205 protein-coding genes, 1 tRNA gene, 2 pseudogenes and 2 CRISPR repeat arrays (1 of these 210 cut by a window edge) are annotated in these 230686 nt (G+C 61.7%); of the genes and pseudogenes, 97 read left to right on the top strand and 111 right to left on the bottom strand.

The window, feature by feature from the left end; all coding sequences use genetic code 11:
* Both ACSSVC_RS09070 and ACSSVC_RS09065 read right to left on the bottom strand, forming a co-directional pair.
* On the bottom strand, positions 1-983 hold the 5' portion of the coding sequence (locus ACSSVC_RS09070; protein ID WP_346633524.1) for an amino acid ABC transporter permease. 199 nt of this gene lie to the left of the window's left edge; only the first 983 of its 1182 coding nucleotides appear in the window; it begins with the start codon at positions 981-983; its stop codon lies off the left edge, out of view.
* A gap of 65 nt (positions 984-1048) precedes the next feature.
* Positions 1049-2077 (bottom strand): amino acid ABC transporter substrate-binding protein, encoded by a 1029-nt coding sequence (locus ACSSVC_RS09065; protein ID WP_041116089.1) that lies wholly within the window; start codon positions 2075-2077, stop codon positions 1049-1051.
* Positions 2078-2552: 475 nt separating this feature from the next.
* On the opposite strand from ACSSVC_RS09065, the gene ACSSVC_RS09060 reads away from it, so the two are divergent.
* From ACSSVC_RS09060 to ACSSVC_RS09040, 5 genes are all read left to right on the top strand, one after another.
* Positions 2553-3209: an alpha/beta hydrolase gene (locus ACSSVC_RS09060; RefSeq protein WP_346633525.1), complete on the top strand. Its 657-nt coding sequence runs from the start codon at positions 2553-2555 to the stop codon at positions 3207-3209.
* Between the two features lie 97 nt (positions 3210-3306).
* A complete protein-coding gene (gene rhlB / locus ACSSVC_RS09055; RefSeq protein ID WP_346633526.1) occupies positions 3307-4803 on the top strand; it encodes an ATP-dependent RNA helicase RhlB in 1497 nt (498 codons plus the stop codon).
* 140 nt (positions 4804-4943) lie between these two features.
* Positions 4944-5897, top strand: a complete 954-nt coding sequence (locus tag ACSSVC_RS09050; protein WP_492612201.1) for an ornithine cyclodeaminase family protein — start codon at positions 4944-4946, stop codon at positions 5895-5897.
* 34 nt (positions 5898-5931) lie between these two features.
* Positions 5932-7059: an NAD(P)/FAD-dependent oxidoreductase gene (locus tag ACSSVC_RS09045; RefSeq protein ID WP_346633528.1), complete on the top strand. Its 1128-nt coding sequence runs from the start codon at positions 5932-5934 to the stop codon at positions 7057-7059.
* A 90-nt stretch (positions 7060-7149) separates the two neighbouring features.
* Positions 7150-7779, top strand: coding sequence for a helix-turn-helix transcriptional regulator (locus ACSSVC_RS09040; protein ID WP_346633529.1), 630 nt, complete (start codon positions 7150-7152; stop codon positions 7777-7779).
* A 94-nt stretch (positions 7780-7873) separates the two neighbouring features.
* On the opposite strand, the gene ACSSVC_RS09035 is transcribed toward ACSSVC_RS09040, so the two are convergent.
* The 4 genes from ACSSVC_RS09035 to moaC form a co-directional block, all read right to left on the bottom strand.
* Complete coding sequence (locus ACSSVC_RS09035; RefSeq protein ID WP_492612200.1) at positions 7874-8650, bottom strand: ABC transporter substrate-binding protein; 777 nt, start codon at positions 8648-8650, stop codon at positions 7874-7876.
* A gap of 218 nt (positions 8651-8868) precedes the next feature.
* A complete protein-coding gene (moaE, locus tag ACSSVC_RS09030; RefSeq protein WP_492612199.1) occupies positions 8869-9321 on the bottom strand; it encodes a molybdopterin synthase catalytic subunit MoaE in 453 nt (150 codons plus the stop codon).
* Position 9322: 1 nt separating this feature from the next.
* Entirely contained in the window at positions 9323-9565 is a 243-nt protein-coding gene (locus ACSSVC_RS09025; RefSeq protein ID WP_346633532.1) for a MoaD/ThiS family protein, read from the bottom strand.
* Positions 9562-10035, bottom strand: a complete 474-nt coding sequence (gene moaC / locus ACSSVC_RS09020; protein ID WP_346633533.1) for a cyclic pyranopterin monophosphate synthase MoaC — start codon at positions 10033-10035, stop codon at positions 9562-9564. The genes ACSSVC_RS09025 and moaC overlap by 4 nt, the downstream gene beginning before the upstream one ends.
* Before the next feature lie 190 nt (positions 10036-10225).
* On the opposite strand from moaC, the gene ACSSVC_RS09015 reads away from it, so the two are divergent.
* Positions 10226-10672 (top strand): DMT family transporter, encoded by a 447-nt coding sequence (locus ACSSVC_RS09015; protein WP_346633534.1) that lies wholly within the window; start codon positions 10226-10228, stop codon positions 10670-10672.
* 9 nt (positions 10673-10681) lie between these two features.
* On the opposite strand, the gene ACSSVC_RS09010 is transcribed toward ACSSVC_RS09015, so the two are convergent.
* From ACSSVC_RS09010 to ACSSVC_RS09000, 3 genes are all read right to left on the bottom strand, one after another.
* Complete coding sequence (locus ACSSVC_RS09010) at positions 10682-11599, bottom strand: LysR family transcriptional regulator (RefSeq protein WP_346633535.1); 918 nt, start codon at positions 11597-11599, stop codon at positions 10682-10684.
* A 116-nt stretch (positions 11600-11715) separates the two neighbouring features.
* Positions 11716-13110: a PhoH family protein gene (locus ACSSVC_RS09005; protein WP_060837639.1), complete on the bottom strand. Its 1395-nt coding sequence runs from the start codon at positions 13108-13110 to the stop codon at positions 11716-11718.
* Positions 13111-13456: 346 nt separating this feature from the next.
* A complete protein-coding gene (locus ACSSVC_RS09000; protein WP_346633536.1) occupies positions 13457-14581 on the bottom strand; it encodes a polysaccharide deacetylase family protein in 1125 nt (374 codons plus the stop codon).
* A gap of 210 nt (positions 14582-14791) precedes the next feature.
* Here ACSSVC_RS09000 and yaaA point away from each other — a divergent pair, with 210 nt between their 5' ends.
* The 13 genes from yaaA to ACSSVC_RS08935 all read left to right on the top strand — a co-directional run bounded on the left by yaaA (position 14792) and on the right by ACSSVC_RS08935 (position 33014).
* The gene (gene yaaA, locus ACSSVC_RS08995; RefSeq protein ID WP_346633537.1) at positions 14792-15571 is read left to right on the top strand and encodes a peroxide stress protein YaaA; all 780 of its coding nucleotides are present in this window, start codon (positions 14792-14794) and stop codon (positions 15569-15571) included.
* A gap of 813 nt (positions 15572-16384) precedes the next feature.
* The gene (locus ACSSVC_RS08990) at positions 16385-17701 is read left to right on the top strand and encodes a nucleotide sugar dehydrogenase (RefSeq protein ID WP_346633538.1); all 1317 of its coding nucleotides are present in this window, start codon (positions 16385-16387) and stop codon (positions 17699-17701) included.
* Between the two features lie 142 nt (positions 17702-17843).
* Positions 17844-19325 (top strand): mannuronan synthase, encoded by a 1482-nt coding sequence (gene alg8 / locus ACSSVC_RS08985; RefSeq protein WP_404938279.1) that lies wholly within the window; start codon positions 17844-17846, stop codon positions 19323-19325.
* A gap of 35 nt (positions 19326-19360) precedes the next feature.
* A complete protein-coding gene (locus ACSSVC_RS08980) occupies positions 19361-20530 on the top strand; it encodes a PilZ domain-containing protein (RefSeq protein WP_346633539.1) in 1170 nt (389 codons plus the stop codon).
* 9 nt (positions 20531-20539) lie between these two features.
* Positions 20540-21982, top strand: a complete 1443-nt coding sequence (gene algK, locus ACSSVC_RS08975; protein WP_446439020.1) for an alginate biosynthesis TPR repeat lipoprotein AlgK — start codon at positions 20540-20542, stop codon at positions 21980-21982.
* Complete coding sequence (locus ACSSVC_RS08970) at positions 21979-23496, top strand: alginate export family protein (protein WP_492612198.1); 1518 nt, start codon at positions 21979-21981, stop codon at positions 23494-23496. The genes algK and ACSSVC_RS08970 overlap by 4 nt, the downstream gene beginning before the upstream one ends.
* A gap of 26 nt (positions 23497-23522) precedes the next feature.
* The gene (gene algG, locus ACSSVC_RS08965; protein WP_492612197.1) at positions 23523-25112 is read left to right on the top strand and encodes a mannuronan 5-epimerase AlgG; all 1590 of its coding nucleotides are present in this window, start codon (positions 23523-23525) and stop codon (positions 25110-25112) included.
* Between the two features lie 11 nt (positions 25113-25123).
* Entirely contained in the window at positions 25124-26572 is a 1449-nt protein-coding gene (locus ACSSVC_RS08960) for an alginate O-acetyltransferase (protein WP_492612196.1), read from the top strand.
* Between the two features lie 8 nt (positions 26573-26580).
* Complete coding sequence (locus ACSSVC_RS08955) at positions 26581-27696, top strand: mannuronate-specific alginate lyase (RefSeq protein WP_346633544.1); 1116 nt, start codon at positions 26581-26583, stop codon at positions 27694-27696.
* A 220-nt stretch (positions 27697-27916) separates the two neighbouring features.
* Positions 27917-29482, top strand: a complete 1566-nt coding sequence (locus tag ACSSVC_RS08950; protein WP_446439024.1) for an MBOAT family O-acyltransferase — start codon at positions 27917-27919, stop codon at positions 29480-29482.
* Positions 29483-29492: 10 nt separating this feature from the next.
* Entirely contained in the window at positions 29493-30668 is a 1176-nt protein-coding gene (locus ACSSVC_RS08945) for an alginate O-acetyltransferase (RefSeq protein ID WP_346633546.1), read from the top strand.
* A gap of 15 nt (positions 30669-30683) precedes the next feature.
* Complete coding sequence (locus ACSSVC_RS08940; RefSeq protein WP_404938272.1) at positions 30684-31352, top strand: alginate O-acetyltransferase AlgF; 669 nt, start codon at positions 30684-30686, stop codon at positions 31350-31352.
* A 210-nt stretch (positions 31353-31562) separates the two neighbouring features.
* Positions 31563-33014 (top strand): mannose-1-phosphate guanylyltransferase/mannose-6-phosphate isomerase, encoded by a 1452-nt coding sequence (locus ACSSVC_RS08935; RefSeq protein ID WP_346633548.1) that lies wholly within the window; start codon positions 31563-31565, stop codon positions 33012-33014.
* Positions 33015-33282: 268 nt separating this feature from the next.
* Here ACSSVC_RS08935 and ACSSVC_RS08930 read toward each other — a convergent pair whose 3' ends face one another.
* The 5 genes from ACSSVC_RS08930 to ACSSVC_RS08910 form a co-directional block, all read right to left on the bottom strand.
* On the bottom strand, positions 33283-33453 hold the full coding sequence (locus ACSSVC_RS08930; RefSeq protein ID WP_404938271.1) for a DUF3077 domain-containing protein: 171 nt from the start codon (positions 33451-33453) through the stop codon (positions 33283-33285).
* Between the two features lie 115 nt (positions 33454-33568).
* The gene (locus ACSSVC_RS08925; protein WP_492612195.1) at positions 33569-34171 is read right to left on the bottom strand and encodes a tetratricopeptide repeat protein; all 603 of its coding nucleotides are present in this window, start codon (positions 34169-34171) and stop codon (positions 33569-33571) included.
* An 83-nt stretch (positions 34172-34254) separates the two neighbouring features.
* Positions 34255-35253, bottom strand: a complete 999-nt coding sequence (locus tag ACSSVC_RS08920) for an SPM autocatalytic domain-containing protein (RefSeq protein WP_346633551.1) — start codon at positions 35251-35253, stop codon at positions 34255-34257.
* A gap of 532 nt (positions 35254-35785) precedes the next feature.
* A complete protein-coding gene (locus tag ACSSVC_RS08915) occupies positions 35786-37051 on the bottom strand; it encodes a type II toxin-antitoxin system HipA family toxin (protein ID WP_492612194.1) in 1266 nt (421 codons plus the stop codon).
* Entirely contained in the window at positions 37048-37344 is a 297-nt protein-coding gene (locus tag ACSSVC_RS08910; RefSeq protein WP_072451362.1) for a helix-turn-helix domain-containing protein, read from the bottom strand. The genes ACSSVC_RS08915 and ACSSVC_RS08910 overlap by 4 nt, the downstream gene beginning before the upstream one ends.
* A gap of 215 nt (positions 37345-37559) precedes the next feature.
* Between ACSSVC_RS08910 and ACSSVC_RS08905 the strand changes: the two genes are divergently transcribed.
* The 4 genes from ACSSVC_RS08905 to ACSSVC_RS08890 all read left to right on the top strand — a co-directional run bounded on the left by ACSSVC_RS08905 (position 37560) and on the right by ACSSVC_RS08890 (position 41400).
* Positions 37560-38024, top strand: a complete 465-nt coding sequence (locus tag ACSSVC_RS08905) for a multidrug transporter (RefSeq protein ID WP_346633553.1) — start codon at positions 37560-37562, stop codon at positions 38022-38024.
* A 37-nt stretch (positions 38025-38061) separates the two neighbouring features.
* Positions 38062-38886, top strand: a complete 825-nt coding sequence (locus ACSSVC_RS08900) for an SDR family oxidoreductase (RefSeq protein WP_492612193.1) — start codon at positions 38062-38064, stop codon at positions 38884-38886.
* Positions 38887-39073: 187 nt separating this feature from the next.
* On the top strand, positions 39074-40102 hold the full coding sequence (locus ACSSVC_RS08895) for a sel1 repeat family protein (RefSeq protein WP_492612192.1): 1029 nt from the start codon (positions 39074-39076) through the stop codon (positions 40100-40102).
* Positions 40103-40374: 272 nt separating this feature from the next.
* Complete coding sequence (locus ACSSVC_RS08890; RefSeq protein WP_492612191.1) at positions 40375-41400, top strand: SEL1-like repeat protein; 1026 nt, start codon at positions 40375-40377, stop codon at positions 41398-41400.
* A gap of 213 nt (positions 41401-41613) precedes the next feature.
* Here the strand turns inward: ACSSVC_RS08890 and ACSSVC_RS08885 are convergent, their stop codons facing one another.
* The 4 genes from ACSSVC_RS08885 to ACSSVC_RS08870 are packed head-to-tail and all read right to left on the bottom strand — an operon-like array spanning position 41614 to position 46405.
* Positions 41614-42474: an efflux RND transporter periplasmic adaptor subunit gene (locus tag ACSSVC_RS08885; protein ID WP_346633557.1), complete on the bottom strand. Its 861-nt coding sequence runs from the start codon at positions 42472-42474 to the stop codon at positions 41614-41616.
* 10 nt (positions 42475-42484) lie between these two features.
* Positions 42485-42685, bottom strand: a complete 201-nt coding sequence (locus tag ACSSVC_RS08880; RefSeq protein WP_007930063.1) for a DUF1656 domain-containing protein — start codon at positions 42683-42685, stop codon at positions 42485-42487.
* Complete coding sequence (locus ACSSVC_RS08875; protein WP_346633558.1) at positions 42675-44882, bottom strand: FUSC family protein; 2208 nt, start codon at positions 44880-44882, stop codon at positions 42675-42677. Before ACSSVC_RS08875 ends, ACSSVC_RS08880 begins: the two co-directional genes overlap by 11 nt.
* 11 nt (positions 44883-44893) lie before the next feature.
* Positions 44894-46405: an efflux transporter outer membrane subunit gene (locus ACSSVC_RS08870; RefSeq protein WP_492612190.1), complete on the bottom strand. Its 1512-nt coding sequence runs from the start codon at positions 46403-46405 to the stop codon at positions 44894-44896.
* 265 nt (positions 46406-46670) lie between these two features.
* Here ACSSVC_RS08870 and ACSSVC_RS08865 point away from each other — a divergent pair, with 265 nt between their 5' ends.
* Positions 46671-47639: a LysR family transcriptional regulator gene (locus tag ACSSVC_RS08865; protein ID WP_346633560.1), complete on the top strand. Its 969-nt coding sequence runs from the start codon at positions 46671-46673 to the stop codon at positions 47637-47639.
* A 195-nt stretch (positions 47640-47834) separates the two neighbouring features.
* Positions 47835-48809 (top strand): 2-hydroxyacid dehydrogenase, encoded by a 975-nt coding sequence (locus ACSSVC_RS08860; protein ID WP_404938263.1) that lies wholly within the window; start codon positions 47835-47837, stop codon positions 48807-48809.
* A gap of 140 nt (positions 48810-48949) precedes the next feature.
* Here the strand turns inward: ACSSVC_RS08860 and ACSSVC_RS08855 are convergent, their stop codons facing one another.
* Positions 48950-49849: a DMT family transporter gene (locus ACSSVC_RS08855; RefSeq protein ID WP_404938262.1), complete on the bottom strand. Its 900-nt coding sequence runs from the start codon at positions 49847-49849 to the stop codon at positions 48950-48952.
* Between the two features lie 154 nt (positions 49850-50003).
* On the opposite strand from ACSSVC_RS08855, the gene ACSSVC_RS08850 reads away from it, so the two are divergent.
* The 3 genes from ACSSVC_RS08850 to ACSSVC_RS08840 all read left to right on the top strand — a co-directional run bounded on the left by ACSSVC_RS08850 (position 50004) and on the right by ACSSVC_RS08840 (position 53510).
* Positions 50004-50879 carry a helix-turn-helix domain-containing protein gene (locus tag ACSSVC_RS08850; protein WP_346633737.1) on the top strand — a complete coding sequence of 292 codons (876 nt, stop codon included), beginning with the start codon at positions 50004-50006 and terminating at the stop codon, positions 50877-50879.
* 476 nt (positions 50880-51355) lie between these two features.
* Entirely contained in the window at positions 51356-52630 is a 1275-nt protein-coding gene (locus tag ACSSVC_RS08845; protein ID WP_404938261.1) for an OprD family porin, read from the top strand.
* 52 nt (positions 52631-52682) lie between these two features.
* On the top strand, positions 52683-53510 hold the full coding sequence (locus ACSSVC_RS08840) for an acid phosphatase (protein ID WP_346633564.1): 828 nt from the start codon (positions 52683-52685) through the stop codon (positions 53508-53510).
* Here the strand turns inward: ACSSVC_RS08840 and ACSSVC_RS08835 are convergent.
* The 12 genes from ACSSVC_RS08835 to ACSSVC_RS08780 form a co-directional block, all read right to left on the bottom strand.
* A complete protein-coding gene (locus ACSSVC_RS08835) occupies positions 53507-54556 on the bottom strand; it encodes a hypothetical protein (protein ID WP_346633565.1) in 1050 nt (349 codons plus the stop codon). The genes ACSSVC_RS08840 and ACSSVC_RS08835 overlap by 4 nt on opposite strands.
* The gene (locus ACSSVC_RS08830; RefSeq protein ID WP_346633566.1) at positions 54556-56991 is read right to left on the bottom strand and encodes a TonB-dependent siderophore receptor; all 2436 of its coding nucleotides are present in this window, start codon (positions 56989-56991) and stop codon (positions 54556-54558) included. Before ACSSVC_RS08830 ends, ACSSVC_RS08835 begins: the two co-directional genes overlap by 1 nt.
* A gap of 193 nt (positions 56992-57184) precedes the next feature.
* Entirely contained in the window at positions 57185-58888 is a 1704-nt protein-coding gene (locus ACSSVC_RS08825) for a bifunctional metallophosphatase/5'-nucleotidase (protein ID WP_492612189.1), read from the bottom strand.
* 113 nt (positions 58889-59001) lie between these two features.
* Positions 59002-59646 carry a MotA/TolQ/ExbB proton channel family protein gene (locus ACSSVC_RS08820; protein ID WP_161466216.1) on the bottom strand — a complete coding sequence of 215 codons (645 nt, stop codon included), beginning with the start codon at positions 59644-59646 and terminating at the stop codon, positions 59002-59004.
* A gap of 28 nt (positions 59647-59674) precedes the next feature.
* A complete protein-coding gene (locus ACSSVC_RS08815) occupies positions 59675-61915 on the bottom strand; it encodes a TonB-dependent receptor family protein (RefSeq protein ID WP_346633568.1) in 2241 nt (746 codons plus the stop codon).
* 43 nt (positions 61916-61958) lie between these two features.
* On the bottom strand, positions 61959-62729 hold the full coding sequence (locus ACSSVC_RS08810; RefSeq protein WP_337154164.1) for an energy transducer TonB family protein: 771 nt from the start codon (positions 62727-62729) through the stop codon (positions 61959-61961).
* Between the two features lie 4 nt (positions 62730-62733).
* Entirely contained in the window at positions 62734-63141 is a 408-nt protein-coding gene (locus ACSSVC_RS08805) for an ExbD/TolR family protein (RefSeq protein WP_060837609.1), read from the bottom strand.
* Between the two features lie 168 nt (positions 63142-63309).
* Positions 63310-64299, bottom strand: a complete 990-nt coding sequence (locus ACSSVC_RS08800) for a FecR family protein (protein ID WP_337154165.1) — start codon at positions 64297-64299, stop codon at positions 63310-63312.
* Positions 64296-64871, bottom strand: coding sequence for an RNA polymerase sigma factor (locus tag ACSSVC_RS08795; RefSeq protein WP_123727522.1), 576 nt, complete (start codon positions 64869-64871; stop codon positions 64296-64298). Before ACSSVC_RS08795 ends, ACSSVC_RS08800 begins: the two co-directional genes overlap by 4 nt.
* A gap of 14 nt (positions 64872-64885) precedes the next feature.
* On the bottom strand, positions 64886-65212 hold the full coding sequence (locus ACSSVC_RS08790; protein ID WP_346633570.1) for a DUF3325 domain-containing protein: 327 nt from the start codon (positions 65210-65212) through the stop codon (positions 64886-64888).
* On the bottom strand, positions 65212-66798 hold the full coding sequence (locus tag ACSSVC_RS08785) for a PepSY-associated TM helix domain-containing protein (protein ID WP_492612188.1): 1587 nt from the start codon (positions 66796-66798) through the stop codon (positions 65212-65214). The genes ACSSVC_RS08790 and ACSSVC_RS08785 overlap by 1 nt, the downstream gene beginning before the upstream one ends.
* Complete coding sequence (locus tag ACSSVC_RS08780; protein WP_346633572.1) at positions 66795-67100, bottom strand: DUF3649 domain-containing protein; 306 nt, start codon at positions 67098-67100, stop codon at positions 66795-66797. The genes ACSSVC_RS08785 and ACSSVC_RS08780 overlap by 4 nt, the downstream gene beginning before the upstream one ends.
* Before the next feature lie 190 nt (positions 67101-67290).
* On the opposite strand from ACSSVC_RS08780, the gene ACSSVC_RS08775 reads away from it, so the two are divergent.
* The 3 genes from ACSSVC_RS08775 (at position 67291) to fecA (ending at position 71274) form a co-directional block, all read left to right on the top strand.
* Positions 67291-67809 carry a sigma-70 family RNA polymerase sigma factor gene (locus ACSSVC_RS08775; RefSeq protein WP_404938255.1) on the top strand — a complete coding sequence of 173 codons (519 nt, stop codon included), beginning with the start codon at positions 67291-67293 and terminating at the stop codon, positions 67807-67809.
* An 8-nt stretch (positions 67810-67817) separates the two neighbouring features.
* The gene (locus tag ACSSVC_RS08770; RefSeq protein ID WP_446439035.1) at positions 67818-68783 is read left to right on the top strand and encodes a FecR domain-containing protein; all 966 of its coding nucleotides are present in this window, start codon (positions 67818-67820) and stop codon (positions 68781-68783) included.
* A gap of 130 nt (positions 68784-68913) precedes the next feature.
* Entirely contained in the window at positions 68914-71274 is a 2361-nt protein-coding gene (gene fecA, locus ACSSVC_RS08765) for a TonB-dependent Fe(3+) dicitrate receptor FecA (protein WP_492612187.1), read from the top strand.
* Positions 71275-71341: 67 nt separating this feature from the next.
* On the opposite strand, the gene ACSSVC_RS08760 is transcribed toward fecA, so the two are convergent.
* The gene (locus ACSSVC_RS08760) at positions 71342-71749 is read right to left on the bottom strand and encodes an HPF/RaiA family ribosome-associated protein (protein ID WP_123727515.1); all 408 of its coding nucleotides are present in this window, start codon (positions 71747-71749) and stop codon (positions 71342-71344) included.
* 213 nt (positions 71750-71962) lie between these two features.
* Positions 71963-72910, bottom strand: a complete 948-nt coding sequence (locus ACSSVC_RS08755; protein WP_346633576.1) for a LysR substrate-binding domain-containing protein — start codon at positions 72908-72910, stop codon at positions 71963-71965.
* 135 nt (positions 72911-73045) lie between these two features.
* Here ACSSVC_RS08755 and ACSSVC_RS08750 point away from each other — a divergent pair, with 135 nt between their 5' ends.
* The 3 genes from ACSSVC_RS08750 to ACSSVC_RS08740 all read left to right on the top strand — a co-directional run bounded on the left by ACSSVC_RS08750 (position 73046) and on the right by ACSSVC_RS08740 (position 76318).
* Positions 73046-74422 carry an L-serine ammonia-lyase gene (locus ACSSVC_RS08750; RefSeq protein ID WP_492612186.1) on the top strand — a complete coding sequence of 459 codons (1377 nt, stop codon included), beginning with the start codon at positions 73046-73048 and terminating at the stop codon, positions 74420-74422.
* Positions 74423-74485: 63 nt separating this feature from the next.
* Positions 74486-75781, top strand: coding sequence for a serine/threonine transporter (locus tag ACSSVC_RS08745; RefSeq protein WP_492612185.1), 1296 nt, complete (start codon positions 74486-74488; stop codon positions 75779-75781).
* A gap of 219 nt (positions 75782-76000) precedes the next feature.
* The gene (locus tag ACSSVC_RS08740; RefSeq protein ID WP_346633578.1) at positions 76001-76318 is read left to right on the top strand and encodes a DUF3509 domain-containing protein; all 318 of its coding nucleotides are present in this window, start codon (positions 76001-76003) and stop codon (positions 76316-76318) included.
* Here the strand turns inward: ACSSVC_RS08740 and ACSSVC_RS08735 are convergent.
* Positions 76315-76815: a phosphate-starvation-inducible protein PsiE gene (locus ACSSVC_RS08735; protein WP_047283972.1), complete on the bottom strand. Its 501-nt coding sequence runs from the start codon at positions 76813-76815 to the stop codon at positions 76315-76317. The two genes, ACSSVC_RS08740 and ACSSVC_RS08735, sit on opposite strands and share 4 nt — an antisense overlap.
* 266 nt (positions 76816-77081) lie before the next feature.
* Between ACSSVC_RS08735 and ACSSVC_RS08730 the strand changes: the two are divergent.
* A pseudogene (locus tag ACSSVC_RS08730) lies at positions 77082-77336 on the top strand (YebG family protein); the annotation flags it as partial.
* Positions 77337-77513: 177 nt separating this feature from the next.
* Here the strand turns inward: ACSSVC_RS08730 and ACSSVC_RS08725 are convergent.
* On the bottom strand, positions 77514-77939 hold the full coding sequence (locus ACSSVC_RS08725; RefSeq protein ID WP_492612184.1) for a hypothetical protein: 426 nt from the start codon (positions 77937-77939) through the stop codon (positions 77514-77516).
* Positions 77940-78301: 362 nt separating this feature from the next.
* The gene (locus ACSSVC_RS08720; RefSeq protein ID WP_346633580.1) at positions 78302-79321 is read right to left on the bottom strand and encodes a Leu/Phe/Val dehydrogenase; all 1020 of its coding nucleotides are present in this window, start codon (positions 79319-79321) and stop codon (positions 78302-78304) included.
* 182 nt (positions 79322-79503) lie between these two features.
* Here ACSSVC_RS08720 and ACSSVC_RS08715 point away from each other — a divergent pair, with 182 nt between their 5' ends.
* The 3 genes from ACSSVC_RS08715 to ACSSVC_RS08705 all read left to right on the top strand — a co-directional run bounded on the left by ACSSVC_RS08715 (position 79504) and on the right by ACSSVC_RS08705 (position 81718).
* Positions 79504-80307 carry a SirB1 family protein gene (locus ACSSVC_RS08715; RefSeq protein ID WP_346633581.1) on the top strand — a complete coding sequence of 268 codons (804 nt, stop codon included), beginning with the start codon at positions 79504-79506 and terminating at the stop codon, positions 80305-80307.
* A 74-nt stretch (positions 80308-80381) separates the two neighbouring features.
* Positions 80382-81194 carry a class I SAM-dependent methyltransferase gene (locus ACSSVC_RS08710; RefSeq protein ID WP_492612183.1) on the top strand — a complete coding sequence of 271 codons (813 nt, stop codon included), beginning with the start codon at positions 80382-80384 and terminating at the stop codon, positions 81192-81194.
* A gap of 56 nt (positions 81195-81250) precedes the next feature.
* The gene (locus tag ACSSVC_RS08705) at positions 81251-81718 is read left to right on the top strand and encodes a GNAT family N-acetyltransferase (protein ID WP_346633583.1); all 468 of its coding nucleotides are present in this window, start codon (positions 81251-81253) and stop codon (positions 81716-81718) included.
* A 12-nt stretch (positions 81719-81730) separates the two neighbouring features.
* Here the strand turns inward: ACSSVC_RS08705 and ACSSVC_RS08700 are convergent, their stop codons facing one another.
* From ACSSVC_RS08700 to hmgA, 4 genes are all read right to left on the bottom strand, one after another.
* The gene (locus tag ACSSVC_RS08700; protein ID WP_492612182.1) at positions 81731-83101 is read right to left on the bottom strand and encodes an MFS transporter; all 1371 of its coding nucleotides are present in this window, start codon (positions 83099-83101) and stop codon (positions 81731-81733) included.
* 138 nt (positions 83102-83239) lie between these two features.
* A complete protein-coding gene (gene maiA / locus ACSSVC_RS08695) occupies positions 83240-83878 on the bottom strand; it encodes a maleylacetoacetate isomerase (protein ID WP_404938247.1) in 639 nt (212 codons plus the stop codon).
* Between the two features lie 12 nt (positions 83879-83890).
* Positions 83891-85192, bottom strand: coding sequence for a fumarylacetoacetase (gene fahA, locus ACSSVC_RS08690; RefSeq protein WP_492612181.1), 1302 nt, complete (start codon positions 85190-85192; stop codon positions 83891-83893).
* 3 nt (positions 85193-85195) lie between these two features.
* Positions 85196-86500 (bottom strand): homogentisate 1,2-dioxygenase, encoded by a 1305-nt coding sequence (hmgA, locus tag ACSSVC_RS08685; protein ID WP_346633587.1) that lies wholly within the window; start codon positions 86498-86500, stop codon positions 85196-85198.
* A 167-nt stretch (positions 86501-86667) separates the two neighbouring features.
* On the opposite strand from hmgA, the gene ACSSVC_RS08680 reads away from it, so the two are divergent.
* The gene (locus tag ACSSVC_RS08680) at positions 86668-87468 is read left to right on the top strand and encodes an IclR family transcriptional regulator (protein WP_123727503.1); all 801 of its coding nucleotides are present in this window, start codon (positions 86668-86670) and stop codon (positions 87466-87468) included.
* Positions 87469-87478: 10 nt separating this feature from the next.
* Here the strand turns inward: ACSSVC_RS08680 and ACSSVC_RS08675 are convergent, their stop codons facing one another.
* The 9 genes from ACSSVC_RS08675 to ACSSVC_RS08635 form a co-directional block, all read right to left on the bottom strand.
* Entirely contained in the window at positions 87479-90034 is a 2556-nt protein-coding gene (locus ACSSVC_RS08675; RefSeq protein ID WP_492612180.1) for a LuxR C-terminal-related transcriptional regulator, read from the bottom strand.
* 147 nt (positions 90035-90181) lie between these two features.
* Positions 90182-91549 (bottom strand): DUF1329 domain-containing protein, encoded by a 1368-nt coding sequence (locus ACSSVC_RS08670; RefSeq protein ID WP_346633589.1) that lies wholly within the window; start codon positions 91547-91549, stop codon positions 90182-90184.
* A gap of 24 nt (positions 91550-91573) precedes the next feature.
* A complete protein-coding gene (locus tag ACSSVC_RS08665; RefSeq protein WP_492612179.1) occupies positions 91574-93373 on the bottom strand; it encodes a DUF1302 domain-containing protein in 1800 nt (599 codons plus the stop codon).
* Positions 93374-93857: 484 nt separating this feature from the next.
* Positions 93858-94217 carry a hypothetical protein gene (locus ACSSVC_RS08660; protein WP_346633591.1) on the bottom strand — a complete coding sequence of 120 codons (360 nt, stop codon included), beginning with the start codon at positions 94215-94217 and terminating at the stop codon, positions 93858-93860.
* Between the two features lie 183 nt (positions 94218-94400).
* On the bottom strand, positions 94401-95312 hold the full coding sequence (locus ACSSVC_RS08655; RefSeq protein ID WP_346633592.1) for an SDR family oxidoreductase: 912 nt from the start codon (positions 95310-95312) through the stop codon (positions 94401-94403).
* Between the two features lie 167 nt (positions 95313-95479).
* Positions 95480-96382, bottom strand: coding sequence for an alpha/beta fold hydrolase (locus tag ACSSVC_RS08650; RefSeq protein WP_346633593.1), 903 nt, complete (start codon positions 96380-96382; stop codon positions 95480-95482).
* Positions 96382-97164 (bottom strand): class II aldolase/adducin family protein, encoded by a 783-nt coding sequence (locus ACSSVC_RS08645; RefSeq protein WP_346633594.1) that lies wholly within the window; start codon positions 97162-97164, stop codon positions 96382-96384. Before ACSSVC_RS08645 ends, ACSSVC_RS08650 begins: the two co-directional genes overlap by 1 nt.
* Before the next feature lie 144 nt (positions 97165-97308).
* Entirely contained in the window at positions 97309-97995 is a 687-nt protein-coding gene (locus ACSSVC_RS08640; protein ID WP_346633595.1) for an LrgB family protein, read from the bottom strand.
* Complete coding sequence (locus ACSSVC_RS08635; protein ID WP_404938244.1) at positions 97985-98371, bottom strand: CidA/LrgA family protein; 387 nt, start codon at positions 98369-98371, stop codon at positions 97985-97987. Before ACSSVC_RS08635 ends, ACSSVC_RS08640 begins: the two co-directional genes overlap by 11 nt.
* A gap of 98 nt (positions 98372-98469) precedes the next feature.
* On the opposite strand from ACSSVC_RS08635, the gene ACSSVC_RS08630 reads away from it, so the two are divergent.
* Positions 98470-99366: a LysR family transcriptional regulator gene (locus ACSSVC_RS08630; protein WP_346633597.1), complete on the top strand. Its 897-nt coding sequence runs from the start codon at positions 98470-98472 to the stop codon at positions 99364-99366.
* Here the strand turns inward: ACSSVC_RS08630 and ACSSVC_RS08625 are convergent.
* Positions 99347-99802, bottom strand: a complete 456-nt coding sequence (locus ACSSVC_RS08625; RefSeq protein WP_346633598.1) for a flavodoxin — start codon at positions 99800-99802, stop codon at positions 99347-99349. The two genes, ACSSVC_RS08630 and ACSSVC_RS08625, sit on opposite strands and share 20 nt — an antisense overlap.
* Before the next feature lie 155 nt (positions 99803-99957).
* Between ACSSVC_RS08625 and ACSSVC_RS08620 the strand changes: the two genes are divergently transcribed.
* Together ACSSVC_RS08620 and ACSSVC_RS08615 are read left to right on the top strand one after the other, a co-directional pair.
* A complete protein-coding gene (locus tag ACSSVC_RS08620; protein WP_317071491.1) occupies positions 99958-100431 on the top strand; it encodes a PAS domain-containing protein in 474 nt (157 codons plus the stop codon).
* Positions 100432-100484: 53 nt separating this feature from the next.
* Positions 100485-101090 carry a hypothetical protein gene (locus tag ACSSVC_RS08615; protein WP_346633599.1) on the top strand — a complete coding sequence of 202 codons (606 nt, stop codon included), beginning with the start codon at positions 100485-100487 and terminating at the stop codon, positions 101088-101090.
* Positions 101091-101108: 18 nt separating this feature from the next.
* Here ACSSVC_RS08615 and ACSSVC_RS08610 read toward each other — a convergent pair whose 3' ends face one another.
* Positions 101109-102068, bottom strand: a complete 960-nt coding sequence (locus ACSSVC_RS08610) for a MerR family transcriptional regulator (RefSeq protein ID WP_492612178.1) — start codon at positions 102066-102068, stop codon at positions 101109-101111.
* Positions 102069-102279: 211 nt separating this feature from the next.
* Between ACSSVC_RS08610 and ACSSVC_RS08605 the strand changes: the two genes are divergently transcribed.
* The 6 genes from ACSSVC_RS08605 to ACSSVC_RS08580 all read left to right on the top strand — a co-directional run bounded on the left by ACSSVC_RS08605 (position 102280) and on the right by ACSSVC_RS08580 (position 105352).
* Positions 102280-102849: an antibiotic biosynthesis monooxygenase gene (locus ACSSVC_RS08605; RefSeq protein WP_492612177.1), complete on the top strand. Its 570-nt coding sequence runs from the start codon at positions 102280-102282 to the stop codon at positions 102847-102849.
* Positions 102850-102988: 139 nt separating this feature from the next.
* Positions 102989-103699: a dihydromonapterin reductase gene (gene folM / locus ACSSVC_RS08600; RefSeq protein ID WP_346633602.1), complete on the top strand. Its 711-nt coding sequence runs from the start codon at positions 102989-102991 to the stop codon at positions 103697-103699.
* Positions 103700-103722: 23 nt separating this feature from the next.
* Complete coding sequence (gene folE, locus ACSSVC_RS08595; protein WP_346633603.1) at positions 103723-104283, top strand: GTP cyclohydrolase I FolE; 561 nt, start codon at positions 103723-103725, stop codon at positions 104281-104283.
* Positions 104284-104285: 2 nt separating this feature from the next.
* Positions 104286-104666 carry a dihydroneopterin triphosphate 2'-epimerase gene (gene folX, locus ACSSVC_RS08590; RefSeq protein ID WP_346633604.1) on the top strand — a complete coding sequence of 127 codons (381 nt, stop codon included), beginning with the start codon at positions 104286-104288 and terminating at the stop codon, positions 104664-104666.
* 58 nt (positions 104667-104724) lie between these two features.
* Complete coding sequence (locus ACSSVC_RS08585) at positions 104725-105021, top strand: DUF1244 domain-containing protein (RefSeq protein ID WP_025131961.1); 297 nt, start codon at positions 104725-104727, stop codon at positions 105019-105021.
* Positions 105014-105352: a HopJ type III effector protein gene (locus ACSSVC_RS08580; protein ID WP_492612176.1), complete on the top strand. Its 339-nt coding sequence runs from the start codon at positions 105014-105016 to the stop codon at positions 105350-105352. Before ACSSVC_RS08585 ends, ACSSVC_RS08580 begins: the two co-directional genes overlap by 8 nt.
* A 146-nt stretch (positions 105353-105498) precedes the next feature.
* On the opposite strand, the gene trxB is transcribed toward ACSSVC_RS08580, so the two are convergent.
* Positions 105499-106461 (bottom strand): thioredoxin-disulfide reductase, encoded by a 963-nt coding sequence (trxB, locus tag ACSSVC_RS08575; protein ID WP_060837566.1) that lies wholly within the window; start codon positions 106459-106461, stop codon positions 105499-105501.
* 310 nt (positions 106462-106771) lie between these two features.
* Between trxB and cysZ the strand changes: the two genes are divergently transcribed.
* A complete protein-coding gene (gene cysZ / locus ACSSVC_RS08570; protein ID WP_492612175.1) occupies positions 106772-107521 on the top strand; it encodes a sulfate transporter CysZ in 750 nt (249 codons plus the stop codon).
* A gap of 45 nt (positions 107522-107566) precedes the next feature.
* A complete protein-coding gene (locus ACSSVC_RS08565; RefSeq protein WP_492612174.1) occupies positions 107567-108847 on the top strand; it encodes a glycosyltransferase family 4 protein in 1281 nt (426 codons plus the stop codon).
* Here ACSSVC_RS08565 and ACSSVC_RS08560 read toward each other — a convergent pair.
* The 3 genes from ACSSVC_RS08560 to ACSSVC_RS08550 form a co-directional block, all read right to left on the bottom strand.
* Complete coding sequence (locus ACSSVC_RS08560) at positions 108844-109947, bottom strand: NADH:flavin oxidoreductase (protein ID WP_402890618.1); 1104 nt, start codon at positions 109945-109947, stop codon at positions 108844-108846. The genes ACSSVC_RS08565 and ACSSVC_RS08560 overlap by 4 nt on opposite strands.
* A 186-nt stretch (positions 109948-110133) precedes the next feature.
* Positions 110134-110616 carry a glutathione peroxidase gene (locus ACSSVC_RS08555; protein WP_102861170.1) on the bottom strand — a complete coding sequence of 161 codons (483 nt, stop codon included), beginning with the start codon at positions 110614-110616 and terminating at the stop codon, positions 110134-110136.
* A 121-nt stretch (positions 110617-110737) separates the two neighbouring features.
* Positions 110738-111223 (bottom strand): FKBP-type peptidyl-prolyl cis-trans isomerase, encoded by a 486-nt coding sequence (locus tag ACSSVC_RS08550; protein WP_123727481.1) that lies wholly within the window; start codon positions 111221-111223, stop codon positions 110738-110740.
* Between ACSSVC_RS08550 and ACSSVC_RS08545 the strand changes: the two genes are divergently transcribed.
* From ACSSVC_RS08545 to yihG, 3 genes are read left to right on the top strand one after another with little or no spacing between them, the layout of a single operon-like run.
* On the top strand, positions 111192-111530 hold the full coding sequence (locus tag ACSSVC_RS08545) for a DUF3565 domain-containing protein (protein ID WP_346633609.1): 339 nt from the start codon (positions 111192-111194) through the stop codon (positions 111528-111530). The genes ACSSVC_RS08550 and ACSSVC_RS08545 overlap by 32 nt on opposite strands.
* Positions 111531-111587: 57 nt before the next feature.
* Positions 111588-113687 (top strand): phosphate acetyltransferase, encoded by a 2100-nt coding sequence (gene pta / locus ACSSVC_RS08540; RefSeq protein WP_346633610.1) that lies wholly within the window; start codon positions 111588-111590, stop codon positions 113685-113687.
* Positions 113688-114593, top strand: a complete 906-nt coding sequence (gene yihG / locus ACSSVC_RS08535) for a 1-acylglycerol-3-phosphate O-acyltransferase, YihG family (protein WP_346633611.1) — start codon at positions 113688-113690, stop codon at positions 114591-114593. It begins immediately after the preceding gene.
* 127 nt (positions 114594-114720) lie between these two features.
* Here the strand turns inward: yihG and cysN are convergent, their stop codons facing one another.
* From cysN to ACSSVC_RS08520, 3 genes are all read right to left on the bottom strand, one after another.
* Positions 114721-116619: a sulfate adenylyltransferase subunit CysN gene (cysN, locus tag ACSSVC_RS08530; RefSeq protein WP_346633612.1), complete on the bottom strand. Its 1899-nt coding sequence runs from the start codon at positions 116617-116619 to the stop codon at positions 114721-114723.
* A gap of 9 nt (positions 116620-116628) precedes the next feature.
* Complete coding sequence (cysD, locus tag ACSSVC_RS08525; RefSeq protein WP_011059289.1) at positions 116629-117546, bottom strand: sulfate adenylyltransferase subunit CysD; 918 nt, start codon at positions 117544-117546, stop codon at positions 116629-116631.
* Positions 117547-117793: 247 nt separating this feature from the next.
* Positions 117794-118552, bottom strand: a complete 759-nt coding sequence (locus ACSSVC_RS08520) for a Nif3-like dinuclear metal center hexameric protein (RefSeq protein ID WP_404938239.1) — start codon at positions 118550-118552, stop codon at positions 117794-117796.
* Between the two features lie 102 nt (positions 118553-118654).
* Between ACSSVC_RS08520 and algW the strand changes: the two genes are divergently transcribed.
* From algW to ACSSVC_RS08505, 3 genes are all read left to right on the top strand, one after another.
* On the top strand, positions 118655-119809 hold the full coding sequence (gene algW, locus ACSSVC_RS08515; protein ID WP_346633613.1) for a Do family serine endopeptidase AlgW: 1155 nt from the start codon (positions 118655-118657) through the stop codon (positions 119807-119809).
* A gap of 85 nt (positions 119810-119894) precedes the next feature.
* On the top strand, positions 119895-122000 hold the full coding sequence (locus ACSSVC_RS08510; RefSeq protein ID WP_492612173.1) for a TonB-dependent siderophore receptor: 2106 nt from the start codon (positions 119895-119897) through the stop codon (positions 121998-122000).
* A 12-nt stretch (positions 122001-122012) separates the two neighbouring features.
* Positions 122013-122741: a DUF4198 domain-containing protein gene (locus ACSSVC_RS08505; RefSeq protein WP_404938237.1), complete on the top strand. Its 729-nt coding sequence runs from the start codon at positions 122013-122015 to the stop codon at positions 122739-122741.
* A 96-nt stretch (positions 122742-122837) separates the two neighbouring features.
* Here ACSSVC_RS08505 and hisC read toward each other — a convergent pair whose 3' ends face one another.
* The 10 genes from hisC to ACSSVC_RS08455 form a co-directional block, all read right to left on the bottom strand.
* Positions 122838-123890, bottom strand: a complete 1053-nt coding sequence (hisC, locus tag ACSSVC_RS08500; RefSeq protein WP_446439045.1) for a histidinol-phosphate transaminase — start codon at positions 123888-123890, stop codon at positions 122838-122840.
* Positions 123891-123892: 2 nt separating this feature from the next.
* The gene (gene hisD / locus ACSSVC_RS08495) at positions 123893-125221 is read right to left on the bottom strand and encodes a histidinol dehydrogenase (RefSeq protein WP_011059283.1); all 1329 of its coding nucleotides are present in this window, start codon (positions 125219-125221) and stop codon (positions 123893-123895) included.
* Positions 125222-125375: 154 nt separating this feature from the next.
* Entirely contained in the window at positions 125376-126011 is a 636-nt protein-coding gene (hisG, locus tag ACSSVC_RS08490) for an ATP phosphoribosyltransferase (RefSeq protein WP_011059282.1), read from the bottom strand.
* 126 nt (positions 126012-126137) lie between these two features.
* Positions 126138-127403 carry a UDP-N-acetylglucosamine 1-carboxyvinyltransferase gene (gene murA, locus ACSSVC_RS08485; protein ID WP_102861160.1) on the bottom strand — a complete coding sequence of 422 codons (1266 nt, stop codon included), beginning with the start codon at positions 127401-127403 and terminating at the stop codon, positions 126138-126140.
* Positions 127404-127425: 22 nt separating this feature from the next.
* Complete coding sequence (locus ACSSVC_RS08480; RefSeq protein WP_011059280.1) at positions 127426-127665, bottom strand: BolA family protein; 240 nt, start codon at positions 127663-127665, stop codon at positions 127426-127428.
* Positions 127666-127782: 117 nt separating this feature from the next.
* Positions 127783-128088, bottom strand: a complete 306-nt coding sequence (locus ACSSVC_RS08475; RefSeq protein WP_346633618.1) for an STAS domain-containing protein — start codon at positions 128086-128088, stop codon at positions 127783-127785.
* A complete protein-coding gene (locus ACSSVC_RS08470; RefSeq protein ID WP_346633619.1) occupies positions 128085-128738 on the bottom strand; it encodes an MlaC/ttg2D family ABC transporter substrate-binding protein in 654 nt (217 codons plus the stop codon). The genes ACSSVC_RS08475 and ACSSVC_RS08470 overlap by 4 nt, the downstream gene beginning before the upstream one ends.
* An 11-nt stretch (positions 128739-128749) precedes the next feature.
* Positions 128750-129217, bottom strand: coding sequence for an outer membrane lipid asymmetry maintenance protein MlaD (gene mlaD / locus ACSSVC_RS08465; RefSeq protein ID WP_011059277.1), 468 nt, complete (start codon positions 129215-129217; stop codon positions 128750-128752).
* Positions 129217-130014 carry a lipid asymmetry maintenance ABC transporter permease subunit MlaE gene (mlaE, locus tag ACSSVC_RS08460; RefSeq protein WP_123727472.1) on the bottom strand — a complete coding sequence of 266 codons (798 nt, stop codon included), beginning with the start codon at positions 130012-130014 and terminating at the stop codon, positions 129217-129219. Before mlaE ends, mlaD begins: the two co-directional genes overlap by 1 nt.
* Positions 130014-130823, bottom strand: a complete 810-nt coding sequence (locus ACSSVC_RS08455; RefSeq protein ID WP_123727471.1) for an ATP-binding cassette domain-containing protein — start codon at positions 130821-130823, stop codon at positions 130014-130016. Before ACSSVC_RS08455 ends, mlaE begins: the two co-directional genes overlap by 1 nt.
* Positions 130824-131087: 264 nt before the next feature.
* On the opposite strand from ACSSVC_RS08455, the gene ACSSVC_RS08450 reads away from it, so the two are divergent.
* The 10 genes from ACSSVC_RS08450 to ACSSVC_RS08405 all read left to right on the top strand — a co-directional run bounded on the left by ACSSVC_RS08450 (position 131088) and on the right by ACSSVC_RS08405 (position 138158).
* On the top strand, positions 131088-132062 hold the full coding sequence (locus tag ACSSVC_RS08450; RefSeq protein WP_346633620.1) for a KpsF/GutQ family sugar-phosphate isomerase: 975 nt from the start codon (positions 131088-131090) through the stop codon (positions 132060-132062).
* A complete protein-coding gene (locus ACSSVC_RS08445; RefSeq protein WP_346633621.1) occupies positions 132062-132586 on the top strand; it encodes a KdsC family phosphatase in 525 nt (174 codons plus the stop codon). The genes ACSSVC_RS08450 and ACSSVC_RS08445 overlap by 1 nt, the downstream gene beginning before the upstream one ends.
* A 9-nt stretch (positions 132587-132595) precedes the next feature.
* Positions 132596-133168, top strand: a complete 573-nt coding sequence (gene lptC, locus ACSSVC_RS08440) for an LPS export ABC transporter periplasmic protein LptC (protein WP_346633622.1) — start codon at positions 132596-132598, stop codon at positions 133166-133168.
* Positions 133155-133700 (top strand): lipopolysaccharide transport periplasmic protein LptA, encoded by a 546-nt coding sequence (lptA, locus tag ACSSVC_RS08435; protein WP_123727467.1) that lies wholly within the window; start codon positions 133155-133157, stop codon positions 133698-133700. The genes lptC and lptA overlap by 14 nt, the downstream gene beginning before the upstream one ends.
* Positions 133700-134425 (top strand): LPS export ABC transporter ATP-binding protein, encoded by a 726-nt coding sequence (gene lptB, locus ACSSVC_RS08430; protein WP_492612172.1) that lies wholly within the window; start codon positions 133700-133702, stop codon positions 134423-134425. The genes lptA and lptB overlap by 1 nt, the downstream gene beginning before the upstream one ends.
* A gap of 182 nt (positions 134426-134607) precedes the next feature.
* Positions 134608-136101, top strand: coding sequence for an RNA polymerase factor sigma-54 (locus ACSSVC_RS08425; RefSeq protein ID WP_102861151.1), 1494 nt, complete (start codon positions 134608-134610; stop codon positions 136099-136101).
* Between the two features lie 125 nt (positions 136102-136226).
* On the top strand, positions 136227-136532 hold the full coding sequence (gene hpf, locus ACSSVC_RS08420) for a ribosome hibernation-promoting factor, HPF/YfiA family (RefSeq protein ID WP_016966642.1): 306 nt from the start codon (positions 136227-136229) through the stop codon (positions 136530-136532).
* A 12-nt stretch (positions 136533-136544) separates the two neighbouring features.
* Entirely contained in the window at positions 136545-137009 is a 465-nt protein-coding gene (ptsN, locus tag ACSSVC_RS08415; RefSeq protein WP_011059267.1) for a PTS IIA-like nitrogen regulatory protein PtsN, read from the top strand.
* 2 nt (positions 137010-137011) lie between these two features.
* The gene (gene rapZ, locus ACSSVC_RS08410; RefSeq protein ID WP_011059266.1) at positions 137012-137869 is read left to right on the top strand and encodes an RNase adapter RapZ; all 858 of its coding nucleotides are present in this window, start codon (positions 137012-137014) and stop codon (positions 137867-137869) included.
* A gap of 16 nt (positions 137870-137885) precedes the next feature.
* Positions 137886-138158: an HPr family phosphocarrier protein gene (locus ACSSVC_RS08405; protein ID WP_041115979.1), complete on the top strand. Its 273-nt coding sequence runs from the start codon at positions 137886-137888 to the stop codon at positions 138156-138158.
* Between the two features lie 29 nt (positions 138159-138187).
* Here the strand turns inward: ACSSVC_RS08405 and ACSSVC_RS08400 are convergent, their stop codons facing one another.
* The 6 genes from ACSSVC_RS08400 to pmbA all read right to left on the bottom strand — a co-directional run bounded on the left by ACSSVC_RS08400 (position 138188) and on the right by pmbA (position 143551).
* A complete protein-coding gene (locus tag ACSSVC_RS08400; RefSeq protein ID WP_213664737.1) occupies positions 138188-139081 on the bottom strand; it encodes a ZIP family metal transporter in 894 nt (297 codons plus the stop codon).
* 33 nt (positions 139082-139114) lie between these two features.
* Positions 139115-139726 (bottom strand): superoxide dismutase, encoded by a 612-nt coding sequence (locus tag ACSSVC_RS08395; RefSeq protein ID WP_346633623.1) that lies wholly within the window; start codon positions 139724-139726, stop codon positions 139115-139117.
* A gap of 1 nt (position 139727) precedes the next feature.
* The gene (locus tag ACSSVC_RS08390) at positions 139728-140177 is read right to left on the bottom strand and encodes a DUF2753 family protein (protein ID WP_404938234.1); all 450 of its coding nucleotides are present in this window, start codon (positions 140175-140177) and stop codon (positions 139728-139730) included.
* Between the two features lie 26 nt (positions 140178-140203).
* A complete protein-coding gene (locus ACSSVC_RS08385) occupies positions 140204-141580 on the bottom strand; it encodes a class II fumarate hydratase (protein ID WP_404938233.1) in 1377 nt (458 codons plus the stop codon).
* Positions 141573-141968: a FagA protein gene (locus ACSSVC_RS08380; RefSeq protein WP_102861146.1), complete on the bottom strand. Its 396-nt coding sequence runs from the start codon at positions 141966-141968 to the stop codon at positions 141573-141575. Before ACSSVC_RS08380 ends, ACSSVC_RS08385 begins: the two co-directional genes overlap by 8 nt.
* 236 nt (positions 141969-142204) lie before the next feature.
* On the bottom strand, positions 142205-143551 hold the full coding sequence (gene pmbA / locus ACSSVC_RS08375) for a metalloprotease PmbA (RefSeq protein WP_492612171.1): 1347 nt from the start codon (positions 143549-143551) through the stop codon (positions 142205-142207).
* 108 nt (positions 143552-143659) lie between these two features.
* On the opposite strand from pmbA, the gene yjgA reads away from it, so the two are divergent.
* Positions 143660-144181, top strand: coding sequence for a ribosome biogenesis factor YjgA (gene yjgA, locus ACSSVC_RS08370; protein WP_123727460.1), 522 nt, complete (start codon positions 143660-143662; stop codon positions 144179-144181).
* Between the two features lie 48 nt (positions 144182-144229).
* Here yjgA and tldD read toward each other — a convergent pair whose 3' ends face one another.
* The 8 genes from tldD to mreB all read right to left on the bottom strand — a co-directional run bounded on the left by tldD (position 144230) and on the right by mreB (position 155407).
* Positions 144230-145672 (bottom strand): metalloprotease TldD, encoded by a 1443-nt coding sequence (gene tldD, locus ACSSVC_RS08365; protein ID WP_041115974.1) that lies wholly within the window; start codon positions 145670-145672, stop codon positions 144230-144232.
* Positions 145673-145698: 26 nt separating this feature from the next.
* Positions 145699-146538, bottom strand: coding sequence for a carbon-nitrogen hydrolase family protein (locus ACSSVC_RS08360; protein WP_346633627.1), 840 nt, complete (start codon positions 146536-146538; stop codon positions 145699-145701).
* A 58-nt stretch (positions 146539-146596) separates the two neighbouring features.
* Complete coding sequence (locus ACSSVC_RS08355; protein WP_492612170.1) at positions 146597-150400, bottom strand: YhdP family protein; 3804 nt, start codon at positions 150398-150400, stop codon at positions 146597-146599.
* Positions 150401-150475: 75 nt separating this feature from the next.
* The gene (rng, locus tag ACSSVC_RS08350; RefSeq protein WP_123727458.1) at positions 150476-151933 is read right to left on the bottom strand and encodes a ribonuclease G; all 1458 of its coding nucleotides are present in this window, start codon (positions 151931-151933) and stop codon (positions 150476-150478) included.
* Positions 151934-151989: 56 nt separating this feature from the next.
* The gene (locus ACSSVC_RS08345) at positions 151990-152595 is read right to left on the bottom strand and encodes a Maf family protein (RefSeq protein WP_346633629.1); all 606 of its coding nucleotides are present in this window, start codon (positions 152593-152595) and stop codon (positions 151990-151992) included.
* 43 nt (positions 152596-152638) lie between these two features.
* Complete coding sequence (gene mreD, locus ACSSVC_RS08340; RefSeq protein WP_123727456.1) at positions 152639-153130, bottom strand: rod shape-determining protein MreD; 492 nt, start codon at positions 153128-153130, stop codon at positions 152639-152641.
* Positions 153130-154227 carry a rod shape-determining protein MreC gene (gene mreC / locus ACSSVC_RS08335; protein ID WP_346633738.1) on the bottom strand — a complete coding sequence of 366 codons (1098 nt, stop codon included), beginning with the start codon at positions 154225-154227 and terminating at the stop codon, positions 153130-153132. The genes mreD and mreC overlap by 1 nt, the downstream gene beginning before the upstream one ends.
* Before the next feature lie 142 nt (positions 154228-154369).
* A complete protein-coding gene (gene mreB, locus ACSSVC_RS08330) occupies positions 154370-155407 on the bottom strand; it encodes a rod shape-determining protein MreB (RefSeq protein WP_002555108.1) in 1038 nt (345 codons plus the stop codon).
* Positions 155408-155617: 210 nt separating this feature from the next.
* On the opposite strand from mreB, the gene gatC reads away from it, so the two are divergent.
* From gatC to ACSSVC_RS08300, 6 genes are read left to right on the top strand one after another with little or no spacing between them, the layout of a single operon-like run.
* The gene (gene gatC / locus ACSSVC_RS08325) at positions 155618-155905 is read left to right on the top strand and encodes an Asp-tRNA(Asn)/Glu-tRNA(Gln) amidotransferase subunit GatC (protein ID WP_317071465.1); all 288 of its coding nucleotides are present in this window, start codon (positions 155618-155620) and stop codon (positions 155903-155905) included.
* A gap of 16 nt (positions 155906-155921) precedes the next feature.
* On the top strand, positions 155922-157373 hold the full coding sequence (gatA, locus tag ACSSVC_RS08320) for an Asp-tRNA(Asn)/Glu-tRNA(Gln) amidotransferase subunit GatA (RefSeq protein WP_492612169.1): 1452 nt from the start codon (positions 155922-155924) through the stop codon (positions 157371-157373).
* A gap of 10 nt (positions 157374-157383) precedes the next feature.
* Entirely contained in the window at positions 157384-158829 is a 1446-nt protein-coding gene (gene gatB, locus ACSSVC_RS08315; RefSeq protein WP_011059248.1) for an Asp-tRNA(Asn)/Glu-tRNA(Gln) amidotransferase subunit GatB, read from the top strand.
* Between the two features lie 7 nt (positions 158830-158836).
* Positions 158837-159292 carry a septal ring lytic transglycosylase RlpA family protein gene (locus tag ACSSVC_RS08310; RefSeq protein ID WP_404938230.1) on the top strand — a complete coding sequence of 152 codons (456 nt, stop codon included), beginning with the start codon at positions 158837-158839 and terminating at the stop codon, positions 159290-159292.
* A 50-nt stretch (positions 159293-159342) separates the two neighbouring features.
* Positions 159343-160407, top strand: coding sequence for a calcium/sodium antiporter (locus ACSSVC_RS08305; RefSeq protein WP_446439099.1), 1065 nt, complete (start codon positions 159343-159345; stop codon positions 160405-160407).
* A complete protein-coding gene (locus tag ACSSVC_RS08300; RefSeq protein ID WP_346633631.1) occupies positions 160404-160784 on the top strand; it encodes a carboxymuconolactone decarboxylase family protein in 381 nt (126 codons plus the stop codon). Before ACSSVC_RS08305 ends, ACSSVC_RS08300 begins: the two co-directional genes overlap by 4 nt.
* Before the next feature lie 67 nt (positions 160785-160851).
* Here the strand turns inward: ACSSVC_RS08300 and ACSSVC_RS08295 are convergent, their stop codons facing one another.
* A complete protein-coding gene (locus ACSSVC_RS08295) occupies positions 160852-161793 on the bottom strand; it encodes an AEC family transporter (RefSeq protein ID WP_346633632.1) in 942 nt (313 codons plus the stop codon).
* 166 nt (positions 161794-161959) lie between these two features.
* On the opposite strand from ACSSVC_RS08295, the gene ACSSVC_RS08290 reads away from it, so the two are divergent.
* Positions 161960-163600 (top strand): phospholipase, encoded by a 1641-nt coding sequence (locus tag ACSSVC_RS08290; protein WP_492612168.1) that lies wholly within the window; start codon positions 161960-161962, stop codon positions 163598-163600.
* Between the two features lie 13 nt (positions 163601-163613).
* The gene (locus tag ACSSVC_RS08285; protein WP_346633634.1) at positions 163614-163805 is read left to right on the top strand and encodes a hypothetical protein; all 192 of its coding nucleotides are present in this window, start codon (positions 163614-163616) and stop codon (positions 163803-163805) included.
* A gap of 97 nt (positions 163806-163902) precedes the next feature.
* Here the strand turns inward: ACSSVC_RS08285 and ACSSVC_RS08280 are convergent, their stop codons facing one another.
* The 3 genes from ACSSVC_RS08280 to ACSSVC_RS08270 all read right to left on the bottom strand — a co-directional run bounded on the left by ACSSVC_RS08280 (position 163903) and on the right by ACSSVC_RS08270 (position 167543).
* Complete coding sequence (locus ACSSVC_RS08280; RefSeq protein WP_346633635.1) at positions 163903-165630, bottom strand: ABC transporter ATP-binding protein/permease; 1728 nt, start codon at positions 165628-165630, stop codon at positions 163903-163905.
* Between the two features lie 97 nt (positions 165631-165727).
* Positions 165728-166288, bottom strand: a complete 561-nt coding sequence (locus ACSSVC_RS08275; RefSeq protein ID WP_025132017.1) for a response regulator transcription factor — start codon at positions 166286-166288, stop codon at positions 165728-165730.
* A complete protein-coding gene (locus ACSSVC_RS08270) occupies positions 166281-167543 on the bottom strand; it encodes an ATP-binding protein (protein WP_123727447.1) in 1263 nt (420 codons plus the stop codon). The genes ACSSVC_RS08275 and ACSSVC_RS08270 overlap by 8 nt, the downstream gene beginning before the upstream one ends.
* Before the next feature lie 239 nt (positions 167544-167782).
* Here ACSSVC_RS08270 and ACSSVC_RS08265 point away from each other — a divergent pair, with 239 nt between their 5' ends.
* The 11 genes from ACSSVC_RS08265 (at position 167783) to ACSSVC_RS08215 (ending at position 180823) form a co-directional block, all read left to right on the top strand.
* A complete protein-coding gene (locus tag ACSSVC_RS08265; RefSeq protein WP_346633636.1) occupies positions 167783-168499 on the top strand; it encodes an SIMPL domain-containing protein in 717 nt (238 codons plus the stop codon).
* A gap of 222 nt (positions 168500-168721) precedes the next feature.
* Complete coding sequence (locus tag ACSSVC_RS08260; RefSeq protein ID WP_123727445.1) at positions 168722-169285, top strand: helix-turn-helix domain-containing protein; 564 nt, start codon at positions 168722-168724, stop codon at positions 169283-169285.
* A 263-nt stretch (positions 169286-169548) separates the two neighbouring features.
* Positions 169549-169986 carry a hypothetical protein gene (locus ACSSVC_RS08255; protein WP_346633637.1) on the top strand — a complete coding sequence of 146 codons (438 nt, stop codon included), beginning with the start codon at positions 169549-169551 and terminating at the stop codon, positions 169984-169986.
* 113 nt (positions 169987-170099) lie between these two features.
* Positions 170100-171725: an ABC transporter substrate-binding protein gene (locus tag ACSSVC_RS08250; protein WP_346633638.1), complete on the top strand. Its 1626-nt coding sequence runs from the start codon at positions 170100-170102 to the stop codon at positions 171723-171725.
* A gap of 307 nt (positions 171726-172032) precedes the next feature.
* Positions 172033-173619, top strand: a complete 1587-nt coding sequence (locus ACSSVC_RS08245) for an ABC transporter substrate-binding protein (RefSeq protein ID WP_346633639.1) — start codon at positions 172033-172035, stop codon at positions 173617-173619.
* Positions 173620-173785: 166 nt separating this feature from the next.
* Positions 173786-175192: an OprD family porin gene (locus tag ACSSVC_RS08240; RefSeq protein WP_346633640.1), complete on the top strand. Its 1407-nt coding sequence runs from the start codon at positions 173786-173788 to the stop codon at positions 175190-175192.
* Positions 175193-175270: 78 nt separating this feature from the next.
* On the top strand, positions 175271-176866 hold the full coding sequence (locus ACSSVC_RS08235; RefSeq protein WP_492612167.1) for an ABC transporter substrate-binding protein: 1596 nt from the start codon (positions 175271-175273) through the stop codon (positions 176864-176866).
* 73 nt (positions 176867-176939) lie between these two features.
* On the top strand, positions 176940-177950 hold the full coding sequence (locus ACSSVC_RS08230; RefSeq protein WP_346633642.1) for an ABC transporter permease subunit: 1011 nt from the start codon (positions 176940-176942) through the stop codon (positions 177948-177950).
* 11 nt (positions 177951-177961) lie between these two features.
* The gene (locus tag ACSSVC_RS08225; protein WP_011059232.1) at positions 177962-178873 is read left to right on the top strand and encodes an ABC transporter permease subunit; all 912 of its coding nucleotides are present in this window, start codon (positions 177962-177964) and stop codon (positions 178871-178873) included.
* Between the two features lie 10 nt (positions 178874-178883).
* Positions 178884-179852, top strand: a complete 969-nt coding sequence (locus ACSSVC_RS08220) for an ABC transporter ATP-binding protein (protein WP_346633643.1) — start codon at positions 178884-178886, stop codon at positions 179850-179852.
* On the top strand, positions 179852-180823 hold the full coding sequence (locus tag ACSSVC_RS08215) for a peptide ABC transporter ATP-binding protein (RefSeq protein ID WP_346633644.1): 972 nt from the start codon (positions 179852-179854) through the stop codon (positions 180821-180823). Before ACSSVC_RS08220 ends, ACSSVC_RS08215 begins: the two co-directional genes overlap by 1 nt.
* A gap of 106 nt (positions 180824-180929) precedes the next feature.
* On the opposite strand, the gene ACSSVC_RS08210 is transcribed toward ACSSVC_RS08215, so the two are convergent.
* Positions 180930-181175, bottom strand: coding sequence for a hypothetical protein (locus ACSSVC_RS08210; protein ID WP_346633645.1), 246 nt, complete (start codon positions 181173-181175; stop codon positions 180930-180932).
* Positions 181176-181510: 335 nt separating this feature from the next.
* Positions 181511-183094, bottom strand: a complete 1584-nt coding sequence (locus ACSSVC_RS08205) for a peptide chain release factor 3 (protein ID WP_346633646.1) — start codon at positions 183092-183094, stop codon at positions 181511-181513.
* Between the two features lie 349 nt (positions 183095-183443).
* Between ACSSVC_RS08205 and ACSSVC_RS08200 the strand changes: the two genes are divergently transcribed.
* From ACSSVC_RS08200 to wecB, 6 genes are all read left to right on the top strand, one after another.
* Complete coding sequence (locus tag ACSSVC_RS08200) at positions 183444-184160, top strand: ABC transporter permease (protein ID WP_346633647.1); 717 nt, start codon at positions 183444-183446, stop codon at positions 184158-184160.
* Between the two features lie 24 nt (positions 184161-184184).
* Positions 184185-185078: a glycine betaine ABC transporter substrate-binding protein gene (locus ACSSVC_RS08195; protein WP_446439052.1), complete on the top strand. Its 894-nt coding sequence runs from the start codon at positions 184185-184187 to the stop codon at positions 185076-185078.
* Between the two features lie 15 nt (positions 185079-185093).
* Positions 185094-185747 (top strand): ABC transporter permease, encoded by a 654-nt coding sequence (locus ACSSVC_RS08190; RefSeq protein WP_346633649.1) that lies wholly within the window; start codon positions 185094-185096, stop codon positions 185745-185747.
* Positions 185744-186901, top strand: a complete 1158-nt coding sequence (locus tag ACSSVC_RS08185; RefSeq protein ID WP_492612166.1) for an osmoprotectant ABC transporter ATP-binding protein OsmV — start codon at positions 185744-185746, stop codon at positions 186899-186901. Before ACSSVC_RS08190 ends, ACSSVC_RS08185 begins: the two co-directional genes overlap by 4 nt.
* A 677-nt stretch (positions 186902-187578) precedes the next feature.
* Positions 187579-188742, top strand: a complete 1164-nt coding sequence (locus ACSSVC_RS08180; protein WP_346633651.1) for a type III PLP-dependent enzyme — start codon at positions 187579-187581, stop codon at positions 188740-188742.
* A gap of 366 nt (positions 188743-189108) precedes the next feature.
* Complete coding sequence (wecB, locus tag ACSSVC_RS08175; RefSeq protein ID WP_492612165.1) at positions 189109-190197, top strand: non-hydrolyzing UDP-N-acetylglucosamine 2-epimerase; 1089 nt, start codon at positions 189109-189111, stop codon at positions 190195-190197.
* A 119-nt stretch (positions 190198-190316) separates the two neighbouring features.
* Here the strand turns inward: wecB and ACSSVC_RS08170 are convergent, their stop codons facing one another.
* Entirely contained in the window at positions 190317-191117 is an 801-nt protein-coding gene (locus ACSSVC_RS08170) for a tetratricopeptide repeat protein (protein ID WP_446439053.1), read from the bottom strand.
* A 3-nt stretch (positions 191118-191120) separates the two neighbouring features.
* On the bottom strand, positions 191121-191801 hold the full coding sequence (locus ACSSVC_RS08165) for a Fe2+-dependent dioxygenase (RefSeq protein ID WP_346633654.1): 681 nt from the start codon (positions 191799-191801) through the stop codon (positions 191121-191123).
* A 208-nt stretch (positions 191802-192009) separates the two neighbouring features.
* On the opposite strand from ACSSVC_RS08165, the gene ACSSVC_RS08160 reads away from it, so the two are divergent.
* A complete protein-coding gene (locus ACSSVC_RS08160) occupies positions 192010-194265 on the top strand; it encodes a TonB-dependent receptor (protein ID WP_492612164.1) in 2256 nt (751 codons plus the stop codon).
* Between the two features lie 155 nt (positions 194266-194420).
* Positions 194421-196952, top strand: a complete 2532-nt coding sequence (locus ACSSVC_RS08155; protein ID WP_492612163.1) for a PepSY domain-containing protein — start codon at positions 194421-194423, stop codon at positions 196950-196952.
* A 159-nt stretch (positions 196953-197111) separates the two neighbouring features.
* Here ACSSVC_RS08155 and ACSSVC_RS08150 read toward each other — a convergent pair whose 3' ends face one another.
* The 12 genes from ACSSVC_RS08150 to ptsP form a co-directional block, all read right to left on the bottom strand.
* Positions 197112-198653, bottom strand: a complete 1542-nt coding sequence (locus ACSSVC_RS08150) for an alkaline phosphatase D family protein (protein ID WP_492612162.1) — start codon at positions 198651-198653, stop codon at positions 197112-197114.
* Positions 198654-198763: 110 nt separating this feature from the next.
* Positions 198764-200231: a CRISPR direct-repeat array (repeat unit 28 nt; unit sequence TTTCTTAGCTGCCTGCACGGCAGTGAAG).
* 130 nt (positions 200232-200361) lie between these two features.
* On the bottom strand, positions 200362-200925 hold the full coding sequence (gene cas6f, locus ACSSVC_RS08145; protein ID WP_492612161.1) for a type I-F CRISPR-associated endoribonuclease Cas6/Csy4: 564 nt from the start codon (positions 200923-200925) through the stop codon (positions 200362-200364).
* A gap of 3 nt (positions 200926-200928) precedes the next feature.
* Positions 200929-201951, bottom strand: a complete 1023-nt coding sequence (gene csy3 / locus ACSSVC_RS08140) for a type I-F CRISPR-associated protein Csy3 (RefSeq protein WP_492612160.1) — start codon at positions 201949-201951, stop codon at positions 200929-200931.
* Between the two features lie 28 nt (positions 201952-201979).
* The gene (csy2, locus tag ACSSVC_RS08135; protein WP_492612159.1) at positions 201980-202969 is read right to left on the bottom strand and encodes a type I-F CRISPR-associated protein Csy2; all 990 of its coding nucleotides are present in this window, start codon (positions 202967-202969) and stop codon (positions 201980-201982) included.
* Positions 202962-204314, bottom strand: coding sequence for a type I-F CRISPR-associated protein Csy1 (gene csy1 / locus ACSSVC_RS08130; RefSeq protein WP_492612158.1), 1353 nt, complete (start codon positions 204312-204314; stop codon positions 202962-202964). Before csy1 ends, csy2 begins: the two co-directional genes overlap by 8 nt.
* Before the next feature lie 399 nt (positions 204315-204713).
* Positions 204714-208100, bottom strand: a complete 3387-nt coding sequence (gene cas3f / locus ACSSVC_RS08125) for a type I-F CRISPR-associated helicase Cas3f (RefSeq protein WP_492612157.1) — start codon at positions 208098-208100, stop codon at positions 204714-204716.
* The gene (gene cas1f / locus ACSSVC_RS08120) at positions 208097-209074 is read right to left on the bottom strand and encodes a type I-F CRISPR-associated endonuclease Cas1f (RefSeq protein WP_492612156.1); all 978 of its coding nucleotides are present in this window, start codon (positions 209072-209074) and stop codon (positions 208097-208099) included. The genes cas3f and cas1f overlap by 4 nt, the downstream gene beginning before the upstream one ends.
* Positions 209047-209229 carry a hypothetical protein gene (locus ACSSVC_RS08115; RefSeq protein WP_492612155.1) on the bottom strand — a complete coding sequence of 61 codons (183 nt, stop codon included), beginning with the start codon at positions 209227-209229 and terminating at the stop codon, positions 209047-209049. Before ACSSVC_RS08115 ends, cas1f begins: the two co-directional genes overlap by 28 nt.
* 28 nt (positions 209230-209257) lie before the next feature.
* Positions 209258-210605: direct repeats of the CRISPR family, unit length 28 nt; unit sequence TTTCTGAGCTGCCTATACGGCAGTGAAC.
* Positions 210606-210876: 271 nt separating this feature from the next.
* Entirely contained in the window at positions 210877-211218 is a 342-nt protein-coding gene (locus tag ACSSVC_RS08110) for a DUF6124 family protein (protein ID WP_492612154.1), read from the bottom strand.
* 676 nt (positions 211219-211894) lie between these two features.
* On the bottom strand, positions 211895-213637 hold the full coding sequence (locus tag ACSSVC_RS08105) for a PTS fructose-like transporter subunit IIB (protein ID WP_492612153.1): 1743 nt from the start codon (positions 213635-213637) through the stop codon (positions 211895-211897).
* 11 nt (positions 213638-213648) lie between these two features.
* A complete protein-coding gene (gene pfkB / locus ACSSVC_RS08100) occupies positions 213649-214590 on the bottom strand; it encodes a 1-phosphofructokinase (protein ID WP_492612152.1) in 942 nt (313 codons plus the stop codon).
* Positions 214590-217451, bottom strand: coding sequence for a phosphoenolpyruvate--protein phosphotransferase (gene ptsP, locus ACSSVC_RS08095; RefSeq protein ID WP_492612151.1), 2862 nt, complete (start codon positions 217449-217451; stop codon positions 214590-214592). Before ptsP ends, pfkB begins: the two co-directional genes overlap by 1 nt.
* Positions 217452-217753: 302 nt before the next feature.
* On the opposite strand from ptsP, the gene cra reads away from it, so the two are divergent.
* Together cra and ACSSVC_RS08085 are read left to right on the top strand one after the other, a co-directional pair.
* Positions 217754-218749: a catabolite repressor/activator gene (gene cra, locus ACSSVC_RS08090; protein ID WP_446439059.1), complete on the top strand. Its 996-nt coding sequence runs from the start codon at positions 217754-217756 to the stop codon at positions 218747-218749.
* Between the two features lie 3 nt (positions 218750-218752).
* On the top strand, positions 218753-219544 hold the full coding sequence (locus ACSSVC_RS08085; RefSeq protein WP_346633661.1) for a TatD family hydrolase: 792 nt from the start codon (positions 218753-218755) through the stop codon (positions 219542-219544).
* 18 nt (positions 219545-219562) lie between these two features.
* On the opposite strand, the gene ACSSVC_RS08080 is transcribed toward ACSSVC_RS08085, so the two are convergent.
* The 5 genes and pseudogenes from ACSSVC_RS08080 to ACSSVC_RS08060 form a co-directional block, all read right to left on the bottom strand.
* Positions 219563-220267, bottom strand: a complete 705-nt coding sequence (locus ACSSVC_RS08080) for a methyl-accepting chemotaxis protein (RefSeq protein ID WP_404939911.1) — start codon at positions 220265-220267, stop codon at positions 219563-219565.
* Positions 220268-220420: 153 nt separating this feature from the next.
* A pseudogene (locus tag ACSSVC_RS08075) lies at positions 220421-220624 on the bottom strand (HAMP domain-containing protein); the annotation flags it as partial.
* Between the two features lie 1123 nt (positions 220625-221747).
* A complete protein-coding gene (gene ampE / locus ACSSVC_RS08070) occupies positions 221748-222584 on the bottom strand; it encodes a regulatory signaling modulator protein AmpE (protein ID WP_492612150.1) in 837 nt (278 codons plus the stop codon).
* Entirely contained in the window at positions 222581-223141 is a 561-nt protein-coding gene (gene ampD, locus ACSSVC_RS08065; RefSeq protein WP_346633664.1) for a 1,6-anhydro-N-acetylmuramyl-L-alanine amidase AmpD, read from the bottom strand. Before ampD ends, ampE begins: the two co-directional genes overlap by 4 nt.
* 63 nt (positions 223142-223204) lie before the next feature.
* Positions 223205-225433 (bottom strand): DUF1631 domain-containing protein, encoded by a 2229-nt coding sequence (locus ACSSVC_RS08060; RefSeq protein WP_492612149.1) that lies wholly within the window; start codon positions 225431-225433, stop codon positions 223205-223207.
* A 363-nt stretch (positions 225434-225796) separates the two neighbouring features.
* Here ACSSVC_RS08060 and nadC point away from each other — a divergent pair, with 363 nt between their 5' ends.
* Positions 225797-226645, top strand: coding sequence for a carboxylating nicotinate-nucleotide diphosphorylase (gene nadC, locus ACSSVC_RS08055; RefSeq protein WP_346633666.1), 849 nt, complete (start codon positions 225797-225799; stop codon positions 226643-226645).
* A 40-nt stretch (positions 226646-226685) separates the two neighbouring features.
* Here nadC and ACSSVC_RS08050 read toward each other — a convergent pair whose 3' ends face one another.
* The 4 genes from ACSSVC_RS08050 to pnp all read right to left on the bottom strand — a co-directional run bounded on the left by ACSSVC_RS08050 (position 226686) and on the right by pnp (position 230511).
* Entirely contained in the window at positions 226686-226982 is a 297-nt protein-coding gene (locus ACSSVC_RS08050; protein ID WP_185073817.1) for a DUF6388 family protein, read from the bottom strand.
* A 424-nt stretch (positions 226983-227406) separates the two neighbouring features.
* Positions 227407-227928: a hypothetical protein gene (locus ACSSVC_RS08045; protein WP_492612148.1), complete on the bottom strand. Its 522-nt coding sequence runs from the start codon at positions 227926-227928 to the stop codon at positions 227407-227409.
* 282 nt (positions 227929-228210) lie between these two features.
* Positions 228211-228286 (bottom strand) — tRNA-Thr (locus tag ACSSVC_RS08040).
* Between the two features lie 119 nt (positions 228287-228405).
* Positions 228406-230511, bottom strand: a complete 2106-nt coding sequence (pnp, locus tag ACSSVC_RS08035) for a polyribonucleotide nucleotidyltransferase (RefSeq protein WP_346633668.1) — start codon at positions 230509-230511, stop codon at positions 228406-228408.
* Positions 230512-230686 lie beyond the last annotated feature (175 nt).

Genomic DNA, 230686 nt, shown 5'->3' with positions numbered 1-230686 from the left:
TTCAGGTATTGGCTGGTCAACGGCGGAATGATCACCCGCAAGGCTTGGGGAATGATCACCTTGCGCAGGGTCGGACCGTTGCGCAGCCCCAGGGAGCGCGCCGCTTCGGTCTGGCCATGGCTGACCGACTTGATCCCGGAACGCACGATCTCGGCGATAAACGCCGCGGTGTAGACGGTCAGGGCCAGAGTCAGGGCCAAGAGTTCGGGGATCAGTACCCAGCCGCCGACGAAGTTGAAGCCCTGCAGCTTCGGCAACTCCCAATGCACGGGCGAGCCAAAGACCAGCGTGCACAACGCCGGAATCAGCAGCAGCAACGCCAGGCCGGTCCAGAACTTGTGGAACGGCACCCCGGTGGCCTCAAAGCGCTTGTTGGCCCAGCGGCACATCAGCACGATGGCGATCACGGCAAGCGCCACACTCGCAACGAACGCCCAGAACCCCGGAGCCATCTGCGCCGCCGGCATGTTCAAGCCACGACTGCTGACGAAGAAGGTGTCGCCGAAGTTATGGCTGTTGCGCGGCCCCGGCATGGTCAGGAACACCGCGAAGTACCAGAACAGGATCTGCAGCAGCGGCGGAATGTTGCGGAACACTTCCACATACACCGTCGCCAGCTTGCTGATGATCCAGTTCTGCGACAGCCGCGCCACCCCGATGATGAACCCCAGCAAGGTGGCCAGGATCACCCCGATAAAAGTCACCAGCAGCGTATTGAGCAGACCGATGACGAAGACCCGGGCATAGCTGTCCGCTTCGGTGTAGGCAATCAAGTGTTGAGCGATGCCGAAACCGGCGCTGCGCTCAAGAAAGTCAAAACCCGAGGTAATACCCCGGTGCTGGAGGTTGGTTTGCGTGTTGTCGAACAGAAACCAGCCCAGCGAAACCACCGCCACTATGGTGATGATCTGGAATAACCAGGCGCGCACACGCGGGTCGCTGAGGCTAAGCCTCTGCTTGGGTGCGCCGATTGTATTTTGCATGAAGTGCCCCAGGAATAATGGAACAGAACATCACCCGGCGGTTGGCCCGCCGGGTGATAGAACCATCAGCGCACAGGTGGTGCGTATTGGATGCCGCCGTTGTTCCACAGCGCGTTCAGGCCGCGGTCGATGGCCAGTGGCGTGCTCTTGCCGAGGTTTTTCTCGAACACTTCACCGTAGTTACCTACTTGCTTGACGATCTGTACTACCCAGTCCTTCGGCAGTTTCAGGTCTTTGCCGTATTCACCGTCCGCGCCCAGCAGACGTGCTACATCAGGGTTCTTGGTGGACTTGGCTTCAGCTTCGACGTTTTTCGAAGTGACGCCCGCCTCTTCGGCGTTAAGCATGGCGAACAGGGTCCACTTGACGATGCTGAACCACTCTTCGTCGCCTTTACGCACCACCGGGCCCAAAGGCTCCTTGGAGATGGTTTCCGGCAGTACGACATAATCGGTCGGAGTCGCCAGCTTGCTGCGCTGTGCGTAAAGCTGGGACTTGTCGGAGGTCAGTACGTCGCAACGACCGGACTCCAGGGACTTGGCACTCTCATCGGAAGTGTCGAAGGTGATCGGGGTGTATTTCAGACCATTGCCGCGGAAGTAGTCCGACACGTTCAGCTCAGTGGTAGTACCGGCTTGAATACAGATGGTCGCACCGTCCAGCTCCTTGGCACTTTTCACACCCAGCTTGTTGTTCACCAGAAAGCCGATGCCGTCGTAATAAGTGACGCCGGCAAACATCAGGCCCATGCCCGCATCGCGGGAGCTGGTCCAGGTGGTATTGCGCGACAGCACGTCGATCTCACCGGATTGCAGCGCAGTGAAGCGCTCCTTGGCGTTCAACTGGCTGAACTTGACCTTGGTCGCATCGCCGAATACGGCTGCGGCCACGGCACGGCAGACATCGGCGTCGATGCCGAGAATCTTGCCGGTAGCGTCCGGTACCGAGAATCCCGGCAAACCATCACTGACGCCGCACTGTACGAAACCTTTCTTCTGTACTGCATCGAGGGTCGCACCCGCCTGTGCGAAACCGCTTGTAGCCAGTACCGTGGCCGCCGTCACGACGGCCAGGGTGGATTTCAACATCTTCATTCAAACCTCCAGTTTTGCTCTTGTTGTGTCGGAGCTTGAGTCCTGCCGCACCCTCATGAGGCGCTGTTGACCCGTGTCGGCTTTTTTATAGGGTCAAGCGGCGTAAGACCTTCGCTATGAGTCTAGTAGGAGAAATCCACGTAATGGGGGACCTACATCTCACCAATCGGCCGAACGGGCTGTAGCCCTTTGCAGTTCACAGAGCCCGTAGCGGCCGTAGGCGAACCTGTATCAGAGGAGCTGGGTATGCCATCGCCCGCGGTAGCCTGTTAGTGTTACCGCCGGCAGAGCGTGCTATCACATCCGCTCCTCTTTCCGAGCCATAGCAAAGCCCGTACCACAGTTTCGGCTAAAGCGTTTCAGCCAGTGGTCAATAGCAAAACGTTCAACCGTGCGACATCTTCTTCACCGATCAACCGGGCGCGCCCCTTAACCTCGCACTCAATCAGCGCGCACGCACACAAATGGAGCAGCCATGACCGAGCCCTTGATTCTTCAGCCCAGCAAGCCCGCAGACGCCTGTGTGATCTGGCTTCATGGCCTGGGAGCGGACCGTTACGACTTCCTGCCGGTGGCCGAGATGCTGCAGGAAAAACTCTTGAGCACCCGCTTCGTCCTGCCCCAGGCACCGACCCGTGCCGTGACCATCAATGGCGGATACGCCATGCCCAGCTGGTACGACATTTTGGCCATGAACCCGGCTCGTGCGATCAGTCGCGAACAGCTCGACGAATCATCTGACGAAGTCATCAGACTGATCGAAGAACAACGCACCAGCGGAATAGACGCATCGCGCATTTTCCTAGCGGGTTTCTCTCAGGGTGGCGCCGTAGTACTGCACACCGCCTTCCTCAAATGGCAGGGTCCCTTGGGTGGCGTACTTGCCCTCTCCACCTACGCACCGACCTTTGGCGATGAACTGCAACTTTGCGCCAGCCAACAGCGGATTCCGGTGCTGTCACTGCACGGCCAGTACGACGAAGTGGTGCAGAACGCCATGGGCCGCACCGCCTATGAGTACCTGAAACAGCATGGTGTCACCGTGACATGGCAGGAATACCCAATGGGACACGAGGTGTTACCGGAGGAAATCCGCGATATCGGCACCTGGCTGAGCGAGCGTTTGCGCTAGAACAAACGCCTCGCACCTGGACCACGAGCAACAGACTACGCCGCGCCCGTTTCTTGCATTACACTGGCCGGCGTACATTCCTTAACCAATTGATGAGATGACCGTGCTCAAAGCACTCAAGAAAATCTTCGGTAAAAGCGAGGCTGAGCCGCTCGCGCCAAGCCCCAGTGCCCCTTCCCCCAGTTCCAGCAGCCGTAATGACGGCCGTCAGCCGGAACGGAGCGCACCTGCTACCGCAGCTAAAAAAGAACCGGTGAACACACCGGCCGCCCCTTCCGCTCCCACAGCGCCGCGCCAAGAGAAGCCCAAGGCCGAGCAACCCAAACCTGAGCAACCGCGCCGCCCGCGGCCGCCAAAACCAGCGGTCAGCACCTGGAAACTCGAAGACTTCGTGGTGGAACCCCAGGAAGGCAAGACCCGTTTCCACGACTTCAAGCTCGCTCCGGAACTGATGCACGCCATCCAGGACCTGGGCTTTCCCTACTGCACACCGATCCAGGCCCAGGTACTGGGCTTTACCCTGGCGGGCAAAGACGCCATCGGCCGGGCCCAGACCGGCACCGGCAAGACCGCTGCGTTCCTGATCTCGATCATCACCCAGTTGCTGCAGACCCCGCCGCCGAAAGAACGCTACATGGGCGAACCACGGGCGCTGATCATTGCCCCGACCCGGGAACTGGTGGTGCAGATCGCCAAGGACGCCGCGGCCCTGACCAAATACACCGGCCTCAACGTCATGACCTTCGTCGGCGGCATGGATTTCGACAAGCAGCTCAAGCACCTGGAAGCTCGCCACTGCGACATCCTGGTGGCCACCCCGGGCCGCCTGCTGGACTTCAACCAGCGCGGTGACGTGCACCTGGACATGGTCGAAGTGATGGTGCTGGACGAAGCCGACCGCATGCTCGACATGGGCTTCATCCCGCAAGTGCGTCAGATCATTCGTCAGACCCCGCCCAAGAGCGAACGTCAGACCCTGCTGTTCTCCGCCACCTTCACCGAAGACGTGATGAACCTGGCCAAGCAGTGGACCACCGACCCGTCCATCGTCGAGATCGAGTCCGAAAACGTCGCCAGCGAAAACGTCGAACAGCACATTTATGCGGTCGCCGGGGCCGACAAGTACAAGCTGCTGTACAACCTGGTCACCGACAACGGCTGGGAACGGGTCATGGTCTTCGCCAACCGCAAGGATGAAGTGCGGCGCATCGAAGAACGCCTGGTTCGCGACGGCGTGAACGCCGCCCAACTGTCCGGCGACGTACCGCAGCACAAGCGGATCAAGACCCTGGAAGGCTTCCGCGAAGGCAAGATCCGGGTCCTGGTAGCCACCGACGTGGCCGGTCGCGGCATTCACATCGACGGCATCAGCCACGTGATCAACTTCACCCTGCCGGAAGTGCCGGACGACTACGTGCACCGCATCGGCCGTACCGGTCGTGCCGGGGCCGACGGCGTGTCCATCAGCTTCGCCGGTGAGGACGACTCCTACCAGCTGCCATCGATCGAAGCCCTGCTGGGGCGCAAGATCAGCTGCGAGATGCCGCCCGCAGAACTGCTGCGCCCGGTGGAGCGCAAACGCCCGCAAGCCTGATAACCGGCGCTCCCAGAGCGCCTAGCCCATCTGAAAAACGCAGCCCGACCACAGGCTGCGTTTTTTTTTGCCTGGATATTGCCCACAGAAACTAAAAGTCCATAATGGACAAATAAGTTTAATTCTTTGGGAACGCCTACATGCCCAGCACGCCCTACCTGATTGCCCAAACCGAAGCCCGCCAATTGCTCGCGCAAATCGACGTCCCGCAGACCCTGCGCAAACTGTTTCGCGACCTGGCCGCCGGACTCGCCGTACAACCGGCACAACAACTGGTGGAATTTCCCCAGGGCGCCGGCGACTTCATCAACTACCTGGGCGTGCTGGCTGAAGATCGGGTCTACGGGGTCAAGACCTCGCCCTACATCGTTCGCGCCGAAGGCCCGCTGGTCACCGCCTGGACCCTGCTGATGTCAATGGACAGCGGCCAGCCCCTGCTGCTGTGCGACGCCACCGAACTGACCACCGCACGCACCGCCGCCACTACGGCGGTCGCCGTCGAGGCACTGGCTACGCCCGAGTCCCGGCACCTGGCAATCATCGGCAGCGGCGCCGTGGCCCAGGCTCATCTGCACTACGTGAAAGACCTGCGCCCATGGCAGAGCATCCGTCTCTATTCCCCAAGCCTGGCCAGTAAATCCGCCGAAGAGCATGCGCACCTCAAGGCCCTCGATCCGCGCCTGCAAATCGTCCAGCAGCTTGAAGAGGCTGTCGAAGATGCGGACGTGATCATGCTCTGCACCTCGTCCGCCGGACCGGTCATCGACCCACGCACCCTCAGCAAGCCGGCGCTGATCACCTCCATCAGCACCAATGCACCACGGGCCCATGAAGTGCCGCCCGCCGCACTGCAGCAGATGCAGGTCTATTGTGACTATCGCCGTACCACCCCGGGCTCGGCCGGCGAGATGCTGATTGCCGGCGAACAGCACGGCTGGGACAGCGCGGCAATTCTCGGCGACCTGCCGGAGCTACTGAGCAACCAGGCTCAACGCCCCAGTGCCGAACGCCATGTGTTCTTCCGCTCCATCGGCCTGGGCCTGGAAGACATCGCCCTGGCCAATGCCCTGTACCACCTGCGGCAGCCGCACTAAGGGCCCGTCACTTGCACTTTTCCAGGAGCTTTGAATGATCCAGGCAGACTTCATCATCATCGGCGGCGGTATCGCCGGGGCCTCCACCGGTTTCTGGCTGTCGCGCCACGGCCGCGTCATCGTGCTGGAGCGCGAGTCTCACCCGGCCTATCACTCCACCGGCCGCTCTGCCGCGCTCTACACCGCCGCCTATGGCACCGCCCAGGTGCGGGCCCTGACCCTGGCCAGCCGGGACTTTTTCGACCACCCGCCGGAGGGTTTCTGCGACCACCCGCTGCTGACGCCACGAGGGGAAATGACCGTGGACTTCACCGGCGATCCGGCCGAACTGAACAACCAGTACCTGAGCGCCAAGGCCACGGTGCCGGAGATGCAACTGCTCAGTGCAGACGAAGCCTGCGCTCGTCTGCCGATCCTGCGTCGCGAAAAGGTCCATGGCGCCCTCTACGACCCCAGTGCCAGCGACATCGACACCGACGCCCTGCATCAGGGCTACCTGCGGGGCATCCGCCGTCATCAGGGCCAGGTTTATACCGACCATGAAGTGCTGGGACTGCGTCGTGATGAACAAGGGCTGTGGCAGGTCCAAACCAGCGGCCAGGATTTCAGCGCTCCGGTGCTGATCAACGCTGCCGGGGCCTGGGCCGATCAGATCGGCGTCATGGCCGGTGCCCGCCCCCTGGGCCTGCAACCCAAGCGCCGGGCGGCCTTTATCTTCGCCGGCCCGGAAGGGCTCGATAGCCACCGCTGGCCGATGCTGGTGAGCCTGGACGAATCCTTCTACATGAAGCCCGACGCCGGCATGTTCCTCGGCTCGCCGGCCAACGCCGACCCGGTGGAGCCCCATGATGTGCAGCCCGAAGAGCTGGACATTGCCCTGGGCATCTACCAGATCGAAGAAGCCACCACCCTGAGCATTCGTCGTCCGACCCGGACCTGGGCCGGCCTGCGCAGTTTCGTCAGCGACGGTGACTTGCTGGCCGGCTTCGATCCACAGGTACCCGGGCTGTTCTGGGTCGCCGGACAAGGCGGCTATGGCATCCAGACGTCTCCGGCCATGGGCCAGGCCAGCGCCGCCCTGGTACGTGGCCAACCCCTGCCGGAACAGTTGACCCGCTTCGGCCTGGAGTCCGCCATGCTCTCCCCTGCCCGCCTCGGTTGAACCCGCCCTCGGGGTGACGCGCCCGAACGATTGCGGCACACTCCCAGCGCCCGCTAGCGGCGGGCGCTGAAGCCGCCTGGAGTACGACCCATGACCTCACCCGCAAAGGACCCTGCCCTGGACAATTTCCGGGCGATTGCCGACGCCATTGCCACGCTGTTCTTCCCCCATGCCGAGGTGGTGCTCCACGACCTGCGCACGCAGAAAATCGACTACATCGCCAATAACCTGTCCAAGCGTGAAGTGGGCGACGATGCGGCCCTGGAAGACCTGCTCAGTGGCGACAGCAGCGAACGCAACATCGGCCCCTATGAAAAGCTCAACTGGGACGGCCAGAAGATCCGCAGCCTCAGCAGCGTGCTGCGCGACAGCCACGGTCAGCCAATGGCCGTGCTGTGCATCAACCTGAATATCTCGCTGTTCGAAAATGCCAAGGCCGCTCTGGACCTGTTTCTCTCACCCAGCAAACTGATTCCCCAGCCCGACTCGCTGTTTCGTGATGACTGGCAAGAGCGCATCAACACCTTCCTGCACAACTGGCTGCGCGAGCGCCAGCTGGGGCTGAACCTGCTGACCCGCGATCACAAGCGCGAACTGGTACTGGCCCTGCACGCCGAAGGCGCCTTCAAGGGCAAGAGCGCCTCCAACTATGTGGCCAACGTGCTGAACATGGGCCGGGCGACGGTGTACAAGCACCTGAAGGAATTGAAGGGACAATAAAGGTTCGCGAGCGAGCTCGCTCCTACACGCAATTGCACAACACCTGTAGGAGCGAGCTTGCTCGCGAAGGCGTCCTCAAGAACGCCGCAATCTCTCAATCCCCATAAATATCCGACTTGAAGTACTTGGCCTGGATCTTCTGGTATTCACCATTGGCGCGAATATCATCGATGGCCTTGTTCAACTCGCCCACCAGTTCACCGTTGCCCTTGCGCACAGCAATTCCGGCGCCCTCGCCGACGTATTTCGGATCTTTCAACTCAGGACCGACAAAGGCGTAGTCGGCGCCCCGTGGCATCGACAGGAAATCAGCCAGAGGAATGGTGTCGGCGAAGATCGCGTCCAGGCGCCCGGCCGCCAGGTCCATGTAGATCTCTTCGTTGTTGCTGTAGCGCACCACCTTGATGCCCTTGGGCTCGAAGACTTCGGTAGCGAAGCGATCGGTGGTGGTGGAACGCTGCACACCCACGGTCTTGCCCTTGAGACTGGCGTACTGGTCGTCCACCACCGCGCCCTTCTTCATCACCAGGCGCGATGAAGTGAAATAGTACTTGTGGGTGAAATCCACCGATTTACGCCGTTCCGCGGTAATGGTCATGGAGGACAGCGCGGCATCGATCTTCTTCACCTTCAGCGAGGGAATCAGGCCGTCGAACTCACCCTCGATCCACTCGCACTTGACCTGCATCTGCGCGCACAGGGCGTTGCCGATGTCGTAGTCGAAACCACCGATCTTGCCGTCGGCAGTCTTGAAGGCGAACGGCGGATACGCCGCCTCGATGCCCAGGCGCAGGGTTTTCTCGGCGGCCATCAGGCTGCTGCACGCCAACAGGCTCAAGACCAGGCCACTGATGAGGGGGAGTTTTTTCATGTTCGTTCTCTCGCGGGTTGTTGTTGGTTTGGCAAGACAGAAGGAAGAGGTAAAACGGTAAAGACTCTATTTGTACTTGTTAATCCATACTGGACTTTTACGTACATATCGTCAACGACGCGCGCAGCGACTTATCCCCAGCGGTTAGCGGGAACAGTCGCAGTCGATTGAAGGTTGAATGGCGGCCGGCTCAGGCCCCACCAGCGAGGATCAGGGAGTCATTCTTTCCAGCGATCGGCCGCAGCGTGATCACTGTCGCGGCCTTCCACCCAACGGGGGCCGTCGGCGGTGTTTTCCTTTTTCCAGAACGGTGCACGGGTCTTGAGGTAGTCCATGACAAAGGCACAGGCATCAAAAGCCGCCTGGCGATGGGCACTGGCCGCGCCGACGAAGACGATGGGCTCGCCCGGCTCCAGGGCACCGATGCGGTGCAGCACCTCCAGCTGCAACAGCGGCCAGCGCTGCTGAGCTTCGGCGGCGATCTTGACCAGGGCCTTTTCGGTCATGCCCGGATAATGCTCGAGGAACATGCCGTGGACATCCTGGCCGTCATTGAAGTCGCGCACGTAACCGACAAAGCTCACCACTGCGCCAACCCCGGTATCGGCGGCGTGCATGGCGTTGACTTCAGCTCCCGGATCGAAGGCCGCGGATTGCACTCGGATCGCCATCTCAGCCTCCGGTCACAGTGGGAAAGAACGCCACTTCATCACCGTCCGCCAAGGGCTCGTCCAGCGAGCACAGGTCCTCATTGCGGGCGCACATCAGATTCTGTTCGGCGAGCACGGCGGCCCCGTCACGGGACAACAGCGCCTGGCGCACATCGTCGACACAGGCGAACGACCCTTCAATCTCCAGGGCGTCGAGCCCCAGTGCCTCACGGTAACGGGCAAAAAACCTGACCTGGATCTTCATGCGTCAGCCGCCCGGTATTGACCGCTCTTGCCGCCGGTTTTCTCCAGCACCCGCACGCCTTCGATGGTCATGCCGCGGTCCACGGCCTTGCACATGTCATAGATCGTCAGCGCGGCGACGCTGGCGGCGGTCAACGCCTCCATCTCCACCCCGGTCTGCCCCGACAGTTTGCAACGCGCCACGATGCGCACGCTGTCCTCGCCTTCGGCACTGAGCTCGACCTTGACGCTGGTGAGCATCAACGGATGGCAGAGGGGAATCAGGTCGCTGGTTTTCTTCGCCGCCTGGATTCCGGCGATGCGCGCCACGGCGAACACATCGCCCTTGGGGTGACCGCCACTGACGATCATTTGCAGGGTTTGCGGGAGCATGCGCACCCGGGCTTCGGCCACTGCCTCGCGGAAGGTCACGGCCTTATCGGTGACGTCGACCATATTGGCGCGACCTTGGGAATCGAGATGAGTCAGCACGGTGTTACTCCTGATCAGGTGGGCCGATTGTAAACCTGCAGGTCAGTTTTTCGCACGGGGCATCTGCCCGGCGCCCGGCAGCGCCAACCGGCAATCAGCCTGGCGAATAACCCGCATCAAAACAACGAATTGGAGCCCGACTGCGGATCAACGTACAACAGCGCAAAAAACCGCAAAAGGAAGTCGCCTCATGGCCTTGTTCGTTTCGATCCTGCTCAGCCTGCTCGCTGGTTTCGCCGTGCCCCTCCAGGCCGGGACCAACGCCCGCCTGGGCACCCTGCTGGGGCATCCATTGTGGGCCACCGGCGTTTCCTTGCTGGTCAGCCTGCTGGTGCTGGGGGGGCTGCTGCTGTTCATCAAAGTGCCCAAGCCCAATATCATGGCCGCGCTGCAAGGCCCCTGGTGGATCTGGATGGGCGGCATGGCCGGAGTGCTCTACATCACCGTGGCACTGCTGATGGCGCCACGCCTGGGGGCGCTGAACTTCATCATGGCGGTGATCATCGGCCAGTTGCTGATCTCGCTGATCATCGACTACTTCGGGCTGGTGGGCCTGCCACGCAAAGACATCAGCCTGCAGAAACTCATTGGCGTGCTGGTGGTGATCGGCGGTTTCGTCATCACCACCCGCGGCTGAGGCGTCATTTCAGGCCTTGGCCTGGCTGGCCAGCTTGACCTGTTCACGCAACCAGCGATGGGCCGGGTCATCGCTGAAACGCGAATGCCAGATCTGCACGAATTTGAAGGGCGCAATGTTCAAGGGCGGGGGCAGCCGCAGCAGCCCTTCCTGCAGCGGGATCTCGTCCAGGGTGCGGCTGGCCACGGTCAGAATCAGGTCGGTGCCACGGATCATCCCCGGCGCGATGCCCCAGTGGGGCACGCTGACCGCGATCTGCCGCTGCAGTCCCTCATCCCCCAGGCGGTGATCGACTTCGCCATTGAAACAGCCGTCCATCGACACCTGCAGATGGGGACGCTGCAGATAAGCCGTCAGGTCCAGGCCGCCGTCACCATCGAGGGTGGCGCGGTCCACCAGGCAGGAAAAGGTTTCCTCGAACAACACCTCCTTGACGATCTCATCCGAAGGGCTGGGAAACACCCCCAGGGCCAGGTCGATCTTGCCCAGGGCGATCTGCTCGAACATCTCGTGGCGGCTGCCCTGGGTCACCACCAGGCGCATCAAGGGCGCCTCGCCACGCAGGCGCACCAGCAACCTGGGGAGCACGATCGCCGCACCGTAATCCGACATCGCCAGGTGAAAGATCCGCTGGGAACTGGCCGGATCAAAGTCGAGGGACTTGCCGAACAGGGTTTCGATCTGACTGAGGATGTCCTTGAGGGGCGCTTGCAGGCTGCGGGCCAGCGGGCTGAGCAGCACATCGTTGCCCTGGCGGATCAGCAACGGGTCATCCAGTAGCACCCGCAGCTTGCCCAGGGAATGACTGATCGCCGGCTGGCTCAGGTGCAGGCGCTCGCCGGTGCGGGTCACGTGCTTTTCCGTCAGCAAGGCATCGAGCACCACCAACAGATTCAGATCGATATTGCGCAGGGAAACGCGGGTCATCCGGTGTTTTCCAACTGGGAAGCGCTCGGCGGCGGGGAGCCGCAGAATAACCCAGTGCCCCAGGCCGAATGCAAAACGGGCGACCCGAAGGTCGCCCGTGCTGGAAGGGATTGAAGTTACAGGTGGCTTTCCGCGTACTCCGCCAGGATCGAGCGCGGCACCCCTTGCAGGGTGATGTGCACGCCATTGGGGAAGTCCTTGAAGCGTTCGGTGAGGTAGGTCAGCCCCGAGCTGGTGGCCGACAGGTAAGGGGTGTCGATCTGTGCCAGGTTGCCCAGGCACACCACTTTGGAACCGGCGCCGGCACGGGTGATGATGGTTTTCATCTGGTGCGGGGTCAGGTTCTGGCATTCGTCGATCAGGATCAGGCTCTGCTGGAAGCTGCGACCGCGGATGTAGTTCAGGGATTTGAACTGCAACGGCACCTTGCTGAGGATGTAATCGACGCTGCCATGGGTGTTCTCGTCATCCATATGCAAGGCTTCGAGGTTGTCGGTAATGGCACCCAGCCAGGGTTCCATTTTCTCCGCCTCGGTGCCCGGCAGGAAGCCGATCTCCTGGTCCAGCCCCTGCACGCTGCGGGTGGCGATGATGCGCCGGTAGCGCTTGCTGACCATGGTCTGCTCGATGGCAGCGGCCAGGGCCAGGATGGTCTTGCCGGAACCGGCGGCGCCGGACAGGTTGACCAGGTGGATGTCCGGGTCGAGCAACGCGTACAGCGCCAGGCCCTGATAGATGTCGCGCGGTTTCAGGCCCCAGGCTTCCTGGTGCAGCAGGGGTTCCTGATGCAGGTCGAGGATCAGCAGCACATCGGCGCGGATCTCCTTGATCCAGCCGACAAAGCCCTGTTCGTCGATGATGAATTCATTGATATGCACCGCCGGCAGGTTGTCGATCAACTGCACCTGGTGCCAGGTGCGGCCGTGGTCCTGACGGGTTTCCACCTTGCTCACGCGGTCCCAGAACGAGCCGCTCATGTTGTGGAAACCATTGGGCAGCAGGGACACGTCGTCCACCAGCTGGTCGGTGCTGTAGTCCTCGGCGGCGATCCCGCAGGCCCGCGCCTTGAGGCGCATATTGATGTCTTTGGTCACCAGCACCACGGGCAAGTCCTTGTTGCGCGCGTGCAGGTCGATCAACTGGTTGATGATGATGTTGTCGTTGAGGTTTTCCGGCAACAGGCTGTTGGGCTCGTTGCGCTTGCTCATCAGAATCGACAGCAAGCCCTTGGGCCCGCTCTTGCCGCGCTGGATCGGAACCCCCAGTTCGACGTCCTCGGGGGAAGCCTCGCCCAGGGTCTTGTCGATCAGGCGGATCGCCTGACGGCATTCGGCGGCAACGCTGTGGTGCCCGCTCTTGAGCTTGTCCAGCTCTTCGAGGACGGTCATGGGGATGGCGACGTGGTGTTCTTCGAAATTCAGTAAGGCGTTGGGATCGTGAATCAATACATTGGTATCGAGTACATAAAGGATTGGCTGGTTGGAAGAAGAGCTACGTCCGTGGTCATCCATACTCGGTCACCTTATGTGGGAGCCAGTCGACGCAATACCATGGGGTATCGCGCCTCGAATGACCACCGAATTCACCCGCAGGGGTTCAGGTGAGCTGCACACACAAGGAGTCTTGGGAGACGCCACCTGTGTCGCAGGTTTCGGCGGTCTAAGTTCGTAATACTCCAAAAACCGTGACAGGAAAACGCACTTTGACGCTTTTTTGATGTTTATTTTTCAGGGTGACGAAAAGCCCTTGGCGCGTTGCCCGAGCACCGTTAAAGTCGAAAGTCCGCCTGCCTCGAAATCCCGCTGAAATCCGCCCCCTTTAGCGCCCATACCCCGTGTTTCCGGGCACTTGGCCGTTTCAGCGAAACGCGTCCTGACAATCCTCCCAACCGATGCCGCTTTGCGCAGTCTGCGCCAGCAACCAGGGCAAGCTGCTCTTGACCCCATCCTGTTTGGCATTGAAGGCAATCACCCCGCGTCGCCATAGCAACATCAAGGTCAGTACCCGTTGACCACTGTCCTCGGCCTTGAGCTTGCCGGCGCCATCCTGGGCGTCGATGTCCCACAACGCCACCTGCATGCCCTGGGCATTGAAGAAGTCCTGGGCATCGGCACGACGCTGGCCAAAGGGCGGGCGGAACAAGGGCACGTAGTTCTCCGGCAGCTTGCTCTTCACCAGATCGGCGCTGCGCTGGATCGAGTACTGCCAGTCCTGCCAGTGACTGTGGGAGCGGAACTCCCAGCCTTGCACGCCAACGCACTGCCTGGAGTACAGGGATTGCAGGCTGGCCACCGACGCCTTGTCGAGGCGGTTCTGGATGTCGTTGCCCAGGACAAAGAACGTACCGCTGAGATTGGCCTTGCGCAGGTAACTGGTCAGCCAGGGCGTGTTGTCCGGCGCCAGGTTGGCGGCGCTGTCGAAGGTCAGCAGAAACAGCCGGTCGTTGAGTTCGTCGCCGTTGCGTTCGTAGTCGCCGTAGCGCAGCACCTCGCTGCTGGTCTGAGGGGCCAGCGCCGCCTTGCGCAGCAATTCGTCCAGGTACTGCTCATGGAAAGTCCGGCTCGGCTCGCCCCAACGGGCGTAGTAGGAATCCTCCGCCAGGTGGAACTTGCCGGCCTGCTTGCGCAGTTGCTGCATGTTTTCCACCAGATAGCAGAACGAAGCGTCCTGGTCGCAGCTCTGCTGGGCGAAGTTGTAGTTGTCCAGCAGGCGCTTCCAGAGATGCTCGCGCAGCTCAAAGATCGCCTCCATGTTGATCATGCGCAAGCCCAGGCGCTGCTTCAGGGAAGCCTCGTCCCAGGCCTCGCTGATCAGCAAGGTGCGGGCAAAGGTCAGGATCTCGGCCCGCGAGGCGACGTCGAACAGGGTCGGATTGTCGAGCTTTTCCGGCCAGGTGCTGCGATCCAGGGTCGCCACATCATTGGGCGCCGCCAGCACACTGAAACTCAGAAGCCAGGCCGAGAAGAAAGACGCGATACGCAAAGGGATGCCTCCAGAACAAAACCCGCGCGGCACTATAGCCGATCTGCGCCAGGAATCAGGGCCCCTTCGCTGGCAAGCCAGCTCCTGCAGGGCCGTGTAGCAGCCGGTTTGCCGGCGAACCGCGATCAGCGGTCATGGCTATCGCCATCATAGGTGGAGTCCGAACGCCCGAGCCCCTAGAATCCCCCGACGCCAAAAGGAGACGACCCCATGCTGATGGTGATTTCACCCGCCAAGACCCTCGATTACGAAACACCGCCGGTTACCCAGCGCTTCACCCAGCCGCAATACCTCGACCACTCCCAGGAACTGATTCAGCAACTGCGGGAACTGACCCCGGCACAGATCAGCGAGCTGATGCACGTATCCGACAAGATCGGCGGGCTCAACGCCGCGCGTTTCGGCAGCTGGACCCCGGCCTTCACTCCGGACAACGCCAAGCAGGCGCTGCTGGCCTTCAAGGGCGACGTCTATACCGGGCTCAACGCCGAATCCTTGAGCGAAGCGGACTTCGATTACGCCCAGCAACACCTGCGCATGCTCTCCGGCCTCTACGGCCTGCTGCGCCCCCTGGACCTGATGCAGCCCTATCGCCTGGAAATGGGCACCAAGCTGGCCAACGCCCGGGGCAAGGACCTGTATGCCTTCTGGGGCACCCGCATCAGTGAATGGCTGAACGAAGCCCTGGCCGATCAGGGCGACGACCTGTTGCTCAACCTGGCCTCCAACGAGTACTTCTCGGCAGTCAAACGCACAGCCCTGAACGCGCGGATCATCAATACCGAGTTCAAGGACCTGAAGAACGGCCAGTACAAGATCATCAGCTTCTATGCCAAGAAGGCCCGGGGCTTGATGAGCCGTTTCGTCATCCAGGAACGCATCAACGATCCAGCGCAACTCAAGCAATTCGACGTCCAGGGCTACCGCTTCAGTGCGGAACAATCCAAAGCCGACAACTTGGTGTTCCTGCGCGACCACGCACCGGAATAAAGCGTTCCCCTGCCGCGCTCGTTTCCACCCGGCGAGCGCGCCAGAATGTGATCACCCGCACATTCCCCGCCTTTATAAAGCCATTTTTTTGGCGCCATGAAACTTTCATCTATTTCTATAACTTTTCTTTCACTCGACAGCGCTGATTTTTTTCAGTAGTGGCACCACTTTTTTTATTCAGTAGTGGCACAAAAGTACCCCCTCGCTTCAACTCCCCATAACTAAAGGCTCAAACCTTAAGTGCTATCAGTTTGAGAGCAGTGCCATCTTTCTCAATATTTCAAGAAATTTCTAAAAACAGGATGAGTGGGCAGGAACTATGCCTTCAGACACCGCTCATACCACCGGTAACGATTCTCAACGAGGTTGTAAGAGATGACTTACACGGGCTCAGTAAAACCAATCAAGTTCCGACACTGGTTTGACCAATGAGTCACAAACTTGAACTAACGGGTAAACAACAGGAGATAAGGCACCTCAACTATCCCCTAACGAGCCAAGGAACAGCTGGCCTTCAAGGACCGCAGAAATCAACTGGAAAGCCCTGAATACATGGCCTCCAGCCATTCGAAGGACATCGAGTGGTTTTTCTCGGGAAACCTGTAGCAGGAGCCGCCGGCAACATTCAAGGGCAAGTCAAAACAACAAGGATCGGTTGCGCACAACTTGAGTGCATTTATTTAGTCACTCGGAACTTAGTCTGCCTGCACACGGCACTACAACGTACTTCGTTGTACTTCCGAGTGCGCAACAACAGCTGGCAAACATTAACTCCGGCCATTTAATGGCGTGAATAACACAGAGGTAAATGCGATGCGCATCAGCATATTTGGTTTGGGTTACGTCGGTGCAGTCTGTGCCGGTTGCCTGTCCGCACGGGGCCATGAAGTGGTTGGCGTAGATATCTCCAAAGACAAGATCGACCTGATCAACGCCGGCAAATCGCCCATCGTCGAACCGGGTCTGGGTGAACTTCTGGCGCAAGGAATCCAGACCGCTCGTCTGCGCGGCACCACCAACTTCGCCGAAGCCATTCGCGATACCGACTTGTCGATGATCTGCGTCGGCACCCCGAGCAAGAAGAACGGCGACCTGGAACTGGACTACATCGAATCGGTGTGCCGCGAGATCGGTTTCGTCCTGCGCGACAAGGCCACCCGCCACACCATCGTGGTACGCAGCACGGTGCTGCCGGGCACAGTGAAGAACGTGGTGATCCCGATTCTCGAAGACTGCTCGGGCAAGAAGGCCGGGGTGGATTTCGGCGTGGCGGTGAACCCCGAGTTCCTGCGCGAAAGCACCGCGATCAAAGACTACGACTTCCCGCCCATGACCGTGATCGGCCAGTTCGACCAGGCCTCCGGTGACGTGCTGCAAGCGCTGTACGAAGAACTCGACGCGCCGATCATCCGCAAGGACATCGAAGTCGCCGAGATGATCAAGTACACCTGCAACGTCTGGCACGCCACCAAGGTCACCTTCGCCAACGAGATCGGCAACATTGCCAAGGCGGTGGGTGTCGACGGCCGTGAAGTGATGGACGTGGTCTGCCAGGACAAGACCCTCAACCTGTCCCAGTACTACATGCGCCCCGGCTTCGCCTTCGGCGGCTCGTGCCTGCCCAAGGACGTGCGCGCCCTGACCTACCGCGCCAGCTCCCTGGACATCGAGGCGCCGCTGCTCAACTCGCTGATGCGCAGTAACGAGTCCCAGGTGCAGAACGCCTTCGACATCGTTTCCAGCCACGACAAGCGCAAGGTCGCCCTGCTCGGCCTGAGCTTCAAGGCCGGCACCGACGACCTGCGCGAGAGTCCGCTGGTGGAGCTGGCGGAAATGCTCATCGGCAAGGGCTTCGACCTGAGCATCTACGACAGCAACGTCGAATACGCCCGGGTCCATGGTGCCAACAAGGATTACATCGAGTCGAAGATCCCCCACGTCTCGTCCCTGCTCAACTCGGACTTCGACGCGGTGATCGGCAACTCCGACGTGATCATCCTCGGCAACCGCGACGAGAAGTTCCGCGCCCTGGCCGAAGACGTGCCCCACGGCAAGCAGGTCATCGACCTGGTGGGCTTCATGTCCAAGGCCACCTGCGTCAAAGGCCGTACCGAAGGGATCTGCTGGTAAGGCTTCGCCGGCCAGCCGGCTCCTACCCCATCCCCGTAGGAGCTGGCTTGCCAGCGATCTGGCCCTCCCAAATCTCCATGCCTGCCTTAACCCCCCTCGGGCCACCCCACAGGCTCGCCCGAGACCTTGATGGACGCAGATTATGCACAGGCTAAAGCACGGCCTGCTTCAGGCCGCCGGTTGGCTGTTTTACTTGAGTTTGCTGATGGGCATGGCCTTGTTGCTGCCCACATCGACCTTCGACTCGCAGTCCAAGGACTTCATTTTCCTGATTGGCGCCGTGGGCATCTGGCGCTACTCCATGGGTGCCACGCACTTCGTGCGCGGCATGCTGTTTCTCTACGTGGTCTACCCGCACCTGCGGCGCAAGGTGCGCAAGCTCGGCAGCGCGGCGGACCCGTCCCACGTGTTCCTGATGGTCACCAGCTTTCGCATCGATGCGCTGACCACCGCCCAGGTCTACGGTTCGGTGATCCGCGAAGCCATCGACTGCGGCTTCCCCACCACCGTGGTCTGCTCGATCGTGGAGATGTCCGACGAGCTGCTGGTGAAAAGCCTGTGGGCGCGGATGAACCCGCCGGAGCGGGTCAAGCTGGACTTCGTGCGCATCCCCGGCACCGGCAAGCGCGACGGCCTGGCCTTCGGTTTTCGCGCCATCTCCCGCCACCTGCCGGACAACCGCGCCGTAGTGGCGGTGATCGACGGCGACACCGTGCTCGGCGAAGGCGTCGTGCGCAAGACCGTGCCCTGGTTCCAGCTGTTCGACAACGTCGGCGGCCTGACCACCAACGAATTCTGCGAAGTGCGCGGCGGCTACATCATGAGCGAGTGGCACAAGCTGCGCTTCGCCCAGCGCCACATCAACATGTGCTCCATGGCCCTGTCCAAGCGCGTGCTGACCATGACCGGACGCATGTCGGTGTTCCGCGCCACCGTGGTCACCGACCCGGACTTCATCGCCGACGTGGAAAGCGACTCCCTGCAACACTGGCGCCTGGGCCGCTTCAAGTTCCTCACCGGCGACGACAAGTCCAGCTGGTTCAGCCTGATGCGCCTGGGCTACGACACCTTCTACGTGCCCGACGCTGCGATCAACACCGTGGAGCACCCGCCGGAAAAGAGCTTCATCAAGGCCAGCCGCAAGCTGATGTTCCGCTGGTACGGCAACAACCTGCGGCAGAACGCCCGGGCTCTGGGCCTGGGCATGAAACGCCTGGGGCTGTTCACCAGCGTGGTGCTGTTCGACCAGCGCGTGTCCATGTGGACCTCACTGCTGGGCCTGACCGTGGCCATCATCGCCAGCTTCAAGTACGGCACCGCCTTCATCCTCGCGTACCTGCTGTGGATCGGTATCACCCGCTTGATCCTGACCCTGTTGCTGTCCTGCTCGGGGCACCGGATCGGCCCGGCCTATCCGCTGATTCTCTATTACAACCAGATCGTCGGCGCCCTGGTGAAGATCTACGTGTTCTTCCGCCTCGACCAGCAATCCTGGACCCGCCAGGACACCAAACTGACCCGTGATCTCGCCAGCTTTCAACGTTGGTTCAACACCTGGTCGTCTCGAACCATGACCTTCTCGGCCGGCAGCGTATTCGTCGCCGTGCTGCTGCTGATGGTCTGACCCGACTTGCCTGAATTAACTAGGAAATCGACTCTATGAACACCGCCGTGAACGTCAACGTAGTGCATGAATCCGAAGCCCAACGCCAGCACGCCCGGGTCAAGATCCCGGCCAAGCTGCGCTTCTTCGGGAACGAGGCCAAACCCCTTGAAGTGCGGGTCCACGACCTCTCTGCCGGTGGCCTGAGCTTCAACGCCGGGCAGCAGATGCTCAAGGTCGGCGAAGTACACAAGGGCCGTCTGCAGTTCGTCATCGACAACCTCGGCCTGGCCATGGACGTTGAACTGCAGATCCGCTCCTTCGATCGTCAGAACGGGCGCGTCGGTTGCCAGTTCCAGAACCTCGAGCCCCAGGACATTTCCACCCTGCGCCACCTGATCACCTCGCACCTGGCCGGCGACATCGTCAGCATGGGCGACGTGCTCGCCACCCTGCAGCGCGACAACTTCACCAAGGCGCGCAAGACCAAGGACAGCGGCAGCGGCATGACCGCCATGGGCCGTCTGCGGGCCGTGACCTTCAGCGCCGGGATCTTCGTGGTGGGCCTGGCGGCGTTCGGTTTCATCCTCAAGTCGGTGTACGGCATGTACTTCGTCAGCCACGCCCAGGCCGGCCTGGTCAGCGTCCCGGGGATGAACGTCACCATGCCGCGCGACGGCACCGTACAAAGCCTGGTGCAGAGCGACGGTATCGCCGCCAAGGGCGCGCCACTGGCCACCTTCAGCACCAGCATGCTCGACGTGCTCAAAGGCCACCTGGATGAAGACCAACTGCAACCGGCCAAGGTCGAGGAGCTGTTCGGCAAGCAAATGACCGGCACCCTGACCTCCCCTTGCGACTGCACCGTGGCCCAGCAAATGGTCGCCGACGGCCAGTACGCCAGCAAAGGCGACGTGATCTTCCAGCTGGTCCCGCGGGGCAGCCAGGCCAACGTCGAGGCGCGCTTCTCTTACCGTCAATTCGCTGATGTCCGCCCAGGCACCAAGGTCAACTTCCAGATTGCCGATGAAGACACCGTGCGCCGCGGCACCATCGTCAGCAGCACCAGCCTCAACAGCAACGACCTGTCCTCCGACATCCGCGTGCAGATCAAACCCGACGCGCCCCTGAGCAGCGCCTTCGCCGGTCGCCCGGTGGAAGTCAGCAGCGACCGCGGTCCCTCGATGAACTGGCTGATCGACAAAGCCATGGCCGCCGGTCTCTGAGCGGAGGACATGCCTGTGACTAGTCTTTTCATTGGCGAGTGCTGCGCACTCGATAAGCCTCAAGGGCGCCGCGCCCTGGCCCTGTGCTCCCTGGCCCTGGCCGTGAGCCTGGCCGGTTGCGCCGGCCTGCCGGACCAGCGCCTGGCCAACGAAGCCCTGAAGCGCGGCGACACCGCCCTGGCCGAACAGAACTACCGCCAGCTGGCAGACCTGGGCTACAGCGAAGCCCAGGTGGGTCTGGCCGACATCCAGGTGGACAGCCGCGACCCGGCGCAGATCAAGCAGGCCGAGGCCACCTATCGCGCTGCGGCCGATGTGTCGCCCCGGGCCCAGGCGCGCCTTGGCCGCCTGTTGGTGGCCAAGCCCGGCTCCACCGAGGCCGAGCAGCACGAAGCCGAAGGCCTGTTGAAAAAAGCCTTTGCCAACGGTGAAGGCAACACCCTGATTCCCCTGGCGATGCTGTACCTGCAATACCCCCACAGCTTCCCCAACATCAACGCCCAGCAGCAGATCAGCCAATGGCGCAGCGCCGGTTACCCGGAAGCCGGCCTGGCCCAGGTGCTGCTGTACCGCACCCAAGGCAGCTACGACCAGCACCTGGCGGAGGTGGAAACCATCTGCAAGGCCGCACTCAACAGCACCGACATCTGCTACGTGGAACTGGCCACCGTTTATCAAAAACGCGGCCAGCCGGAGCAACAGGCCGAGCTGCTCAAGCAGCTGCAGGCTGGCTACAGCCGTGGCACGGTCAGCGCCCAGCGAGTCGACAGCGTGGCCCGCGTGCTGGGCGATGCCAGCCTCGGCAAGCCGGATGAAAAAACCGCCCAGGCCCTGCTGGAGCAAGTGGCCCCAGGCTACCCGGCGTCCTGGGTCAGCCTGGCCCAACTGCTCTACGACTTCCCCGAACTGGGTGACGTCGACAAGATGATGGAATACCTGGACAACGGCCGCGCCGCCGACCAGCCCCGCGCCGAACTGCTGCTGGGCAAGCTCTACTACGAAGGCAAATGGGTGCCCGCCGACGCCAAGGTGGCCGAGGCGCATTTCCAGAAAGCCGTGGGCCGCGAAGTCGCCGCCGACTACTACCTGGGGCAGATCTACCGCCGTGGCTACCTGGGCCAGGTGTACCCGCAAAAGGCCCTGGACCACCTGCTGACCGCTGCCCGCAATGGCCAGAACAGCGCCGACTTCGCCATTGCCCAGTTGTTTTCCCAGGGCCGCGGCACCGCGCCCAACCCGATCAACGCCTACGTCTTCAGCCAGCTGGCCAAGGTCCAGGACACGCCCCAGGCCAACGAACTGGCGCAACAGCTGGATGAACAACTGCCCCCCGGCCAGCGCGCCGAAGCCCAGCGCCTGCTGCAACAGGAACAGGCGGTGCGTGGCGCCCTGACCCAGAACACGCTGCAACTGCACGCGCTGCAGGAAGAAGACGGCGAGGAATCCCTATGACGCTCAAGTTTCCACTCACCACTGCCGCCCCTGGCCGCTTCAGCCTGTCAAAGCTGGGCCTGAGCCTGGGCTTCGCGCTGATCTGGGCGACCCCGTCGCTGGCAGCCATCACCGACACCAAGAACTTCGGCCTGGAAGTGAAGATCACCGGCCAATCCGAAGATGATCGCGACCTCGGCACCCAGCGCGGCGGCGACGTCAACGGCCTGGGCCTGGACCTACGGCCTTGGGTCTACGGTGAACGCGGTGCCTGGAGCGCCTACGCCATGGGCCAGGCGGTGACCTCCACCGACATCATCGAAACCGATACCCTGCAGCAGTCGGACGCCGACGGTACCCAGCAGTCGAGCAACGACGACCGCAAGACCAAGAAAAACTACCTGGCCCTGCGTGAGTTCTGGATCGGCTACAGCGGCTTCACGCCCTACCCCGGCGAGCAGTTGAAACTGGGCCGCCAACGCCTGCGCAACGACGACGGCCAGTGGCGCGACACCAACATCGAAGCCCTGAACTGGACCTTCGACACCACCTTGCTGCGGGCCAACGTTGGCGCCGCCGAGCGCTTCAGCGAGTACCGCACCGACCTCAAGGAACTGGCGCCCAAGGATAAAGACCGCCTGCACGTCTACGGCGACGCGGCTTACCAGTGGACCCCAGGCAACTGGGTGGGGATTCGCGGTCATCACACCCACGATGACGGCAAGCTCGACTATCCGGTGCCCGGCGAAGCAGCCGACTCCCTGGACAAGAAAGACAACGGCGACCTCACTTGGCTCGGCCTTACCGCCGACAGCGACGCCTATAACTGGCGCAACACCAACACCGTCAACTACTGGGCCAGCCTGACCGGCATGCACGGCGACCGCGACACGGTCAACGCACTGGACGCCAATGGCAACCGCCCGGCCCAGGCCAAGCGCAGCGAGAACCTCGACGGCTGGGCCACGGACCTGGGCGTACGCCTGCGCCTGGACCCGAACTGGCAAGTCGGCGCCGCCTATGCTCGCGCCAGCGGCGACTACGAGCAGAACGGCCTGGAAAGCAACCGCTCCAACTACACCGGCACTCGCTCCCGCGTGCACCGTTTCGGCGAAGCCTATCGCGGCGAAATGAACAACATGCAGACCGCCACCCTGTTCGGTTCCTGGATGCTCAACGACGAATACGACGCCAGCCTGATCTACCACAAGTTCTGGCGCGTGGACGGCAAGAAGGCCGTCGGCAGCAACGGCATCAACGCCGTGGACAACGACTATGACGGCGACGGCAACCTGCTCTCCAGCACCTCGCTGCCGCTGCAAGACGGCAAGAAAGACCTGGGGCAGGAAATGGACTTGGTGGTCACCAAGTACTTCAAGCAGGGCCTGTTGCCGGCGGCCCTGAGCCAGTCCATCGATGAGCCGTCGGCCCTGGTGCGTTTTCGTGGCGGTGTGTTCAAGCCCGGCGATGCCTATGGCAAAGACGTCGACTCGTACATGCACCGCGCCTTTATCGACGTGATCTGGCGCTTCTGATGCGAGCCGCGAAGGGAGTGCCCGAAATGAACTGCTACCCCATGAACAGCCCCGCTGCGAAAGGCGCCATCAGCCTGTTGGCCGGCGCCCTGTTGCTGGCCAGCAGCTCGGCGTTCGCCACTGTCGAGCCGGCCAAGGCGCCGATCGTCGCCAAGGAGCTGCAACAGGCCAAGACCTACACCGTCAGCAGTGCGCCCACCGAGCCGCTGAATCTGGCCACGCCGACCCTGCCCGACCTCTCCGGCTACACCGCCGAGGCCGCTGCGGCGAAGATCGTGCGCAGCAAGCCGGGCAAGATCAGCGTGCGCCGAATGATGCAGGAAGACGCCCTGAAGGACTTTATCGGCGGTGACAACAAGATGGCCGAATGGGTGGTGCGCCAACACGGCATTCCCCAGGCGATCTTTATCGACGACGGTTACATCAACCTCAAGGACCTGGCCAAGAAACTGCCCAAGCAGTACATCAGCGAAACCGCGCCGGGTGTATTCCTCGCGCGCTTGCCGATCGTGGTCGGACGCAAGGGCATCCTGGAAATCGACAAACAGACCCAGGAGCTGCGCCTGTCCCAGGAGGGCGGCTCGTTCCTGGTCAACGATGGCCAGCTGTTTGTGCGCGACACCAAGGTCACGGGCTGGCGCGAGAAAGACAACGGCCCGGCGACCTTCCGCTCGCCCAAGGAATTCCGCCCCTTCCTACTGGCCTGGGGCGGCACCGAGACCTACATAGTCAACAGCCAGATGGCCAGCTTCGGCTACGCCAACTCCAAGTCCTACGGCGTGAGTATTTCCCAGTACACGCCGAACATGGCCAAGGTACTCAAGCGCGATGAACCCACCGGCTGGATCATAGGCTCTGCGTTCTCGGACATGTGGTACGGCTTCTACTGCTACGAAACCCGCGACTTCGTGGTCAAGGGCAACACCTACAAAGACAACATCGTCTACGGCATCGACCCCCACGACCGTTCGCATCGGCTGATCATCGCCGACAACACCGTCCACGGGACGAAGAAGAAGCACGGCATCATCATTTCCCGGGAAGTGAACGACAGCTTCATCTTCAACAACCGTAGCTACGACAACAAACTCTCGGGCCTGGTGATCGACCGTAACAGCGTCAACAACCTGATTGCCTACAACGAGATCTACCGCAACCACACCGACGGCATCACCCTCTACGAGAGCGCCGACAACCTGCTGTGGGGCAACAAGGTGATCAGCAACAAACGCCACGGCATCCGCATTCGCAACAGCGTGAATATCCGCCTGTACGAAAACGTCGCCATGGCCAACGGCCTGACCGGCGTCTACGGCCACATCAAGGACCTTTCCGACACCGACCGCGACATCAAGCTCGACCCGTTCGACGCTCAGGTTTCGCTGATCGTGGTCGGCGGCGAACTGGCGGCCAATGGCAGCGGCCCGCTGTCCATCGACTCGCCGTTGAGCGTGGAGCTGTATCGCGTGTCCATGCTCGCGCCCACCAAAAGCAGCGGCATCAGCTTCTCGGGGATCCTTGGCGAGCGCCAGGATGAAATCCTCGACCTGATGGTTCGCCAGCAAAAAGCCGTGCTGATCGACCCCGTCGAACGCCAGACCGAAATGCGCGATTGAGGATGACTGTCATGCCCCCACACCTGATCAAACTGTTGAGCCTGTCGGCGCTGACCGCCGGCATTCTCGCCGCCAGCGCCGGCGCCCGCGCCGATGAGCCCCAGGCGCCGAACTTCACCGCCGAGCCGTGCTGCAACCTGTGCCCGGCCGCCCATGATGCGAAGAACTACACCACCCGCTACCAGCAGAACTTCACCACCCTGGTGCAAGCCCAGGGCGACTGGCTGTTCCGCACCCAGGAAGACCTGCGCACCGAATTCAACACCACCCCGGAAGGCTACCGTCGCCTCAAGCAGTTGCACGAAGCTTTCAAGAGCAAGGGCGTGGAACTGGTGGTGGTCTATCAGCCGACCCGTGGCCTGGTGAACCGCAACAAGCTCAACCCGGCGCAAAAGGCCCGCTTCGACTACGACAAGGCCCTGACCAACTACAAAGCCATGCTCGGGCGCTTCGCCCAAATGGGCTACGTGGTGCCGGACCTGTCGCCGCTGACCAACGAACAACTGCCAGACACCCTGCCGGCCCACGACTTCTACTTCCGTGGCGACCAGCACTGGACGCCCTACGGCGCCCAACGCACCGCCAAGATCGTTGCCGACAAGGTCAAGCAACTGCCGGCCTTCGCCGACATTCCACGGCGTGAATTCGAGACCCACAAGTCCGGGCGCATGGGCAAGACCGGCACCCTGCACAACATGGCCGGGCAACTGTGCGGCACCAGCTACGCCATCCAGTACATGGACCAGTTCACCACCGAGCCCAAGGGCGAAGCGGCGGACGGCGACCTGTTCGGCGATTCCGGCAACCCGCAAATCACCCTGGTGGGCACCAGCCACAGTGGCAAGAACTACAACTTCGCCGGCTTCCTGGAAGAGTCCATCGGCGCCGATATCCTCAACGTGGCCTTCCCCGGCGGCGGCCTGGAAGGCTCGATGTTGCAGTACCTGGGCAGCGAGGAATTCCAGAAGAGCCCGCCGAAGATCCTGATCTGGGAGTTCTCGCCGCTGTACCGCCTGGATCAGGAAACCATCTACCGACAGATGATGGCCCTGCTGGACAACGGCTGCGAGGGCAAGGATGCGCAGATGACCGGCAGCACCACCCTCAAGCCGGGCAAGAACGAACTGCTGGTCAACAGCAAGAACCTGGACCTGCGCAACAGCGGCCATCAGGTCGACATCCGCTTCGCCGACCCTTCGGTGAAAACCCTGCAAGCCACCCTCTGGTACATGAACGGGCGCCACGAGGACATCAAGATCGAAAAGCCGGAAACATCCGACACCGACGGACGCTTCGCCTTCGAACTGCGCACTGACGAAGACTGGGCCATGCAGAACCTGCTGGCGGTGGAAATCCAGGGCCCGGAAGCGGGCACTGCCGGGCAGAAGGTCGAAGCGAAAATTTGCAAACGCAACGTATTCCCGGGCGCCGAGCAACGCACCGCGCAGATCGGGCAATGAGGTTTCCTATGCAAAGCACATCCTTGAAACACTTGCTGATGCCCAGCCTGCTGGGCCTGGCCATCCTCGCCGGCAGCGCCCAGGCCGCCGCGCCGCTGCGTCCACCCCAGGGCTATTACGCCCCGGTGGACAAGTTCAAGAGCGGTGACGACAGCGAAGGCTGCGACGCCATGCCGGCGCCCTACACCGGCGCCCTGCAATTTCGCAGCAAGTACGAAGGCTCGGACAAGGCCCGGGCAACCCTGAATACCCAGTCCGAACAGGCCTTTCGCGACACCACCGCGGACATCACCAAGATCGAGCGCGGCACCAGCAAAAGGGTCATGCAGTTCATGCGTGACGGCCGCCCGCAACAGCTGGACTGCACCCTGAGCTGGCTCAGTGCCTGGGCCCAGGCCGACGCGCTGATGTCCAAGGACTTCAACCACACCGGCAAGTCCATGCGCAAATGGGCCCTGGGCAGCATGGCTTCGGCCTACCTGCGGCTGAAATTCTCCGACTCCCATCCCCTGGCCACCCATCAGGAACAGGCACAGAAGATTGAGGCCTGGTTCAGCAAGATGGCCGATCAGGTGGTCAGCGACTGGGACAACCTGCCCCTGGACAAGACCAACAACCACTCCTACTGGGCCGCCTGGTCAGTGATGGCGACCTCCATCGCCACCAACCGCCGCGACCTGTTCGACTGGGCCGTAAAGGAATACAAGGTCGGCGCCAACCAGATCGACGCCGACGGCTTTCTGCCCAACGAACTCAAGCGTCAGCAGCGCGCCCTGGCCTACCACAACTACGCCCTGCCGCCGTTGGCGATGATCGCCAGCTTCGCCCAGGTCAATGGCGTGGATCTGCGCCAGGAAAACAACGGCGCCCTCAAGCGCTTGGGTGACCGAGTGCTGGCTGGGGTGAAAGACCCGGACGACTTCGAGAAGAAGAACGGTAAGCAGCAGGACATGACCGACCTCAAGGTCGACTCGAAATTCGCCTGGCTCGAACCCTTCTGCAGCCTCTACACCTGCGCCCCGGATGTATTGGAGCGCAAACACAAGATGCAGCCGTTCAAGACCTTCCGCCTGGGGGGCGACCTGACCAAGGTCTACGACCCGGCCCACGAAAAAGGCTCCTGATTCGAATCGTTCCCACGCTGCACATGGGAACAACCCACCGTAGGAGCTGGCTTGCCAGCGAAGGGGCCCTCAAGGACGTCTTCGCTCTCAAGACCGCCATCGCCGGCAAGCCGGCTCCTACAGAGGTCGCGCTACACGCAGTACCGCTTCCCCGGTTTTTCACGGGGGGGTTTGGGGGGGCTCCGGCCTCTGACTATTGGTTAAACACGGAGAGATCGGGATGGTTTTTTCATCCAATGTGTTCCTGTTTCTGTTCTTGCCGATCTTTCTCGGCTTGTACTACTTGAGCGGGCAACGCTATCGCAACTTGCTGCTGCTGATCGCCAGTTATGTGTTCTATGCCTGGTGGCGGGTGGACTTCCTGGCGCTGTTCGCCGGCGTCACCCTGTGGAACTACTGGATCGGCCTGAAAGTCGGTGCGGCTGGGGTCCGGACCAAACCCGCCCAACGCTGGCTGCTGCTCGGAGTCGGCGTCGACCTGTGCATCCTCGGCTACTTCAAATACGCCAACTTCGGCGTGGACAGCATCAACGCGATCATGACCTCCTACGGTCTGGAACCGTTCATCCTGACCCACATCCTGTTGCCGATCGGGATCTCGTTCTACATCTTCGAGTCCATCAGCTACATCATCGACGTCTACCGCGGCGACACCCCGGCCACGCGCAACCTCATCGACTTCGCGGCGTTCGTGGCGATCTTCCCGCACCTGATCGCCGGCCCGGTCCTGCGCTTTCGCGACCTGGCGGAGCAGTTCAACAACCGCACCCACACCCTGGACAAGTTCTCCGAAGGCTGCACCCGCTTCATGCAGGGCTTCATCAAGAAGGTGTTTATCGCCGACACCCTGGCGGTGGTCGCCGACCATTGCTTCGCCCTGCAAAACCCCACCACGGGCGATGCCTGGCTGGGCGCCCTGGCCTACACCGCGCAGCTGTACTTCGACTTCTCCGGCTACAGCGACATGGCCATCGGCTTGGGGTTGATGATGGGTTTTCGCTTCATGGAAAACTTCAAGCAGCCCTACATCAGCCAGTCGATCACCGAGTTCTGGCGGCGCTGGCACATCAGCCTGTCCACCTGGCTGCGCGACTACCTGTACATCACCCTGGGCGGCAACCGCAAAGGCACGTTGATGACTTACCGCAACCTGTTCCTGACCATGCTGCTCGGTGGCCTGTGGCACGGTGCGAACATCACCTACATCGTCTGGGGCGCCTGGCACGGCATGTGGCTGGCCATCGAAAAAGCCCTGGGCATCAACACCACCCCACGCAGCCTGAACCCGATCCGCTGGGCCCTGACCTTCCTCCTGGTGGTCATGGGCTGGGTGATCTTCCGTGCCGAAAACCTGCACGTGGCCGGGCGCATGTACGGCGCCATGTTCAGCTTTGGCGACTGGTCGCTGTCCGAACTCAACCGCGCCAGCCTCACCGGCCTGCAAGTGGCGACCCTGGTCCTGGCCTACGCCACTCTGGCGTTCTTCGGCCTGCGCGACCTCTACCGCAACCCGCCAGCGAACAAGGCCAAGCCTGAACCAGACAGCGAAGCGGACGGCCCGGCCGGCGCACAACCGGGGCTGATCAAGGCCGTACCCGGCGACAACCCCGGCAGCATCCATCAACCGGGCTACACCGTGGGCACCGAGGCCCAGGTGCAACCGGCCTACTGGACCACCGACTGGTCGCGCTACGTGATGCGGGGCCTGGTGCTGCTGCTGTTCATCGCCTCGATTCTCAAACTTTCGGCGCAAAGCTTCTCGCCGTTCCTTTACTTCCAGTTCTGAGGGATCTGACATGACCCGCTCATTACGTCTGTTCTACATCGCCCTGTTCCTGCTGACCCTGACGGTCCTGGGCCTGTGGTCGGTGCGCAGCTTCTTCGGCTTCAGCACCAACGCCGAGGCCACGGTGCTCAACGGGCGCTGGACCAAGGCTGTGGAAACTCACTACGACGAAGAGTTTCCGATCAAGCGCCTGGGCACCAACCTCTGGGCCGCCCTGGACTTCAAGCTGTTCAACGAAGGCCGCCCTGGTGTGGTGCTGGGCCGCGATCAGTGGCTGTACAGCGATGAAGAGTTCAACCCGGTGGTCAACGAGGAGCTCAACCTGCAGGGCAACTACGCCCTGGTGGAAGGCGTGCGCCAGACCTTGAAGGCGCACGGGGTGAAACTGGTGATGGCGATCGTCCCGGCCAAGGTGCGCCTGTACCCGGAACACCTGGACGAGGTGCGCCCGGCGCGGATCCACGCCAACCTCTACCAGGACTTCCACGCCCGGGTCGCCGCCGACAAGATCCTCGCCCCCGACCTGCTGGGGCCCCTGCAACAGGCCAAGCAACAGGGCCAGCAAGTGTTCCTGCGCACCGACACCCACTGGACCCCCGCCGGCGCCGAGATCGTCGCCCGCCAACTGGCCCTGACCATCGCCGCCAAGACCCCGCTCAGCGGTCAGCCACAGCGCTTCGTCACCGAGACCCAAGAGACCGTGGAACACAAGGGCGACCTGCGCCGCTTCCTGCCCCTGGACCCGCTGTTCGAAAACCTGATGCCGGCCGAAGAGCCCCTGCAAAAGCGCGTGACCCGGGCCAGCGAAGAGCAGCCGGCCGCCGACGACGCGCTGTTTGCCGACCGCGAAGTACCGGTGACCCTGGTGGGCACCAGCTACAGCGCCAACCCCAGCTGGAACTTCGTCGGCGCCCTGAAACAGGCCCTGCACAGCGACGTGCTGAGCTACGCCGAAGACGGCCACGGCCCGATCCTGCCGATGCTCAGCTACCTGAAAAGCGACGACTTCAAGAACAACCCGCCCCAGGTGCTGATCTGGGAATTCCCTGAACGCTATCTGCCTGTGAACAACGAAATCGGCGACGCCGACCCGCAGTGGGTCGCAGAGCTCAAGCAAGCCGGTGCTCGCCAACAGAACGTAGCTGTACTCAACAAATCCGAGACGCCCGACCGGGCGCAAAACTGAAAAGAGGTAACACTCATGACTTTCACTACTACTCCTCGTCGTCTCGCTGCCAAATCCCTGAAAGCTGCCGTATTGGCCGCGGGCCTGGGCCTGCTATCAGCTCCGGTATTCGCCGGTGGCGATGCCGCCCTGTACGGCCCCACCGCGCCCAAGGGCTCGACCTTCGTGCGCCTGTACAACGCCAGCAACAGCGAAGTCAGCGCCACGGTTGGCAGCACCAACGTCAGCGACGTTGCGCCCCTGGCCAGCAGTGACTTCAGCTTCATGCCCGGTGGCGACTACAGCGCCAAAGTGGGCAGCCAGACCGTGCCGGTGAAACTCGCCGCCGACCACTATTACACCCTGGTCAACAACGCCAGCGGCCAGCCACAACTGATCGAAGAGCCGCCGTTCAAGAACAAGCAGAAGTCCCTGGTGCGGGTGCAGAACCTCAGCGACAAGGCCCTGACCCTGAAGACCGCCGACGGCAAGACCGACGTGGTCAAGGCCGTGGCCGCCAAAGGCCGCGGCGAGCGCGAAATCAACCCGGTGAAGGTCAGCTTCGCCCTGTACGACGGTGAGAAAAAAGTCAGCGACCTTAAGCCCGTGGCCCTGGAGCGCGGCGAAGCGGCGGTGCTCTACGTCACCGGCAACGGCAGCAGCCTGTCGCCAGTCTGGGTCAAGCGCCCAGTGTCGACCCGCTAACGAATTTCCGGATGCACGCCGCGCCCCCTGTGTAGGAGCTGGCTTGCCAGCGAAGGCGTCCTCAAGCCCAGCACAAGGCTCAAAGGCCCCTTCGCCGGCAAGCCGGCTCCTACAAGGGACAGGCAAGGCATCCGGGCACCAAACAAAAACAAGAGTGAAACGACAGAACGCAGTAGCTCTAACCCATACGATGTTTGAAGGAGTAACAACATGATTCCGGTGATCTTGTCAGGTGGTAGCGGCTCACGTCTTTGGCCGCTTTCGCGCAAGCAATTCCCCAAGCAATTCCTCGCCCTGACCGGCGAACACACGCTGTTCCAGCAAACCCTGGAGCGCCTGGTGTTCGAAGGCATGGACACCCCCATCGTGGTCTGCAACAAGGACCACCGCTTCATCGTCAACGAGCAGTTGGCAACGCGCAAACTCGAATCCCAGCGCATCCTCATGGAGCCCTTCGGCCGCAACACCGCGCCCGCCGTGGCCCTGACCGCGATGATGCTGGTCAACGAAGGCCGCGATGAACTGATGCTGGTGCTGCCCGCCGACCACGTCCTGGACGACCAGAAAGCCCTGCAACGGGCCCTGGCCCTGGCCACCGTGGCCGCCGAGCGTGGCGAGATGGTGCTGTTCGGCGTCCCGGCAACCAAACCGGAAACCGGCTACGGCTACATCAAGTCCAGCAACGACGCGCTGCTGCCGGAAGGCGTGAGCCGGGTCTCGCACTTCGTCGAGAAACCCGACGTCAAGCGCGCCACCGAATTCGTCGAGGCCGGCGGCTACTTCTGGAACAGCGGCATGTTCCTGTTCCGCGCCAGCCGCTTCCTCGAAGAGCTGAAGAAACACGACCCGGACATCTACGACACCTGCCTGCTGACCCTGGAACGCAGCCAGCAGGACGCGGACACCGTGACCATCGACGAAGCCACCTTCGCCTGCTGCCCGGACAACTCCATCGACTACGCGGTGATGGAAAAAACCCAGCGCGCCTGCGTGGTGCCCCTGAGCGCCGGTTGGAGCGATGTGGGTTGCTGGTCGTCGCTGTGGGACGTGCATGAAAAGGACGCCAACGGCAACGTCAGCAAAGGCGATGTAGTGATCCAGGACAGCCACAACTGCATGATCCACGGGAACGGCAAACTGGTGTCGGTGATCGGCCTGGACAACATCGTCGTGGTGGAAACCAAGGACGCCATGATGATCGCCCACAAGGACAAGGTCCAAGGGGTGAAACAGATGGTCAACACCCTCAACGAACAGGGCCGCAGCGAAACCCAGAACCACTGCGAAGTCTATCGCCCGTGGGGCTCCTACGACTCCGTGGACATGGGCGGCCGCTTCCAGGTCAAGCACATCTCGGTCAAGCCGGGGGCCTGCCTGTCGTTGCAGATGCACCACCACCGCGCCGAACACTGGATCGTGGTCAGCGGCACCGCCGAAGTCACCTGTGACGAGAACGTGTTCCTGCTCACCGAGAACCAGTCCACCTACATCCCGATTGCCTCGGTGCACCGCCTGCGCAACCCCGGGAAGATTCCGCTGGAGATCATCGAAGTGCAATCGGGTAGCTATTTGGGCGAAGACGACATCGAGCGCTTTGAAGATATCTACGGGCGCTCGACGCCGGTGGAACGTGGCGTCTCGGTGAAAACCATCGCTCAGTAACAGCGGCGAGTTTCAAGCGGCAAGCTGCGAGTAGATGCAGCCGTAAGCTTCAAGCGGCAAGCTGCAAGTAAAAGCAGGGAGTCGTTGGCAGCAAGACCTTTGTGCTCCCCCTTTCCAGGCGCCTGCGTCCCCTATCCGCAGGCGCTTGGACAGGGGGATTTTTTTGGAAGCAGGGGCAAGGGGCGAGCTTCAAGCGGCAAGAAAAAGCACTACCCCCCCTCCCACAAAGACGTAGCGCCCTTTCGACGTCCTGATCAAGAAGCAACGATCAGGCCTGCAATACCTCATCCTTCATCCCCAATCCCACATCATCGATCAGCGCCTTGCCCATCTCCGCCAGGAAAGTTGCTGAAAATAGCCATGTGCGTGAGCTGCGGTTCTTGCCGTCGCTGCAAGTCTTCCGCGCTTGTTGCTCGCAATAGAATGACGGAACCGACAACGTAAGAAACCTGTTGATTTTGCAGCATGCATTACAAAAAAGGGGGCAGATTTATCTCGATGCCCCCTGCCTTTCCAGGTAGGGGGCAGTTCAACTATTGACTATAAAATACGGCCTATTGACTCGGTACTTTTTGCGATTCGATCTTTTTATACTTCTCTGCAATCTGCTCTATTTTTTTCTCATCTTGTGTTGAAGACACCTCAACATAGTAATCCCAATGCTTTAACAGCTCTATACTTTGCGCATCACCCAAATGAGCAGCATTTTGATTATATATTTTTGCTTTTTTGAAATCTTGCGGAACTTCATTACCCATAGCGTAGATAACGCTCAAGTTATTGTAGGCTATAATCGACCCAACCTCGCCAGCTCTTTCATACAAGGCGATTGCTTTATTAATATCTTTTTTTGTTCCTAAACCACGCTGATAGAGAACGCCTAGATTTGTAAGCGCGTCTGGGTGGCGCGGATACAAACCAATCGCTTTTTCATAATAGAGCAGACTGGTTTTATAGTCTTTTTCCGACTCATCCAGCCTATCGTCGCTATAAATCCTGCCAAGAATATAGTTGAAGTGCGCGTTACCCATGCTGGAGAGCTTGAGCACATTGGAAAACTCTTCGCTGTCCTTAGGGTAATTGTTTATTTGCAGACCCGGCGGATAGTCCAATTTCTTAACAATTGCCGGGGGCAAGGTAAAAGCTGTATTTTTCATATGATTATCCGAGGCTGCCGGCATGGATAGAAGTAGCAACGATAAAGAGACAATGCTAGCGCAGCTGACGGGCGTTCGGCTCATCATGAATAAACCTCTTCAGCAGCGAATCTTGACCCGACCACATCAATCGAAAAGTCCTGCGAAATGAAACTCAAAAGATCATTACTTTCCTCAGGATCAAAAACCTTGAACAAAACATCTGTTATATCCGTGACCCGACCATCATTCCAGGTTACCGACGAATTTAATTCGTGGATGTTTCCGTGCTTATCTAAAATTGAATCCCTGGTAAAGGACAGATCAATATTTTTCAAGCCAATGTCGATCAATGAGTAAAGCTCACTTGCCTCCGAAACCCCGTTGCTATTGATGTCTTGCCAGATCTTCAGATCCGCCCACGCGCTATCATTCTTGTCGATAAACCCATCAAGATTGCTGTCTAGAGCAGCGAGTGCAATGAAACCATCTGCAGCCGTTCCACCGGTTGGCAAAGGCGTACGGTCTCCGAAAAGCTCTGTCCCATCATTTATGATGCCGTCATTATTTCTATCCATGACAAGAAACCCACTGTTTGTACCTGCCCACCCGGTATTAATAGGATGCGACTCTCCATCAAAGTCGAATTTGACACCGTGCTCAATTGGCAAGGTAGCTATACCGCTCCCATCCAAATCGATAAGGAGTGGGGTTTTAAGTTTTTCCGGAACTTTGCTTATTTCCTTGGCCACCCCATCCGGCGTTGTGGCCAGATCAATTTCTATACCCGCTTTTGAAAGCAGTTTCTCTACAAAATGGATGCAGTTATTGAACAAGAGATTGTAGTCCCCAGGGTCTATTGCACCGCTTGCATAGCCTCTAACCTGCGTCGTAAGAATATTCATCATATTCTCAAACTTCGGACTACCAGGAAGTTCAAATCGATGGGAACTTGTTTCCTTGTAAATCTCTCGATCATTGAGCGAAATATTGTCACGTGAGGTGTCGTATTTCTCACCTGGACTAAAACCTATAGAACCTCGATAGCCAGGCGTATCAATCTCTAAAAAAACATGCCCGGTCTTGGTCGTGTTATTACCCATGCTCGACCCCGCCTTCGCTGCATGTATGGTAAATGACGATCGATTTGAAAAATTCATTCCGGGTGTAGGATTTGAAGTTGTAGATAGCGTCTCTTCGTTTCTCACACTAATAAAGTGGTCTGGCATCGTGCAACCCTCTGATCAAATTTCCGTATATGGCTCTAGCGCGCTATTACTTTCACTAACGCATTCCAAGCGATCGTGGTTTTTCGCCTTGATCAAATACAGGACAAACGAGGAGGGTAAAAACTTATAGGGCATGCCCCTATAAAATATTACAAAACATTTCGCGAACATTAGTTTTGAATATCCCGCGACCAGGAATTAGCCAATCAAGTTCGCAGGTTTGCTGAAATACACCTGACTAGCCGATCCGCCCCCATGCGTGAGCTCAAACCTAAGGATGGCTCGAAAACAGCTGATGGAGATGGGCGAGTTGCGCGGAACACAGAGGCCCGGGTGAGTAAACCCTCAACACACTGGGTACAGGGGAGTTCCTAGCCAGGGGGGCTTTTTTCACCAGGTTTTATTCTTAAAGATGTTGGCGAACATCCTCTAGCGTCTCGAATATCTCCTTTCCATCGACGGCCGGAACATCCACTTCGCCAAACACCACTTCCCAGTTGCCCAGCGCCTCCAGCGTCTGATCAATGTAGTCATCCGGCTTGAGGAACTTGTAGTCCGCGCACAAGCGCCTGATCGCCTTCCTGGACGGGCGCCCCTGGCCGTCGAACGCGGTAGTGTGCTCGCCCATGCCGGTGGAGAAGGTCAGGTCATACGCGGGCGCGAGAAGCCACTGCCCGTCCTGGCCGCCCTGCCCCTCTTCGTAGAGGAAGGCGAAGTTCTTCGCATGATCGTCGTAGTTATGGGCCAGGCCGTTGAACACCATGAGCCGGGCCATTTTCTCCACTTCCTTGGCGCTCCTGGTCAGCGCGAATGTCAGCCTCAACAAGTCCTTGTAGTCCAGGCACGGAACTCTGAAGTCCGCATGCAGAATTCCGGCAGCGGTCATCATGTGGACTTTCTCGTTGTGCCTGCGATCAAAGCGCCGGCTGGCAAAGAAGCGCTCGTTCCATCCCTTTTCAGAGGGCACCGTTATCAGCTCGCAATGGGCCATTTCGACCCCCGCCGCGCGAGCCATGCGGGCGTAGGCATACTCAATCGCGCCCATGGACCAGGGCTCCTGCAGGGCCCTGAATTTTACGATCCAGTGCCCGTAGCCCTCCGGTAAGGGGTCGAAAGCCGAAACGACATGCGCCAGATCTTCCGAAAGGGCAACGGCGGCCTTGGGCCTTGCGCCACCTGGCGAGCCACCGGCAATCCGCAGTGCCTTCAGAACGTCAACCGTCTCCCCCACCTGGACCTGGACCGAAGCCTCGTACAGCAGTGAAAGGCTGATGGGCTCGCGCTCCACTTTTTCCGCCATGGGGTAGTACTCCAAGGCGCCCATCCCACGGTTGCCGATGTAGGCCAGCCGATCGAGTTGAGTCAGACCATTGGCGACCCGCGATCCATACTCCGCGGTGAAAAAACGCTTCATCAGCAGCAAGCCCCAGCCATCGGGAAGGGAGTCGGCGAAGGCCCCATGAATGCCCAGGAACAATTGGCTATCGGGTTGCTGCGGCCTCTCATCGAAGGCCAGTTGCGGCGACAGATTGAAGCCCCGGCTCAACCAGTCCTTGGCATAAGTGAAGTAGCAGCCCTGGCGTTTCCAGCTCAGTACTCCCACCTGCCGGCCGTGCATGAAGACACCCAGTTCTTCGATCGGCTTGTACTTCTTGACGCCTGGCTCGGTCATCGGGTGCCCCTCTGGCGTTTGGAGTTTTGCAGCTCAAACAGCGTGTTTGGCGAAGGTGGCTTGAACAACTTGAGCAGCGGATCGAGTTCATCCAACGCCGCCGCAATCAGCACCATCGACTCGAGGGAAATAGCTCCCTGCAGCTCGAAACGCTTGATGGTCGAGGCCGGCACCCCGGATTTCTCAGCCAGGGTTTTGCGCGACAGGTTTTTTGACAACCTGAGGGCCTGCGCGTTTTTTCCGATCTCGGCCGTAATCTCGGACGGTGTGTACATAAAACGGGTAAGCGACATAAGAATACGTCTGCCTCCGACCGGCTGATCAATTATTCAAACTATGGACAATATAAGATCCATTATAGGTAAAAAAAGCCAATAAGAGACCTTATGTTATCCACAAAAAATCAACCTTCATCGTCTTGAGTAATAATTTGTCCTAGCCCTCCTCCATCGCCAACCCCACCTACGCTTAGGTAGGATGTCCCCTCCTTTTCCCCGAGGCTCGCGTCATGTTCATCGGCGTTCTGCTGGTCATTACCTGGCTGATCCTGCTTCTGCGCTACCCCGCCAAAGCCCTTCCCGTGTCCCTCGCTGCCGCTTTCGGCCTGGCCCTGGTGGCCTGCTGGGTGGTCTGGCTGGACAACCGCGAAGCCCAGCAACTGGCGCGCCTGGAGCTGCGCCTGACCTACGCGCCGGAACACTGCCCCGCCGACCGCCCACTGCAGGTCAAGCTCAACAACGGTAACAAGGTGCCCCTGGTCGAACTGCGCTGGCGGGTCGCTGCCTACGCCCCGGGGGATACGGTCAACCTCGCCGACAACCAGTACAGCGCCCCGCGCTACCGTGGCCCCGGCGAGTTGCAGGCCGGAGCCAGCTGGGAAGACTGCCTGCCGCTGCCACCGCTGCGCCCGGGCTATCGCCCGCAAACCCTGGAGTTTCGCGCCGAGCGTTTACAGGGTAGTTTCTCCGACTGATTCGCCCCGCCCCTCACCCCAGCACAAGGACCGCGCCATGCCCGTAGCGTTGATCACCGGTTGTTCCAGCGGCATCGGCCGCGCCCTGGCAGACACCTTCAAGGGTGCCGGTTTCACCGTGCTGGCCACCGCTCGCAAGGCCGAGGACGTCGCCAACCTGCAGGCCGCCGGTTTCAAGGCCGTGCAACTGGACGTGAATGACGGCCCGGCCCTGGGCGCCCTGAGCGAAGAGATCAACCAGCAGTACGGCGGCCTCGATGTGCTGATCAACAACGCCGGCTACGGCGCCATGGGCCCGCTGCTGGATGGCGGCGTGGAAGCCATGCAGCGCCAGTTCGAAACCAATGTGTTCTCGGTGGTCGGGGTGACCCGGGCGATGTTCCAGGTACTGCGCCGCAGCCGTGGCCTGGTGGTGAATATCGGCAGCGTCTCTGGGGTGCTGGTGACGCCCTTTGCCGGCGCCTATTGCGCGTCGAAAGCCGCGGTGCACGCCTTGAGCGATGCCCTGCGCATGGAGTTGTCACCGTTCGGTATCCGGGTCATGGAAGTGCAGCCCGGGGCCATTGCTTCAAGTTTTGCCAAGAACGCCGGGCATGAAGCCGAACAGTTGCTCAACGAACAGTCGCCCTGGTGGCCGCTGCGCGAAGGCATCCGCTCCCGGGCCAAGGCCTCCCAGGACAAGCCGACCCCGGCCAGCGAATTTGCCGCGGGCTTGCTCAAGGCGGTGCAGCAGGACAATCCGCCGCGCCTGGTGCGCCTGGGCAATGGCAGCCGCGCCTTGCCGTTGCTGGCCAATCTGCTGCCCAAGGGTCTGCTGGAGAAGGGCTTGATGAAGCGTTTTGGATTGAGCGCCAAGCTCTGATCCCCACGCATGCAAGCCAGCTACCACGTTTTTCGGGTGTGCTGCGTGCCTCCCGTAGGAGCCGCCTAGCCGGCGAAGAGGCCCACAAGTCGGGTGCAAACCTTGCGGCCACCTTCGCTGGCAGGCCAGCGCCTACAGCGGTGGCGCGGCACACCTTTGTTCATTCGCCGATTAGGGATCTGCCCCATTGAAATGTCGTCATGCGCTGCCGTTGACCCTGTTCGCTTTGCTACTGGGCTGCAATGCCTCGTCACCGGACGAAAAACTCAATGCCTCCCTGCCGGACTTGAGCCTCGAACAGATCCTGCCCAAGGTCGAGGCCAACCCCTACTGCACGCCGGAGATGGACAGCGAACGGCTGGTCGGCCTGGGCATCCGACTGTTCAATGAGGACGAGGTGCTGCATGGCTCAAGCCGTACCCTGCTGGCGAGCAAGGCAATCCAAATGGCCCGCAGTTGCCTGATCATGGCCGCCCCCCGCTCCACCGGCAGCCTGTGCATCCTGGGCGGGATTGTCGGCTCCAGGCAAAAGGACTATGACAAAAGCGAAGCCTTCAACTACATCGCCTACGCCGCCCAGCACAATGAATCCTGCGCGGAAGCGGGCCTGTACGACATCTATAACGTCGGCAAGCTGGACCAGCCCCCGAACAAGGAATTGGCCATGGCCTGGCTGGAACGCGCCGCTCGGCACGGCGACCAGGACTCGCAACAGGAGATGGTGCGCCGCAACGAACAGGACAATTTGCCGCTGGCCTACGCCTGGGCCCGAACCCTGGATGACACCCAAACGCTCGAAGCGGTGAAACGCAAGATGAGCCCTCAGCAGTTGGCCGAAGGCGAGCAGCATTACACCCGGTTGCTCGGTCAACTCACGCCGAAACAGGAGATTGAGCAGGCGCTGCGCCAGGACCTCATCGCCCTGGGCACAGGGGATCTGTACTTCAGCTACCCGGAAGTATTCGCGGGCATGTCGCCTGAGCAACGGCATGCGTTCGTCGCCCAGTTGGTGGACATGCAGGACCTCTACCCGAAGTTCCACACGCGCGGCCAACTGGTGGCCTACGCCTTGATTTCCCGCCTTGTGCAAAGCGCCGGCCCGGCCGTGGACCTGTGGCAAGACCCAGGGCTGCAGGCCTTGCTGGAGGACGATGACCTGAGCGTGGAAGACACCGTAGCCAAGGCCAAAATCATTCTGGCCAAGCGCAAGCCATAACGGGAGCGGCGGCGCTAACGCTGTTGAAGCCGTCGCCGAGGTGTCACCCACTCAAGGCCTCAGGGCCCCTTGCCGCGGTCAACCAGATGCCGCGGTTTGGGTTGTACGCCCTCTCAATCCCAGTAGAATGCGCGACCTTGAGCCCTTAGGGCTCATGCAGCATGGAATCGCTGGTGTCGACACCCAAGCACGGAATGGCTAACGCTCGTCCTTCTCCCGTCCCAGCCTGATTTCATGCGCGCCTTTTTCATTCGCCGATCAGGGAATATCCATTGAAATTGTTCAACGCGCTGCCACTGGCATTGGCTGTCTTGCTGGCGGCCTGCGCCTCCACGGCTCCGGAAAACACCGAACCGAAAGTCCCCGAACTCAATGACACCCTGCCCAAGCTGACGCTGGACAGCGTCTTGCCCAAGGTCAGCGCCAACGAGTACTGCAACCCGGCCATGGAGGCCGATCTGCTGTACGGCATCGGTTACAAGCTGAACGAGATCGAGGACTACAAGAACGCCAAGGGCTGCTTCGCCATGGCCGCGCCGCACTACACCCGGGCCTTCTGCTACCTGTCCACCACCACCGATCAGGAAACGGACAAACCCAAGGCCGAGCGCGACCGCGAGTCCTTCAACTACATCGCCTACTCCGCCTCGCAGAACGACTGGTGCGCCGAGTACGGCATGTACGCCACCTACTGGTTCGGCGACAAGGACATCCCCAAGGACCGGGACCTGGCCCTGCGCTGGCTGGAGCGCTCGGCGCTGCACGGCAACCCGGAACCACAGCAGAGCCTGGCCGACGCCGCCGAAGAGTCCGGCGATCTGGTGAAGGCCTACGCCTGGCTGAAGGTTATCGATAACACCGAAGACACCAGCCAGTTGGATGCCTTGAAAGGCAAGATGAGCCCTGAGCAGCTGGCCGCAGGCGAACAGCGCTTTGGCGAGCTGAAGGCGCGGGTGACCAGCAAGCAGGTGATGTATGACGAGGCGCGGGATGAGGAGGTGGCGATTTTCTCCGCCGAGATCCATTTCGATCTCCCCGACCTGTTCCAGGGCATGACCACAGCCGAGCGCCAGGCCTTTGTCAAAGCGGCCATCGCCAAGGCCCGGGAAAGCGGCCAGTTCAAGCTGCATTACGCGGTGACCCAGTACATCATCGTCTCGCGCCTGGCCCAGCAGCGTTACCCCGGTGTCGACGTGCTGCAGAACCCGAAGCTGGTGGCCGCGATCAACCACGTCAACGACGGCCTGGAAGCCACGGCGAAGAAGTCCCTGGCGATCATGCAGAAAAGCTACAAATAACCGCCCCCCGTAGAAGCCGGCTTGCCGGCGAAGAGGCCCTTGAGTCTTGCATCGCCTGGGCCGGCGCCTTCGCTGGCAAGCCAGTTCCTACAGCTGTCAGATAGACCGCGCAGTTTCCCGTAGGAGCCGGCTTGCCGGCGAAGGGGCCCGCAAGCCTTGCACCGCCTGTGACGACGCCTTCGCTGGCAAGCCTGCGCCTACACAAGCCTGCGCCTACAGGGGTTCGGGGTTGACCACTACGGTGCAGGTGATGCCGGCGGCCAGCAGCACGCCCTCCGGCACTTGGTCAATGTGGATGCGCACCGGCACGCGCTGGGCCAGGCGCACCCAGTTGAAGGTCGGATTGACGTCGGCGATCAGTTCGCGGCTTTCCGGGTTGTCGCGGTCATAGATGCCGCGGGAAATACTTTCCACGTGGCCCTTGAGCACTTCGCCGCTCATCAGTTGCATGTCGGCTTTATCCCCCACGCGCACGTGGGGCAGCTTGGTTTCTTCGAAGAAGCCGTAGACCCAGAACGAGTTCATGTCGACCACCGCCATCTTCGGCTCGCCAATGCGCGCGTAGTCGCCACGGTGCACGTTGAGGTTGGTGACGTAGCCATCCACCGCCGCCCGCACCTGGGTGCGTTTGAGGTTGAGTTCCGCCGCTTCCAGCTGGGCCTGGGCGTGCTGGTAGTCGGCCAGGGCCGAGTCGGCGATGTTGCCGGCGTCGTCGCGGTTTTCCTTGGAGATCACCAGGTTGTCCATGTCGGCGCGGCGCCGGGCGTTGACCTTGCGCATCTCCCAGGTGGCCTTCTTCGAGGCCACCAGCGATTGCGCCTGCTTGACCGCGATCTGGTAGTGCTCGGGGTCGATCTGCATCAGCAGATCGCCCTTGCGCACCAGCTGGTTGTCCTTGACCGGCACGTCCACCACTTCGCCGGTGACGTCGGCGGCGACGTTGATGATGTCCGCGCGCACCCGGCCGTCACGGGTCCAGGGGGTGTACATGTAGTGCTCCCACAGGGTGCGGCCGATCCACAGGGCCAAGGCCAGCACGAGCAGGGTGGCGAGCAGGCTGAAAAACTTTTTCATTGCGGGGGTCTCAACGGTAGACAGTGAGCGCCATGGCGCCGAACAGACAGCAGAACAGGCTCAGGCGCAGCAGCGCCGGGTGCCAGAAGAAGCGATACAGGTCATAGCCGGAAATGAACCGGTCCAGGGCCCAGGCCAGGGCCGCGGCGATGAAGAACATCAGGGTCATGGTGGGCATGTAAACGCCGTGGAAGGCGATTTCACGAGGCATGGTCAAGTCCTTGGGGTGCAGGCGCCGCCGGCTTGGCCACGGCATAGGCCGCCAGCGGCGATTGCGGGTCGAGCAGTGAAGTGCGGATGAAGTGCAGGTAGCTCTTGACCCGGCGCAGGGCCGAGGTGTCGAAGTGCGGGGCAAAGGGTTCGTCGGTGGCCTGGACCCGGCTGATGGCGTGGTCCACGGCGATCAGCCCGCGTTCCAGGTTGCTCTGGCTGGGCTGCAGGAACAGCCGCACCAGGGAGCGGCCCATGACCCGGATCGCCTGGCGCCAGGGCTGGGATTCGGCATAGGCCGGGTGCACCGGGAGGATCGCCTGTTCCTTGCGCAGCTCGATGATGGCATGGCCGACTTCCAGCACCACGAACATCCAGCGCAGCAGTTCGCTCTGCACCTTGGGCTGGCCCACCGCCAGGCCATAGGCCTGGTGCAGCAGGTCGCGGGTGCGACTTTCGAAACTGGAGGCCAGGCCCTTGAGCTTGCCGCTGATGGCGTACACCACCTGGCCGCGCAGATCCTGCTCCAGGCGCCGCCACAGCCAGCGGCTGTTGGGCGGCAGGATGATCGCCCCGGCCGCGGCGCAGACCAGCATGCCCATGACCATGGCGATGTAGTCGTTGATGAAGGTGTAGGGGTTGTAGACCGTCAGGTTGTCCGGCACCGAACCGGTGCTGAAGAAGATCAGCAAGCCCAGGCCGACCCCGGCGTACTTGGGCCTGGACGCAAGGAACGAACCGAGCACGATCACCGGCGCCAGCATCAGGCACAGCAACGGGAAGCCGTCGATCCAGGGGAACACGAAGAACATTTCCACGAAGCCCACCAGGGCGCCGATAAAGGTTCCGCAGGCCATCTGGAACGCCATGCGTTTGGGGTTCGGCGTGGCCGCCGAGAGGCCGATGGTGGCGGCGGCGATCAGGGTCATGGTGGCGCCGCTGGGCCAGGCGGTGGCCACCCAGTAACTGCCCAGTACCACCAACACAAAGGCCGCGCGGATGCCCGAGGCGGCGCAGGCCAGCCAGTTGGTCTGCGGCGTGTAGGGCTCGTCCCAGCGCTCGCGCTCGTGGCTGTGGTCGGCCAGGGACGCATGAGTCTGGGCATAGCTGTGCATTTCGTCGACGAAGCGATAAAGCAGTTCGTAGGCGGTGTGGAAATCCAGCTGCTCGGCGTCGCTTGGGCCGCTCTCCTGGAAAGCGGCCCGCAGGCTGCGCACCCGCGCCGGCAGCTCAGCCTTGTAGGCCGCCAGGGCCGTGACCAGGCGCGCGGCGTCGGGGCTGGTCAGGGCCCGGCCGGAGAAGCCGTCCAGCAGCTCCGCCAAGTCCTGCAGGCCGGGCTTGATCGCCGCCACTACATGGTCGGCGCCGCTGCTGCGCAGGCGTTCGAGCAACTGGTGCAGGGCGTTGAAGCGCGTGGTGATGCCCATGAACTCGCTGTTCAGGCGGCTCAGGCGGCCGTTGCGCCGACGCATGTGCGGGTCTTCGAACACGGTGACGCTGCGCAGCCCTTCCAGGCCCACGGCCTCGGCGATGAAACGCACGTTGCTGGTTTCGAAGCTGTCGCGCTGGCTGCGCCCGCGCAGGCCGTCGGTGACGAACAGGGCGAACACGCCGAAGCGCTGGTACAGAGCGTTGCGCATGGCGGCGCTGGCGGTCTGCGGCAGGATCGCGGCACTGACCAGGGTCGAGCAAAGAATCCCCAGAGAGATCTCCAGCACCCGCCACACCGCCGCCATGAAGGCGCCTTCCGGATGGGCCAGGGCCGGCAAGCCGACCATCGCCGCGGTGTAGCCGGCGAGGACGAAACCGTAGGCGCGAAAGTTGCGATAACGCGCGGCACCGGCCGAGCAGATGCCGACCCAGATCGCCAGGGAACCCAGGAACAGCTCGGTGTTCTGGGCGAACAGGGCGATCAGCGCCACCATCACCGCCGAGCCGGTCAGGGTGCCGAGAAAGCGGTAGAAGCTCTTGGCGAACACCTGTCCGCTCTGCGGCTGCATGACGATGAACACGGTGATCATCGCCGTGCGCGGTTGCGGCAACTCCAGACGCATGGCCAGCCACAGGGTGAGGAACGCGGCGGCCAGGACCTTGAAGATATAAACCCAGGTCACGCCGTCGCTGCGCGCCCAGTCGAAGAAACCCCGGCGCCATTCTAGGGAGTACAGCCAGCGCAAAGGGGCGGGCAAGGAAGTCATGGGGGCCTGCTTCAGTGGTCAAAGACGGCCAGGGCCGCCGGGGTCTTGGGCGCTTGAGTCTGGCTTTCTGACGGGACGTCGCGTCCAGCCTCCAGGCCGCCGCCCAGGGCCGTCACCAGATCCGCCTGAGCGGTCAGGCGCGCGGCCTGCACCTGTTGCTGGATCTGCTGCTGGTGGAACAGCAGGCTCTGGGCGTTAAGCACATTGAGGTAGTCGGTCAAGCCACGCTGGAAGGCCACGGTGGCGATGTCGTAGGTCTTCTGCGCAGCAGCCACCGACTCGGCGGCGAAGGCCTGCTGCTTGTCCATGGACTCGCGGCGGATCAACTGGTCGGAGATGCTTTTCAGCGCGTCCACCAGGGTCTGGTTGTACTTGGCCACGGCCATGTCGTAGCCGGCGCTGGCCTCACCCAGCTCCGAGCGCAGGCGTCCGCCGTCGAAGATCGGCAGGCTGATGGCCGGGCCGACGTTGTAGTTGAGTTTCTTGCCGGTGAGGAACTCCAGGGCCCCGCCGCCAGTGGCCATGAAGCCGATGCTGCCCACCAGGTCGACGTTGGGGTAGAAGCCGGCGTGGGCCACATCGATGCCACGGGCCTGGGCCGCCACTTGCCAGCGGCTGGCGACCACGTCCGGGCGCTGGCCCAGCAGTTCGGCGGGCAGGGCCGACGGCAGTTTCAGCGCCGCGCCCAGGGATAGGCTTGGCCGCTGCAACTGCGCGCCCTCTCCCGGGCCCTTGCCGGCCAGGGCTGCCAGTTGGTTGCGGGTCAGGGCGATTTCTTCGTCCAGGGCGTCCAGTTGGCGATGGGTTTCCGGCAGCGGCGCCTCGGCCTGGCTGACTTCGAAATGGGTGCCGAGGCCGCCGTCCAGGCGCCGTTGCGCCAGTTCGAGAATCTGTTGCTGCTGCTTCAAGGTGGCCTGGACCACGTCGCGCTGGGCGAAATGCAGGGACAGCTGGATGTAGCTGCGCACCACGTTGTTCACCAGTTCCAGCTGGGCCTGGCGGGCTTCGGCCACGCTCATGTGGGCCAGGTCCACGGCGCGCTCGGTGCTGTTGCTTTCCCGGCCCCAGAGGTCCAGGGCATAACTCAAGCCCAGGGCGGCGTTGTTGTCCCAGGTGGTGGTGTTGGCCAGGGCCCCGGGGCCGTAGAACTGATCGGTGGGCCAGCTGTGGCGCTTGAGGGTAGCGTCGCCCTTGACCTGCAGCGACTCGGCCGACTCGGCGATACCGGCTAGGGCTTTTGCCTGACGCACCCGGGCAGCGGCCATGGCCAGGCTCGGACTGCCCTGCACGGCGAGAGTGATCCAGCGGTTCAGCTGCGGGTCGCCATAGGCCTGCCACCACTGGGCACTGGGCCAGTGGGCATCTTGCGCGGCGCTCCGGATCGCCTCGTCGGTGGCCAATGTATTAGCGGGAAGTGTCTTGCCTTGTGGGGCAATGCCTCCGGTTCCGATGCAGCCGCTGATTGCTAACGATAAAGCCCAAACACTGAGGGTCTTGAACCCTCTGCTGATGCGACGCGGCACTGCTGCGAATTCCTGAGATCGGGGGGGAATATTTCTCTCGTAGAAGTCGGCTGGCCGGCGCAGCGATACGCCTGCTACACCGCGTTGCGCGGATCGCCGAAAAACCGGCCCCTACGGATCGGCGCAATTCTAGGGGGCGGTCGGGGCGGCGATAAGCTGGGATTCCTGTGAATCTTTGTTACCGTAAACGCGATAATCCCTTGGTCGCCTATCCAAGCCCCCGTAACTTCGTGTCACAATTTGCCATCTCCCCTGAGAGCACCCCATGGACACTTTGCAAAACATGCGCGCCTTCAGTTGCGTCGCCGAAGCCGGTAGTTTCACCGCCGCTGCAGTGCAACTGGACACCACCACGGCCAACGTCTCGCGCGCAGTCTCCAATCTTGAGGCTCACCTGCAAACCCGCCTGCTCAACCGCACCACCCGCCGTATCGCCCTGACCGAAGCCGGCAAGCGCTACCTGCTGCGCTGCGAGCAGATCCTGGCCTACGTCGAAGAAGCCGAGGCCGAAGCCAGCGACGCCCACGCCCGCCCCGCCGGCCAACTGAAAGTGCACACCATGACCGGCATCGGCCAGCACTTCGTGATCGATGCCATCGCCCGCTACCGCAAGACCCACCCGGACGTGACCTTCGACCTGACCATGGCCAATCGCGTGCCGGACCTCCTGGACGAGGGCTACGACGTGTCCATCGTCCTGGCCAGCGAGCTGCCGGACTCGGGGTTCGTCTCCCAGCGCCTGGGGATTACCTACAGCATCGTCTGCGCGTCCCCGGCCTACGTGAAAGCCAACGGCTGCGCGCACAAGCCCAGCGACCTGCTCAACCATGCCTGCCTGCGCCTGGTGAGCCCGGTGATTCCCCTGGAGAAATGGACCTTCGACGGTCCCGAGGGCCAGGAGATGGTGACCATCAACAGCTCACCGTTCCTGGTGAACTCCGCCGACGCCATGAAGACCGCGATCATCAGCGGCATGGGGGTTGGCGTACTGCCGGTGTACGCCGCAATCGAAGGCCTGCGCAACGGCACCCTGGTACGGGTCATGCCCAAGTACCGCTCCCAGGAACTGAACCTGTACGCCATCTACCCGTCGCGCCAGTACCTGGACGCCAAGATCAAGACCTGGGTCGAATACCTGCGCGGTTCCCTGCCGGAGATCCTCGCCGCGCACCAGGCGGAACTGGCGGCCTATGAACTGAGTGGCAGCCTGAGCGGTGCCCGCCTGGCCAATTGACCGCCGGGGCGTCCACCCAACCCGTAGGAGCCGGCTTGCCGGCGAAGAGGCCCGCACGTCCTGCGCAAACCTGGATGCCGCCTTCGCTGGCAAGCCAGCTCCTACACACGCAGGCCCGTGGCGGGGTGCTTTGGTAGCGGCGGCAAAAATGTTAGCTTGCTTGGCATTCTCTCCCGCCTGACGAGTCTTCCCGCGATGAAAAAGACTGTACTTGCCTTCAGCCGCATCACCCCCGAGATGACCGAACGCCTGCAACAGGACTTCGAGGTCATAGTGCCCAACCCCAAGCTCGGGGACATCGCCGCGCAGTTCAATGAAGCCCTGCCCCAGGCCCACGGTCTGATCGGTGTCGGCCGCAAGCTGGGCCGCGCGCAGCTGGAAAATGCCGCGCGGCTGGAAGTGGTGTCGAGCATCTCGGTGGGCTACGACAACTATGACCTGGGCTACTTCAACGAACGCGGGCTGATGCTCACCAACACCCCGGACGTGCTCACCGAAAGCACCGCCGACCTGGCCTTCGCCCTGCTCATGAGCAGCGCCCGCCGGGTGGCCGAGCTGGACGCCTGGACCAAGGCCGGGCAATGGCAGGCCAGCGTCGGCCCGGCATTGTTCGGCGGCGATGTGCACGGCAAGACCTTGGGCATCGTCGGCATGGGCAATATCGGCGCGGCCATAGCACGGCGTGGCCGCCTGGGCTTCGGCATGCCGATCCTCTACAGCGGCAACAACCGCAAGACCGCCCTGGAACAGGAGCTGGGGGCGCAATTTCGCAGCCTGGAGCAGCTGCTGGCGGAGGCTGACTTCGTCTGCCTCGTAGTGCCGTTGAGCGAGAAGACCCGGCACCTGATCAGCCATCGGGAACTGGCGCTGATGAAGCCCAGTGCGATCCTGGTGAACATTTCCCGGGGCCCGGTGGTGGATGAGCCGGCGCTGATCGAAGCCTTGCAGAAGGGCCAGATCCGTGGCGCCGGCCTGGATGTGTACGAGAAAGAGCCGCTGGCGGAGTCGCCGCTGTTCCAGCTGAAGAATGCGGTGACCTTGCCGCACATTGGCTCGGCCACCCATGAAACCCGCGACGCCATGGCCGAGCGCGCCATGAGCAACCTGCGCAGTGCCCTGCTGGGTGAACGGCCGCAAGACCTGGTCAACCCGCAAGTGTGGAAGGGCTGATCGGCTCACCTTGACGGCCTCTTCACTGGCAACACCTCCCCCGTAGGAGCCGGCTTGCCGGCGAAGGGGCCCGCAAGTTCTGCGCAAACCTTGAAACCGCTTTCGCTGACAAGCCAGCTCCTACACAAGCCGGCGCCTGGTCAGGCGGTGGCTGCTTTGGCTGTCACCAACGGCTTGGGTTTGCGGAACACCAGGACGTTGCCCAGCATCACCAGCACCAGCCCCACCAGGGCCGGGGCGGTCCATTGGTAGCCTTCGGCAACGGCCGAGACGTTCAGCGCCACCACCGGGAACAGTACGGTGCAATAGGCCGCGCGCTCCGGGCCCATGCGCCCGACCAGGGTCAGGTAGGCGGTGAAGCCGATCACCGAACCCGGTATCACCAGGTACAGCAGCGAGCCGATATAGCGCGTGGTCCATTCCACGTCGAAGGCAATGCCCTGGGACAGGCAATACACCGCCAGCATCGTCGCGCCGTAGGCCATGCCCCAGGCATTGGTGGTCAGCGGCTTGAGTCCGGCTTTCTGCTGCAGGCTAGAGAGCATGTTGCCCGCCGAGAAGCACAAGGTGCCCAGCAGGGCCAGGCCCAGGCCCAGCAGGGTTTGCGGACTGGCGCTGTGGCCAGCCAGTTCTGGCCAGAACAGCAGCCCCAACCCCAGCAACCCCAGACCGCCGCCGAGCAATACGTTGCGGGCGATCTTCTGGCCGAAGAACACTCGCGCATTGAGGGCGTTCCACAAGGTCGCGGTGGAAAACACCACCGCCACCAGACCACTGGGAATCCACTGGCTGGCGTGCAAAAAGCACATGAAGTTGATGCAGAACAGGCACAGTCCCTGGGCCAGGCAGATCAGGTGGCCACGGCGGTTCATCGGCTGCAGCTTGCGGCTGAGCAACAGCAGGACGAACAGCACCAGGGCCGCCAGGGCAAAGCGATAGACGATGGACACCGGAATCGCCACCACCCCCAGTTGCAGTTTCAGGGCGATCCAGGTGGTGCCCCAGATCAGCACGGTCAACAGGTACAGCGATAGGTTCATGGCACGACTCCTCTATAAGGAGCACAGTTTCCAGCGCCGCCCCTGCCCGCGCTTGCACAAACTTGCGCTTTTTATCGGTGCCGGGCTGGCAGCACGGGTGCTACGGAGTAGGATGCGAAACACCGGCAACCGCACCCATGTTGACGTCACCACCATGCCCGCACTGGATACCCTGCAAGTCTTCCAAGCCCTCAACCGCTCGCCCAATGCTCGCCTGGAGCACAGCGCCGAGCTCGGTGACGGCTTGTCCGCAGCCTTGTGGAGCAACCATCACGACGCCCAGGAATATGAGGCGCCCAGCCACCACACCCTGTCCTGCTATCTGGCGGGTGGCACCGGCACCTTTCGCCGCGACCAGCCCGGCAGCAAGGGCGGCCCGGGCAAGCTGTGCATCCTGCCCGCCGAGCACCAGTCGGCCTGGGTGATCAACGGCGATATCCGTCTGGCCCATCTGTATTTCAGCCCGGAGCAATTCGCCCTGGGCTGCGTCACCCTGCTGGACCGCGAGCCCCGGGAGCTGCAACTGCGGGAAAGCACCTTTCTCGACGACCCCGAGCAGACCCGGCGTTTTGCGCAGTTGATCCGCCTGAACTGGGACGAGCCCGGCGAGCGCCTGCTGACCAGCAGCCTGGCCCACGAGATGCTCAGCCATGCCCTGCTCCATCAAGTGGGCCCACGCCAGGGTGCCCGGCTCAAGGGCGGGCTGGCCGCGCACCAGCGGCGCCTGCTGGTGGACTACATCGACAGCCAGTTGGAAGCGCCCCTGAGCCTGGGCCAACTGGCGGGGTTGTGCGCCCTCTCCGAATACCACTTCGCCCGCATGTTCCGCGCAAGCTTCGGCCTGCCGCCCCACCAATATGTGCTGGCCCGACGCCTGAGCCGGGCCCGGCACCTGCTGCGCACCACTGCCCAGCCCCTGGGGGAGATTGCACTGGCCTGTGGTTTTGCCAGTGCCAGCCACTTCAACAATCGCTTCCGCCAGGCCCTGGGGGGAACACCGGGGGACTACCGCCTGGCGTTCCTGCGCTGAGCTTCGGATTACCCATACCCCTCCTCTGCATGCCACTGCTTACGCCAAAGCCCGCATCAGCACGCCTGAAAAAGTAAATTACTCAAATTCTTTACCTAAGCAGGAAAACTCTTACCAAACAATTAAGAAATTCCTACGCAGTTCTCCGCAAAAGAGCACTTTCAACAAGTACCTGTATGACAATCAAAAAAATAAACAGGTCATTATTTTACAACTTCAGTTATCACCCCATTCACAGAGCTGATGATTCTTGTTTAACACCAGGCCCAACTTAGTCTTTAGGCCTTGAATCCCAGGCACTACGCAAAAATTCAACAAGCAGCCGCAGGCTTTCACCCCAATCAACTTCAACCCCCAAAAAAGCAATACCCACAACTTCCACCCACCCCTCATAACATTTAAACAAAGCTGCAAAGACTCGACACATAAGCCCCAATCGACTTGTTCCTAAAACAACAAAAACAGAGAACGATGAAATGCCTTCAAGACACTTGCCACGACAATGGATCAATCGCTCCACTCTACTGTATGCCTCGGTGCTGGCCCTCCCGGTAAACGCCGAACTGCTTGACGACAGCAGCGCGCGCCTGGAGCTGCGCAACTACTACTTCAACCGGGACTATCGCGAAGGCACCGCGCCCACCCGTGAAGAATGGGCACAAGGTTTCCTCTTGCGCCTGGATTCGGGGTTTACCGAGGGCAGCCTGGGTGTGGGTGCCGACGCCATCGGCATGCTCGGCATCAAGCTGGATTCCGCGCCCGGCCGAACCGGCACCGGGCTGCTGAAGGTGGCACGCGATGGCCGGGCAGAGGATGACTATTCGAAACTGGCCCTGGCCGGGAAGCTCAAGGCCAGCAAGACCCTGTTCAAGCTCGGCGCGCTGGTGCCGCCGGTACTGCCGACGCTGAAACCCAATGACGGCCGCCTGTTTCCGCAGTTTTTTGAAGGCGGGCTGCTGACGTCGAATGAAATCGATGACCTGGAGTTTACCGCCGGACGCCTGAGCCGGGTCATGCAGCGCAACGCCACGCAGTACACGCCGCTGACCTTGAGCCCCTTGAACCGACGCTTTCAGGGCCAGGGTGCGACGGCGGAACACTTCGACATGGCGGGCGTCGACTACCGATTCCACAAGCAATGGCTGGCTCGCTTGCATGTCGCCCAACTGGAGGACATCTACCGCCAGCAGGTTTTCACCCTGGTCAACAAGAGCCCCTGGGGAGCGGGAACGTTCAGCAGCGATCTGCGCTTGAGCCTGATGAACGACTACGGCAATGCCAAAGGCGGCAAGATCGACAACCGCGCCCTGCAGGGGTTGCTCGGCTATGCCTATAAAGGCCACAGCCTTGGCCTGGCTTATCAGCGAATGTTGGGAGACACCGGTTATGCCAACATCCTGGGTGCCGATGCCAACTTGATCAACTTATCGGTACTGGGCGACTTCGCCAATGCCAAGGAACGTTCCTGGGCACTTCGTTATGGCTATGACTTCGCCAGCCTGGGCTTGCCGGGCCTGAGTTTCAACAGCCGTTATATATCCGGCAGCCATGCCGAGATCACCGGCAGCCGAACCATTGGCAAGTCATGGGAGTTGGATAACGAACTGCGTTACGTCGTGCAACAAGGTCCACTAAAGAATTTAAGTGTGCGCCTGCGCAGTGCGCTCTATCGCTCCAACTATGCCAAGAACTTCATCCGCGATACCGATGATACGCGACTGATGTTCAATTACGCCTGGAACATCAAGTAATCCAACAAGCAGAACCGATGTAGCGGATCTAACTTTTAGAGGTGATATCCACATGCAACGTCTTCTATCAAAACGTTTGGCCGGTCTATTGTTTTTAAGCCTGATCAACCCAGCCCTGGCCGAACAAAGTGCTCAACCGGAAAGTGTCCCGGAGTTCCGACCGGGTTACTTGATCGGTTATCTGAAACAGCAGGATCTGCCCAATAGTCTGTCGCTGTTACCGCCACCTCCTGCGGTGGGGACTCCAGCCTTCGCGCTGGACCAGAGCATGGCTGAAAAAAGCCAGGCCTTGCGTGGCAGCAAACGCTGGGAGTTGGCCGTCAGCGATGCCAACCTGAAGTTCCCCGCCGCCGCAGAGACGTTTTCCTGTGCCCTGAATGCGCCAATCAGCGAGCAGCAAACACCTGCGCTGTACAGAGTCTTGCGGCGGACCCTGACCGATGCCGGGCTGGCCACCTATGGCGCAAAGAAGCGCTACCAGCGCACCCGGCCCTTCGTCTATAACCAGCAGCCCAGCTGCACCCCGGAAGATGAGGCGAAGCTGGCCGCAGATGGTTCCTACCCCTCGGGCCACAGCGCCATCGGCTGGACCTGGGCGCTGCTGTTGAGCGAACTGGCCCCCGAACACGGCAACGCGCTCTGGGCCCGCGGCCGGGCCTATTCGGAAAGTCGCATGGTGTGCAACGTGCATTGGTACAGCGATGTGCGTGAAGGCCGTGAGATTGGCGCAACCACCGTGGCCCGCTTGCACACCAACCCGACCTTCCAGGCCGACTTCGCCGTCGCCCGGCAAGAGCTGCTGGCCGTTCGCGCCAAGGGCCTGAGCGCCAGCGGCGACTGTGCGACGCAAGCGCAAGCCCTGGCACTTGGCGCTGATTAGGGCGCCAGGGTGATGACCTTGAAGGTATTGGCATGAAACAGCGGGTCCGGCCTTGGCTCGTCCGGGCTGGCGGCCGGTTGGGTGAAGTCCATGGCCGCCAGATAGACCCGCTGGCTGCGCGGGTCGAACGCCATGTTGTAGGCCATGGGCTGGGTGCTGACGGTACCCAGGGGCCGGTAGCGGTCGGCATCGAGTTGGACGATGACGCTGAGGTTGGCGTCCACCCCACTGGCAATCAACAAGCGCCGAGCCTGCGGATCGTAGGCCAGGGCGTTGACGTCGCGGGTGATCGGCAGGCTGGCTTTCAGCGCGCCGCTGTCACGGTCGAGCACCAGCAGCACCGGCCGTTCACCGCGGCAAGCAACGAACAGCCGCCCGCGCTGTTCATCCTGGGCCAGAGCACTGGGCCGCGGGCAGTCGGAATACTGCCAGCGATCCAGGACCTTGAAACTGCTGGAGGACAGCCGCGCCACGACGCCCTCATCGCGCATCGGCAAGAAGAAACTGCCATCCCCCTTGAGCAGCAACGGGTCGATCTTCTTCACCGCCAACTCATGGGCGGCGCTGATCCGCTGCTCTTTGGGATCAAAGACGAACAGGGTCGAACGATCGGCCCGGCGCCCGCTGACGATGATCACCTGCCCCGTGCGCGGCTCGTACACCGCGCTGTTGAGGTTGCTCTTGGTCACGGCGATACGCTTGAGCAGCTTGAGTGTGGATAACTCCACCACCCCCAGGCTGCCGTCGGTATTGAGCAACAGCAGGCGATCCAGCTCCGGGACGAACACGACGCCGTTGGCCCCCTGCGACTGCTCGATGGTCCGCACCGGGCGCTGCTTGTCGACATCGAACACGCTCAGGCCGTTTTCCCGCCGCGCCAGGAACAGGTAGGGCCGGGTCGGGTCCAGGGCGATGAAGCCCCAACTGCTGCCGGAACCCGGCAACTGCACCTGTCGCTCGCGGTGGTAGAGGCGCTCATCTGCCGGCGCGGCCGCCTGGGCCACGCCACAGAACGCCAAGGCCCAGCCCAGGATCAGGGTTCTCATCAGAACTCCAGGGTGCTGGACAGCGACACCTGGCGAGCGTCCCCCATGGACACGAAGAACTTGCTCACCGACGAGGTGTAGTAGGTCTTGTCGAACAGGTTCTTCACGTTGAGCTGGAACTTGACCTTCTGCCCTTCGACCTGAGTGTCGTAGGTGGCGAAGGCATCGGCCACGGTGTAGCCCGGCAGGTCGAAGCTGTTGGGCGCGTCACCGGCACGCTCACCCACGTAGCGGGCCCCGGCCCCCACCCGCAGGCGGTCGCCGCCGATCAGGCTGCCGAAGTCGTAGACCGCCGACAGCGAGCCGGTGTTCTTGGCCACGTTCTGCAGTTGCTTGCCCTTGTATTGGGTGTCCTTGGTGACCTCGGCGTCGGTGTAGGCATAGCTGCCGATCAGGCTCCACTGATCGGTGAGCTGTCCGGTCAGGTCCAGTTCCAGGCCCTGGGAATGCACTTCGCCGGCGACGCTGGAAACGGTCTCGGTGGCCGTGGCGGTGGTCACCAGTACGTTGCGCTTGGTGATGTCGAACAGCGCCGCGCTGGCGGTGATGCGCCCTGGCATGTCGAGCTTGGCCCCCAGTTCCCAGGATTTGGCTTCTTCCGGAGCGATGGAACCGTCCAGCACCACGCTGCCCCCGGCCAGTTGAGCGATGCTGGAGTTGGGTTTGAACGACTCGGTGTAGCTGCCATAGAACGACAGCTGGTCGGTGTAGCGGTACACCAGGCCGGCACGGGGCACGAACTTCTGCCCGTTGCTGTTGGTGTTGACGTGGAACGGCCGGCCCTTGCCGGCGTACTGGTCGTACTCCTGGAAGCGCCCGCCGCCCACCAGAATCCACTGGTCGGTGAGGTGGATGGCGTCCTGGAAGAACAGCGAGTCGCTGCGCAGCAAGTCGGTCTGGTCGCTGTCCGGGGCGCTGACGTTGGTTCCCGCCACTTGCTGGCCATACACCGGGTTGCGGTAGTTGAAGCTGGTGCTCTTGCCGCGGATCAGGTCGGCGCGGTAGATCTTGCGGTACTCGTCGTCCAGGCCGAACACCAGATCATGCCGCATGCCGCCCAGCTGCACCTTGCCTTCCAGGCTGACGGTGGCGTAGCGGTCGGTGGTCAGGGCGTTCTGGGTGCCGTCCATGGTCCGGGTCAGGGTGCCGTTGGCATTCACCGCGGTCAGGCGCACCTGGCTGGCGTCGTAGGTCTCGCGGTTCCAGCTGTAGCCGAAGTGGGCCTTCCAGTCGTCGCTGAGCTCGTGGTCGACTTCGAAGCGATACAGGTCCGAGCGCCCTTCCATGTTGTTGAACGGCTCGTCCAGGCGTCGGGTGGCGGGGATGTCCAGCGGGTGGTTGGTCTTGGGGTCGATGGCGGTGCCACGGTCGAAGGGGGTCAGGAACTCACGGTGCTCATAGGCCAGCAGCACCTTGGTGCGCTCGCCGTACCAGGCCAGGGACGGCGCCACCAGGGATTCGCGATGGGTGCCGAAGTTGCGCCAGTAGTCTTCGTCCTCGTGGTCGACGATCAAGCGGTAGGCCAGCCCGGAATCACCCAGCGGTCCGGTGGTGTCGAGGCTGCCGCCGCTGCCGTTCTTGCCCGAGCCGTAGGTCGAGCCACGCACGGTCAGGGCCGTGGACTGCTGCAGTTCAGGCTTCTTGCTGACGATGTTGATGACCCCGCCCGGGTCCTGGATGCCATAGAGCAGCGACGACGGGCCCTTGATCACTTCCACCCGGTCCGCCGTGGCGTTCAGGGAGCGGCCCTGCACCACCGGCATACTGTCGCGCATGATCGAGCCGTTGCGGTTGTCGCCGAAACCACGCAGCAGCACCGCATCCTGGGTGCCGCCCAGGGTGTTGGTCTGAGTGATGCCACTGACGTTCTTCAGGGCGTCATCCAGATTGCGCGGGGTCTGGTCCCGCAGCACCTGGGCCGGCACTACGTTGATGATCTGCGGGATTTCCTGGTTCAGCGCCTGGGAACGGGCCACCGAAGTGGTGGCCGGTGGCTGGTAGCTGGTGCTGTCGTCGATGCCCTGGGTGGTGATGCTGGTGGCCCCCAGGTTCAGTGCGCCACTGTTGGGCAAGGGTTCCAGGACCAGGGTGTGCGCGTCGCTGCGCCGGTACGTGAAGCCGGAACCGCCCAGCAGACGCTGCAGGGCCTGTTCGGCGCTGAACTGGCCACTGAGGGCCGGTGCCTTGAACGCATAAGGCGCTTCGTCGGTGTAGACCACGCTGATCCCGGTCACCCGGGTGAAATCGCTCAGGGCCTGGGGCAGCGGCTTGGCCGCGATGGCAAAGTTGAACAGCGAATTGTGTTGCGCACTGCCGGCCTCGGCCGCCTGCGCCACGCTCAGGGGCAGCAAGGCCAACCCCGACACCACCAGCGCCGAAGCGCCGAACCACCGTTTGACCGAACCGTTTGCCGCCGAATGTGCCCTGGACTTCATGCTTGAGACTCGTGTGTAAAAGCGCCGTGAATGCGAATTAATCGCACTTTCAAGCATTACACGGACGTCGAGCGCAAAAACCTCACCTGTTTTTTGAAAATATTTTCAGGGACCTGACAAGCATGCCCCCCGGCGCGGCTCGGGAGCGTCTCCTGTAGCCGCGGCAACCGGCGGCTACAGGGATCGCAGGGCGCTAGTTGCTGCGCTGGATACGCCCGGCGCTGCTGCTGGAACCCACCGGCTTACGCTGCTGGTCCATGGCCTTGAGGTACTGCAACATCGCCTCCAGGTCGGAAACCCCCAGGTCACTGCGGTTCAGGCCGCTCTTGAACAGACTGAAGCGGTCACCGCCGTCGGCCAGGAAACCATTCATCACCAGCCGGTAGCTGCCGTCGGCCTGCAGTGGCTGGCCATTGAGACGCACACTGCCCGGCACCACGCGGCTGTCCAGCGGACGCTTGGCATCCCAGCGGTAGCTGAAGCCCTGGGACACTTGCAGGATATTGGCATCGTCCGCGCCCTTCCATTGCTGGTTGAGCACCTGTTCGATCTGCCGCCCCGTGAGGTCGAAGGCGATCAGGTTGTTGTTGAACGGCTGCAGGGTCGCCAGTTGCCCGTAGTTCACTTGGGTCTGCCCCGGCTCCAGGGCCAGATCGCTGCGAATGCCGCCGGTATTCATGAAGGCGATTTGCGCACCGTTGGCCCGGCCCCCCGCCAGATGGGCATCGGCGATCAGGTCGCCGATGGGCATTTCCCCGGCGTTGTCGGCGCGCCGGGCAATCGGCGAGGCGGCAATCGCCCCCACCGGCTGGAGCAGCACCTGATTGCTGCGGGCCTCGACCTCCTGTTGCAGCTTCGCCAAGTCCTGGTCCTGTGGATAACGGGCCGGGTCGGCCAACAGGTTGAGCGCCTGGATGCTCGCCACCCGGTGCTGGCCCGGGGTCACTTGCAGGGTCAGATGGGTCAGCAGGTGGCCGTAGGAATTGCCTTGGGTCACCAGCAATGGCCCGACCTTGCACAGGTAGCCCTGATGCGAGTGAGCGCTGATCAGCACGTCCACCGCCGGGTCCAGGCGCTTGGCCACGTCGACGATATCGCCGCCGAGTTGCGAGCAGTCCTGCTTGTCGAACGGTTCCGGGGTCGCGCCGCCCTGGTGCACCACGGCGACGATGGCGTTAACGCCCTGGGCATTGAGCTCGGGGATCAGCTGGTTGATGGATTCGGCTTCATCGGCAACCTTGAGGCCACGCATACCCTTGGCGCTGACCACCGAAGCCACGTCCCGCAGCACCGCGCCAACGAAGGCCACCTTGACCCCGCGCACCTCTTCGATGCGATAGGCCGGCAACAGCGGTTTGCCGGTGTCGCTGTCCAGCAGGTTGGCCGCCAGGTAGGGGAAACCGCTGCCCGGGTAATTCGCTCGGAACTGGCAGGCCTTGTCCGGCCGTGATGACTGGCAGCCGCCGTTGAGCTGGCGCAGGAACTCGGCCTTGCCGTTGTCCAGTTCGTGGTTGCCGATGGCGCTGAGCTTCATGCCCATGTGGCGCAGGGCTTCCAGGGTCGGTTCGTCGGCCCACATGGCCGACAGCGGCGGGCTGCCGCCCACCAGGTCGCCGGCGCCGATGAACAGCAATTGCGGGTCCTGCTGGCGCAACTGGGTCAGCATGCCGCCCAGGGTGGCGATGCCCCCGGCCTGCAGCTTGCGCACACCGCCGGGGGCCTGGGGATCCTTGACGCTGAAGGGGTTGGCCTGCAGGTAGCCGTGCAAGTCGTTGATGGCGACGATGTTCACCGCCACCGGTTGCGGCTCGCGTGGCACCGAGCTGCAACCGGCCAGGGTGACCAGGGCCAGGGTCAGTGCACCCAGCATCCGGGGCATGGGACGAAGACGGGACATGGATAGAGTCCTTGGCAAATCGGCAAAAAAAGACCGCTGGTGATCAGCCGGCGCAGCCCCCTGAACAACAGGGGCCCCAGCGTCGATCACCAGCGGCTACAGAGGGCAACTCATCAGGCGGTTTGCAGGCCGCCATGCACCGCTGGTGCGGCCGTTGGAGCTTTCAGCGCGGTGCCCATGCCGGCGCGCAGCAGGAGGATCTTCAGGTGGTCGGTGATGCGCTCGACCCGGTCCTGGAAGTGGTTGTGGAAGATCATGCTGCCCAGGGCGATGGCGATACCCAGGGCCGTGGCGTAGAGCGCGGTGCCGATGCCCTTGGACACTTCGCCCGGATCGCTGACGCCGGTCTCGGCCAAGGCCTTGAAGGTGTCGATGATCCCCAGGATGGTGCCCAAGAGCCCCAGCAGGGGCGCGGCGGTGACCACGGTTTCCAGCAGCCACAGACCGTGCATCAGCTTGCTGCGGGTGGCGATGTAGATCGACTCGCTGAGGTCTTCCAGGTCCTTGTGGCTGGCCAGTCCCTGCTTGTGGGCAAACAGCTCGGCGACCATTTCCAGGGGCAGGCTGTTGCGCTCACGCAGTTCGGCGGGCAGGTCGTCGACGCTGTGCATCTTCGGGTTGAGCACGGCCTCCAGTTTCTTCGCCTGGCGCAGGCTGAAACTGAAGTAGATGCCCCGCTCTACCGCGATAAAGGCGGCAATCGCAGCAGCGCCGTACATGGTGTAGAAGGTGATGTCGTGCAGCAGATTCATGTCCATCGTCATTTCCTCGTGTGCCTGAAGCGGATCAGAACCCGGCTTCCAGGGAGACCATCGCGGTGCGTTCCTCACCGACGTTGTAGTAGGCGGTGCTCGGTGCCAGGCCATTGGTGCGCTGGGTGTTGAACGACACGGTGCGGGTCGAGGCCAGGTATTCCTTGTCGAATACGTTGAGCATGGAGAAGCGCAGGGTCGCGGACTTCAGCACTTTCTTGTCCACCGGCAAGTGGATACCGGCATTGAGATCCACCACGGTGCGTCCGGCGATCTTCTCGTCGTTGGTCAGGTCGCCGTAGAAGGCGCCGACGTACTTGCCGACGACGTTGCCGTAGTAGCGCGAGTCGTCGTAGCCCAGGCTCAGGTTGAACATGTTTTCCGGCACGTTGGCCAGTTGCTTGCCGGAGGTGGGCAGCAGCACGTTCTTGTTGCTCAGGTCGTCCATCTGCTCGGACTTGGTGTAGGTGTACGAGGCGTAGTAGTTGAAGTTGTGTGGCAACTTGCCGCTCCACTCCAGCTCCAGGCCGCGGTTCTTCACTTCGCCGACGTTGGCCACTACGTAGTCGCCGTTGACGTCGGTGGTGGAGATCTGCCGGTCCTTGAAGCTGATGTAGAACAGGGTCGCGCTCAGGGCCATGTTCTCTTCGCTGTAGCGCCAGCCCAGTTCCTGGTTCCAGCTCAGCTCGGGTTTCAGGCTGATGGAATCACCCTTGTTGTAGAGCACGTAGTTGGGCGGCGTGCGCATGTTGCGGGTGACGTTGTAGAAGGCCTGGTTGCTCGGGTCGATCTGGTACTTGGCGTTGAAGCTGGGCAGGAACTCGTGGTACTTGGCGTCGCGTTTTTCCGGCTTGTCGGTGAGGCTGCCGAGGTTGTTGCCGTCACGTTCCACGTACTGGTAGGCCAGAGCCCCGGTGAGGGTCAGGTCCGGGGTCGCCTGCCAGGTGTCCTGCACCCAGAGTTTCTGCGCCGGGGTCACGGTGTATTGGTGACGGCCCTGGACCGTGGCGCCGTTGCGGTCCACCAGTTGGTCGGAACCGTTGTAGTCGCCCCAGACATTTTCCGGTGCGCCATTGCCCTTGATCCCGATGAAGGGCTGGGTCTGGCGCTGGCGGGCGCGCTCGTACCAGTAGCCGACGTCCAGGCTGTGCTCTTCGTTGAGGTCCCACTTGAGCTTGGTGGTCATCCCGGGGCGCCAGGTTTCGGTCCACGAAGGCCGGTAGTAGGTGCCGCTGGGCAAGCCGGCTAGGTTGTAGTTGCCGGCCTTGTTCGACGAGGCGGACAAGCTGGTGGCGGTCTGGCCGCTGAAGCTGCCGCCGTTGGACCACACGTAGTACGGGTTCAAGGTCAGGCTCAGGTCATCGCGCAGCTGGAAGCGCTGGGTGACCGAGGCGGTCACGCTTTCGAAGGGGTTGCGGTTGAGCTTGTAGGACTGGGACACGCTGCCGTTCTTGAACACGGTGCTTTCCGAGTAGTCCAGGCGCCGGCCCTGATTCTGGAACTGGGCCTTGCTGAGGCTGTTGTAGTTGTAGTTTTCCTGCAGGTTGTACTTGACGATGGCATTGGTGGAGTTGCCGTTGCCGTCTTCGAACAGGGTGTTCCACTCGACCTTGTCGGCCCGCAGGGTGCCCTTGCCCCGCCACTTGTCGCCCTCGGTGTGGGACGCCGAGACCCAGGTCTTGAAGCCGCCCAAGTCACCGGTGTTGAGACGGGCGAAGCTCTTGCGCACGTTGTTCGAGCCGATGGACTGCTTGGCGAACACGCCGAAGTCCTTGGTCGGGCGCACGGTCACCAGGCCGATGTTGCCGCCGCTGGAGCCGATGTGCGGGCCGTCGGCTTCCGACGAGCCCTGGGTGACGAAGACTTCACTGAAGTTCTCCGGGTCGCCCATCAGGTTCGGGTAGATGCTGTAGTCCCCCGAATCGTTGATCGGGAAGCCGTCGGCGGAAAGCCCGACCTGGTCGGAGTTCATCCCGCGCATGGTGAAGTTGGTGCCGCTCAGGCCCGTGGCATCGGTGCTGGAGACGTTGATCCCCGGGGTGTACTTGAGCTTGTCCACGGCGTTGGCGGTGGGGGCCATCTGATCCATGGCCTCCTTGGTCACGGTGGAGCGCCCTTTGGCGCTTTCTTCCTTGATCATGTGGCCGTTGCCCAGGGTCTGTTTACCGGCAACGTTCACCGAACCGACGTCCACTGTATCGTCGGCCATAACCAATGGCGCAAAACTGCCCAGGCCCGATGCCAGAAGCAGGGCATAAAGTTTATTGATCTTCACGGGTCAATCCCTTGCTTACAACTTTCGTTAATAGGTGATGGGTTTATTCCACGTTGTAACTAAAGGTCGCGGTAAAACGTTGCTTGTTCTTGCCGGAGAACGCGTCCGAGGGAAACGGTGAAACTTTCTCCACGCGGCGCAAACTGGTTTGCGCGGCGCGATTGAGCAACATGTTCGGCGCCTTGTTTTCGATGCCACTGTCGAGCACGTTGCCGGCCCGATCGACTTCCAGCCAGATCACTACATCGCCCTGGGGACGTTGCAACGAGGCCTCGCGGCCACTGGGGTATTGCTTGTGCTTTTCCAGTTCCTTGCGCAAAGCGGCGGTGTACAGGCTTTCCTTGATGGCACTGGCGGGCGCCGCGGGTGCGGGGGCCGGAGCCGGTGCGGGAGCCGCTGGCGCCACCGCCGGTTGCGGCGCTGCAACCACCGCCGGCTGCGGCGCGGGGGCACTCCTGGCCACCTGAGCCGGAGCCGGCTTGGGCGGTTGCGGCTTGGCCAGCAACGGCTTGGGCGCTGGGGGTTTGGGCTTGACCACCGGCTTGGGCTTGGGCGGCTCGATCACCAGCGGTTCTTCGTCGGGCACCACCAGCGGTGGCTCGGGCTCGATCGGCAGCGGCTCGGGTTCAGGCGGTGGCGGCTCTGCCGCGGCCACCAGTTCCGCCGCATCCACCAGGGCAATTTCCACCGTGCTTTCGTCGTACACCGGCTTGATCTGCAACTGTTGCAACTGACTGGCATAGATCAGCAGAAACAGCAGGCCGGCCGGCAGCAGGCACGCAAGCCACTTGCGAGTTCTATATAAACCGAACATGGCGTCAGGACTTGCGCGTAGCGATGGAGACGGAAGAGAAGCCATTGCCCTTGAGCAAGTCCATCACCGAAACCAGGCGTTTAACTTCAACACCCTGATCGCTATTAATAATGATCACCAACTTTTCGCTGCCGTTGTTCAGCACTTTGAGTTGTGCCAACAGCGCCCCTTCATCCAGATCCTGGCCGTCGAGTTGCAGGCGTTCTTGCAAGCCCAGGGTAATCACCGCCTTGTTTTGCGGCTTCAATTGTTGCGCGGTACTGGCGACCGGCAACTGCGTCTTGATTCCCACGGCGGGAATCACGTTGAGACTGATCAGTACGAAGAACACCAGGAGAAACATCATCACATCGATCATCGGAATGATTTCGATGTGGGCCTTCTTCTTTTTAGCGACATCCCAGCTGCGCATCGTCTTGCTCCCGCTTCAGCCTTCCCTCCCTTGTGAGAGCTGAATCACAACCCTCGCCGATCCTGACCATGTGCTCAGGAATCCGCAGATCATCCGCGCCTGATGTAACGATTTGGTGACAGATCCGTGTGATATCGATGAATGTTCGGGAGCTCTGGGACGGGCCTTTCAGCGCAGGACTATGAGCCTGCCGAGGAGTTGGTGCTGTTCGAAGCCCAGGGCCGCCTGCAGGGAATCTAGGACCGCCTGAGGGTCCTTGCTGGAGAAACTGCCACTGACCCGACGCTCTGCCAGTTGGTCATCGAGCAGCAGGATGCGTCCGGGGAAATAGCGCCGCAGGTCCTGCACCACCACGGCCAGGGGCGCGTGGTAGTAGTTCAGCCAACCCTGGCGCCAGGCCAGTTGCGCCTCGCTGTCGACACCCTGCAACGGGGTCGCCTGACCATGACCGTACGCCACCTGCTGGCCGGCACCGAGCACCTGCTGCGCCGCGCCTTGGGCAGCCGTGACCCCGACACGCCCGGACAGCACCGTAACCTGGGCACCGTCCGCTTGCAGACGCACTTCGAACTGGGTGCCCAGGACCCGCGCTTCGCCCTCCCCGGCCGCTACCACAAAGGGCGCGCCGGTGTGGCTGACGCTGAAGAAACCAGCGCCACGACGCAGCTGCACATGCCGTTCGCCGCGGCTGAAGTCCACGGCAATGGCGCTGTCGGCGTCCAGGGTTACCTGACTCTGGTCGGCAAGAATCACCGTGCGGACCTGGCCCGGTGCCGAAACGTAATCGGCTCCCAGGTCATCGACCCAACGGCCCGGCTGCCAGCCGGCGCCCAGGGCGACCACCAGCAGTACACTGGCGGCCATGGCCAACCCCGCCGACCAGCGCCGCCGGGCCCGAGCCCTGGCTCCATCCATGGCGCGCAGCAGGCCCTGCAGGGCCAGGGCGTCTTCATCCGCCAGGGTCCGCGCCGGCTGTTCGCTCAACTCCCACAGCACCTGGGCCTGGGCATAGGCTTCGACGTGGGCCGGATCGGCCTGCAGCCATTGGCTGAAGGTGGCCTGGTCGCCACTGCTGGGCTGGTCGTGAAGCAGGCTCAGCCAGGCCAGGGCGGCCTGTTCCTGGGCGGGCGTCGGGATGACACTGGAGCGCTGATTCACGGTGCATTCCTTGGCGTGCGCGTGGTCGAGGGTTCCCGCAGGCTGGCCTTGCAGGCTTCGAGGGCGCGCATCATATGTTTTTCCACGGCGCTTTGGGACAGGCCCATGACCTTGGCGATCTCGGCGTACTTGCGCCCGTGGATACGGTTGAGCAGGAAGATCTGCCGGGTCCGCTGCGGCAGGCTGCGCAGGGCGGCCTCCACGTGCCGCAGGTCGTTGCCGGCTTCCAGGGCGGCCTGGGGCTCGCAGCCCTGGTTGTCCTGCTGCTCCGGCAGCCAGCCTTCACTGACCCGCACCCGTGCACCTTCGCTGCGCAAATGATCGATGGCGATGTTGCCGGCGCAGCGCAGCAGGTAGGTGCTGAGCTCTTCGACCTGCACCAGAGGCCGGCGCCAGAAGCGCAGGAACAGGTCCTGCACCAGATCCGCGGCGGTGGCCCGGCAGCCGACCCGGCGGCTGACCAGGGCTTCCATCTGCGAACGCTGGGACAGGAACACCTGGAGAAAATGCGCACGACTGCCCCGCAGATCGGGGTGATCCAGATCGCCGGGCTCCGGCGGCAGGGCGCTCATCACGGGCCGCTCCCTCAGAACTGGGCCAGGGCCGCGAGGGGGCTGGCCAACAGACTGGCCCCCGCCATCGACAGCACCAGACGCGGGCGATAGGGCAGCAGCAACACCAGCAGCAAGGCACTGCACATCAGCACGGCGCACCACTGCACCAGCCCCAGGCTCCAGCCGGTGTCCTGCACTGCCGCCGCCAACGACAGGCCCAGCAGCAACCAGCCTCCCAGGCGCAGGCCATGGCGGCGCCGAGTCGTGGGCTTGTGCCCCAGCAGCTCGCCGTGATGCCGGTCCAGGGACAGGCACAGGCCGGTGAATCCGGCAAAACACAGCAGCAGCGCCAGCAACATCAGTTCACCTCGGTTTCAGGGGCCAGTGGCCGTTGCCGTGCCGCACGGGGCGCGGCACGGGCCGGTGCTTGCTGGCCGCGATGCATCTTGCGCGCCGCCCAGGCCAGGAACAGGCCGCTGCTCAGGCAGGCCAGGTCGAAGCCCGCCAGCATCCAGTCGCCACGCACCATGAAGCCGTCCATCAGGCTCGGGCTGGTCACAGCGTCCAGCAAGGGGATGCAGGTGAACAGCAAGGCGGCGAGGCTCAATTGCTCGACCCAGGCTCGCCGCCCGGGCCGGACCACGGCATGCACCAGGCTCAGGCCCCACAGGATGAAGAAGCTGTTGACCTCCCAGTCGGCGCGCTCGGCGAAGGCTGCCGGCAACAGCCGGTTGGCCCAGAAGAAGCCGGCCACCGCCAGTACCAGCCCGGACATGCTGGCAATGTTCAGCACTTCCACCAGGCGCAGCTCAAAGGGCATGACCCCGCTCTTGGCGTGCTTGAGCTGGCGCTTGCCCAGCCAGATCACCAGCCCGGTGCCGATCATCGCGGTGCTCGCCAGGCCGCAGATAAAGTACAGCCAGCGCAACACCGGACCGGCGAACAGGCCCATGTGCAAACCATAGAAACTGCCGCCGATGGCCATGGGCAGGGACTGTTCGGGGCTGGCCTCCAACGGCTGGCCGGTGACCCCGTTGAACGACACGGTGCTGCCAAGATCCCGGGCCACCCGGTCGGCACTGTGGCGCATGACGTGTACCGAGGCGTTCACATCCCCCGGGTGGTTGACCACCAGCCGCTGCGCATGGCCCCCCGGCCAATGCTCCAGGGCTTGCTTGAGCAGCGGGTCGAGGGCCGTCAGCGCTGCCGGCTGCCCGGCCGCCGGGGTGCTGTTGCTGGCAGGCCGCAAGTCCTTGAAGAAAGCACTGCTGTCGCCCTTGTACGCCACCAGGATGCTCGCCGGCATGACCATGGACATGAAGATCACCAGGCTGCTGTAGGTGATCATCAGGTGGAATGGCAGCACCAGCACGCCCACCGCGTTGTGCCCGTCGAGCCAGGTGCGCTGGCCCTTGCGGGGCCGGAAGGTGAAGAAGTCCTTGAAGATTTTCTTGTGGATGATGATGCCGCTGATCAGGGCCACGAACATCACCATGGCGGCCAGGGTCGACAACCAGCGCCCCCACGGATAAGGCATTTGCAACTGAAAGTGGAAGCGATAGAAGAACTCGCCGCCACGGGTATCGCGCACCTGCAGTTCGCTGCCGGTGCTGGGGTCCAGGAGTTTTTCCGTGAAGTCGCCACGCTCGCCCGGGGCGCTCGGCGCCTGCCAGGCCACCGACAGCAGCGGCTGGCGCGCATCGGGCAGGCTGATGAACCAGCGCTGTGCACCCTGGCCGTGCTGTTCCAGGTAACGCTGGGCGCGATCCAGGCTGGTATCGGCATTCACGGCCCGGACCGGGGCTTCCGGCTGCATCCAGTGGGTAATTTCTTCCTTGAAGTAGGACAGGGTCCCGGTGAAGAAAATCGCGAACAGCAACCAGCCGAACACCAGCCCGCCCCAGGTGTGCAGCCAGGCCATGGACTGACGGAAACCTTCCTTCATGGCAATGCCACCCAATAGGCGCTGCCGGCGACCAGCGCCAGCACCAGGCTTGGCAGCAACAGGCCGAACCAGGCCTGCCAGGCAGTGCGACAGGAGAAACACCAGAGCACCGCCAGCAGATAGAACACAAAGGAGGCCATCATCCCGCTGAGCACGGCGTCGGCCCTGGGAATGGGCAGCAGCAGGGTCAGGCAGACGCTGGACAGCGCCGCCAGCAGATAACCACCCAGGACCGCGGCACAGACCCGCGACACCACTGCCAGACGATAGGAAGCGGGAATTCCGCCGGCCTTGCTTTTCATGTTTGAACCTTGAAGCGAGGGGATGCCCGGGGCACTGCACAGGCCGTCGGGGAGAAACAGGCGGACAATACTAATGATAAATATTCTCATGCGCAAAAAAACACTGACAAAGCCGTTCGTTTCCGTCGGTCCGGGCTGATTGCCGAATGCCATGTCGCACCACTACAATGCGAACAATTCTTGTTCTCTTATGCGCCTTATCGGTGCAGGAGCGTCCGACTTGTCCCATTGCGCTACCGTCGAAGGCCTCTACCAAGCCCATCACAGCTGGCTGAACACTTGGCTGCGGCGCCGGCTCGGCTGCCCCCACAGTGCCGCCGACCTGGCCCAGGACACCTTTATTCGCGTACTCAGTGCCCGGGAAACTCCGACCCTGATCGAACCCCGGGCGTTTCTCACCACCATCGCCAAACGGGTGTTGTTCAACCACTTCCGACGCCAGGACCTGGAGCGGGCCTATCAGGAAACCCTGGCGCAGATGCCGGAGCAGGTGGCCCCCTCCGAGGAGGAGCGGGCCATCATCCTGCAGACCCTGATGGAGCTGGACGCCTTGCTCGACGGCCTGCCACGCCCAGTCAAGCGGGCCTTTCTGCTCTGTCAGCTCGATGGCCTGACCTACGGCCAGATTGCCGAGCAATTGAACATCTCCATCGCCACGGTCAAACGTCATCTGAACAAAGCCGCCATGCGCTGCTATTTCGCCCTGTGAGCGCCTCGATGAATCCACACCTCAATGGCCAGCCCGACTTCAGCAACCCCGTGGCCGAACAGGCCGTGCACTGGCTGATCGAAATGCAAGGCGGCGCCTTGAGCCCGCGCCAGCAAGCGGCCTGGCAGCAATGGCACGACGCCCACAGCGAACATCAGCGAGCCTGGGAGCATATTCAACGGGTCAATCAGCGCTTGCGCGGCTTGTCCTCGCCCCTGGCCCACGCGGCCTTGAATGCGCCGAAGTCCGCCAGCCGGCGCCAGGCCTTGAAGCTGCTGCTGATTCTCGGTGCCGGCTCGGCCGCCGCCTGGGGCCTGCGGGAACACAACCCGCTGCCGCCGTTGTTGGCGGACTACCGCAGCTCCCTGGGCCAGCGGCGCACTTTGCAACTGAGCGATGGCAGCCAGTTGCAGCTCAACACCAGCAGCGCGGTGGATGTGCGCTTCGATGCACAGCAACGACTGATCCGCCTGCTGGAGGGCGAGATCATGCTCAGCGCCGGCAAGGACGCCCGGCCGCTGCTGGTACAGACCGCCCAGGGGCAGGTACGACCCGCTGCCGCACGGATCAACCTGCGCCAGTTCAAGGAGCACAGTCAGTTGGCGGTATTTTCCGGAACGGTCAGTGTGACGCCTTCGCACTACAGCGCACTGCCGCCTCAAGTCGCGGCCGGACAACAATTGAATTTCACCCACAGCAGTTGGCAACCGCCCCGGGCCCTGGATGCCGGCAGCGGTGCCTGGAGCGAAGGCATGCTGGTGGCGGCCCATATGCGCCTGGCGGATTTCCTCGACGAGTTGGGGCGCTACCGTCGTGGCCAGTTGAACTGCGACGCCCAGGTGGCGGACCTGCTGATCTCCGGCAGTTATCCCCTGGATGACAGCGAGCGGATTCTCGAGCTGCTGGAAATCAGCCTGCCGGTGCGGGTGCGGCGCTTTACCCGTTATTGGGTCACCGTCCAGGCGCGGGCCTAAGTCTGGCCGGTGATTGGCTGAGTGTTTTCCATACCGGGAAAAAACTTTCAATTCAGCTGAGCCGTTTTCCAGGGCTCGGGTGACAGAGAAGGAAAGCCACCTTGATTCCCCCTTCTCAGGATCACCGTTCATGACCGAGCAACCCACCCGCCTCACGCCCCTGGCCCGCACCCTGCGTCACCTGCTGCTGGGGGCAAGCCTGAGCCTGGCCAGCCTGCCCCTGGTCCAAGCCGCCGAGGCCCAGGCCAAGAGTTATCACATTGCCCCGACCTCACTGGAGAACGCGCTGAACCAGTTCGGCCGGCAAGCCGGGGTGCTGATTTCCTTCGGTTCACAGGTCACCAGCGGTGTGCAAAGCCATGGCCTGGAAGGCCAGTACAGCCCGCAGCAAGGCCTCGACGCCCTGCTGCAAGGCACCGGCCTGCAAGCCCGAGCCGAGGGCAGCAACGCCTTCAGCCTGCAACCGGCCAGCCCCGAGACTGCCCCGGCGTCGGTGCAGCTGGAAGCCTCCAGCGTGGTCGGTGACTGGCTCGGCGATGCCCAGCAGAGCGATGTCTTCGAGCACCCCGGCGCCCGGGACGTAATTCGGCGGGAAGAGTTCGAGCGTCAGGGCGCGACCCAGGCCCGGGACGTGCTCAATCGGATTCCCGGGGTCAATGCACCGGACAACAACGGCACCGGCAGCCACGACATGGCCCTGAACTTCGGCATTCGCGGCCTCAATCCGCGTCTGGCCTCGCGCTCCACGGTGCTGATGGACGGCATCCCGGTACCCTTCGCCCCCTACGGTCAGCCGCAACTGTCGTTTGCCCCCATCAGCATGGGCAACATGGATGCCGTGGACGTGGTGCGTGGCGGCGGCGCCGTGCGCTACGGCCCGCAGAACGTCGGCGGCATCGTCAACTTCGTGACCCGGGCGATTCCCGACGCACCGACGGTCAAGGGTGGTTTTCAGACCGAGACCAGCCCCTCCTCCAGCCATGACGGTTTCAAGACCAGCGCCAACCTGCTGGCCGGCGGCACGGCCGACAACGGCCTGGGTGGCGCCCTGCTGTACTCCGGCACCCGCGGCGGCGACTGGCGCGAACACAGCGACACGCAGATCGACGACCTGATCCTCAAGGGCAAGTACCAGCTCGACGAGGCCAACAGCTTCAATGCCATGGCCCAGTACTACGAGGGTGAAGCGGACATGCCCGGTGGCCTGAACGTGGCGAACTACAAGGCCGACCCGTATCAGTCCACCCGTCCCTATGACAAATTCTGGGGTCGACGCACGATGTTCAACGTCGGCTATCGCTATCAGGAAGATCGCCGGGAGTTCACCGTCAACAGCTTCTTCACCAAGACCCTGCGCAGCGGCTATCTGGACCAGGGCAGTTTCCTCTCCCTGTCACCCCGCGAGTACTGGGTACGTGGCCTGGAAACCCGCTTCGCCCAGGGCTTCGACTTGGGGGACAGCAGCCATGAAGTGGGCGTCGGCTACCGCTACATCAACGAAGCCGGGCATGAACTGCGCTATCGCACACCGCTGACCGCCAACCAGCAACTGCCCACCACCAACAGCCGCAACGACCGGGATACCCGCGGTGGCACCGAGGCCCACGCGTTCTTCGTCGACGACCGGATCGATATCGGCAAGTGGACCCTGACCCCGGGCATCCGCTACGAGATGATCGAGTCGCAGCAGAGCAACAACCTCACCAATGTTAAATACAAAGGCGACTACAACACCGCGCTGCCGGCGCTGAATGTGATGTATCACCTCAACGAGAGCTGGAACCTCTACGCCAACACCGAAGGCTCCTTCGGCAGCGTGCAGTACAGCCAGATGCCCAACCGCGTGGCCAGCGGCGAGGTCAAACCGGAAAAGGCCCGTACCTGGGAACTGGGCACCCGCTATGACGACGGCACCCTGCGGGCAGAGATCGGCGCCTTCCTGATCAACTTCGACAACCAGTACGACAGCAACCAGACCAACGACACGGTGATCGCCCGGGGTGAAACCCGCCACCAGGGCATCGAGAGCAGCATCAACTACGCCCTGGACGGCCTCGATCCGGCGCTGGCCGGTTTCAACGTCTACGCCACCTATGCCTACGTCGATGCCACGATTCGTGAGGACGGCCCGAACAAGGGCAACCGCGTGCCCTTCTCCTCCAAGCACAAGGGCACCCTGGGGGTGAGCTACACCGAAGGTCCGTGGAAGCTCAACCTCGACAGCAGCTACCAGAGCGGCCAGTTCGCCGACAACGCCAACACGTCACGCGAAAGCGTTGACGGCAGCAACGGCCGCATCCCCGGCTACATGCTGTTCAGCACTCGCGCCGGCTACGACTTCGGTCCGCAGCTGTCGGACCTGAATGTCGCGGTGGGCGTGAAGAACATCTTCAACCACCAGTACTTCACCCGCTCCTTCGACGACAACAACAAGGGCAAGTACGTGGGTGAGCCGCGCACCCTTTACGTACAGACTTCAGTGGCGTTCTGACTTTTTCTCGCCCACAACAAAACGGGCCTGCAATGCAGGCCCGTTGGTTGGGGGAGAAACTCAGCCGTCAGCTATTGAGCGCGGCCTGTTGGTTTTCCAGGAATTCTTCTTCGAGCAGGGCATCCGCCTCGGTGCCATCGCTGCTGGGCACCGCCGCCGCACGTTTGCCGCGCAGTTTACCGAACATGTGCTCCAGGGCACTTTCCAGCTTGATGGTGGCGCCATCGAGGGCCTGTTCCAGGGTGTCGGCCTTGTGGGTCACGGAAATCGGTTGGTGACCTTTTGGACGGGCTTCCAGCTGGCAGCGCATGTCGTCCGGACCTGACTTGCCGCCGTTCTCGTCCCGCAGGTGGACCACTACCCGGGTCAGGTCTTCTTCGTAGCGTTCGAGCGTGCTTTCAACGGTGCTGCGCACCCACTCCTCCATCCGAAGGCTGCTTTGAATATGGTTATCGCTATGGACTTGGATTTGCATAGTTCTTCCCTTATTTCAGCTTGCTCGTAAGAGGGTCAAGGCAGTGTGTTGGAACCTGCATTTCGTGACCTCTTGATTACACAATTAGGCACGGCGGCGAACATTTCAACCCCTTAAAAAAGATAAATATTCATACGCAAATAAAGCCGGACAAACTGCAAAGGCGCTGTTAAGGTCGGGAGTTGACTCGATTCAGCTTCCTCGCTCAAACCCTCACAATTGCCCCTCACCCAGAGGGTGCAAACCGCGAAAGATCTCCGCTTCCTCCACCAGCCAGTCATGCACCGCGCGCACACCCGGATGGCTCAGGGCGCCCGGCGCATAGAGCAACACGTAGCGTTTGTGGTTGGGCACTGCCAGACCGAAAGGCACGATCAGGGTGCCGCGCTCCAGTTCGTCATTGAGCAGGGTACGCCGGGCAATCGCCACGCCCATGCCGGCGATCGCCGCCTCGATGGTCAGGTGGTTGCGGTTGAAGGTATGGCCACGACGCACATCCGCGCCTTCGAAGCCGATGGCATTCAGGTAGAACTCCCATTCGGCGTATTCATAGCTGCCGCGCCAGGCGGTGATGTCGTGCAGCAATGGAAAATGCGCCAGATCCGCCGGTCCGTGCAACGGCGGACGGCCCCTTAGCAGAGTCGGTGCGCAGACCGGGAAGATCTGCTCGTCCAGCAACGCAGTGGACTGCAAGCCGGGGTAGCTGCCGTCGTTCAGATCGATGGCCAGATCGAAGTCGCCTTCATGCAGGGCTACGCTGCTGTCCTCCGCCACCAGCCGCAGCTGGATCTCCGGATAACGCTGTTGCAGCCGCGGCAAACGGGGCGTCAGCCACTTGCCAAGAAACGAGGGGATCGAACGCAGGCGCAGGGTGCCGCTGATCATTCCCGCGTCCAGGCGCCGCAGTTCCGCATCGATGCTGCCGTAGGCCTCGCTCACCGTCAGCGCCAGCCGCTGGCCTTCGGCACTCAGTTCCACACCCCGGGGCCGACGGTGAAACAGGCGCAAACCCAGGCGCTCTTCCAACTGGCGGATCTGCTGGCTGACCGCCCCGGGAGTGATGTGCAGTTCTTCGGCACAACGGGTAAAGGACAGGTGCCGCGCGGCACAGGAAAACACATGCAGCCAGACATAGGTCTGGGCATGAAACTGACGGCTCATCGTTTAGTCCTGCTAAAGGATCTCTTAGGAAGTTTCGTTGGTCAGTATCGACCGACCCGGGCAGTATCGCCGACATTGCGCTTGGCCTACAAAAAATGGCAGCGATCCACCTTCCATTGCTTGTAAGGCTTTAGCATGGCTATCAGTGTTTTTGATCTTTTCAAAGTCGGTATCGGTCCTTCCAGTTCCCACACCGTGGGCCCGATGCGCGCCGCCGCCACTTTCGCCCAGGCGCTGTTCGACCTGGGCCTGGAGGATCAGGTACAGCGGGTGCAGATCCGCCTTTACGGCTCCCTCTCCGCCACCGGTGTCGGCCATGCCACCGACCGCGCCAGCGTCATGGGGCTGATGGGCGAATGGCCCGACAGCATCGATCCGGGCAGCATCGGCCCACGCATCCAGCAACTGCGCGACAGCGGCCAATTGCTGCTGGGGGGGCGCAGGAACATCGCCTTCGACTGGCAACAGGACCTGCTCCTGCTGGACCAAAGCCTGACCTACCACCCCAATGCCATGTCCCTGACCGCACTCGGCGAGCAGGGCATCGTGCTGGAGCAGACCTACTACTCGGTAGGCGGCGGGTTCATCATCGAAGCGGCCCAGGTCGAGGCCGGAACCGAAGCCGGCGCCAGCGTCGAATTGCCTTACGACTTCAACAGCGCGGCTGAACTGCTGGCGCTGTGCAAGACCCACCAGTTGCGCGTCGGCGAGCTGATGATGGCCAACGAAAGAGCCTGGCGCAGCGACGCCGAAATCCGCAGCGGCCTGCTGCATATCTGGTCGGTGATGCGCGAATGCGTGGAACAGGGCCTGCGCCACGAAGGCATCCTGCCTGGTGGCCTCGATGTACCGCGGCGCGCCGCCAAGCTGCACCGCAGCCTGCTGGAAATCGGCAAGCCGAATGTCATCACCTCGACCCTCTCGGCCATGGAGTGGGTCAACCTCTATGCCCTGGCGGTCAACGAGGAAAACGCCGCCGGCGGACGCATGGTCACCGCCCCTACCAACGGTGCGGCGGGGATCATCCCGGCGGTGCTGCACTACTACATGAAGTTCAATCCCCAGGCCTCTGACGACGACGTCGTGAGCTTTTTCCTGGGAGCCGCGGCAGTGGGCATCCTCTGCAAGAAGAACGCCTCCATCTCCGGCGCCGAAGTCGGCTGCCAGGGTGAAGTGGGTTCAGCCTGCGCCATGGCCGCCGCGGGCCTGGCGGAAGTCCTCGGTGCCACGCCCGAGCAACTGGAAAACGCCGCCGAGATCGGCCTGGAACATAACCTTGGCCTGACCTGCGACCCAGTGGGCGGCCTGGTGCAGGTGCCCTGCATCGAGCGCAACGCAATTGCCGCGGTGAAAGCGATCAACGCCACCCAGATGGCCCTGCGCGGTGACGGCAAGCATTTCATTTCCCTGGACCGGGTGATCCGCACCATGCGCGATACCGGCGCCGACATGCATGACAAATACAAAGAAACTTCACGGGGCGGCCTGGCGGTGAGCTGGGTGGAATGCTGAGGAGCCTTCCCTGACCGTCCGTAACACGTGAGCCCGAGCAAAAATAATAACGAGGCGATACCGATGACCGATGTACCCACACCTGCTGCCGAAAATCCCGCTGTAGCCACATCACGCGACACCGCAACAGCCCGGCAAGGCTGGAGCAAGCACGACACCACCTGGATGCTTGGCCTGTATGGCACCGCCATCGGCGCCGGCACCCTGTTTCTGCCGATCAACGCCGGGGTCGGTGGCTTCTGGCCGTTGATCGTACTGGCGCTGCTGGCCTTCCCCATGACCTTCTTCGCCCACCGCGGCCTGACCCGCTTCGTCCTCTCCGGACGCTCCGGGGACATCACCGAGGTGGTGGAAGAACACTTCGGGGTCGGTGCCGGCAAGCTGATCACCCTGCTCTACTTCTTCGCCATCTTCCCGATTCTGCTGGTGTACAGCGTGGCCCTGAGCAACACCCTGAGCAGCTTCATGGAGCACCAGTTGCACCTGACGCCGCCGCCCCGGGCGCTGCTGTCGCTGCTGCTGATCCTCGGGCTGATGGCGATTGTGCGTTGCGGCCAGGGCGTGATCGTGCGGGCCATGAGCCTGCTGGTCTATCCCTTCGTCGCCGCCCTGCTGTTGCTGGCCCTGAGCCTGATCCCCAACTGGAACGGCGCGTTCTTCGCTTCGGCCAGCGAGGGCATGCCCCTGCCGCTGTTCTTCAAGACCCTGTGGCTGGCGATTCCGGTGATGGTGTTTTCCTTCAACCACTCGCCGATCATCTCGGCCTTCGCCGTGGATCAGAAGCGCCATTACGGCGCCCAGGCCGAGCGCAAGAGCAGCGGCATCCTGGCCATGTCCCACACCATGATGGTGCTGACGGTGATGTTCTTCTGCTTCAGCTGCGTGCTGGCCCTGTCGCCGGCGGACCTGGCGGCGGCCAAGGAGCAGAACATCTCGATCCTGTCGTACCTGGCCAACCACTTCCAGACCCCGGTGATTGCCTACGCCGCACCGCTGATCGCGCTGGTGGCCATTACCAAGTCGTTTCTGGGCCACTACATCGGCGCCAGCGAAGGCTTCCAGGGGCTGATCGTGAAAAACCTGCGGGGGCGCTCGCTGTCGTCCACCCGCCTGGAAAAGATCACCGCGCTGTTCATGATCCTCACTTGCTGGGCCGTGGCCACCTTCAACCCGAGCATCCTGCGCATTATCGAGACCATGGGCGGACCGGTGATCGCCTGCCTGCTGTTCCTGATGCCGATGTATGCGATCCGGCGCGTGCCATCGCTGCGCCAGTATTCGGGTCAACTGTCGAACCTGTTCGTGGTGCTGATCGGCCTGATCGCACTGTCTGCGATCATTTACTCGGTCGTGCCCTGAAACGGGCAGGAATAAAAAAAGCGGACCTTGTGGTCCGCTTTTTTGTCCCCGCAATCATTGCCCGTCGAGGTTCCCGGCATGCCCCTTGCTTTGTTCATCCTTGAGCAACACGGACGTAGGCAAGCCTCGGCAAACGACCGGTCAGCGGTCTGGAATCGCGAACTAATTCCGCGCCCTGCCAGTCAATGACTGCACGATCCAATCAGGCGGTGACGCATCATGGACAACCCCTTTCAACTGATTACCGACACCTTCACCCCGGATTATCAGGTCAACCTGAGCATCCAGGGCCTGGACGGCAGCATCATGCTGACCCTGTCCCAGGCCGGCCGGGTGGTGGCCAAGCGCATGATCAGCGCAGCCCAGCGCAATGACCCGCAGCGCATCAAGCGCCTGGTGCAAAGCATTCAATTCGGCATCGCCATCGAGCAAGGCCACAGCGCCGTAGCCATCCTCGAAGCCATGACCAATGGCGACAGCCTCGCACTGCTGCCGCCCGTCGGCCAAAAGCCTGCGCCCCAGGCCTTGAGGTTTTAGAGCTCGCCTTTCTCCACTTCCGGGTGCTCGCCGGAGCCCGCGCCGATCTTGCGTTGCGGATGCTCGATCTTCACCGAAGGAAATTGCGACGAGGCGTAGCGCACCACCAGAATGGCGAAGGCCAGCAGCAGAATCCCGCCACACAGGTAGATGATCCCCAGGTCCGGCGGGTTGTGGTGGGAAACGTTGGAAATCAGCAGCCGGGTCAGCGCAGTGATCGCCACGTAGATCAGAAAGCGCACCGGCATGTGGTTGGTCTTGAAGTAGATACCGACCATCGCCCCCAATTCCAGGTAGATGAACAACAGCAGGATGTCATCGATCTTGATGTGGCCCGCCTCGATCATCTGCAGGAATTCCATCACTGCCGCCCAGGCGGTCACCGCTCCGATGGCGAACAGCGCCAGGTAGTGGAACGACTCGACAAACAGGTTGCCCAGGGACTCGGCCAGTTGATGGACGTTCTGCCGCAGGTTCTCGGCCCAATTGATTTTCACGATGGTTCTTCCTTAGGTCGGTTCGACCGGATGATGCGGATTGGACGTGACGGTTGTTCTGCATGCAGAAAAAAGGCCAGGAGCCGTCAATGAGATGGTGGCCGCCCGCAACGAGGCACGGCCGCGTAACAATCGGCCCGGGAAAAAAATTCCGTCTACATTAAAAAGCCACTATCCAAGGGAAAAGGTTTCGCCTATTCTCTCGACCTGTATATAGATACAGTATTTATACAGACCCATTATCGTGAAGGCATGTGAGGTGGTGAATGGCCGTCGAAGTGGTATACCGCAGCAGCCGAGATCTGGAGCGCTTGTTCATGGATAAAGCCGAAGCTGACCGTCATGACAAAATGCTCGAACTGGCTGAAGTGCTGGCGCAAGTGTTGCAAAAAGCAGTGCCGTCGCTGAGCGAACAACAAGTGGAAGAAGCCGGGATCTACATGGCGAAGAACCGCGATGTATTTGCCAGGGCCTTCAAGAGCCAGCCGGATGCATTGTCCGAGTTGCTCAGCGCCCCCGCTCCCGGGGTGGAGGTGGTTCAAGCGCAGCAACCTGCTGAAGTCGAGGCGCCGACCAAGCCGGCGAAAGCAACCAAGGCTGCGAAATAGGCTTCACGCGAATTGAATAAGCCCTGTGTCCATGGCACAGGGCTTTTTTCATGTGTGCCGATCATGGAGCGCCCGTTATGCAGCCGCCGGTTAAACGACTGACGCGCCTTGGGGCTCGGGCAAATCGATAAGGTTGCGACGCAATATCGCAGTGATCTGGCCCATGAACATCACGGGCAAATCGGTCGCACCTCCATACAGGTCGACCATTCCAACCTCAACCGCGCTGTCGACGATACTGGAGAACGCCTCGATATCTTCAGGCGCTATCAAAGCAACAAGACTCGGTGGCAAGTCATCCCCTCGTCCATTCAATGCCAGTTGCGCTCCGGCCTTGTCCCAGGCCAGTAAACGATCTTTTTCCGGGTAGTCCTCAAGGTGCTTTATCAAGTCATCTACAGCAGGATGAGCAATACCTTTACTCAGGCAGTAAGCCTCCAGGCACGCCGCAGCGTACAACTGCAGATCCCTGACAGAACACCTGCTCGATAGATTGTCCGTATTGGCTGCGGTCACGGCGCGACCTCCCACACCCGGCAGCCTGGCGGGCAATATCCGGATGCTATATCCATGGCTTCCAGGACTCTGTCTTCGAGTTCATCCGATGCGTCATGCCTGAACGACGCCAGAAAGTTGTACACAGCCTGCGCGCCAAAGCCCCTATCCCGGTACCGCACAAGAAGCTGGCGTATCGATCGAATATCCGCACCTGAGCGCAACAGCGAAGACAACTGCTCATCCAGACCACTATCGAGCACTTGAGGCATCGTCGAATACATTCCTTGTCAGTGGGGCCGTGAGGGATTGGGCTCAGCCCTGCAACCTTGCCCGGGCCCAGATACTACAGAGGGCAGGCCCCAGGGTTAAGACAGGGAGGCCTAGCGGTACAGCACCCGTTCCGCCAGTTCGTCCGCGACCCGCGCCGGGGAACGTTTTTCCGCCTGGGCGTGGGCGAAGATCTCTGTCAACCGCAGGCTGATCTTCGACAGGTGCGCCGTGATCACCGGGAGTTCCTCATTGCGATGCTTGAGGGACACATAGATCAGGCCACCCGAATTGATCACGTAGTCCGGCGCATAGAGAATCCCGCGCCGTTCCAGTTGATCGGCAACTTGCAGGTTGGTCAGTTGATTGTTGGCCGAACCGGCCACCGCCGCGCAGCGCAACTGGGCCACGCTGAGGCTGTTGAGCACGGCGCCAAGACCGCAGGGGGCGAGAATGTCGCAAGGGGTGCTGAGCAGCGAATCATTGGCGACGGGATGCGCCCCAAGTTGCTCCATGGCCAACTGCACCTTGCCGGCATCGATGTCGCTGACCAGCAGCTCGGCCCCGACGGCGTGCAGTTGCTCGGCCAGGGCGTAGCCGACGTTGCCCAGGCCCTGGATCGCCACCCGCAGACCTTCCAGATTGTCGCTGCCCAGGCGGGCCATGGCGGTGCTGCGAATCCCGGCGAACACCCCCATGGCAGTGTGGGGCGACGGATCTCCGGCGGCGCTGGTGCTGGTGACGTATCGGGTCTGCTGGGCGATGCAGTCCATGTCGGCCACCGAGGTGCCGCTGTCGATGGCGGTGATGTAGCGCCCGTCCAGTTGCTCGATGCAACGGCCAAAGGCCTCGAACAGCGCCGCGCGGTTTTCCACATGGGCGGGACGGATGATCACCGCGGTACCGCCACCTTGAGGCAAGCCAGCCAGGGCCGCCTTGTAGCTCATGCCCTGGGCCAGTCGCGCAGCGTCCTCCACGGCACTGGTGGTGTCGGGGTAGGCCAGATAACGGCAACCGCCCAGGGCGGGCCCCAGGCGGTTGTTGTGGATGGCGATCACTGCCTTCAACCCGGTGCTGGGGTCGACGCTGAGGTGCAGCGATTCAAGGCGGGTGCTGTGCATGAGAGCGAACATCGACGGGCTCCCGAATCACTTCTTGTAGTCGCCAGTATAGGCTTGCGCCTGGAATTTGCTGCGCCACGCTGGAATAAGCCGCAGGCATTTGCAGGCTTTGGGAAATAACCTGCTACCACCTGTGTCAGCACTGGACGAACCTGCGCCACGAGGCTAAAACGAGGCATCCGTCGGAGGTTGAGATGAACCCGCGCCAAGCCTTTTTCGCCTGCCTGCACCGCTCGCCCCCAGCCCTGCTGGAAGCGGCCCTGTGGATTGCCGCCGAACATGCACCGCAACTGGTGCCCGAGCGTCAGTTGGAAGCCTTCAAGGAGATCCAGCTGCAGATCGGCAGCAGCCTGCCTCATCTGCCGGCGAACGAACTGGGCCAGCCACTGTTGCGGCGGATGAACGACCTGGGCTTTCAGCAGGACGAGCACCTTCCGTTGCGTCCCCAGGCGGCGCTGATGGACAAGGTCCTGGAATCGCGCCGCGGGCAACCCCTGGCCCTGGCGCTGATTGCTCTGGAGCTGGCACAACGGCTGCAGATTCCCCTGGTGGGGGTGAACTTCCCCGGGCACTTTCTGCTGCGGGTGCCCGGCGCCGACCATCTGCTGGACCCCTGCGGCGGACGCCGGCTGTACCCCGCCGACTGCCGGGAACTGCTGCAACGCCAGTACGGCGCCCATATCAAGCTCAGCGCCGAACACCTGGCCAGTGCCGAGCCGCTGCAGATGTTCCAGCGCCTGTCGCGCAACCTGCGCCAGCTGCACCTGTCCTACGACGACAACCTGGGGGCCCTGATCAATGCCGAGCGCGTGCTGGAGCTGGGCAACGGCAGCGCCGCCGACTACCTGGCCCGGGCCAGCCTCTATCAACGCCTGGAGTGCCCGAATGCCGAGCGTTTCGACCTGGAACACGCGCTGCTGCTCAGCGACGACCCGATCCAACGTCTGCGCCTGACCGAACGTCTGGGGCATCTGCCGCCCAACAACATCGTCCATTGAGAGCTGGGCACTGCTTGCGTGCAACAATACCCGCGCGCCACCTCCACTCACCGCTTGCATCAAGGATGAACAGCATGAACAGTGCCGAACGCTTTCTTCAGGACTTTCACCAGCGGCGCCCCGGCACCACGCCACCGGCCTTTTCCGGGTTGAGCCTGCCGGGACGCGGTTCCTCCTACGACATGCTGACCGCCACACTCGCCACCGCTCGGCCTGGCGCCCAACTCCTGGACCTGGGCTGCGGCGACGGTTTTCTGCTGGACCTGCTAGCCAGCGAGTCCCCCGAGGCGCGATTGATCGGCGTGGACATGAGTAGCACCGAACTGCAGGCTGCACGCGCCCGTCTCGGGGAGCGCAGTGTGTTGCTCAATGAGCGCGCCCAATCCCTGTCCCTGGCCACCGGCAGCATCGACGCCGTGGTCTCGCACCTGGCGCTGATGCTCATGAGCGATATCGAACAGGTACTGGCCGAGGTGCATCGAGTCCTGGCCCGGGGCGGACAACTGTCGGCCATCGTCGGCCGCAGCTTTCTCCTCGGCGAACCGGGCCTGCGCTACTTGCAAGCCTTTCGTGCCGCCGCCCAACGCGACCGGCTAGCGCCCCTGCCTCTGGTGGACCCACGTACCCAGTCCCAGAGTGGCTGGCGAGAGCTGTTGGCGCGCCATTTCCGTGACGTGCAATTCGAAGAACTGGACCTTGAATGGACCCCCACCTTCGAGGAGTTCTGGGACGCCCTGGGGGAAACCTACGACCTTGACCGCCTGACACCCGCCACCTGCACACTGTTGAAGGACGAGCTGCACAAGGCCATGCAACCCTTGCTGCGAGCGGACGGTACGCTGCTGACCGGCTGGGGGCTGCTGCTGATCCAGGCCAGGGCCGCATGACAGCCCCTCCCGGGCTCTGGCAGGATGCTCGGCTCACTCCACGGAACGGGTACAGCATGCTGATCAGAAAAGCTCATGGCGATGACGCGCAACGGGTCTTCGACATTCGTAACCAAGCCATCAACCACCAGTGCCGCGGCCACTACCCCGACGCCGACTTGCAGATCTGGACCGCCGGCAGCCTGGCGGACTACTTCATCGAAGTGGTTGAAAGCACCGGCTACGTGGCCGTCATCGACGACCTGGTAACCGCCAGCGGCCTGCTCGACCTGGAGACCGGACAGGTCGACGCAGTGTTCGTCGACCCGGCCTACATGGGCCAGGGGATTGGCCGGCAGATGATGGCGTACCTTGAAGAGCGGGCACAGCAAGCCGAGCTGCCGCACCTGATCCTGGATTCGACCTTGAATGCCGCCGACTTCTACCGTCATTGCGGTTTCGTCGGCGAGCGAATCGCCCAGTACCAGTCACCCCGGGGCCTGACCCTGGCCTGCGTGCCGATGATCAAGCACCTGGCACGCTGAACCGACAGCACCTCAGGATTTGAGCGGCGCCTGCAGCTCGGGGGCCGCTCCCGCGTCACCCGCGCAAGCCTCGGACGGCGAGCGCACCTGGATGATCAGCACGGCCGCCAGCACCGCCGGAATCGCGCAGAAGAAGAAAATCTGCTGCACCGGGATATGCATCGCCAGCAGCATGCTGCCGAACAACGGCCCCAGGATCGAACCGAAGCGTCCCACCCCCAGCGCCCAGCCGGTACCGGTGGCGCGCACCTGCGACGGATAGAAATTGCTGGCGAAGGCGTTGAGGGTCAGTTGCCCGCCGATGATGCAAAAGCCGGCAGCAAACACGAACACCACCAGATAACGCGGGTTGTCGTGATTCAGGCCCAGCAGCACGGTGCACAGAGCCGCGGCACCGAGCACGGCCGCCAGCAGGCGCACCTTGCGCTTGAGGCGGTCGGCGAACCAGGCCATGCAGATCGCCCCCAGGGTGCCGGCGAAGAGGAACATCGAGGTCACCAGATTGGCCTGTTTCAGGGCCAGGCCACTTTCCAGCAGCAAGGTCGGCAACCAACTGATCATGAAATACAGAAGGATCAGGCTGACAAAAAAGGTCGACCAGATCAGCAGCGTGGGTCGCGCATAGCCCTGGCGGAACAGCTCCACCACTGTGAGCTTGCTGCCTGCCGGTGCTTCACCGGGGCCGCTGACAACGGGCGGTGGCTGCCAGTCCGCAAGCATCTGCGCTGTGACCTTGCGCAAGCGCGCATAGGGCGGCGCGTCCCGCAGCAAGCGCGGCAGGGACTCGGGCAGGCGCCAGACCAGGAACGGAAACAGCAGCAAGGGCGTGATCCCACCAGCCAGGAACACCGCCTCCCAACCGAAGCGATCGATAAAACCGGCAGCGACAAAACCACCGGCAGCGCCACCGAACGAGAAACCGCAGGCGGCCAGGGTCACCATCAAGGTGCGCAGGCGCGGCGGCGAATACTCAGACATCAGGGCCATGGCGCTGGGCATCGCACCGCCCATGCCGATCCCGCAGATAAAGCGCGCGGCCATCAGGCTGTGGAGGGAATTGGCGAACACCATCAGCACCGTCAGGCTGGCGTAGATCAGCACGCAACAGAGCAGAATCCGCCGTACCCCGAAACGGTCCGCCAGCGGTGTCACTGCCAGAGAGCCGAGGGTCAAGCCCAGCAGGTTGGCACTGAACACCGGACCGAAGGCGGACTTTTCCAGGCCCCAGTCCTGAGCCAGGGCCGGCACCACATAACCCAGGACCTGGGCATCGTAGCCGTCAGTGACCAGCAACAAGGCGAGAAGCAACAGGAGCAACCACTGATAGCGGGACACCGGGCGGGCGTCGAGCGCAGCACGAAAGCTGGCAATCTGATTTTGCATCGCAAGGTACCTGTTCGTTTTTTATGGTTATGAGCAGCAGTGTTGCGCAGGTCACAGGTGGTGACCGCTCAGGCCCCGTTGCGGGGCCTAGGTAATACGGATGCTACGCTGCCCCGAAAGCTGGGGCAGCGTGCAGGCTCAGGCCGGGGTGTCGGGCTGGTTGGCCGGGTGCGCGGCCTGGAACGCCGGATGCGCCGCGGCCAGGGCCGCGACCCGGAGAATCCGTGGATAGCCGTCCAGGGACACCTTGAAGCGCTCGGCGGCGTACAGCTGGGGAATCAGGAACACATCGGCCAGCCCCGGCTCATCGCCGAAACAGAAGCCGTGATCACCGATCAGTTGCTCCAGGGCGGCCAGACCCTGGCTGATCCAATGGTCGATCCACACCAGCAACTGGTCTTCTTCATGCCCCCATTCCCGCAGCAGATTCTGGGTACTGGAGTTGTGCAGCGGGTGGATGTCGCAGCCGATGATGGCGGCCACCGCCCGCTCCTGGGCGCGGCTGACCAGATCCTCGGACAGCAGCGGCACCTGTGGATAACGCTCCTCCAAGTACTCGATGATCGCCAGTGACTGGATCAGCAGATCGCCTTCATCGGTGCGCAGGGCCGGAACCCGACCCTGCGGGTTGATCTCCAGGTACTCCGGCTGGCGGTTCGCCCCGCCCTTGGGCACCAGCAGGTTGACCGGGATGGCCTGGAACTCCAGGCCCTTGAGGGCCAGGGCGATGCGCACCCGGTAGGACGCCGTGGAACGGTAGTAGGTATAGAGCTGCATAAGGCGCTCCCCTTAGCGGGCCGGCTGGACAGTGCCCCGGCATTCGCCGAAGCCGATGGAGGCGAAACCTTCGCGGCTGCAACGCCCGCGCAGAATGATTTCATCGCCGTCTTCGAGGAACTTGCGCACCTCGCCGGAGGCCAGCTCGATAGGTTTCTTGCCGCCTTCGGTGATCTCCAGCAGGCTGCCGAACTGTCCGCTCTGCGGGCCGGACAAAGTGCCCGAACCGAACAGGTCGCCGGCCTGCAACTGGCAGCCGTTGACGCTGTGGTGCGCCACCATCTGTGCCACGGTCCAGTACATGTGCTGAGTGTTGCTCAGGGTCAGGCGGTGCGCCGGCAAGCCCTGCTCGCGCATGGCTTGGGTGATCAGCAGCACTTCCAGCTCGATGTCGAAGCCACCTACGTCCTGATCGCGCTTGTCCAGCAGATACGGCAAGGGTTGCGGGTCGCCTTCAGGGCGCTGGGGCTGGGCCCGGCGGAACGGCTCCAGGGCTTCGGCAGTCACCACCCAGGGCGAAATGCTGGTGATGAAGCTCTTCGACAGGAACGGCCCCAGCGGCTGGTATTCCCAGGCCTGGATATCCCGCGCCGACCAGTCGTTGAGCAGGCAGAAACCGGCAATGTGCTCGGCTGCATCGCCAATCGCGATGGGCTCGCCCATCTCGTTGCCCTGGCCGATCCAGATACCCAGTTCCAGTTCATAGTCCAGGCGTGCGCATGGGCCGAAGGTCGGCTCGCTCTGCCCGGCCGGCAAGGTCTGACCCTTGGGCCGGCGCACATCGGCACCGGAAGCGCGGATGGTCGAGGCGCGACCGTGGTAGCCGATGGGCACGTACTTGTAGTTGGGCAGCAGGGGGTTGTCGGGACGGAACAGCTTGCCGACGTTCTGCGCGTGCTCGATGCCGACATAGAAGTCGGTGTAGTCATTGATCTTGGCCGGCAGGTGCATCTGGCATTCCGCCGCCAGGGGCAGCAGCTTCGCTCCCTGGGCTTCGATCTTGCCGCGCAGGCTGCTGCCCTCGCCCAGCAGTTCCAGCAGGCGTTCACGCAGGGCAACACGGGCTGGACGGCCAAGCTGGAAGAAAGCATTCAACTGACCACCACGGGCGGCTTGCACCGCGGCCTTGGCCTGGCCTTCGAACAGGCCGGCGTCCAGCGCCGCTTCCAGGTCGAAAATCTGTTCGCCAATGGCGACACCACTGCGGGGCGCCGAACCCTGGGTGCTGAAGATCCCCAGGGGCAGGTTCTGCAACGGGAAGTCGGGGTGACCGTTGGCGGACTCGACCCAGCTACGGGTGATGGTTGAGGTCATGGGTTATCTCCGATTCGGGTTGAAGGTGGCGGGCAGCGAGGCCCAGCAAGCATCGTAGTCGTTCTGCAGCTCAGGGCATTCCAGGGCGAACTGGCTGGGACGCAGCACCTGGCTGGTCTCGAACATGAAGGCCATGGTGTTGTCGATCTTCGAAGGTTGCAGCTCGACGTTGATCGCCTTGGTACAGGTCTCGCCGTCCGGACCATGGGCACTCATGCAGCTGTGCAGGGACGCGCCGCCGGGCAGGAAACCTTCGGCCTTGGCATCGTAGGCGCCCTGGATCAGGCCCATGAATTCGTTCATCAGGTTGCGGTGGAACCACGGTGGACGGAAGGTGTTCTCGGCCACCATCCAGCGCGGCGGGAAGATCACGAAGTCGAGGTTGGCCAGGCCAGGCACGCTGGTGGGTGAGGTCAGCACGGTAAAGATCGACGGGTCCGGGTGATCGAAGCTGACAGTACCGATGGTGTTGAAGCGGCGCAGGTCATATTTGTAGGGCACGTTGTTGCCGTGCCAGGCCACCACGTTGAGCGGCGAATGGTCGAGCTCGCAGCCCCAGAGTTCGCCGAGGAACTTCTGCACCAGGGTGGTGGGCTGCTTGAGGTCTTCGTAGTGGGCCACCGGGGTCAGGAAGTCCCGGGGATTGGCCAGGCCGTTGCTGCCAATGGGGCCCAGGTCCGGCAGGCGCAGCGGCGCACCATGGTTTTCGGCAATGTAGCCACGGGCCTGTGGGTCCAGCAGCTCGACGCGGAACTTCAGGCCCCGGGGCAGCACGGCGATTTCCAGGGGCTCCAGGTCCAGCACGCCCAATTCGGTGGCAATGCGCAGGCGGCCCAGTTCCGGCACCAGGAGCATTTCACCGTCGGCGTTGAAGAACACTCGCTCCATGGAACGGTTGGCGCGGTAGTGATAGACGCTGATGCCCGCAGGCTTCTGCGCTGCAGAGTTGGCCACCATGGCCACCAGGCCATCAATGAAATCGGTGGGCTCGGCAGGGATCGGCAACGGGTTCCAACGCAGGCGGTTGGGGGTCACATCTCCCAAGGGGCCGCCCGCCAGTTGCCGTTCGAGCTTGGCAAACGCCGGGTGATTGGCCGAGGGCTGGATGCGGTACATCCAGGTACGCCGGGCTTCACTGCGGGTCATGGTGAAGGCGGTGCCGGAAAACAGTTCGGTGTACAGGCCGTAGGGCGCTTTCTGCGGGGAGTTCTGGCCGACGGGCAGCGCGCCTGGCAGGGCTTCGCTGGCGAATTCATTGCCGAAGCCCGATTGATAGCTGAGGGCCGACGCCGAAGAATCGAGGTTCATGGAGCCTCCTGGAAGTTGGAGTAGGCAGGGGCCCACCACTCCTTAACAAGAGTTATCGGCACGCCTGGGTTATTTTTATCGTAATCCAATTACGCATAACGTAATTTGATTGCCCAGGAGCGTCAAGCTATAAAGACCGCCACTTGTCACGGGACCCCAACACCTCCATGGAAAAGCCGCGCAGCACCAGCGACAGCACCGGTAAACAGAAAGTCCGCTCGGCCGAAGTCGGCACCGACATCCTCAAGGCCCTGGCCGAACTGTCACCGGCCACTTCTCTTTCGCGCCTGGCCGAACATGTGCAGATGCCCGCGAGCAAGGTGCACCGTTACCTGCAAGCGTTGATCGCCAGCGGCTTTGCCGAACAGAACACCGCCACCAATCATTACGGCCTGGGTCGTGAAGCCTTGCGGGTGGGACTGGCGGCCCTGGGCAGCATGGATGTCTTGAAGGTGGGCGCCCTGCCCCTGGCGGAGCTGCGGGATGAGTTGAACGAAACCTGCTTCCTCGCGGTGTGGGGCAATCAGGGCGCGACCGTGGTGCACATCGAGCCGGCGGTGCGGGCGGTGACCGTGGTCACCCAACTGGGTTCGGTGCTGCCCCTGCTCAGCTCATCCACCGGACTGGTGTTCAACGCTTACCTGCCACAGCGGGAAACCCTCGATCTGCGTCAGCAGGAACTGTCCACAAGCAGCCCCCATGCGCTGGCCGATCCACAGGTCCACGACGCACTGGCCGAGCAGATTCGCCAGCGCGGCCTGCACCATGTCCACGGTTTGCTGATGCCTGGGGTCGATGCACTGTCGGCGCCAGTGTTCGATGCCACCGGCAAGATCGCCGCGGTGCTGACAGTGGTAGGGCCGACATCGCTGTTTCACGCCGATGAACATGGACCCGCAGCCCAACGCCTGCTGGCGGCCAGCTCTGCAGTGAGCTGGCGCATGGGTTATCAACCGCAGCCCGAATAACCGGCGCGCCTCAACTCATCAGCCCCAGGGCCTGGGCCTTGGCCACCGCCTGGGTCCGCCGCTCCACCCCCAGCTTGCTGTGAATCCGGCGCCCATGGGTCTTCACCGTGTGCAGGGAAATGAACAGCTGCTCGGCAATCTGCTGGTTCGAGCAGCCCTGGGCGATCAATTGCAGCACTTGCAACTCCCGCAGGCTGAGCAGGCTGTCCTGACTCTCCTGCGGCGCCACCGCAAGCGTGGTTTGTGAGCGGTCCAGCGCCTGCAACAACGCCGGTTGCCGCAGGTGCAACTCGTGCAGGGCCTGGGGCAGATTGCAGCGTGCCACCAGCTCCTGCCCGGCCTGCAACGCCTGCGCCGCCAAGGCTTGATCGCCGAGGGTGAAGGCCACCTCGGCCAGGGCCAACTGCACCTGCGCCTCCAGCCCCAGCATGCCGTGGCGCTGGGCCCGTGCCAGCAGCCCCTGCAACGTGGCGACCGGCGCCTGGGCCCGCCCCAGATCAACCTCGGCCAACACCAGCAGGTACTCGATGCTCGGGATCAACTCCAGGGTGGCCGGCGGCGCCTGCAGGGCCTGGGGCCCGCGAAAGTGCCGGAGCAACCGGCTCAAGGCTTCGTGGGCCAGCTCCGGCCGGCCCTGCTGCAGCCAGAGCTGGCTGCTGACCTGCAACAGCACGCCACGGTAGACAGTGTCGGGGATCTGCCGTTGCTGCATCAGCCGCTCGGCGTCCCGCAGGCGAACGAACGCCTGGGCGTAGTCGCCCTGGTTGGCCGCCAACTGGGCTTCACCGAGAAAGCCATACAAAGCGCGCTTGTCATGACTGACCAGGCAGTCCTCGAGCCCTCGGCGAAAATACTCGGCCGCTTGCCCATCGTGTCCCTGGCGCAACGCCAGCCGGCCGAGGCGCAAGGCCAGGCGCCCGAGCAAGGGCGTGGCGCGCAGCGCTTGCCCGGACAAACGCTCGATCACCTGCTCCAGCAAGCTTTGCGCTCGATGGGGCGCGCCGCGTTGCTCCAGCAATTGGGCATGGTCGAGCTCCAGCAAGCCTTCGAATAGCAACGCATCCTGGGCCCGGGCCAGACACAGCGCCTCGCGATTGAGGGACTGGGCCACATCCAGCTCACCGCACAGCAGTGCTTGCTGGGTCAGCCCGGACAGGCACAGCAAACGGGTGGTCCAGGCGCTGTCTGCCAGTTCGCTCAAGGCGTCGAGAAAGTGCTGCCGCGCGGCGTCCATCCGCCCAGCCAAATGCAACAGCCAACCCTGTTGTGCCTGCCAGCGAGCCAGCAGTTGGCGTTGTTCAACGGCCGAAGGTTGCGGTGCGAACCGTGCCATCTGGGCCATGCATTGCCCGGCCTGTTCGAAGCGTCCGGCGAACAGCATGGCCGCCACCAGCAACCCCAGTAACTGCGGACTGCCCAGCAGCAACTCGGCGCCCTGCCGCTCATGCAGTTGCAACAGCAACAACCCGTTGTGCTGCTGGAACAGGAACTCGAAATTGAAATGCTCCAGCAAGCTGACCGCGACGTCATACTCCTCGGCCAATAGCGCCTGCTCAAAGGCCGACTGCCAGTCCTCTTGAGCGGTAAACCACTGGCAAGCCCGTCGATGCCAGGAGCGCCCGGTGGGCCAGGCTTCGTCCCGCATCAGCCGGGCCAGGGGCGGGAACACCTGCAACCAGTCGGCGCTGCCTTCCCAGGGTTCGATAAAGCAGGCCAGGTCCTGCAGGGTACGCAGGTACTGGGCCCCTTCCCCGGCGCCAAACAGATGCTCGCACAGCTCGGCATTGAACCGCGGCATATGGGCCAGCACTTGCCAGACCTCCGCCAGTTCCGCCGGCAACACGCTGAACAGCTCGTGCTCCAGGTATTCCAGCAAGGTGTTGGGGCGCCCTGGCTTACAGGGTTGGGTCACCCGCTCGCTGCCATCGAGCAAGGCGATACGCACCCCGGCACACCAGCCGCCACTGCGTTGCAGGATGCGGCTGGCGGTCTGCGCACACAAAGGTTGCGGCAAGCGTTGCAACAGTTGCTCGATATCGCTCTGGCTGAAGGCCAGGGCGCTGCCGTCCAGTTCGTAGAGCTGGTCGTCCAGCAACAGGCGGGGCCAGTTGCATTGGGGGCGACGGCGACTGCCGATCCACCAGGTGAGCAAGGGATTGTCGATGCTCAGCAAGCGGTCCAGCAGCCCATCCAGGTCCGCCGCCGGCAGCCGGCAATAGTCATCGATGCACAGCCAGGCCGGACTGGGCAGATGGGCCAGGTGCTGCAGCAACGCGGTCGGATCGGCATCGGCCTGGCCCAGGGCCGCGGCCAGGGCACGACACAAGTCTTCCGGACTCTGGCGCGCACCACCCAGAGGCAACCAGATGACCCGGCACAAAGCGGGCGCCTGCTGCAGGCATTCGCTGAGCAGTGCAGTCTTGCCACTGCCGGCGGGTGCACACAACAACTTGACCCGCGCACTGGAGGCCAGCAACGGCGTACTCAGGTGGCCACGTGGAAAATGATGGGAAGACAAACGGGGCATGAACCCGGAACGCTCTGGACAACGAGTCATGGCAGTCATTGCAGCATGCCTTTTTATAGTTTTAGCCAGCGTGCTCCCACCCTAGCCCCGACCTCCCGACCTGTTGAAGAAGTATTCAGCGGGCTGATCCAGCCCCATAAAAAAGGCGACCGCACGGTCGCCTTTGTACTCGTGCGTCACCGCTGCCTAGCGCACCCCGCTGGCGCGCAACGCGGCCGGTGTGTAGTCGGCAGCCTTGGCGGCAAAGCCGAACTCCAGGCTGTGCTTTTCCTCGTTCTTCATGCCCAGGGCCAGGTAGCGACCAGCGTTAAGGTCATACAGGGCTTCCAGGGTGTAGGCCGGAACCTGATGGTCGTAGTAATACTGCGCGTGCCCTTCGGCCACTCGCCACAGTTGGCCACGACCGTCGTAGTGATCCACCAGCGCCACCTGCCAGCTGTCCTCGTCGATGTACATGTGCCGGGTGGCATAGATATGCCGCTGGTTGGGCTTGACCGTGCCCACCACTTCCCAGACCCGGTGCAGTTCGTAACGGGTCAGGTCCTGGTTGATGTGCCCAGCCTTGATGATGTCGTCGTACTTGAGGCTCGGGGAGTCCAGCTTGTAGCTGTTGTAGGGGATGTACATCTCCTTCTTGCCCACCAGTTTCCAGTCATAACGATCGGGCGCTCCGGAAAACATGTCGAAGTTGTCCGAAGTCCGCAGCCCGTCGGCCGCGGTCCCCGGACCGTCGTAGGCCACTTGTGGGGCGCGGCGCACACGGCGCTGCCCGGCGTTGTAGATCCAGGCCGAACGGGGCTCCTTGACCTGATCCAGGGTTTCATGGACCAGCAGTACGTTACCCGCCAGCCGCGCCGGAGCGGTCACCGACTGCTTGAAGAAGTTCTGCACGTTGGCCCCCTTGGCCGGGTCCAGGTCGGGGATCAGTTGGGGCGCCGCCACTTCCTCTTCAAAGCGGATCGAGGTGTAGCTGCCGTTGGTCTGGGGGGTGGCCTGGGTGATGATGCGTTTCTGGTTGCCGCCGTGATAGCGGGTCAGGTGGTTCCACAGCACCTCGATGCCGTTCTTCGGAATCGGGAAGGCGTAGTAGCGGTTGCCCGTGAAATTGGCCAACCCGTTGCCGTCGTTGGTGGTGGTCACGTTCAGCGCGCTGCGCTTGGCCGATTCGTAGATCTCCGGTGGCAGGCCGACGCTGCGATGGGTGGGATAGACCGGAATCCGGTAGCTGTCCGGGTAGCGTTTGAACATCGCCAACTGCCCTGCGGAAAGCTTGTCCTGGTACTTGTCCGCCGTGGCCGCGGTGATGATGAACAGCGGCTTTTCAGTGGCGAAGGGGTCGGCGAGAAAGCCCTTGCTGTCCACTGCCCCGGCGTTCTTCGGGATGCCGCCGGTCCAGGCCGGAATCGAGCCATCGGCGTTGCCGGCCTTTTCCGCCCCCACGGGAGTCAGGCTGGTGCCCAGCTTGGCGGCTTCTTCCGGACTCACTGCGGCCATCAGGTTGGCCGCCCACAGGCCGAGTGCCAGGGCGCTGCATTGCAGAATCATCTTGCGCATTCAAGTGCTCCTTCTTGAGCCGATTCAGAAGTTCACGCCAAAGCTCAACGCGAGAAAATCCCGGTCGGTAAGGGTGTTGTAGCGCCCGCCAAAGAAGTCGGTGTAGCTGAGGCTGGCGGTGTAGGTGTTGCGGTAATCGGCATCGACGCCAACGCTGAGGGCCTTGGCGCCCTGGTTGAACAAGCCGTTGGGGCCATAGCCGTTGACGTCATGGGACCAGGACAGATTGGGCTTGAAGTTGATCCCGCCGATCACGTTGCTGTAGTCGAGGATGGCCCGGGCGCGATAGCCCCATGAGGTGGCGGTGACAAACCCGTCGGTGTCGCCGCCATAGCCGTACTGGCCGTAGACCGAATCACGGCCGTAGCGCAGCTTGCTTTTGTCCTCCAGGCCACCGACCCGGACGATCGCCGCTTCGCCCACCAGGGTCAGGCGATCGGCCCCCAGCACCTGATCGAAGAACTGGGTCATGGTGCTCTGGATCTGGGTGATTTCCTTGCGCCGGTAGCCAGTGTTGTCGGCGCCCATGGCGGTCTTGATCGGTGAAGCCGCGCCCCCGGCGATGGGGTTGAGCAGGGCCAGGGTCAGGTCGTTGGTGTTGACCTGCACCGGGGCATTGGGCCGGTAGCTGATCTCGCCGGTCCAGGCAGTGCCCGTGGGCAAGGTGGTGGAGAAGCTGGCGCCATACAGGCGGATGTCCTCCGGGTATTCGAGGTAGTACTGGCCACGGCCGAGCATCACGCTTTGCACCAGGCTGGCCCCCGCGCCGGGAACAGTGGGAGCGGCCGCGGCTCCCGCGGCGCCGATAGCCCCCAAGGTGGCCGGGCTGATGTTGGCCGTGGTGGTACTCACCACCGGGCTGCGCGCGTGGTAGCTCATGAAGTACAAGCCGTACTCGGTGTCGTCGCCGAGCCAGCGCAGGGCCGCGCCCCACTGCCCGGAGTCCCGGGCGTCGCGGTCACCGCCGCGGGGCAGGATCACCCCCTCGCGGGTTACCTGAAAGCCCTGGCCGAAGGCCGCTGCCACCGGTTGCAACGGTGCGATCGCCGGGCTGCCGACGGTGTAGCCGGTGGTACAGCCATCGGCCACCACATCGTTGCCGAAGAAGGTGCCGCAGTTGTCCACCACGGTCTGGTCCCACTCCAACTGATAGAAGCCTTCCACAGTCAACTGGTTGGTCAGGCCCTGGGAAGCGAACAGCATGTTCACCGGCACCAGACCTTCCTTGATCTCGGCCCCGGGGCGGCGAAAGGCCGAGACGTCCACCGGGTTGATGCTGTTGATGGAGTTGCCGATGAAGGTGCTTTCGCCCCAGCTGACCACCTGCTTGCCGGCGCGCACGGTACCCGGCAGGTTGGCAATGGAGTAGTTGTGGTAGACGAAGGCGTCGAGAACCTGCGCCCCCGAGGACTTGGCGCCCTCCTTGCGGTTGTGGTCGCTGATGGGTTTGAACTCGCGGTCTTCGTCCTTGAGTTCGAAGTCGTACCAGTACTTGCCACGAACGAAGACGCCGGTGTCGCCGTACTTGAGCTCAAGGTCGTGCAGGCCCTTGAAGATCTTCGAGAAGGTCTCGCCCTTCTTGAAGTTCAAGCGGCCATCGTCGCCGGTGGAAGACTGCGCGGTGCCGCCGTTGACCGTACCGACGAACGCCCGGTCGGCATCGCGCATGCCCCAACTGGCGCCGACCGATAACGACGAGTCGAACTGCCCTTCGATTTCTCCGATGTTGAACGAGACCGCTTGAGCCTGGGAGCTACAGCCCAACGCCACCGCGACGGCCAGCGCCTGCGGTTTGAAGATGGCGCGCATTGTTGTTCTTGTCATGCGTCTTCCCCGGTGAGTGACAGGAGGCTCACCCTACTGCCGGGGTACCACGGCCGATAAGCGCACCAAGGAGGTATTCGAGTTGTCGCCCGAAAGGATGAGTGCCCTTGCCACGGGGGCCGCTCAGAGGCGTATCCACGGGCTGGATACGAGCCCATCAAGTGCATCGATACAGGTGCTGCGCCCCCTTTGGACTGTTGCTCATGCTGTAACAGTCCTTGTCCTGAATCGCTATTTTTCCAGGTCACGCCAGGGCTTATTCTTGCCTGGCAGTCACGGCAAACAGCGCCACGCCACTGCCGCGCAAAGCGCCCGGCGGCCGTTTCCCGAAACAGATTTCCAGCAGGCTTGAAGGGCTTCAGTTCAGGCCGCTACCCCAGGTTCACCGACGTTGATTTTGTAGCTCCTTGATCTAACGTCTTACTTTGGCCGCTGCTCTTGCAGCGGCCTTTTTTATGCCTGGAATATAAAAGCCAAGTTGCACTTACAGGCGGTCGTCATCACTTTCATCGTAATGAAACTTGTGCAGCAGACGGTGCGCCACAGGTGACAGGATCAAGCCCAGGGTGGCGGCAAAAACCAGATTGGTATAAAGCCCGTACGTGGCAAAAAACAGTTTGCCGCCAGGGGTTTGCGGCATGTTGATGGGCCCGATGCCGCCAAGGATCATGGCTGCGTCATACAAGGCGTCGTGAAAGGAAATGTCCTGTTCGAAGTACAGCAGACCGCTGATACCCAGCAAAACCGAAAAGATGATCAGGGCCAGAACCACCAGGCCGTGAACACATAAGCGTCGGATAAACAGCAATCTCGACAATACCGGCTGGTCCTTTGACTCGTACATATCAAGCGCTCCTTGTTCGTTCGGTAACCGTCGAGCATAGAGACGAACGCTGCAGGAGTACAACCGCCGGGGCTCAAGGCCCGATGCGTCATTGACCGGCTATTTTCAAGCCAGGAAAGACCGCCCGGTGATCAGCAACGCAGGGCGCCGATCACCGGACCGCAAGACCTCCCCGGATGGAAGTCAGAGTGCGTACTTTTGCAGATTCTGCATCATCTCTTTCAGCGCTTCGATGTTGTCCTTGGGGTGGGACGCCCCCTCGAAATCGCAGATCTGCTGCCAGTGGGCCGCCACATCTTCCGGCGAAAAGCCCTGGTGCGGATCGAAACCGGCGCCCAGGCTGCGCTCCCAGCGCACCTTGCCGATCCAGCCGCCGCCTACCTCGAACAGGCCGGAGGTTTCCTCGCACTGCTCGCTGCCCAGGTACACCACCAGCGGGCTCACCAGTTCCGGCTTGAGCTGCTCGAACACCTGAGGCGGAATCAGGCCTTCGGTCATGCGCGTGCCACCGGTAGGGGCAATGGCGTTGACCAGGATATTGTTCTTGCGCCCCTCGATCGCCAGGGTCCGGGTCAGGCCATACAGGCCCAGCTTGGCCATGCCGTAGTTGGACTGGCCGAAGTTGCCGTAGATGCCCGAGGTGGAGGCGGTGAAGATCACCCGTCCATACGCCTGGTCCCGCAGGTGCGGCCAGGCGGCGCGAGTGACTTTGTAGGCCCCTTCCACATGCACCCGGTACACCAGGTCCCAATCGGTGTCCTCCATCTTGTGGAAGGTCTTGTCCCGCAGGATGCCAGCGTTGTTGACCACCACATCGACCCGGCCAAACACATCCAGGGCGTTCTGCACGATCTTTTCGCCATCGGTCACCGAGTCATGGTTGGCCTCGGCGATGCCCCCGGCCTCGCGGATCTGCGCCACCACCCGATCCGCGGCCGAGGCACTGGCGCCCTCGCCCTGGGCCGAGCCCCCCAGGTCGTTGACCAGCACCTTGGCCCCATGTTTGGCGAACAGCAACGCATGGGCCCGCCCCAAGCCTCCGCCGGCTCCGGTGATGATCACCACTTTGTCTTCCAAGCGCACAGACTCACTCATACCGAACTCCAGCAGGGCCAATGGACAATCCTTCGAGTGTCAGGCAGGCGGCCGGCGGTCACAATAAAAACGTCCGGGCCTGAATGGTGCCCAATAAGACAGCGGGATAATCGCCCCGCCCGCTCAAGACCGCGCCCGTGCCTTGGGCCACACAGTGGCCCTGGCGCTCAGGAGCCCACTGCCTGGCGTGGCGGCGCGAGCAACCTGTCGCGAAACCCCAGGTAATGCTTGAGCACCGGCAACGGCGCTTCAATCTGTGGGTAATGGCCGATACCCGGCAGCAGCACCGTGTCCGGCTCGGCGATCAACTGACGATAGCGCTCCACCATGTGCGCCCCGGAAATCGGGTCCTGGGCGCCATCGATCACCCGTAGCGGCACCTCGCCGCGTTGCATGGCGCCGACCCAACGCTCGCGCTGGGCCCGCCGCTCGGGGATGTAAGCGATCAACTTGTGCAGGATGCGCGGCCCGTTGTTGCTTTGCACCAGGCTCCAGAAGTCATCCAGGACCGACTCGCTGGGGCGCGTCTGGGGGCCGAAGATCTGCCGGAAACTGTTCGCCAGCCCCTGGCGGCTGAACACCCGCCCGAGCATCCAGCCCACAGGGCTGAGCAACAGCTTCTGGGTCAGCACTGGGCGATGGGTTTCCGGAAACAGACCGCCATTGAGGAACACGCAGCTGGCGATCTCGATCCGCTCTTCGTAATGCCGGGCCAGCAGTTCCTGGGCGACGCTGTCGCCGTAGTCATGGGCCAGCAGGTGCAGCGGCTCCTGGATCCGCAAATGAGCCAGCAGCGCCTGCTGCAAGTCGGCCTGCTCCAGCAGGCTGTACTCGTGGTCCAGAGGCTTGGCCGAATCGCCGAAGCCGAGCATGTCGCAGGCGATCACCTGATAGCGCCGCGCCAGGGGTTGCCACAGGTAATGCCAGTCCCAACTGGCCGTGGGGAATCCATGGATCAACAGCAGCGGTTCGCCCTGCCCCGCCACCCAGTAACGAATGTGCTGGCCGCGAAACACGAAGTCCTTGCCGTGCTTGCGCCAGACACAAAGAGGAATCTCGGCGATAGGCATCAGACTTTATAACCCGGGTCGAGTTGATCGAGTTTGCGCAACAGGGCCGGCCAGGCCAGTACGCCCCCCATGCCCTGGGCACTGCGGGTGACCCCGGCGATCATCGCCTTGGCCCCGGCCAGGATCGACGCGGGAATGCTGATCAGCTCGGCGCCGCCATTCTGCGCCAGCACCTGGATCTCGCAGGCACGCTGGAAGGTGAACATCATCAGGAAGGTGTCGGCGATGCTCGCGCCGCAGGTCAGCAAGCCATGGTTGTGCAGCAGCAGAAAGCTGTTGTCCCCCAGGTCGGCCTGCAGCCGCTCTTTCTCTTCGGGGTTCAGGGCCACGCCTTCATAAGGGTGATGGCCCAGGCTCGACAGCACGAACAGCGACTGTTGGCTGATGGGCAGCACGCCCTGCTTCTGCGCCGACACCGCGACCCCTGCGGCAGTATGGGTATGCAGCACACAGAGCACATCGTGGCGCACCGCGTGCACGGCACTGTGAATGGTGTAGCCCGCCGGGTTGATCTCGTAGGGGCTGTCCATCAGCTTGTTACCGGCCTGGTCGACCTTCACCAGGCTCGAGGCGGTGATCTCGTGGAACATCATGCCGAACGGGTTGATCAAGAAGTCTTCGGTTCCCGGTACCTTGGCGGAGATGTGGGTGAAGATCAGGTCGTCCCAGCCATGCATGGCCACCAGGCGGTAGCAGGCGGCGAGATCCAGGCGGGTTTGCCACTCGATGGCGCTGACTTGGTTTTTTACACTCGGTGTCGATTGAACGGGGGCTAGGCTCACGGCAAGGACCTCGGTGATGGTTCTTATTGGATGAGAGAACCCTCAGAGTCTAGACAGCCCGCGTCAGCTGCGGAGTTGCATTGGCAGCCAGCTTGATGACCGAGCGGGTCAGCCGGCAAACAGGCTCTGGCCCGCGGCTTTACGTCAAAGCACCGACGCCAGCAAAGGGGCGGCGAACAGGTTCAGCAACCCGGTCAGCACCATCACCAGACCGGCCACCGAACCCTCTTCCCCACCGACTTCATGGGCCCGGCTGACTCCGGCTCCGTGGGCGCCGACGCCAAACAGCGCGCCCCGGGCCAGGGCACTGCGCAGGGGCAGCCAGCGCAGCAGCACACCCCCGAGCATGGCGCCGAACACCCCGGTGAACATCACGAACACCGCCGTCAACTCAGGCACGCCGCCCAGGTCATGGGCCAGGGGCATGGCAAACGGCGTGGTGATGGAGCGTGGCACCAGGGACAGGGTCACCGAGCTGTCCAGGGCCAGGGCCTTGGCCAGGCCGAAGGAACTGCCGATGGACGCGGCGCTGCCCGCCAGCATGCCCAGCAACAGGGCCGACCAGTGACGTATCAGCAACTGCCGCTGCTGCCAGATGGGAATGGCGAAGGCGACGGTCACCGGCCCCAGCACCAGCATCAGCCAGTGGGTGTTGGCGGCGTACTCGGCATAGGCGGTGTGCAGCGGCACGGCAACCGCCAACAGCAGGGCCGGCACCAGGATCAGCGGCGACAGCAGGTAGCGCCCGGTGCGCCGATAGATCCAGCGGCTGAACAGATACGCCCCCAGGGTCAGGGCCAGCCAGAACATCGGCATCAGTTCAAGCTTCATGGCGCACCCTCCAGCGGCAGACCATCTCCACCGTGAGTGCGGTCACCAGCATCACCAGCAGGGTGCTGATGCCGATCACCAGCAGAATCCGCCAGCCGTCCTGACGCAGCAGGCCGCCGTAGTCCAGCAAGCTCATCAGCGCTGGAATGAAGAACAGCAGCATCTCCGCCATCAGCAGGCCGGCCCCCAGTTGCAACGCCGCCGGCTTGACCCAGCCCAGGGCGAAGGCCAGCAGCAACAGCGCCAGGCCGATGACCCCGCCGGGAATCGGCCAGGGCAGCCAGATGGCCAGCTGGCAACCGAGAAAGTAAATGGCCAGCAGCACCGCCAGTTCACAGATCAGGCGGCCCAGGCGTTTGCAGGTGGAAATGTTCATGGTGGTTCAGTCCTCTCAGGGGCCTATTTTATGAAAAGCCCCTGCATCACCGAAGCGAATTGTTAGACTTGAAACCATTCCAATCTGGAATCACCACCATGGATTTCAAACAACTGCGCAGTTTCGTCGAAGTGATCCGCCAGGGCGGTTTCACCCAGGCGGCCAGGACGCTGCACATCAGCCAGTCGGCGGTCAGCAAGCAGATCGCGCAACTGGAACAGAGCCTCGGCACGCCCCTGCTGGAGCGCCAGGGCTCGCACATCCATCTCACCGCCGCCGGTGGCGTGGTGCTGCAACGGGCCGAGGGCATGCTGCGTCTGCGCCATGAACTGCTCAGCGAACTGGATGACCTGAGCCAACTGGCACGGGGTGAACTGCGCCTGGGTCTGCCGCTGCTGGGCAGCGATGCACTGTTCGCCAGCCGTTTCGCCGAATACCGCCGGCGCTACCCGAATATCCAGGTGCAACTGCTCGAAGGCGGCAGCCTGAATGTGGAACAGGCGGTGCGCAACGGTGAGCTGGAACTGGGAGGCAGCCTGACCCCCAAGGACCCGGCATTTGCCTATCAACCCTTCTGCGATGAGCCCCTGGATGCCTTGTTGCCCGCCGAGCATCCCCTGGCGATGAACGCCCAGGTGCGCCTGGAAGAACTGGCGGATACACCCTTCCTCCTCTATCAGCGCAGCTTTGTGCTCAACGACCGGCTGCTCCAGGCCTGCCAGCAGGTGGGCTTCACGCCTAAGGAAGGGGGACGCAGCGGCCAGGCGGACTTTCTCGCGGCGCTGGTGGCCGCCGGTCAAGGCGTGGTGCTGCTGCCCAGTGTGGTGGCCCGCGGCCTGGTGCGGCCGGGGGTGGTGCGCCTGACGCTGAAGGCCCCGGACTATCTGCGCTGGGACATTGCCTTCATCTGGCGCCAGGGCGCGTATCTGTCCAAGGCAGCGCAAGCCTGGCTGGCGCTGCTACGGGAACAGCCGGTCAGCCCCGCAGTGCGCTGATCAACTCGGCCAGCCAGGGCTCGGCATCGGTTTCCGGGGTCACGCTCTCGCTGGCGTCCAGGCGCAGCATCGGCAGCACTTCTTCCACTCCCAGCTCGGCAAACAGCTCACGCATCTGCTCGCCACCGCCACAGAAGGTATCGCCGTAGCTGGAATCCCCCAGGCCGATCACCGCTCCGGGCAGCCCGCGCCAGGCGGCGGGCAACTGATCGCGAATGCTCGAATACAGCGGCAGCAGGTTGTCCGGCAACTCGCCCATGCCGGTGGTCGAGGTCACGGCCAGAAACGCCTGCGGGGCGAAGGCCTGAAGCTCGGCCAGAGTGGCCCGCGGGTTGTGCCAGGCCTCAAAACCTGCGGCGTTGAGGAGCTTGGCGGCGTGCCGGGCGACTTCTTCAGCCGTGCCGTACACCGAGCCGGAAAGGATGGCGACTTTCATCAATCTGTTCCTGAAGCTGACTAAAAGACTGGGATATTACCAGCTACGGAGTAAAATCCCGCTTCTGGTGCCCCGCACAGCTCAAAAGTGCCTGTGGACAGCGTGCCAGCGTGCCTTAGAATCCAGCACTTGCTGATCGATAGCGGAACTTCGGGATGATCAACGCTCATCTGCTGCAAAAGATGATCAACGCCTCCAACGACGGGATTGTGGTCGCGGAACAGGAAGGCGAAGACAACATCGTGATTTACGTGAACCCGGCTTTCGAGCGACTGACCGGCTACAGCGCCGACGAAGTGCTGTATCAGGACTGCCGTTTCCTGCAGTCCGGAGACCGTGACCAGCCGGGGCTGGAACGGATTCGCCAGGCCCTGAGCCAGGGTCAGCCGTGCCGCGAGGTGCTGCGCAACTATCGCAAGGACGGCAGCCACTTCTGGAACGAGCTGTCGATCACCCCGGTATTCAACGACAGCGATCAACTGACCTATTTCATTGGTGTGCAGAAAGACGTCAGCGTGCAGATCAAGGCGCAGCAACGTTTGCTCCAGCTGGAGCAGCAGTTGGCCGCAGTGCAAGCCGAACTCGCCGCACTCAAGGCGACCGACGGCTCTAATAAGTCGCAGGTTTAGTGGTCTGTAGGGATATTCCCCGCCGATTTGTCCTCCACCCTTCGAGCAACATCATGCAGCGTGACGCTCTCCTCACCCAGGATGAACTGGACTTCATCCAGACCATGCAGCACAACCCGCAGCTCAATGTGCGCGATGCCACATCGAGCCTGCTGGTCAATGGCGGCTCGCAGATCCGTGACCTGCTGACCCGTCTGGCTGCCAATGAAAAGGTCACCATCCAGGCCCACTTCGACAATCAGCAGATGACCTTCCCCCTGCATCTGGTGGAAGACGAGTTCCATGCCCTGCATCTGCGCCTGGGGGTGCCGAGCATCTTCGAGGACGGCCCCATGATCCGGCCCTGGCGCTTAGCGTTGGAAGAGCCGGTGGCCCTGGAAAACTCCCGTGGCCAGCCCGGACGCCTGTGGGTGCGGGAAGTGTCGTTCAAGGGCGTGTTGCTGGAGATCCGCAACCGGACCCGTCCGCCCAAGCAGTTCGCCCAGTGGTTCAGCCCTTCGGGATATGAACGGATTGCCCTGCACGGGCGCTTCGAGCGCCAGACCGAAGCCGGTTTCTACGCCTATCGCCTGGATCAGAGTGACGCGGAAGAAACCGAACGCCTGCGCCAGTTCATCCTCCAGCAGCACCGCCATACCCATCCGGCCCTGCACGCCTGAGACTGAGCGGCAGCGGCTTCAGGTGTCCAGGCGACCGCTGAGGAACTGCCGCAGGCGCTTCTGCATCAAGCGCCCCTCATTGCCCAGGCACGCCACCGGCGAACCGCTGAAGCTTTCCTGAGCCAGGTCCGCCGCATCCCCGGCCAGCATCAACGGACAGTCCAGGGTCAGCGCCAGACGCTTGAGACGTTTGGGCAACTCCGCCGTCGGCGCATGATTGGAGAACACCACCAAGGCCACAGGCCTGAGTTTTTCGCAGACCAGGGTCAGCTCATCCAACGGCGCTCCTGGCCCCAGCAGGCGGACACCGATCTGGTCATGCCCGAGCATCAGCGCCGCCACCAGCAACTCCAGTTCGCGGCACTGCGGGTTGAGCGCCGTCAGCAGCAGTTGCTGGCGCTGAGTGGCACGCTGCAACAACAGCCTTTGTGTGATCCGCGCCCGCAAAAAACCATCCAGGAACAACCACTCGCTGGTCTGGCCGAAAGTGTCCCGGTCCTGCAGCAGTTGCTTCCAGAACGGCAGGAAAATGTCCTGGAATACCACCGCCAAGGTGTAGCTGGAGAAGACCTGCCCGTAGAGGCGTTCCAGTTGCTCTTCATCGAAAGCGTTCACCGCCAGTTTCAACTGATCGCGCCACTGGTCGTATTCGCCTTGCAGGCCGTCGTCCACCGGCGCCTTGACCTGCGCCTGAGCCGCCCGGCTCTTGGCCAGAATCTTGCCGACCTTGCTCACCGCCACACCGCGCTCGATCCAACCAAGAATCTCTCGCACCGCCTCAACATCGCGCATGGAATACAGGCGATGCCCGCTTTCGGTGCGCGTTGGCTGGATCAGACCGTAGCGGCGCTCCCAGGCCCGCAGGGTCACCGGGTTGATTCCGGTCAGGCGCGCCACCTCACGGATCGGAAACAGCTCATCCTGACGGGCGGGGTCAGGAGCCGGAGCGACGGGGGCAAGTTCAGTCATGACGGGCATCTGGGGAGAAAACACCGATAAACAAAGTGGCGGCCATTCTACTCCCCCCAGGTGCAAATGCTTCAAGCGCGAGAAAAACCGACCGGTGTCATTGGTACCATCGCGCCAATCAGGAATAATCCTTGCTTGTTTCAGGCGCGGCCCACTACCCCGGTGCCACGTCAAGCGACGGCCTTACCCAGGCCGCGCATTGGTTTTACGGAGATACATAATGTCTACCTCACCCGTCACCCTGATGGTTGCCCGGCGCGTTGCCGACGGCCGTTACCAGGACCTGATCGCCTGGCTGCGCGAAGGCGAACAACTGGCCACCGATTTTCCCGGCTATCTGGGTTCCGGCGTTCTGGCCCCGCCACCTGACGACGACGAATTCCAGATCATCTTCCGCTTCGCCGACGAACAGACCCTGCACACCTGGGAACACTCCGCTTCGCGTACCGCCTGGCTGGCTCGGGGCAGCGACCTGTTTGCCCACCCATCGGAACATCGGGTCAGCGGTATCGATGGCTGGTTCGGCGCAGCCGGGCAACGGCCACCGCGCTGGAAACAGGCCGTCGCCATCTGGCTGGCGTTCTTCCCGGTATCGCTGCTGTTCAACTTCGTCCTCGGCCCCCTGCTCAGCGACCTGAGCCTGTTGCCCCGAGTGTTTGTCAGCACCCTGGCCTTGACCCCATTGATGGTCTACTTCTTCATTCCGCTGTCCACCCGCCTACTGGCCAACTGGCTCAACAGCACACCGGCCCGCCCGCTTCCGAGCGCCCCTTCGACGCAGAATTCGTGATTCGCCGGCAAGCCGGCTCCTACATACTGCGCAAGAGCTGGCTTGTGTAGGAGCTGGCTTGCCAGCGAAGCCCTTTGCCTAAAGGCACAAGGCCTTCCCCGCTGGTATAGTTTTCCCCTACCCGCGACGCGAGCCCTCCATGAACGCCTCCCCCGCCCCGATCCTGATCACTGGTGCCAGCCAGCGTGTCGGCCTGCATTGTGCCCTGCGCCTGCTGGAAGACGGGCAGCCGGTGATTGTCACTTATCGCAGCGACCGCCCGGGCCTGCAGACCCTGCGGGAAAAGGGTGCGATCCTGCTGCATGCCGACTTCTCCAGCGAAGCCGGAATCCTGGCCCTGATCAGCGAAGTGAAAAGCCACACCGATCGCCTGCGAGCCATCGTCCATAACGCCTCGCAATGGCTGGAAGAAAGCCCCGGCCAGGAAACCGCCGCCTTTACCCAGATGTTCAACGTGCACATGCTCGCGCCCTACCTGATCAACCTGCATTGCGCGCAGTTGCTGCAGCGCTCGAGCCCGGCGGACATCATCCACATCAGCGACGACGTGACCCGCAAGGGCAGCAGCAAGCACATCGCCTACTGCGCCAGCAAAGCCGGGCTGGACAGCCTGACGCTGTCCTTCGCGGCCAAATACGCCCCGACAATCAAGGTCAACGGCATCGCTCCCGCCCTGCTATTGTTCAACCCCGACGACGACGCGGCGTACCGCGCCAAGGCCCTGGCCAAATCCGCGCTGGGCATCGAACCCGGTAGCGAAGTGATCTACCAGAGCCTGCGCTATCTGCTGGACAACCCCTATGTCACCGGCACCACCTTGACCGTCAACGGCGGGCGGCACGTTAAATAAGCCGGCCCCCACGAGGACCTTGCATGAGCCTTTCCCTGCCCCAACACTACCGCGAGATCCTCAAGGGCCTCGGTGAAGACCCCGAGCGCGAAGGTTTGCTCGATACCCCCAAGCGCGCGGCCAAGGCCATGCAGTACCTGTGTCATGGCTACAGCCAGTCGGTGGAAGAGATCGTCAATGGCGCACTGTTCGCCTCCGACAGCGACGAAATGGTGATAGTCGCCGACATCGAGCTGTACTCCCTGTGCGAACATCACCTGCTGCCCTTCATCGGCAAGGCCCATGTGGCTTATATTCCTACTGGCAAGGTGCTGGGGCTGTCGAAGATCGCCCGGATCGTCGATATGTTCGCCAGGCGCCTGCAGATCCAGGAAAATCTCACCCGGGAAATCGCCGACGCGGTGCAAAGCGTGACCCAGGCCGCGGGCGTCGCGGTGGTGATCGAAGCCAAGCACATGTGCATGATGATGCGCGGCGTCGAGAAACAGAATTCCACCATGCACACCTCGGTGATGCTCGGCGCCTTTCGCGACTCGAGCACCACTCGCCAGGAATTCCTGCAATTGATTGGACGGAGCAAGTAGCAATGCCACAACTTCAGCCAGGAATGGCTCGTATCCGAGTCAAGGACCTGCTCCTGCGGACCTATATCGGAATCAACGAGGAAGAGATCCTCAACAAGCAGGATGTGCTGATCAACCTGACCATCCTGTATGCCGCCCAGGATGCGGTGCGCGACAACGACATCGATCACGCGCTGAACTACCGCACCATCACCAAGGCAATCATTGCCCACGTTGAAGGCAATCGCTTCGCCTTGCTGGAGCGCCTGACCCAGGAACTGCTGGACCTGGTGATGAGCAACCTCTCGGTGCAGTACGCCGAGGTCGAAGTCGACAAACCCCACGCCCTGCGCTTTGCCGAATCGGTATCGATCACCCTCGCGGCCAGCCGCGCTGGCGCATAGAGAACAGCCACAGCGGCAAGTGCCTGTCTTGGCACTTGCCACTGTCCCGGAGAAACCCATGACCGAACAACAACGCCTGGAACTGGAAGCCGCGGCCTTTCGCCGCCTGGTGGCCCACCTGGACAGCCGCAAGGACGTGCAGAACATCGACCTGATGAACCTGGCCGGGTTCTGCCGCAACTGCCTGTCCAAGTGGTACAAGGCCGAGGCCGACCAACGCCAGATCGAGGTCAGCCTCGATGACGCCCGCGAAGTGGTGTACGGCATGCCCTACGCCGAATGGAAAAATCTCTACCAGAAAGAAGCCAGCGCCGAGCAGCAAGCGGCGTTCGCCAAAGGAAAGCCCCATGACTGATCTGAACACCCTGCGCGCCAGCCTGAACAGCGGTGAACACGCTTTTGCCGACACCCTGGCCTTTGTCGCCGCCGGTTACGACTACCAGCCCCAGGCCTTCAACAACGGCGGCGTGGAAAACGCCGCCGGGCAGAACGAAGGCTCGTGCAAGACCCTGGGCCTGGCCCTGTTGGAAGGCCTGAGCGACGAAGAGGTGCTGCTGGCCTTCGGCGAGCACTACCGCTCGGTACTGGCCACCCCCGAAGGCACTGACCACGGCAATATCCGCGCCCTGATCGCTCACGGCCTGGCCGGGGTGAAGTTCGCAGCCCAACCGCTGACCCGCCGCTGAGCCGCACTCTGTAGGAGCTGGCTTGCCAGCGAAGGCGCCAACATAGGCAGCGCAAGGCTCGAGGGCCTCTTCGCCGGCAAGCCGGTTCCTACAATGCAACACCCATAAAAAAACCGGCTTACGCCGGTTTTTTTATGGCCTGGGTATCAGTGTGCAGCGTTCTGCAGACCGTCCAGGTAACGCTCGGTGTCCAGTGCTGCCATGCAGCCGGCGCCGGCCGAGGTGATGGCCTGACGGTACACGTGGTCGGCCACGTCGCCGGCGGCAAAGATGCCCTCGACGCTGGTGGCAGTGGCGTTGCCGTCACGACCGCCCTGCACGACCAGATAACCGTCCTTGAGGGTCAACTGGCCTTCGAACAGCGAGGTGTTCGGGGTGTGGCCGATGGCGATGAACACGCCGTCGACTTTCAGCTCGTCGAAGCTGCCGTCGTTGTTCTTCAGGCGGGCACCGGTAACGCCCATGTTGTCACCCAGGACTTCGTCCAGATTGGCGTTGAGCTTGAGGATGATCTTGCCTTCGGCCACGCGGGCGTTGAGCTTGTCGATCAGGATCTTCTCGGCGCGGAAGGTTTCGCGACGGTGGATCAGGGTCACGGTGCTGGCGATGTTGGCCAGGTACAGGGCTTCTTCGACAGCGGTGTTACCGCCACCGACCACAGCCACTGGCTTGTTGCGATAGAAGAAACCGTCACAGGTAGCGCAGGCCGATACACCCTTGCCCATGAACGCTTCTTCCGAAGGCAGTCCCAGGTAACGAGCGCTGGCGCCGGTAGCGATGATCAGCGCATCGCAGGTGTAGGTCGCGCTGTCGCCGGTCAGGGTGTAAGGCTTGGCGGCGAAGTCCACGGCATTGATATGGTCGAAGACGATTTCGGTTTCGAAACGCTCGGCGTGCTCGCGCATCCGCTCCATCAGCGCCGGGCCGGTCAGGCCGTGTACGTCGCCAGGCCAGTTGTCGACTTCGGTGGTGGTGGTCAGTTGGCCACCGGCCTGCATGCCGGTGATCAGCAACGGCTTCAGGTTGGCGCGGGCGGCATAGACCGCAGCGCTGTAACCGGCAGGGCCGGAACCGAGAATAATCACACGCGAATGGCGTACTTCAGACATGACTCACTCCTATCGACCGGCCCGGGTGACCTGGCGCGGAACGCCGGATTGCCGGCTGGAATAAAAAAGGACGGCGAAACCTTGGGGAAGGCTTGAACTCGCCCGTCCAAAAAATAATGGGTGAAGCGTATAGAGGGGGCGAAGATTAAGGAAATACGGTTTAACAATCCAGCTCATAGGCGGTCTCTATCCTCAGCAGGCCCCTTTGAAAGGGTCTTTGTTACCGTTGATGTCGACCTGTTCACGGTGCTTTCGCCCCCTGCGCAAAGCCGGTAAGGTCGGCGCGTTTTCCAACTGCTCGGAGCGCTCTATGCCCGCCCCCGTACTGTCCGGCCCGCAATACCTGCGTGAGGGCCTGAAACTGGTCCTCAGTCCCGGCCTGCGCCTGTTCGTGCTACTGCCCCTGGTGATCAACCTGGTGCTGTTCGTCGGATTGATCTATTTCGCCGGCCACCAGTTCAGCCTGTGGATCGACACCTTGATGCCGACCCTGCCGCAATGGCTGAGTTTTCTCAGCTACATCCTCTGGCCGCTGTTCATGGTGCTGGTGGTGCTGATGGTGTTTTTCACCTTCACCATGCTGGCCAACATCATCGCCGCCCCCTTCAACGGCTTTCTATCGGAAAAAGTCGAAACTGTGGTCCGTGGCACCGATGATTTCCCGCCCTTCAGCTGGGGCGAACTGATCGCCATGATCCCCCGCACCCTGTCCCGGGAAATGCGCAAGCTCGGCTACTTCCTGCCCCGGGCCATCGGCCTGTTCATCCTGTCGCTGATCCCGGTGGTCAACCTGATCGCCGCGCCGCTGTGGCTGCTGTTCGGCGTCTGGATGATGGCTATCCAGTACATCGACTACCCGGCGGACAACCACAAGATGAGCTGGCAGGACATGCTCGCCTGGCTGCGCCAGAAGCGCTGGCAGAGCCTGGGCTTTGGCGGCATCGTCTACCTGGCGCTGATGATCCCCTTCGTCAATATCCTGATGATGCCGGCCGCCGTGGCCGGTGCGACGCTGTTCTGGGTCCGTGAGCGCGGGGTGGAGAACCTGCCGGTCAAATAAGGCTGGAGCGTCATAAATCCATCATCCAGACGTCACAATGACGACATGGCCTCAGTCGACACTGAGGCCATGACGACAGCTCTGCACATCACCCTCATCACTGAAACCTTCCCACCGGAAATCAATGGCGTGGCCAATACCCTTGGTCGCCTGTGTGATGGCCTGCGTGCCCGTGGGCATCAAGTGGAACTGGTGCGCCCGCGCCAGGGATGTGATCAGAGCCGCCCCAGCGACGAGGCCCTGCTGCTGTGCCGCGGCTGGCCGCTGCCGGGGTATCCGGGGCTGCAATGGGGCCAGTCGTCGATGCACAAACTGCTGCGGCGCTGGAAACGCCAACGCCCGGACGTGCTCTACATCGCCACCGAAGGCCCACTGGGGCTGTCCGCGCTGCGGGCGGCGAAACGCCTGGGGATCTCGGTGGTCAGTGGCTTCCATACCAACTTCCAGCAGTATTCCACCCAGTACGGCCTGGGTTTGCTGACTCGCTTGCTGACCCATTACCTGCGCTGGTTCCACAACCGCTCAAAGCTGACCCTGGTACCCAGCGCCAGCCAGCGCCTGGAACTGGAGCGTCGGCACTTCGAACGCCTGGCCCTGCTGTCCCGGGGCGTCGACAGCCAACTGTTCCATCCGGCCAAACGCCTCAATGAGCTGCGCACGCGCTGGGGCCTGGGCAACGATGACCTGGCGGTGATCCATGTCGGGCGCCTGGCTCCGGAGAAGAACCTGGGCCTGCTCAAGCGCTGCTTCGAGCAGCTCAAGGCCACTTATCCACAGCGGAACATGAAACTGATCGTGGTGGGTGACGGACCGCAACGGGCGGCCCTGGAAAAGAGCCTGCCCGAAGCCCTGTTCTGTGGCAGTCAGCGTGGTGAGGCCCTGGCAGCCCATTACGCTTCGGGGGATGTGTTCCTGTTTCCCAGCCTCACCGAAACCTTCGGCAATGTGGTGCTCGAGGCCCTGGCTTCCGGGCTGGCGGTAGTGGCCTACGATCAGGCAGCCGCCGCCCAGCATATCCGCCATGGCTATGACGGCGTGCTGGCCATGCCCGGAGATGAAGGCGCGTTCTGTGACGCCGCCAGCTGGTTGCTGGAAGAGGTGGAAACCTTGCGCCGGGTACGCCTCAACGCCCGTCAACACGCCAGCCGCCAGGGCTGGCCGGCCGTGATCGAACAGTTCGAGGATCAGTTGCGCAGTGCCTGCCAGCAAGCACCGGCAGCGGATTACGAAGGGATGATCGAGGCGGTGCTGGAACCACGCAGCGCCACAGAAGCACTCGGCGCGGCAAGGAGGCTGCCCCCCTCACCGCCCGGAGCCAGGCGTTAAACCAGGGACATCAGTGCTTCACGGCTGAACGGCAGGATGTCCTGTTCGCGGCCGTCACGGACTTTCTGCGCCCAATCCGGGTCCACCAGCAAGGCACGGCCCACGGCCACCAGGTCGAACTCTTCATTGTTCAAACGCTGCAACAGGTTTTCCAGGCTGGCCGGCTGCGCCACCTTGTCGGTGTCGACCATGAACTGCAGGAACTCGCCGTCCAGGCCGACGCTGCCCACGGTAATGGTGGGTTTGCCGGTGAGCTTGCGGGTCCAGCCTGCCAGGTTCAGATCGGAACCTTCAAACTCCGGTTCCCAGAAGCGTCGCGTCGAACAGTGGAAGATATCCACACCCGCATCTGCCAGCGGCTTGAGGAAGGCGCCCAGAGCTTCCGGGGTCTGCACCAGACGTGCGCTGTAATCCTGCTGCTTCCACTGGGAGAAGCGCAGGATGATCGGGAAATCCGGGCCGACGGCAGCCCGTACCGCCTGGATCAATTCGATGGCGAAACGCGAGCGCTGAGCCAGGTCGCCGCCGTATTCGTCGGTGCGCTGGTTGGCGCCTTCCCAGAAGAACTGGTCCACCAGATAGCCGTGGGCGCCATGGATTTCCACGCCGTCCATGCCGATGCTCTGGGCATCCTTGGCGGCCTGGGCGAAGGCAGCGATCACTTCCTGGATGTCCTGGTGGGTCATGCCGTGCACCAGCACCTTGCCGTCCTTGAGCTTCTCGGTCGGGCCATAACCGGGCACGCTGGCGTCCGGTTCGGTGCCCAGGCGCCGCACATTGCCCACATGCCACAGTTGCGGAACGATCTTGCCGCCTTCAGCGTGGACCGCATCCACCACCTTCTTCCAGCCGGCCAGGGCCGCCTCGCCATGGAACTGCGGCACATTGGGGTAACCATTGGCGGCCTGGTGGCCCACCGTGGTGCCCTCGGTGATGATCAGGCCGACACCCGCAGCAGCACGGCGGCGGTAATACTCGATGACCTTGGAGTTGGGCACGCCGCCCGGAGAAAACGAACGGGTCATCGGCGCCATCACTACGCGGGTCGGCAGCTCCAGCGCGCCGAGTTGAAAGGGTTTGAACAAGGCTTGAACAGGCATGCTGCACTCCGACAAAAAGGCTTGAGTCGAGACTCGACGCACAAGACTGCGCCGGGTACCTGCCCCGGCGCACTTATGATGAGGATAATATTGCCCCCTCATAGCGCTGCACAGCATTATTGATTTGAGTGATTTAGATGCAAAAACGCCGCATTGCAGCGGCGTGAAAGAGGTGCCCGTCAGTGGTTAGCTCAGGGCCTTTTCGATGGCCTGGACCACTGTCGGATCATCGGGAGCGGTACGGGGCGAGAAACGCGCCAGTACCCGACCGTCCTTGCCCAGCAGGAATTTCTCGAAGTTCCAGGTGATATCCCCAGGAAACTCGGCGCCCTCGCCCGCCAGCAAACGGTACAACTGATGGCGCTCGGGACCGTTCACGTCCAGTTTGCTGCTCAAGGGAAAGGTCACCCCGTAGTTGAGGCTGCAAAATTCCTGGATCTCCTGCTCGGTGCCCGGTTCCTGCCCGGCGAACTGGTTGCAAGGTAACCCCAGCACGCTGAATCCCTGGGCCTTGTATTGCTGGTAGAGATTTTCCAACGCCGCATATTGTGGTGTCAGACCACATTTGGAGGCGACGTTGACCACCAGCACGACTTGCCCCTTGAAGGGCGCGAGCGGCAGCTCCTGACCATCCAGGGCTTTCAATTTAAGGTCGTGAAAAGCACTCATGACGAACTCCAAATTCCTGTGTTCTTACAGAAAACAGCCTCTCGACAGTACAGCCAAAAGCCGCGGACTAAAAAGGCGCCCTCGGGCGCCTCTCCAGTAAGCTTGAGCTTAGCGCAGAAAATCAGTGGTGATGGCCACCTTCGCCATGGACGTGACCATGAGCGATTTCTTCCTGGCTGGCATCACGGATGGCAACGATCTTGACCTGGAAGTTCAGGCGCTGACCGGCCAGCGGGTGGTTGCCGTCGACGGTAACGTCGTCGCCGTCCAGATCACGGATGGTCACGATCTGCATCTGGCCGTCCGGAGCGGAAGCGTGGAACTGCATGCCCACTTCCAGTTCGTCGACGCCTTCGAACATGCTGCGGCTCAGGGTGCTGACCAGTTCGGCAGCGTATTCGCCGTAGGCATCTTCAGGTTCTACGGCAACTTTCAGTTCGTCACCGACTTGCTTGCCTTCCAGAGCCTTTTCCAGACCAGGAATGATGTTACCTGCACCTTGCAGGTAAACCAGCGGGGCGCCGCCGGCAGAGCTGTCGATGACCTCACCAGCGTCGTTGGTGAGGGTATAGTCGATGGAGACAGCCTTATTGGCGGCGATCAGCATGGGGCGGGACCTTTTGCATAAGAATGAAGAACGTCCAAGTTTAGCGAAGCAATCGCTCGAAAGCGAACGGAACCCAGACCAACGGAACGGGAAAAATCCGTCGACAATCCTGGGATTTCATCAGGATGAAGACGGCCACTGGGTGGCGCAACTGTCCTGCGGCCATACCCAGCACCTGCGCCACCAGCCGCCCTGGCAATCCCGAGCCTGGGTCCTGGACCCAAGGCAGCGCACAGAAAAAATAGGCCAGCCCTTTGCCTGCGGCTGGTGTGCTCAGGACCCGGGAAACGATAACCTTAGCGTCTGACTAGCAGGCAGACGGCCTTAGACCGTCGCCTTTGCCATGCACCTTCTGAGAATTCGCATGCAAACTTTTTTCATCGCGCCCACCGATTTTGGTGTGGGTCTGACCTCCATCAGCCTCGGGCTGGTGCGTACCCTGGAACGGGCCGGCCTCAAGGTCGGCTTTTTCAAGCCCATTGCCCAACCGCATCCGGGTGATACCGGCCCCGAGCGGTCCACAGAACTGGTGGCCCGTACCCACGGCCTGAAACCACCGCAGCCCTTGGGCCTGGCCCATGTGGAACGCATGCTCGGCGATGGCCAGCTGGATGAACTGCTAGAGGAAATCATCACCCTCTACCAGCAGGCCGCCATCGGCAAGGATGTACTGATCGTCGAAGGCATGGTGCCAACCCGCAGCGCCAGCTACGCCGCCCGGGTCAACCTGCACCTGGCCAAAAGCCTGGATGCCGAAGTGATCCTGGTCTCTGCTCCGGAAAACGAAGTGCTCACCGAACTGTCCGGCCGGGTCGAGTTGCAAGCGCAGTTGTTCGGCGGGCCGCGGGACCCGAAAGTGCTGGGGGTGATCCTCAACAAGGTGCGTACCGATGAAAGCATGGAGGCGTTCTCCGCCCGCTTGAAGGAGCACTCACCGTTACTGCGCAGCGGCGACTTCCGCCTGCTGGGCTGCATTCCCTTCCAGCCGGAACTGAACGCACCGCGCACCCGTGACGTTGCGGACCTGATGGGCGCCCAGGTGCTCAATGCCGGGGACTATGAAACCCGGCGCATGACCAAGATCATCATTTGCGCCCGCACCATGCGCAACACCGTGGAACTGCTCAAGCCCGGCGTGCTGGTGGTGACCCCCGGCGATCGCGACGACATCATCCTCGCCGTGAGCCTGGCGGCCATCAACGGCGTGCCCCTGGCCGGCCTGCTGCTGACCAGTGACACCCTGCCCGATCCACGGATCATGGAGCTGTGCCGTGGAGCCCTGAACGCCGGCTTGCCGGTACTTTCGGTGAGCACCGGTTCCTACGACACCGCCAACCAGCTCAATGGCCTGAACAAGGAAATCCCCATCGATGACCGCGAGCGCGCGGAAATCATCACCGACTTCGTCGCCAGCCACCTGGACGCCAACTGGCTGCACCAGCGCTGCGGCACTCCGCGGGAAATGCGCCTGTCGCCGGCAGTGTTCCGCTATCAGTTGATCCAGCGGGCACAGGAAGCCAACAAGCGTATCGTCCTGCCTGAAGGCAGCGAACCCTTGACCGTACAGGCCGCCGCCATCTGCCAGGCTCGGGGCATTGCCCGCTGCGTGCTGCTGGCCAAGCCGGAAGAGGTTCACGCGGTCGCCCGGGCCCAGGGCATCGAACTGCCGGAAGGCCTGGAGATTCTCGACCCGGACCTGATTCGCGAGCGCTACATCGAGCCCATGGTGGCCCTGCGCAAGAGCAAGAGCCTCAACGCGCCCATGGCCGAGCAGCAACTGGAAGACCCGGTGGTCATCGGCACCGTGATGCTGGCCCTGGACGAAGTGGACGGCCTGGTATCGGGGGTCATTCATTCCACCGCCAACACCATCCGTCCGGCCCTGCAACTGATCAAGACCGCCCCGGGCTGCACCCTGGTGTCCTCGGTATTCTTCATGCTGTTCCCCGAGCAGGTGCTGATCTACGGCGACTGCGTGATGAACCCACACCCCAGCGCCAGCGAACTGGCGGAGATCGCCTTGCAGAGTGCCGACTCGGCAGCGGCCTTCGGCATTACCCCAAGGGTGGCCATGATCAGCTACTCCAGCGGCGACTCGGCCAGTGGCGAAGAAGTGGAGAAAGTCCGCGAGGCGACCCTGCTGGCCCATGAAGCCCAGCGCTCGCTACTGATCGACGGCCCCCTGCAATACGATGCCGCGGCCAACGAAAACGTCGCTCGGCAACTGGCACCCAACAGCCAGGTGGCGGGCAAGGCCACGGTCTTCGTGTTCCCCGACCTCAACACCGGCAACACCACTCACAAGGCCGTGCAACGCAGCGCCGACTGCGTGAGCCTGGGGCCGATGCTGCAAGGCCTGCGCAAGCCTGTGAACGACCTGCCCCGGGGCGCCCAGGTGGACGACATCGTCTACACCATTGCCCTGACCGCAATTCAAGCCGCCAACCGACCTATGGATGTCTAAATGCTGGAATTCCTACCTGCCGTAGTGCGCGGGATCATCGCCTCCATCCTGTTGGCGCTGAACACTATCCTGCTGTGCTCGTTCCTGTTCTGCGTGGCGATCTTCAAGGCCCTGCCTTTCGCCCTCACCCAGCGCTTTACCCACTGGTTGATGAATCACACCCATGAAGCCTGGATCAGCAACAACAAGGCCTGGATGCAGCTGGTGTGCCGCACCCGCTGGCACCTCAGCGGCCTTGAAGGCCTGGATTACCAGCACTCCTATCTGGTCACCAGCAACCACCAGAGCTGGGTCGACATCATGGTCTTGCAGTACGTGCTAAACCGGCGTATCCGCCCCCTGAAGTTCTTTCTCAAGCAGGAGCTGATCTGGGTACCGGTGATTGGCCTGGCCTGGTGGGCCCTGGGCTTTCCGTTCATGAAGCGCTACTCCAAGGCCTACCTGGAAAAGCATCCGGAGAAAAAGGGCAAGGACCTGGAAACCACCCGCAAGACCTGCGCGAAGTTCCGCAACAACCCGGTGGGGATCTTCAACTTCGTCGAAGGCACACGCTTCACCGAGGGCAAGCATGCTCAGCAGCAGTCGCCGTTCCGCTACCTGCTCAAACCCAAGGCCGGCGGTATCGCCTTTGTCCTGGATGCCATGGGCGAGCAATTGCAATCGATCATCGATGTGACCATCCACTACCCCGCTGGACGCCCCGGTTTCTGGGACCTGCTGTGCGGCAGGGTCAAGGATGTGGTGGTGCGCTTTGAGGAAGTGCAGATTCCGCCGCAGTTCATTGGCAAGAACTACGAGCAGGACACGGCCTATCGCCAGGAATTCCAGGGCTGGATCAACCAGCAGTGGCTGGACAAGGATGCGCTGCTGGAAGTGCTGCATCGCGAGTATCCGGCCAAACCCTGAGGGCCTCTTCGCTGGCAAGCCAGCTCCTACACAGAGGTCCGTAGGAGCCGGCTTGCCGGCGAACGCTATCTGAAGCGCACAAAAAAGCCCGCAGCCGATCACTCGGCTGCGGGCTTTTTGCTACGGCTTAGATCGCGCCGTGTTTACGCAGCAGATCCAGCACCAGCTTGACGCCGTCTTCCAACGACAGCGCCTGGGTGTCGATCACCAGATCGGCATTGAGCGGCACGTCATACGGGAAGGATTCGCCCGGGATGTTGTCCCCAGCGGCAGCGTACAGCCCCTGCGGATCACGCTCGGCGCACACCGCAGGCGATGCCTGGACGTAAACCGTCAACAGACGATCCTTGCCGATCAGGTCCTTGGCCTGCTCGCGCCCTTCGGCACTCGGCGCCACGAACGCGGCCAGGGTCAGCAGGCCGGCTTCGTTGAACTGGCGGGCAACGTGAGCCGCACGACGCCAGTTCTCGGTCCGCCCGGCACGATCCTGTGGCAGGCCCTTGTTCAGGTCATGCCGCAGGTTCTGGCCATCGAGCACATACACCGCGCGCCCCATGTCGAACAGCTTGCGCTCCACCGCGTAGGCCAGGGTGCTCTTGCCCGCGCCCGAAAGGCCGCTGAACAGCACGGTTGCCGGTTGCTGGCCGAAACGCTGAGCACGCTCTTCAGTGGCCACATGGGCCAGCTTGCCGTGGTGGGTGGCGCTGCCATGGGCCACTGGCTGGGCGATGATCATGCCGGCGCCGACGGTGCCGTTGGTCAAGCGGTCGATGACAATGAAAGCACCCGTGGTGCGGTTGCTTTCATAGCCGTCCAGGGCGATCGGCGCGTCGAGGCTGACCTTGACCTTGCCGATCTCGTTCAGTTGCAGCGCACTGGCCGCCCCCTCTTCCAGGGTGTTCACATCGACCTTGTGAACGATGCTGGCAATCGAGCCCGGCACGTAGCTGGTAGCACGCTTGATGTCGTACTTCTTGCCCGGCAGCATCGGTTCTTCAGCCATCCACACCAGCATGGCTTCGAAGCTGTCGGTGACCGGCGGCACGCTGTCGGCATGCACCAGCAGGTCGCCGCGGGAGATGTCGATCTCGTCTTCCATGGTCAGGGTCACGGCCTGGCCGGGGCCGGCCTGCTCCAGCTCACCCTCGAAGGTGACGATGGACTTGACCCGGCTGCTCTTGCCCGACGGCAGCACCACGACTTCGTCGCCCTTGTGCACGATGCCGCTGGCCAGGGTGCCGGCAAAACCACGGAAGTTCAGGTTCGGACGGTTGACGTATTGCACCGGGAAACGCAGGTCGGTGAAATTGCGGTCGCCCGCCACTTCCACGGTCTCGAGGATTTCCATCAGCGACTGCCCGGTGTACCAGGGCGAACGCTCGCTCTTGTTCACCACGTTGTCGCCCTTGAGCGCCGACATCGGTACGAAGTGCAGACTGGTGGGCTGCAGCTTCAGACCCTGGGCAAATTTCAGGTAGTCGGCCTTGATCGACTCGAACACGCCTTCATCGAAGTCCTTGAGGTCCATCTTGTTGATGGCCACGACGATGTGCTTGATCCCCAGCAACGAGGCGATGAAGCTGTGGCGACGGGTCTGGGTCTGCACGCCGTAGCGGGCGTCCACCAGGATGATCGCCAGGTCACAGGTGGAAGCACCGGTGGCCATGTTGCGGGTGTACTGCTCATGGCCGGGGGTGTCGGCGATGATGAACTTGCGCTTGGCGGTGGAGAAATAGCGGTAGGCGACATCGATGGTGATGCCCTGCTCGCGCTCGGCCTGCAGGCCATCCACCAGCAACGCCAGGTCGATGTCGTCACCGGTGGTGCCGACCTTCTTCGAATCCCGGGTGATGGCTTCCAGATGGTCTTCGTAGATCATCTTCGAGTCGTGCAGCAGACGCCCGATCAGGGTGCTCTTGCCGTCATCGACGTTACCGCAGGTCAAAAAGCGCAGCAGCTCTTTACGTTCGTGCTGGCCCAGGTACGCGAGGATGTCCTCGCTGATCAAATCAGATTGATGCGACATGACAGCCCCTTAGAAATAACCTTGACGTTTCTTGTCTTCCATCGAGCCGGCGCCATCGTGGTCGATGACCCGGCCCTGGCGCTCGGAAGTTCGCGTCAGGAGCATTTCCTGGATGATGTCCGTCAGGCTCTCGGCCTCGGACTCCACCGCGCCCGTCAACGGGTAGCAGCCAAGGGTACGGAAACGCACTTTCTTCTTGACGATGCGGGCTTTCTCTTCATCGGACAGATGCTCGAGGATGCGCTCGTCATCGATCATGATCAGGGTGCCGTTCTTCTCGATCACTTCACGCTCGGCGGCGAAGTACAGCGGCACGATCGGGATGCCTTCCAGATAGATGTATTGCCAGATGTCCAGCTCGGTCCAGTTGGACAGCGGGAACACGCGGATCGATTCGCCCTTGTTGACCTTGCCGTTGTAGACGTTCCACAGCTCGGGGCGCTGGTTCTTCGGGTCCCAGCGGTGCTTGCTGTCGCGGAACGAGTAGACGCGCTCCTTGGCGCGGGACTTCTCTTCATCGCGACGGGCACCGCCGAATGCGGCGTCGAAACCGTGCTTGTCCAGAGCCTGCTTGAGGCCCTCGGTCTTCATGATGTCGGTGTGCTTGGCACTGCCGTGGGTGAAGGGGTTGATGCCCTGGGCCACGCCGTCAGGGTTGACGTGGGTGATCAGGTCCAGCCCCAGCTCCTCGACCATGCGGTCGCGGAACTTGTACATTTCCTGGAATTTCCACTGGGTATCGACGTGCATCACCGGGAACGGCAGCTTGCCGGGGAAGAACGCCTTGCGGGCCAGATGCAACATCACGGCGGAGTCTTTACCGATGGAGTACAGCATCACCGGGTTGTCGAACTCGGCGGCCACCTCGCGGATGATGTGGATGCTTTCCGCCTCCAGCTGTTTCAGATGCGTCAGTTTGTCGACCATGGCTACTCACGAAAGCTTTCTTATGGACGGCCATCGGGCCGTGTTCGAGCGGGGCATGCTAGCACAGCGACCTGCTTCTAATCAGGGCGCCAACTAGAACGAAACGATATATGAATATACCGCCCGGTTAGGCATCAAAACACCTGACCAGACGGCCGACGCAGGAGCTGGCTTGCCAGCGAAGGCGCTTTCAGACGCACCTCAAGGCTCAAGACCTTTTCGCCGACAAGCCGGCCCCTACACGGGGTCAGATCGGGTTGGGGCAGTCGATGAACAGGTGCTCCAGGGCAAAGCGCCGGGCCAGGTAGTCGCCCAGGGCCTGGACGCCATAACGCTCGGTAGCGTGGTGACCGGCAGCAATGAAGCTGATGTCGTTTTCCCGGGCGCTGTGGAAGGTCTGTTCCGAAGCCTCACCACTCAGATACAGGTCGACGCCGGCCTGGACCGCCTGGTCGATGTAGCCCTGGCCGCCGCCGGTGCACCAGCCGACCCGGCGGATCATCTCGCTGCCTTCGATCAGCAACGGTTCGCGGCCCATCACTTCCTGCACTCGCCGGGCAAAATCCCGTGCAGTCAGGGGCTCGCTGAGTGAGCCCACCAGGCCAACGACCTTGGGATTGCCCGGGTCCAACGGGCCTTCCACGGTGATATCCAGCTGGCGGGCCAGTTGCACGTTGTTACCTACCTCTGGGTGCAGGTCCAGGGGCAAGTGATAGGCCAGCAGGCTGATGTCGTGCTTGAGCAGGGTTTTCAGCCTACGCTGCTTCATTCCGGTGATGCAGGGGTTCTCGCCTTTCCAGAAATAACCGTGATGCACCAGGACCAGATCGGCCTTGGCCTCCACCGCTGCGTCCAGCAACGCCTGGCTGGCGGTCACGCCGCTGACGATGCGCATCACCTGCGGGCGTCCTTCGACTTGCAAGCCATTGGGGCAGTAGTCGGCGATGCGTGAACTACCCAGGTAGCGGTCCGCTTCTTCCACCAATGTGCTCAGGGCAACGGCCATAAAAGACTCCTAAATATCCCGTTCAGAGGCGCGCGCGGCCTCGTATAATGCGCGACATTATGGGCCGTGCGCAGCCCTTCGTAACCACCCAGGACTTGCTCAATGCTCAAGGCTCTGCGTTTTTTTGGCTGGCCGCTACTGGCCGGCGTGCTTATCGCGTTGTTGATTATTCAGCGTTATCCGCAATGGGTCGGGTTGCCCAGCCTGGACGTCAACCTGCAGCAAGCTCCGCAAACCACCAGCACCCAGCAGGGGCCCGTGTCCTACGCCGATGCGGTCGTGATTGCCGCGCCTGCGGTGGTCAACCTGTACACCACCAAGGTGATCAACAAGCCTGCGCATCCGCTGTTTGAGGACCCCCAGTTCCGACGCTTCTTCGGCGACAACCTGCCCAAGCAGCAGCGCATGGAGTCGAGCCTGGGCTCGGGGGTGATCATGAGCCCCGAAGGCTACCTGCTGACCAACAACCACGTGACCTCCGGTGCCGAACAGATCGTGGTGGCGCTCAAGGATGGCCGTGAAACCCTGGCAAGGGTCATCGGCAGCGATCCGGAAACCGACCTGGCGGTGCTCAAGATAGACCTGAAAAAACTGCCTTCGATCACTGTCGGCCGCTCGGAAAACGTTCGCGTCGGCGACGTCGCCCTGGCCATCGGCAACCCGTTCGGGGTCGGCCAGACCGTGACCATGGGCATCATCAGCGCCACCGGGCGCAACCAGTTGGGCCTGAACAACTACGAAGACTTCATCCAGACCGACGCCGCGATCAATCCGGGCAACTCCGGTGGCGCACTGGTAGACGCCAACGGCAACCTGACCGGGATCAACACCGCCATCTTCTCCAAATCCGGCGGTTCCCAGGGCATCGGCTTCGCGATCCCGATCAAACTGGCCATGGAGGTGATGAAATCGATCATCGAGCATGGCCAGGTGATCCGTGGCTGGCTGGGCATCGAAGTACAGCCGCTGACCCAGGAGCTGGCCGAGTCCTTCGGCCTGGCCGGGCGTCCCGGGATCGTGGTGGCCGGGATCTTCCGCGACGGTCCGGCGCAGAAAGCCGGTATGCAATTGGGAGACGTGATCCTCAGCATCGACGGCGAACCCGCCGGCGATGGTCGTCGCTCCATGAATCAGGTGGCGCGGATCAAGCCGACGGACAAAGTCTCGATCCAGGTCATGCGCAACGGCAAGGAGCTCAAGCTGACCGCAGAAATCGGCCTGCGTCCGCCACCCGCACCGGTCAAAGAAGAAGAGTGAATGTGCGCCCGGCCATGCCGGGCTAACAGCATACATTCTCATTGGTCATGTTATATTGTTTCAATATTGCTATTGGAACAGCCCGATGACGTCCCGAAAAATCCTCCCCCTGGCAGGCCTGACCCTAGGCCTGCTGGCAGACCCCCTGCTCGCCGAAGAACCGCAGTCGCTGGAACTTGAAACCACCCGCATCACCACCGAATACGAATCGGCCACCGGCCCGGTCAGAGGCTATCGTGCCACTCGCTCGGCCAGCGCCACCAAGACCGACACAGCCATTCGTGACATCCCGCAATCCATCAGCGTGATCCCCGCCAGCGTGCTCAAGGACCTGGGCAGCAGCAATGTCGAACGGGCCCTGGAGTTTGCTGGCGGAGTCTCCAAGCAGAACAACTTCGGCGGGCTGACCCTATATGAGTACAGCATCCGTGGTTTCACCACCTCGGAGTTCTATAAGGACGGTTTCAGCGCCAACCGCGGTTATCCCAGCACCCCGGATGCCGCCAATATCGAGCGCATCGAAGTACTCAAAGGCCCGGCGGCCAGCCTCTACGGCCGAGGCGATCCCGGCGGCACGGTGAACATCGTCACCAAGAAACCCCAGCCCGAGCCTTTCGCCACCCTGCAGTCCAGCGCCGGCAGCTGGGATCGCTACCGCACCGCTCTGGACCTCAATACTCCACTGGATGACCAGGGCAACCTGCTGTCCCGGGTGAACCTGGCAGTCGAGGACAACCATAGCTTCCGCGATCACGTGGACAGCCGCCGGGTGTTCGTCGCCCCTTCCTTCAGTTGGCAACTGAACCCGGACACCAGCCTGCTGGTGGAGAGCGAATTCGTGCGTCACAGCTCGACCTTCGACCGCGGCATCGTCGCGCCCAACAACCGCTGGAGCGGCGTCTCGCGCTCGACCTTCCTCGGTGAACCCAGCGACGGCAACATCGACAACCACAACAACATGCTCCAGGCCGCCCTGGAACATCACCTCAACGACAGCTGGAAGCTGCGCCTGGCCAGCCACTACAAGGAAGGCAAGTTGTGGGGCTTTGCCTCGGAAACCCGCCCGCTGAATGCCAACCAGCACACAGTCAACCGGCGCTACCGCGAGCGCGATAACAACTGGCACGACAGCATCACCCAACTGGAACTGCGCGGCCTGTTCGACATCGGCAGTTGGCAGCACGAGCTGCTGATCGGCAGCGAATATGAGAACTACCGCAAGAACGAGCGGGTCACCAGCATTGCCGGCGGCGCCTATGCCGTCGATATCTACGACCCGATCTACGGTCAGGCCAAGCCCAACGGCAAACGCTCCGGCACGGACTTTTTCGAGCATGTCGAAAGCCAGGCCCTCAACCTGCAGGACCAGATCATCTTCACTGACCGCCTGCGCGGCATGATCGGCGCCCGCTTTGAACACTTCGAGCAAAAGATCGACGACCACACCACCGGCAAGCGCAGCCGCCAGACTCACGACGCCCTGACCCAGCGCGCCGGCCTGCTGTATCAACTGACTCCGCAGTTGGGGCTGTTCGCCAACGCCTCCACCTCGTTCAAGCCCAACAACGGGCTGGATGCGGCAGGCAAGTCGTTCAAGCCCGAGGAAGGCGTCGGTTATGAAGTGGGGATCAAGAGCGAGCTGTTCGACGAACGCCTGAGTGCGACCCTCGCCGCCTTCCATATCGACAAGGAAAACGTCCTGGCCCTGGACCCCGGCACCGACGCCAGCCGCGCCATGGGCAAGGCCCGCAGCCAAGGCTTCGATGCGCAAGTGACCGGCCAGTTGACCGACGCGGTTCGGGTGATCGGTGCCTATGCGCTGATCGATGCCGAGGTCACCAAGGGCGATCGGGCGATCCCTGCCGGCAGCCGCATACTCGGCGTGGCCAAACACAGTGGCAGCCTGCTGGGCGTCTATGAGTTCCAGGACGGCCGGTTCAAAGGCTCGGACGTCGGCGCCGCCCTGACCTACGTCGGCGATCGCTCGGGCGAGGCCGGAGGCAGCTTCGAGTTGCCGGCCTACCGCACCCTGGACCTGCTGGCTCACTACAAGGCCAGCGATAACCTGACCCTGGGCCTGAACCTGAACAACCTGTTCGACGAGAAGTACTACGAGCGCTCCTACAGCAACTACTGGGTCAACCCCGGCGAGCCGCGCAACTTCACCGTCAGCCTAACACTCAACCTGTAGCCGGAAATCGCCATGCACAACCTCAAATCAATCGCCCTGCTGGGCCTGCTCGCTACGCTGGGTACAACCCAGGCCTGGGCCCACGGTCTGTGGACCGAACAGCGCCGCGGCAATATCGAAGTGGTCTACGGCCACGGTGCCGAAGACGACGCCTTCAAGGCCAAGAAGGTCAGCGGTGCCTGGGCCTACGACGGCGCGGCCAGAATGATTCCGGTGAGCGTGCAACGCCTGGCCGACCACGCGCGCCTGCAACCACTCAAACCACCGGCGGCCCTGGCCGTGGCACTGGATAACGGTCCGTGGTCGCAGACGGCGGACAAGCGCTGGATCAACCAGGGGCGCAGTAAAGTCCCGGGGGCTATCGCCTCGACCCACACCTTCAAGTACAGCCTGGCGATCTATCAGCCGGGGGCGAAGCTGCCCAAACTGGAACAGCTCAAACTGCTGATTCTGCCGGAAGTCGACCCGCTGACCGTGGGCCAGGGCAACAGCCTGCCGGTGCGGGTACTGCTGGATGGGCAGCCCGTGGCCGGGGTCAAGTTGATTGGAGACTACCGCAATGCACCGAGCACCCTGAGCACCGAAACCGATGCCCAGGGACGCGCTCAAGTGTTGGTGAGAAATGAAGGCCTGAACGTGATCGCTGCCGAGCTTGAAGTGCCGCTCAAGGACAACCCGGATGTGGCGTCACGCGGACTGTTCAGCTCCCTGACCTTCCTCGGCGAACCGCACCACGAATGAGGGCAGCCGGGGGCTGCAGCAACAAGCGGCAAGTTTGTGGCTGCAAGCGAGAAGCTCCAAGCATTTGCTCTGGGCTTCTAGCTTGCAGCTTGCGGCTTAGAGCTGCCCCAATCCGTCGATCAGCGCCTGATTCTGCTCCGGCGTGCCGATGCTGATCCGCAGGAATTGGGCGATCCGTTCCTGCTTGAAGTGACGCACGATCACCCCCTGCTCCCGCAGCTTGGCGGCAAGACCTGCTGCGTCGTGCTGCGGGTGGCGGGCAAAGATGAAGTTGGCTGCCGATGGCAGCACTTCGAAGCCCTTGGCCTGCAACTGCGCGATCACCCACTCACGGCTGTCGATCACCAGTTGGCAGGTCTGGGTGAAGTACTCGCGATCCTCGAAGGCCGCTGCTGCGCCAACAATGGCCAGACGATCCAGAGGGTAGGAGTTGAAGCTGTTCTTGATCCGCTCCAGGGCCTCGATCAGATCCGGGTGCCCCACCGCCAGGCCCACCCGCAAGCCAGCCAGGGAACGGGATTTGGACAGAGTTTGGGTCACCAGCAGGTTTGGGTAGCGGTCCACCAGACTGATGGCGGTCTGGCCACCGAAGTCGATATAGGCCTCGTCCACGACCACCACCGAATCCGGGCTGGCCTGGAGGATCTGCTCCACTGCGTCCAGGGCCAGCAGACAGCCGGTGGGCGCGTTCGGGTTGGGGAAGATGATCCCGCCATTGGGTTTGGCATAGTCAGCGACGCAGATCTGGAACTGCGGGTCCAGCGGCACCGCTTCGAAGTCGATGCCGTACAGGCCGCAGTAGACCGGGTAGAAGCTGTAGCTGATGTCCGGGAACAGCAACGGCTTATCCTGCTGCAGCAAGCCATGGAAAATGTGCGCCAGGACTTCGTCGGAACCGTTGCCGAGGAATACCTGGTTGCCCTGCACCCCGTAATAGCTGGCCACCGCCTGTTTGAGCAGGTCACTGTTGGGATCGGGGTACAGGCGCAGGTTGTCATTGAGCTCGGCCTGCATCGCCGCCAGGGCCTTGGGCGACGGGCCATAGGGGTTTTCGTTGGTGTTGAGCTTGACCAACTTGGTCAGCTTGGGTTGTTCGCCCGGCACGTAGGGCACCAGGTTCTTGACGAACGGACTCCAGAATTTGCTCATGTTCATTGCCCCTGGTCTTGGTCATCGACGATGCGGTATTCGGCGCTGCGGGCGTGAGCAGTCAGCGACTCGCCACGGGCCAGCACCGAGGCGGTTCGGCCCAGCTCGGACGCGCCCTGCTCGGAGCAGAAGATGATCGACGAGCGTTTCTGGAAGTCATACACCCCCAGCGGTGAAGAGAAGCGCGCAGTGCCGGAGGTTGGCAGCACGTGGTTCGGCCCGGCGCAGTAATCCCCCAGCGCTTCGCTGGTGTGGCGGCCCATGAAGATCGCCCCGGCGTGGCGGATCTGCGGCAGCCAGGCTTGCGGGTCGGCCACGGACAACTCCAGGTGCTCGGGGGCAATGCGGTTGGCCACTTCAATGGCCTGCTGCATGTCACGAACCTTGATCAGGGCGCCACGGCCATTGATCGAGGTGTTGATGATTTCCGCGCGCTCCATGGTCGGCAGCAGTTTGGCGATGCTCGCCGCCACCTTGTCGAGGAACTCGGCGTCCGGGCTGACCAGGATCGCCTGGGCGTCTTCGTCGTGCTCGGCCTGGGAAAACAGGTCCATGGCGATCCAGTCCGGATCGGTCTGGCCATCGCAGACCACGAGGATCTCCGACGGGCCGGCGATCATGTCGATGCCGACCTGGCCGAACACGTGGCGCTTGGCGGTAGCCACATAGATGTTGCCCGGGCCGACGACCTTGTCCACCTGGGGCACGCTTTCGGTGCCATAGGCCAGCGCGGCCACAGCCTGGGCGCCGCCGATGGTGAACACCCGGTCGACTCCGGCGATGCAGGCGGCGGCCAGCACCAGTTCGTTGACTTCACCACGGGGGGTCGGCACCACCATCACCACCTCGGTGACACCCGCGACCTTGGCCGGAATCGCGTTCATCAGCACCGACGACGGGTAGGAGGCCTTGCCCCCCGGCACATACAGGCCGGCGCGGTCCAGCGGCGTGACCTTCTGGCCCAGCACCGTGCCGTCGGCCTCGGTGTAGGTCCAGGAGTCCTGCTTCTGTTTCTCGTGATAGCTGCGCACCCGCGCCGCGGCCTTTTCCAGGGCTTCGCGCTGAGCCACGGTGATCCGGGTCAGGGCCAGTTCCAGACGCTCGCGAGGCAGGATCAGGTCTGCCATGGAAGCCACTTGCAGGCCGTCGAAGCGCTGAGTGAACTCCACCAGCGCCGCATCGCCGCGCTCACGCACGGCCTTGATGATATCCAGCACCCGCTGATTGACCGAATCGTCAGAGACACTTTCCCAGCTCAGCAGATGATCCAGATGACGGGCGAAATCCGGGTCGGCAGCGTTGAGTCGGCGAATTGCAGTCGGAGCGGTCATAGCGAAGGCCTCAATGATTGGCGAGTGCACAAAAGGGCAAGCTTGGATTTGCAAAGCTCAGGCGCCGCAAGACTACCAAGCCATCCGCGTGGGCACCTGAGCATTCTGGCTATGACGCGGATAGATGGGCGCGGCTCAAGGCCACGCATGTGAATCAGCCGCGGTGTCGCGATTCCACTGCCTTGCGCAGGGTATCGATCAACGCCTGGATACGGGCGTGCTGCATCTTCATGGAAGCTTTGTTGACCACCAGGCGGGAGCTGATGGTGGCAATCAGTTCCTGAGGCTCCAGACCATTGGCCCGCAGGGTGTTGCCGGTGTCGACCACGTCGATGATCTTGTCTGCCAGACCGATCAGCGGTGCCAGCTCCATCGAGCCGTAAAGCTTGATGATGTCTACCTGACGGCCCTGCTCGGCGTAGTAACGCTTGGCCACATTGACGAACTTGGTGGCCACACGCAGGCGGCCCTTGGGTTCTGCGGCGCCAATAGCACCGGCAGTCATCAGCTTGCACTGGGCAATCTGCAGGTCCAGCGGTTCGTACAGGCCCTGGCCGGTGTACTCCATCAGGACGTCCTTGCCGGCCACCCCGAGGTCGGCAGCGCCATGCTCGACATAGGTCGGCACGTCAGTGGCACGTACGATCAGCAGGCGAACGTCGTCCTGGGTCGTGGGGATGATCAGTTTGCGGCTCTTGTCCGGATTCTCGGTTGGCACGATGCCCGCTTCAGCCAGAAGCGGCAACGTGTCGTCGAGGATACGGCCCTTGGACAGTGCGATGGTCAACATGAGTAACGTAAGTCCTTATGCGGCGACTGATGCCCGGACGCAAACGGCGCCAGACATGCGTCGAGCCTGAAGACAGGCTCGACGTGGAACAGATTCGACTGTGGGCACCTCCTTGTGCCCATGCAACTAGCCCGGTACGCGGCGGATCTTGGCGCCGAGCATCTGCAGCTTCTCTTCGATGCACTCATAACCACGGTCGATGTGGTAGATGCGATCGATCAGGGTATCGCCTTCGGCCATCAGGGCCGAGATCACCAGGCTGGCCGAGGCCCGCAGGTCGGTGGCCATGACTGGCGCGCCCTTGAGGATCTCGGTACCAGTGACGATGGCAGTATTGCCTTCGACCTGGATCTTGGCGCCCATGCGGTGCAGTTCATAAACATGCATGAAGCGGTTTTCGAAGATGGTCTCGATCACCGCGCCAGTGCCTTCGGCAATCGCGTTCAGGGAAATGAACTGCGCCTGCATGTCGGTCGGGAACGCTGGGTACGGAGCGGTACGCACGTTGACCGCCTTGGGGCGCTTGCCGTGCATGTTGAGCTCGATCCAGTCGCTGCCAGTGGTAACTTCAGCGCCCGCTTCCTTGAGTTTTTCCAGAACGGCTTCAAGGATGGTCGGATCGGTGTCCTTGACCTTGACCCGGCCGCCGGTGACGGCTGCAGCCACCAGGTAGGTGCCGGTTTCGATACGGTCAGGCATCACTTTGTAGATCGCCGAATGTAGACGCTCGACGCCATCGATGGTGATGGTATCGGTGCCGGCACCGGAAATCTTCGCGCCCATGGCGATCAGGAAGTTCGCCAGGTCGACGACTTCAGGTTCGCGGGCGGCGTTCTGCAGCACGCTGCGGCCCTTGGCCAAGGCGGCGGCCATCATGATGTTTTCGGTACCGGTCACGCTCACGGTATCGAAGAAGAAGTTCGCGCCACGCAGGCCGCCTTCAGGCGCCTTGGCCTTGATGTAGCCGCCCTCAACGTCGATCACTGCGCCCATGGCTTCCAGGCCACGGATGTGCAGGTCCACCGGACGCGAACCGATGGCGCAACCGCCAGGCAGGGCCACTTCGGCTTCGCCGAAACGGGCAACCATCGGGCCCAGTACCAGGATCGAGGCGCGCATGGTTTTCACCAGCTCGTACGGCGCCACCAGGGTCTTGATGGTGCGCGGATCGATTTCGACGCTCAGTTTCTCGTCGATCACCGGCTCAATGCCCATGCGACCGAACAGCTCGATCATGGTGGTGATGTCGTGCAGGTGCGGAAGGTTGGCCACGGTGACCGGGCCATCGCACAGCAGGGTTGCCGCCAGAATCGGCAGCGCGGAGTTCTTGGCCCCGGAAATGCGGATCTCGCCATCAAGGCGAACGCCGCCGGTAATAATCAATTTATCCATAACAGTCTCGACGCCCTTGGGCTCAGGTGCGCTCGGCCCAGGCCGCGCGGCTGAAAAATTTCATAGTGATCGCGTGGATGCTGCCATCGGCAATCCATGGATTCAAATGGGCATAGATGCTTTGCTGACGCTTCACCGGGCTCAAGGCCGACAGTTCGTCGCTAATCACGTTCAGCTGAAAGTTGCAGCCTTCGCCCTCAACTTCTACCTGAGCTCCGGGCAGCTTTCCCTCAAGAAAGCTCTTCACTTCGTTGGCCTGCATGCTCAACCTCAATCGGCGCCCTGTGCGCGCGGGTCGGACATCATACAAAAAAGCCCCGCGCCTGCGAACCCCGCATAGCAGGACTCTGACGGGGGGCTTCTATATAGATGTGGGTTACTACGGATGGAGGAGGATCTCGGTGACCCCGGATACTTCGGCAATTTCCCGCATGTCCTCGGGCAAGGCACGCACACTCACCGCCTTGCCGAGGTCCTGGGCATCACGCATGAAGGCCAACAACAGGGCCAGGCCGACACTGCTGGACTTTTCCACTGCCGAGCAATCCAGCACCAATGCCGCAGCCGGGCTCGACTTGATCAATGCCTGGCCCTGCTTGCGCAGACCCGGGCCGCTGCGGTAATCCAGCACACCGCTGATCAGCAACTCCCCGGCGTCCCCGAGGCGTACGGCTGACTCGCTCATTGCGCAGCCTTATGTGCGGCGTCTTCGGTGACTTCCTTGGCCTTGGCCACTTCGCCGGCCCAGCCGTCGATGGTCTTGTCCAGGTTGTTGCCGTTACGCTGCATGGCGTCGGCGAACTGATCACGGAACAGCTTGCCGATATTGATGCCGTTGATGATCACGTTGCGCACTTTCCACTCGTCGTTGATCTTCTCCAGGGTGTAGGACACCGGGTAGATCGCGCCGTTGTTGCCTTTGACCTGCATATCCACGCTGGTACGGGTACCGCTTTCATCCTTGGCAGGAGAAACCGTGATGCCCTGGTTGTTGTACTCCAGCAAGGCATTGCCGTAGAACTGCATCAGGCTGCGCTTGAAGTTTTCCTGGAAGCGCGTCATCTGCTCCGGGGTTGCCTTGCGCGAATACTTCACGGTCATGATGCTGCGAGAGATGCCATCGGCGTCCACCACCGGCCCGACAATACCGTTCAAGGCGTTGTAGAAGTCGTTCGGGCTTTGCTTGTACTTCTCTTTATTGGCCGCCAGGTCCGCCAGCAGACGAGTGGTCGTGTCCTGCACCAGATCATGCGCGGAAGGCGTGCTTGCCGCATTGGCCAGCAACGGCAGGGCCGCCAGCAAGACCAACAAGCCACGTCGCAAGATAGAGATCATCGAAAAACTCCTCATTTGGCGTCTTTGCTAACGGTATTGAGCAGGAATTTACCGATCAGGTCCTCCAGCACCAGCGACGACTGGGTGTCGTGGATGGTTCCACCATCCTTGAGCAAGGCTTCTTCCCCGCCCACGCTGATACCGATGTATTTCTCACCCAACAGGCCAGCAGTCAGGATAGATGCAGTGGAGTCGGTCGGCAGATTATCCACACGTTTTTCCAGTTGCATCGTCACCCGGCCGGTGAAGCTGTCACGGTCCAGATCGATCGCCGTGACCTTGCCGATGGTCACACCGGCCATGGTCACCTTAGCTCTGACCGTCAAACCGGCGATATTGTCGAAGTAGGCGTAAAGTTTATAGGTATCGGTGCTCGCAGTCGGAGACAAGCCACTGACCCGCAGGGCAAGCAACAGCAAAGCCAGGATGCCGGCCAGCAGGAAAAGGCCGACACCGATTTCCAGGGTGCGGTTTTGCATCAGAAATCTCCAAACATCAAGGCGGTCAGAATAAAGTCCAAGCCGAGTACGGCCAACGAGGCATACACCACGGTCTTGGTAGTGGCACGGCTGATCCCCTCTGAAGTGGGCTCACAGTCGTAGCCTTGGAATACGGCGATCCAGGTCACTACAAACGCAAAAACAATACTTTTGATCACACCGTTGAGCACGTCACCACTGAAGGTCACGCTGTTCTGCATGTTCGCCCAGTAGGAACCGTCATAGACGCCCAGCCAGTCGACAGCCACCCAGGAACCGCCCCAGATACCCACCACGCTGAAAATCATCGCCAGCAACGGCAGGGATATGAAGCCCGCCCACAGGCGTGGCGCAATGATGTACTTGAGCGGGTCGACCCCGATCATCTCCAGGCTGGAGAGTTGCTCGGTGGACTTCATGTTGCCGATTTCCGCGGTCAGCGCCGAACCGGCACGACCGGCAAACAGCAACGCAGTCACCACCGGCCCCAACTCCCGCAGCAAGGTCAGGGCAACCATTTGCCCGACGGCCTGCTCCGAACCGTAGCTGGAGAGAATATTGAAGCCCTGCAGCGCCAGCACCATGCCGATGAAAATCCCGGACACGACGATGATCACCAGAGACATCACGCCCACGGAGTGCAGCTGTTTGACCAGCAGGCCAAAGCTGCCGCCAATGCCGCCACGCCCCAGCAGCGCATGAAACAGGAACAGCGTGGAACGCCCCAGTACCGCCAGGACATCGATGCCTGAACGACCGAAGAGGCGAATCCTCTCGATTAACGATATTTTGCGCATCAGCGCTTCCCCAGGAGATCTGCGCGGTAATCCGTCGCTGGAAAGTGAAACGGCACCGGGCCGTCGGGATCGCCCTTCATGAATTGACGGATACGCGGATTGTCGGAGTCCATCAGTTCGTCAGGAGTTCCCTGCCCCAGTACCTGGCCATCACCTACTACATAGAGGTAATCGGCAATGCTCGCGGTTTCCGCAAGATCATGGGAAACCAGGATGCTGGTAATGCCCAGGGCATCGTTGAGCAAACGGATCAGGCGCACCAATACGCCCATGGCGATGGGGTCCTGGCCAACGAAGGGCTCGTCATACATGAGGATTTGCGGATCCAGGGCAATGGCACGAGCCAGAGCAACACGGCGCTTCATGCCGCCGGACAGCTCGTCAGGCATCAGGTCCACTGCGCCGCGCAGGCCCACGGCCTGCAGCTTGAGCAGGACAATGTCACGGATCATTTCGTCCGGCAGTTGGGTATGCACACGTAGCGGAAAGGCTACGTTCTCGAACACGTCCAGGTCGGTGAACAGCGCGCCGCTCTGGAACAGAACGCCCATTTGCTTGCGCGCATCGAACAGATCACTGCGCGAGAGGGTCGGCAGATTCTGGCCGTTGACCCACACTTCGCCGCTGCTGGGCCGCAACTGCATGCCCATCAAGCGCAACAGGGTGGTTTTTCCGCAGCCTGAAGGCCCCATGATGCCGGTGACCTTGCCCCGCGGAATACGGATATCCACGTTATTGAAAATGCTGCGCGTACCGCGCTTGAAGGACAATCCCTTCAGCTCGACCGCGTAGGCGTTATCGGCACTCATCTAAACTCCTTGCGATGCAGCCTATCACTCGGACGCTTGGCTCCCTGCCGGGAGTACGTGCCCCTGGGCAGGCCGAACTGGCGGCGAACTATATCACTGCTGATACGGAGCCCCCAAGGCCGAAGCCGTGAACGTTCAGGTCCAAGACAGGCATAATCGGATGAATCCCAATACCAGCCGGATAAAGGCTGACGAACTTGCGTGAGGGATTTGTTCATTACCGCTATAATCGCCGCCTTTTCATCGGGCTATACGATTTCAGACATGAGCCAATCCAGCGACCTGATTCAGTCAGCACAACGCACCATCCGCCTCGAACTTCAGGCAGTAGAAGGCTTGCTGCCCCATATCGACGCAGATTTCGTACGCGCTTGCGAGATGATTCTGGCCAGCAAAGGCCGAGTGGTAGTGGTCGGCATGGGCAAATCCGGGCACATCGGCAACAAGATCGCCGCCACCCTGGCCAGCACCGGCACCACGGCTTTCTTTGTCCACCCGGCCGAAGCCAGTCATGGCGACATGGGCATGATCACTCGCGACGACGTGATCCTGGCCCTCTCCAACTCCGGCTCCACCAACGAAATCGTCACCCTGCTGCCCTTGATCAAGCGTCTGGGCATCCAGTTGATCAGCCTTACCGGCAACCCTGAGTCGCCGCTGGCCAAGGCCGCGGACGTCAACCTCAATGTGCATGTCGAGCATGAGGCCTGCCCGCTGAACCTGGCCCCCACCTCCTCTACCACAGCTGCCTTGGTGATGGGCGATGCCCTGGCCGTGGCCCTGCTGGAAGCCCGCGGCTTCACCGCCGAAGACTTCGCCTTCTCCCATCCGGGAGGTGCCCTGGGCCGCCGCTTGCTGCTCAAGGTAGAGAATGTGATGCACGAAGGCACTGAGCTGCCGCAGGTGCAACGGGGCACCCTACTCAAGGACGCGCTCATGGAGATGACCCGCAAGGGCCTGGGCATGACCGTGATCCTGGAGGCCGATGGCCGCCTGGCCGGGATCTTCACCGACGGCGACCTGCGCCGCACCCTGGATCGTGCCATCGATATCCATCACGCCACCATCGACTCGGTCATGACCCCTCACGGCAAGACTGCACGTGCCGATATGCTGGCAGCCGAAGCACTGAAGATCATGGAAGACCATAAAATCAGCGCCCTGGTGGTGGTGAACAAGGAAGACCGTCCGATCGGCGCCTTGAACATGCACGATCTGCTGCGCGCGGGAGTGATGTAATGAGTACCGACCTGCTGCAACGCGGTAAAAACATCAAGCTGGCGGTTTTCGACGTCGACGGCGTACTGACCGACGGTCGCCTGTACTTCCTTGAAGACGGCAGCGAGTTCAAGACCTTCAATACCCTCGACGGCCAGGGCATCAAGATGCTCATGGCCGCCGGAGTGCAGACAGCGATCATCAGCGGGCGCAAGACTCCAGTAGTGGAACGCCGGGCCAAGAACCTGGGGATCCCCCACCTGTACCAGGGTCGTGAAGACAAGCTGGTGGTGCTGGACGAACTTCTTGCCCAACTGGGCCTAAGCTATGAACAGGTCGCCTATCTGGGCGACGACCTGCCCGACCTGCCGGTGATCCGCCGTGTCGGTCTAGGCATGGCGGTGGCCAACGCAGCCGGCTTTGTCCGCGAGCACGCCCACGGCACCACCGTAGCCCGCGGCGGCGAAGGCGCTGCCCGGGAGTTCTGCGAGCTGATCCTGCAAGCCCAGGACCGCCTTGAAGCAGCCAACGCCGCTTACCTATAGAGCCCACCCATGCTGAGTAAAAAGATTCGCAACATCCTGATATTCGGGATCATCGCCCTGCTGTTCGCGGCGGTCGGTTACTGGAACATCAGCCCAGAGCGCTTCCTCGACAAGCCGGTAGTGCAGGTCGACGAGAACGCCATCGACTATTACGTGATCAACGCCCGCAGCGTGCAGTACCTGCCTGACGGCAAGCTGCAGTACGAAATGACCTCGGACAAAGTGGAGCACGTCAAGGCCAGCGAAGTGACGCTGCTGACCAAACCGGACCTGCAGATGTACCGCGGCACCACTTTCCCCTGGCACGTCCAGAGCGAGCGAGGCGAAGTCAATCCGGACGGCACCGAGGTCGAACTGATCGATTCGGTAAGGGTTTCCCGCACCGATGAGCACAACCGCAACCTGCTGATCACCACCAGCCGCATGACAGTATTCCCGCAGAAGCAATATGCGCAGACCGAGCAAGCCGTTAGAATCGACGGCGCCGGCGGCGTGACTACGGCCAAGGGAATGAAAGCGTATTTGAAAGACGGCAGGATGAACCTGCTATCGAACGTAAGAGGACAGTATGAGGCTCGTTAAAACCCTCCCTATTTTGCTCAGTCTGGGCGCAGCACTGGGAAGCGTGAGCGCCTGGGCTCTGCCGAACGATAGCCAACAGCCGATCCGCATCCAGGCCGACGACGCCCAGTTGGACGACAAGAACGGCGTGGCCACCTACAAGGGCGATGTGATCATCACCCAGGGGTCGATGAAGATCACCGGCAACACCGTGACCATCACCCGAGCCAAGAGCGGCGAAATCGACGTAGTGACGTCGGTGGGCAACCTCGCCTACTTCGAGCAGTTGCAGAAGCAGACCGACCCGAAACCGGTTCAGGCCTACGCTGTGACCATCCAGTACCACGCTCAGCAGAATCGCATCGTGCTGATCGACAAGGCCAAGGTCATCAACGACGGCAACACCACCGAAGGCGAGAAGATCGTCTACGACACCGTCAAGCAAGTGGCTAACGCCGGTCGCGCCAATGGCAGCTCGGTCACCGCACCACGTCCGCGGATCGACATGGTCATCCAGCCGAAAAAGAAAACCGACGAGCAAAAGGCCCAGTAATGGCAACTCTGAAAGCTCAGCACCTGGCCAAGAGCTACAAGAGCCGCCAGGTCGTGCGTGATGTCAGCCTGTCCATCGACAGCGGCCAGATCGTCGGCCTGCTCGGCCCCAACGGCGCCGGCAAGACCACCTGCTTCTACATGATCGTCGGCCTGGTCCAGGCCGATCAGGGCCGCGTCCTGATCGACGACCTAGATGTCAGCCACCAACCGATGCACGGTCGCGCTCGCGCCGGCATCGGCTACCTGCCCCAGGAAGCTTCGATCTTCCGCAAGCTGTCGGTGGCCGACAACATCACGGCCATCCTCGAGACCCGCAAGGAACTCGACAAGGCCGGCCGTCGCCAGGAACTGGAAAGCCTGCTGCAGGAGTTCCACATCAATCACATCCGCGACAACCTCGGCATGAGCCTGTCCGGTGGTGAACGCCGCCGCGTGGAAATCGCCCGCGCCCTGGCCACTGCCCCCAAGTTCATCCTGCTGGACGAACCCTTTGCCGGCGTGGACCCGATCTCGGTCGGCGATATCAAGCAGATCATCCACCACCTGAAGGCCAAGGGCATTGGGGTGCTGATCACCGACCACAACGTCCGCGAAACCCTGGACATCTGTGAAACCGCCTATATCGTCAATGACGGGCAACTGATCGCCGAAGGCGACTCCGAGACCATCCTGGCCAACGAACTGGTCAAGGAAGTCTACCTGGGCCATGAGTTCCGCCTGTAAAGGCTGAGGTGTCGGGCTAGATGCCAGAGCGCCAGGAACAATAAATCCCTACAAATTTTATTGTTACAGCGCTCTAGGCAAACACTTCAGTTTCAGGCATATAATTTGCTTATGTTTGGCGCTCCGGCGCCCTGTAGTGGATGGCGCATGTGCGCCGGCAAATAAGGTGTTAAGCCCCTGCCATGAAACCATCGCTAGTCCTGAGAATGGGCCAGCAGCTGACGATGACACCGCAGCTGCAACAGGCCATCCGCCTGCTCCAATTGTCGACCCTGGACCTGCAACAGGAAATCCAGGAAGCCCTGGAGTCCAACCCGATGCTCGAACGCCAGGAAGATGGCGAAGACTTCGACAACAGCGACCCCTTGGCCGACAACACAGAGTCCAAACCCAACACCGAGATCCAGGAACCCTCCTACCAGGAAACCGCCCCCACGGTGGATAACCTCGAGGAAGGCGAATGGAACGAACGCATCCCCAACGAACTGCCGGTGGACACCGCCTGGGAAGACGTCTACCAGACCAGCGCCAGCAGCCTGCCCAGCAGCGATGACGATGAGTGGGACTTCACCACTCGCACATCGGCCGGCGAGAGCCTGCAAAGCCACCTGCTCTGGCAACTGAACCTGGCGCCGATGTCGGATACCGACCGCCTGATCGCCGTGACCCTGATCGATTGCATCAACAATCAGGGCTACCTGGACGAGACCCTTGAAGAAATTCTCGAGGCCTTCGATCCGGAATTGGACATCGAACTGGACGAGATCGAAGCCGTCCTGCACCGCATCCAGCAATTCGAGCCGGCCGGCATCGGCGCCCGCAACCTGGGCGAATGCCTCCTGCTGCAACTGCGCCAACTGCCAGCGAAAACTCCCTGGCTGAGCGAAGCCCAGCGCCTGGTCAGTGACTACATCGACCTCCTGGGCAGTCGCGACTACAGCCAGCTGATGCGCCGCATGAAGCTCAAGGAAGACGAACTGCGTCAGGTCATCGAACTGGTGCAGAGCCTCAACCCGCGCCCGGGCTCACAGATCGAATCCAGCGAAGCCGAATACGTGGTCCCGGACGTCATCGTGCGCAAGGACAACGAGCGCTGGCTGGTGGAATTGAATCAGGAGTCCGTGCCACGCCTGCGGGTCAACGCACAGTACGCCGGCTTTGTTCGCCGCGCCGACACCAGTGCCGACAACACCTTCATGCGCAATCAGTTGCAGGAAGCTCGCTGGTTCATCAAGAGCCTGCAGAGCCGCAACGAAACCCTGATGAAAGTCGCCACTCAGATCGTCGAGCACCAACGCGGCTTCCTGGAGTACGGCGACGAAGCCATGAAACCTCTGGTTCTGCACGACATCGCCGAAGCTGTGGGCATGCACGAATCGACCATTTCCCGTGTGACCACGCAAAAATTCATGCATACCCCCCGGGGCATATATGAACTGAAATACTTTTTCTCCAGCCACGTCAGCACCTCCGAAGGCGGCGAATGCTCGTCCACGGCGATCCGCGCGATCATCAAAAAACTGGTGGCTGCGGAAAATCAGAAAAAGCCGTTGAGTGACAGCAAGATCGCTGGTTTACTGGAGGCACAAGGCATTCAGGTAGCCCGTCGTACCGTCGCCAAGTACCGCGAATCCCTTGGGATCGCGCCTTCCAGCGAACGGAAGCGGTTGATGTAGCCGCCGGGCTGGCCACAGCGTTTCAGAGTGTGTTTGAAACAGGTCGAAAGTCGGTTTCAAACGCGGTCTAGGTGGCAGGCAACCCAGCCTGCCGCGTTATGCACTGGCAACGAAGGAGAAGCTGTATGCAAGTCAACATCAGTGGACACCAACTCGAAGTGACTGAACCTCTGCGCGCTTACATCGGCGAGAAACTCGACCGGCTGGAGCGGCACTTCGACAAGATTACCAATGTGCAGGTCACCATGGCTGTCGAGAAGCTGAAGCAGAAAATCGAAGCCACCCTGCACATCCACGGTGGGGAGGTCGTCGCCAATGCAGAACATGACGATATGTATGCCGCAATTGACCTGCTCACGGACAAGCTTGACCGCCAACTGAAAAAGCATAAGGAAAAGCAACTCCACCTTCTCCAAGGCACGGGTCGCTAACACTCCCCTCCCATGATCCGACTTGAAAGCATCCTGACCCCCGGCCGTTCCTTGGTGAACGTGCCGGGCGGCAGTAAAAAACGCGCCCTCGAACAAATTGCCAACCTGATCAGCCGCGAAGTGCCTGATCTGGAGATGCAGGATGTCTTCGAGAGCCTGATCGCCCGTGAAAAACTCGGTTCCACCGGTTTTGGCAACGGCATCGCCATTCCCCACTGCCGCCTCAAAGGCTGCGAGTCGCCTATCAGTGCGCTGATGCACCTGGACGCTCCAATCGACTTCGACGCCATCGACGGTGCCCCGGTGGATCTGCTGTTCGTCCTCCTGGTTCCGGAAGCCGCTACCGACGCACACCTGGAACTGCTCCGGCAGATCGCCAGCATGCTCGATCGCAAGGAAGTCCGTGACCGACTGCGCAGTGCCACCAGCAATGAAGCCTTGTATCAGGTTGTCCTGGACGAGCAAAACGGTCAGTAATCATGCGCTTGATCATTGTCAGCGGCCGCTCCGGCTCAGGTAAAAGCACCGCCCTCGATGTTCTTGAGGACCACGGCTACTACTGCATCGACAACCTTCCCGCCGGCTTGCTGCCCGAGCTGGCCGAGCGCGCGTTGATTCACACGGAACTGGCACAACCTCTGGTGGCGGTTTCCATCGACGCCCGAAACCTGCCCAGCCATCTGTCGCGCTTCCCCGAGTTGCTGGAAGAAGTACGCAGCCGGCATATCCAGTGCGACGTGCTCTATCTGGACGCCGACGAGGAAACCCTGCTCAAGCGCTTCTCGGAAACCCGGCGGCGTCACCCGCTGAGCAGTGCCAATCGCTCGCTGGCCGAAGCCATCCACGATGAAACCCAGCTGCTGGGCCCCATCGTCGATCTGGCCGACCTCAAGGTCAACACCACCAATCTGAACCTCTACCAACTGCGGGACACCATCAAGCTGCGCCTGCTGAACCAACCCGAACCCGGGACTGCGTTCCTGGTGGAGTCTTTCGGTTTCAAGCGCGGCATGCCGGTGGACGCCGATCTGGTATTCGACGTGCGCTGCCTGCCCAATCCGTATTGGAAGCCCGAACTACGCGCCCAATCCGGGCTGGACGCACCTGTGGCCGAATACCTGGCCGCACAGCCCGATGTCGAGGAAATGTTCCAGGACATCTCCAGCTATCTGCTCAAGTGGCTGCCACGTTTCGCTGCCAGCAATCGCGCTTATGTAACCATTGCCATTGGTTGCACCGGCGGGCACCACCGCTCCGTGTACCTGACCGAGCGCCTGGGCCAGGTCCTGCAAAAATCCCTGAAGAACGTCCAGGTTCGCCACCGCGACCTTAGCTGAAAGGATCTACCCCGCGATGCCAGCTCTGGAAATCGAAATCATCAACAAACTGGGCCTGCATGCCCGTGCCTCAGCCAAATTCGTCGGCGTAGCGGGGCAGTTCCCCTGCCAGATCCGCGCCGGCAGGAGCCCGGAATCCATGGTGGACGGCAAAAGCATCATGGCCATGATGATGCTCGCCGCAGGCAAGGGCACCAAGATTCATCTGAAGACCGAAGGCGAGCAGGAACAGGAAGCGCTGAATGCGCTGGTGGCATTGATCAACAACTACTTCGACGAGGGCGAGTAAGCCCCTCCGGGCCACTCGCCAAGCGCCCCTCAGGCGAGCGCCGTATCCATCACCATCATCAGGCAAAAGCCGATGCACAAGCCGAGGCTGGCGAGCTTTTCGTGACCATTGCGACGGGACTCGGGAATCACTTCGTGAGTCACCACCAGCAACATGGCTCCCGCCGCCAGGGCCAACCCCAGCGGCAGCAGCACCTGCGCCAGACTCACCAACCAGGCACAGAGCAAGGCAAAGACCGGCTCCACCAAACCTGAAGCGGCGCCAATCAGGAATGCCCTGACCCGCGACATCCCCGCCCCCGCCAGCACCAGTGCGATCACCAGTCCCTCCGGCACATCCTGCAGGGCAATCCCCATGGCCAGGCTGTCCGCATCTGCCATGCCGCCCCCTGCCGACACCCCCACCGCCATGCCTTCCGGAATGTTGTGGGCAATGATGGCGAAGACAAACAGCCAGATGCGTGGCGCAATCACCGGATGTTCCGCCGTGCCGACCAGGACTTCGGGGCTCGCGCCCGAGACCTTGCGATCCACCAGGAACAAACCAAAGGCACCCAGCATGATGCCGGCGCAAACCAGGCCACTGGAGCCCCAGGCAGACAAACCCAAGTCTTGAGCGGCGGCAATACCGGGAACGATCAGCGAAAACGCCGTCGCCGCCAGCATCACCCCAGCGCCAAAACCCAGCAACGTATCGCTCACGGCCATCGGCATTCTGCGGATCACCAGCACCGGGACCGCCCCTAGTGCCGTGCCCAATGCGCAGATCGAGCCACCCTGCAAGGCGCGCAACAACCTTGGTTCCAGATTCAGCCAGCTCAGCCCTTGAGCCACCAGCAACGCAGTCCCCGCCAACAGCAACAGCGAACCGAAGGCATAACGAAACATCCGTCCGCTGCTGATCGCCAGTGTTTCAGTGCCCATAATCGGCCTTAGATCTTGTTATGAATGGAGGTATCAGGCCATCGCGGCCTGATAGCGTTGCGCGACTTCCGGCCAATTGATCACGTTGTAGAACGCATTGATGTATTCCGGCCGACGGTTCTGATAACGCAGGTAGTAGGCGTGCTCCCACACGTCCAGACCGAGAATCGGCGTGTTGCCATTCATCAGCGGGCTGTCCTGGTTACCGCTGCTTTCCACCACCAGTTTTTTCTCCGGAGTCACGCTGAGCCAGGCCCAGCCACTGCCGAAGCGGGTCAGCGCAGCCTTGGTGAACGCCTCCTTGAAGCTCTCGAAACCACCCAGTTGCTGCTCGATTGCCTGACCCAGGGCACCCTCGGGCTTACCGCCACCTGCTGGGGTCATGACCGCCCAGAACAGCGAATGGTTAGCGTGGCCTCCCCCTTGGTTGATCACCGCGGCCCGAAGTTTTTCCGGCAGTTGCTGGACACTGGCCACCAGTTTTTCGACTTCCCAGCCCGCCCATTCAGTGCCCTCTACAGCGGCATTGAGATTGTTGATGTAGGTCTGGTGGTGCTTGCTGTAGTGAATCTCCATGGTTTGCGCATCGATGTGCGGTTCCAGCGCGTCATAGGCATAAGGCAGTGCAGGCAAGGTAAAGGACATATCAATGGGCTCCGTAAGAGGGGCTGTCGGCTAGCGGGCTGTCGGCTGACAGGCCCGCGACGTTGCTGTCCAGCAAACGATGAGTACGGGGGTACTCACCGTGATCACCGATGAAATTCAGCAGTTCGACGTAGGTCTTGCTGCTCTGGCGCAAAGCCGCTTCGCGCAAGGCAGGGCTGAGGCGGTTGTCCTGCATGGTTTGCAGCAGGCGCTGATGGATCGCGCAGAGGTACTCCGCGCTCTCCTCCGGTTGGTTCAGGCGCAAATGCAGGTCCGCCAGGTTGTGATGGGAAATCACACAGGCTGCCACCGCCTCGTCGGCATCCCCCCAGCGCTCGAACAACACCTGGGCCAAGGCCAATGCCTGCAGGTAGAACTCGCGAGCGTCCACCAGTTCGCCCTGCATAAAGAGACGATTGGCCCTTTCGATCGTGCGTTTCCAGTGCTCCATGGTGAGCCTCCAAAGCGGTGTTGGGATTACACGCCGCCTGCGGTGAGTTTTTCCGGGTCCAACAGGACCTCAAGCTGGCTGCGTGGCAGATCAGTGAGTTCAAGCGCCACGTCGATCACCGGGCGACCTTGCTTGTAGGCGGTCTTGGCGATTTCTGCGGCCTTCTGATAACCGATGATCGGGTTCAGAGCAGTCACCAGGATCGGGTTGCGTGACAGCGCTTCCTTGAGCTTGGGTTCGTTGACCTTGAAGCTGGCAATCGCCTTGTCCGCCAACAGGCGACTGGAGTTGGCCAGCAGCTCAATACTGCCGAGCAGGTTCTGGGCGATGATCGGCAGCATCACGTTGAGCTCGAAGTTGCCCGACTGCCCGGCCACGGTGATGGTGCTGTCGTTACCAATGACTTGGGCTGCGACCATCGCCACGGCTTCCGGAATCACCGGATTGACCTTGCCCGGCATGATCGAGGAACCCGGCTGCAGCCCCTCCAGCTCGATTTCGCCAAGCCCCGCCAATGGGCCGGAGTTCATCCAGCGCAGGTCGTTGGCGATCTTCATCAACGACACCGCAGTGGCCTTGAGCTGGCCGGATACCGTGACCGCCGTGTCCTGTGAGCCGATCAGGGCGAACAGGTTCTTGCCCGGGGTGAACTGCACCTGGGTCAGCTTGCTCAACTGCTGACTGAAGCGCGCGGCGAACTCGGGGTGAGCGTTGATTCCGGTGCCCACCGCGGTGCCGCCCTGAGCCAGGGCCTGCAGGCTCGGCAGCAGGTCCTGCAAGTGAGCGATATTGGCCTTGAGCTGCTGTGCCCAACCGTCCAGTACCTGGCTCATTCGCACTGGCATCGCATCCATCAGGTGGGTACGACCGGTCTTGATGAAGGGGTGCACCTGCACCGCCTTGCGCTCGATGACCTCCACCAGATGCACCAGTGCCGGCAGCAATTGCTCATGCAGGGTCAGGGCTGCGCTGACGTGAATGGTGGTAGGAATGATGTCGTTGCTGCTCTGGCCACAGTTGACGTGGTCATTGGGGTTGACCGGCTCGCCCAACAAGCGGCTGGCCAGGGTCGCCAGCACTTCGTTGGCGTTCATGTTGGAACTGGTACCGGAGCCGGTCTGGAAGATGTCCACCGGGAAGTGCTGCATGAAGTCGCCTTCCAGCAAGCCCTGGGCGGCATCGACGATGGCCTTGCCCTGGGACGCGCTGAGCTGCCCAAGCTCGACGTTGGCCTTGGCCGCCGCGGCCTTGGCCAGGATCAGCGCACGAATGAAGGCTGCCGGCATGCGTTGCCCGCTGATGGGAAAGTTATCCACCGCACGCTGGGTCTGCGCGCCATACAGGGCCTGCTCCGGGACCTGCAGCTCGCCCATGCTGTCGCGTTCGATACGGGTATTACTCATCGGGAAATCCTTGCACCAGTTCAATCAGAGGAATGGAAGGCAGCAGCGAGCAGGTCGCCAGTTGCCAGGCATGGCTTTGCCAGCGCTTGAGCCGGCACTTGCACAAAGACAACCGCTCCATGTCGCGCAAAGGCCGCCAGGCCTGATCCAGGCACAGGCTTCGCCAGTGCCAGGGCAGCGCAGTATCGGTAGCGGTATCGATCAACAAACGGAAAGAGGTTTCAGCGACGGTCCAGGCCGACATCGCGGTGCAGCAGGCCAGGTAGCGGCCCTCGGCGAGGTAATGCTCGATCAGACGCGGTTCGTCCGGTTCCAGTGCGCAACGGATCTGGCGACTCATCCAGCGCCAGCTTTCGAGGTAGGGCTGCTCGTGCAAGGCAGAACTCATGACCTGGGCTCATTGAATAATGATTTTCATTATTAAATGATATTGAGAATCAAATCAATCTGGCTTGTACGATTTTTGCCCAACTTTTGTAGGAGCCGGCGTGCCGGCGAATGGGCTCTTGCGCCTGGTGTCGGACGTCAGGACGCCTTCGCTGGCAAGCCAGCTCTACAAAGCGCCAGGCATAAAAAAACGCGCCACCCGGGGAGGTGGCGCGTTGGGGTGACTCAGGACGGCGGTCAGCTGCCGGCGACAGTCATGCGTTCGATCAGCACCGAGCCGGTGCGAATGTTGCTGCGCAGTTCCAGGTCGTTACCCACGGCAATGATCTGCTTGAACATGTCCCGCAAATTACCGGCAATGGTCACTTCCTGTACCGCGAACTGGATTTCGCCGTTCTCGACCCAGAAACCCGCTGCACCACGGGAATAATCCCCAGTGACCATGTTCAGGCCATGCCCCATCAGCTCGGTCACCAACAGACCACGCCCCATGCGCCGAAGCAGCGCAGCCTGATCTTCGTCGCCATGGGTGACGAACAGGTTGTGCACCCCACCGGCATTGGCGGTGCTCGGCATGCCCAGCTTGCGCCCGGAATAGGTGCCCAGCACATAGGACACCAACTCCCCATCCTTGACGAACGGCTTGGCGTAAGTGGCCAGGCCATCACCATCGAACGCCGAACTGCCCATGGCGCGCATCAGGTGCGGACGCTCATCGATGGTCAGCCACTGGGGAAACAGTTGCTGGCCCAATGCACCTTCAAGGAAGGATGATTTGCGATACAAATTGCCACCGGAAATCGCGCCGAGAAAACTGCCGAACAGGCCACCGGCCAGTTCCGCGGAAAACAGCACCGGCACTTCGCAGGTCGGCACCGGACGGGCGCCAAGCCGGCTAGCTGCGCGCTGGGCGGCACGCTGACCAATGCTCGCAGGGTCGGCCAGCAACTGGCCCTGGCGATTGACGTCGTACCAGTAGTCGCGCTGCATCTGGCCATTGACCTCGGCAATCATCACGCAGCTCAGACTGTGGCGGGTGGAAGCATAACCACCGATGAAACCGTGGCTGTTGCCATACACCCGGCAGCCCTGGTGGGTGCTCAGAGTAGTGCCGTCGGCATTCTTGATCCGACTGTCGGCAGCAAAGGCCGCTGCTTCACAGGCCAGGGCCTGCTCGATGGCCTGCTCTGGGGTGATGTCCCAGGCGTGGAACAGATCGAAGTCCTTCAGGTCCTTGGCCATCAAGGATGCATCGGCCAGCCCCGAGGCCTCGTCTTCGGAGGTGTGCTTGGCGATCGCCAGGGCCGCGGCCACGGTTTCACGAATGGCCTCGGGACCGCTGGCAGAAGTGCTGGCCGAACCCTTGCGCTGGCCCACATAGAGGGTGATGCCAAAGCCCTGGTCGCGGTTGAACTCCACGGTCTCCACTTCCCGCTGGCGCACCGACGTCGACAACCCCTGCTCCAGGGACACCGCTACTTCGCAGGCACTGGCCCCCTGGCGCTTGGCCTCGGCAACGATCTGCTCGACTTGCTCCTGCAGGGCCGGCAAAGCCTGTGGGCCGACGCTTTGTGCTGCACTCATGCTGTTCTCCACTCAAATTCTGCTTTCGATTAAGGCCGGCGAGCGACCGGGCCGGACAAGCGGCCCTCGACTGGTTATCATGGCGGCGTTTCTTTGCGGACTGCCACCATGGTTGATTCTTACGACGACTCCCTCGATGGGGAGAAAAGCAAATCCCAGGTCAAACGCGAGCTGCATGCTCTGGTTGATCTCGGCGAGCGCCTTACCACTCTCAAGCCTGACTTGCTGAACAAACTGCCTCTGACCGACGCCTTGCGCCGGGCCCTGGCGGATGCACCCAAGCACGTCGCTCATATCGCCCGAAAGCGCCACCTGCAATTCATCGGCAAGCTGATGCGGGACCAGGACACCGACGCGATTCTGCAACTGCTTGACCAACTCGACGCCTCCACCCGGCAGTACAACGAACGCTTCCATAACCTGGAACGTTGGCGCGACCGCCTGATCGGCGGTGGCGATGACGTACTGGAGAAGTTCGTCGGTGAATACCCGGACGCCGATCGCCAGCAACTGCGTTCCCTGATCCGTCAGGCCCAGCACGAGGTGGCCCATAACAAGGCGCCGGCCTCCAGCCGTAAAATCTTCAAGTACATCCGCGAACTGGACGAGACCCAACGCGGTCTGCGTTGAGTCCTCCACGGGTGAGCTGCCCAGCAGCTCACCCGGCGCCCTCTTCTCTTATGCCCCTGTACCACCCACGGTGATCGCGTCGATCTTCAAGGTCGGCTGGCCGACGCCTACCGGCACTGATTGCCCATCCTTGCCGCAGGTGCCGACGCCGCTGTCCAGGGACAGGTCATTGCCCACCATCGAAACCCGGCTCATGGCTTCCGGACCGTTGCCGATCAGAGTCGCGCCCTTGACCGGGGCGGTGATCTTGCCGTCTTCGATCAGATACGCCTCGCTGGTGGAGAACACGAACTTGCCGCTGGTGATGTCCACCTGGCCGCCGCCAAGGTTGGCGCAGTAGATGCCCTTCTTCACCGAGGCGATGATTTCCGCCGGATCGCTTTCGCCACCCAGCATGTAAGTGTTGGTCATGCGTGGCATCGGCAGGTGCGCGTAGGACTCACGACGTCCGTTGCCGGTACGGGCCACACCCATCAGGCGGGCGTTGAGCTTGTCCTGCATATAGCCCTTGAGCACGCCGTTCTCGATCAGGGTGGTGCATTCGGTCGGGGTGCCTTCATCGTCCACGCTCAGGGACCCGCGACGCCCGGCCAGGGTGCCGTCGTCGACGATGGTGCAGAGTTTGGAAGCCACCATCTCGCCCATGCGGCCGCTGTAGGCCGAACTGCCCTTGCGGTTGAAGTCACCCTCCAGGCCGTGGCCCACAGCTTCGTGCAGCAGCACCCCGGACCAGCCGGAGCCGAGCACCACCGGCAAAGTGCCGGCCGGCGCCGGAATGGCCTCGAGATTGACCAGGGCCTGGCGCAGCGCTTCACGGGCATACCCCATGGCCCGGTCTTCGCTGAGGAAATAGCGGTAATCGGTACGCCCGCCACCACCGTGGCCACCGCGCTCGCGTCGGCCATTGTGCTCGACGATGACGCTGACATTGAAGCGCACCAGCGGCCGCACATCCGCCGCCAGACCGCCGTCAGTCGAGGCTACCAGGATCCGCTCCCAGACCCCGGCCATGCTCACGCTGACCTGCTGGATACGCGGGTCCAGGGCACGGGTCGCCGCATCGACGCGCTTGAGCAACTCGACCTTCTCGGCCCGGCTGATGACTTCCAGAGGGTTGTCCGGTGCGTAAAGCTGCGCCACGTCCTGGGTCGAGAACGCCTGCACGGTGCCGTTCTGCCCGGCCCGGGAGATCGAACGCGCAGCACGGGCCGCCAGCCCCAAGGCTTCCAGGGTGATGGCGTTGCTGTAGGCAAAGCCGGTCTTCTCACCGGACTGCGCACGCACCCCAACCCCTTGGTCGAGGTTGAAACTGCCTTCCTTGACGATCCCGTCTTCCAGGGACCAGGACTCGGAAATCTGCCCCTGGAAATACAGGTCGGCGGCATCGATGCCCGGGCCGGCCAGATCCCCGAGCACGCCCTGCAAGCTTTCGATGGTCACGCCGCCAGGGGCTAGAAGATGTTCACTGACTGAGGACAACAACCCGCTCATATGCTTTGGCCTTAAATTCGTCGTACTTATGCAAGCCGTTGAACGCCTTGCGAGAAAATGCGCCGGTGACTGACCACCGGCATCCGCGCCCGGATGGACGCCTGTTCACTGCTGTCGCGCTCGGCCAGCAGCACGCCCTCACCTTGATCCTGCTCCGCCAGCAAGCGTCCCCAAGGGTCGACGATGGCCGCATGGCCGTAGGTTTCCCGGGGGCCGGGGTGGACTCCGCCCTGGGCCGCCGCCAGCAGGTAGCACTGGGTTTCAATGGCCCGAGCCCGGATCAGCACCTCCCAGTGCGCGGCGCCGGTCACAGCGGTAAAAGCCGAAGGCGCGGTAATCAATTCAGCGCCAGCGGCCCGCAATTCGCTGTACAGCTCGGGAAAGCGCAGGTCATAACAGACCGTCAGCCCCAACCGGCCCACCGGCGTATCCGCCACCACCACTCGGTTTCCATGAGCATAGTCATCGGATTCACGATAGCGTCCGCGATTGTCCGCCACGTCGACATCGAACAGATGCAGCTTGTCGTAACGCGCCACGATCTGCCCCTGATCATCCACCAACAATGAACAGGCATTGGACTTGGCCTCTGGCTGATCCTTGGGGGGCAGCGGCAAGGTCCCGGCCACAATCCATAACCTGAGGTCGCGGGCGGTCTGTTTCAACCATGGCAGGATCGGACCTTCGCCCAGGGCTTCTGCACGACCGATGGCTGCCATGTCACGGCGGCCCATGGCGGCGAAATTTTCCGGCAGGACCGCCAGCGTTGCACCGCCGGCAGCGGCTCGCTCGAGCAGGCCCCGGGCCTGCAGCAGATTGGCCAGAACATCGCTCTGGCTGACCATTTGAATCACCGCAAGAGACATGGCGTACTCCGTATTGGGTAGGCCGCCATGCTACTCCATAGGCGTGAATCGAGGATTCTCAAAACGGCTTGTCGAAGGTGATTTTCGGCTCTTTCCACGGGCCCTTGACGTTGTATTTGACGCTGGCAAAGCGCGCCACGCGATCACCGATCAACTTGTCGATCAGGAACAACGCCCCACCCACCGCCGGCGCCCCGACAATCAGCGCGGCAATCGGCAGGTTGTTGGTGACCGGCAGGGTCACCAGCAGCTTGGCATCCACTTGATCAGCCACCATATCCAAGGTGCCATTGAGCTCCAGGTTGCTCGACGGCCCGGTCAGGGTGATCGGCTCGCGAGTGACGTACACGCCGTTGCTCGCCGCCAGCACACCCTTGACCCGGTCATAACTCAGGCCCTTGCCGAACAGGTCGGAGAAGTCCAGGCGCAGGCGCCGGCCGATGGAGTTGAAGTTGAGCAAGCCGAACACCCGCAGTGCCTGGGCGCCGCCTTCGACTTCGACGAACTGGCCCTTGCGCAGGGTGGCGTCCAGGCTGCCGGAGAAGCGTTTCAAGCCCACCCAGGCCGGTGAGCCCGGCCAGCGGCCATCGACGTCCAGGTGAAAGTCCTCACTGGTCACGGTCGGCGCGAAGCCCCAGCCCTTGAGCACGTCAGCCAGGTTCTGGCCGCCAATACGGCCACGGTACCAACTGTTGCTGGCACCGGCCTGGCCTTCCCAGCCCCCCTCGCCTTGCAACTGCATGCCCTTGAGGCCCAGGTCCAGGCCATTGAAGACCATGCCCTTGGCCGTCGGCCGGACCTTGAGCGCCCAGCGGCCGATCAGGTCCTGCCCTTGGAACAGCTGGGCAATGGAAATATCCAGTGGCGGAACGTTCTTCGGGTCCACCGAAGCCAAAGGGTCAGGTGCATTTTCATCGGCCTGGGCCGCCGGGTCGGCAGCCGGCAGACGCACATACGCCATGTCGATGACCATCGGCGCCACCTTGGCATCGGGAATCCCGACTTTGCCCTTGGCCTGTTGACTGTCGATCTGCAGCTCCCAGGCAGCCGGCTTTCGGCTCAGCAGCAGATTGACCTGGTCCAGCGTGGTGCCGAAGGCGCTGAGCTTGCGGACCTTGAAGTCCGCACTGCTGAGCAACTGCTTGGCACTGCCCCCCGGGTCCTGCCCGGCATAGCGATCCACCAGCGCTTTCCACGGCTCCACATCCAGCTCGGACAGAATCCCCCGCACCCGCAGTCCCTTGCCCGCAGGCAGCAAGGCCGCACCGTCGCCGAGGAACAGTTCGCCCCGGCCCTCGGCGAACTTGCCGCTGGGCGCCGCGAAGGTGAAGTCGGCCAACTCACCGTATTTGAACCAGTAGCGCCGCTCGGCCCCTTGCAGGGTCATGCGAAACACACTGTTACGCCCGGTGCTGGCGGCCATGCCGAACGGCGCCGGCAGGTCCACCGCCACGCCCTTGAGGCTGGAGCTGACCATCAATTGGCTGTCGGCACCATCAAGGTTCAGTTGCAACTGATAGGGCACTTCGCCAGACACCGGCAACGGCTGGCTGACTTTCAACCAATCGGTGAGCTTCTTCACCGTAACCTGGCCCTTGGCAACCACCCGGGTATTGGGTTTGCCTGGCTTGCCATCGGCAAAGATCTGCGCCGTGACCGGCCGATCGAACGCCTGGGCACTGATCCCTGTACCGCTCAGCCCCCTGGCACTGTCAAAGCGGAAGTCGCCCTTGAGCTGAGTCAGTTCCAGTTCGGGTTCACTGAGTTTGAGGCGGGCCTTGTCGGTCTTGAAGTCCACCACGATCTTCGGTTCTTCGCCTTTGACCAGGGGGATGTCCAGGTTCAGCTTGCCTTGCAGATCGCCCTCGCCCTGCCAGCCGGCAAAGGTCGAGCCGGTGCCGATCGGCGCTTCCTGCAGAATCTTCACCCCGTCACCCAGGCCGCCGGCAAAACTGCCGTCGATGAACATGTGGATGCTCTGACCGGCGACGGAATGGGGAATGTTGACGAAAACATCCCGCACCTTGGTGTCCAACAGCTGCCCCTTGCTGGCGACAATGCGTACGCCGCTGTCTTCGACGAACACGTCGCCACTGATCTTGCTCAGGTGCGGCCAGCCCGGCTGGAACGCCAGTTCGGCGTCATGCACCTTGAAAAACAGACTGATGCTGCGAGCCGCCTCGATAGCGTCATGGTTCAACGAACCCTGGTACTGGAAGAAACCCTCATCCACCGCGCCCTTAAGGATCGCCGTGCGCAGCCATTCATCCAGCGCCGGACTGAGCACCTGGGGCAGGTACTTGGCGGTGTAGCGCCCATCGCCGTCCACCAGGCCGACCCGCAAGTCCATGTAGTCTTCCTGGCTGTGGTCGAAGTGCAGCCGGATCAGGAAATCGCCGGCAATCTTGCCCTCTTCTCCCTGCACCTTGAGGTAGGGGGCGATCAGGGTGAAACCTTGCTTGTCCAGCTTCCAGGTCAGGGTGGCGTTGGCCTGGATGTACTGCCAGGGCTTGGCGAAGATCGGATACAGGTGCAGGGAAAAATCCTTGCTGTCCATGCGCAGCTCGCCCTGGCCCAGGTCGCCGCTGATACTGCCGCTGACGTTTCGCGCCGCCGGAGCGCCGTGATAGGCATCGAAGCCGACCCGGTCGAGGTTGGCGGCAAAGCTCAGCCGTTGGTCGCCGGTGTTCTGTGGGCGATAGTCGAGCAGCACATTGCGCAACCCTCCAGTGACCTTCAAACGTTCGATGGTGGTGGCCAGGCCTTCCGGCAACGGTACCAGGGCATCGAGGATCGGCGTGATCGGCGTCAGGTCCAGGCGATCAGCCTGTACATGCCAGAGCTCTTCGGTTTTTTCGCTGGCGTTGCTTTGCTGCAGCTGCAGCCGCGACTCCCAACGAGTATCGCCCAGGTTCAGCGCCAGGGAGTCGAGCTGCACCTGCAGGCCTTGCTCGCTGCGCTGGAAGAAGGCGTTCAACGCCAGGTTCTTCAGGGTAACCGGGGTCCGCTCGGCGTAGGCTCCGGTGAACTGAGGGGCATTCAGGCGCAGCGCAGCGCTCTGCACTGTGCCCTTGGCCCAGTTCAGCCACAACTCGCCACCGGCCTTGAGTTCAGACAGTTTCCATTGCCGGGTCAGGCGGGCCGGCAGCCAGCGCGACCAGTCGCTTTGCGGCAGGCTCAGGTACAGATCGGCCTGAGCCTCGCGCCAGGTATTGGCACGGATCCGGGTCCGCAGGTTCATGGCCAGGGGCTGGCCGTCCGGCAGGGTCAGACGCAGATCCAGGCGTTGACGACTAGGACCTGTACGCAGATTGAGGCCGACATAGGTCAGGGCCAGGGGCGGGTGATTCTGCGCCAGCAAGGTGACTTGGCTGTCCAAGAGAGACAGCTCTGCCACCTGCTGCAAGCGGGTCAGCAACTGCTCGGGGTCCAGCGGCTGGTCCTGCTGCGTCGGCAGACCCTCCAGCTGCCACTGGCCATCAGCGCCCTCCTTGAGGCTCAGGCTCAGGCCGCTGAGTTCCAAGCGCCCTACCCGCAAATCACGAGCCAGGAGACTGCCGAGCATATCCGGCGCCACGCTGACCTGGTCCAGACGCAGGGCATTGGCCCCCTCGCCCACCATCACATCGTGAGCCAGGAGAATCGGCGACAGCCCGCTCCAACGCCCCTCCAGACTGCCGATATGCACCGGCAAACCTACGGTCTGCTGCAACTTGGCTTCGACCTCGGCCTGATACTCAGCCACCAGCGGAGTCAGTTCCCGACCCAGGCTGACGTACAAGGCCGTCACCACCAACAGCAACGCGCAGAAGCCCAGCCCCCAGCGAATCAGCGTGGTGAACAGGCGGATCAGCCGCTCCATTTCAGTTGGCTCCCATGGCAAAAGTCATGCAAAAAGCTGAAGCCAGCCGTTTCCAGTGATGTAAAACACGGGAAATCAGAGCAGCACCACGTCGTATTGTTCCTGGGAATACATGGTTTCGACCTGGAACCTGATGGTACGGCCGATAAAACCTTCCAACTCCGCCACATTGCCCGACTCTTCGTCCAGCAGACGATCCACCACTTTCTGATTGGCCAGCACTCGATACCCTTCTGCCTGATAAGCCCGGGCCTCGCGGAGGATTTCACGGAATATTTCGTAACAGATGGTTTCCGGAGTCTTCAACTTGCCCCGTCCCTGACAGCTGCTGCACGGCTCGCAGAGCACCTGCTCCAGGCTCTCGCGCGTGCGTTTGCGGGTCATCTGCACCAGGCCCAGCTCGGTGATGCCGATGATGTTGGTCTTGGCGTGATCGCGCTCCAGCTGCTTCTCCAGGGTCCGCAGTACCTGGCGCTGATGCTCCTCGTCTTCCATGTCGATGAAGTCGATGATGATGATCCCGCCCAGGTTGCGCAGGCGCAGTTGCCGGGCAATGGCGGTAGCGGCTTCGAGGTTGGTCTTGAAGATGGTTTCCTCAAGATTGCGATGGCCGACGAAAGCTCCGGTGTTGACGTCGATGGTGGTCATGGCTTCCGCCGGGTCCACCACCAGATAGCCACCGGACTTGAGCGGCACCTTGCGCTCCAGGGCCTTCTGGATTTCATCCTCGACCCCGTACAGGTCGAAGATCGGCCGCTCGCCGGGGTAGTGTTCCAGGCGGTCGGCGATTTCCGGCATCAGCTCGGCAACGAACTGAGTTGTCTTCTGAAAGGTTTCCCGGGAGTCGATGCGGATCTTCTCGATCTTCGGGCTCACCAGATCCCGCAGGGTACGCAGCGCCAGGCCAAGGTCTTCGTAGATCACATTGGGCGCGCCAATGGTCTTGATCTGAGCGCCGATCTGATCCCAGAGCCGGCGCAGGTAGCGGATGTCCATCAGGATCTCATCGGCGCCGGCGCCCTCGGCGGCAGTACGCAGTATGAATCCGCCCGCCTCCTTGATGCCTTCCTGGGCCACGCAGTCGCTGACGACCTGCTTCAGACGCTCACGTTCGGCTTCATCCTCGATCTTCAACGAGATGCCGACATGGGCGGTACGGGGCATGTACACCAGATAACGCGAAGGAATCGACAGTTGGGTGGTCAGACGCGCGCCCTTGGTACCAATGGGGTCCTTGGTGACCTGCACCACCAGGCTCTGCCCTTCGTGCACCAGGGCACTGATGCTCTCCACCGCCGTACCTTCGCGAGTGGAAATTTCCGAAGCATGGATGAACGCCGCACGGTCCAGGCCGATATCGACGAAAGCGGCCTGCATGCCGGGCAATACCCGCACCACCTTGCCTTTATAGATGTTGCCAACGATACCGCGGCGCTGGGTGCGCTCGACGTGAACCTCTTGCAACACTCCGTTTTCGACCACCGCCACCCGTGATTCCATCGGCGTGATGTTGATCAGAATCTCTTCACTCATGGCAATGTCTCGTTCAGGCGTGTTCATAGAAGGCCGCAGCAGTCGGGTACGGCGCTTTAGCGCACTGGAAGGTTTTGCCAACAGGGTATGCCGAAATGGCCGAGCAGTTCTGCGGTTTCGCACACCGGCAAGCCAACCACAGCGGAATAACTGCCATTGAGCCCTGACACAAATACCGCCGCAAGCCCTTGGATTGCATAACCGCCAGCCTTGTCCCGGGGCTCGCCGCTGGCCCAATAGACGCTCGCTTCCTCAGGAGAGATAGCGCGAAAGCGTACCAGGCTGCGCACCACCCGCGACTCGCAGCGTTCGCCGTCGAGCAGGGCAATGGCGGTCAACACTTCGTGCTCGCGCCCGGCAAGTGCCATGAGCATCGCCAGCGCATCGGCCTGATCCAGCGGTTTGCCAAGGATCCGCCCATCCAGCACCACGGCCGTATCGGCCCCCAACACGCAGGCCGGAGCCTGGGATTCGCTGCAGGTGATCAGGGCGCGCCCGGCCGCCGCCTTGCCACGGGCAAGACGCTCGACATAGGCAGCAGGGGATTCATCGGCCAGCGGGGTTTCATCGATGTCCGCACTGATGGCGGTGAAAGGCACGCCGATCTGGGTGAGCAGCTCACGCCGACGGGGCGAACCGGAAGCGAGGTAAAGCGGATTCATCAAGACATCTCCCTGTCGAGGTGCGGGCCAATGCCTGACCGAATTAATTGATTTTGAAACGTCGGCGCAACCCGCGCAGGCCGAAGCTGACCCACGGCCACAACAGCGCACTCACCAGGGCCGGCAGGACCAGAGCCAGGGTCGGCTGGCGATTGCCGGTCAGGGCGCTGAGCCAGAGTTGTACCAACTGCGCCAGGCCAAAGATCACCAGGATTACCAGGCTCTGCTGCCACATCGGGAACATCCGCAGACGCTGTTGCAGGGACAGTACAAGAAAGGTGATCAGGGTCAGGATCAAGGCGTTCTGCCCCAGGAGCGTGCCGTAGAGCACATCCTCCGCCAGCCCCAGGCACCAGGCCGTGACCATGCCTACCTTGTGCGGCAGGGCCAGGGCCCAAAAGGCCAGTAGCAGGGCCAACCACAGCGGGCGCAGGATTTCCATGAACTGTGGCAACGGCGACACGCTGAGCAGCATGCCGATCAGAAACGTCAGCCAGACAATCCAGCCATTTCGCGAATAGGTACTACCCGCCATTATTCTCTTCCTCCGGTGGTGGCCGGTGCCGCAGCCGGAGGCTTGGCCGCCGCCGGTTTCACCACAGGTTTATTGACCGGCTTGGCCGGAGCATGGACTGCCGGCTTGACCGGAGTCGCCGGTGCAGTCGCGGGAGCGGTGGCCGGTGCTGCGGTCGCGGCTGGAGCCACCGCAGGCTTGGGTACCGTGGCCGGCACCACCGGGGTGCTATTGCCACCCTGCTGGTCCTGGGCTTCCTGGGCCTGGGCCGCATCATTGGCCCGCTCTTCGGCAGTGCGCGGATCACTGAACACCAGCAACAGATAACGGCTGCGGTTCAACGCGGCAGTGGGCACTGCACGCACAATGGCGAATGGCTGACCGGAGTCGTGGATCACTTCCTTGACCGTGGCCACCGGATATCCCGCGGGGAAACGCTGACCGAGGCCCGAGCTGACCAGCAAATCGCCTTCCTTGACATCGGCGGTGTCGGCCACGTGGCGCAACTCCAGGCGCTCTGGGTTGCCAGTGCCACTGGCAATGGCCCGCAGACCGTTGCGATTGACCTGTACCGGAATGCTGTGGGTGGTGTCGGTCAGCAACAGGACGCGCGAGGTATAAGGCATCAACTCCACCACCTGCCCCATCAAGCCACGGGCATCGAGCACCGGCTGGCCGAGGAATACGCCGTCACGCTCACCTTTATTAATGATGATGCGATGGGTAAAGGGGTTGGGGTCCATGCCGATCAACTCGGCCACTTCGACCTTCTCGTTGACCAGTGCCGAAGAGTTGAGCAATTCGCGCAGACGCACGTTCTGCTCGGTCAGGGCTGCGAGCTTTTGCATGCGCCCCTGCAGCAGCAGGTTTTCGGTCTTGAGTTTTTCGTTTTCGGCGACCAGCTCGGTGCGACTGCCGAACTGACTGGCAACGCCCTGCCATAGCCGCTGCGGCAGGTCGGTGATCCAGTAGGACTGCATCAACACCAGCGACATCTGGCTACGCACTGGCTTGAGCAGTGTGAAGCGGGCATCGACCACCATCAGTGCGACCGACAGTACGACCAGCACCAGGAGGCGCACGCCCAATGAGGGGCCTTTGGCGAAAAGCGGTTTAATAAGCCGCTCCTCCCAGGCAAATGTTGTGTTTATTCATACGGCATCAAACCGGCCTGGATGCAGATTGACAGAAGATAAACGCCACAGGCAGCACTGCAAAGTGCTGCCTGTGAGCGCAACAGCATAGATGCAACCAGCGAAGTTATTCGCTGGAGAGCAGGTCCATGGTGTGTTTGTCCATCATTTCCAATGCACGGCCACCGCCGCGAGCAACACAGGTCAGCGGATCTTCGGCAACGATCACCGGCAGACCGGTTTCCTGGGCCAGCAGCTTGTCCAGATCACGCAGCAACGCACCACCACCGGTCAGCACCAGACCGCGCTCGGCGATGTCCGAAGCCAGCTCCGGAGGCGATTGCTCCAGGGCACTTTTCACCGCCTGAACGATGGTTGCCAGGGACTCCTGCAGAGCCTCCAGCACTTCATTGGAGTTCAGGGTGAAGGCACGTGGCACGCCTTCAGCCAGGTTACGGCCGCGTACGTCAACTTCACGCACTTCGCCGCCTGGATAGGCGGTACCGATTTCCTGTTTGATGCGCTCAGCGGTGGATTCACCGATCAGGCTGCCGTAGTTGCGACGCACGTAGGTGATGATGGCCTCGTCGAAACGGTCGCCACCAACACGTACGGATTCGGCGTAAACCACACCGTTCAGGGAGATCAGGGCGATTTCAGTGGTACCACCACCGATGTCCACGACCATCGAACCACGGGCTTCTTCAACCGGCAGACCGGCACCGATCGCAGCGGCCATTGGCTCTTCGATCAGGAACACTTCACGAGCACCGGCACCAAGGGCCGACTCACGGATGGCACGACGTTCAACCTGGGTGGACTTGCATGGAACACAGATCAGCACACGAGGGCTGGGCTGCAGAAAGCTGTTTTCATGAACTTTGTTGATGAAGTACTGCAGCATCTTTTCGCAGACGCTGAAGTCGGCGATCACGCCATCCTTCATCGGACGAATGGCTGCAATGTTGCCCGGAGTACGACCGAGCATGCGCTTGGCTTCGGTACCAACCGCCACAACACTTTTCTGATTACCGTGGGTCCGAATGGCCACAACCGATGGTTCATTCAGGACAATACCGCGCTCGCGCACGTAAATAAGGGTGTTGGCAGTGCCCAGGTCAATGGAAAGATCGCTGGAAAACATGCCACGCAGTTTCTTGAACATGGGAAAGGGACCCTAGGCAACGCGTGGGTAAAAAAGTGCGGCAAACTCTAACAACGACAGGGATTTTGGGCAAGGCGCCAATATGTTAAATTGGCCGCTTTTCTGTGCACCAACCCCCACAATCGCGGCCATAAGACCGTAGAAATGCGGTAGTGTTCCGACAATCTAACACACGGACGAGATCCGTTCTGTTTTCCACTGGAGAATCCCATGGCGCTTGAACGCTCCGACGTGGAAAAAATCGCTCATTTGGCCAGCATCAAGCTCAATGAAAGCGATCTTCCACACATCACCTCCGCCCTGAACAGCATTCTCGGGCTGGTGGATGAAATGCAGGCAGTCGATACCGACGGTATCGAGCCCCTGGCCCACCCACTGGAAGCCAGCCAGCGCCTGCGCGCAGACGTTGTGACCGAGTCCAATCATCGCGAGGCTTATCAGTCCATCGCACCAGCGGTCGAAAGCGGCCTGTATCTGGTTCCGAAAGTCATCGACTAAAGGGAAAGAGCCTGCAATGCATCACATGACTCTGGCCGAGATCGCCCGCGGACTCGCCGACAAGAAATTCTCCTCTGTAGAACTGACTCAGACCCTGCTGGCGCGCATCGCCCAGCTGGATCCGCAGATCAACAGCTTCATCAGCCTCACCGAAGACCTGGCGCTGTCCCAGGCCAAGGCCGCCGACGAACGTCGCGCCAATGGTGAGAACGGTGCCCTGCTGGGCGCGCCGATCGCCCATAAAGACCTGTTCTGCACCCAGGGCATCCGCACCAGTTGCGGCTCGAAGATGCTCGACAACTTCAAGGCGCCCTACGACGCCACCGTGGTCGCCAAGCTGGCCGCTGCCGGGGCCGTGACCCTGGGCAAGACCAACATGGACGAATTCGCCATGGGCTCGGCCAACGAGTCGAGCTGGTACGGCGCGGTGAAAAACCCGTGGAACCTGGAACACGTGCCCGGCGGTTCCTCCGGTGGTTCCGCCGCGGCGGTCGCTGCGCGCCTGCTGCCAGCCGCCACGGCCACCGACACCGGCGGCTCGATCCGCCAGCCCGCCGCCTTCACCAACCTCACCGGCCTGAAGCCGACCTACGGTCGCGTTTCCCGCTGGGGCATGATCGCCTACGCTTCCAGCCTCGATCAGGGCGGCCCACTGGCTCGCACCGCCGAAGACTGCGCGATCCTGCTGCAAGGCATGGCTGGCTTCGACCCGAACGATTCCACCAGCATCGATGAACCGGTGCCGGACTACAGCGCCGGGCTCAGCGGCTCGCTGCAGGGCCTGCGCATCGGCGTGCCGAAGGAATACTTCAGCACCGGTCTCGACCCGCGCATCGCCGAACTGATCCACAACAGCATCAAGGAGCTGGAAAAGCTCGGTGCGGTGATCAAGGAAATCAGCCTGCCGAACATGCAGCACGCGATTCCTGCGTACTACGTGATCGCCCCGGCGGAAGCCTCCTCCAACCTGTCGCGTTTCGACGGCGTGCGCTTCGGCTACCGCTGTGAGAACCCAGAAAACCTGGAAGACCTGTACAAGCGCTCCCGTGGCGAAGGCTTCGGCAGCGAAGTCCAGCGCCGGATCATGGTCGGTGCCTACGCGCTGTCCGCCGGCTACTACGATGCCTACTACCTCAAGGCGCAGAAAATCCGGCGCCTGGTGAAGAACGACTTCATGACCGCGTTCAACGAAGTCGACATCATCCTCGGCCCGACCACGCCCAACCCGGCCTGGAAGCTCGGCGCCAAGAGCAGCGATCCGGTTGCTGCGTACCTGGAAGACGTCTACACCATCACCGCCAACCTCGCCGGCCTGCCAGGCCTGTCGATGCCGGCCGGTTTCGTCGACGGCTTGCCGGTAGGCGTGCAACTGCTCGCCCCGTATTTCCAGGAAGGCCGCTTGCTCAACGTTGCGCACCAGTATCAGTTGAACACTGACTGGCACACCCGCACCCCAACCGGCTTCTGAGGAGACACACATGCAATGGGAAGTCGTGATCGGGCTGGAGATTCATACCCAGCTCACCACTCAATCGAAGATTTTCTCCGGTAGCTCCACCGCCTTCGGTGCCGAGCCCAACACCCAGGCCAGCCTGATCGACCTGGGCATGCCCGGCGTACTGCCAGTGCTGAACCAGGAAGCGGTGCGCATGGCGGTGATGTTCGGCCTCGCGGTTGACGCCGAGATCGGCCAGCACAACGTGTTCGCCCGCAAGAACTACTTCTACCCGGACCTGCCCAAGGGCTACCAGATCAGCCAGATGGAGTTGCCGATCGTCGGCAAGGGCCACCTGGACATTCCCCTGGAAGACGGCACGATGAAACGCGTCGGAATCACCCGCGCGCACCTGGAAGAAGACGCCGGCAAGAGCCTGCATGAAGAATTCAACGGTGCCACCGGCATCGACCTGAACCGTGCCGGCACGCCCCTGCTGGAAATCGTTTCCGAGCCTGACATGCGCAGCGCCAAGGAAGCCGTGGCCTACGTCAAGTCGATCCATGCCCTGGTGCGCTACCTGGGTATCTGCGACGGCAACATGGCCGAAGGCTCCCTGCGTTGCGACTGCAACGTCTCGATCCGTCCCAAGGGCCAGGTCGAGTTCGGCACCCGCTGCGAGATCAAGAACGTCAACTCGTTCCGCTTCATCGAGAAGGCGATCAACAGCGAGATCCGTCGCCAGATCGAGCTGATCGAAGACGGCGGTAAAGTGATCCAGCAGACCCGCCTGTACGACCCGAACAAGGACGAGACCCGTCCGATGCGCAGCAAGGAAGAAGCCAACGACTACCGTTACTTCCCCGATCCGGACCTGCTGCCTGTGGTCATCGAAGACTCCTTCCTCGATCAGGTACGCGCCACCCTGCCGGAACTGCCACCGCAGAAACGCGAACGCTTCCAGGAGCAGTTCGGTCTGTCGGTCTACGACGCCAGCGTCCTGGCCACCAGCCGTGAGCAGGCGGACTACTTCGAGAAGGTCGCCAGCATTGCCGGTGACGCCAAGCTCGCCGCCAACTGGGTCATGGTCGAGCTGGGCAGCCTGCTGAACAAGCAAGGCCTGGAAATCGACGAGGCACCGGTCTCGGCCGAACAACTGGGCGGCATGCTGCTGCGGATCAAGGACAACACCATCTCCGGCAAGATCGCCAAGACCGTGTTCGAAGCCATGGCCAACGGCGAAGGTAATGCCGACGAGATCATCGACAAGCGTGGCCTCAAGCAAGTCACCGACAGCGGCGCGATCTCTGCGGTGCTCGATGAGATGCTCGCGGCCAACGCCGAACAGGTCGAACAGTACCGCGCCGCCGATGAGGCCAAACGCGGCAAGATGTTCGGCTTCTTCGTCGGCCAGGCGATGAAGGCCTCCAAGGGCAAGGCCAACCCGCAACAAGTCAACGAGCTGCTGAAAAGCAAGCTCGAAGGCTGATCGAAAAATGCAGCCTTGGCTTGTCAGTCGAAACTGCGGGGATGCAAGCCCGTCTTCGCTGGCAAGCCAGCTCTTGCATAGGATTGTTCCCCGTCCCTGGTTCGTGGCCAGCGCCCTGCTCGCTCTGCTCACGGGTTGCGCCAGCAGCCATATCATCGACCCTCGAGGTTATGACCAGACCGGGACAGCCTCCTATTACGGCGCCCGCCATCACGGCAAACGCACCGCCAGCGGCGAACCCTTCGATCTGAACGGCCTCACTGCGGCCCATCGCGAACTGCCGTTCGGCACCCGAGTGCAAGTCACCAACCTGGGCAACGACAAAAGCGTCGTGGTCCGTATCAACGATCGTGGCCCGCACACCCGCGGCCGCCTGATCGACTTATCCCGCGCTGCCGCGCAACAGCTCGACATGCTGCGCAGCGGCACCGCCAAAGTACGCATCCAAGCCCTCAGCGACTGACCGACGGAGCCCGAGCCATTACCGCCTTTGCCGAACTGCCCCTGCTCAGCCTGATCCAACTCATCAGCGGCCTGGTGATGCTGATTGCCGGCGCCGAGTTGCTGGTGCGTGCCGCAGTGCGTTTGTCTGCGCGCCTGCATGTTCGCCCGCTGATCATGGGCCTGAGCATCGTCGCCTTCGGCAGCAGCGCGCCTCAGATGGCCATCAGCCTGCAGGCGACCCTGGCCGACAACACCGATATCGCCGTGGGCAGCGTGATCGGCAGCAGCATCTTCAACATCCTGGTGACTCTGGGCCTCTCGGCCCTGATCATTCCGCTGCGGGTATCGCGACAGCTGGTGCGTCTGGACATCCCGCTGATGATCGGTGCCAGCCTGCTGGTGTTCATCCTGGCCTACAACGAGCGCCTCACCCCCTCCGACGGTGTCATCCTGCTGGCGGCCCTGGTGCTGTATCTGCTCCTGCTGTTGCGCCAGTCGCGGCACTCGGCACGCCATCACCTGCCCACTCCAGCCGGCCAACGCGGTTCTGCGCCCAGGTTCAGCAGCATGCTGATGGTGCTTATCGGCCTGGGGCTGCTGGTCTTCGCCGGACACTTGCTACTGGGTGCCGCCGTCACTGTGGCCGACGACCTGGGGTTGTCGGAGCGGGTCATGGGACTGACGGTGATTGCCGTCAGCACTTCCCTGCCCCAGCTCGCCACTTCGCTGCTCGCCGCCTTGCGGGGCCAGCGGGATATCGCCGTGGGCAATGTCATCGGCAGCAATCTCTTCAACTTGCTGGGGGTCCTGGGGTTTACCGCCCTGGTGGCACCGACGCCACTCTCGGTTTCGCCCAACGCCCTGGATTTCGACTTGCCGGTGATGCTTGGCGTCGCGGTGCTATGCCTGCCGGTATTTTATTCGGGGTATCGCGTGACCCGGGCCGAAGGCTTGCTGTTTCTCGGCCTGTACCTGGCCTATGGGCTGCACGTGGTGTCGTTCACCACGGGCATGCCCCTGGCGGGCAAGCTGGAACACTTGATGCTGTTTTTCGTCCTGCCAGCGCTGGTGGCGTTTCTGCTGCTCAGTTCGCTAAGAGCCTGGCGCCGCCAACACAAGAGAGAAACGCCATGAGCGAGAACAAGAAAAGCGGACTGCAAATGCGTCGCCAAGTAATGGGCGACGCCTTCGTCGACCGTGCTCTGGGCAACGCCACCGAATTCACCCAACCGCTGCAGGAATTCGTCAACGAACACGCCTGGGGCGGCGTGTGGAACCGTGATGGCCTGCCGTTGAAAACCCGTAGCCTGATCACCCTGGCAACCCTGACTGCGCTCAAGTGTCCCCAGGAGTTGAAGGGCCACGTGCGTGGCGCCCTGAACAACGGCTGCACCGTGGAAGAGATACGTGAAGCGCTGCTGCATTGCGCGGTGTATGCCGGGGTACCAGCGGCCATCGATGCGTTTCGCGCAGCCCAGGAAGTGATTGACGCCTATCAGCCACCGCAGTGAACCCGTTCTTCGCCGGCAAGCCGGCTCCTACCTCGTTTTGTAGGAGCCGGCTTGCCGGCGAACAGCTTCAGATCCACCCACCCCACTGCAACACAAAGATCCCGATATTGGTGGTCACTGCCGCCATCACCGTGGTGATGACGATAATGGCTGCCGCCAGCTCATGATTGCCATTGGCCGCCCGGGCCATGACAAAGCTCGCTGCCGCAGTCGGACTGCCGAAATACAGAAACAGAATCCCCAGTTCCGCCCCACGAAAACCGCATAACCAAGCGCCAAAGGTCGCCAGCGTCGGCAGGCTGACCATCTTCAACAGGCTGGAGCTCATGGCCATCCGCCCACTGTTGCGCAAGGCCGCCATGGACAACGTGCCGCCAATGCAGATCAGCGCCAGAGGCAGGCTCATCTGCGCCAGGTACTTGCCCGAAGTCTCGAGCCAGCCGGGAAGGCTGATCTGCCAGTAGGCAAACGGTGCAGCCACCAGCACGCTGACAATCAACGGGTTGCTGAACACACTTTTGCAGATGCTCCAGGGGTCGGACTTGATCGCCGGGCTGTAGACCGCCAGGACCACCGTCGACAGGGTGTTGTAGTAAAGAATCACCAACGCAGCGAGCAGCGCCCCCAGGGAAATCCCGTAATCCCCATACATGCTGGCCGCCAGGGCCAGGCCGATGATCGCGTTATTGCCGCGAAATGCTCCCTGGGTATAGATCCCCCGATCCACCTTCGGACAACGCCAGATGGCCCAGCCCCAGGCCAGGGCAAAACAGACCAGGGTGGCCACTGAAAAGTAGATCAGCACGCCAGGCTTCAATGAGGCATGCAGGTCGGCATGGACAATGCCGAGAAACAGCAACGCCGGCATGGTGACGTTGAACACCAGGGCCGACGCCGTATGGATGAAGTTGTCATTGATCCACCCCACCCGCTTGAGCAGCAGCCCAAGAAACAGCATCGCAAACACCGGCGCAGTAATCGTCAGGGTTTCGAAAAAGATAGCCAGCATGCGCGGGTGGACCTTGAGCCTGTCGTTAGGGCGCTAATGATAATCCAATCAACCCTCCCTCGCGTAACTGCCTTCTTGACGGCGCGTCATTTTCAATTATGCTCAGAATAACTGTATATACATACAGTTAAAACAAGCATAACCATGACATATCAAGGAGCTAGAAATGTCAGGACTCTCTGCACAGACGCAGCAACAGCCACAACAGGCCGGCAAGATCATTGCCGACCTGGACCGCTTGTTCACTGAACAAGGCATCGCCATTTCCGGCGATGGCGAGACCCTGGTGCTGGTCGCCGACGGCCACCACACCATCAAGTACCACCGCCCGGAAGACCTGCCCCACACCCCGCAAAAATCCGCCAGGGGCCTGCCCCAATTGCGTTTCGAGGGCGGCGAACACACCGCCATCGGCGACAGCACCCTGCTGCGCTTCGTCAAGGATGCCCCGGCCATTCCCGCGTGGCAGGTCGAACTGCACCTGCCCAACGGACTGGCTCTGACCTACGGCCAGGTGGTTGCCCTGGGCGGCGATTTCTACGGCATTCCCGAGCAACCGATCTGCGAAGGCGCGACGCCGGCTGATCGAGTGCAACGCTTTACCGCGGCCTTCAACTCCCTGGCGGTACTGCCGGCGGCGAAAGACGAAGCACGGCAGATCCTCGCGGTAATGCAGAAGGAAATCGTCGCCGCCAACCAGGCGATCCGCGACGGCAAACAGCCCCACGAAGCCTATGACGCCTTGGGCGATACCCTGTCTGAAGAGTGGAACCGGATTACCGGCGGCGGCAGCGTGGTCTCCGCCCTGTTCCCTCTGGGGCGCTACCTGAAGCTTGCGGCCAACAATGCCGACCACTTTGGCGAGTGGGCCCTGGCGGCGTATATCGCCGGGCACACAGCAGCCCTGCAACAAGCGGTACTGGCAGGCAAGACTGCCGACGACAAGCAACTGGAACTGGCCTACGCAATGAACGCCTTCGCCGACCACTTTCTCACCGACCTGTTTTCTGCCGGCCATGTACGAGTGCCACGTAAACAGGTGGCGGCAGTGGTCACCCCCAGCGACCTGGGATCGCTGATTACCCGCTTCATGCACGACGAGGACAGCAAGTTCGGCCTCAATGTCAGTAACGCCCAGGGCGACCGCTGGCACGCCTACGGCGACAAACGTTATTTCGACAGCGTCGATCATCGCAATCGCCAGCAGGTGAAACTGGCAGTGCAGCGTTCGGCGGACGAGATCTTCACCAGCTACCTCAGCGGCAACCTGCCGGCGCCCGCCAGCTACGCGGCCCTCAAGGCCTTGCCGGACCTGAATGCCGCCAAGAGCGGCAACTTCTCGCCACTGTTCGTGATGAGCGGTGACAAAGTGCTGCGCCGCAGCGACGTCAACAATCTCAATGACAGCAAGACCATCGACAACTGGTGGGGCTGGAGCACCTACCTGCTGCTGAAGAACTACAGCCCGAACAAACCGACGGGCTACCTGGAAACCCCGAGTGCGGTCCCAACGATCCTGGCCGACGGCTGGCAAAGCCACACCCCCAGCGAGCCCAACTGGCTCCCTGGCCAGGCGGTGCGCTACGCCCTCAGCGAAACCAACGGCTTGAACGAGTCCTATATAGGTCCATGGTCGGCCTACATGGAACTGAGCGACAGCTTCCAGCCCACCCTGAACATTCCGGCGGGTACCAGCAACAGCAGCGCCACCGGACGCAATGTGTTCCGTCAGTTTCGCGGTGGCTCACCGGAGCTGATCGGTTCCATCGACAAGAACGCCAACCGCTTCATCGACCGTAACGCCTGATAAGGAAATCACCATGGCTATCAACCTGAAACTGCAACTGGCCTCCGGGCAATCCCTCAAGGACGCGCCGCTCGAACTGCTGCTCGATGGCGCCCCCATCGCCCGGGCCAGCGTGGATGAACTCGGCAACGTGGCCTTCAACGCCAAACCGGGGAATGGCCAATTGGCCGTGCGTGTGGACCGCTCGATCCTGCACCAGGCCTGATCGCCCCCTGTAGGAGCGGGCTCGCCCGCGAAACGGCTCAGCGCCCTTGCACCGGCTGTGCAAGGCGCTGGGCTTGATGCCAGCGCCCAGCCCGCCGTCAAGCCGTGAAAGTCTGCTCCAGCAGATGCCCTTGCTCGATACGAACGTGCCGTGGATGGAAGCGCTTGAGGCTGCTGCGATGGCCAACGCTGACAATGCTCAAGCCCGGCAACTGGTCGATCAGGGCCTGATACAGCGTGGCCTCGTCCTCCTCGTCCATGGCCGATGTGGCTTCGTCCATGTACAGCCATTGCGGCGCATAGAGCAACGCACGGGCAAACGCCAGCCGCTGCTGCTCCCCCGGCGACAACATGCGCTGCCAGTGATTGCTCTCGTCCAGACGCGCCACCAGGTGGGGCAAGCGACAAGTTTCCAGGACCTGTGCATAACGCTCCTCGGGATAGCTGTCGCCCGACTGTGGATAACTCAAGGCTTCCCGCAGGCTGCCAATGGGCAGGTAAGGTTTCTGCGGCAGGAACAGGTAGCGCTGGTTCGGCAGCAAGATGCTGCCGTGCCCCGCCGGCCACAACCGTCCCATGGCCCGCAGCAGGGTGCTTTTGCCACTGCCGGAGCGACCACTGAGCATCAGTCGCTCGCCAGGACTCACGGTCATCTGGGCACCGGCCAGCAGATGACGGCCGTCCGCCAGATCCAGGCCCAGATCACGCACTTGCAATTGTTCGCCCTGGTGTTGCACGTCAATCGCCGGAGGACGCTCCTCGTTTTCACTCATGGCCTGACGGAAGCTCAACAGACGGTCACAGGTAGCGCGCCAGGCGGCGAGGTCCGAATAGGCGCTGATAAACCAACTGAAGTTCTCCTGGACATTGCCGAAAGCCGAGTTGATCTGCATCAGCTCTCCCAGTTCGATCTTGCCGGCGAAGTAGCGCGGCGCGGCGACGATAAACGGGAAGATGATCGCGATCTGGCCATAACCGGCGGTGAAGAAGGTCAGGCGCTTGGACACCTTCATGATGTCCCAGAAGTTGTGCCAGACCTTGCTGAAACGGCTACTAAGACGCTGGTTTTCGTTCTTCTCGCCGTCGTAAAGGGCAATGCTCTCGGCGTTCTCCCGGACTCGCACCATGGAGAAACGCAGGTCGGCTTCAAAACGTTGCTGTTGATTGTTCAGGCCAATCAAGCGACGCCCGATCAGGTGGGTCAGCCAACTGCCGACCGCCGCATACACCAGGGCGCACCAGAACATATAGCCGGGAATGGTGTAGCCCATCACCTCGATACTGCCGGACACTCCCCAGAGAATGATGGAAAAGGACACCAGGCTGACCACGTTGCGGATCAACCCCAGGCCCAGGGACAAGGTGTTGGTGGTGAAACTGTTGAGGTCTTCGGAAATCCGCTGGTCGGGGTTGTCGGTGTAGCCACCCTGCTCCAGCTGGTAGTAGTTCTTGTTGCCCAGCCAACGGGCAAAGTGTCTTTCGGTCAACCAGGCGCGCCAGCGGATGGTCAGCATCTGGGTCAGGTACAAGCGATACACCGCACCGAGAATGGCCACCGCAGCGATCCCGCAGAAATACAGGATCAGACTCCAGAAGGCCGCCTCATCCTTCTTCTGCAAGGCGTTGTAGAAGTCCTTGTACCAACTGTTGATCCACACCGAGATGGCAACACTGAACAGCGACAGGCCAATCACCGCGATCAGCAACAGCCAGGCCTTGTTCTTCTCTTCACTACGCCAGTAAGGGGTAATCATGGCCCAGACCCGGCGAAAGAATTGACCGCGCACAGCATCGTTGACCGCGGAGTACTCAGCGTTCTGATTCATCGTTGTGGCTCGATAGGGAGAGGGACAAGCGTTGAGCCGATCTTAGTAGATCGGCTCGCTTTTTCACGGTGTCCAGCGACATTCATTCAGTCGCGGTTCAGCGACGGACGGGACGCTTCTGCAGTTTGCGCTGCAAGGTACGGCGATGCATGCCCAGGGCCCGGGCAGTGGCGGAGATATTACCTTCGTGTTCGGTCAGCACGCGCTGGATGTGCTCCCATTGCAGACGGTCCACGGACATCGGGTTTTCCGGCACCAGGGTGTCCAGGTCCGCATGTTCGGAGAGCAGCGCGGCCAGCACATCATCGGCGTCCGCGGGTTTGCACAGGTAGTTGCAGGCGCCGCGCTTGATAGCCTCCACCGCCGTGGCGATGCTCGAATAGCCGGTGAGGATCAGGACGCGCATTTCCGGGTCCAGCTCCAGCAGCTTGGGCAATAGCACCAGCCCGGAGTCGCCATCCATCTTCAGGTCCAGCGCGGCGTAGTCCGGCAGATCCTGCTGGGCGATGGTCAGCCCCTCTTCCGCGGAACCTGCGGTACTGACGCGAAAGCCCCGGCGGCTCATGGCGCGTGCCATCACCCTGGTAAAGGTGGCGTCATCATCCACCAGCAACAAATGCGGCAGTTCTTCGCCTTCGACTTGGATCTCTTCACTCATGGTCGTCTCCTCGGGCGGCACGGGGCAGGCGCAGCTCGGTGAGCGTTCCGCCTTCCTCATGACTGTAGAGTTTCACTGAGCCACCGGCGCGGGTCACGCTGGCCTTGCTCAAAAACAGGCCCAGGCCGAAGCCTTTGCCCTTGGTGGTAAAAAACGGTTTGCCAATCTGCTCGGCGATGGCCAAGGGTACTCCGGCACCGTGGTCGCGAATACTGATGGTGAGGTTTTCCGCGTCCCAGTCCAGGCGCACTTCCAAGCCTTCGGGGCAGGCATCGGCTGCATTGTTCAACAGATTGAGCAAGGCCTGGGTCAGGTCCGGCGGCGGCGCCAGGCGCGGCACCGGTCCCTCACCCAGCAGGTGGAAACGATAGCTGGCTTCAGGGCGCATCAGGTGCCAGCGGTTCAACGCCTCGTCCAGCCACTGGGTGACTTCCTGCATTTCCACCGCCAGACGGCGATTGGCCTCAGCGGCACGTACCAACTGCTGCAAGGTTTCCTTGCACAGTTTGACCTGATCCTGGAGCACGCTGAGGTCATCTTGCAACAGCGGATCGGGATGGTCCTGGCGCATTTCCTTGAGCAGTACGCTCATGGTCGCCAGCGGCGTACCCAGCTCATGGGCGGCGCCGGCGGCTTGGGTCGCCACGGCCAGCAACTGCTGATCGCGCAGGCCCTCTTCACGGCGGATCGCCCGCAACTCTTCCTGACGGCGCAGTTCTTCGGCCATGCGTGCAGCGAAGAAGGTGATCACCGCCGCCGCCAGGGCAAAACTCAGCCACATGCCATAGACCTGCAGGTTTTCCCGGGCGATGGGGAAAGTCTGCAAGGGGTAGAAGCGCGCCAGCAACAAGGTATAGAGGGTCAGGGCAATACCCGACAACACCACCGAATAGCGCCAGGGCAGCGTCACGGCGGCGATCGTCAGGGGCACCAGGTAATAGGAGACAAAGGGGTTGGTAGAGCCGCCGGAGAAATACAGCAGCACACTGTGGATAAACAGGTCGCAGGCCAGTTGCAGGGCATATTCCAGCTCCGTCACCGGCCACGAGGTTCGCAAGCGGATGGCGGTGAAGGCACAGAGCACCATGGAAAACATCAGAGTGACGCCCAGTTGCAACCAGGGCAGCGGCAACAATTCCAGCCAATAGGCGAGCCCCACCGAACCGGCCTGAGCAGCCAGAACCAGGGTACGGATAAAGGTCAGGCGCCAGAGGTTCTGACGAGTGGCAGACAATAATTTTACGGGGGCGAGCATGAGCTCTCCTGATGAGCGCTCCAGGGCAATCGGCGGGAGTATAACCAAGCAGCCCCCGCCACAGGCAAAACTGCGGCAAAGCGTCACAGAAAAACAGTGGCAAGCTGCAAGCTTTGAGCTACAAGCGTATTGGCTCTCAACACGCAGCTTGCGGCTTGAAACTTGCCGCAGCCCGACACTGTCTGAACGTTTCACGCAGGCTCTGAGCTGATCCTGCGGACCGCACTCAAGGAGTTTCCATGCAGCATTTCCGTCGAAGCCTCGCCCTTCTGGCCCTCAGCGCCGGCACCCTCACCAGTCTGCCCGCCCTGGCCGCCGATGAACTGCACTACAACCAGATTTCCCTGCGTGCCGAAGTCAGTCAGGAAGTGGCACGGGACCTGATGATCGTGACCCTCTACAGCGAATCGCAGAACAGCGACCCGGCCAAGCTCGCCGCAGAAATCACCAGCACCATGAACAAGGCCCTGGGTCAGGCCCGCCAGGTCAAGGATGTGACCCTGCGCCAGGGCAGCCGCAACAGCTACCCGATCTACGACGGCAAGGGTCAGAAGATCACTGGTTGGCGCGAACGCGCCGAACTGCGCCTGGAAAGCTCCGACTTCGCCGCCCTGTCCAAGCTCACCGGTGAGCTGCTGGGCGACCTGAAAATGGCCGGCATGGACTTCGCCATCGCCGACCCGACCCGCAAGGCCAGCGAAGATGCCCTGCTTAAGGACGCGGTCAAAGCATTCAAGGCCCGTGCGCAACTGGCCACCGAAGCCCTGGGCGGCAAGGGATACAAAATCGTCAATCTGAACCTCAACAGCAACGGTTATCCACAGCCCTACCTGCGAGCACCGATGATGATGAAGGCCGCCAGCATGGATTCGGCGCCAGTGACTCCGGAAGTCGAGGCCGGCACCAGCCAGGTCAGCATGACCGCCGACGGCGCCATCGAAGTGCTGATGCCGTAAACCTCTCCCAGCGTCCCCCAACGGCGGTAACCTCTAGTGCAAAACGAGGTCGCCGCCGTTTTTCGTGACCAGGCATTTCAACCCGCAGCCGATGAACTCAGCTCTGGGTGGGTGCGTTCGGCCACTGTGGTGATGCTAAAGTTACGCACCTCGGTATTGCGCCTGTCAGGCGTCATGGTCGTGCGCCGGGTATACTGCTCCTTTCCTATAAGAGTCTCTCCAATGACCGCAGATCGCATCGGCGAACGCCTGCGTCGCTATCGCCGCGCCGCCAAGAAAACCCTGCGCCAAATTGCCAGTGAGTCTGGCCTGACCGCCAGTTTCCTCTCCCAAGCGGAACGCAATCTCACCGGTGTCTCGATCTCTTCCCTGGTCAACATTGCCAAGTCTCTGAACGTTCCGCTGAACGCTCTGTTCGACCAGCCAACCCAGGCGCAACCCGACTCCCACGACGGCAAGCGGGTGCGCTACACCATCGAAGGCCAGCCACTGGCCTACGAGCGACTGTCCAGTTCCTTTCCCGGCAACCTGATCAACGCGGTGAAAATGAACATCCCGGTGGGCTACCAGTCGGAACTGATCTCCCACGATGGCTCTGAGTTTTCCTACGTTCTTTCAGGGCAGATCGTCTACACCATCGAGGGTCACCAATATCCCCTTGGCGCCGGCGACTCGGTGCACTTCGACTCGACCAAAACCCACTGCCTGGCCAATGTCGGCAGCGGCCCGGCGGAAGTCCTGACTGTCACGACCATGGGTCTGTTCGACGACCATTCGGCGGCGTAAGCCCCACGCGCAGGCGCCTGCCGAACCTCACAGACACACCTGTGCGCAAGAGAAATGTTAGTCAGGCTTAATTTTCGTTGACCACGATTTCAGCATGACTTAATTTCGGCATCGGCGAATCGACAATCAACAACACAATAAGCGATCGCCATCGCCGCACAGGGTCCATGGGGCTGCATCCACGCCCCATAGAAAGGCGAGTTACCGCGGCCCACAAGGCCAATCCTCAGATATGCCCTAGAAAAAGAAAAAATGAGGTTTGCATGCGTAAGACCTTTCCGCTCCAGGTTTGGCAGACAGCGGGGCTGATCCTCGACCCACGCCTGTCGCATGCCAGCAGCAACCTCCACAGTGACAACTTCACTGCGAGCCGCGACTTCAACACCGCCGACGATGCGCTGACCACCCGCCGTCGCCTGCAAGGTCCCGGGCAACCGTCTCCCACGGCCTCCCCCATTCCATCGCCCTACGCCATCCGGTCAGCCGGATGCGTCGCAGATTTGCGCCAGCCTGAAAAGGCCTGGCGGTTCAAGCGCAAGCCAGTAGGCACCCGCTCCATTGACGCACCAACCGGGGGCACGAACAGCCCCGTTTGCCCAATGGAGAAGCAACGCACGCACCAGAAAAAACCGGCGCAATCGGTCAAATGCGTCAATATTTATACAAATGCGTCATTCGTGTACGTTCGTTCCACTCTTTGAGACTTGTGTCGGCCCTGCATCTTGCAATGGGTATGAGGGCTGCATAAGTATCGGCGGGTCGACTCACAAGGTCGCCCTCTACACCAAAAATGACAACAAATCATGAGGCCACCATGTTCAAAAAAGCAGTCCTTCCGTTTTTAGTCAGTGCCGGCTTGCTGGCCAGCGCACCCTTCGCCCACGCGGCGACTAACCTGGTGTTCTGCTCTGAAGGGAGCCCGGCCGGTTTCGACCCTGGCCAGTACACCACCGGAACCGACTTCGACGCCTCAGCCGAAACCCTCTACAACCGCCTCAGCCAGTTCGAACGTGGCGGCACCGCAGTCATTCCGGGCCTGGCCACCAGCTGGGACATCTCGGACGACGGTCTGACCTACACCTTCCACCTGCGCGAAGGGGTCAAGTTCCACACCACGCCGTACTTCACCCCGACCCGTACCTTCAACGCCGACGACGTGCTGTTCACCTTCAACCGCATGATCGACAAGGACATGCCGTTCCGTAAGGCATACCCGACCGAATTCCCGTACTTCACCGACATGGGGATGGACACCAACATCACCAAGGTCGAGAAAGTCGACGACAAGACCGTCAAGTTCACCCTGAAAACCGTTGATGCCGCGTTCATCCAGAACCTGGCCATGAGCTTTGCCTCCATCCAGTCCGCCGAGTACGCCGACAAGCTGCTCAAGGAAGGCAAGACCAGCGATATCAACCAGAAGCCGATCGGCACAGGCCCCTTCGTTTTCAAGAGCTACCAGAAAGACTCCAACATCCGCTACACCGGCAACAAGGACTACTGGAAGCCTGAAGACGTGAAGATCGACAACCTGATCTTCGCCATCACCACCGACCCATCGGTGCGCATCCAGAAGCTGAAGAAGAACGAATGCCAGGTCACCCTCTTCCCGCGTCCGGCCGACCTGAAGGCGCTCAAGGAAGACAAGACCCTGAAGATGCCTGAACAGGCAGGCTTCAACCTGGGCTACATCGCCTACAACGTGATGCCGGTGCTCAAGGGCCGCACCGACGCCAACCCGCTGGCTGACCTCAAGGTTCGCCAGGCGCTGGACATGGCCGTCAACAAGCCGCAGATCATCGACTCGGTCTACCAGGGCGCCGGCCAGCTGGCGGTCAACGCCATGCCGCCGACCCAGTGGTCCTACGACACCACCATCAAGGATGCCAAGTACGATCCCGAGAAAGCCAAGCAGCTGCTCAAGGAGGCCGGCATCAAGGAAGGCACCCAGATCACCCTGTGGGCCATGCCGGTACAGCGTCCGTACAACCCGAACGCCAAGCTGATGGCAGAGATGCTGCAGTCCGACTGGGCCAAGATCGGTCTCAAGGTCAACATCGTCAGCTACGAGTGGGGCGAGTACATCAAGCGCTCCAAAGGCGGCGAGAACCAGGCGATGATCATCGGCTGGAGCGGCGACAATGGTGACCCCGACAACTGGCTCGGCACCCTGTTCGGTTGCGATGCAATGAACGGCAACAACTTCTCGAAATGGTGCGACAAGCCTTATGACGCACTGATCAAGCAAGCCAAGGCCACCTCGGATGTGGCCAAACGCACCGAGCTGTACAAGCAGGCGCAACACATCCTCAAAGATGCCGTTCCGATGACACCTATCGCTCACTCGACGGTGTTCCAACCCATGCGCGCCAACGTGCAGGATTTCAAGATCAGTCCCTTTGGCTTGAACTCCTTCTACGGCGTAGGCATCGGCAAATAAGGTTGTGCAACGGCGACGTCGATGACGTCGCCGTTGTGTTACCGCTCCCCCTGAAAGCGTCCGGCCCTGGGGTCGAGATCGCATCCCTTTGTACGTGATCGCTCGAATTTAGAGCCGATTCCTACAAGGCTTTCAGGTACAGCGCATATACGCCTCAGCCATCGGCTCCTAACGTCGAGGCATGGCAAAACTGCGTCTGTCGGTGGGCATTTGCTGCAGCCATGGTTTGGCATCAATGGCCTGTACAGGCTCCAGGAAGGAGCCATGGTCCATTGATCATCACAACAAAAAATGGAGATGGACCGTCATGCGTCATTCGTTGATTTTCTCGGCCCTGCTGGCCACCAGTTCGATCTGCAGCGCTGCCGACCGCAGCCTGGTGTTCTGTTCCGAAGGCAGCCCCGCAGGCTTTGACACCGCGCAGTACACCACCGCCACCGACAACGATGCCGCCGAGCCGCTGTACAACCGCCTGGTGGAGTTCGAGAAAGGCGCAACCAACGTACTGCCGGCCCTGGCCAAGAGCTGGGACATTTCCGAGGACGGCCTCAAGTACAGCTTTCACCTGCGTGAAGGCGTGAAGTTCCACAACACTCCTTACTTCAAGCCCAGCCGCGACCTCAACGCCGACGACGTGCTGTTCACCTTCAATCGCATGCTCGACGCCGAACATCCGTTCCGTAAGGCCTATCCGACGGAGTTCCCCTACTTCAACGGCATGAGCCTGAACAAGAACATCGCCAAGGTCGAGAAAACCGACCCACTGACCGTGGTCATGACCCTCAACACCGTGGACGCCGCGTTCATCCAGAACCTGGCCATGAGCTTTGCCGCGATCCTCTCCGCCGAATACGCCGAGCAACTGCTCAAGGCCGGCACTCCCAGCCAGATCAACCAGCAACCCATCGGCACCGGGCCGTTCGTATTCCAGCGCTACCAGAAAGACTCGCAAATCCGCTACGCCGCCAATCCGCACTATTGGGACCCGAGCCGGGTCAAGCTCGACAGGCTGATCTTCGCCATCAACACCGATGCCTCGGTACGCGTGCAGAAGCTGCGCGCCGGCGAATGCCAGGTGACCCTGCACCCGCGTCCCGCCGACATCGATGCCCTGAAGAACGACGCAAAACTGCAGGTCATCGAGAAGCCCGGCTTCAACCTCGGCTACATCGCCTATAACGTGCAACACAAACCCTTCGACCGCCTCGAAGTGCGCCAGGCACTGGACATGGCGGTGAACAAGCACAGCATTCTCAATGCCGTGTACCAGGGCGCCGGCCAGTTGGCGGTGAACGCCATGCCGCCCACCCAGTGGTCCTACGACGAGACCATCAAGGACGCCGCCTACAACCCGGAAAAGGCCCGCGAGCTGCTCAAGGCTGCCGGGGTCAAGGAAGGCACGGAAATCACCCTCTGGGCCATGCCCGTGCAACGCCCCTACAACCCCAACGCCAAGCTGATGGCCGAAATGCTCCAGTCCGACTGGGCGAAGATCGGCCTCAAGGTGAAGATCGTCAGCTACGAATGGGGCGAGTACATCAAGCGCACCAAGAACGGCGAACACGACATCAGCCTGATCGGCTGGACTGGAGACAACGGTGACCCGGACAACTGGCTGGGCACCCTGTACAGCTGTGACGCCATCGGCGGCAACAACTACTCCATGTGGTGCGACCCGCAGTACGACACGCTGATCAAGCAAGCCAAGGTCGTCACCGACCGTGAACAGCGCACCGAGCTCTATAAGCAGGCCCAGCAGTTGCTCAAGCAGCAAGTGCCGATCACGCCTGTGGCCCACTCGACGATCAACCAGCCGTTAAGCGCGAAAGTCGAGGGTTTCAAGGTCAGTCCCTTCGGCCGCAACTCCTTTTCAGGTGTCGGCCTAGCCCCATAACCGATGAGCCAAAACCCTGAGGGCGATTCTCGCCCTCACGCAGGCGCTTTGCCTGAATTCGGCGATTGAGCCGCGTGCAAACGTTTGCGATGCCATGAATGAGTTCCAAAAACCAGCCGGCCCAAAAAAACCGGCATCTAAAAAAGAAAACAAAGGAGCTTCACCCATGAAACTGAGCAGCAGCGCATTGTTAGCCTTGGCTATCAGTAGCATCACCGCCACGGCCTATGCGGAGAATGTCAGCCAGGACTTCGTCCCGACTGAACTGAACAGCACCAAGGCCCAGGCTGAAACCAAGGGCTTCATCGAAGGGCAGAGCCTGTCGGGCAGCACCCGCAACTGGTACGCCAACGAGCTGAACCGTCGCAATGACCGTTTCTCGTACAACCACAATGGCGTTCCCACCTCGACCCCACGCCGTATCAACTGGGTCCAGGGCACCATCCTCAACTACACCTCGGGCTTCACCGAAGGCACCGTGGGTGTCAGCACCGAAGTCGCGGCCTACAACGCCATTGCCCTGGATCGTGACCGCAAGGACATCGCCGGCAAGAACAACCGCACCCTGACCCACTCCGACGGCGACGCCGTAGGCCAGTGGAGCAAGCTCGGTCTGGCCAACGTCAAGTTCCGTGTCTCGAACACCACCCTGACCGCCGGCCGGCAGAACTTCAGCACGCCAATCGTCGATGTCATCGGCAACCGTCCACTGCCTTCCAGCTTTGAAGGGGTGAGCATCCACAGCGAAGAATTCAACAACCTGTCGTTCGACGCCGGCACCTTCGACCGGGTATCGCCACGGACCGAGCAGAGCCTTTCGAAATTCCGCTCCGAGTACAACACCAATGGCGCCGAGACCGATCGCGTCAGCCTTGTCGGTGTCAACTACCAGCCGCTGAAAAGCCTGAAGACCAGCCTCTACGCCTCCAAGGTGGAAGACTTCTGGAACCAGTACTACTTCGGCGCCACCCATGAGCTGGGTGATAGCCAGGTACTGAGCCTGACCACCGGCCTGAACTACTACAAGACCGTCGACACCGGCAAGAAAGAGATGGGGAACATCGACAACGATACCTACTCCCTCTCCCTGGGGCTGACCCACCAGGCCCACAGCCTGACCTTCTCGTACCAGGAAATTAACGGTAACGAGTACTTCGACTACCTGCACGAAACCAACGGCATCTACCTGGCCAACTCCCTGCTCTCGGACTTCAACGGCCCGAACGAGAAATCCTTCCAGATCGCCTACGGCCTGAACATGGCCGAATACGGCGTGCCCGGCCTGAAGTTCAATATCTACCAGGCTCGCGGCTGGGGCATCGATGGTACCCACTACAACGGCACCGCCTACAGCGGCGTAAAAGCCGACGGCACCGTCTACGGCGTACGCACCATGGACGGCGAACACCACTATGAATATGGCATCGGCGCATCCTATGCCGTACAGAGTGGTCCGCTCAAAGCCACGGCGATCCGGGCGACCTACACCACTCACCGCGCCAGCGAGAACCAGGCCGACGGCAATATCAACGAGTTCCGTCTGGTCACCACCATCCCGTTCAATATTCTCTAACCCACCAGTTGAAGGGCGGATTCATGACGAATCCGCCGTTCAAGCTAATCTGGTTCAATTGATTGCAGAGGGTTCTTGATGAAAATGCTTCCCCTGAGAGCGGCCATGGGCGCCGCACTGCTGAGCGTTGCCATGGGCGCCGCAGCCAAACCCTTGGTGGTCTGTACCGAAGCCAGCCCGGAAGGCTTCGATATGGTCCAGTACACGACTGCAGTCACTGCCGACGCGGTGGCGGAAACCATCTTCAACCGCCTGGTGGACTTCAAGCCCGGCACCACCGACATCCAGCCCGCCCTGGCGGAATCCTGGGAGATCAGCCCGGACGGCCTGCAATACACTTTCCACCTGCGTAAAGGCGTCAAGTTCCACACCACCGACTACTTCACTCCAACCCGCGACATGAACGCCGACGACGTGCTCTGGAGCTTCCAGCGTCAACTGGACCCGAAGCACCCCTGGCATGACAAGTCCAGCGTCGGCTTCCCCTACTTCGAAAGCATGGGTTTCAAGGAGCTGCTCAAAAGCGTCGAGAAGACTGACGACCACACCGTGGTCTTCACCCTGACCCGCCGCGAGGCCCCGTTCCTGGCCGACATCGCCATGGCCTTCTCTTCCATATTCCCGGCGGAATACGCCGACAAGCTGCTCAAGGAAGGCAAGACCGGCGACCTCAACAGCAAGCCCATCGGCACCGGCCCGTTCGTTTTCACCCGCTACGCCAAGGACGCCCAGGTACGTTTCAAGGCCAACCCGGACTACTTCCGGGGCAAGGCGCCGGCGGACCCGCTGGTGCTGGCGATCACCACGGATAACAACGTGCGCCTGCAGAAGCTCAAGGCCAACGAGTGCCAGATCGCCCTGTACCCCAAACCCGACGACATCCCCAGCATCAAGGCCGACGCCAACCTCAAGGTCGACGAGCTGGCTGCCATGACCACCGGCTACATCGCCATGAACACCACACGCAAGTACATGAGCGACGTGCGAGTGCGCAAGGCCATCGACATCGCCTTTGACAAGGAAGCCTACGTCAACAGCCTGTACGGCAAAGGCAACGCCCTGGTGGGCACCGGCCCTTATCCTCCGACCTTGCTGGGCTTCAACAACAGCCTGCAGAACCCGGCCCGGGACCTGGACAAGGCCCGCGCCCTGCTCAAGGACGCCGGCGTGCCGGATGGCACGGTCATCACCCTGTTCACCCGCAATGGCGGAGGCCCGACCAACCCCAACCCCCTGCTGGGCGCCCAGATGATGCAGGCCGACCTGGCCAAGATCGGCCTCAAGCTCGACATCCGCGTCATGGAGTGGGGCGAGATGCTCAAGCGTGCGAAAAACGGCGAACACGATATGGTGTCGGCCGGCTGGGCGGGTGACAACGGCGATCCGGACAACTTCCTGACCCCGAACCTGAGTTGTGACGCAGCGAAAAACGGCGAAAACTACGCCCGCTGGTGCAACAAGGCATTCCAGGACCTGATCGACCAGGCCCGTTCCGACGCTGAACCTGCCAAACGCGCAGAGCTCTATGAAAAAGCGTTGCTGATTTTCCAACAGGATCAACCGTGGATTCCCATGGCCTATCCGAAGATGTTCACCGCCATGCGCAAGAACGTCGAGGGTTACCACCAGAGCCCCCTGACCACCAACAACTTCGCGACCACCCAAGTGAAGTGATAAGAAACGCCCGCCGCCCTTGACCCCAAGGGTGGCGGGAACGCCTAACCGGCTGATTGAGGTACTTCAGAAGATGTTTAGTTTTATTGCCCGCCGTGTGGGGTTGTTGATCCCCACATTCTTCGGCATCACCTTGCTGACCTTCGCCTTGATACGCATGATTCCCGGCGACCCCGTGGAAGTCATGATGGGCGAACGTCGGGTCGACCCCGAGATGCATGCCCAGGCAATGGAACGCCTTGGATTGAACAAACCGCTGTATGCCCAATACCTGGACTACATCGGCAAGCTCGCCCACGGTGACCTGGGCGAATCCCTGCGCACCCGCACCAGTGTGTGGAGCGAATTCACTTCGCTGTTCCCCGCGACCCTGGAACTGTCCATGGCCGCCCTGCTGTTCGCCGGCGTGCTCGGGCTGCTGGCCGGGGTGATCGCCGCCCTCAAGCGAGGGTCCCTGTTCGACCATGGGGTCATGGGCATCTCCCTCGCGGGCTATTCGATGCCGATCTTCTGGTGGGGCCTGATCCTGATCATGTTCTTCTCGGTGAGTCTGGGCTGGACCCCGGTGTCCGGGCGCATCGACCTGCTCTACGACATCGAGCCCAAGACCGGCTTCATGCTTGTCGACACCCTGCTGGCCGGGGACACCAGTGCCTTCTTCGACGCCCTGCACCACCTGATTCTGCCGGCCATTGTCCTGGGCACCATTCCCCTGGCGGTGATCGCGCGGATGACCCGCTCCTCGATGCTCGAAGTGCTGCGTGAAGACTACATCCGCACCGCCAAGGCCAAGGGCCTGTCGCCGGCCCGGGTGGTATTCGTCCACGGCCTGCGCAACGCGCTGATTCCGGTGCTGACCGTAGTCGGCCTGCAAGTCGGCACCCTGCTGGCCGGTGCAGTGCTGACCGAAACCATCTTCTCCTGGCCGGGGATCGGCAAGTGGCTAATCGAAGCCATCGGCGCCCGGGACTATCCCGTGGTGCAGAACGGCATCCTGCTGATCGCCTGCCTGGTGATCATGGTCAACTTCGTGGTGGACATCCTCTACGGCTTTGCCAACCCACGCATCCGTCACCAGCGCTGAGATCAAGACTAATGAGCACTCCAACTTCCTCAGTAGCAGTCGATCAAAGCCTGCTCTATCCGTCCGTCTACAAAGAATTCTGGCAGCACTTCTCCCGCAACAAGGGCGCGGTAGCCGGCCTGCTGTTCATGCTGCTGATCGTGTTCTGCGCACTGTTCGCCCCCTGGGTGGCGCCGCACAACCCCAGCGAGCAGTACCGCGACTTCCTGCTGACGCCGCCGGCCTGGCTCGAAGGCGGGCAGATGCAGTTCCTGCTGGGCACCGACGAACTGGGCCGCGACCTGCTGTCGCGCCTGATCCAGGGCTCGCGGCTGTCGCTGCTGATCGGCTTGTCATCGGTGGTGATGTCGCTGATCCCGGGCATCCTCCTGGGCCTGTTCGCCGGTTTCTTCCCGCGTTTGCTGGGCCCGACCATCATGCGCCTGATGGACATCATGCTGGCTCTGCCATCGCTGCTGCTGGCCGTGGCCATCGTCGCCATCCTCGGCCCTGGCCTGATCAACACCGTGATCGCCATTGCCGTGGTGTCCCTGCCGTCCTATGTGCGCCTGACCCGTGCCGCGGTGATGGGCGAACTGAACCGCGACTACGTGACCGCAGCACGCCTGGCCGGTGCCGGCCTGCCGCGCCTGATGTTCATCACCGTGCTGCCCAATTGCATGGCGCCACTGATCGTCCAGGCCACCTTGAGCTTCTCCTCGGCGATCCTCGACGCCGCCGCCCTGGGCTTCCTCGGCCTGGGCGTGCAACCGCCGACTCCGGAATGGGGCACCATGCTGGCCTCGGCCCGGGACTACATCGAACGCGCCTGGTGGGTCGTGAGCCTGCCGGGTCTGACCATTTTGCTCAGCGTGCTGGCAATCAACCTGATGGGCGACGGCCTGCGCGATGCGCTGGACCCGAAACTCAAGAACGCCGCCTGAGGAGATTCCCATGTCACTGCTAGAAATCAAGAATCTCAACGTACGCTTCGGCGATGCCACGGCGGTGCCGGTGGTTGATGGCCTCGACCTCAAGGTCGACAAGGGCGAAGTGCTGGCCATCGTCGGCGAGTCCGGCTCGGGTAAGTCGGTGACCATGATGGCGCTGATGGGGCTGATCGAGCACCCCGGCATCGTCACCGCCGACGCCCTCAGCTTCGACGGCCGCGACATGCTCAAGCTCAGCGCCCGCCAGCGCCGGCAGATCGTCGGCAAGGACCTGGCCATGGTCTTCCAGGACCCGATGACCGCGCTGAACCCGAGCTACACCGTGGGCTTTCAGATCGAGGAAGTGCTGCGCCTGCACCTGAAGATGTCCGCCAAGGCGGCGCGCAAGCGCGCCATCGAGCTGCTGGAAAAGGTCGAGATCCCTGGCGCGGCCAGCCGCATGGACGCCTACCCGCACCAGCTGTCCGGCGGCATGAGCCAACGGGTGGCGATCGCCATGGCGATTGCCGGCGAGCCCAAGCTGCTGATCGCCGACGAACCCACCACCGCCCTGGACGTGACCATCCAGGCGCAGATCATGGACCTGCTGCTCAACCTGCAGAAAGAACAGAACATGGGCCTGGTGCTGATCACCCACGACCTCGCCGTCGTGGCCGAAACCGCCCAGCGCGTGTGCGTGATGTACGCCGGGCAAGCCGTGGAAGTCGGCCAGGTACCGGAGCTGTTCGACATCCCCGCTCACCCTTACAGCGAAGCGCTGCTGGCGGCGATTCCCGAGCATAGCCTGGGCGCCACCCGCCTCTCGACTCTGCCCGGTATCGTCCCCGGGCGTTACGACCGACCACAGGGCTGCCTGCTGTCGCCGCGCTGCCCCTACGCCCAGGACAACTGCCGTCAGCAGCGTCCGAGCCTCGATCAAAAAGCCGCCAGCCTGGTGCGCTGCTTCTACCCGCTGAATCAGGAGGTGGCGTAATGGCCGTCGTTCTTACCGCCCGCGACCTGACCCGTCACTACGAAGTGTCCCGTGGCCTGTTCAAGGGCCATGCCACCGTGCGCGCCCTCAACGGCGTGTCCTTTGAACTGGAAGCCGGCAAGACCCTGGCCGTGGTCGGCGAGTCCGGCTGCGGCAAGTCCACCCTGGCCCGGGCCCTGACCCTGATCGAAGAACCCTCCTCGGGCTCGCTGAAAATCGCCGGCCAGGAAGTCGCCGGCGCCGACAAGGCCCAGCGCAAGCAACTGCGCAAAGACGTGCAGATGGTGTTCCAGAGCCCTTATGCCTCGCTCAACCCGCGGCAGAAGATCGGTGACCAACTGGCCGAGCCGCTGCTGATCAACACCAAGCTGTCCGCCGCCGAACGCCGGGAGAAAGTCCAGGCGATGATGAAACAGGTGGGCCTGCGCCCCGAGCACTACCAGCGCTACCCGCACATGTTCTCCGGTGGTCAGCGCCAGCGCATCGCCCTGGCCCGGGCCATGATGCTGCAGCCCAAGGTGCTGGTCGCGGATGAGCCGACCTCGGCCCTGGACGTGTCGATCCAGGCCCAGGTGCTGAACCTGTTCATGGACCTGCAGCAGGAATTCAACACTGCCTACGTGTTCATCTCCCACAACCTGGCGGTGGTGCGTCACGTCGCCGACCAAGTGTTGGTGATGTACCTCGGCCGGCCGGTGGAAATGGGCCCCAAGGAGGACATCTACACCCGCCCCCTGCATCCCTACACCCAGGCGCTGCTGTCGGCGACCCCAACCATCCACCCGGACCCGGACAAACCGAAGATCAAGATCGTCGGCGAATTGCCCAACCCATTGAACCCGCCGTCGGGCTGCGCCTTCCACAAGCGCTGCCCCTACGCCACCGAGCGTTGCAGCACGCAAGAGCCAGCCCTGCGCCAGCTCGACAGCCGTCAGGTGGCTTGCCACTACGCCGAGCAGTTTGTGGTTTAAGCGGACATGAAAAAGGCGCTCCCGAAACGGTCCGGGAGCGCCTGTACAGTGTTCCACCCGCCCCTGGCAACGGATTGCGCATCAGTCCGTTGCCAGGGGTTTTCTTTTAGCCCTGGCTGTCGCCATCGTCGTCATCGTCGGTGGTCTGATCGTCATCCCCCGAACTGCCCCCTTGCCCTTCATCCCCCGGCTCCGACTCGGACTTGGCGAGCATCTGTACCGGTTCGCTTATGGTCGACGAAAAGCCCGGTTCCTTGACCTCCAGCAGGTTGTGGGCCCAGGCCGCCGAGGTTCCGAGCGACAGCATCACCAGCACTTTGATCAGCAACAGCGTGCGTTGGAAAATATTCATAGCCGATTCCATCCTTCACAGGTGAATCATCAAAGGCTGCGCCCAACCTTGTGAAGGTCGCAGCACTGTCTGAAACCTAGTCCCGATATCCCGGCTTTTCCAGATAGCAGGCTATCGATACCCGAGCCGACCGGGCCCTTCCGACTAACGGCGCTCCCTGAAATACACCACAACCCGTAGGAGCCGGCTTGCCGGCGAAGAGGCCCGCAAGCCATGCACCGCCGCGTCCGTAGCCTTCGCTGGCGAGCCAGCTGCTACGGGGCGGCGGGCCTATCCTGAGCGCAACAAAAAGCCCCGCTGTCTGCACAGCGGGGCTTGGGGTGTCGCAGGCGAACTTAGTGGTGTTCGCGGGTGGCGCGGAATTTCACGTCCGGCCAGCGCTCTTCCATCAGCGCCAGATTGACCCGGGTCGGCGCCAGGTAGGTCAGGTGACCGCCGCCGTCCAACGCCAGGTTTTCCACCGCCTTGTTGGAAAACTCTTCCAGCTTCTTCTTGTCGCTGCATTCGATCCAACGGGCAGACCACACGGTGATCGGCTCATAAGAGCACTCCACCTTGTATTCCTCCTTCAGGCGGCTGGCCACCACATCGAACTGCAGCACACCCACGGCGCCGAGGATGATGTCGTTGCTGCGCTCCGGGAAGAACACCTGGGTCGCGCCCTCTTCGGCCAGCTGTTGCAGGCCCTGGCGCAGTTGCTTGGACTTGAGCGGGTCCTTCAGGCGCACGCGGCGGAAGAGTTCCGGGGCGAAGTGCGGGATACCGGTAAAGCCCAGGGCCTCGCCTTCGGTGAAGGTGTCGCCGATCTGGATGGTGCCATGGTTGTGCAGGCCGATGATGTCGCCAGCATAGGCCTCTTCCAGTTGCTCACGCTCGGAGGAGAAGAAGGTCAGGGCGTCGCCAATGCGCACGTCCTTGCCAGTACGCACGTGGCGCATCTTCATGCCCTTCTCGTACTTGCCCGAGCAGATGCGCATGAAGGCAATACGGTCGCGGTGCTTGGGGTCCATGTTCGCCTGGATCTTGAACACGAAACCGCTGAATTTTTCTTCCTGGGGCGCCACGGCGCGCTCATTGGCTTCACGGGGCAGCGGCAACGGCGCCCAGTCCACCACGGCGTCGAGAACGTGATCGACACCGAAGTTGCCCAGGGCGGTACCGAAGAACACCGGAGTCAGATGACCGTCGAGGAACTCCTGCTGGTTGAACTCGTGGCAGGCACCCTGCACCAGCTCCAGTTGCTCGATGAAACGCTCGTACTCGTCACCCAGGTGGGCACGGGCTTCGTCGGAGTCGAGTTTCTCGATGATCTTGGTTTCAGTGCGTTCGTGGCCGTGGCCCGGGGTGTAGACGATGATGTAGTCGCCCGCCAGGTGGTACACACCCTTGAAGTCGCGGTAGCAACCGATCGGCCAGGTGATGGGCGCGGCCTTGATCTTCAGTACCGCTTCGATTTCGTCCAGCAGCTCGATCGGATCGCGAATGTCGCGGTCGAGTTTGTTGATGAAGCTGACGATGGGCGTGTCCCGCAGGCGGCAGACGTCCATCAGGGCGATGGTCCGTGGCTCAACGCCCTTACCGCCGTCGAGCACCATCAGCGCCGAGTCCACCGCGGTCAGGGTGCGATAGGTGTCTTCCGAGAAGTCTTCGTGGCCCGGGGTGTCCAGCAGGTTGATCATGTGTTCGCGATAGGGGAACTGCATGACCGACGTGGTAATGGAAATACCCCGTTGCTTCTCCATCTCCATCCAGTCGGAAGTGGCATGGCGATCGGACTTACGCGATTTGACGGTGCCCGCCACCGCAATTGCCTTGCCCATCAGCAAGAGCTTTTCGGTGATGGTGGTCTTACCCGCATCCGGGTGGGAAATAATGGCGAAAGTGCGGCGTTTCGCGACTTCGGCGGCCTGTTTGGTCATGGGAAATCGCCTGGCGGTGATCAAAAAAGGGCGCAGATTATAGCCCAGACAAAGCCTCGCGGGCCACCGCTGCCCCCGTCGCCCAAACCACCGCAAGGCAGATAAACGGTGGCTATATGCTGCCAAGTATGGAACCTTTTAAAACGTGGAGACGTCCACTCCCCTGTCACGCGCTGTCGTCAGGGGCTGAAATATCAGCAAGTTAGCTTGACGAAGCTGCGCTCATGGCTCGTTCAACCGCCGCTCTGCCGGCACTCGACGAGCTGCTTTTCGCGCGTACTTTCCCGGCAGCCAGGAATGGCCCTGCCACACGGGAAAGTACCCGCCGACCGACAAAAGGAGTCCGCCTGTGGCTATTCGCTATGGCAAAGGGCTGATAGGAGGGGTTGCGGTAATCGCCCTCCTGGCCCTGCTGATCCACTGGATCGGCATCAGTACGATCGAACACTACCGCGACGATCTGTTGTTCTACCTGCAAGCTCATCTGTTCCTGGTCCTGGCGTCCATGCTCGCCGCACTGCTAGTGGGCATCCCCGCCGGCATCTTCCTCAGCCGCCCGAGCATGGTCGGACGCGCCGAACGCTTCATGCAAGTGTTCAACATCGGTAACACCGTCCCCCCTCTGGCCGTCCTGGCCATCGCCCTGGGGATTCTCGGCATCGGCAGTGGCCCGGCCATCTTCGCTCTGTTCCTCGCCTCCTTGCTGCCCATCGTGCGCAACACCTATGAAGGCCTGAAAAACGTCCAGGGCTCCCTCAAGGAAGCGGCGGTCGGCATCGGCATGACGCCACGCCAAGTGCTGTGGAAAGTCGAATTGCCCAATGCCGTGCCGATCATCATCGGTGGCGTACGGGTGGCCCTGGCGATCAACGTCGGCACCGCGCCCCTGGCCTTCCTGATCGGCGCCAACAGCCTGGGCAGCCTGATCTTCCCCGGCATAGCCCTGAACAATCAGCCGCAATTGCTGCTCGGCGCGGCCTGTACCGCGTTGCTGGCCTTGCTCCTCGACGGCCTGGTAACCCTGGCCAGCCGCCTCTGGCTGGAACGTGGTCTGCGCCCGTCCTAAGTCCGTAAGCGCCAAGGAATGAACATGAAAAAAACAAGCCTGATACTCGGCTGCATCCTGCTTTTTTCCGGATGGGTGCAAGCCGCGGAAAAACCGCTGATCCGCATTGGTGCCCGGGTCTTCACCGAACAGACCCTGCTGGCGGAAATCACCTCCCAGTACCTGCGCAGCAAGGGTTACGACACCCGCGTTACCGGCGGCCTGGGCAGCAACCTGGCCCGCAGTGCCCAGGAAAGCGGACAGCTGGACCTGATCTGGGAATACACCGGGGTCTCGCTGGTGGCCTACAACCACATCGACGAGAAACTCGACAGCGAACAGTCCTACGCCCGAGTGAAAGAACTCGACGCGAAAAAAGGCCTGGTCTGGTTGTCGCCGTCCAAGTTCAGCAATACCTACGCCCTGGCCCTGCCGGAGAACGTGGCCCGGGAACACCCCCAGATCAACAGCATCAGCGACCTGACCAAGGCCCTGGCCGAAAACCCCAAGGAAAACCGCCTGGTGGCCCTGGACACCGAGTTCGCCAACCGCTCCGACGGCATGGGCGGCATGGTCAAGCTGTATGACATGAACCTGACCCGCAAAAACACCCGGCAAATGGACGCCGGCCTGGTCTACACCGCCTTGCGCAATGGCCAGGTGTTTGCCGGCCTGGTGTACACCACCGATGGCCGCCTCAACGCCTTCAAGCTCAAGCTGCTGCAAGACGACAAGCATTACTTCCCGGACTACACCGCAGCGCCCGTGGTGCGTCAGGTTTATCTCGACGCCCACCCGCAACTGGCCGCCGACCTCAAGCCGCTGGCGGCCCTGTTCGACGACGAAACCATGCGTCAGTTGAACGCGCGAGTCGACGTTGACCATGAAAGCCCCTCCGCCGTGGCCGCCGATTTCCTGCGCCAACACCCGATCAACTAATAGAGAGGAGAAGACATGGAATTTTTAAACGCCTTTTCCCATCTTGACTGGACCCAGGTCCTGCACCTGACCTGGCAACACATCACCCTGGTGGGTATCGCCGTGACCCTGGCGATTGTCTTCGGTGTCCCCCTGGGCATTCTGATGACCCGCTTTCCCTCCCTCGCCGGGCCCCTGCAGGCCAGCGCCACGGTGCTGCTGACCATTCCTTCCATTGCCCTGTTCGGCCTGTTGCTGCCGTTCTACTCCAAGTTCGGCCAGGGCCTGGGGCCGCTGCCGGCCATCACTGCGGTGTTCCTCTATTCCCTGCTGCCGATCATGCGCAACACCTACCTGGCGCTGACCGGTGTCGAGCCGGGTATCCGCGAAGCTGCCCGCGGCATCGGCATGACCTTCGGCCAGCGCCTGCGCATGGTCGAACTGCCGATCGCGGTGCCGGTGATCCTCGCCGGGGTGCGCACCGCCGTGGTGATGAACATCGGCGTCATGACCATCGCCGCCACCATTGGCGCCGGCGGCCTGGGCGTACTCATTCTTGCCTCCATCAGCCGCAGCGACATGTCGATGCTGATCGTCGGCGCGGTGCTGGTCAGTCTTCTGGCCATCTTCGCCGACCTGCTTCTGCAATGGCTGCAACGCTCGCTGACTCCAAAAGGACTCCTGAAATGATCGAACTTCAAAACCTGACCAAGACCTTTCGCAGCAACGGCAAAGATGTCAAAGCCGTCGACTCGGTAAGCCTGACCGTCAATGAAGGCGAGATCTGCGTGTTCCTCGGGCCGTCCGGCTGCGGCAAGAGCACCACGCTGAAAATGATCAACCGCCTGATCAAGCCCACCTCGGGCAAGATCCTGATCAACGGCGAAGACACCACCGACCTGGACGAAGTAACCCTGCGCCGCAACATCGGCTACGTGATCCAGCAGATCGGCCTGTTCCCGAACATGACCATCGAGGAAAACATCGTGGTGGTGCCCAAGCTGCTGGGCTGGGACAAGCAGAAATGCCACGACCGCGCCCGCGAGCTGATGAGCATGATCAAGCTCGAGCCCAAGCAGTACCTGCACCGTTACCCGCGAGAGCTGTCCGGTGGTCAGCAACAGCGCATCGGGGTGATTCGCGCCCTGGCGGCGGATGCGCCGCTGTTGCTGATGGATGAACCCTTCGGCGCGGTGGACCCGATCAACCGCGAGATGATCCAGAACGAATTCTTCGAGATGCAGCGAGCGCTGAACAAGACCGTGATCATGGTCAGCCACGACATCGATGAAGCCATCAAGCTGGGGGACAAGATCGCCATCTTCCGCGCCGGCAAGCTGCTGCAGATCGACCACCCGGACACCCTGCTGGCGCACCCGGCGGACGATTTCGTCAGCAATTTCGTTGGCCAGGACAGCACCCTCAAGCGCCTGCTGCTGGTGAAAGCCGAAGACGCCGCAGACAACGCACCGTCGGTGAGCCCGGAAACCCCAGTGGCCGATGCCCTGGAACTGATGGACGAACACGACCGCCGCTACGTGGTGGTGACCTGCGCCGAGAACAAGGCCCTGGGTTATGTACGTCGTCGCGACCTGCACCGTCAGACCGGCACCTGCGCGCAGTTCCTGCGGGAGTTCAACGCCACCGCTGCCTATGACGAACACCTGCGGATTCTTCTGTCGCGCATGTACGAGTTCAACCGTTCGTGGCTGCCGGTAATGGATGCCGAACGGGTGTTCCTTGGGGAAGTGACCCAGGAATCCATTGCTGCCTACCTGAGCTCGGGGCGTTCACGGGGGATGAAGACCAATATCGTCTCGCCGGCTGAAGCGGTGTTTGCCTGATCAATAAATAGCCAATAACGAACCTGTGGCGAGGGAGCTTGCTCCCGCTGGGCCGCGAAGCGGACCCTCTTGGCAAAAAAGAGTGGAACTGCTGCGCAGTCCGCGGGAGCAAGCTCCCTCGCCACAAGGTTTTTTGCCTGCCAACGCGCCGGAAAAAAATATCAACAGCCACCCCCGTGAATGCTGTCCGGCGACGCCTTCCCAAACAGCCAAAATCCCCCTCACACCCGCCTCTCGCCGCTAACGTCGCCGATGTTGACGATTTCATACTTACCAGCCACTTGGCACGCAAAAGCGTCGAACGTGCAGGTATTTTTAACACCCGTGAATTCTTCGGGAACATCTGCCCGTCATCTGTGTCGGCTACAAAGAGAGGTGTCCGTCACGCACGTCAGACAAGTGCAAAAACGCGACATTTTTTGTTGATCTCAGGCCCCTCACCGCCTAAAGTTCGCGCCGAACGTCCATGCTGGAAACGATCCATCCGGCTCAAGTACTGACGACGAGACAGCAAGGCCAAGGGCAACTTTCCCATGGCCTTTTTGCTTTCGGCGACATGCCTTGGGAAGTAGGCGAACCAAAGTGGGGATACGGAGGACGTTCACAAGGCGGTGTCATCCATGACCTGTCCTTAAACCCATTGATTACCAACGTTTGCCAGTAGGAGCTCCCAACGCATGTCGATTAACGTCGAAGACTATTTCGCGCGCGAAACCTTTCAGAAAATGAAGGCCTTCGCCGACCAGCAAGAAACCCCGTTCGTGGTCATCGACACCCAGATGATCTCCAAGGCCTACGACGACCTGCGCGCCGGTTTCGAATTCGCCAAGGTCTACTACGCGGTCAAGGCCAACCCGGCTGCCGAGATCATCGACCTGCTGCACGAAAAAGGCTCGAGCTTCGACATCGCCTCGATCTACGAGCTGGACAAGGTGCTGGGCCGCGGCGTCAACCCGGCCAATATCAGCTACGGCAACACCATCAAGAAATCCAAGGACATCCGCTACTTCTATGAGAAGGGCGTGCGTCTGTATGCCACCGACTCCGAAGCCGACCTGCGCAACATCGCCAAGGCCGCCCCGGGTTCGAAAGTCTATGTGCGTATCCTCACCGAAGGTTCCACCACCGCCGACTGGCCGCTGTCGCGCAAATTCGGCTGCCAGACCGACATGGCCATGGACCTGTTGATCCTCGCCCGCGACCTGGGCCTGGTGCCTTACGGCGTATCGTTCCACGTGGGTTCGCAACAGCGCGACATCAGCGTCTGGGACGCGGCAATCGCCAAGGTCAAGGTGATCTTCGAGCGCCTGAAGGAAGAAGACGGCATCGAGCTCAAGCTGATCAACATGGGTGGCGGCTTCCCGGCCAACTACATCACCCGTACCAACAGCCTGGAAACCTACGCCGAGGAAATCATCCGCTTCCTGAAGGAAGACTTCGGTGACGACCTGCCGGAAATCATTCTGGAACCGGGCCGCTCGCTGATTGCCAACGCCGGTATCCTGGTCAGCGAAGTGGTGCTGGTGGCGCGCAAATCCCGCACCGCCGTGGAGCGCTGGGTCTACACCGACGTGGGCAAGTTCTCCGGCCTGATCGAAACCATGGACGAGTCCATCAAGTTCCCGATCTGGACCGAGAAAAAAGGTGAAGTCGAAGAAGTGGTCATCGCCGGCCCGACCTGCGACAGCGCCGACATCATGTACGAGAACTACAAGTACGGCCTGCCGCTGAACCTGGCCATCGGCGACCGCCTGTACTGGCTGTCCACCGGTGCCTACACCACCAGCTACAGCGCGGTGGAATTCAACGGCTTCCCGCCGCTGAAGGCCTACTATCTGTAAGAAAGCTGCAAGTGACCAGCGGCAAGCGGTAAGTGAAAGCCCATGACTTGTCATGGGCTTTTTTGATCTACTAGCGAACTACAGCGCCGTTGGGGTTTCGCTGGAGTGCCCAGCTCGCTAGGTGGCCGTAGCACCTCTCGCCCTGAGAGAACGGCATGACAGGACATGTTGCAGCGATATCGCCAGCACCATTCGGACCCGTCACCGTAAACTCTCCGAATTCACCAAACCGGCGATCAAGCACTGCCACACTCAGCCAAAGCAAGCGATAGCCTTGCTCTTCGAATCATGAGCCTGCCAAATTATCGGTATCTCAGTGAAGGCTCTGAATAGCCATAGTGAACGCCTTGAAAAGAGAATTAACGCATGACCTGTAAAATCATCACCATCGTCGGCGCACGCCCTCAGTTCATCAAGGCCGCAGCAGTCTCGCGAGAGATCCTCAAACACCCTGACCAACTGCAAGAAATCATGGTCCACACTGGCCAACACTACGACCCGAACATGTCCCAGGTGTTTTTCGATGAGCTGGAGATTCCAGCTCCGAAATACAACCTGGAAGTATCGGGCGGGGGACACGGGGCCATGACCGGCCGCATGCTTGAAGGCATCGAACAAATCCTGCAGGACGAGAAACCCGACTGGGTTCTGATCTACGGAGATACCAATTCGACCCTGGCAGGAGCGCTGGCAGCGGCGAAACTGCATATTCCAGTCGCTCATGTCGAGGCTGGCCTGCGTTCGTTCAACATGCGCATGCCGGAAGAGATCAACCGGATTCTCTCCGATCGGGTCTCGACATTGCTGCTGTGCCCAACGGTAGTGGCAGTCGATAACCTGGCACAGGAAGGCATCACTCAAGGCGTCCATAACGTCGGCGATGTCATGTATGACGTGGCCCTCTACTACCGTGATCGGGCACGGAGCAACAGCCGAATCCTCGACACCCTGGGCCTGTTCGAGAAGGGCTTTGCCCTGGCCACCTGCCATCGCGCTGAAAATACTGATTCGCCTGAACGACTGAATGCGATCCTCTCGGCACTCGCAGCCATCAGTACAGAACTACCAGTGGTTCTGCCACTGCACCCTCGAACACGCAAACTGGTCAATGACCACAAGCTGCAACATCTATTGGAAAAGCTCACGATCGTCGAGCCCCTGGCATTCCTGGACATGGTGGCACTCGAACAGGCAGCCAAGGTGATTCTCACCGACTCCGGCGGCGTCCAGAAAGAAGCGTTTTTCTATCAGGTTCCTTGCATCACCATGCGCGATGAAACCGAGTGGGTTGAAACAGTGGCCCTCGGTTGGAACCATGTGGTGGGTGCATCCGAAGCTCGTATCCTGAATGCTTTCGCACAGTTGAAGGACGGCCAGAACGGCGACCAGAGCGCCCCCTACGGGAACGGAAGTGCAAGCCAGGCAATTATCAAGCACTTGATAATGGGAGCTTGAGACCGCGCCTTCTGGTCAGCCTGTATCTCACTTTACTCGCAGCTCAAGGATTGTTCAGGGACGGAAAACGTCCCTGCAACCACCTTTAGATCTACCGACCAACAAGGCCAGTGTTGCCCTCAATACCTGGCGACATTGGAAAAAGCAGCCAGCTCAGCTCTATCGCTCTTATCCCCCAGCTCAGCCGCGCGCTGAAAATACTCCCCAGCCATATCTCTGACCTCCGGATGAGCAGCGCTCAACAACGAAAAACGAGCCACTCGGAGGAAGTTCAAATTGCCGCCAGCCAGGGCCTGTTGCAGCCAATCCACGGCTTCGTCGATACGACCGGCATCCGCCAGCACCGCCGCATAGCTGAACTGTCCGCGAAAATCCCCGCCTTCGGCCGAGCGTCGGTAGCAGTCCCACGCCGCTTCGGGATCGGCCGGACACACCACCCCTTCCTCCAGGTAACGCCCCAGCAGGTTCATTGACTTGGCATGGCCTAAGCCCGCCGCACGACGATAACAGTCCAGGGCCAAGGCATGGTTCTGCTCTACACCACGACCAGTGGCCAGGAGGTTGGCGTAGTTGTACAAGCCCCAATCCAGCCCCGCTTCCGCGGCTTGGCGATAGTGCCGTGCAGCATTGGCTGCATCCGCCGGGCAACCCCACCCGTGCTCATGGCAGCGGCCGAGCATGTTGCGCGCCATCAGGTGGCCGCCTTGGGCGGCGATTTCGAACCAGCGCAAGGCCAGGGGTTGATCCTGCTGGATACCGTGGCCATCGAGGAGGATCTGCCCCAGCAGCGCCTGGGCATCCACCAGGCCTTCCCGGGCCGCCACCAGTATCGCCTGGGCCGCACGGGCCGGGCTCTGTTGGAGCATGGCGCTCAGTTGCGCGCCGTCGAGGACTTCCTCGCGGCGAAGTTGAAAAGTCACGGCTTACACCTCGACCCAGCGACGCAGCAGGTTGTGATAGGTGCCAGTCAGGCGGATCAGCGAAGGGTGCTCGGGCATATCTCGGGTCAGTTCCTGGATCGCCCCGTCCATTTCGAACAGCAAGGCCCGCTGGCTGTCTTCGCGCACCAGGCTCTGGGTCCAGAAGAAAGAGGCGTAGCGAGCGCCGCGAGTCACCGGGTTGACCTTGTGCAGGCTGGTGCCGGGGTAGAGCACCATGTCCCCCGCCGGCAGCTTGACCCGCTGCAGGCCGTAGGTGTCCTGGATCTCCAGCTCGCCGCCGTCGTAATCCTCGGGGTCGCTGAAGAACAGGGTCGACGACAGGTCCGTGCGCACCCGCTCCGGGCTGCCCTTGGGCTGGCGCACGGCGTTGTCGATGTGGAAGTCGAAACTGCCGCCGGCGGTGTAGCAATTGATCAAGGGTGGGAACACCTTGTGCGGCAAGGCGGCGGACATGAACAAGGGGTTCTGCCACAGGCGATCAAGCATCGCTGCACCGATCTCCTGGGCCAGCGGGTGGCCTTCGGGCAACTGCAGGTTGTGCTTGGCCTTGGCCGACTGATACCCGGCGGTGATCTTGCCGTCCGCCCAGTCCGCCTGCTCCAGGGCTTCACGGATACGCCCCACTTCATCACGGGTGAACACGCCGGGGATATGCAGCAACATGGCCAGGTACCTGAGCAGCGAAAGGCCGTCAATGATATTGATTCTTATTGACTGTGTAAAACCCGACAGACGAACGAGAACGCAAAAACCGTAAGGATAAATTGTAAAGAATGTAAATTCAGTGCGAATAGTAATGTTTCGCAATTGATAACAATTGTTTCTTTCCCCTATATTCCGCGGCCTCAAATCCTTGGGGAGGGGAATCACCATGTCACGCCAACAACCACCATCCGCTGTCAGTTCACCACGCCTGCTGGCGTCTGCGATTGGCGTGGCGATTACCGCCGGCTCCGCGGGCCATATGGCCCAGGCCGCACAAGACACCCAGCAAAAGACGGCGGGCAAGGCCATTGCACTGGATGCCACCAGCATTACTGGTGAGGCCCAGGAGCAGACGTCTTACAAGGTCGACTCCTCCTCCTCGAAAAAATACACAGCACCATTGCGGGAAACGCCGAAAAGCGTGACGGTGATTCCCCAGCAAGTGATGCGCGACACTGCTGCCACCAGCCTGGTGGATGCCCTGCGCACCACACCCGGGATTACCTTTGGTGCCGGTGAAGGCGGCAACCCAGCCGGTGACCGCCCGATCATTCGCGGCTTCAACGCCGAAAGCGACGTGTTCATCGACGGCATGCGTGATCCTGCCTCGCAAAGCCGGGAGATCTTCAACGTCGAATCCATCGAAGTCAGCAAGGGACCTGGCTCGGCCTTTACCGGTGCCGGTTCCACCGGCGGCAGCCTGAACCTGATCTCCAAGACTGCCAAGCTGGGCAACTCCTACAACGGTGGTTTCACCTGGGGCTCGGACCAGACCAAACGCACCACCCTGGACCTCAACCAGCAGATGACCGACAGTTCGGCCTTCCGCCTGAACCTGATGAAGCACGAGGCCAACGTGGCCGGTCGCGACGCCGTGGAAGTCAGCCGCTGGGGCGTGGCGCCCTCCTTCGCGTTCGGCCTGGGTACCGACACCCGGGTCACCGTGGGCTACTACCACCTCAACACTGACGACATCCCGGACTACGGCATCCCGTTGACCAACAGCGGCACTCGCCGCAGCAAGTACAACGTCGACAAACCGGTCAGCGTCAATCGTGACAACTTCTACGGCCTCACCGGCCGCGACTACCGCAAGACCAGCGAAGACAGCGGTACGATCAAGATCGAACACGACCTGAACGACAACCTGACCCTGTCCAACAGCTTCCGCCTGTCGCGCTCGACCCTGGACTACATCGTCACCAACCCGGATGACAGCCGTGGCAACGTGGCCAACGGCACCGTCTATCGCAGCCCGAAAAGCCGCAACTCGACCTCCAAGGGCTGGACCAACCAGACCGACCTGAGCGCCAAGTTCGACACCGGTTTCATCGAGCACAGCCTGGTGACCGGTATCGAGTTCTCCTACGTGGACACCCACAACCGTGCCTACGACGTGACCTCGGCGGTCAACGGCAGCACCTGTAACGCAGCCTTGATCGCAAATGGCGACTGCACCAGCCTCAACAACCCGACGCCGGGCGCCGGCTGGAACGGCACCATCAAGGACAGCGCGGCCTACACCGACACCGACACCAAGACCGCTGCGGCCTACGTGTTCGACACCCTGAAGTTCAACGAGCAATGGTCGTTGAACCTGGGTCTGCGTTTCGACGACTATCAGACCCGCTCCAGTGGCTACGCCACCCGTGCCCCCGTGGGCGAGTTCGCCCGCGAAAACAACTCGCAGCTGTGGAACTACCAGATCGGCGTGGTCTACAAACCACTGCCCAACGGCAGCATCTACGCCGCCTACTCCACCTCCAGCAACCCGGCGGGCGAGACCAGCGGCAACGGCGGCCTAGATCTTGCGGCGAACAACAGCAGCCTGGACCCGGAAAAGAACCGCAACTACGAAGTGGGCACCAAGTGGGACTTCTTCGATGACGATCTGTCGTTGACCGCGGCCCTGTTCCGCACCGAGAAGACCAACGCGCGGATCAACGACCCGGATGGCGGCGCTACCCAGGTGCTGGACGGTGAACAACGGGTCAACGGCCTGGAACTGACCTACAGCGGCAAGCTGACCCGCAACTGGAAGGTCTACGGCGGCTACACCTACATGGAAAGCGAAGTGGTGAAAACCACCCTGGCGGTGGACGAGGGCAACCACACCCCAAGCACGCCACGGAACAACTTCACCCTGTGGTCGACCTATGACCTGATCCCGGAACGCCTCACTGTCGGCGCCGGCGCCACCTTCGTCGATTCGCAGTTCGGCAACATCGCCAACTCGGTGGAGATCCCGTCCTACTGGCGCTACGACGCCATGGCCAGCTACAAGCTGACCAAGAACGTCGACCTGCAGCTCAACGTGCAGAACCTGACCGACAAGCGTTACTTCGACCAGGTGTTCCAGACCCACTACGCCCACGTAGCCGCCGGCCGTACCGCCCTGATGAGTGCCAACTTCCACTTCTGATCCAACGCAGCCCCTCCTGTGGCCCCGGCCACAGGCAGCCAAGCCCCGCGCATTTCAATGCCTGGGGCTTTTGCGTGTAAGAAAGAATGCTTCTCGACAACCCACGGCATAATGCGCGCCGTGTTTCACCTCTCTGGACGTACAAGGCGGTCGATGTGTTGAAGAAAACCCTGTTCCAGCTGCACTGGTTCTTCGGCATCAGCGCGGGGCTGATCCTGGCCCTGATGGGCATCACCGGGGCGACGGTGTCGTTCCAGGACGAGATCCTGCGCGCCCTCAACCCATCGGTGCTGCAAGTCGACAAGCTCCCCGCCGGAGTGCTGCCGCCCGCCGAACTGGTGGAAAAAATCCAGGCCGCCGAAGGCAAGACCGTGTCCATGCTCTGGGTGGAAACCGACAGTGGCAACGCCGCACGGGTGTTCTTCACCCCGCCGCCGGGGGAACGTCGTGGCCAGATGCGCTACTTCGATCCTTATACCGGCGAATTCATGGGCGACGCCGTCGGCCAGGACTTCTTCAGCTTCATGTTGCAACTGCACCGTTTCCTGGCCATCGGCGACACCGGCCGCCAGATCACCGGCGCCTGCACCCTGATCCTGATCTTTTTCTGCCTGTCCGGCCTGTACCTGCGCTGGCCGCGCCAGGTCGGCAACTGGCGCGTGTGGCTGACCCTGGACTGGGCCAAGAAAGGTCGCGGCTTCAACTGGGACCTGCACGCGGTGTTCGGCACTTGGTGCCTGCTGTTCTATCTGCTGTTCGCCCTCACTGGCCTGTACTGGTCCTACGATTGGTACAGAGAGGGCCTGACCAAACTGCTCTCCGACTCGCCACACAGTGAACACCAGCGCGGCGGTCGCGGCGGCCCACCGCCCAAGGGCCAGGCGCCGCTGGCGGACTACAACGCCATGTGGAGCAGCATCTACAGCGCCGCCGGCAAGGACCTCAGCGGCTACAACATCCGCATGCCGCCAGTGGCCGGTCAGCCGGCGACGGTGTTCTACCTGTTGAAGGACTCGCCCCACGATCGAGCGCTGAACCAGCTGACCCTGGACCCCGCCACCGGGGTCATCAGCCGTCATGACCGCTACGCCGACAAGAGCTTCAAGTCGCAGTTGCTCACCAGCGTCTACGCCCTGCACGTGGGCAGCTACTTCGGCCTGATCGGACGCATAGTGCTGACCCTGGCCTCATTGAGCATGCCGCTGTTCTTCGTCACCGGCTGGCTGCTGTACCTGGACCGGCGTCGCAAAAAGCGCCAGATCAAGAACGCTCGCCAAGGCCTGGAAAGCGCCGCCGACGATGGCTCGGCGTGGCTGATCGGTTTCGCCAGCCAGAGCGGCTTTGCCGAACAATTGGCCTGGCAGACGGCCGGGCAATTGCAAGCTGCCGGGGTCAGCGCCAAGGTCCAGTCGCTGGCCAGCCTCAGCGAACAGGATCTGCGCAGCGCCCAACGCGCGCTGTTCGTAGTCAGCACTTTCGGCGACGGTGAAGCCCCGGACAGCGCGAGGGGCTTCGAACGCAAACTGCTGGGCCGCGAGCTGCCGCTTGCGGGTTTGCAGTACGCCGTGCTCGGCCTCGGCGACCGCCAGTATCAGCACTTCTGCGGCTTTGCCCGGCGCCTGCATGATTGGCTGTCGAGCCAGGGCGGCAACACCCTGTTCGCCCCCATCGAAGTGGACAGCGGCGACACCTACGCCCTGCGCCACTGGCAACAGCAGCTGGGCCAACTGACCGGACAGGCTCCCGTGGACCTGTGGCAGGCCCCGGCCTTCGACAACTGGACCTTGAACACCCGCACCCTGCTCAACCCTGAAAGCAGCGGTTCCGGAGTCTACCTGCTGCAGTTGCTGGCCCCCAGCACCAGTAGCTGGCTAGCGGGCGACCTGGTGGAAGTCATGCCACGCAACAGCCCATGGATGGTCGACTACTTCCTCAACGGCCTGGGCCTTTGCGGTGAGAGCAAGGTACAGCTCGACGGCCTGGAAGAAAGCCTCGAACAGGCCCTGGGCAGCCGCCAACTGCCGGAAAACCGCAGCCATCTGGTGGGGCTGCATGCCCAAGCCCTGGTAGACGCCCTAGTGCCCTTGAGCATGCGCGAATACTCCATCGCCTCGATTGCTGCCGACGGTTGCCTGGAGCTGCTGGTACGCCAGGAACGCCACGCCGACGGCAGCCTGGGCATCGGCTCCGGCTGGCTGACCGAACACGCGCCAGTGGGCGCCAGCATCAGCCTGCGGGTCAGACGCAACAGCGGCTTCCACCTGCCGGCCGAACCTCGCCCGCTGATTCTGCTGGGCAACGGCACCGGGCTGGCGGGCTTGCGCAGCCTGCTCAAGGCGCGGATCGCCGAGGGCCAGCAACGCAACTGGCTGATCTTTGGCGAGCGCAATGCCGAGCATGACTTCTACTGCCAGGACGAACTGCAGGAATGGTTGACCCGCGGCGACCTGAGCCGCCTGGACCTGGCGTTCTCCCGGGACCAGGCCGAGAAAGTCTACGTCCAGGACCGCCTGCGCCAGGCGGCGGACGAGCTTAAAAAATGGCTGGACGATGGCGCCGCGATCTACATCTGCGGCAGCTTGCAGGGCATGGCGTCGGGGGTGGATCAAGTGCTCAATGAAGTGCTGGGCGCAGACCACGTCGAACGCCTGATCGAACAGGGTCGCTATCGCCGCGACGTTTACTGAGGCCTCAGACGCTTCGCCGGCAAGCCGGCTCCTACACCCATCGTGCTGCACCCTCCGTAGGAGCTGGCTTGCCAGCGAAGGCGCCCGTCAGAACGGCGCAAGGCTCAAAGGCCTCTTCGCCGGCAAGCCGGCTCCGGGACGGGGCGTTGTCGAGGAGGGTTACACCGGTTGCAGGTTGTGCTCGTACACCGCCACGCCATCCAGGTCCCGCAGGATCACCTTCAGCTCTGCCGTCTGCCCATCGATCTGCACTTCGCCAAAGAACTGGAAGCCGGCAAAGGGCGAAGTGTTCTGTGCAAGCGGCGCCTTCTGAAACACCACTTCCGGGCCGAAGGTTTTATCCAGCACATTGGGCCCGAAACTCCCGGCATTCAGCGGGCCGGCAACAAACTCCCAGAACGGTTCGAAGTCCTGAAACGCCGCGCGATCCGGGTGGTAATGGTGGGCCGCGCAGTAATGCACGTCCGCCGTCAGCCACACATGGTTGCGCACCTGATGCTTGCGCAGATGCGCCAGCAATTCGGCAATCTCCAGCTCACGCCCCTGGGCCGGCCCCGGGTCGCCGTTGGCAACGGCCTCCCAACGCGCCACCCCGGGGCTGACTTCACCATCAGGCACCCCCAGGCCAATGGGCATGTCCGCCGCCACCACTTTCCACTGCGCCGAAGAATCCTTGAGTTCGCGCTTCAACCAGTCCAGTTGTTCACGGCCGAGGAAGGGTTTCTCGCCACCGAGGTTGTCATCGTTGGCGCCACGATAACTGCGCATATCCAGCACGAACACGTCCAGCAACGGCCCATAGCTGAGCTTGCGGTAAATCCGTCCGCCACCATCGGCGCTCTGCCGGCGCATCGGCGAATACTCCAGCCACGCCTGCCGCGCGCGGCCCACCAGGGTCTGGATGTCCTTGGTCACGTAACGCTCGTCCAACTGCTTGCTCGGCGACCAGTTGTTGACCACCTCGTGATCGTCCCACTGCCAGATCTGCGGCACCTCGGCATTGAAGCGGCGCAGGTTGTCGTCCATCAGGTTGTAGCGGTAATTGCCCCGGTATTCGTCCAGGGTTTCAGCCACCTTGCTCTTGGCCTCGGTGGTGATATTGCGCCAGATGCGCCCGTCTTCCACGGTCAACTGCGCCGGCACCGGGCCGTCGGCGTAGATGGTGTCGCCGCTGTGGATAAAAAAGTCCGGCAGACGCAGGCGCATCGCCTCATAGATGCGCATACCACCGATGTCCGGGTTGATGCCAAAGCCCTGGCCCACCGTGTCACCGCTCCAGACAAAACGGATATCCCGGCGTTGCGCCGGCGCACTGCGCAAATGGCCGAACCAGGGTTCACTGACCACGCCAGACTGGGCGTCCTCGAAGGTCACCCGATAAAAGATCGCCTGATCGGCCGGCAACCCGGTCAACTCCACCCGCGCCGTGAAGTCGGTCCGCGCATCGGCCAGGGGCGAGATGAAACGCCGAGGGTTGCTGAACATGCTTCGCGTGTCCCACTCCACCACCATCCGCGCCGGGCGGTCGCTGCGACTCCAGATCATCGCCCGATCCCCCAGCAGATCCCCGGACTGCACCCCATCGGTGAGCTGCGGCCGATCCTTGACCGAGGCGATCACCGCCGGCGCCAGGCTCGGCAGCAACAGCCCCGCCCCGGCGATTTGCATGATCCGACGACGGCCGAGGTTGAACTCGCTCATGGTGACTCCCTGACAATGGTCAAAAGGCAACCTTAGTCAGTGGGGATGAAGGGGGTGTGACAGGACAGTGGCGAGGTGTGACCTGAATTAAGCATGCTGCTCACGCGTGTTTTCTTAGCTGCTTACACGGAAGTGAGGTGCTACGCACGGCCGTGGCCCAGGCCGTGAGTTTTCTGAGCTGCCTACACGGCAGTGAAGGTGAGGACTGAAACGAAGCGGTCCATTGACCTTTTCTTAGCTGCCTACACGGCAGTGAAGGCGACCGCCCCGAACACGGATGTCGATGTTGATTTCTTAGCTGCCTGCACGGCAGTGAAGATCGATGCTCATGGGTGGAATGCCTGTTCGAATTTCTTAGCTGCCTGCACGGCAGTGAAGGAGCTTCGCGAAACCAGCCATATCCTTAGCCTTTTCTTAGCTGCCTGCACGGCAGTGAAGGGGATAACTGCCGCTGCATCACTGCCGAGGTTTTTCTTAGCTGCCTGCACGGCAGTGAAGTATCCCTACATGCAGGTCAACCGCCCGGGGATTTTCTTAGCTGCCTGCACGGCAGTGAAGGAAGGCCGCGTCCGGTTCCTCTCTTTTATGGATTTCTTAGCTGCCTGCACGGCAGTGAAGGTTGAGCTGCTTGAGGACCGTGTCATTTTTCTTTTCTTAGCTGCCTGCACGGCAGTGAAGCCCAGGCTTTGCAGGATGATGTTGGTGTCAATTTTCTTAGCTGCCTGCACGGCAGTGAAGTGTCGCGGCTGTGATAGCAATAGTTTTCCCATTTTCTTAGCTGCCTGCACGGCAGTGAAGCTGGTTCATACTGCGCGAACGCCGGTCTGCCATTTCTTAGCTGCCTGCACGGCAGTGAAGAAGCCCGCGCCGCCCTGGACAAAGCCACCGAGTTTCTTAGCTGCCTGCACGGCAGTGAAGGCGCAACAGGAGCTGTTGTACCAGCAGTCACTTTTCTTAGCTGCCTGCACGGCAGTGAAGACCAAACAGTCGGTACAGCAGTGTCTCTTTCATTTCTTAGCTGCCTGCACGGCAGTGAAGTCGCTGTTGCGTTCATGGGCTTCCTCCTGACTTTTCTTAGCTGCCTGCACGGCAGTGAAGCGCGAGCTATCCCGGCGTGACTGGTTCGAGGATTTCTTAGCTGCCTGCACGGCAGTGAAGTGCGAGGACTCCAGGGCGTCCGCAATGGCGCATTTCTTAGCTGCCTGCACGGCAGTGAAGTCGCGCAGCTCGGCCCGCTGCTCCTGCTTTACTTTCTTAGCTGCCTGCACGGCAGTGAAGCTATCTCGCAGACCGCCTGACCGATCTTCCCTTTTCTTAGCTGCCTGCACGGCAGTGAAGTTCAACGAAAACCCATTCTTTCGGGTCTGCCATTTCTTAGCTGCCTGCACGGCAGTGAAGGAACTGGAAGGTGTCGCGCGCGGGCTATATGATTTCTTAGCTGCCTGCACGGCAGTGAAGCATGAGCTGGCCGGTATCGTTCTTGGTATCCATTTCTTAGCTGCCTGCACGGCAGTGAAGTGGCCGACAGTTCGGCGGCGGTGGCCACAGGCTTTCTTAGCTGCCTGCACGGCAGTGAAGTAGAGCATTTTTTCCATAACCCTCTGATTGCGTTTAGAAAAGGCTCCCAAAGACTCCACATACCCTTTTTCTGAGCCCCCTTGTAAGTCGTTGATTTTACAAGAGGGCTCAGTCCCTCCAGAAAAAAGGGTTAAAACCAGGGCACCGTTGCGCTTGAGCTCAAGCCATAAGCGTTGAATATTCCTGCCTGTGGTTGCTCAAGAAGCGGGCCGTGGCGGATGAACAAGTGGAACACTTGATGGCTGGTATGGCTGCGCATGACAGCAAAAGGCAGGTCACAGCGTTTCGCTGCTGTATCGGGAAGACGCCGACGTGCCTCGTCCTCGGAAAGCCCGTGACGCTTGATCAAACGGCGCCGCAGGCGTTCGGGATTGCTGTCGACCTGCACCCGGCAGACATGACGATGCTGCACGTGTGCCGGCACAGGGCATGGCTGGCCGATATGCACATGGTCGCGCATCCCCGTCAGCCAATTGATGGCCAGCAATTGGTCTAGGGCCTCGCTGCTCCCGTGAAGGCGCAGGTGCGAGCCCAGGTGGCGGATCGAGTGTCGAGTCTCAGGAAAACTGATGCCGATATCGTTTCGCCGCACGTCATGCAAAGCGCGATGAAGTTTATTGAGTAGCGCACTCATCAACTGCGTTGGCGGAAACTCAGGGTCGGGCAGCAGTTTCAGGTCGAGGTAGTGGTTCATGGCTCAACCTGCCTCACCGAAGACACCGCCCCGAATCAAGGTGGCAATCACGAAGTGTTGCTGTTCAACGGGCGGTACCTGATCTTTCAAGACCCAACCATCCAGCAAGGTGTAGAAGTCATCCTTGCTGCCGCGTGGCTGGCGATAGGCTTTGCCCTGGGTGGTCACCGAACCATAGGGTTCCACGGCGATCGGCCCGTTGCCATCTGCCTCCTGATACCAGGTGTCGATGCTGCGCAGCGCGTTGCCGATTTTCTGCGAGTGAATGCCCGCGATGTTTTCAACGCTGTACAGCGTTTTGCTCTTGTCGCCGCGCCCCCGATCCAGAATCAGTTCCTGGGAGGGAAAAACTTCCTGTCCGGCGCCTATGCGGGCGTAGGCGATGATACGCAACAGCACATGCTGCTCGCCGGCCAAACCCTTGGCGATCAACTGCGTGAGTTGCTGCAAGGCGTCGCCGTGGGCCCCCTCCTCGTCGAAATGACGCAGTGACAGACTCAAACTGTCGAAGGTCCATTGCGAAGCGCTGCTGCCAGCGACCAGATGGTCGACCTCGACCTGCACCTGCTCGGCGCCCATTCGGTTGCGCCACAGAAAGCGTCCGTTGGCCAGGTTATGTGCGTAACGGCGCGCCAACTCGTTGAAACCGTTGGCCTGTACATAGCCCTGCACGGTATCCAGCAGTTTTTTCCGGTAGGCGAAATCGTTGCAGGCCGAGGGCTGGCCGGTACCTGCCAGCACACGCAGGGTAAAAGTAACCCGCAGGGTGTCGGTATCGTGGGGCAGAGTGGCGACATCCACGGTTTGCAGGTTGGGGTTTTCAATCTGGGCATCCAGCTTGGCCGGGTCCAATTCCTTGGCTTTGAGTCGGTTGGAAATGGTCCCGCGTACGGACTTTTCGCGCACAACGACAGGCACCCAATGATTTCGGGAGTGCCAGTCTCCGGCGTGGAACAACGCATCGGACGGATCAAGCTTGCGTTCGAAGGCCAGGACAGAAGCGGTTTTCAGGGCGTCATTGCTCATGTTCGTATTCCTTTGCTCAAAAGGGCTATCAGTCGAAGTGGGACATTGATTGCGCACGGTAGTCGTTACGGCAGCGGTACAGACCCTCGTCACTTTGGTAGTCGGCGTACCAAAGCAACTGCTGCACCGATTGCAGGCGGTGGGGGCTGATCCACTGGCCCACACCATAGAGGCTTTCCACGAAACGGAACGGGGTCTCGGCATCACGTGCGCGAGCAACCGAGCCGGCTGCCTGAAGTGGGGTGAGCGCGCCATAGCCCAAAGGGATGGGCACTATCCACCCCAGGCCCTTGCGATCGTTGGTCCATTCAGTGTGGCGTGGGGATTCGCATTCGCTCGCGGGGGTGACGCTGGACCAGTTGATCCGTGATAGCGACAGCCAGGCATCCAGTAGCGTGGCCTGGGGCTGGCTGGCTTGCAGGTCGTGATGACGCTGTTGCAGAAGATCTTGCCGCTCTACCAGTACAAACCCGGGCAGCAGGCGCAACTTGGTCTCATAGAACAGTCGCTCGCGCGCCTCTTCGTCACCGGTCATGGGAATCACATAAGGCTGCTGCTTACGATAAGGAGCGCTCGAAGGAAGCACACTGCCTCCGGCGATGCGCATCTGCATCAACAGTTCGCGTACCTGATGCGCGATGGCTCTGCCATCGCTCTGGTCACTGAGCGCTTGGCTTTGTACGGCAAACACCAGGCTGATCTGCAGGTGGATCCGACCTTCCTCAACGATTGCCGCGGTACTGCCATCCCTATTGAGTGGGTTGCGGGTCAGGCGCAGGGTGTTGACGAAGTCGCCCTGGGTCACTTGTTCTTCGTGATGATGGGCGACCACGCTGACTGCGTTGAATTGCAAGTCCAGGCCTTCTGCATGGGTTTTCCTTTCCAATGCCCACATCAACCCCAGGAAAGCCGTGATAGAGGGAAAACCATGGGTCAGGGGACTGGAGAGACTGTTGGCGTTTTGCACCCACAGATGTGGGATGACCAGCAGGTGTTCAAAGTGTGGACACTCAGCCATGCGTCACCTCTACAACGGGCTCATCAAATATCGAGGACTGTGATGTTTCGGCTTCGATAACGGCCTGTCTGGCCCAATGCGCCTGTTCGGTATCGCCTACCGGCAAGCCGCGTTGCAGCAAAATACCGTTCAGCCAGTTACCAAAGCGATGGGCGACTTCTTCCGCCCAAGCCTGTCGGGCAAAGGCTGCAGTAAAGGCCTGGTCTACTTCGATGTGCTCCTCACGCGGCGGCAATTGAGCGCGTTGCGGGTCGAGCCAAAGCTGTTCGCACAGCGCTAGCCGGCATTGGCTATCACGGCTCCAGCCGGCTGGCAGAGAGGCGCGAAAGCTCAGACCAAAGGCCGCCAGCGCACGCCCCAGCGCGAGCTCTATACGCTCACGCCGCAGGCGGGTGTGCATGGTGGACTGAGGGTCGGACTGGAGCAGTGTGCAAAGGGCCTCGATCAACTCATCCACGTCCTCAAAACGCCGCAGGCGGGTGAAGGCCGAATCCAGGTGCAGAACGCTGCTGGGGTGCTGCTTCCAAAGCGGCGGAAGAGAGGCCAACAGATAATTCACGCCCCCACGTTCGCTGTTGAGCTGGCTGATGTTCTGCGGTTTGGTCCCCCCGAGCTTGCGCACCACCAGTTGCGGGTAATCGCCGTAGGTTCCTGTGTAGGGCTGGCGATTACGCCGGGCCAAACGTGCCGCCTTGTTGGCCTCGCCAAAGCGACGCTCGTTGATATCAGCGTGTACGGCATGAACCAGGCTGCTGGGAAACATCGGTTGCAGCAATTCAAAGCCGGCATCGTCGCTTGGCTCGCCCGAGACACACCAGAAAACCTGCTTGGCCAAGCTGTGGGAAACCAGGGTTTCGTTCAAGCGAATCAAACCCTTGAAGGCCTGGGCCCAACTTTGCGCCAAGGTCGGATCCGGGCTCAGGGCGGCCAGCAGATCGACGTCGTCCTGCTGCAGCCAGTCCAGCAGCCGCGCCCCTTCTACCTCCAGCTTGAGAAACTTGTACACATCCAACGCCGCGGCATTACCCACAATGTCTTCAACGTAGTCGCTAGCCAGTACATGGGTACCGATCTCCTGATGCTGCGTCAGCGTTTGCGGAGCGGCATGCAGGCTGCTGCCACGAGCATCGGGGTGGGTGGCTTTGAGGACATGGGTGACGGCCTGGATTTGCGTTACTCGGCGGGCGGCGTCGGCGAGCCAAGTGCTGTATTCGTATTTGCTTTTTTGCTCAGGACTTTCAATCGCACCGGTCTTGAATTTGACTTCCCAGCGCTCATTGATGAACAAGGCTATGGTGTCGCGGAAAGTTCTGGTGCGCGATATTTGGTTCGATCCTTCGGGCATATCAGGATTCCATAGGTGTCGACTTGGCGAGTACAAAGTCTATAGAATCCCCGCAGCAAACTGCTGCGGGGATGCTAAGACTATGAGGGGAGTCCCTCACCTAGCTCTTCTGATCATGAGTTGGTCAGACACATCTCTATCCTCCTTCGCGCGACACTCCTCGTGCATAGGGCCGGGGCCAACCGGCAATTGCTGCTGTGTAAACCCTAGGGGCGCGCCAACGCCCCTAGGGTGATTGGGATAATAAGGTAGGAGATTTATTAAATCAACCGTACCAGTGTTACTCTAGAGAAGCCTAAAACTACTGAAAAAGTAGCTCAGAAAGTACCTGTGTCGCTCTAGCGATGCCCTTCACTGCCGAATAGGCAGCTTGAACGCCGGACAGATCTTCTGTCCGGCTTATTTTTTTCTGCCAAACCCCAGCACCGGATGAAAATGCCAGCCCTGGGTGCTATCGATCAGCTTGGCGGTGGTAAATCGTTCGGCACAGGCCCGTAGTGAAAGGCCCTGCACCTCGGCCTGTCGAGTCAGCAGTTGCATCAGGTCGTGCTGGCCCCAGGGGGCGATGCGCGGGCCTGACAGGCTATCCAGATCGATCTCGTCCAGCAGATTCCTCACGGGAACGTACGCCTCGGTTGATCCTGGGGCGTATTTTTCATGGATGCGATGCAACACCAGGTTTTCTTCATCCTCGTCCGGCAACCAGAGCACCTCGATTTCCCTGACCGAGCTTTCGCGGAAGGGTTGCTGCTGTGGCAGAGCCCAGGTCAGGGCTACCTGGGGGTACTGCCACACGCAGGCCGCATCCAGTTCGAAGGAGGCAGGCTTGACCCCGCGTGGCGTCGGTTTGCCCAAGCCGCTCCGATCCTTGGGCAGCATCTGCGCACTGATCCGCGCATGCTCCAGATCCACCAGGTTGTGCCTTGGGCGCCAACCCTCGGTGGCCCTGGGCTGGATTCGAGGGCGGGCACTGATGCACTGGTAATCGGCCTGATCCAGCAGTTGAGCAAGGCGATGGCTGGCCAGGCGCCAAGGGTGCTCGCGCTGGCCGCTCTCACTCTCGAATCCAGGTCGGATAAAGGCCGCGGCACCTGGCTGCTCGAAATGTCGCAGATTGCTATCGAACACCAGGACATTGGCGCTCTGGCAGGGACGATCACGGTGGCGCTGTACACGACCGGCGAGCTGGATCAGTGAACGCATCGATGAAGGCTCGACCACTGCCCAGTCGTAGTCATGGTCACGCCCTACTTCGGTAACCGGCGACCCCAGCACCACAAACAACTGATCCCGCTCGGGGTACTGATCAATCAACTGGCGTATCTGCGGATGGGCATACAGTGCATTCGGCTCCCTACGGTTCAGGCAACTGTCCAACTGAGCTTCGATGGCCGAACGCAACAACAGCGGAAAACGCGAGTGATAAACACACAGATGAATGCGCTGGCCAACTGGAGCCCCCAATGCGAACAGGGCTTGGGCAACGTCGAACAAGGGTTCGATGTTCGCCATGCGCACCAGGCCAACGCTGATTTTCTTGCCACTGTGCGGACATGCCTCGGCATGACGCGCATGCGCTTGCAGCATCGCCGCCTGGACGTGTTCAGCGAAAACACGACGCATGGCCTCCACAGGCTGTGTATCAATCTTCAGGGGAATGAGCTCGCCACGCCGTCGTGGCTCGATGCCCTCAAGCGCTTGAACACGGCGCCCAACGAATACGCTGTGTTGGTGGACAAAGCTCTCGGCGCTGTTGCAAGCGCCCTTGTGGGCACCGAACTCATCGACCCACAGGCAAGGGATTTCGCTGACGGAAGAACCGGGCTCCCCTCGATTGCGTCGGTAATGCAGGCGGCCGGCACGATAAGCCTGGAACATCCCCTCCAGCAGCGCCGGAGGCAGGGTCGCCGACGATAACAGCACCCGGGTGCCCAACAGGCCTGCCCAATACACCAGACGCGTTAGAGCAGGCAGGTCGGCGAGGTCGAAGTCATCCAGTTCATCAAGAACCAGGTCACTGCTGAGCAGGCGCAACATGGGCGCTATCTGCCGACCGGCTCTCTGTGCTTCGGTCGCGGGCATCAGGTGATCGATGGTGCACACCAGCATCGGCGCATTGAGCAGGGCCGTGATCTGGGGATTATTCATCACCTTGGACAACAGGCCGTGGGCCTCCATGGCGCCCTCATAACGCACATGGCTGTCTTCTTCGATCAGGGCTTGGGTAGAGGCCGATCCGCAGGCCTCGGCCTCGGCTTGGTAGTAGTCGAACAAGGCCCGGCTTGCAGAACCTCCGACCCTGATGGCCAGATCGTCTTCACCCAGGTTCAGATCCTCGCGGTAGCTGTGACCGGTTTGCAGGGTCAGGGTGCGCAGGCCCAGGGCGAAGGTACAACGCATACCGATCTGTGGGTCGGCCAGGGCGTACATGATTCGGGCATTGGCCAGCGTCTTGCCGCACCCGGTGGAGGCCATATTGACGATAAAGGCGCCGTGCTGTTGTGCCTCCGCGCGCATACTTGTTGCGGCGTCCGCGGCCTTGTCCTGCCAACTGAAACGAGGGGCACCGCTGCGTTTGCGCAAACCTGGATGACGGGCCAAGCGGGGTAAATGACGCTCGAAACCGGGCAGACCGTGAACAACGCTGCGGGCCATGCGCGCCACCCCGAGCAGGTGTTCGTCCAGGGGCTGTTTGAGTTGGCCATCGGTGTGCGTGTTGGCAAACAAAGGATGCTGGCCATCGCCCTTTACCCGTTGACCCGACTCAGGCGGCAAGCTGGAGTAGTAGTGATCGCTCAACATCAGGCTCATACGAGCCAGATGCATGACATAGGGGTTGTTCAGCCAGTCGCCATGACCGGGCTTGGCTTGCAGTATCAGCAGGCGATTGGCGAGCTTGGCAGCCTGCGCCCGCCATTTGGGCCAAGTCACCGGCAGCCCATGCTCGAACTGCCAAAAAACCTCGACGTCCTCGATAGAGGCTGGGCGGCTGCACTCATTCCACTCGTGAGTGATGCCCTCGATCAGGTTGTCCAGCATCGACGGATTGAAGCGGGCAGACTTCTTTCCCAGCCACCGCTGTTCTCCTTTGTTGCTCTCATCCCAGCTTGGCAGTGTGGGCAAACGGTGGTGACTGACCACAAGCCAGGCAATGGCGGCCGCCAACGGCGCGAGCTGTTTGAAGGGCGGAGGCGTCGCGGCATCGAGCCCATCGCGCTGATAACGGCCTGCCGCCAGCCAACTGTTGTCATCCTCGTCAGTGGGCGCCGCCAGCCGCCGCAACCAGCTGGGATCATCATCAGAACCAACGAACGCCAGGAACAAACGCAGTGAAACCCACTCATGGCGATATAGGTTCCTTTCCACACTGCGCAGGCGCAGTTTGTTCTGGAAGGCAATGCTAGCCTTACCCAAGTCATGCAGCAGCGCCGCCATCTGCGTCAGCAGCGAGATGTCTTCAGCACAATGCCAATCATTTTCATCGTCTTTGCGCAGCACATTACGCGTAGTGGTATGAGTCGGTACCGCACCCTGTTCATTGAATCGCTTGGCGTCACCGACGATCCACAACAGCTCGCTGTGATCCAGCCCGCGAATCCAGTGACAGGCCACTGCGGTATTGCGTCGGGCGCTTTTCTTGAGCAGGCGCCTGAGGGTATCCAGGCCGGCCTGCGTGATGGGTGTTTGCCAAGTACGCTCGCCACGCCGCTCGGCAAACTGATCAAGAATTCGCCGGCTTTGCACCAAGGCTTTTTTATCGCACTGACAGATCAGCATGACGTTCATAACGCCCGCTGCTCCATCTGCTGAGCGACAGCCTTGAGACTGTCGATCATAAAATCCAGGGCTTCGCCACGGGTCAGGTTGTCAATGCAAGCCTGGCGGAAGGCTTGCTCGTCATCGCCGCGCTTGGCCGACAGAAAGGCCTGAGGCAGCACCAGTGCATCCTTTACCAAATCGGCCACATCAAAAACCAGGCCCCCACGGCGAGTCTTGCCATGCAGCACCGCCAGCCCATGGGGTAAACCCAGCACCCAGGTGGCGGTCGCAGCCAAACCGTAAGCCAGGTAGTTGCCGTGATCGAGAAATCGATTGGCTGGGTCTACGCCACTGCCACCTTTGGCCCGGACGAAATCGCCATAAGCGGTTGCCGTTGCGGCCAACTTGAACAGGCGCTTGGTCAGGCGAGCCTCTTCGGTCAGCAGGTAAGTCACGTCCGGAGCAGCATTCAATGAGCTCAGCGATTGCGCCAAGGCGGACTCCAGCGCCGAAGAGTCGATGTCGAAACCAGCTTTTGCCAGGGGCCCCTGCGACCGCCAATATTGCCGGATGCAGTCCAGGCGCAACCTCTGGAAAGCCTTGGCCGCCTCTAGACGTTGTTGCTCATCGAACCAGAAACGCACCCAGCGTTGCAGATACTCAGTAGGGCGATACTCGCTTTGCGGGGAAAACCAAGCGACTTCGATATCGATCTCATTGGCGCTGAACAGCGGCGTGCCACCGCCCCCGCAAAACCCCACCAGAACGCCAGCCTTGGCCAGTTCGCGCATGGCTGCCTGAGTGACCGACGTGCCCGTACCCAGCAGCACGGTCGTGGTGTTGGCGATTGGGATATTCCAGTACAGCGACTGCTTGCCGGCATCGGTTACATACTCGACCCGACCACCATTGACCAGCACCCGACAGTGCTGCAGGTAATAGATATTGGCGCGCTTGGAATGAAGAATCGTTTTTAGATCTGCGGAGCTGATGTCTTCCATAAGAGAGAGCCGCCTGCTGCATCGTCCATTGAGCGGTAGCGGTTATAAGCAATGTCGGGTTGTTCGTCTATGCCAGGTTGGAAATTCAGATCGTTGACTCGCGCCAGTGCAAATAGAGCTGCCGGGCAAACCTGCTGGCGAAGTTTGAAGGTCACCGGTTGCGACTCAATGCTTATGGGCCAGATTTTTAGCTGCCTGTACGGCAGTGAACTCCCGTAAGCGCATCCGCGAACAGCAGAACCTTTTCTGAGCTGCCTATACGGCAGTGAACAGGCTGGAACTTTTCGATGCTGTGTATCTTCTTTTCTGAGCTGCCTATACGGCAGTGAACCAATCGGCTGTGTCTGTGTCTTCGGTGTGCACTTTCTGAGCTGCCTATACGGCAGTGAACTGCTTGAACATCACCACGCTTGTGCGCTTCCATTTCTGAGCTGCCTATACGGCAGTGAACGCGCGACAGCGCTGGAGTTCTTACGGCTGCAATTTCTGAGCTGCCTATACGGCAGTGAACGACCAGACCGCCGACCAGTCCGGCGACATGATTTTCTGAGCTGCCTATACGGCAGTGAACCTAAGGCCACGATTCGCGGCCACGAACTGGAATTTCTGAGCTGCCTATACGGCAGTGAACTAGCCGCCGCAACTGAGCCACCAGCAGACGTTTTTCTGAGCTGCCTATACGGCAGTGAACGCGGACCAGGCGCCCGCCGCCTGCAAACGCTTTTTCTGAGCTGCCTATACGGCAGTGAACCACCCAACTGGTGAGCCCGTTGCGCCAGCCCATTTCTGAGCTGCCTATACGGCAGTGAACTGTCCTCGGTTGCTCTCAGCGTAGCTTTCCGTTTTCTGAGCTGCCTATACGGCAGTGAACGATCTTCAGCCCCCAAACCTGTTTGTGGCTTTTTTCTGAGCTGCCTATACGGCAGTGAACGCCCAACATCACGCTGTAGACGACCTGGTTAGTTTCTGAGCTGCCTATACGGCAGTGAACACAAGCGTCTCTGTGCGTGTCGGGCTGCTGATTTTCTGAGCTGCCTATACGGCAGTGAACATCGTGTTGAAGATCGACCCGGCGGTGGTGCTTTTCTGAGCTGCCTATACGGCAGTGAACTTGTTCCGCACGCCGCGAGGAAGGTTAGCCATTTTCTGAGCTGCCTATACGGCAGTGAACGACCAAAGAACTCAAGAGGGCTTCAGCATGAATTTCTGAGCTGCCTATACGGCAGTGAACTTTTTTACGGCTGCAAACTGGGAGATATATCTTTTCTGAGCTGCCTATACGGCAGTGAACAGGTCTGCGTGCGGAATCGACCAGACGATGTTTTTCTGAGCTGCCTATACGGCAGTGAACGGCACAACGATCTGTCAGCTATGGCTAGTCGATTTCTGAGCTGCCTATACGGCAGTGAACTTCGGCGTCGACAAAGTCACCTTTGAGGACCGTTTCTGAGCTGCCTATACGGCAGTGAACCGACAGAGGGGTGCTGATTCACCCCTCTTCCTTTTCTGAGCTGCCTATACGGCAGTGAACTAGACAACTTCCTTCATAACCCTATGATTTAAAAGAACAACCAGCTAAACAACCCGCCAGCCCCTCTTTTTAGAAGCCTCTGTAAGTGATTGATTTTACAAAGGGCTTAACCTCCCTCAAAAAAGAGGGTCAGCACCGAGCATCAGATCGGCAGGGCACAGACTATATACTTCGAACCTATTTATTTGAGGTTCAAGTGAGAAAAGTGACGGTTCCGCAGTGACCAAGATGGAGCGAGGGAGCACCTCCCTCGCCACAGAAATCAAGCCGTTCAGCTGGGAGCATGACGATTGCCATCAAGCAAGGCATCGACCACGCCACGGGCCATTTCCACCGAATGTACCAGGGACCAGATCAGGCCACGCTCGATGCCGCTGGCGTGTTCAGTGATCTCGTCGGACACCTCTTCGGCCGCCTTGAGCAGCATGGAAACGTGGAGCAAGGCTTCCTCGGCGCTGATGCCGGGGCGGACGATGAAGGGGGAACCAGCGCCAATGGGCGTGCTGACCGTTTCTCTAAGGGCTTTGAGCACTGCGTGGTTGGCAGCATCGTGCTTGAAATCGCATAAACGACGAGCACGCGAGATATGAGAGGTCGAATTTGAACGTTTCATGAAGCTCCTCCGAATGAATGGAGTCGCCATAACCTATCAGAACAAGTAGAAACTCCACTGACTGGGTACGGGACCGAAATCCCTGAACTCAGGCTGCTAACCCCGGACACTAAACTGCAGTGACGTCCCGAAGACTAGCCAGCAAATTATGTAGTCACAAGCGCCTAAGAAAGTCTCCGACCAAACTTACAAAAGAAAGAGATTTTCCCGACTTGCATCGCTGACAAATGCTTTCGGAAACCTCAACACCCAACGCCAGCTTCTCGGTCGTTCGCAGCCTGCGGCAGCGACTACAGCAGCCCAACCCCCAAACGCCCCCATCGCCCAAACGCGCCGGCCGGTAGGCCGCGCCAAACGGCTTTTGATCTTGATCCACCCGCCCCCTTCGGCAGGCCGAGTGGAGGTGTTTATCAGGGGATTGGCGCGCAGCGCCCCTCGACGTAGTCGAGGACATCGCTGGAAGCGATGCCCCCTGATAAGCACCGGAGGGAGGGAACCTGAGCGCAGCGAAGGCCGTACGCGGGGGCAAGCCCTTTTGGTTCCTTTTGTGGCGTTTGACAAAAGGGACTCGCCGTAAGGGCGAAACCGCCAGCCGACGTTACCGCAGCAACGGATATGCACTCCGTACCGATGCATCAGGCCGGCTTCAAGGCCGCCTTCGCCGGCAAGCCGGCTCCTACGAAGAGGCGGGCTGCAGGGCCAGCTCCACCGCCTCGGGCCGTTTCACTACCGCATACACCACCGCAGTGAGCAGGCTGCCCGCGACAATCGCCAGCAGATACAGCAGGGCGTGGTTGATGGCATTCGGGATCAGCATGACGAACAGGCCGCCGTGGGGCGCCATCAGTTTGCAGCCGAAGTACATCGACAAGGCCCCGGTCAGGGCGCCGCCGGCAATGCTCGCCGGGATCACTCGCAACGGGTCTTTGGCGGCAAACGGAATCGCCCCTTCGGAGATAAAGCACAGGCCCAGCACCAGGGCTGCCTTGCCGGCTTCACGCTCGGTCTGGGCAAATTTGCGTCGGGCAATGAAGGTGGCAATCCCTAAGCCAATGGGCGGCACCATGCCCGCGGCCATGGTCGCGGCCATCGGTGCATAACTCTGGGAAGCCAGCAGTCCTACCGAGAACGCATAGGCCGCCTTGTTGATCGGCCCGCCCAAATCCACGCACATCATGCCGCCCAGCAGCACGCCCAGCAGAATCGCGTTGGTGGTGCCCATGCTGTCGAGGAAGTGGGTCAGGGCTTCGAGCATGCCCGCCACGGGTTTGCCCACCACGTAGATCATCACCAGCCCGGTGAACAGGCTGGCCAGCAGCGGGATGATCAGGATCGGCTTCAGCGCCTCCAGGCTTTGTGGCAAACGCGCATATTTATTGATCGCCTTGGCCGCATAACCGGCGAGGAAGCCGGCGACGATGCCACCGATGAAACCCGCGCCCAGGGTGCTGGCGAGCATGCCGCCGATCATTCCCGGTGCCAGCCCTGGTCGGTCGGCGATGGAGTAGGCGATGTAACCCGCCAGCAGCGGCACCATCAACTTGAAGGCGGTCTCGCCGCCGATCTGCATCAAGGCCGCGGCCAAGGTGCCCTCTTCCTTGAATGCGGTGATGCCGAAGACGAAGGACAGGGCAATCATCAGACCGCCCGCCACCACCATCGGCAGCATGAACGACACCCCGGTCAGCAGGTGTTTGTAGACCCCGGTCTTTTCCTGTTTGGCCGGTGCCTGGGCGCCTGGCACGGAGGACTCCATCTGGCCCTCGGCCAGGGCCTTGTTCAGGGTCGCCTCGGACTGTTTCAGGGCCACGCCGGTGCCGCAGCGATAGATGCGCTTGCCGGCAAAACGCTCGGTGGCCACTTCGATGTCCGCCGCCAGCAGCACCACGTCGGCCTCGGCAATGGCTTGGGCGCTCAGCGGGTTGCGGGCGCCCACTGAGCCTTGGGTTTCCACTTGCAGGTCGTAGCCCAGGCGCTTGGCGGTCTGCTGCAAGGCCTCGGCGGCCATGAAGGTGTGCGCCACGCCGGTCGGGCACGCAGTGATCGCCACCAATCGCGGCGCGCGTTTGCCCGCCTCGACCACGGGCTCGGCACTGGCCTCGCTGGCCACATGGACCTGGGCCTCTTCGGCGCCGCGACGCAGCACTGCATCGACATCCTGCAAGGCCTGGGACGGGCTGCTGCGGTACACCCGTTTGCCGACAAAGCGCGACATATCCACAGGCCCGGTGCTGACCACCAGCACCCACTCGGCGGCTTCAAGGGTGGCCGCTGACAGTTGGCGTTCCGGGTGCGCCTCATCGTGCACTTCAACGCTGGTGCTCCAGCCCTGGCGCTGGGCCGCGGCGTCCAGCAGGCGGGCGCAGAGCACGCTGGTGACCATGCCGTTGGGGCAGGCGGTAACTATGGCTAACTTCATACGCAACCCTCTTATTGTTCTAGGAGGGGGTGCACGCGCACCCCCTGCTCCAGCCGGGCCAGTTGCACCCTGTCGCTGATGCCGAAACCGATCTGGGTCACGGCCATGGCGGCAATCGCCGTGGCCGTGCGCAGGGTCTGTTCAAACGGCTGGGCGCTGAGCAGGCCGTGGAGCATGCCCGCCAGCAGCGAGTCGCCGGCGCCCACGGTGCTGACCACGCTGACCTTGGGCGGCAGGGCCTGCAAGGACGGTGCAGCACTGAACCAGTTGACCCCCTCGGCGCCGTGGGACACCACCACGTGCTCCACGCCCTGGGCGCGCAGCAGGCGCGCCGCCTCGGCTTGCCCCGCCACGGATACCACCGGACTGCCGAGGGCGTCCGCCAGCTCTTCGGTGTTGGGCTTGATCAACCAGGGCCCCGCGGCCAGACCGGCGCGCAATGCGGCGCCGCTGGTGTCGAGGGCAACTTTCAGGCCGAGGTTTTTCAGGCGCAGCAGCAGCGCCTGGAACCATTCCGGGCTGATCCCCTGCGGCAGGCTGCCGGCCACCACCACCGCATCATGCCCGGGAGCGATCTGTTCCAGACGCTCCAGCAAGGCCTGTTGCGCCGCCTCGCTGACGTGCGGCCCGGGGCCGTTGATATCGGTAATGCGGCCATCGCTTTCGGCCAGTTTGATGTTGCTGCGGGTGTCACCAGGCACGCGGATAAAGGCATCGACAAAGCCGCGCTGGGCGAACAAGGCGTCGAAGGCCTGTGGATTGTTTTCCCCGAGAAAGCCGCTGACGGTCAGTTGATGACCGAGGTCGGCCAGCACCTGGGCCACGTTCACGCCCTTGCCTGCGGCATGGGTGTGCATGGCGTCGCTGCGGTTGACCTGCCCCGCATCCAGGCGCGCCAGCTGCACCGTCAGGTCCAGCGCCGGGTTGAGGGTCAGGGTGAGAATCTTCGCCATTACATGGCCTCCACTAGGGCGCGCACTTCGTTGGCGCTGCCGACGGCCAAAGCCTGTTGAGCAAGGGTTTGTGCCTGAGTCAGGCTGAGGTCGCGAATCCGCGCCTTGACCTCGGCGATGCTGCGTCCGGAGACGCTGAGTTCATCCACCCCCAGGCCCACCAGCACCGGCACCGCCAGCGGGTCGGCCGCCAGCTCGCCGCAGACCCCGACCCACTTGCCGTGGGCATGTGCGGCACGCACGGTGATGTCGATCAGTTGCAGCACCGCCGGGTGCAGGCCGTCGGCCTGGGCCGACAGCGTCGGGTGGCCGCGGTCGATGGCCAGGGTGTATTGGGTCAGGTCGTTGGTGCCGACGCTGAAGAAGTCCACTTCCTTGGCCAGCACCGGCGCCAGCAAGGCGGCGGACGGCACCTCGATCATGATCCCCAGTTGCAGGTCGGCCACGGGGATGTCCTGGCGCAGACGCTCGGTCATGTCCCGGGCCTGACGCCATTCTTCGACGCTGCCGACCATGGGGAACATGATCCGCAGTGGACGGTTGTCCGCCGAGCGCAGCAAGGCGCGCAATTGCGCTTCCATGATCAGTGGCCGCTGCAGGGTCAGGCGGATGCCGCGCACACCGAGGAAGGGATTTTCTTCCTTGGCGATCGGCCAGTAAGGCAGCGGTTTGTCGCCGCCCACATCCAGGGTGCGCACCACCAGCGGACGCCCGGCGAGGCCGTCGAGTACGCGGCGGTATTCGGCTTCCTGGGTGGCTTCGTCCGGAGCCTGGGGATGGGCCATGAAGATCAGTTCGGTGCGCAGCAGGCCGATGCCCTCGGCACCGTTTTCCACGGCGGCGGCGACACCGGCGCTTTCACCGATATTGGCGAACACCTCGACGGCATGACCATCGGTGGTATGGGCCTGTTGATGGCGCTGTTCGGCGGCCGCCTTGAGCCGCTGCTCGCGGCTGTCACGCTCTTCGGCCGCCCGTTGCAAGGTCGTGCTATCAGCGTCCACATGCAGGCGACCGCGCTGGCCGTCCAGGAGCAAGGACGTGCCGGACTTGATCAGCAACACGCTGGCCCCCGCGCCCACCAGGGCCGGAATCCCCAGGGCCCGGGCAACGATGGCGCTGTGGGCGGTGGCGCCGCCGCGGGCGGTGAGAATGCCGGCGACCCGGGTCGGATCGAGGCGCGCGACGTCCGAGGGGCCGACTTCGTCCATCACCAGGATGTAGGGCTGGTCCGGCTCGGCGGGAGTTTCGATGCCGCACAGTTGCGCCAGCACCCGGCGGCCAATGTCCCGCAGGTCGGCGGCACGCTCGGCGAGCAAGGCGTCCTGCAGGGCTTCCTGTTGTTTGGCGGCAGTTTCAATCACGGTCATCCAGGCCGCTTCAGCGCTTTCGCCCTGCTTGAGGCGGGTGTCCACTTCGTCGGTCAACTCGGGGTCGTCGAGCATTTCCTGGTGGGTGATGAAGATTTCGCGAATGGCCTTGGCCTGGCTGCGCTGGATCAAGCCGTCGATGTCCTGGCGCACTTCGGCCAGGGCCTGCTGCAGGCGCTGGCGCTCGATAGCGGTGGACTCGCCCCGCAGCGGGTAGTCGATGGCTTGCTGAACCTGGATATGGGCCGGGCCGATGGCGATGCCGGGAGCGGCGGCGATGGCCTGGATCAGGCTGCCGGAGGCCGGCGCGCTGAGCGGGACCACGACTTCCTGCTGTTCTTCCCGAGGGGCGCTGACGGCCGGCAGTGGCTCAACCTCTTCGCCCAGCCCCTCTTCGATGGCCGCCAACAAAGCAGGCAAAGCGTCGGCGGCAATGCTCGGTTCAGCGATCAGTTCCAGCACCTGGCCGCGTCGGGCACCGAGGCTCAGCAGCTTGCTCAGGCTTTTTACCGAGACGGCCGAATCCTTGCCGTCGGCGATGCGGATGCGGATCTCGCCCTCGAAATTTTTCGCCAATTGCGCCAGCACCTTGGCCGGGCGGGCATGCAGGCCGTGGGCATTGGCCAGGGCGATACGGGCGCTGGGCCAGTCCGCCGGCAACTCGCCGCCGAGCACTTCCAGCACCGCACGGCGGCTGGTGGCACGGCCCAGTTCCTGGCCTCGGCCTTCGATCAGCAGCGCACACAGGCGTTCCAACAACGCTTGATGGGCCTCCCCCAGGCTGGCCAGGCAGAACAGGCCGCTCAGGGGCTGGCCCAGGTAGCGGATGGGTTTGTCCGGGGTGACAAAGGCCAGCCCCGGGCGCAGTACGGTCTGCTCGCTGTGCAACCACCACAGGCCGTCGCCCAGGGGCAACGCATCGACCTGTTGCAGCACCGCGGCAAAGCCGTTGCTCACGCACTCGGCCTGGCGCAGCAGACGGGCGCCACGCCAGACCAGTTCTTCGAAGTCTTCCGCCGCCACCCCGAGGCCGATCATCTGCGCATCCAGCGCCAGTTCCTGGGGCGCACCCTGCAACAGCTTGAGCAGGGCCTCCGGGGAACTGGCGCGACGCAGGGCCTGGCCCAGGTCGGTTTCACCCAGGGCGCGGGTCAGGAGTTGCAGGAGTCGCAAATGCTCGTCGGATTTGGCCGCGATGCCGATGGCCAGGTAAACGATCTGCCCATCGCCCCAATCCACGCCGTCGGGAAACTGCAGCAGGCGCACGCCGGTGGCAAACACCTGATCGCGGGTTTCCGGGGTGCCGTGGGGAATGGCGATGCCTTGGCCAAGAAAGGTCGAGCCCTGGGCCTCGCGGGCCTTGAGACCGGCCAGGTAACCCTCGGCCACCAGGCCGTCAGCCACCAGTTTGTCGGCCAGCAAATGCAGCGCCGCGGACTTATCCACAGCCGACTGGCCCATGGATATCTGCTCTACAGTGAGCTCGAGCATGGCTTCTCCTATTTAGCGCGGCAGGTGGCGGCGCTAGGTATTGTTTTAAGTAAGCAGAGTAGGCGTCTTTATGGCCACAAACGGGACTCATTACCTGGCAGGGGCGATTTTCCGTTTGCGCTTTTGCCTAGAAAATACGCCAGCTGAAACGTTTAATCTAGCAAGATTGGTACGTTACTCGATAATCTCAGCGCCTTGTAGTCCTTCTGGTCGATTGCCGGTTCCGACGTTGGTCGCCTGCCCAGATCAGGTAGGATTGGCGAAAATATCGGGGCAAGCACCAAAAACAAGGAAATCCCGGGTTGAAACTCAGTGATATCGCTCGCCTGGCCGGTGTGTCCGTCACCACCGCCAGTTACGTCATCAACGGCAAGGCCGAACAACAACGCATCAGCAACGCCACCGTGGAACGGGTGCGTGCGGTGGTGGAAGAACACGGCTTCACGCCCAACCCCCAGGCGGCCGGCTTACGCAGCCGGCACACCCGGACCTTGGGTTTCATTCTCCCGGACCTGGAAAACCCCAGCTACGCGCGGATCGCCAAGTTGCTGGAGCAAGGCGCCCGGGCCCGGGGTTATCAGTTGCTGATCGCCAGCTCCGACGACGCACCGGACAGCGAGCGGCAATTGCTCCAGCTGTTCCGTGCTCGGCGTTGCGATGCGCTGTTCGTCGCCAGTTGCCTGCCGCCGGAAGATGACAGCTACCAGCAATTGCAGGCCCAGGGCCTGCCGATCATCGCCATCGACCGGGTGATGCCGCCCGAGCTGTTCTGCTCGGTGATCAGCGACGACCTGCAAGCCAGCCTGCACCTGACCCAGAGCCTGTTGCAGCCCGAACCCAAGCAGATCGTGCTGATCGGCGCCCGCCCGGAGCTGAGCATCAGCCAGGAGCGCGCCGCCGGATTCCGCCAGGCCCTGCAAGGCTTCGGTGGCGAAGTGCTGATCGAGCACGGCGAAGCCTTCAGTCGTGATTGCGGCCGACAGTTGATGGAAGAGCTGCTGCAGCGCCTGGGCCATCTGCCGGATGCCCTGGTGACCACATCCTATGTGCTGCTGCAGGGCGTGTTCGACGCCTTGCACGACTTCCCGCTCAAATCCCGCCCGCTGCGCCTGGGCACCTTCGGTGATACCCAACTGCTGGACTTCTTGCCGCTGCCGGTCAACGCCATGGCCCAACAGCACCCACTGATCGCCGAGAAAGCCCTGCAACTGGCCCTGGCCGCCATCGAAGAGGGGCAATACCAGCCCGGCGTCCAGGCCATTGCCCGGACCTTCAAACAGCGTATCCAGCAGGATTGAACCGTGGAGCTGATCGACACCCACACCCATCTGGATTTTCCGGATTTCGACAATGACCGTGAGGCGCTGCTGGCCGACAGCCGCGCCCGGGGCGTCTCGCGAATGGTGGTGTTGGGGGTCTATCAGGCCAATTGGCAGCGCGTCTGGGATCTGGTGCAGTGCGACCCACAGTTATACGCCGCCTTTGGCCTGCACCCGGTCTATCTGGACGATCATCAGCCCGCCGACCTCAAGCAACTGGGGGACTGGTTGACGCGACTGGCGGGGCATCCGCAGCTGTGCGCGGTGGGCGAAATCGGCCTGGATTACTTTCTGGCACAACTGGACCGCGAACGCCAGCAGTCGCTGTTCGAAGCGCAGTTGCAACTGGCAGCCGATTTCCAGCTGCCCGCCCTGCTCCATGTGCGGCGTAGCCATGCGGCGGTGATCGCCACCTTGAAGGCGTTCAAACTCAAGCGTGGCGGGATCATCCACGCCTTTGCCGGCAGCCGCGAGGAAGCCCGGGAATACATCAAGCTGGGGTTCAAGCTGGGCCTGGGCGGCGCCGCTACCTGGCCTCAGGCATTGCGCTTGCGCAAGGTCCTCGCCGACCTGCCCCTGGAGTCCCTGGTGCTGGAGACCGACTCGCCGGACATGGCGCCCGCCATGTTTCCCGGCCAGCGCAACAGCCCGCAGCATTTACCGGCGATCTGCACCGCCCTGGCAGACATCATCGGCATCGCTCCCGAGCAACTGGCCAGCGCCAGCACCCGCAATGCCTGCGAGCTGTTCGGCTGGCCCTCAAGCGCGCCATAACGATCGCCCCCTCCCCGGTCAGACGCGAAACGCACCAATCAGCTGTTTCAACTGCACTACCTGGGCCGACAGCTGGCGGCTGGCATCCTCGGTCTGGTGCGCGCCCTCGGCGGTGCGTTCACCGGCACGATTGATCTCGACAATGTTCTGGTCGATGTCGTGAGCCACCGCCGTCTGCTGCTCCACGGCGGCGGCGATCTGTTGGTTCTGGTCGACGATCATGCCCACCGCGCCCAGGATATTTTCCAAGGCCTGCTGAACCTTTTCCGACTGGTCGACCGTGCCATTGGCCATGGCGTGACTGCTGCCCATGGCCTTGACCGCCGCGCTGACGCCGCCGTGGAGCTTGCCGATCATCTCCTCGATTTCTTCGGTGGATTGCTGAGTCCGCTTGGCCAGGGTCCGCACTTCATCGGCCACCACGGCAAAGCCCCTGCCTTGCTCGCCGGCGCGGGCGGCCTCGATGGCGGCATTCAGGGCCAGCAGGTTGGTCTGTTCGGCAATGCTCTTGATCACCTCCAGCACCCGACTGATGGCCTGGCTGTCGCTGGCCAACTGGTTGATCACCAGCACCGACTGATCGATCTCGCTGGCGAGCCGGGCAATGCTGCCCTGCTGGGACTCCACCAGACCGCGGCCACTGATGGTTTCATCATTGACGCTATGGGCGCTGCTGACCGCCGCCGCCGCGCTGCGAGCCACTTCCTGGGAGGTGGCGGACATCTGGTTCATGGCCGTGGCCACTTGTTCGATCTGGCTGCGCTGGCCGGCCACGGCCTGGTTGCTCTGGGCCGAGACGCTTTCCACTTGCCCGGCCTGGCGCTCGACTTCGCTGACGGTGTGGCCGACCCGTTCGATCAGGTCGTGGATCTTGCGCACTGTGCCGTTGAACACGCTGCCCAGTTCTCCCAACTCATCGCGGCTGTGGGCGGTGAAGGTGACGGTCATGTCCCCCGCCGCCACCTTGTCCATCATCGCTCCCAGACGCCGCAAGGTGGTGCGGGTCGACGCATAGAAACCGCCATACAGATAGACGATCGAGAGGAACACCAGGGCCAGGGCCGCCACCAGCAGCACCATGTGGCTACGGTTCTGCTCCAGGCGTTTTTGCAACTCGATGTCGAGGAACTTCAAGGTGCCTTCGTTGAGTTGATAGGTCTGTGCCATCAGGCTGCTGATCTGGTCGTAGAAACCCTGCCAGGGCGCGTCCAGGGTATCGGCCATCACCACCTGCTCTTCGAACAGTTCGCTGGCCTGCTTGAGGCTGCCTTTGCTGGCACTGGCGAGGCTGTCCAGCGCGTCGTGGGCGGCGCGGCTGGAGCCCAGCGCATCCTGCAGCTTGAGCCCGTACTCGGCCTGAAGCTTTTCGATCTGCACCAGCAGTTCATCGAAACGGGTGCTGGATGAAGAGTTGAGAAAGCCCTGGCCCAGGGAATAGGCGCCCATGGCCCGACCTTCTCCGAGGGTCTGGGTGACTTGCGGGGTGATGCTGGTGATCAGGTCGCTGAGCTGGCGGATGTCACCCTGGCCGTCGCGGCTGAGGCCCGACTGGCTGGCGATGATCTGACTGAACAGCTGCGCGCTGCCCAGAAGCTTGCCGATCAGCCCGCTTTTGTTCAGCAGCGAACTTTCCACCTGCTGGGCCTTGAAGGCCGCCACCAGCTCATCGCGCTTGGCATTGAACACCTCGACCTGCTGGGGATCGACGGTGACAGCCTGAAGAGCCTGCATGCGCTCGAGCACGGACTTTTCCAGGGCGACTATCTTGCCCTCCAGATCCCCGGCCTTGCCGGACTGACCGAGGCTGGCGTTGATTTGCACCAGATTGTTGAGGGTCTCCAGGTCCCGGCGCAGGCTCAGGCTACTGCCCAGCAAGTCGAGGCTTTGCAGCTCGACCCGGGTGCCCTGGAACTCCCGGTAGGAGTCGCGCACCAGATAGAAGTTGGTCACCAGCATGGGTAGAAAGAACAGCACGCTGATCAGACTGAACTTCATGCCGAAGCTCAGGCGATTCATCAGCGCGACAGCGGGATAGAGCAAGCTCTTCACAAGGAAGTCTCCCTTTTCTTTTATTGTTATGGGCAGGCAGGCGAAGGCAGCAGAAAGCCACTATTCGGCGCTCCGTCTGTATAGCTCAATTCCGGGGGAGGTTTTGTAACTTAAAGTTAACCGCTAGCGCGGCATCCAGGGGACCCTCGCCACGTCAGGCAAGAACGGTCCATAGGGCAAAACCGGCGTACCAGAGCACGGCCGCCCGCAGCAGCAGCTCCCAGATGCGGTCCAGGCTGTTGATACCTTCGGGTCCGGTCAAAGGAGGAGGAATTTCAGCGGCCACCAGGCCGACCTTCTCCACCAGTTGCGCAGCGCTGATGTGCCAATTGAGCAATTCGTGGAGCATCACCCGGCTCACGGCAACAAAGTTGCCCACCAGGGCGAAGCTCGCCGCCAGCAGGCGCACCGGCAACCAGTCGAAGGCATGGCGCAACTGCGCCGCACGCTCCACCAGGGCAGGGTTCTTGCCGTTGTCCGCAGCCAGGGCCAGCAAGCGATAGCTCAAGGCAGCCACCGGACCCAGCAGGAAGTACCAGAAAATCACCGCGAAGAAGCTCTGGAAGGCCTGCCATAGCAGGTAGCCCTGGACCCGCTCCAGCAGTTGCTCGCCACTGTCGGCGCCAATGTTCAGATCACGCTTGGCCACATGCACCGCCGCTTGCAGGTCCTCACGGCGCCAGGCATCGCGAAACGGTCCGAGGCCACCGAGCAAGTCGCCGCGGCCCAGGGCGTAGATCACCACCAGCAAATGCACCGGTAGGGCCAGCAGCCCGTAGGTGACAGGTTCCAGCACCAGCAGCAAGAGACCGAGCAAGGCCACCGGCAGCAACACCAGCACCAGCAACAGCCACCATGGATGCCCCGCCAGACGCGGGCTGGCCTCCAGGCGCGCCAACTCCTTCAGCCACCAGCCATCGCGCTGCACCCGCTGACGCAAGGCCGAGAACTTCTCGATCCACACCGCCAGCAGCAACACCAGAAAACTCATTGTCCTTCCCCCTTCTCCAAGGCGGCACGATAGCGTGCCCAATCGAAAGCCTGGCCCGGGTCGGTCTTGCGCCCGGGGGCGATGTCGCTATGACCACAAATCCGTTGTGGTGTGATGGCGCAGAAAGCCGCCTGTAATTGTTCGGTCAGGGCACTCAGGGAGCGGTACTGGGCGTCGGTGAAAGGCAGTTCGTCAGTGCCCTCCAGTTCGATGCCCAGGGAAAAGTCGTTGCACGTGTCCCGCCCCTCGAAGCTCGACACTCCCGCGTGCCAGGCCCGGTCCAGACAAGAGACAAACTGGGTGACCGCGCCGTCACGCTCGATCAGAAAATGCGCGGACACGCGCAAGTCGGCGATCCCGGAAAAATAAGGATGCTCTGTGACATCAAGGCGATTCTGAAAGAATTCCTGCACCTTGCCGGTGCCGAACTGCCCCGGCGGCAGACTGATGTTATGAATCACCAACAGGGAGATCTCGCCTGCCGGGCGTTCATTGAAATTGACTGACGGGCAGTGCCGTACGCCGTGACACCAACCCGTGGCAGGGTCCAGCCGCATACCGACTCCTTCAACTAAAGCCTTGAGTGGCCCAGTATGCCGCGTTACCCCCTCGGGTTGCGATCACTTGCCGTGATTGAGTCGCTGCAGATTGCCGATCACCGATTCCAGGGCTCGGTCGAACAGCAAGGTATCGTCCAGCGCCCGCACCGAGCCACGCTGAAACTCCAGGGCCAGGCCCATGCGCGTACGCTCCAGGACCTTCATCCCGGTGCGGTTGACGAATACGTACTTGGCCACGGGATGGGGGACAATCGCCGCCAGTTTGCAGCGCAGGGTATTGTCCTCGTCCTCTTGAAACTCGACCCAGCCCCCCAAGCGCAGCTGCTCCACTTGCAGCACGCTGGGGTCATTCGCCGGCAGGACCAGAGGCGCTGCTTCCAGGGGGCCTTCTTCGGCGCTGGGCAGGACGATCTCCTGGGCCACCACTATCAGGTCGGTATGCTCGGCCTCCAGGGTCACCACTCGCTGTTGCGGTGCCAGGGCTTCACGCTCGAATGCCTGCAGATGCAGAAGCTCCAGCTGGCTGAAGAACTCGCTGGTGGCGAAGGGATCGAAAGCAGCGCCGCTCAAGCCGTCTCGCAGGCCCTTGAGCAGTCCCGGCACCAGGGCCAGCAAGCGCATCGCGGTATCCGGCTGCTCGTGGCGTTGCACACTCCAGATCAGCTCGTTCATGGTCCCCTCGGCGGTGTGCCACTCGGCAGAATCATCACCGTGCTTCAGGCAACTGAGCAACAGCACCTGGCTCCAGGCATCGCGAACAAAATCCACCACTTTCTGCGGCAGCACCTTGCCCAGCAGCGCTTCGTTGAGCGCCTGCTCCACCCGCCGTCTCGCCAGCTCCGCCCTGGCCCGGCCCTCCTCGGCATCCCGGGTACGTTGCTCCAGCAACTCCGCCCGGCGCCGCTCATCGGCGGTGAAGGCAAGAAAGTCTGCCAGCAACTCGGAGAAAATCGCCGGGTCGTCGGTGAATTCGCTCAGCAGGCGCTGCACCACCTGCTCGATACGCAAGTACAGGCTGTCACGCTGATGATCATCGCAGCCGCCCCAGCCCATCGCGGCAGCGGCGATTTCATTGAGCAGGCGCCGCGCCGGGTGGTTGCCGCGACTGAAGAAACTCTTGTCCAGCACCGCCACCTTGAGCATGGGAATCTGCAGGCGTCCGATCAGCGCCTTGAGGGACTCCGGCAGGTTGCGGTCGTCGAGGATGCACTCGAAGAGCATGGCGATCAGGTTGATCACGTCCTCGTCGGCAACATCCACGACCCGGGACTTGCCGCTCTTGACGCTGACCCGGGTGAGCAGTTGTTCCAGCTGATTGCGCAGGTCGAAATCTTCCTGGGCACTGGGGGCCGGCACGTACTGCTGCAAATGGGACAGCAGGCGCATGAGGTCACGGGTCGAAATCGGTTGGGTTTCGGCGCTGGCCTCCAGGGTCGGTGCAACGCTGCCGCGCACATGCAGGAGCAGTGTCTGCAAGGCCGCGAAGACTTCCTGCACGCTCTCGTCGAGCGGGCTCTGGCCCGGCTTGTGCCCACTGCCATCGACGGTGGCGGTCTGGGCTTCAGCCTGGGCTCGATCGGAGGCCCGACGCGCTGGGGCCGGCATCAGCTCTGGCAGGATTCCGGTGGCAATCAACAGCTGATTGGCTTCGCCATAGAGCAGTTCGGCATCGCTGAGCACGTACCGTTCGAACAGCTTGAGGATGATCAACTTGACCTTGATCTCCACCCCCAGGCTGCGTCCGGCCTGGAGGAAGTACTCACAGAGCAGCGCCGGAGCCAGAGGATTTTCCGCATCCGCCAAGCGTCGGCCCAGCAGCACGCCCAGGCGCGCCGTCAGTTGCCCGAGGGCGAAGCCGTCCCGGTTGAGAACCTTGGCCACCATGGCATCCACGGCCACGGTCTTTTCCAGGTCATCCTGGGAAGGGTCAAGAGAAGGGTCGTAAGCCACTGCATGGGGAATGACCAGGGCCGGGTCGTACTGCACCAGACCGGCGAAGGCTTCGAAAAACTTCTCCAGAAAACCGCGTTCGATGCTTTTGCGCTTCAAGCGCAGGTCGCGCATGGCTTCAAACAGGGTGTTCTGCTCAACGTTGTTCTGTGCCCGATCGGCCATCTCGAACAGCGTGTCGTCGGCGTTATCGAACAACTCCTGCAAACCGTGACGCAACTGCTGGGCGGCCTTGTCTCGAACCTGAAGCAGAATCACCGGCAGGCGGGCAAGCGGCGAAGCGGTCGCCTGATCTGTAGCCGCCTTGTGCAAAGGCACTACATTCCCGTCGTTGTGCATCCAAGCCTCCTGGAAAGGTGTTTCTTCGGTTCGAGATCAAGGTTCAGTCAAGCCAACGACGCTCACAGTCGGCTCTCAGCGGAAGCAAATGCATTCCACTGCACTTTATTTAAGGGGGAGCCAAAGATACGTCAAAGCTATGACGTCAATTACAAGTCATATTATCTTGTAAAAGTCCCCTCTTACGCCAGCAGACTCTGTCGCCTATCCGGAAATAACCCTCAGACCAACGAGAAAATTCACTCATACCCATCAGACAAAGCGACGAAAGACAGGTTCGTCAAAGGCTCGCCGACATTTGCCACCTTGGGTTCGCCGATCCCATGCCCCTATAATCGGCGCACTTAGTTTGTGGAGCCCGTTATGCCGAATCTACGCCTCGCCGACCTGACCGCCGAAATAGAAGCCAACGTACGCCGCGCGTTACTGGAAGACATCGGCAGCGGCGACATCACCGCGCAGTTGATCCCGGCCGAACGTCTGGCCAAAGCCACCATCATCACTCGCGAAGCGGCGGTCATCGCCGGTACGGCCTGGGTGGATGCGGTGTTCCGCCAGCTGGACCCGCGGGTTGCCGTGCACTGGCAAGTGGCTGACGGCGAGCGAGTGGTACCCAATCAGGCGCTGTTCCACTTGGAAGGCCCGGCACGTTCATTGCTCACCGGCGAACGCAGCGCGCTGAACTTCCTGCAGCTGCTATCCGGCGTGGCCACCCGTGCCCAATATCTGGCCGACTTTGTCGCCGATACCCAGGTCAAGCTGCTGGATACCCGCAAGACCCTTCCCGGCCTGCGCCTGGCCCAGAAGTACGCGGTCACCTGCGGTGGCTGCCACAACCACCGCATCGGTCTGTATGACGCCTTCCTGATCAAGGAAAACCACATCGCAGCCTGTGGCGGCATCGCCCAGGCCGTCAGCGCCGCCCACAAGATCGCCCCGGGCAAGCCGGTGGAAGTGGAAGTGGAAAGTCTTGGGGAATTGAAGGAAGCGCTGGCAGCCGGTGCCGACATCATCATGCTCGATGAACTGAGCCTGGACGATATGCGCGAGGCCGTGCGCCTGAATGCCGGCAAGGCCAAGCTGGAAGCCAGCGGGGGAATCAACGAAAGCACCTTGCGCCCGATTGCCGAAACCGGGGTGGACTACATTTCCATCGGTGCCATGACCAAGGATGTGAAAGCCCTGGACCTGTCCATGCGCTTGAGCATCTGATCCATGAAAAACGCCAGCCTGGTTAAGGCTGGCGTCGGGTTCAACTGTCGATCTCGTTGAGCTGCAGATAATCCTCAAGGTCCATGCCCAGCGCTTCAGCAACCTCCTGATGCACTTCCAGGCGCATGGCCTTCAACTCCTCCGGTGTCTCGGCCACCAGATCGAGCACCAGCTCCCACGGCTCGATGCCGCGAGACTCCGCCTCGTCCTCAAAGGCCCATTGCGCCTGCTGCTTCTGTTCTTCGGGGCTCAGGGCGTTGATTTCTTCTTGCAAGGAAGGCGTGGCAGCCAGGTACCTTTCAAGCGCTACGTCGATTCTTGCCTCTTTAGGAATCATCTCGTTCTCTCTGATCGTGGGAATGGAAGATGGATCTGGATCGTTGGGATCTCTCTGCCGCAAAAAATCGTTGCAACCGCCGATTTATCTGGCCTTCAGAACCATTCGGGATCATCTGAAAACAGCATGCTGGTACTCAGACAGAAACCGAATATAGGACCTTTGGCCGACGATTTATATGACCTGATGCACCGATGAGAGAGAAATCGGCGGATTTGCGGACCATCACCAGACACAGACTCGCCAGAAACCTCAGGAAACAAGGTTACGCCCTAGAAAACCAAGATTGGCAACGACAAAGAAAAGCTTACAAGCGCCAAGGTAATCACGAAGGCAGGTGAATACCTCATCCCCATGACCTTGGCCTTGGCCTTTGCCTCTGGCGATTGGCTTACACCGGTTCACAAGAAAGTGCTATTTGCACTCAGCCCGTAGTTGTTCCTTTTCTCAAGCAAACGCCTGCCTTGCCGAGCTCGAAAAATCTTCTTAGATTTTCTAGGATGTCGTACTTCTGAATTGTCCCATTGGTGGCAATATTCATTTCAGCCTTGGTCACCCACAAGTGTCCTTCCTTGCCTTGATTAGGAATAACGGAGAGCACGATATTAAATCTTCTAGCTTCAGCAGGTGTCGCGGATGCCTTAGGCTCATAGAAGTTAAAAATCAGTTCGTTATCGTCATTGGGTGAGACGCTTTGCGCACTGACAACAGGCAGTCCAGCCTTCGAAGCTGTTGGAAAATTAGCTGAGTACAATACGCCTGTGCCCCGTACATCTTTGGTTATTTCCAAATAATATTGTTCACGATCTTTCGCATTCGCTGGAGTGGTGCATTCTTCGCCCTCCGTTGCAAAGTACTGTCCCTCAAACTCATACGAAGGGGCTTTCTCACAGGCTGCAAGGGCCAGAGACACTATTCCGATTAACGCCAACTTCCACTTCTTCACGCTGAACACTCCATGATTCCCGGGCGTCATTATGGGCAATACCGCTCAATCAACAACAAACTACAGCACTGCCTACTGAATAGAACAGCAGCATCTAAAACTTCCAGAACAAGCCACAGAGACTTTCAATAAGGACTTATGGATACAACCGACGAACTCAAAACAAGTTAAACCTGCCTACCGGCATTTCTTAGAGAAGTATCTTTCGAGGGCACTCATTCAGCGCTAGGCGGACTTTGCTGGAGGGGCCGTACATTCGCAAACCGCTCAAAACTCGATATCTGGTGCCGGAGACAGGAATCGAACCTGCGACCTTCGCGTTACGAGTGCGCTGCTCTACCGACTGAGCTACACCGGCGTGGGCTAAAAACTAGCACCCGCGCCCTGGGCCGGCAACCGAGAGGCTGTTATCGCAGATAGCAAAACGCCCCGAACCAGTCGGGGCGCTTGCTTGTTCAGCGTAAGGCTAAAGGGTGATTAAACGCCCGAAGCCTTGGCTGCTGCCACGTCTTTGATGGACAGCTTGATACGGCCGCGGTTGTCCACGTCCAGTACCAGCACTTCCACTTCCTGACCTTCTTTCAGAATGTCGGTGACTTTCTCAACGCGAGCGTCGCTCAGCATGGAGATGTGCACCAGACCATCCTTGCCCGGCAGGATGTTGACGAAGGCGCCGAAGTCGACGATGCGCTCAACCTTGCCGACGTAGATCTTGCCGATCTCGGCTTCCGCGGTGATGCCCAGAACGCGCTGACGCGCGGCCTCTGCAGCTTCCTTGGTTTCGCCGAAGATCTTGATCGAACCGTCGTCTTCGATATCGATCGAAGCCTTGGTTTCTTCACAGATCGCACGAATGGTGGCGCCGCCTTTACCGATGACATCACGGATTTTGTCGGTGTCGATCTTCATCGCGATCATGGTCGGTGCGTTGGCCGACAGTTCGGTACGGGACTGCCCGATGATCTGGTTCATCTGACCGAGGATGTTCAGGCGAGCTTCCAGGGCTTGGCCCAGGGCGATCTCCATGATTTCTTCGGTGATGCCCTTGATCTTGATGTCCATCTGCAGCGCGGTGACGCCTTTGGCGGTACCGGCTACCTTGAAGTCCATGTCGCCCAGGTGGTCTTCGTCACCCAGGATGTCGGTCAGGACGGCGAACTTCTCGCCTTCTTTAACCAGGCCCATGGCGATACCGGCAACCGGTGCCTTCATCGGTACACCAGCGTCCATCAGCGCCAGGGAAGCACCGCAAACGGAGGCCATGGAGCTGGAACCGTTGGATTCGGTGATTTCCGATACTACGCGGATGGTGTAAGGGAACACGTCAGCGGCTGGCAGCATGGCCTGGACCGAACGACGAGCCAGACGGCCGTGACCGATTTCACGACGACCAGCGCCGCCCATGCGACCACACTCGCCCACCGAGAACGGAGGGAAGTTGTAGTGCAGCATGAAGGGGTCTTTCTTCTCGCCTTCCAGGGTGTCCAGCAGCTGTGCGTCACGGGCAGTACCCAGGGTCGCAACCACCAGGGCCTGAGTTTCGCCACGGGTGAACAGGGCCGAACCGTGAGTCTTGGGCAGTACGCCGACTTCGATGTTCAGCGGACGTACGGTGCGGGTGTCGCGGCCGTCGATACGTGGCTTGCCGTTGACGATGTTTTCGCGAACGGTGCGGTATTCGATCTCGCCGAAAGCGGCTTTGACGTCGGCAGCCGAAGGCTGGCCTTCTTCGCCGGAGAGCTTGGCGACCACCTGGTCTTTCAGCTCGCCCAGGCGAGCGTAACGGTCAGCCTTGACGGTGATGGTGTAAGCCTGGGAGATGGCTTCGCCGAACTCGGCACGGATAGCACCCAGCAGTTCGGTGGCTTCTGGAGCAGCAGCCCAGTCCCAGGTAGGTTTGGCAGCTTCGGCAGCCAGCTCTTTGACAGCCTTGATCACCGACTGGAATTCATCGTGGGCGAACAGTACAGCGCCCAGCATTTGGTCTTCGGTCAGCTCTTTGGCTTCCGATTCAACCATCAGGACGGCTTCTTCGGTACCGGCCACGACCATGTCCAGACTGGATGCCTGAAGCTGCTCGTAGGTCGGGTTCAGCAGGTAGCCGGTGCTTTCGTGGAAAGCCACACGAGCGGCGCCGATCGGGCCGTCGAAAGGAATGCCGGAAATGGCCAGGGCAGCCGAGGTACCGATCATCGCAGCGATGTCCGGATCGGTCTTCTTGCTGGTGGAAACCACGGTGCAGACAACCTGCACTTCGTTCATGAAGCCTTCTGGAAACAGAGGGCGGATCGGACGGTCGATCAGACGCGAGGTCAGGGTTTCTTTCTCGGAAGGACGGCCTTCGCGCTTGAAGAAACCGCCAGGGATCTTACCGGCAGCGTAAGTCTTTTCCTGGTAGTGCACAGACAGAGGGAAGAAGCCCTTGCCTGGATCCGCTTGCTTGGCGCCAACCACGGTCACCAATACGCTGACGTCGTCGTCAACGGTGACCAATACTGCGCCGGAGGCTTGACGGGCGATACGGCCAGTCTCGAGGGTTACGGTCGACTGACCGAACTGGAATTTTTTGATTACCGGGTTCACGGTGTCCTACCTTCTTTGTGGCTCTTGGGGAAACTTGCTTCTTGCGAAATTCTTGGGCAATGCGGGGAATCGGCCCAGCCTTTATTGTCCAGGTAAAACAGTGCAGCAGATAAAACTTGAGGCTGGAAGCCTGCCATACGCCGGCGGAAAAACCGCTGACGCATGGCAAACAACC

This window comes from Pseudomonas sp. E1BtOHC1 (assembly GCF_058744285.1).
This window is presented reverse-complemented; position numbering and strand designations above follow the sequence as displayed.

Coding starts and splice junctions, on each gene's coding strand:
- ACSSVC_RS09065 (WP_041116089.1), bottom strand. CDS start 2,077: ATGAAGATGTTGAAATCCACCCTGGCCGTCGTGACGGCGGCCACGGTA.
- ACSSVC_RS09060 (WP_346633525.1), top strand. CDS start 2,553: ATGACCGAGCCCTTGATTCTTCAGCCCAGCAAGCCCGCAGACGCCTGT.
- rhlB (WP_346633526.1), top strand. CDS start 3,307: ATGACCGTGCTCAAAGCACTCAAGAAAATCTTCGGTAAAAGCGAGGCT.
- ACSSVC_RS09050 (WP_492612201.1), top strand. CDS start 4,944: ATGCCCAGCACGCCCTACCTGATTGCCCAAACCGAAGCCCGCCAATTG.
- ACSSVC_RS09045 (WP_346633528.1), top strand. CDS start 5,932: ATGATCCAGGCAGACTTCATCATCATCGGCGGCGGTATCGCCGGGGCC.
- ACSSVC_RS09040 (WP_346633529.1), top strand. CDS start 7,150: ATGACCTCACCCGCAAAGGACCCTGCCCTGGACAATTTCCGGGCGATT.
- ACSSVC_RS09035 (WP_492612200.1), bottom strand. CDS start 8,650: ATGAAAAAACTCCCCCTCATCAGTGGCCTGGTCTTGAGCCTGTTGGCG.
- moaE (WP_492612199.1), bottom strand. CDS start 9,321: ATGGCGATCCGAGTGCAATCCGCGGCCTTCGATCCGGGAGCTGAAGTC.
- ACSSVC_RS09025 (WP_346633532.1), bottom strand. CDS start 9,565: ATGAAGATCCAGGTCAGGTTTTTTGCCCGTTACCGTGAGGCACTGGGG.
- ACSSVC_RS09015 (WP_346633534.1), top strand. CDS start 10,226: ATGGCCTTGTTCGTTTCGATCCTGCTCAGCCTGCTCGCTGGTTTCGCC.
- ACSSVC_RS09010 (WP_346633535.1), bottom strand. CDS start 11,599: ATGACCCGCGTTTCCCTGCGCAATATCGATCTGAATCTGTTGGTGGTG.
- ACSSVC_RS09005 (WP_060837639.1), bottom strand. CDS start 13,110: ATGGATGACCACGGACGTAGCTCTTCTTCCAACCAGCCAATCCTTTAT.
- yaaA (WP_346633537.1), top strand. CDS start 14,792: ATGCTGATGGTGATTTCACCCGCCAAGACCCTCGATTACGAAACACCG.
- ACSSVC_RS08990 (WP_346633538.1), top strand. CDS start 16,385: ATGCGCATCAGCATATTTGGTTTGGGTTACGTCGGTGCAGTCTGTGCC.
- alg8 (WP_404938279.1), top strand. CDS start 17,844: ATGCACAGGCTAAAGCACGGCCTGCTTCAGGCCGCCGGTTGGCTGTTT.
- ACSSVC_RS08980 (WP_346633539.1), top strand. CDS start 19,361: ATGAACACCGCCGTGAACGTCAACGTAGTGCATGAATCCGAAGCCCAA.
- algK (WP_446439020.1), top strand. CDS start 20,540: ATGCCTGTGACTAGTCTTTTCATTGGCGAGTGCTGCGCACTCGATAAG.
- ACSSVC_RS08970 (WP_492612198.1), top strand. CDS start 21,979: ATGACGCTCAAGTTTCCACTCACCACTGCCGCCCCTGGCCGCTTCAGC.
- algG (WP_492612197.1), top strand. CDS start 23,523: ATGAACTGCTACCCCATGAACAGCCCCGCTGCGAAAGGCGCCATCAGC.
- ACSSVC_RS08960 (WP_492612196.1), top strand. CDS start 25,124: ATGCCCCCACACCTGATCAAACTGTTGAGCCTGTCGGCGCTGACCGCC.
- ACSSVC_RS08955 (WP_346633544.1), top strand. CDS start 26,581: ATGCAAAGCACATCCTTGAAACACTTGCTGATGCCCAGCCTGCTGGGC.
- ACSSVC_RS08950 (WP_446439024.1), top strand. CDS start 27,917: ATGGTTTTTTCATCCAATGTGTTCCTGTTTCTGTTCTTGCCGATCTTT.
- ACSSVC_RS08945 (WP_346633546.1), top strand. CDS start 29,493: ATGACCCGCTCATTACGTCTGTTCTACATCGCCCTGTTCCTGCTGACC.
- ACSSVC_RS08940 (WP_404938272.1), top strand. CDS start 30,684: ATGACTTTCACTACTACTCCTCGTCGTCTCGCTGCCAAATCCCTGAAA.
- ACSSVC_RS08935 (WP_346633548.1), top strand. CDS start 31,563: ATGATTCCGGTGATCTTGTCAGGTGGTAGCGGCTCACGTCTTTGGCCG.
- ACSSVC_RS08925 (WP_492612195.1), bottom strand. CDS start 34,171: ATGAAAAATACAGCTTTTACCTTGCCCCCGGCAATTGTTAAGAAATTG.
- ACSSVC_RS08920 (WP_346633551.1), bottom strand. CDS start 35,253: ATGGGTAATAACACGACCAAGACCGGGCATGTTTTTTTAGAGATTGAT.
- ACSSVC_RS08915 (WP_492612194.1), bottom strand. CDS start 37,051: ATGACCGAGCCAGGCGTCAAGAAGTACAAGCCGATCGAAGAACTGGGT.
- ACSSVC_RS08910 (WP_072451362.1), bottom strand. CDS start 37,344: ATGTCGCTTACCCGTTTTATGTACACACCGTCCGAGATTACGGCCGAG.
- ACSSVC_RS08905 (WP_346633553.1), top strand. CDS start 37,560: ATGTTCATCGGCGTTCTGCTGGTCATTACCTGGCTGATCCTGCTTCTG.
- ACSSVC_RS08900 (WP_492612193.1), top strand. CDS start 38,062: ATGCCCGTAGCGTTGATCACCGGTTGTTCCAGCGGCATCGGCCGCGCC.
- ACSSVC_RS08885 (WP_346633557.1), bottom strand. CDS start 42,474: ATGAAAAAGTTTTTCAGCCTGCTCGCCACCCTGCTCGTGCTGGCCTTG.
- ACSSVC_RS08880 (WP_007930063.1), bottom strand. CDS start 42,685: ATGCCTCGTGAAATCGCCTTCCACGGCGTTTACATGCCCACCATGACC.
- ACSSVC_RS08875 (WP_346633558.1), bottom strand. CDS start 44,882: ATGACTTCCTTGCCCGCCCCTTTGCGCTGGCTGTACTCCCTAGAATGG.
- ACSSVC_RS08865 (WP_346633560.1), top strand. CDS start 46,671: ATGGACACTTTGCAAAACATGCGCGCCTTCAGTTGCGTCGCCGAAGCC.
- ACSSVC_RS08860 (WP_404938263.1), top strand. CDS start 47,835: ATGAAAAAGACTGTACTTGCCTTCAGCCGCATCACCCCCGAGATGACC.
- ACSSVC_RS08855 (WP_404938262.1), bottom strand. CDS start 49,849: ATGAACCTATCGCTGTACCTGTTGACCGTGCTGATCTGGGGCACCACC.
- ACSSVC_RS08850 (WP_346633737.1), top strand. CDS start 50,004: ATGCCCGCACTGGATACCCTGCAAGTCTTCCAAGCCCTCAACCGCTCG.
- ACSSVC_RS08845 (WP_404938261.1), top strand. CDS start 51,356: ATGCCTTCAAGACACTTGCCACGACAATGGATCAATCGCTCCACTCTA.
- ACSSVC_RS08840 (WP_346633564.1), top strand. CDS start 52,683: ATGCAACGTCTTCTATCAAAACGTTTGGCCGGTCTATTGTTTTTAAGC.
- ACSSVC_RS08835 (WP_346633565.1), bottom strand. CDS start 54,556: ATGAGAACCCTGATCCTGGGCTGGGCCTTGGCGTTCTGTGGCGTGGCC.
- ACSSVC_RS08830 (WP_346633566.1), bottom strand. CDS start 56,991: ATGAAGTCCAGGGCACATTCGGCGGCAAACGGTTCGGTCAAACGGTGG.
- ACSSVC_RS08825 (WP_492612189.1), bottom strand. CDS start 58,888: ATGTCCCGTCTTCGTCCCATGCCCCGGATGCTGGGTGCACTGACCCTG.
- ACSSVC_RS08820 (WP_161466216.1), bottom strand. CDS start 59,646: ATGGACATGAATCTGCTGCACGACATCACCTTCTACACCATGTACGGC.
- ACSSVC_RS08810 (WP_337154164.1), bottom strand. CDS start 62,729: ATGTTCGGTTTATATAGAACTCGCAAGTGGCTTGCGTGCCTGCTGCCG.
- ACSSVC_RS08805 (WP_060837609.1), bottom strand. CDS start 63,141: ATGCGCAGCTGGGATGTCGCTAAAAAGAAGAAGGCCCACATCGAAATC.
- ACSSVC_RS08795 (WP_123727522.1), bottom strand. CDS start 64,871: ATGAGCGCCCTGCCGCCGGAGCCCGGCGATCTGGATCACCCCGATCTG.
- ACSSVC_RS08790 (WP_346633570.1), bottom strand. CDS start 65,212: ATGTTGCTGGCGCTGCTGCTGTGTTTTGCCGGATTCACCGGCCTGTGC.
- ACSSVC_RS08785 (WP_492612188.1), bottom strand. CDS start 66,798: ATGAAGGAAGGTTTCCGTCAGTCCATGGCCTGGCTGCACACCTGGGGC.
- ACSSVC_RS08780 (WP_346633572.1), bottom strand. CDS start 67,100: ATGAAAAGCAAGGCCGGCGGAATTCCCGCTTCCTATCGTCTGGCAGTG.
- ACSSVC_RS08775 (WP_404938255.1), top strand. CDS start 67,291: ATGCGCCTTATCGGTGCAGGAGCGTCCGACTTGTCCCATTGCGCTACC.
- ACSSVC_RS08770 (WP_446439035.1), top strand. CDS start 67,818: ATGAATCCACACCTCAATGGCCAGCCCGACTTCAGCAACCCCGTGGCC.
- fecA (WP_492612187.1), top strand. CDS start 68,914: ATGACCGAGCAACCCACCCGCCTCACGCCCCTGGCCCGCACCCTGCGT.
- ACSSVC_RS08760 (WP_123727515.1), bottom strand. CDS start 71,749: ATGCAAATCCAAGTCCATAGCGATAACCATATTCAAAGCAGCCTTCGG.
- ACSSVC_RS08755 (WP_346633576.1), bottom strand. CDS start 72,910: ATGAGCCGTCAGTTTCATGCCCAGACCTATGTCTGGCTGCATGTGTTT.
- ACSSVC_RS08750 (WP_492612186.1), top strand. CDS start 73,046: ATGGCTATCAGTGTTTTTGATCTTTTCAAAGTCGGTATCGGTCCTTCC.
- ACSSVC_RS08745 (WP_492612185.1), top strand. CDS start 74,486: ATGACCGATGTACCCACACCTGCTGCCGAAAATCCCGCTGTAGCCACA.
- ACSSVC_RS08740 (WP_346633578.1), top strand. CDS start 76,001: ATGGACAACCCCTTTCAACTGATTACCGACACCTTCACCCCGGATTAT.
- ACSSVC_RS08720 (WP_346633580.1), bottom strand. CDS start 79,321: ATGTTCGCTCTCATGCACAGCACCCGCCTTGAATCGCTGCACCTCAGC.
- ACSSVC_RS08715 (WP_346633581.1), top strand. CDS start 79,504: ATGAACCCGCGCCAAGCCTTTTTCGCCTGCCTGCACCGCTCGCCCCCA.
- ACSSVC_RS08710 (WP_492612183.1), top strand. CDS start 80,382: ATGAACAGTGCCGAACGCTTTCTTCAGGACTTTCACCAGCGGCGCCCC.
- ACSSVC_RS08705 (WP_346633583.1), top strand. CDS start 81,251: ATGCTGATCAGAAAAGCTCATGGCGATGACGCGCAACGGGTCTTCGAC.
- ACSSVC_RS08700 (WP_492612182.1), bottom strand. CDS start 83,101: ATGCAAAATCAGATTGCCAGCTTTCGTGCTGCGCTCGACGCCCGCCCG.
- maiA (WP_404938247.1), bottom strand. CDS start 83,878: ATGCAGCTCTATACCTACTACCGTTCCACGGCGTCCTACCGGGTGCGC.
- fahA (WP_492612181.1), bottom strand. CDS start 85,192: ATGACCTCAACCATCACCCGTAGCTGGGTCGAGTCCGCCAACGGTCAC.
- hmgA (WP_346633587.1), bottom strand. CDS start 86,500: ATGAACCTCGATTCTTCGGCGTCGGCCCTCAGCTATCAATCGGGCTTC.
- ACSSVC_RS08680 (WP_123727503.1), top strand. CDS start 86,668: ATGGAAAAGCCGCGCAGCACCAGCGACAGCACCGGTAAACAGAAAGTC.
- ACSSVC_RS08675 (WP_492612180.1), bottom strand. CDS start 90,034: ATGACTGCCATGACTCGTTGTCCAGAGCGTTCCGGGTTCATGCCCCGT.
- ACSSVC_RS08670 (WP_346633589.1), bottom strand. CDS start 91,549: ATGCGCAAGATGATTCTGCAATGCAGCGCCCTGGCACTCGGCCTGTGG.
- ACSSVC_RS08665 (WP_492612179.1), bottom strand. CDS start 93,373: ATGACAAGAACAACAATGCGCGCCATCTTCAAACCGCAGGCGCTGGCC.
- ACSSVC_RS08660 (WP_346633591.1), bottom strand. CDS start 94,217: ATGTACGAGTCAAAGGACCAGCCGGTATTGTCGAGATTGCTGTTTATC.
- ACSSVC_RS08655 (WP_346633592.1), bottom strand. CDS start 95,312: ATGAGTGAGTCTGTGCGCTTGGAAGACAAAGTGGTGATCATCACCGGA.
- ACSSVC_RS08650 (WP_346633593.1), bottom strand. CDS start 96,382: ATGCCTATCGCCGAGATTCCTCTTTGTGTCTGGCGCAAGCACGGCAAG.
- ACSSVC_RS08640 (WP_346633595.1), bottom strand. CDS start 97,995: ATGAAGCTTGAACTGATGCCGATGTTCTGGCTGGCCCTGACCCTGGGG.
- ACSSVC_RS08635 (WP_404938244.1), bottom strand. CDS start 98,371: ATGAACATTTCCACCTGCAAACGCCTGGGCCGCCTGATCTGTGAACTG.
- ACSSVC_RS08630 (WP_346633597.1), top strand. CDS start 98,470: ATGGATTTCAAACAACTGCGCAGTTTCGTCGAAGTGATCCGCCAGGGC.
- ACSSVC_RS08625 (WP_346633598.1), bottom strand. CDS start 99,802: ATGAAAGTCGCCATCCTTTCCGGCTCGGTGTACGGCACGGCTGAAGAA.
- ACSSVC_RS08620 (WP_317071491.1), top strand. CDS start 99,958: ATGATCAACGCTCATCTGCTGCAAAAGATGATCAACGCCTCCAACGAC.
- ACSSVC_RS08615 (WP_346633599.1), top strand. CDS start 100,485: ATGCAGCGTGACGCTCTCCTCACCCAGGATGAACTGGACTTCATCCAG.
- ACSSVC_RS08610 (WP_492612178.1), bottom strand. CDS start 102,068: ATGCCCGTCATGACTGAACTTGCCCCCGTCGCTCCGGCTCCTGACCCC.
- ACSSVC_RS08605 (WP_492612177.1), top strand. CDS start 102,280: ATGTCTACCTCACCCGTCACCCTGATGGTTGCCCGGCGCGTTGCCGAC.
- folM (WP_346633602.1), top strand. CDS start 102,989: ATGAACGCCTCCCCCGCCCCGATCCTGATCACTGGTGCCAGCCAGCGT.
- folE (WP_346633603.1), top strand. CDS start 103,723: ATGAGCCTTTCCCTGCCCCAACACTACCGCGAGATCCTCAAGGGCCTC.
- folX (WP_346633604.1), top strand. CDS start 104,286: ATGCCACAACTTCAGCCAGGAATGGCTCGTATCCGAGTCAAGGACCTG.
- ACSSVC_RS08585 (WP_025131961.1), top strand. CDS start 104,725: ATGACCGAACAACAACGCCTGGAACTGGAAGCCGCGGCCTTTCGCCGC.
- ACSSVC_RS08580 (WP_492612176.1), top strand. CDS start 105,014: ATGACTGATCTGAACACCCTGCGCGCCAGCCTGAACAGCGGTGAACAC.
- trxB (WP_060837566.1), bottom strand. CDS start 106,461: ATGTCTGAAGTACGCCATTCGCGTGTGATTATTCTCGGTTCCGGCCCT.
- cysZ (WP_492612175.1), top strand. CDS start 106,772: ATGCCCGCCCCCGTACTGTCCGGCCCGCAATACCTGCGTGAGGGCCTG.
- ACSSVC_RS08565 (WP_492612174.1), top strand. CDS start 107,567: ATGGCCTCAGTCGACACTGAGGCCATGACGACAGCTCTGCACATCACC.
- ACSSVC_RS08560 (WP_402890618.1), bottom strand. CDS start 109,947: ATGCCTGTTCAAGCCTTGTTCAAACCCTTTCAACTCGGCGCGCTGGAG.
- ACSSVC_RS08555 (WP_102861170.1), bottom strand. CDS start 110,616: ATGAGTGCTTTTCACGACCTTAAATTGAAAGCCCTGGATGGTCAGGAG.
- ACSSVC_RS08545 (WP_346633609.1), top strand. CDS start 111,192: ATGGAGACAGCCTTATTGGCGGCGATCAGCATGGGGCGGGACCTTTTG.
- ACSSVC_RS08550 (WP_123727481.1), bottom strand. CDS start 111,223: ATGCTGATCGCCGCCAATAAGGCTGTCTCCATCGACTATACCCTCACC.
- pta (WP_346633610.1), top strand. CDS start 111,588: ATGCAAACTTTTTTCATCGCGCCCACCGATTTTGGTGTGGGTCTGACC.
- yihG (WP_346633611.1), top strand. CDS start 113,688: ATGCTGGAATTCCTACCTGCCGTAGTGCGCGGGATCATCGCCTCCATC.
- cysN (WP_346633612.1), bottom strand. CDS start 116,619: ATGTCGCATCAATCTGATTTGATCAGCGAGGACATCCTCGCGTACCTG.
- cysD (WP_011059289.1), bottom strand. CDS start 117,546: ATGGTCGACAAACTGACGCATCTGAAACAGCTGGAGGCGGAAAGCATC.
- ACSSVC_RS08520 (WP_404938239.1), bottom strand. CDS start 118,552: ATGGCCGTTGCCCTGAGCACATTGGTGGAAGAAGCGGACCGCTACCTG.
- algW (WP_346633613.1), top strand. CDS start 118,655: ATGCTCAAGGCTCTGCGTTTTTTTGGCTGGCCGCTACTGGCCGGCGTG.
- ACSSVC_RS08510 (WP_492612173.1), top strand. CDS start 119,895: ATGACGTCCCGAAAAATCCTCCCCCTGGCAGGCCTGACCCTAGGCCTG.
- ACSSVC_RS08505 (WP_404938237.1), top strand. CDS start 122,013: ATGCACAACCTCAAATCAATCGCCCTGCTGGGCCTGCTCGCTACGCTG.
- hisC (WP_446439045.1), bottom strand. CDS start 123,890: ATGAGCAAATTCTGGAGTCCGTTCGTCAAGAACCTGGTGCCCTACGTG.
- hisD (WP_011059283.1), bottom strand. CDS start 125,221: ATGACCGCTCCGACTGCAATTCGCCGACTCAACGCTGCCGACCCGGAT.
- hisG (WP_011059282.1), bottom strand. CDS start 126,011: ATGTTGACCATCGCACTGTCCAAGGGCCGTATCCTCGACGACACGTTG.
- murA (WP_102861160.1), bottom strand. CDS start 127,403: ATGGATAAATTGATTATTACCGGCGGCGTTCGCCTTGATGGCGAGATC.
- ACSSVC_RS08480 (WP_011059280.1), bottom strand. CDS start 127,665: ATGCAGGCCAACGAAGTGAAGAGCTTTCTTGAGGGAAAGCTGCCCGGA.
- ACSSVC_RS08475 (WP_346633618.1), bottom strand. CDS start 128,088: ATGAGCGAGTCAGCCGTACGCCTCGGGGACGCCGGGGAGTTGCTGATC.
- ACSSVC_RS08470 (WP_346633619.1), bottom strand. CDS start 128,738: ATGATCTCTATCTTGCGACGTGGCTTGTTGGTCTTGCTGGCGGCCCTG.
- mlaD (WP_011059277.1), bottom strand. CDS start 129,217: ATGCAAAACCGCACCCTGGAAATCGGTGTCGGCCTTTTCCTGCTGGCC.
- mlaE (WP_123727472.1), bottom strand. CDS start 130,014: ATGCGCAAAATATCGTTAATCGAGAGGATTCGCCTCTTCGGTCGTTCA.
- ACSSVC_RS08455 (WP_123727471.1), bottom strand. CDS start 130,823: ATGAGTGCCGATAACGCCTACGCGGTCGAGCTGAAGGGATTGTCCTTC.
- ACSSVC_RS08450 (WP_346633620.1), top strand. CDS start 131,088: ATGAGCCAATCCAGCGACCTGATTCAGTCAGCACAACGCACCATCCGC.
- ACSSVC_RS08445 (WP_346633621.1), top strand. CDS start 132,062: ATGAGTACCGACCTGCTGCAACGCGGTAAAAACATCAAGCTGGCGGTT.
- lptC (WP_346633622.1), top strand. CDS start 132,596: ATGCTGAGTAAAAAGATTCGCAACATCCTGATATTCGGGATCATCGCC.
- lptA (WP_123727467.1), top strand. CDS start 133,155: ATGAGGCTCGTTAAAACCCTCCCTATTTTGCTCAGTCTGGGCGCAGCA.
- lptB (WP_492612172.1), top strand. CDS start 133,700: ATGGCAACTCTGAAAGCTCAGCACCTGGCCAAGAGCTACAAGAGCCGC.
- ACSSVC_RS08425 (WP_102861151.1), top strand. CDS start 134,608: ATGAAACCATCGCTAGTCCTGAGAATGGGCCAGCAGCTGACGATGACA.
- hpf (WP_016966642.1), top strand. CDS start 136,227: ATGCAAGTCAACATCAGTGGACACCAACTCGAAGTGACTGAACCTCTG.
- ptsN (WP_011059267.1), top strand. CDS start 136,545: ATGATCCGACTTGAAAGCATCCTGACCCCCGGCCGTTCCTTGGTGAAC.
- rapZ (WP_011059266.1), top strand. CDS start 137,012: ATGCGCTTGATCATTGTCAGCGGCCGCTCCGGCTCAGGTAAAAGCACC.
- ACSSVC_RS08405 (WP_041115979.1), top strand. CDS start 137,886: ATGCCAGCTCTGGAAATCGAAATCATCAACAAACTGGGCCTGCATGCC.
- ACSSVC_RS08400 (WP_213664737.1), bottom strand. CDS start 139,081: ATGGGCACTGAAACACTGGCGATCAGCAGCGGACGGATGTTTCGTTAT.
- ACSSVC_RS08395 (WP_346633623.1), bottom strand. CDS start 139,726: ATGTCCTTTACCTTGCCTGCACTGCCTTATGCCTATGACGCGCTGGAA.
- ACSSVC_RS08390 (WP_404938234.1), bottom strand. CDS start 140,177: ATGGAGCACTGGAAACGCACGATCGAAAGGGCCAATCGTCTCTTTATG.
- ACSSVC_RS08385 (WP_404938233.1), bottom strand. CDS start 141,580: ATGAGTAATACCCGTATCGAACGCGACAGCATGGGCGAGCTGCAGGTC.
- ACSSVC_RS08380 (WP_102861146.1), bottom strand. CDS start 141,968: ATGAGTTCTGCCTTGCACGAGCAGCCCTACCTCGAAAGCTGGCGCTGG.
- pmbA (WP_492612171.1), bottom strand. CDS start 143,551: ATGAGTGCAGCACAAAGCGTCGGCCCACAGGCTTTGCCGGCCCTGCAG.
- yjgA (WP_123727460.1), top strand. CDS start 143,660: ATGGTTGATTCTTACGACGACTCCCTCGATGGGGAGAAAAGCAAATCC.
- tldD (WP_041115974.1), bottom strand. CDS start 145,672: ATGAGCGGGTTGTTGTCCTCAGTCAGTGAACATCTTCTAGCCCCTGGC.
- ACSSVC_RS08360 (WP_346633627.1), bottom strand. CDS start 146,538: ATGTCTCTTGCGGTGATTCAAATGGTCAGCCAGAGCGATGTTCTGGCC.
- ACSSVC_RS08355 (WP_492612170.1), bottom strand. CDS start 150,400: ATGGAGCGGCTGATCCGCCTGTTCACCACGCTGATTCGCTGGGGGCTG.
- rng (WP_123727458.1), bottom strand. CDS start 151,933: ATGAGTGAAGAGATTCTGATCAACATCACGCCGATGGAATCACGGGTG.
- ACSSVC_RS08345 (WP_346633629.1), bottom strand. CDS start 152,595: ATGAATCCGCTTTACCTCGCTTCCGGTTCGCCCCGTCGGCGTGAGCTG.
- mreD (WP_123727456.1), bottom strand. CDS start 153,130: ATGGCGGGTAGTACCTATTCGCGAAATGGCTGGATTGTCTGGCTGACG.
- mreB (WP_002555108.1), bottom strand. CDS start 155,407: ATGTTCAAGAAACTGCGTGGCATGTTTTCCAGCGATCTTTCCATTGAC.
- gatC (WP_317071465.1), top strand. CDS start 155,618: ATGGCGCTTGAACGCTCCGACGTGGAAAAAATCGCTCATTTGGCCAGC.
- gatA (WP_492612169.1), top strand. CDS start 155,922: ATGCATCACATGACTCTGGCCGAGATCGCCCGCGGACTCGCCGACAAG.
- gatB (WP_011059248.1), top strand. CDS start 157,384: ATGCAATGGGAAGTCGTGATCGGGCTGGAGATTCATACCCAGCTCACC.
- ACSSVC_RS08310 (WP_404938230.1), top strand. CDS start 158,837: ATGCAGCCTTGGCTTGTCAGTCGAAACTGCGGGGATGCAAGCCCGTCT.
- ACSSVC_RS08300 (WP_346633631.1), top strand. CDS start 160,404: ATGAGCGAGAACAAGAAAAGCGGACTGCAAATGCGTCGCCAAGTAATG.
- ACSSVC_RS08295 (WP_346633632.1), bottom strand. CDS start 161,793: ATGCTGGCTATCTTTTTCGAAACCCTGACGATTACTGCGCCGGTGTTT.
- ACSSVC_RS08290 (WP_492612168.1), top strand. CDS start 161,960: ATGTCAGGACTCTCTGCACAGACGCAGCAACAGCCACAACAGGCCGGC.
- ACSSVC_RS08285 (WP_346633634.1), top strand. CDS start 163,614: ATGGCTATCAACCTGAAACTGCAACTGGCCTCCGGGCAATCCCTCAAG.
- ACSSVC_RS08280 (WP_346633635.1), bottom strand. CDS start 165,630: ATGAATCAGAACGCTGAGTACTCCGCGGTCAACGATGCTGTGCGCGGT.
- ACSSVC_RS08275 (WP_025132017.1), bottom strand. CDS start 166,288: ATGAGTGAAGAGATCCAAGTCGAAGGCGAAGAACTGCCGCATTTGTTG.
- ACSSVC_RS08270 (WP_123727447.1), bottom strand. CDS start 167,543: ATGCTCGCCCCCGTAAAATTATTGTCTGCCACTCGTCAGAACCTCTGG.
- ACSSVC_RS08265 (WP_346633636.1), top strand. CDS start 167,783: ATGCAGCATTTCCGTCGAAGCCTCGCCCTTCTGGCCCTCAGCGCCGGC.
- ACSSVC_RS08260 (WP_123727445.1), top strand. CDS start 168,722: ATGACCGCAGATCGCATCGGCGAACGCCTGCGTCGCTATCGCCGCGCC.
- ACSSVC_RS08255 (WP_346633637.1), top strand. CDS start 169,549: ATGCGTAAGACCTTTCCGCTCCAGGTTTGGCAGACAGCGGGGCTGATC.
- ACSSVC_RS08250 (WP_346633638.1), top strand. CDS start 170,100: ATGTTCAAAAAAGCAGTCCTTCCGTTTTTAGTCAGTGCCGGCTTGCTG.
- ACSSVC_RS08245 (WP_346633639.1), top strand. CDS start 172,033: ATGCGTCATTCGTTGATTTTCTCGGCCCTGCTGGCCACCAGTTCGATC.
- ACSSVC_RS08240 (WP_346633640.1), top strand. CDS start 173,786: ATGAAACTGAGCAGCAGCGCATTGTTAGCCTTGGCTATCAGTAGCATC.
- ACSSVC_RS08235 (WP_492612167.1), top strand. CDS start 175,271: ATGAAAATGCTTCCCCTGAGAGCGGCCATGGGCGCCGCACTGCTGAGC.
- ACSSVC_RS08230 (WP_346633642.1), top strand. CDS start 176,940: ATGTTTAGTTTTATTGCCCGCCGTGTGGGGTTGTTGATCCCCACATTC.
- ACSSVC_RS08225 (WP_011059232.1), top strand. CDS start 177,962: ATGAGCACTCCAACTTCCTCAGTAGCAGTCGATCAAAGCCTGCTCTAT.
- ACSSVC_RS08220 (WP_346633643.1), top strand. CDS start 178,884: ATGTCACTGCTAGAAATCAAGAATCTCAACGTACGCTTCGGCGATGCC.
- ACSSVC_RS08215 (WP_346633644.1), top strand. CDS start 179,852: ATGGCCGTCGTTCTTACCGCCCGCGACCTGACCCGTCACTACGAAGTG.
- ACSSVC_RS08210 (WP_346633645.1), bottom strand. CDS start 181,175: ATGAATATTTTCCAACGCACGCTGTTGCTGATCAAAGTGCTGGTGATG.
- ACSSVC_RS08205 (WP_346633646.1), bottom strand. CDS start 183,094: ATGACCAAACAGGCCGCCGAAGTCGCGAAACGCCGCACTTTCGCCATT.
- ACSSVC_RS08195 (WP_446439052.1), top strand. CDS start 184,185: ATGAAAAAAACAAGCCTGATACTCGGCTGCATCCTGCTTTTTTCCGGA.
- ACSSVC_RS08190 (WP_346633649.1), top strand. CDS start 185,094: ATGGAATTTTTAAACGCCTTTTCCCATCTTGACTGGACCCAGGTCCTG.
- ACSSVC_RS08185 (WP_492612166.1), top strand. CDS start 185,744: ATGATCGAACTTCAAAACCTGACCAAGACCTTTCGCAGCAACGGCAAA.
- ACSSVC_RS08180 (WP_346633651.1), top strand. CDS start 187,579: ATGTCGATTAACGTCGAAGACTATTTCGCGCGCGAAACCTTTCAGAAA.
- wecB (WP_492612165.1), top strand. CDS start 189,109: ATGACCTGTAAAATCATCACCATCGTCGGCGCACGCCCTCAGTTCATC.
- ACSSVC_RS08165 (WP_346633654.1), bottom strand. CDS start 191,801: ATGTTGCTGCATATCCCCGGCGTGTTCACCCGTGATGAAGTGGGGCGT.
- ACSSVC_RS08160 (WP_492612164.1), top strand. CDS start 192,010: ATGTCACGCCAACAACCACCATCCGCTGTCAGTTCACCACGCCTGCTG.
- ACSSVC_RS08150 (WP_492612162.1), bottom strand. CDS start 198,653: ATGAGCGAGTTCAACCTCGGCCGTCGTCGGATCATGCAAATCGCCGGG.
- cas6f (WP_492612161.1), bottom strand. CDS start 200,925: ATGAACCACTACCTCGACCTGAAACTGCTGCCCGACCCTGAGTTTCCG.
- csy3 (WP_492612160.1), bottom strand. CDS start 201,951: ATGAGCAATGACGCCCTGAAAACCGCTTCTGTCCTGGCCTTCGAACGC.
- csy2 (WP_492612159.1), bottom strand. CDS start 202,969: ATGGCTGAGTGTCCACACTTTGAACACCTGCTGGTCATCCCACATCTG.
- csy1 (WP_492612158.1), bottom strand. CDS start 204,314: ATGCCCGAAGGATCGAACCAAATATCGCGCACCAGAACTTTCCGCGAC.
- cas3f (WP_492612157.1), bottom strand. CDS start 208,100: ATGAACGTCATGCTGATCTGTCAGTGCGATAAAAAAGCCTTGGTGCAA.
- cas1f (WP_492612156.1), bottom strand. CDS start 209,074: ATGGAAGACATCAGCTCCGCAGATCTAAAAACGATTCTTCATTCCAAG.
- ACSSVC_RS08110 (WP_492612154.1), bottom strand. CDS start 211,218: ATGAAACGTTCAAATTCGACCTCTCATATCTCGCGTGCTCGTCGTTTA.
- ACSSVC_RS08105 (WP_492612153.1), bottom strand. CDS start 213,637: ATGAAGTTAGCCATAGTTACCGCCTGCCCCAACGGCATGGTCACCAGC.
- pfkB (WP_492612152.1), bottom strand. CDS start 214,590: ATGGCGAAGATTCTCACCCTGACCCTCAACCCGGCGCTGGACCTGACG.
- ptsP (WP_492612151.1), bottom strand. CDS start 217,451: ATGCTCGAGCTCACTGTAGAGCAGATATCCATGGGCCAGTCGGCTGTG.
- ACSSVC_RS08080 (WP_404939911.1), bottom strand. CDS start 220,267: ATGTCCGCCACCTCCCAGGAAGTGGCTCGCAGCGCGGCGGCGGCGGTC.
- ampE (WP_492612150.1), bottom strand. CDS start 222,584: ATGAGTTTTCTGGTGTTGCTGCTGGCGGTGTGGATCGAGAAGTTCTCG.
- ampD (WP_346633664.1), bottom strand. CDS start 223,141: ATGCGGCTGGACCCTGCCACGGGTTGGTGTCACGGCGTACGGCACTGC.
- ACSSVC_RS08060 (WP_492612149.1), bottom strand. CDS start 225,433: ATGCACAACGACGGGAATGTAGTGCCTTTGCACAAGGCGGCTACAGAT.
- nadC (WP_346633666.1), top strand. CDS start 225,797: ATGCCGAATCTACGCCTCGCCGACCTGACCGCCGAAATAGAAGCCAAC.
- ACSSVC_RS08050 (WP_185073817.1), bottom strand. CDS start 226,982: ATGATTCCTAAAGAGGCAAGAATCGACGTAGCGCTTGAAAGGTACCTG.